The 216,264-nt window shown below is 61.6% G+C and carries 186 protein-coding genes and 1 pseudogene (1 of these 187 cut by a window edge); 75 read left to right on the top strand and 112 right to left on the bottom strand.

Annotated elements, in window-relative coordinates:
• Nucleotides 1–359: 359 nt before the first annotated feature.
• From AC1ECK_RS09080 to phnS, 8 genes are all read right to left on the bottom strand, one after another.
• Nucleotides 360–920, bottom strand: a complete 561-nt coding sequence (locus AC1ECK_RS09080; protein WP_480318110.1) for a phosphonate degradation HD-domain oxygenase — start codon at nucleotides 918–920, stop codon at nucleotides 360–362.
• Between the two features lie 4 nt (nucleotides 921–924).
• Nucleotides 925–2,376, bottom strand: a complete 1,452-nt coding sequence (phnY, locus tag AC1ECK_RS09075; protein ID WP_480318108.1) for a phosphonoacetaldehyde dehydrogenase — start codon at nucleotides 2,374–2,376, stop codon at nucleotides 925–927.
• Nucleotides 2,373–3,644, bottom strand: a complete 1,272-nt coding sequence (phnA, locus tag AC1ECK_RS09070) for a phosphonoacetate hydrolase (RefSeq protein WP_480318106.1) — start codon at nucleotides 3,642–3,644, stop codon at nucleotides 2,373–2,375. Before phnA ends, phnY begins: the two co-directional genes overlap by 4 nt.
• A gap of 22 nt (nucleotides 3,645–3,666) precedes the next feature.
• Nucleotides 3,667–4,413: a phosphonate utilization associated transcriptional regulator gene (locus tag AC1ECK_RS09065; RefSeq protein WP_480318104.1), complete on the bottom strand. Its 747-nt coding sequence runs from the start codon at nucleotides 4,411–4,413 to the stop codon at nucleotides 3,667–3,669.
• Between the two features lie 78 nt (nucleotides 4,414–4,491).
• Nucleotides 4,492–5,355: a 2-aminoethylphosphonate ABC transport system, membrane component PhnV gene (phnV, locus tag AC1ECK_RS09060; RefSeq protein WP_480318102.1), complete on the bottom strand. Its 864-nt coding sequence runs from the start codon at nucleotides 5,353–5,355 to the stop codon at nucleotides 4,492–4,494.
• Nucleotides 5,355–6,269, bottom strand: a complete 915-nt coding sequence (locus AC1ECK_RS09055; protein ID WP_480318100.1) for a 2-aminoethylphosphonate ABC transporter permease subunit — start codon at nucleotides 6,267–6,269, stop codon at nucleotides 5,355–5,357. The genes phnV and AC1ECK_RS09055 overlap by 1 nt, the downstream gene beginning before the upstream one ends.
• Nucleotides 6,247–7,344 (bottom strand): 2-aminoethylphosphonate ABC transport system ATP-binding subunit PhnT, encoded by a 1,098-nt coding sequence (phnT, locus tag AC1ECK_RS09050; protein WP_480318098.1) that lies wholly within the window; start codon nucleotides 7,342–7,344, stop codon nucleotides 6,247–6,249. The genes AC1ECK_RS09055 and phnT overlap by 23 nt, the downstream gene beginning before the upstream one ends.
• Before the next feature lie 106 nt (nucleotides 7,345–7,450).
• A complete protein-coding gene (gene phnS / locus AC1ECK_RS09045) occupies nucleotides 7,451–8,545 on the bottom strand; it encodes a 2-aminoethylphosphonate ABC transporter substrate-binding protein (RefSeq protein WP_480318096.1) in 1,095 nt (364 codons plus the stop codon).
• A 348-nt stretch (nucleotides 8,546–8,893) separates the two neighbouring features.
• On the opposite strand from phnS, the gene AC1ECK_RS09040 reads away from it, so the two are divergent.
• Entirely contained in the window at nucleotides 8,894–10,003 is a 1,110-nt protein-coding gene (locus AC1ECK_RS09040; RefSeq protein ID WP_480318143.1) for a 2-aminoethylphosphonate--pyruvate transaminase, read from the top strand.
• A 66-nt stretch (nucleotides 10,004–10,069) separates the two neighbouring features.
• Here AC1ECK_RS09040 and AC1ECK_RS09035 read toward each other — a convergent pair whose 3' ends face one another.
• Nucleotides 10,070–10,825: a DeoR/GlpR family DNA-binding transcription regulator gene (locus AC1ECK_RS09035; protein WP_480318094.1), complete on the bottom strand. Its 756-nt coding sequence runs from the start codon at nucleotides 10,823–10,825 to the stop codon at nucleotides 10,070–10,072.
• A gap of 153 nt (nucleotides 10,826–10,978) precedes the next feature.
• Here AC1ECK_RS09035 and AC1ECK_RS09030 point away from each other — a divergent pair, with 153 nt between their 5' ends.
• A complete protein-coding gene (locus AC1ECK_RS09030) occupies nucleotides 10,979–12,535 on the top strand; it encodes an ABC1 kinase family protein (protein ID WP_480318092.1) in 1,557 nt (518 codons plus the stop codon).
• A gap of 152 nt (nucleotides 12,536–12,687) precedes the next feature.
• Entirely contained in the window at nucleotides 12,688–13,569 is an 882-nt protein-coding gene (locus AC1ECK_RS09025; protein WP_480318090.1) for a DMT family transporter, read from the top strand.
• Nucleotides 13,570–13,675: 106 nt separating this feature from the next.
• Here the strand turns inward: AC1ECK_RS09025 and AC1ECK_RS09020 are convergent, their stop codons facing one another.
• Nucleotides 13,676–14,632: a L,D-transpeptidase gene (locus tag AC1ECK_RS09020; protein WP_480318088.1), complete on the bottom strand. Its 957-nt coding sequence runs from the start codon at nucleotides 14,630–14,632 to the stop codon at nucleotides 13,676–13,678.
• Between the two features lie 307 nt (nucleotides 14,633–14,939).
• On the opposite strand from AC1ECK_RS09020, the gene nadE reads away from it, so the two are divergent.
• Nucleotides 14,940–15,791: an ammonia-dependent NAD(+) synthetase gene (gene nadE / locus AC1ECK_RS09015; protein WP_480318085.1), complete on the top strand. Its 852-nt coding sequence runs from the start codon at nucleotides 14,940–14,942 to the stop codon at nucleotides 15,789–15,791.
• 126 nt (nucleotides 15,792–15,917) lie between these two features.
• On the opposite strand, the gene AC1ECK_RS09010 is transcribed toward nadE, so the two are convergent.
• The 4 genes from AC1ECK_RS09010 to AC1ECK_RS08995 form a co-directional block, all read right to left on the bottom strand.
• Complete coding sequence (locus tag AC1ECK_RS09010; RefSeq protein ID WP_480318083.1) at nucleotides 15,918–16,187, bottom strand: RNA-binding protein; 270 nt, start codon at nucleotides 16,185–16,187, stop codon at nucleotides 15,918–15,920.
• Between the two features lie 554 nt (nucleotides 16,188–16,741).
• A complete protein-coding gene (locus tag AC1ECK_RS09005; protein ID WP_480318081.1) occupies nucleotides 16,742–17,374 on the bottom strand; it encodes a hypothetical protein in 633 nt (210 codons plus the stop codon).
• Nucleotides 17,375–17,658: 284 nt separating this feature from the next.
• The gene (locus tag AC1ECK_RS09000; RefSeq protein WP_480318079.1) at nucleotides 17,659–19,314 is read right to left on the bottom strand and encodes a S10 family peptidase; all 1,656 of its coding nucleotides are present in this window, start codon (nucleotides 19,312–19,314) and stop codon (nucleotides 17,659–17,661) included.
• 137 nt (nucleotides 19,315–19,451) lie between these two features.
• Entirely contained in the window at nucleotides 19,452–21,014 is a 1,563-nt protein-coding gene (locus tag AC1ECK_RS08995) for a S53 family peptidase (RefSeq protein ID WP_480318077.1), read from the bottom strand.
• A 306-nt stretch (nucleotides 21,015–21,320) separates the two neighbouring features.
• Between AC1ECK_RS08995 and AC1ECK_RS08990 the strand changes: the two genes are divergently transcribed.
• Nucleotides 21,321–21,827 (top strand): DUF1993 domain-containing protein, encoded by a 507-nt coding sequence (locus AC1ECK_RS08990; protein WP_480318075.1) that lies wholly within the window; start codon nucleotides 21,321–21,323, stop codon nucleotides 21,825–21,827.
• 111 nt (nucleotides 21,828–21,938) lie between these two features.
• Here the strand turns inward: AC1ECK_RS08990 and AC1ECK_RS08985 are convergent, their stop codons facing one another.
• Both AC1ECK_RS08985 and AC1ECK_RS08980 read right to left on the bottom strand, forming a co-directional pair.
• Nucleotides 21,939–22,259, bottom strand: coding sequence for a YnfA family protein (locus AC1ECK_RS08985; protein WP_480318073.1), 321 nt, complete (start codon nucleotides 22,257–22,259; stop codon nucleotides 21,939–21,941).
• A 178-nt stretch (nucleotides 22,260–22,437) separates the two neighbouring features.
• The gene (locus AC1ECK_RS08980; RefSeq protein ID WP_480318071.1) at nucleotides 22,438–23,067 is read right to left on the bottom strand and encodes a LysE family translocator; all 630 of its coding nucleotides are present in this window, start codon (nucleotides 23,065–23,067) and stop codon (nucleotides 22,438–22,440) included.
• A 134-nt stretch (nucleotides 23,068–23,201) separates the two neighbouring features.
• On the opposite strand from AC1ECK_RS08980, the gene AC1ECK_RS08975 reads away from it, so the two are divergent.
• The 3 genes from AC1ECK_RS08975 to AC1ECK_RS08965 all read left to right on the top strand — a co-directional run bounded on the left by AC1ECK_RS08975 (nucleotide 23,202) and on the right by AC1ECK_RS08965 (nucleotide 25,862).
• Nucleotides 23,202–23,666, top strand: coding sequence for an Lrp/AsnC family transcriptional regulator (locus AC1ECK_RS08975; RefSeq protein ID WP_480318069.1), 465 nt, complete (start codon nucleotides 23,202–23,204; stop codon nucleotides 23,664–23,666).
• An 88-nt stretch (nucleotides 23,667–23,754) separates the two neighbouring features.
• On the top strand, nucleotides 23,755–23,988 hold the full coding sequence (locus AC1ECK_RS08970; RefSeq protein ID WP_480318067.1) for a hypothetical protein: 234 nt from the start codon (nucleotides 23,755–23,757) through the stop codon (nucleotides 23,986–23,988).
• 377 nt (nucleotides 23,989–24,365) lie between these two features.
• Nucleotides 24,366–25,862 (top strand): FAD/NAD(P)-binding protein, encoded by a 1,497-nt coding sequence (locus AC1ECK_RS08965; RefSeq protein WP_480318064.1) that lies wholly within the window; start codon nucleotides 24,366–24,368, stop codon nucleotides 25,860–25,862.
• 87 nt (nucleotides 25,863–25,949) lie between these two features.
• On the opposite strand, the gene AC1ECK_RS08960 is transcribed toward AC1ECK_RS08965, so the two are convergent.
• The 5 genes from AC1ECK_RS08960 to AC1ECK_RS08940 form a co-directional block, all read right to left on the bottom strand.
• The gene (locus AC1ECK_RS08960; protein ID WP_480318062.1) at nucleotides 25,950–28,028 is read right to left on the bottom strand and encodes a family 2A encapsulin nanocompartment cargo protein cysteine desulfurase; all 2,079 of its coding nucleotides are present in this window, start codon (nucleotides 28,026–28,028) and stop codon (nucleotides 25,950–25,952) included.
• Nucleotides 28,003–28,935 carry a family 2A encapsulin nanocompartment shell protein gene (locus AC1ECK_RS08955; RefSeq protein WP_480318060.1) on the bottom strand — a complete coding sequence of 311 codons (933 nt, stop codon included), beginning with the start codon at nucleotides 28,933–28,935 and terminating at the stop codon, nucleotides 28,003–28,005. Before AC1ECK_RS08955 ends, AC1ECK_RS08960 begins: the two co-directional genes overlap by 26 nt.
• Nucleotides 28,936–29,043: 108 nt before the next feature.
• Nucleotides 29,044–29,331, bottom strand: coding sequence for a helix-turn-helix domain-containing protein (locus tag AC1ECK_RS08950; protein ID WP_480318059.1), 288 nt, complete (start codon nucleotides 29,329–29,331; stop codon nucleotides 29,044–29,046).
• A complete protein-coding gene (gene epsC, locus AC1ECK_RS08945) occupies nucleotides 29,328–30,326 on the bottom strand; it encodes a serine O-acetyltransferase EpsC (protein ID WP_480318056.1) in 999 nt (332 codons plus the stop codon). Before epsC ends, AC1ECK_RS08950 begins: the two co-directional genes overlap by 4 nt.
• Nucleotides 30,327–30,359: 33 nt before the next feature.
• The gene (locus AC1ECK_RS08940) at nucleotides 30,360–30,827 is read right to left on the bottom strand and encodes a rhodanese-like domain-containing protein (RefSeq protein ID WP_480318054.1); all 468 of its coding nucleotides are present in this window, start codon (nucleotides 30,825–30,827) and stop codon (nucleotides 30,360–30,362) included.
• 311 nt (nucleotides 30,828–31,138) lie between these two features.
• Here AC1ECK_RS08940 and AC1ECK_RS08935 point away from each other — a divergent pair, with 311 nt between their 5' ends.
• The 11 genes from AC1ECK_RS08935 (at nucleotide 31,139) to AC1ECK_RS08885 (ending at nucleotide 43,299) form a co-directional block, all read left to right on the top strand.
• Nucleotides 31,139–31,909, top strand: a complete 771-nt coding sequence (locus AC1ECK_RS08935; RefSeq protein ID WP_480318051.1) for a GntR family transcriptional regulator — start codon at nucleotides 31,139–31,141, stop codon at nucleotides 31,907–31,909.
• Nucleotides 31,906–33,645: a fumarate reductase/succinate dehydrogenase flavoprotein subunit gene (locus AC1ECK_RS08930; protein WP_480318049.1), complete on the top strand. Its 1,740-nt coding sequence runs from the start codon at nucleotides 31,906–31,908 to the stop codon at nucleotides 33,643–33,645. Before AC1ECK_RS08935 ends, AC1ECK_RS08930 begins: the two co-directional genes overlap by 4 nt.
• Before the next feature lie 12 nt (nucleotides 33,646–33,657).
• Nucleotides 33,658–33,903, top strand: coding sequence for a 4Fe-4S dicluster domain-containing protein (locus AC1ECK_RS08925; protein WP_480318047.1), 246 nt, complete (start codon nucleotides 33,658–33,660; stop codon nucleotides 33,901–33,903).
• Between the two features lie 121 nt (nucleotides 33,904–34,024).
• The gene (locus tag AC1ECK_RS08920; protein WP_480318141.1) at nucleotides 34,025–35,020 is read left to right on the top strand and encodes a HEAT repeat domain-containing protein; all 996 of its coding nucleotides are present in this window, start codon (nucleotides 34,025–34,027) and stop codon (nucleotides 35,018–35,020) included.
• Entirely contained in the window at nucleotides 35,017–35,301 is a 285-nt protein-coding gene (locus AC1ECK_RS08915; protein WP_480318045.1) for a gamma-butyrobetaine hydroxylase-like domain-containing protein, read from the top strand. Before AC1ECK_RS08920 ends, AC1ECK_RS08915 begins: the two co-directional genes overlap by 4 nt.
• A gap of 406 nt (nucleotides 35,302–35,707) precedes the next feature.
• Nucleotides 35,708–36,901, top strand: a complete 1,194-nt coding sequence (locus AC1ECK_RS08910) for a porin (RefSeq protein WP_480318139.1) — start codon at nucleotides 35,708–35,710, stop codon at nucleotides 36,899–36,901.
• 454 nt (nucleotides 36,902–37,355) lie between these two features.
• Nucleotides 37,356–38,264, top strand: coding sequence for a LysR family transcriptional regulator (locus tag AC1ECK_RS08905; RefSeq protein WP_480318043.1), 909 nt, complete (start codon nucleotides 37,356–37,358; stop codon nucleotides 38,262–38,264).
• Between the two features lie 103 nt (nucleotides 38,265–38,367).
• Nucleotides 38,368–38,802 (top strand): MarR family winged helix-turn-helix transcriptional regulator, encoded by a 435-nt coding sequence (locus AC1ECK_RS08900; protein ID WP_480318041.1) that lies wholly within the window; start codon nucleotides 38,368–38,370, stop codon nucleotides 38,800–38,802.
• A 130-nt stretch (nucleotides 38,803–38,932) separates the two neighbouring features.
• Nucleotides 38,933–40,441, top strand: coding sequence for an efflux transporter outer membrane subunit (locus AC1ECK_RS08895; protein WP_480318137.1), 1,509 nt, complete (start codon nucleotides 38,933–38,935; stop codon nucleotides 40,439–40,441).
• A 65-nt stretch (nucleotides 40,442–40,506) separates the two neighbouring features.
• Nucleotides 40,507–41,667, top strand: coding sequence for an EmrA/EmrK family multidrug efflux transporter periplasmic adaptor subunit (locus AC1ECK_RS08890; protein WP_480318039.1), 1,161 nt, complete (start codon nucleotides 40,507–40,509; stop codon nucleotides 41,665–41,667).
• A 75-nt stretch (nucleotides 41,668–41,742) separates the two neighbouring features.
• Nucleotides 41,743–43,299 (top strand): DHA2 family efflux MFS transporter permease subunit, encoded by a 1,557-nt coding sequence (locus AC1ECK_RS08885; RefSeq protein ID WP_480318037.1) that lies wholly within the window; start codon nucleotides 41,743–41,745, stop codon nucleotides 43,297–43,299.
• 79 nt (nucleotides 43,300–43,378) lie between these two features.
• On the opposite strand, the pseudogene AC1ECK_RS08880 reads toward AC1ECK_RS08885, so the two are convergent.
• From AC1ECK_RS08880 to AC1ECK_RS08850, 7 genes and pseudogenes are all read right to left on the bottom strand, one after another.
• Nucleotides 43,379–43,468 (bottom strand): annotated as a pseudogene (locus AC1ECK_RS08880) (IS6 family transposase); the annotation flags it as partial.
• 71 nt (nucleotides 43,469–43,539) lie between these two features.
• On the bottom strand, nucleotides 43,540–44,052 hold the full coding sequence (locus AC1ECK_RS08875; protein ID WP_480318035.1) for a hypothetical protein: 513 nt from the start codon (nucleotides 44,050–44,052) through the stop codon (nucleotides 43,540–43,542).
• A 45-nt stretch (nucleotides 44,053–44,097) separates the two neighbouring features.
• Nucleotides 44,098–45,075, bottom strand: a complete 978-nt coding sequence (locus tag AC1ECK_RS08870) for a spirocyclase AveC family protein (protein WP_480318033.1) — start codon at nucleotides 45,073–45,075, stop codon at nucleotides 44,098–44,100.
• Between the two features lie 48 nt (nucleotides 45,076–45,123).
• A complete protein-coding gene (locus AC1ECK_RS08865) occupies nucleotides 45,124–46,341 on the bottom strand; it encodes a cytochrome P450 (RefSeq protein ID WP_480318031.1) in 1,218 nt (405 codons plus the stop codon).
• 17 nt (nucleotides 46,342–46,358) lie between these two features.
• Nucleotides 46,359–47,402 (bottom strand): 3-oxoacyl-ACP synthase III family protein, encoded by a 1,044-nt coding sequence (locus AC1ECK_RS08860; RefSeq protein WP_480318029.1) that lies wholly within the window; start codon nucleotides 47,400–47,402, stop codon nucleotides 46,359–46,361.
• Entirely contained in the window at nucleotides 47,399–49,510 is a 2,112-nt protein-coding gene (locus AC1ECK_RS08855; RefSeq protein ID WP_480318026.1) for an AMP-binding protein, read from the bottom strand. The genes AC1ECK_RS08860 and AC1ECK_RS08855 overlap by 4 nt, the downstream gene beginning before the upstream one ends.
• 21 nt (nucleotides 49,511–49,531) lie before the next feature.
• Complete coding sequence (locus AC1ECK_RS08850; RefSeq protein WP_480318135.1) at nucleotides 49,532–50,503, bottom strand: beta-ketoacyl-ACP synthase III; 972 nt, start codon at nucleotides 50,501–50,503, stop codon at nucleotides 49,532–49,534.
• A 1,015-nt stretch (nucleotides 50,504–51,518) separates the two neighbouring features.
• Here AC1ECK_RS08850 and AC1ECK_RS08845 point away from each other — a divergent pair.
• Entirely contained in the window at nucleotides 51,519–51,821 is a 303-nt protein-coding gene (locus AC1ECK_RS08845) for an ArsR/SmtB family transcription factor (RefSeq protein ID WP_480318024.1), read from the top strand.
• 85 nt (nucleotides 51,822–51,906) lie between these two features.
• The gene (locus tag AC1ECK_RS08840; RefSeq protein WP_480318022.1) at nucleotides 51,907–52,968 is read left to right on the top strand and encodes an alkene reductase; all 1,062 of its coding nucleotides are present in this window, start codon (nucleotides 51,907–51,909) and stop codon (nucleotides 52,966–52,968) included.
• A gap of 112 nt (nucleotides 52,969–53,080) precedes the next feature.
• Here AC1ECK_RS08840 and AC1ECK_RS08835 read toward each other — a convergent pair whose 3' ends face one another.
• Nucleotides 53,081–53,626 (bottom strand): GNAT family N-acetyltransferase, encoded by a 546-nt coding sequence (locus AC1ECK_RS08835; protein WP_480318020.1) that lies wholly within the window; start codon nucleotides 53,624–53,626, stop codon nucleotides 53,081–53,083.
• A 228-nt stretch (nucleotides 53,627–53,854) separates the two neighbouring features.
• Between AC1ECK_RS08835 and AC1ECK_RS08830 the strand changes: the two genes are divergently transcribed.
• On the top strand, nucleotides 53,855–54,502 hold the full coding sequence (locus AC1ECK_RS08830; RefSeq protein WP_480318018.1) for a VTT domain-containing protein: 648 nt from the start codon (nucleotides 53,855–53,857) through the stop codon (nucleotides 54,500–54,502).
• Nucleotides 54,503–54,547: 45 nt separating this feature from the next.
• Here AC1ECK_RS08830 and AC1ECK_RS08825 read toward each other — a convergent pair whose 3' ends face one another.
• Nucleotides 54,548–55,465, bottom strand: coding sequence for a LysR family transcriptional regulator (locus AC1ECK_RS08825; RefSeq protein WP_480318016.1), 918 nt, complete (start codon nucleotides 55,463–55,465; stop codon nucleotides 54,548–54,550).
• A gap of 206 nt (nucleotides 55,466–55,671) precedes the next feature.
• Between AC1ECK_RS08825 and pdxR the strand changes: the two genes are divergently transcribed.
• Entirely contained in the window at nucleotides 55,672–57,150 is a 1,479-nt protein-coding gene (pdxR, locus tag AC1ECK_RS08820) for a MocR-like pyridoxine biosynthesis transcription factor PdxR (protein WP_480318133.1), read from the top strand.
• 151 nt (nucleotides 57,151–57,301) lie between these two features.
• Nucleotides 57,302–57,739, top strand: coding sequence for a carboxymuconolactone decarboxylase family protein (locus AC1ECK_RS08815; protein ID WP_480318014.1), 438 nt, complete (start codon nucleotides 57,302–57,304; stop codon nucleotides 57,737–57,739).
• Between the two features lie 159 nt (nucleotides 57,740–57,898).
• On the opposite strand, the gene AC1ECK_RS08810 is transcribed toward AC1ECK_RS08815, so the two are convergent.
• On the bottom strand, nucleotides 57,899–58,648 hold the full coding sequence (locus tag AC1ECK_RS08810; protein ID WP_480318012.1) for an SDR family oxidoreductase: 750 nt from the start codon (nucleotides 58,646–58,648) through the stop codon (nucleotides 57,899–57,901).
• Between the two features lie 137 nt (nucleotides 58,649–58,785).
• Nucleotides 58,786–60,381: a nitric oxide reductase transcriptional regulator NorR gene (gene norR / locus AC1ECK_RS08805; RefSeq protein WP_480318010.1), complete on the bottom strand. Its 1,596-nt coding sequence runs from the start codon at nucleotides 60,379–60,381 to the stop codon at nucleotides 58,786–58,788.
• A 111-nt stretch (nucleotides 60,382–60,492) separates the two neighbouring features.
• On the opposite strand from norR, the gene hmpA reads away from it, so the two are divergent.
• Together hmpA and AC1ECK_RS08795 are read left to right on the top strand one after the other, a co-directional pair.
• Complete coding sequence (hmpA, locus tag AC1ECK_RS08800) at nucleotides 60,493–61,674, top strand: NO-inducible flavohemoprotein (RefSeq protein ID WP_480318008.1); 1,182 nt, start codon at nucleotides 60,493–60,495, stop codon at nucleotides 61,672–61,674.
• 299 nt (nucleotides 61,675–61,973) lie between these two features.
• On the top strand, nucleotides 61,974–62,396 hold the full coding sequence (locus AC1ECK_RS08795; protein WP_480318006.1) for a hypothetical protein: 423 nt from the start codon (nucleotides 61,974–61,976) through the stop codon (nucleotides 62,394–62,396).
• Nucleotides 62,397–62,440: 44 nt separating this feature from the next.
• Here the strand turns inward: AC1ECK_RS08795 and AC1ECK_RS08790 are convergent, their stop codons facing one another.
• The 9 genes from AC1ECK_RS08790 to AC1ECK_RS08750 form a co-directional block, all read right to left on the bottom strand.
• A complete protein-coding gene (locus AC1ECK_RS08790; RefSeq protein WP_480318004.1) occupies nucleotides 62,441–64,000 on the bottom strand; it encodes a DHA2 family efflux MFS transporter permease subunit in 1,560 nt (519 codons plus the stop codon).
• 106 nt (nucleotides 64,001–64,106) lie between these two features.
• The gene (locus AC1ECK_RS08785; RefSeq protein ID WP_480318002.1) at nucleotides 64,107–65,384 is read right to left on the bottom strand and encodes an EmrA/EmrK family multidrug efflux transporter periplasmic adaptor subunit; all 1,278 of its coding nucleotides are present in this window, start codon (nucleotides 65,382–65,384) and stop codon (nucleotides 64,107–64,109) included.
• A gap of 44 nt (nucleotides 65,385–65,428) precedes the next feature.
• On the bottom strand, nucleotides 65,429–66,979 hold the full coding sequence (locus AC1ECK_RS08780; RefSeq protein WP_480318000.1) for an efflux transporter outer membrane subunit: 1,551 nt from the start codon (nucleotides 66,977–66,979) through the stop codon (nucleotides 65,429–65,431).
• Between the two features lie 38 nt (nucleotides 66,980–67,017).
• A complete protein-coding gene (locus AC1ECK_RS08775) occupies nucleotides 67,018–67,455 on the bottom strand; it encodes a MarR family winged helix-turn-helix transcriptional regulator (RefSeq protein WP_480317998.1) in 438 nt (145 codons plus the stop codon).
• A gap of 509 nt (nucleotides 67,456–67,964) precedes the next feature.
• Complete coding sequence (locus AC1ECK_RS08770; protein ID WP_480317996.1) at nucleotides 67,965–68,816, bottom strand: carbohydrate ABC transporter permease; 852 nt, start codon at nucleotides 68,814–68,816, stop codon at nucleotides 67,965–67,967.
• A 10-nt stretch (nucleotides 68,817–68,826) separates the two neighbouring features.
• Complete coding sequence (locus AC1ECK_RS08765; protein WP_480317994.1) at nucleotides 68,827–69,801, bottom strand: carbohydrate ABC transporter permease; 975 nt, start codon at nucleotides 69,799–69,801, stop codon at nucleotides 68,827–68,829.
• A 71-nt stretch (nucleotides 69,802–69,872) separates the two neighbouring features.
• On the bottom strand, nucleotides 69,873–71,126 hold the full coding sequence (locus AC1ECK_RS08760; protein ID WP_480317992.1) for an ABC transporter substrate-binding protein: 1,254 nt from the start codon (nucleotides 71,124–71,126) through the stop codon (nucleotides 69,873–69,875).
• An 81-nt stretch (nucleotides 71,127–71,207) separates the two neighbouring features.
• Complete coding sequence (locus AC1ECK_RS08755; RefSeq protein WP_480317990.1) at nucleotides 71,208–73,199, bottom strand: beta-galactosidase; 1,992 nt, start codon at nucleotides 73,197–73,199, stop codon at nucleotides 71,208–71,210.
• Between the two features lie 10 nt (nucleotides 73,200–73,209).
• Entirely contained in the window at nucleotides 73,210–74,421 is a 1,212-nt protein-coding gene (locus AC1ECK_RS08750; RefSeq protein WP_480317988.1) for an ABC transporter ATP-binding protein, read from the bottom strand.
• Nucleotides 74,422–74,612: 191 nt separating this feature from the next.
• Between AC1ECK_RS08750 and AC1ECK_RS08745 the strand changes: the two genes are divergently transcribed.
• Nucleotides 74,613–75,656 carry a LacI family DNA-binding transcriptional regulator gene (locus tag AC1ECK_RS08745; protein WP_480317986.1) on the top strand — a complete coding sequence of 348 codons (1,044 nt, stop codon included), beginning with the start codon at nucleotides 74,613–74,615 and terminating at the stop codon, nucleotides 75,654–75,656.
• Between the two features lie 4 nt (nucleotides 75,657–75,660).
• On the opposite strand, the gene AC1ECK_RS08740 is transcribed toward AC1ECK_RS08745, so the two are convergent.
• Nucleotides 75,661–77,988 (bottom strand): EAL domain-containing protein, encoded by a 2,328-nt coding sequence (locus tag AC1ECK_RS08740; RefSeq protein ID WP_480317984.1) that lies wholly within the window; start codon nucleotides 77,986–77,988, stop codon nucleotides 75,661–75,663.
• Nucleotides 77,989–78,583: 595 nt separating this feature from the next.
• Between AC1ECK_RS08740 and bcsD the strand changes: the two genes are divergently transcribed.
• The 8 genes from bcsD to AC1ECK_RS08700 all read left to right on the top strand — a co-directional run bounded on the left by bcsD (nucleotide 78,584) and on the right by AC1ECK_RS08700 (nucleotide 93,155).
• Nucleotides 78,584–79,039 carry a cellulose biosynthesis protein BcsD gene (gene bcsD / locus AC1ECK_RS08735; RefSeq protein ID WP_480317982.1) on the top strand — a complete coding sequence of 152 codons (456 nt, stop codon included), beginning with the start codon at nucleotides 78,584–78,586 and terminating at the stop codon, nucleotides 79,037–79,039.
• Nucleotides 79,040–79,132: 93 nt separating this feature from the next.
• Nucleotides 79,133–80,122, top strand: coding sequence for a cellulose biosynthesis protein BcsP (bcsP, locus tag AC1ECK_RS08730; RefSeq protein ID WP_480317980.1), 990 nt, complete (start codon nucleotides 79,133–79,135; stop codon nucleotides 80,120–80,122).
• Entirely contained in the window at nucleotides 80,119–80,907 is a 789-nt protein-coding gene (gene bcsQ / locus AC1ECK_RS08725; protein ID WP_480317978.1) for a cellulose biosynthesis protein BcsQ, read from the top strand. Before bcsP ends, bcsQ begins: the two co-directional genes overlap by 4 nt.
• Nucleotides 80,904–83,114: a UDP-forming cellulose synthase catalytic subunit gene (gene bcsA, locus AC1ECK_RS08720; RefSeq protein WP_480317976.1), complete on the top strand. Its 2,211-nt coding sequence runs from the start codon at nucleotides 80,904–80,906 to the stop codon at nucleotides 83,112–83,114. The genes bcsQ and bcsA overlap by 4 nt, the downstream gene beginning before the upstream one ends.
• A 3-nt stretch (nucleotides 83,115–83,117) precedes the next feature.
• Nucleotides 83,118–85,631, top strand: coding sequence for a cellulose biosynthesis cyclic di-GMP-binding regulatory protein BcsB (gene bcsB / locus AC1ECK_RS08715; protein WP_480317974.1), 2,514 nt, complete (start codon nucleotides 83,118–83,120; stop codon nucleotides 85,629–85,631).
• Nucleotide 85,632: 1 nt separating this feature from the next.
• Nucleotides 85,633–86,802, top strand: coding sequence for a cellulose synthase complex periplasmic endoglucanase BcsZ (gene bcsZ, locus AC1ECK_RS08710; protein ID WP_480317972.1), 1,170 nt, complete (start codon nucleotides 85,633–85,635; stop codon nucleotides 86,800–86,802).
• Nucleotides 86,793–91,535, top strand: a complete 4,743-nt coding sequence (locus AC1ECK_RS08705; protein ID WP_480317969.1) for a cellulose synthase subunit BcsC-related outer membrane protein — start codon at nucleotides 86,793–86,795, stop codon at nucleotides 91,533–91,535. The genes bcsZ and AC1ECK_RS08705 overlap by 10 nt, the downstream gene beginning before the upstream one ends.
• 534 nt (nucleotides 91,536–92,069) lie before the next feature.
• The gene (locus tag AC1ECK_RS08700) at nucleotides 92,070–93,155 is read left to right on the top strand and encodes a diguanylate cyclase (RefSeq protein WP_480317967.1); all 1,086 of its coding nucleotides are present in this window, start codon (nucleotides 92,070–92,072) and stop codon (nucleotides 93,153–93,155) included.
• A 174-nt stretch (nucleotides 93,156–93,329) separates the two neighbouring features.
• On the opposite strand, the gene AC1ECK_RS08695 is transcribed toward AC1ECK_RS08700, so the two are convergent.
• Nucleotides 93,330–94,151 carry a YkgJ family cysteine cluster protein gene (locus AC1ECK_RS08695; protein WP_480317965.1) on the bottom strand — a complete coding sequence of 274 codons (822 nt, stop codon included), beginning with the start codon at nucleotides 94,149–94,151 and terminating at the stop codon, nucleotides 93,330–93,332.
• Nucleotides 94,152–94,548: 397 nt separating this feature from the next.
• Between AC1ECK_RS08695 and AC1ECK_RS08690 the strand changes: the two genes are divergently transcribed.
• The 4 genes from AC1ECK_RS08690 to AC1ECK_RS08675 all read left to right on the top strand — a co-directional run bounded on the left by AC1ECK_RS08690 (nucleotide 94,549) and on the right by AC1ECK_RS08675 (nucleotide 102,151).
• Nucleotides 94,549–94,899: a VOC family protein gene (locus AC1ECK_RS08690; RefSeq protein ID WP_480317963.1), complete on the top strand. Its 351-nt coding sequence runs from the start codon at nucleotides 94,549–94,551 to the stop codon at nucleotides 94,897–94,899.
• Between the two features lie 128 nt (nucleotides 94,900–95,027).
• Complete coding sequence (locus tag AC1ECK_RS08685; RefSeq protein WP_480317961.1) at nucleotides 95,028–96,569, top strand: methyl-accepting chemotaxis protein; 1,542 nt, start codon at nucleotides 95,028–95,030, stop codon at nucleotides 96,567–96,569.
• A 180-nt stretch (nucleotides 96,570–96,749) separates the two neighbouring features.
• Nucleotides 96,750–98,489, top strand: a complete 1,740-nt coding sequence (argS, locus tag AC1ECK_RS08680) for an arginine--tRNA ligase (protein WP_480317959.1) — start codon at nucleotides 96,750–96,752, stop codon at nucleotides 98,487–98,489.
• Between the two features lie 890 nt (nucleotides 98,490–99,379).
• The gene (locus tag AC1ECK_RS08675) at nucleotides 99,380–102,151 is read left to right on the top strand and encodes a TonB-dependent receptor (RefSeq protein ID WP_480317956.1); all 2,772 of its coding nucleotides are present in this window, start codon (nucleotides 99,380–99,382) and stop codon (nucleotides 102,149–102,151) included.
• A gap of 187 nt (nucleotides 102,152–102,338) precedes the next feature.
• On the opposite strand, the gene AC1ECK_RS08670 is transcribed toward AC1ECK_RS08675, so the two are convergent.
• The gene (locus tag AC1ECK_RS08670; RefSeq protein WP_480317954.1) at nucleotides 102,339–102,983 is read right to left on the bottom strand and encodes an HD domain-containing protein; all 645 of its coding nucleotides are present in this window, start codon (nucleotides 102,981–102,983) and stop codon (nucleotides 102,339–102,341) included.
• A gap of 145 nt (nucleotides 102,984–103,128) precedes the next feature.
• On the opposite strand from AC1ECK_RS08670, the gene AC1ECK_RS08665 reads away from it, so the two are divergent.
• On the top strand, nucleotides 103,129–103,431 hold the full coding sequence (locus AC1ECK_RS08665; protein WP_480317951.1) for a hypothetical protein: 303 nt from the start codon (nucleotides 103,129–103,131) through the stop codon (nucleotides 103,429–103,431).
• 103 nt (nucleotides 103,432–103,534) lie between these two features.
• On the opposite strand, the gene AC1ECK_RS08660 is transcribed toward AC1ECK_RS08665, so the two are convergent.
• Complete coding sequence (locus AC1ECK_RS08660) at nucleotides 103,535–103,786, bottom strand: hypothetical protein (RefSeq protein ID WP_480317949.1); 252 nt, start codon at nucleotides 103,784–103,786, stop codon at nucleotides 103,535–103,537.
• Between the two features lie 158 nt (nucleotides 103,787–103,944).
• Between AC1ECK_RS08660 and AC1ECK_RS08655 the strand changes: the two genes are divergently transcribed.
• Nucleotides 103,945–104,778, top strand: a complete 834-nt coding sequence (locus AC1ECK_RS08655; protein ID WP_480317947.1) for an AraC family transcriptional regulator — start codon at nucleotides 103,945–103,947, stop codon at nucleotides 104,776–104,778.
• Here AC1ECK_RS08655 and AC1ECK_RS08650 read toward each other — a convergent pair.
• Together AC1ECK_RS08650 and AC1ECK_RS08645 are read right to left on the bottom strand one after the other, a co-directional pair.
• Nucleotides 104,709–105,185, bottom strand: a complete 477-nt coding sequence (locus AC1ECK_RS08650; protein WP_480317945.1) for a hypothetical protein — start codon at nucleotides 105,183–105,185, stop codon at nucleotides 104,709–104,711. The genes AC1ECK_RS08655 and AC1ECK_RS08650 overlap by 70 nt on opposite strands.
• Complete coding sequence (locus AC1ECK_RS08645) at nucleotides 105,182–106,165, bottom strand: hypothetical protein (protein WP_480317943.1); 984 nt, start codon at nucleotides 106,163–106,165, stop codon at nucleotides 105,182–105,184. The genes AC1ECK_RS08650 and AC1ECK_RS08645 overlap by 4 nt, the downstream gene beginning before the upstream one ends.
• 192 nt (nucleotides 106,166–106,357) lie before the next feature.
• On the opposite strand from AC1ECK_RS08645, the gene AC1ECK_RS08640 reads away from it, so the two are divergent.
• Nucleotides 106,358–106,528 (top strand): hypothetical protein, encoded by a 171-nt coding sequence (locus AC1ECK_RS08640; RefSeq protein ID WP_480317941.1) that lies wholly within the window; start codon nucleotides 106,358–106,360, stop codon nucleotides 106,526–106,528.
• Nucleotides 106,529–106,581: 53 nt separating this feature from the next.
• Nucleotides 106,582–107,007, top strand: coding sequence for a PRC-barrel domain-containing protein (locus AC1ECK_RS08635; protein ID WP_480317939.1), 426 nt, complete (start codon nucleotides 106,582–106,584; stop codon nucleotides 107,005–107,007).
• Nucleotides 107,008–107,122: 115 nt separating this feature from the next.
• Here AC1ECK_RS08635 and AC1ECK_RS08630 read toward each other — a convergent pair whose 3' ends face one another.
• The 3 genes from AC1ECK_RS08630 to AC1ECK_RS08620 all read right to left on the bottom strand — a co-directional run bounded on the left by AC1ECK_RS08630 (nucleotide 107,123) and on the right by AC1ECK_RS08620 (nucleotide 109,470).
• Nucleotides 107,123–107,782: a M24 family metallopeptidase gene (locus tag AC1ECK_RS08630; RefSeq protein WP_480317937.1), complete on the bottom strand. Its 660-nt coding sequence runs from the start codon at nucleotides 107,780–107,782 to the stop codon at nucleotides 107,123–107,125.
• Between the two features lie 222 nt (nucleotides 107,783–108,004).
• Entirely contained in the window at nucleotides 108,005–108,514 is a 510-nt protein-coding gene (locus tag AC1ECK_RS08625) for a GAF domain-containing protein (RefSeq protein ID WP_480317935.1), read from the bottom strand.
• Between the two features lie 164 nt (nucleotides 108,515–108,678).
• Nucleotides 108,679–109,470, bottom strand: a complete 792-nt coding sequence (locus tag AC1ECK_RS08620) for a DUF899 family protein (RefSeq protein WP_480317933.1) — start codon at nucleotides 109,468–109,470, stop codon at nucleotides 108,679–108,681.
• 118 nt (nucleotides 109,471–109,588) lie between these two features.
• Here AC1ECK_RS08620 and AC1ECK_RS08615 point away from each other — a divergent pair, with 118 nt between their 5' ends.
• Nucleotides 109,589–109,873, top strand: coding sequence for a hypothetical protein (locus AC1ECK_RS08615; RefSeq protein WP_480317931.1), 285 nt, complete (start codon nucleotides 109,589–109,591; stop codon nucleotides 109,871–109,873).
• Between the two features lie 636 nt (nucleotides 109,874–110,509).
• Here AC1ECK_RS08615 and AC1ECK_RS08610 read toward each other — a convergent pair.
• Genes AC1ECK_RS08610 through AC1ECK_RS08600 form a run of 3 tightly spaced genes read right to left on the bottom strand, consistent with a single transcriptional unit; the run spans nucleotide 110,510 to nucleotide 111,778 of the window.
• Nucleotides 110,510–111,013, bottom strand: a complete 504-nt coding sequence (locus AC1ECK_RS08610) for a hypothetical protein (protein WP_480317929.1) — start codon at nucleotides 111,011–111,013, stop codon at nucleotides 110,510–110,512.
• Nucleotides 111,010–111,297, bottom strand: coding sequence for a hypothetical protein (locus tag AC1ECK_RS08605; protein ID WP_480317927.1), 288 nt, complete (start codon nucleotides 111,295–111,297; stop codon nucleotides 111,010–111,012). Before AC1ECK_RS08605 ends, AC1ECK_RS08610 begins: the two co-directional genes overlap by 4 nt.
• Nucleotides 111,281–111,778 (bottom strand): hypothetical protein, encoded by a 498-nt coding sequence (locus tag AC1ECK_RS08600; protein ID WP_480317925.1) that lies wholly within the window; start codon nucleotides 111,776–111,778, stop codon nucleotides 111,281–111,283. Before AC1ECK_RS08600 ends, AC1ECK_RS08605 begins: the two co-directional genes overlap by 17 nt.
• On the opposite strand from AC1ECK_RS08600, the gene AC1ECK_RS08595 reads away from it, so the two are divergent.
• Nucleotides 111,777–112,004: a lysozyme inhibitor LprI family protein gene (locus AC1ECK_RS08595; protein WP_480317922.1), complete on the top strand. Its 228-nt coding sequence runs from the start codon at nucleotides 111,777–111,779 to the stop codon at nucleotides 112,002–112,004. The two genes, AC1ECK_RS08600 and AC1ECK_RS08595, sit on opposite strands and share 2 nt — an antisense overlap.
• Nucleotides 112,005–112,267: 263 nt before the next feature.
• Here AC1ECK_RS08595 and AC1ECK_RS08590 read toward each other — a convergent pair whose 3' ends face one another.
• From AC1ECK_RS08590 to AC1ECK_RS08575, 4 genes are all read right to left on the bottom strand, one after another.
• Nucleotides 112,268–112,615 (bottom strand): DUF3304 domain-containing protein, encoded by a 348-nt coding sequence (locus tag AC1ECK_RS08590; RefSeq protein ID WP_480317921.1) that lies wholly within the window; start codon nucleotides 112,613–112,615, stop codon nucleotides 112,268–112,270.
• Between the two features lie 267 nt (nucleotides 112,616–112,882).
• The gene (locus AC1ECK_RS08585; RefSeq protein WP_480317919.1) at nucleotides 112,883–113,569 is read right to left on the bottom strand and encodes a hypothetical protein; all 687 of its coding nucleotides are present in this window, start codon (nucleotides 113,567–113,569) and stop codon (nucleotides 112,883–112,885) included.
• A gap of 47 nt (nucleotides 113,570–113,616) precedes the next feature.
• Nucleotides 113,617–115,089 (bottom strand): N-acetylmuramidase family protein, encoded by a 1,473-nt coding sequence (locus AC1ECK_RS08580; protein WP_480317917.1) that lies wholly within the window; start codon nucleotides 115,087–115,089, stop codon nucleotides 113,617–113,619.
• On the bottom strand, nucleotides 115,086–117,914 hold the full coding sequence (locus AC1ECK_RS08575; RefSeq protein ID WP_480317915.1) for a type VI secretion system Vgr family protein: 2,829 nt from the start codon (nucleotides 117,912–117,914) through the stop codon (nucleotides 115,086–115,088). The genes AC1ECK_RS08580 and AC1ECK_RS08575 overlap by 4 nt, the downstream gene beginning before the upstream one ends.
• Nucleotides 117,915–118,344: 430 nt before the next feature.
• Between AC1ECK_RS08575 and AC1ECK_RS08570 the strand changes: the two genes are divergently transcribed.
• The gene (locus AC1ECK_RS08570) at nucleotides 118,345–119,463 is read left to right on the top strand and encodes a 3-deoxy-7-phosphoheptulonate synthase (RefSeq protein WP_480317913.1); all 1,119 of its coding nucleotides are present in this window, start codon (nucleotides 118,345–118,347) and stop codon (nucleotides 119,461–119,463) included.
• A gap of 11 nt (nucleotides 119,464–119,474) precedes the next feature.
• A complete protein-coding gene (locus tag AC1ECK_RS08565; protein WP_480317911.1) occupies nucleotides 119,475–120,071 on the top strand; it encodes a GNAT family N-acetyltransferase in 597 nt (198 codons plus the stop codon).
• 36 nt (nucleotides 120,072–120,107) lie between these two features.
• Here the strand turns inward: AC1ECK_RS08565 and AC1ECK_RS08560 are convergent, their stop codons facing one another.
• The 6 genes from AC1ECK_RS08560 to AC1ECK_RS08535 all read right to left on the bottom strand — a co-directional run bounded on the left by AC1ECK_RS08560 (nucleotide 120,108) and on the right by AC1ECK_RS08535 (nucleotide 128,925).
• Entirely contained in the window at nucleotides 120,108–120,644 is a 537-nt protein-coding gene (locus AC1ECK_RS08560) for a GNAT family N-acetyltransferase (RefSeq protein WP_480317909.1), read from the bottom strand.
• Between the two features lie 88 nt (nucleotides 120,645–120,732).
• On the bottom strand, nucleotides 120,733–122,199 hold the full coding sequence (locus AC1ECK_RS08555; RefSeq protein ID WP_480317907.1) for a heavy metal sensor histidine kinase: 1,467 nt from the start codon (nucleotides 122,197–122,199) through the stop codon (nucleotides 120,733–120,735).
• Nucleotides 122,196–122,882, bottom strand: a complete 687-nt coding sequence (locus AC1ECK_RS08550) for a heavy metal response regulator transcription factor (RefSeq protein ID WP_429280189.1) — start codon at nucleotides 122,880–122,882, stop codon at nucleotides 122,196–122,198. Before AC1ECK_RS08550 ends, AC1ECK_RS08555 begins: the two co-directional genes overlap by 4 nt.
• Nucleotides 122,883–123,000: 118 nt before the next feature.
• Nucleotides 123,001–124,440: an efflux transporter outer membrane subunit gene (locus AC1ECK_RS08545; protein ID WP_480318131.1), complete on the bottom strand. Its 1,440-nt coding sequence runs from the start codon at nucleotides 124,438–124,440 to the stop codon at nucleotides 123,001–123,003.
• Nucleotides 124,441–124,478: 38 nt separating this feature from the next.
• Nucleotides 124,479–125,699 (bottom strand): efflux RND transporter periplasmic adaptor subunit, encoded by a 1,221-nt coding sequence (locus AC1ECK_RS08540; RefSeq protein ID WP_480317904.1) that lies wholly within the window; start codon nucleotides 125,697–125,699, stop codon nucleotides 124,479–124,481.
• A 22-nt stretch (nucleotides 125,700–125,721) separates the two neighbouring features.
• Complete coding sequence (locus AC1ECK_RS08535; RefSeq protein ID WP_480317902.1) at nucleotides 125,722–128,925, bottom strand: efflux RND transporter permease subunit; 3,204 nt, start codon at nucleotides 128,923–128,925, stop codon at nucleotides 125,722–125,724.
• Nucleotides 128,926–129,581: 656 nt separating this feature from the next.
• Between AC1ECK_RS08535 and AC1ECK_RS08530 the strand changes: the two genes are divergently transcribed.
• On the top strand, nucleotides 129,582–130,607 hold the full coding sequence (locus tag AC1ECK_RS08530) for a DMT family transporter (protein WP_480317900.1): 1,026 nt from the start codon (nucleotides 129,582–129,584) through the stop codon (nucleotides 130,605–130,607).
• A 131-nt stretch (nucleotides 130,608–130,738) separates the two neighbouring features.
• Nucleotides 130,739–132,496 (top strand): IlvD/Edd family dehydratase, encoded by a 1,758-nt coding sequence (locus AC1ECK_RS08525; RefSeq protein ID WP_480317898.1) that lies wholly within the window; start codon nucleotides 130,739–130,741, stop codon nucleotides 132,494–132,496.
• Between the two features lie 96 nt (nucleotides 132,497–132,592).
• On the opposite strand, the gene AC1ECK_RS08520 is transcribed toward AC1ECK_RS08525, so the two are convergent.
• Nucleotides 132,593–133,027: a VOC family protein gene (locus tag AC1ECK_RS08520; protein WP_480317896.1), complete on the bottom strand. Its 435-nt coding sequence runs from the start codon at nucleotides 133,025–133,027 to the stop codon at nucleotides 132,593–132,595.
• A gap of 299 nt (nucleotides 133,028–133,326) precedes the next feature.
• Here AC1ECK_RS08520 and AC1ECK_RS08515 point away from each other — a divergent pair, with 299 nt between their 5' ends.
• Both AC1ECK_RS08515 and AC1ECK_RS08510 read left to right on the top strand, forming a co-directional pair.
• Nucleotides 133,327–133,965, top strand: coding sequence for a LysE family translocator (locus tag AC1ECK_RS08515; protein WP_480317894.1), 639 nt, complete (start codon nucleotides 133,327–133,329; stop codon nucleotides 133,963–133,965).
• A 93-nt stretch (nucleotides 133,966–134,058) separates the two neighbouring features.
• Nucleotides 134,059–134,442 carry a hypothetical protein gene (locus AC1ECK_RS08510; RefSeq protein ID WP_480317892.1) on the top strand — a complete coding sequence of 128 codons (384 nt, stop codon included), beginning with the start codon at nucleotides 134,059–134,061 and terminating at the stop codon, nucleotides 134,440–134,442.
• A gap of 88 nt (nucleotides 134,443–134,530) precedes the next feature.
• On the opposite strand, the gene AC1ECK_RS08505 is transcribed toward AC1ECK_RS08510, so the two are convergent.
• The gene (locus tag AC1ECK_RS08505; protein WP_480317890.1) at nucleotides 134,531–136,240 is read right to left on the bottom strand and encodes a SulP family inorganic anion transporter; all 1,710 of its coding nucleotides are present in this window, start codon (nucleotides 136,238–136,240) and stop codon (nucleotides 134,531–134,533) included.
• Nucleotides 136,241–136,829: 589 nt separating this feature from the next.
• On the opposite strand from AC1ECK_RS08505, the gene AC1ECK_RS08500 reads away from it, so the two are divergent.
• The gene (locus AC1ECK_RS08500; protein WP_480317888.1) at nucleotides 136,830–137,687 is read left to right on the top strand and encodes a PA4780 family RIO1-like protein kinase; all 858 of its coding nucleotides are present in this window, start codon (nucleotides 136,830–136,832) and stop codon (nucleotides 137,685–137,687) included.
• 62 nt (nucleotides 137,688–137,749) lie between these two features.
• Here AC1ECK_RS08500 and AC1ECK_RS08495 read toward each other — a convergent pair whose 3' ends face one another.
• From AC1ECK_RS08495 to AC1ECK_RS08470, 6 genes are all read right to left on the bottom strand, one after another.
• A complete protein-coding gene (locus AC1ECK_RS08495) occupies nucleotides 137,750–138,811 on the bottom strand; it encodes a LacI family DNA-binding transcriptional regulator (protein ID WP_480317886.1) in 1,062 nt (353 codons plus the stop codon).
• Between the two features lie 24 nt (nucleotides 138,812–138,835).
• On the bottom strand, nucleotides 138,836–139,918 hold the full coding sequence (locus tag AC1ECK_RS08490) for an ABC transporter ATP-binding protein (protein WP_480317884.1): 1,083 nt from the start codon (nucleotides 139,916–139,918) through the stop codon (nucleotides 138,836–138,838).
• Between the two features lie 3 nt (nucleotides 139,919–139,921).
• Nucleotides 139,922–140,854 (bottom strand): carbohydrate ABC transporter permease, encoded by a 933-nt coding sequence (locus AC1ECK_RS08485; RefSeq protein WP_480317882.1) that lies wholly within the window; start codon nucleotides 140,852–140,854, stop codon nucleotides 139,922–139,924.
• Complete coding sequence (locus AC1ECK_RS08480) at nucleotides 140,854–141,789, bottom strand: carbohydrate ABC transporter permease (protein ID WP_480317880.1); 936 nt, start codon at nucleotides 141,787–141,789, stop codon at nucleotides 140,854–140,856. Before AC1ECK_RS08480 ends, AC1ECK_RS08485 begins: the two co-directional genes overlap by 1 nt.
• Before the next feature lie 8 nt (nucleotides 141,790–141,797).
• Nucleotides 141,798–143,036: an ABC transporter substrate-binding protein gene (locus AC1ECK_RS08475; protein WP_480317878.1), complete on the bottom strand. Its 1,239-nt coding sequence runs from the start codon at nucleotides 143,034–143,036 to the stop codon at nucleotides 141,798–141,800.
• Nucleotides 143,037–143,122: 86 nt separating this feature from the next.
• Complete coding sequence (locus tag AC1ECK_RS08470) at nucleotides 143,123–144,514, bottom strand: GH1 family beta-glucosidase (protein WP_480317876.1); 1,392 nt, start codon at nucleotides 144,512–144,514, stop codon at nucleotides 143,123–143,125.
• 437 nt (nucleotides 144,515–144,951) lie between these two features.
• On the opposite strand from AC1ECK_RS08470, the gene AC1ECK_RS08465 reads away from it, so the two are divergent.
• From AC1ECK_RS08465 to AC1ECK_RS08455, 3 genes are all read left to right on the top strand, one after another.
• Nucleotides 144,952–145,719, top strand: coding sequence for a DUF4410 domain-containing protein (locus AC1ECK_RS08465; protein ID WP_480317874.1), 768 nt, complete (start codon nucleotides 144,952–144,954; stop codon nucleotides 145,717–145,719).
• A gap of 251 nt (nucleotides 145,720–145,970) precedes the next feature.
• On the top strand, nucleotides 145,971–146,312 hold the full coding sequence (locus tag AC1ECK_RS08460) for a hypothetical protein (RefSeq protein ID WP_480317872.1): 342 nt from the start codon (nucleotides 145,971–145,973) through the stop codon (nucleotides 146,310–146,312).
• A 2-nt stretch (nucleotides 146,313–146,314) separates the two neighbouring features.
• Complete coding sequence (locus AC1ECK_RS08455; protein WP_480317870.1) at nucleotides 146,315–147,208, top strand: 4-hydroxy-tetrahydrodipicolinate synthase family protein; 894 nt, start codon at nucleotides 146,315–146,317, stop codon at nucleotides 147,206–147,208.
• Here AC1ECK_RS08455 and AC1ECK_RS08450 read toward each other — a convergent pair.
• The 10 genes from AC1ECK_RS08450 to AC1ECK_RS08405 all read right to left on the bottom strand — a co-directional run bounded on the left by AC1ECK_RS08450 (nucleotide 147,193) and on the right by AC1ECK_RS08405 (nucleotide 157,525).
• Nucleotides 147,193–148,113 (bottom strand): PTS sugar transporter subunit IIA, encoded by a 921-nt coding sequence (locus tag AC1ECK_RS08450; RefSeq protein ID WP_480317867.1) that lies wholly within the window; start codon nucleotides 148,111–148,113, stop codon nucleotides 147,193–147,195. The genes AC1ECK_RS08455 and AC1ECK_RS08450 overlap by 16 nt on opposite strands.
• A gap of 171 nt (nucleotides 148,114–148,284) precedes the next feature.
• A complete protein-coding gene (locus AC1ECK_RS08445; RefSeq protein WP_480317865.1) occupies nucleotides 148,285–149,532 on the bottom strand; it encodes an NRAMP family divalent metal transporter in 1,248 nt (415 codons plus the stop codon).
• 193 nt (nucleotides 149,533–149,725) lie between these two features.
• Nucleotides 149,726–150,493 (bottom strand): FRG domain-containing protein, encoded by a 768-nt coding sequence (locus tag AC1ECK_RS08440; protein ID WP_480317862.1) that lies wholly within the window; start codon nucleotides 150,491–150,493, stop codon nucleotides 149,726–149,728.
• A 52-nt stretch (nucleotides 150,494–150,545) separates the two neighbouring features.
• The gene (gene phnN / locus AC1ECK_RS08435) at nucleotides 150,546–152,324 is read right to left on the bottom strand and encodes a phosphonate metabolism protein/1,5-bisphosphokinase (PRPP-forming) PhnN (protein ID WP_480317859.1); all 1,779 of its coding nucleotides are present in this window, start codon (nucleotides 152,322–152,324) and stop codon (nucleotides 150,546–150,548) included.
• 18 nt (nucleotides 152,325–152,342) lie between these two features.
• Nucleotides 152,343–153,179 carry a carboxylating nicotinate-nucleotide diphosphorylase gene (nadC, locus tag AC1ECK_RS08430; RefSeq protein ID WP_480317856.1) on the bottom strand — a complete coding sequence of 279 codons (837 nt, stop codon included), beginning with the start codon at nucleotides 153,177–153,179 and terminating at the stop codon, nucleotides 152,343–152,345.
• Between the two features lie 59 nt (nucleotides 153,180–153,238).
• Nucleotides 153,239–153,970, bottom strand: a complete 732-nt coding sequence (locus AC1ECK_RS08425; RefSeq protein ID WP_480317854.1) for an ABC transporter permease — start codon at nucleotides 153,968–153,970, stop codon at nucleotides 153,239–153,241.
• A gap of 26 nt (nucleotides 153,971–153,996) precedes the next feature.
• Nucleotides 153,997–154,746, bottom strand: coding sequence for an ABC transporter permease (locus AC1ECK_RS08420; protein WP_480317853.1), 750 nt, complete (start codon nucleotides 154,744–154,746; stop codon nucleotides 153,997–153,999).
• Between the two features lie 36 nt (nucleotides 154,747–154,782).
• Complete coding sequence (locus AC1ECK_RS08415) at nucleotides 154,783–155,640, bottom strand: ABC transporter ATP-binding protein (protein ID WP_480317852.1); 858 nt, start codon at nucleotides 155,638–155,640, stop codon at nucleotides 154,783–154,785.
• Nucleotides 155,637–156,644 carry an ABC transporter substrate-binding protein gene (locus AC1ECK_RS08410; protein WP_480317851.1) on the bottom strand — a complete coding sequence of 336 codons (1,008 nt, stop codon included), beginning with the start codon at nucleotides 156,642–156,644 and terminating at the stop codon, nucleotides 155,637–155,639. Before AC1ECK_RS08410 ends, AC1ECK_RS08415 begins: the two co-directional genes overlap by 4 nt.
• Nucleotides 156,645–157,042: 398 nt before the next feature.
• Complete coding sequence (locus AC1ECK_RS08405) at nucleotides 157,043–157,525, bottom strand: MarR family winged helix-turn-helix transcriptional regulator (protein ID WP_480317850.1); 483 nt, start codon at nucleotides 157,523–157,525, stop codon at nucleotides 157,043–157,045.
• A 234-nt stretch (nucleotides 157,526–157,759) separates the two neighbouring features.
• Here AC1ECK_RS08405 and AC1ECK_RS08400 point away from each other — a divergent pair, with 234 nt between their 5' ends.
• The gene (locus AC1ECK_RS08400) at nucleotides 157,760–158,473 is read left to right on the top strand and encodes an alanyl-tRNA editing protein (protein WP_480317849.1); all 714 of its coding nucleotides are present in this window, start codon (nucleotides 157,760–157,762) and stop codon (nucleotides 158,471–158,473) included.
• 28 nt (nucleotides 158,474–158,501) lie between these two features.
• Complete coding sequence (locus AC1ECK_RS08395; RefSeq protein WP_480317848.1) at nucleotides 158,502–159,353, top strand: AraC family ligand binding domain-containing protein; 852 nt, start codon at nucleotides 158,502–158,504, stop codon at nucleotides 159,351–159,353.
• Between the two features lie 50 nt (nucleotides 159,354–159,403).
• On the opposite strand, the gene AC1ECK_RS08390 is transcribed toward AC1ECK_RS08395, so the two are convergent.
• From AC1ECK_RS08390 to AC1ECK_RS08365, 6 genes are all read right to left on the bottom strand, one after another.
• Nucleotides 159,404–160,558: a peptidyl-alpha-hydroxyglycine alpha-amidating lyase family protein gene (locus AC1ECK_RS08390; RefSeq protein ID WP_480317847.1), complete on the bottom strand. Its 1,155-nt coding sequence runs from the start codon at nucleotides 160,556–160,558 to the stop codon at nucleotides 159,404–159,406.
• A 217-nt stretch (nucleotides 160,559–160,775) separates the two neighbouring features.
• On the bottom strand, nucleotides 160,776–161,954 hold the full coding sequence (locus AC1ECK_RS08385; protein ID WP_480317846.1) for a glycosyltransferase: 1,179 nt from the start codon (nucleotides 161,952–161,954) through the stop codon (nucleotides 160,776–160,778).
• Nucleotides 161,951–162,811 carry a polysaccharide deacetylase family protein gene (locus AC1ECK_RS08380; protein ID WP_480317845.1) on the bottom strand — a complete coding sequence of 287 codons (861 nt, stop codon included), beginning with the start codon at nucleotides 162,809–162,811 and terminating at the stop codon, nucleotides 161,951–161,953. The genes AC1ECK_RS08385 and AC1ECK_RS08380 overlap by 4 nt, the downstream gene beginning before the upstream one ends.
• 434 nt (nucleotides 162,812–163,245) lie before the next feature.
• Nucleotides 163,246–163,464, bottom strand: a complete 219-nt coding sequence (locus tag AC1ECK_RS08375; RefSeq protein ID WP_480317844.1) for a hypothetical protein — start codon at nucleotides 163,462–163,464, stop codon at nucleotides 163,246–163,248.
• 52 nt (nucleotides 163,465–163,516) lie between these two features.
• A complete protein-coding gene (locus AC1ECK_RS08370; RefSeq protein WP_480317843.1) occupies nucleotides 163,517–164,020 on the bottom strand; it encodes a lysozyme inhibitor LprI family protein in 504 nt (167 codons plus the stop codon).
• Between the two features lie 281 nt (nucleotides 164,021–164,301).
• On the bottom strand, nucleotides 164,302–166,950 hold the full coding sequence (locus AC1ECK_RS08365; protein ID WP_480317842.1) for a TonB-dependent receptor: 2,649 nt from the start codon (nucleotides 166,948–166,950) through the stop codon (nucleotides 164,302–164,304).
• 1,174 nt (nucleotides 166,951–168,124) lie between these two features.
• On the opposite strand from AC1ECK_RS08365, the gene AC1ECK_RS08360 reads away from it, so the two are divergent.
• From AC1ECK_RS08360 to AC1ECK_RS08345, 4 genes are read left to right on the top strand one after another with little or no spacing between them, the layout of a single operon-like run.
• Nucleotides 168,125–169,024, top strand: coding sequence for a phosphate/phosphite/phosphonate ABC transporter substrate-binding protein (locus AC1ECK_RS08360; protein ID WP_480317841.1), 900 nt, complete (start codon nucleotides 168,125–168,127; stop codon nucleotides 169,022–169,024).
• Nucleotides 169,021–169,881 (top strand): phosphonate ABC transporter ATP-binding protein, encoded by an 861-nt coding sequence (phnC, locus tag AC1ECK_RS08355; protein WP_480317840.1) that lies wholly within the window; start codon nucleotides 169,021–169,023, stop codon nucleotides 169,879–169,881. The genes AC1ECK_RS08360 and phnC overlap by 4 nt, the downstream gene beginning before the upstream one ends.
• Nucleotides 169,878–170,678, top strand: coding sequence for a phosphonate ABC transporter, permease protein PhnE (gene phnE / locus AC1ECK_RS08350; protein WP_480317839.1), 801 nt, complete (start codon nucleotides 169,878–169,880; stop codon nucleotides 170,676–170,678). The genes phnC and phnE overlap by 4 nt, the downstream gene beginning before the upstream one ends.
• A gap of 19 nt (nucleotides 170,679–170,697) precedes the next feature.
• Nucleotides 170,698–171,354, top strand: a complete 657-nt coding sequence (locus AC1ECK_RS08345) for an LbetaH domain-containing protein (RefSeq protein WP_480317836.1) — start codon at nucleotides 170,698–170,700, stop codon at nucleotides 171,352–171,354.
• 70 nt (nucleotides 171,355–171,424) lie between these two features.
• On the opposite strand, the gene AC1ECK_RS08340 is transcribed toward AC1ECK_RS08345, so the two are convergent.
• The 4 genes from AC1ECK_RS08340 to AC1ECK_RS08325 all read right to left on the bottom strand — a co-directional run bounded on the left by AC1ECK_RS08340 (nucleotide 171,425) and on the right by AC1ECK_RS08325 (nucleotide 175,221).
• The gene (locus AC1ECK_RS08340) at nucleotides 171,425–172,579 is read right to left on the bottom strand and encodes a transporter substrate-binding and LysM peptidoglycan-binding domain-containing protein (RefSeq protein WP_480317834.1); all 1,155 of its coding nucleotides are present in this window, start codon (nucleotides 172,577–172,579) and stop codon (nucleotides 171,425–171,427) included.
• An 11-nt stretch (nucleotides 172,580–172,590) separates the two neighbouring features.
• Nucleotides 172,591–173,583 carry a hypothetical protein gene (locus tag AC1ECK_RS08335; RefSeq protein WP_480317832.1) on the bottom strand — a complete coding sequence of 331 codons (993 nt, stop codon included), beginning with the start codon at nucleotides 173,581–173,583 and terminating at the stop codon, nucleotides 172,591–172,593.
• On the bottom strand, nucleotides 173,573–174,241 hold the full coding sequence (locus tag AC1ECK_RS08330) for a hypothetical protein (protein ID WP_480317830.1): 669 nt from the start codon (nucleotides 174,239–174,241) through the stop codon (nucleotides 173,573–173,575). Before AC1ECK_RS08330 ends, AC1ECK_RS08335 begins: the two co-directional genes overlap by 11 nt.
• A gap of 728 nt (nucleotides 174,242–174,969) precedes the next feature.
• The gene (locus AC1ECK_RS08325; RefSeq protein WP_480317828.1) at nucleotides 174,970–175,221 is read right to left on the bottom strand and encodes a hypothetical protein; all 252 of its coding nucleotides are present in this window, start codon (nucleotides 175,219–175,221) and stop codon (nucleotides 174,970–174,972) included.
• A 37-nt stretch (nucleotides 175,222–175,258) separates the two neighbouring features.
• Between AC1ECK_RS08325 and AC1ECK_RS08320 the strand changes: the two genes are divergently transcribed.
• From AC1ECK_RS08320 to AC1ECK_RS08310, 3 genes are all read left to right on the top strand, one after another.
• Nucleotides 175,259–175,447 (top strand): hypothetical protein, encoded by a 189-nt coding sequence (locus AC1ECK_RS08320; RefSeq protein WP_480317826.1) that lies wholly within the window; start codon nucleotides 175,259–175,261, stop codon nucleotides 175,445–175,447.
• Between the two features lie 214 nt (nucleotides 175,448–175,661).
• Nucleotides 175,662–175,850, top strand: coding sequence for a hypothetical protein (locus tag AC1ECK_RS08315; RefSeq protein ID WP_480317824.1), 189 nt, complete (start codon nucleotides 175,662–175,664; stop codon nucleotides 175,848–175,850).
• A gap of 231 nt (nucleotides 175,851–176,081) precedes the next feature.
• A complete protein-coding gene (locus tag AC1ECK_RS08310; protein ID WP_480317822.1) occupies nucleotides 176,082–177,005 on the top strand; it encodes an NHL repeat-containing protein in 924 nt (307 codons plus the stop codon).
• 133 nt (nucleotides 177,006–177,138) lie between these two features.
• Here the strand turns inward: AC1ECK_RS08310 and AC1ECK_RS08305 are convergent, their stop codons facing one another.
• A complete protein-coding gene (locus AC1ECK_RS08305) occupies nucleotides 177,139–179,181 on the bottom strand; it encodes an arabinofuranosidase catalytic domain-containing protein (protein ID WP_480317820.1) in 2,043 nt (680 codons plus the stop codon).
• A 751-nt stretch (nucleotides 179,182–179,932) separates the two neighbouring features.
• Here AC1ECK_RS08305 and AC1ECK_RS08300 point away from each other — a divergent pair.
• Nucleotides 179,933–181,165 (top strand): NAD(P)/FAD-dependent oxidoreductase, encoded by a 1,233-nt coding sequence (locus tag AC1ECK_RS08300; RefSeq protein ID WP_480318129.1) that lies wholly within the window; start codon nucleotides 179,933–179,935, stop codon nucleotides 181,163–181,165.
• Between the two features lie 57 nt (nucleotides 181,166–181,222).
• On the opposite strand, the gene AC1ECK_RS08295 is transcribed toward AC1ECK_RS08300, so the two are convergent.
• The gene (locus tag AC1ECK_RS08295) at nucleotides 181,223–181,600 is read right to left on the bottom strand and encodes a hypothetical protein (RefSeq protein WP_480317818.1); all 378 of its coding nucleotides are present in this window, start codon (nucleotides 181,598–181,600) and stop codon (nucleotides 181,223–181,225) included.
• A gap of 1,092 nt (nucleotides 181,601–182,692) precedes the next feature.
• Nucleotides 182,693–182,947 carry a hypothetical protein gene (locus AC1ECK_RS08290; RefSeq protein ID WP_480317816.1) on the bottom strand — a complete coding sequence of 85 codons (255 nt, stop codon included), beginning with the start codon at nucleotides 182,945–182,947 and terminating at the stop codon, nucleotides 182,693–182,695.
• A 558-nt stretch (nucleotides 182,948–183,505) separates the two neighbouring features.
• Between AC1ECK_RS08290 and AC1ECK_RS08285 the strand changes: the two genes are divergently transcribed.
• A complete protein-coding gene (locus AC1ECK_RS08285) occupies nucleotides 183,506–185,917 on the top strand; it encodes a YjbH domain-containing protein (RefSeq protein WP_480317814.1) in 2,412 nt (803 codons plus the stop codon).
• A 21-nt stretch (nucleotides 185,918–185,938) separates the two neighbouring features.
• A complete protein-coding gene (locus AC1ECK_RS08280) occupies nucleotides 185,939–186,661 on the top strand; it encodes a carboxypeptidase regulatory-like domain-containing protein (RefSeq protein ID WP_480317812.1) in 723 nt (240 codons plus the stop codon).
• Between the two features lie 136 nt (nucleotides 186,662–186,797).
• Here AC1ECK_RS08280 and galU read toward each other — a convergent pair whose 3' ends face one another.
• Together galU and AC1ECK_RS08270 are read right to left on the bottom strand one after the other, a co-directional pair.
• Nucleotides 186,798–187,694 carry a UTP--glucose-1-phosphate uridylyltransferase GalU gene (galU, locus tag AC1ECK_RS08275; protein WP_480317810.1) on the bottom strand — a complete coding sequence of 299 codons (897 nt, stop codon included), beginning with the start codon at nucleotides 187,692–187,694 and terminating at the stop codon, nucleotides 186,798–186,800.
• A gap of 566 nt (nucleotides 187,695–188,260) precedes the next feature.
• Complete coding sequence (locus AC1ECK_RS08270) at nucleotides 188,261–189,277, bottom strand: GlxA family transcriptional regulator (RefSeq protein WP_480317808.1); 1,017 nt, start codon at nucleotides 189,275–189,277, stop codon at nucleotides 188,261–188,263.
• 673 nt (nucleotides 189,278–189,950) lie between these two features.
• Between AC1ECK_RS08270 and AC1ECK_RS08265 the strand changes: the two genes are divergently transcribed.
• Nucleotides 189,951–190,418, top strand: coding sequence for a GDP-mannose mannosyl hydrolase (locus tag AC1ECK_RS08265; RefSeq protein ID WP_480317806.1), 468 nt, complete (start codon nucleotides 189,951–189,953; stop codon nucleotides 190,416–190,418).
• Nucleotides 190,419–190,537: 119 nt separating this feature from the next.
• On the opposite strand, the gene AC1ECK_RS08260 is transcribed toward AC1ECK_RS08265, so the two are convergent.
• From AC1ECK_RS08260 to AC1ECK_RS08250, 3 genes are read right to left on the bottom strand one after another with little or no spacing between them, the layout of a single operon-like run.
• A complete protein-coding gene (locus AC1ECK_RS08260; RefSeq protein WP_480317804.1) occupies nucleotides 190,538–190,810 on the bottom strand; it encodes a hypothetical protein in 273 nt (90 codons plus the stop codon).
• Between the two features lie 47 nt (nucleotides 190,811–190,857).
• Nucleotides 190,858–192,267, bottom strand: coding sequence for a UDP-glucose dehydrogenase family protein (locus tag AC1ECK_RS08255; protein ID WP_480317802.1), 1,410 nt, complete (start codon nucleotides 192,265–192,267; stop codon nucleotides 190,858–190,860).
• Nucleotides 192,268–192,300: 33 nt separating this feature from the next.
• Nucleotides 192,301–193,566 (bottom strand): WcaI family glycosyltransferase, encoded by a 1,266-nt coding sequence (locus tag AC1ECK_RS08250; protein ID WP_480317800.1) that lies wholly within the window; start codon nucleotides 193,564–193,566, stop codon nucleotides 192,301–192,303.
• A 453-nt stretch (nucleotides 193,567–194,019) separates the two neighbouring features.
• Here AC1ECK_RS08250 and AC1ECK_RS08245 point away from each other — a divergent pair, with 453 nt between their 5' ends.
• The 4 genes from AC1ECK_RS08245 to AC1ECK_RS08230 all read left to right on the top strand — a co-directional run bounded on the left by AC1ECK_RS08245 (nucleotide 194,020) and on the right by AC1ECK_RS08230 (nucleotide 199,152).
• Nucleotides 194,020–194,655 carry a hypothetical protein gene (locus AC1ECK_RS08245; RefSeq protein ID WP_480317798.1) on the top strand — a complete coding sequence of 212 codons (636 nt, stop codon included), beginning with the start codon at nucleotides 194,020–194,022 and terminating at the stop codon, nucleotides 194,653–194,655.
• A 38-nt stretch (nucleotides 194,656–194,693) separates the two neighbouring features.
• Complete coding sequence (locus tag AC1ECK_RS08240; RefSeq protein ID WP_480317796.1) at nucleotides 194,694–195,953, top strand: acyltransferase family protein; 1,260 nt, start codon at nucleotides 194,694–194,696, stop codon at nucleotides 195,951–195,953.
• 273 nt (nucleotides 195,954–196,226) lie between these two features.
• A complete protein-coding gene (locus AC1ECK_RS08235; protein WP_480317794.1) occupies nucleotides 196,227–197,735 on the top strand; it encodes a hypothetical protein in 1,509 nt (502 codons plus the stop codon).
• Nucleotides 197,736–197,805: 70 nt separating this feature from the next.
• Nucleotides 197,806–199,152, top strand: a complete 1,347-nt coding sequence (locus tag AC1ECK_RS08230) for a hypothetical protein (RefSeq protein ID WP_480317792.1) — start codon at nucleotides 197,806–197,808, stop codon at nucleotides 199,150–199,152.
• 67 nt (nucleotides 199,153–199,219) lie between these two features.
• Here the strand turns inward: AC1ECK_RS08230 and AC1ECK_RS08225 are convergent, their stop codons facing one another.
• Nucleotides 199,220–200,113: a LysR family transcriptional regulator gene (locus AC1ECK_RS08225; protein WP_480317790.1), complete on the bottom strand. Its 894-nt coding sequence runs from the start codon at nucleotides 200,111–200,113 to the stop codon at nucleotides 199,220–199,222.
• Nucleotides 200,114–200,263: 150 nt separating this feature from the next.
• On the opposite strand from AC1ECK_RS08225, the gene AC1ECK_RS08220 reads away from it, so the two are divergent.
• The 3 genes from AC1ECK_RS08220 (at nucleotide 200,264) to AC1ECK_RS08210 (ending at nucleotide 202,247) form a co-directional block, all read left to right on the top strand.
• On the top strand, nucleotides 200,264–200,575 hold the full coding sequence (locus AC1ECK_RS08220) for a MoaF-related domain-containing protein (protein ID WP_480317788.1): 312 nt from the start codon (nucleotides 200,264–200,266) through the stop codon (nucleotides 200,573–200,575).
• 101 nt (nucleotides 200,576–200,676) lie between these two features.
• Nucleotides 200,677–201,072: a GlcG/HbpS family heme-binding protein gene (locus AC1ECK_RS08215; protein ID WP_480317786.1), complete on the top strand. Its 396-nt coding sequence runs from the start codon at nucleotides 200,677–200,679 to the stop codon at nucleotides 201,070–201,072.
• Complete coding sequence (locus AC1ECK_RS08210; RefSeq protein ID WP_480317784.1) at nucleotides 201,069–202,247, top strand: MFS transporter; 1,179 nt, start codon at nucleotides 201,069–201,071, stop codon at nucleotides 202,245–202,247. Before AC1ECK_RS08215 ends, AC1ECK_RS08210 begins: the two co-directional genes overlap by 4 nt.
• A gap of 21 nt (nucleotides 202,248–202,268) precedes the next feature.
• Here AC1ECK_RS08210 and AC1ECK_RS08205 read toward each other — a convergent pair whose 3' ends face one another.
• The 12 genes from AC1ECK_RS08205 to AC1ECK_RS08150 form a co-directional block, all read right to left on the bottom strand.
• On the bottom strand, nucleotides 202,269–203,099 hold the full coding sequence (locus tag AC1ECK_RS08205; RefSeq protein WP_480317782.1) for a glycosyltransferase family 2 protein: 831 nt from the start codon (nucleotides 203,097–203,099) through the stop codon (nucleotides 202,269–202,271).
• Between the two features lie 563 nt (nucleotides 203,100–203,662).
• The gene (locus tag AC1ECK_RS08200) at nucleotides 203,663–204,022 is read right to left on the bottom strand and encodes an acyltransferase (RefSeq protein WP_480318127.1); all 360 of its coding nucleotides are present in this window, start codon (nucleotides 204,020–204,022) and stop codon (nucleotides 203,663–203,665) included.
• A gap of 181 nt (nucleotides 204,023–204,203) precedes the next feature.
• The gene (locus tag AC1ECK_RS08195; protein ID WP_480317780.1) at nucleotides 204,204–205,379 is read right to left on the bottom strand and encodes a glycosyltransferase; all 1,176 of its coding nucleotides are present in this window, start codon (nucleotides 205,377–205,379) and stop codon (nucleotides 204,204–204,206) included.
• A gap of 77 nt (nucleotides 205,380–205,456) precedes the next feature.
• Nucleotides 205,457–206,689, bottom strand: a complete 1,233-nt coding sequence (locus AC1ECK_RS08190) for a glycosyltransferase (protein ID WP_480317778.1) — start codon at nucleotides 206,687–206,689, stop codon at nucleotides 205,457–205,459.
• Nucleotides 206,686–207,831: a glycosyltransferase family 4 protein gene (locus AC1ECK_RS08185; RefSeq protein WP_480317776.1), complete on the bottom strand. Its 1,146-nt coding sequence runs from the start codon at nucleotides 207,829–207,831 to the stop codon at nucleotides 206,686–206,688. The genes AC1ECK_RS08190 and AC1ECK_RS08185 overlap by 4 nt, the downstream gene beginning before the upstream one ends.
• A 10-nt stretch (nucleotides 207,832–207,841) precedes the next feature.
• Nucleotides 207,842–209,356, bottom strand: a complete 1,515-nt coding sequence (locus AC1ECK_RS08180; RefSeq protein ID WP_480317774.1) for an oligosaccharide flippase family protein — start codon at nucleotides 209,354–209,356, stop codon at nucleotides 207,842–207,844.
• On the bottom strand, nucleotides 209,263–210,213 hold the full coding sequence (locus AC1ECK_RS08175; protein ID WP_480317772.1) for a GDP-L-fucose synthase family protein: 951 nt from the start codon (nucleotides 210,211–210,213) through the stop codon (nucleotides 209,263–209,265). The genes AC1ECK_RS08180 and AC1ECK_RS08175 overlap by 94 nt, the downstream gene beginning before the upstream one ends.
• A 5-nt stretch (nucleotides 210,214–210,218) precedes the next feature.
• Nucleotides 210,219–211,337, bottom strand: a complete 1,119-nt coding sequence (gmd, locus tag AC1ECK_RS08170; protein ID WP_480317770.1) for a GDP-mannose 4,6-dehydratase — start codon at nucleotides 211,335–211,337, stop codon at nucleotides 210,219–210,221.
• Between the two features lie 65 nt (nucleotides 211,338–211,402).
• Complete coding sequence (locus AC1ECK_RS08165) at nucleotides 211,403–213,616, bottom strand: polysaccharide biosynthesis tyrosine autokinase (protein WP_480317768.1); 2,214 nt, start codon at nucleotides 213,614–213,616, stop codon at nucleotides 211,403–211,405.
• Between the two features lie 4 nt (nucleotides 213,617–213,620).
• Nucleotides 213,621–214,061: a low molecular weight protein-tyrosine-phosphatase gene (locus AC1ECK_RS08160; RefSeq protein WP_480317766.1), complete on the bottom strand. Its 441-nt coding sequence runs from the start codon at nucleotides 214,059–214,061 to the stop codon at nucleotides 213,621–213,623.
• Nucleotides 214,058–215,197, bottom strand: a complete 1,140-nt coding sequence (locus AC1ECK_RS08155) for a polysaccharide biosynthesis/export family protein (protein WP_480317764.1) — start codon at nucleotides 215,195–215,197, stop codon at nucleotides 214,058–214,060. The genes AC1ECK_RS08160 and AC1ECK_RS08155 overlap by 4 nt, the downstream gene beginning before the upstream one ends.
• Nucleotides 215,198–215,275: 78 nt before the next feature.
• Nucleotides 215,276–216,264, bottom strand: partial view of an undecaprenyl-phosphate glucose phosphotransferase gene (locus AC1ECK_RS08150; RefSeq protein ID WP_480317762.1) — the 3' portion only. Its footprint extends 391 nt past the window's final position; 989 of the gene's 1,380 nt are visible here — the last part of the coding sequence; its start codon lies beyond the right edge, outside the window — the gene reads right to left on this strand; its stop codon occupies nucleotides 215,276–215,278.

Below are 216,264 nucleotides of genomic sequence, written 5' to 3'. Positions count from 1 at the left end.
ACGCATTCACCACCAAAACCGCGCCGCGCACTGCCAACCTCACAGTCGACATCACAACTACCCGGCACCGCTTCGTTCTGCGTTGCTGCATCAGCAGCAGAGAAACGAGATTATGAAGAACTTCCGCTACGTCGTCAACAGGTTTTTTATCACTGCCTGAACCCGTCCGCGCCGCCGCAAGCCTTGCCACTGCTGGCTCTCCCGCTCCCCACGCTCCGCTTTCCGGAGCGCGAAAGAACGGGATTCTAGCGAGACAGACTTCGCCTTGCAAGCGTTATTTCGATGCTCATAACGGGCGTGGCAACCCCGCGTGACGCTCACGCCACGCACAGGTCATTATCGAAGAATGAAGCCCCGCTTCACGCCGTAGCGTGCGCATCCATCACCCGCTCGACAACGTCCAGGTAATGATCGACATCCGGGGTCACGCGGTTCGCCTCTTTAGCGAGATCGTCCCAACGGCGCACGCGCAGCGCGTCGTCCGCATAGGGCTTCCTGAGGAACGCCTCCGCTTCCTGCCTGCTGAAGATCCCTCCCTGCAGTTCCAGGCTGCGTACCGAGTCCGCCGAGAGGCGGCCGAAGTACGTGTCGTCCATCGCGCACAGGCAGCGCTTGGCATCGACGTGCAGGCGAATCGGCTCCAGCACCGCCTCCGGCAAAACCGGACGCAAAAACGGCAACGCGAAGTACTGGTGCAGATCATCGATGCCACGTTCGCTCGGCGTGTCGCCGAAACGGTTCAGCAAATGTCCAAGGTCGTGCAGGAAGGCGGCCGCAACCAGTTCGTCGCTTGCGCCCTCCTCTTCTGCCAGTGCCGCGCTTTGCAGCGCATGTTCCAACTGCGTGACCGGCTCGCCGCTGTACGCAAGATTGCCGTGCTGCTCAAACAGCGTACGAATATCATCCAGACTCAAAGCCACCCCACTACTCCCAAGGTAATGAAAACGTCTTGAGGTTGGTAAAGCTCTTCATGGCTTCCTGCACCCCTTCCTTGTAACCCAGGCCCGAATCCTTGATGCCGCCAAACGGCGTCAGCTCGGTCCGGTATCCCGGTACTTCCCACACATTCACCGTACCGACCCGCAATTCATTGATGAAACGCGTGATCGCATCCTGACGGTTCGTACACACCCCCGACGACAAACCGAACGCCGTGCCATTGCTGATCCGGATCGCGTCGTCGAGCGTGTCAAACGTGATGATGGGCGACACCGGTCCGAAGGTCTCTTCGCGCACCAGGGACATGACCGGCTCCACGCGGTCGACCACCGTCGGCGCATACAGCGCGCCGATACGCTGATTGCCAATCAGCAGGCGCGCCCCTTGGGCCACTGCCTCGTCGACTCGTGCCTCGAAAAGGCGCGCCGCGGCTTCGTCGATGACGGTGCCCATCTGGTTAGCGGCATCGAACGGATCGCCGTAGGACCATGCGCGCGTCTTTTCCACCACCAGTTCGGTAAATTGCGCCGCCACGCTCTTTTGCACCAGCATGCGCTTGACGGCCGTGCAGCGTTGGCCCGAGTTCTTATAGGAACCCTGAACAGCGAGCGTGGCCGCGCGTTCGAGGTCGGCGTCTTCCAGCACGATCAACGGATCGTTGCCTCCGAGCTCGAGCACGACGCGTCTATAAGCCGCCTTCGCCGCAATATATTTGCCGATCGCGACGCCACCCGTGAACGTCACCAGCTCGGCTAGCGGATGCGTGACCAACTCATCGGCGATCTCGCGCGGGTCGCCTGTCAGTACCTGCAGCATCGGCTCCGGCAAACCGGCTTCGTAAAGAAGGTCGGCCAGATAGAGAGCCGAAAGCGGCACCTTCTCCGAAGGCTTCAACACCACGCGGTTGTTGGTCGCAATCGCCGGTGCGATCTTGTGCGCCACCTGGTTCATCGGATGATTGAACGGCGTAATGGCGACGATCACGCCCGCCAGCGGTTCGCGCTGCGTGAACACCCGGCGCTTCTTGCCATGCGGCGTCAGATCGCACGCAAAGCTCTGGCCGTCGTCGCGCAGCGCTTCGATCGCAGCGAACCTGAGCACATCGGCGACGCGTCCGATCTCGTAACGCGAATCCTGCTTCGACAAGCCAGATTCGAGCGAGATCAGGTCCGAGGCCGCTTCACTGCGCAGGCGCAGCAACTCAGCCGCGCGCTCGAGAATCTGCGAGCGCTCATAGCGCGTCAGCGTCGACTGATAGGCGCCGGCGTATTCGAACGCGGCGCGCACATCATCAACGCTTGCCAACGGCACCGTGCCGACGCGCAATCCCGTATACGGATCGAACACGTCGAACGTACGTTCACGCAGCGCACGCTCGCCTTTCAGGCGCAGCGCTTCGGCGCGAAACGCAGGATGGTCCGTCAGCCCGACATTCACGATGCCACCACGCGGTTCAACGCAAGGTCGAACACGTCGAAGTTGCGCAAGCGCTTGCCGTCGGTTAGCCCTGCCAGGCGTCGATTGAAAATCAACGGCACTTCCTGTTCGGAGATCCCGCCGTGCGAACGCAACGGCACAGTCAGACCCGAGAGGTCATGCTCGTCGCGCCGCGTGCCGAGCACGACGTCGCGCCTGCTGACTACCACGATATCGCCAACGCGGTCACCCGGCAGCTCGAAACGCTCGCAGGCCGCGCGGTTGTCCAGCACGACTTCGACGCCTTCGAGACCGCCAAGCCGTTCGATCACCTGCCCCACGTTCACATCATGTGGCAGATAGATCGTGGCAAACGAACCGAGCGCGCCGTGGTGGACCACATACGGATCGGTAATCGGCAAGATCACCCGCGCCTCGCGTGCGCCGAGCCATTCGTCCATCACGTCCTGCAGATAGATCACGTTCGGCTCGCCGGTCCGCGGATCGTGCTTCGCATTCATGCCGTGGTCGGCGGTCAGGCCGATCACCCAGCCAAGCGCGTCGAGCTGGGCCAGATAGCCGTCCATCATCGCGTAGAAATCGTTCGCGCCTCGCGTGCCCGGCGCCCACTTGTGCTGGATATAGTCGGTGGTGGACAGATACATCAGATCGAGCTGGCGCGTTTGCGCGAGACGCACGCCTGCGGCGAAGACGAATTCCGACAAGCCCGCGCTATATACGTCCGGTAGCGGCAGGCCGACCAGATCGAGCACATCCGCGATGCCGTTTTCCGCCAGCGTCACGGTATCCGCCTTCTCTGCCGAGAAACAGATCCCCTTCAGTTGCCAGCCGAGCAAGCGGCGCAACTTGTCTTTTGCGGTGACCACGGCAACCGCTGCGCCCGCTTGCGCCGCCGCGGCCAGCAGCGTCCCGGCGCGCAGGTAGGCGGGATCGTTCATCATCACTTCGGCCCCCGCGCCGCCATTGGCCTGCGGGTCCCAGAAGTAGTTGCCGCAAATGCCGTGCACCGAAGGCGGCACGCCGCAGACGATCGACAGGTTATTGGGGTTGGTGAACGACGGGATCACGCAATCGCCCTTGAGCGCCGTGCCCCCTTTCAGCATCTCGCCGATGAACGGTGCGACGCCCGCGGCGACCGCCACCTCCAGGTAGTCGTACTCGCAACCGTCGACGCAGACCACGACCGTCGGCCTGGACGACAACGACAGCCGGTACGCGCGGCCATTCACGTCGATGCTGCGCTCGCTCTGCCCGGACTGAATTGACATCGCTTTCTTCCCTGCGCGTCGCTTACGCGCGTTCTTCGTCGATCGGGGCTGACGACGGCAGCCGCACGCCGCGTCGTCCAGCCGGCTCACAAGCTTCGTGCGCGCGTTGCCGCCCGCCGTTGACATGCGCATGCATCAACGCCGCAGCGCGTTCGGCATCGCGCGACGCCAGCGCCGTCAGGATGGCGCGGTGCTCGGCGAGCGAGCGCTCCATCGCATCGGCACGCACCACCAGCGCGGCGCGCCGGAACAGGCTCAACTCGCCCACGAGGCGCCGGTATGTCTCATGCAGCTTGCCGTTGCCCGCCGCCGCCACGATGCCGTCGTGAAACGCCACATTGGCGCGAGCATAAGCGTCGTGGTCATGCACGTCGAGCGCGCTGCGCATCGCGTCGATATGCCTGCGCAGACCGGCCAGTTGCGCTGCGTCGATGCTCGCCGCCAGCATCCGGCACGCCGCCTCTTCGAGCACGGCCCGCACCGCGTAAATCTCATCCGCCTCCGCCAGCGACACGATCCGCACGAACACGCCGCGGTTCTTTTCCGTCGTGACGAGCCCGGCCTGTTCGAGCGCACGAAAGGCTTCGCGCACCGGACCGCGCGAGACCTGCAGGCGCGCCGCCCAGTCCGCTTCGTTGAGCTTGGCGCCGGGCGCCAATGCACCCTCGATGATGTTGCGCTCGATCTCGTCGCGAACCAGCGCCGTGAGCGAATGCCGGCGTACGACGTCAATCGGATCGGCTGAAGCTCTTTCCATATTTTCAGTCATTTCGACATTTTTTGCCACAGATACATATGTCGAGCGGCAACTTGACGTTCGACACCGGAAGTCAGGGCAATCCGCGGGTCAGTCGGCCCGGCGGCGCGGAACCCGTGCGGCGATCAGCAGCAGCGCAGCGAGCGAGACGAGCAGCAGGATCAGCGAGAGTGCGGACGCCGGCAGGTAGTAGCCCCGCTCGACCTGACCGACCACGACGATCGGCACCGTCGCAAATCCGGGCGGATAGACGGTCAGCGTCGCGCCCAGTTCGCCGAGCGAAAGCGCGAAACCCAGCGCAAGACTCGCGCGAATGGCCGGCACCAGTTGCGGCAGGACGACCCGGCGCAGCACCATCGAAGGCGGCGCACCGAGACTCGCGGCCGCCTCGCGCAGGACGGTCAGTTCGGGACGCAACGCCGCGGCCGCGCAGCGGTAGCAGAACGGCAGCACCAGCGCGAGCTGCACGAACACGACAATCGCCGCCGAGCTCGACAGATCGAGCGGACGCTTGTGATACGCGATCAGCACGGCCAGCCCGAGCACCACGCTCGGCACACCGTTAGGCATCATCGCGATCGTATCGACGAGTGCGCCGAACCCGCGGCGGTCGCGCCCTTCGAGCGCGAGCGCCAGCCAAAGACCGAGGATCGTGCCCAGCACGGCGACGCCGAAGCCGATCTCGAGACTCGTGCTGAGCGCATCGAAATCGCTTGAACCGAGGCGCTCGAACCAGCGCGTGCTGAAGCCGTCGGGCAGCATCGTGCCGGACCAGTGCGCGGCAACGCTCGACAGCGCCACCACCACCACCGGCAAGACGAACAGCCAGAAGCACAGCAGCGCGGCGAAACCCAGAAACACGCCGCCGGCGACGCGCGTGAGCAGACTGCGCTGCACCGGCCGCGCACGCTTGTGCATGACCGGCAAGACAGTGGGGTCCAGTTCGACGGCCATTAGCGTGCTCCTCTAACCTTGCGTCGGTTGACCTGGCGGTACAACGCATACAGCGACAAAGACATCATCAGCATCACGACCGCGCCGGCGGCGGCAGTAGGCAAGTCGAGATCGACCGTCGCCGAACTGTAGATGGCCACCGGCAACGTAATCAGATGTGCGCTTCCGAGCACCAGCAGAATGCCGAACTCGTTGAGCGTCAGCAAAAAGCACAGGATCGTGCCGGCCGCGATGCCCGGCCACGCCAGCGGCAGGATCACCTTGAAGGCCACCATCACGCCGTTCGCACCGAGGCTGCGGGCGGCTTCGATCAGGCGCATATCGAGTGTCGCGAACGAAGCGAGCGTCGGACGGACCACGAACGGCGCGTAGAACACCACTTCCGCGAGAATCACGCCGCCTACGCCAAACAGGAAGTTGAGCGGCGGCGCCTGCAGATGGAACAGGCGCTGCAGTCCGATACTCACCGAGCCTTGCGAGCCGTACAGAAAGATCAGCGTGAAGGCGACGAGGAACGACGGAAAGGCGACGAACAGTTCAAGGAAGCGGGTGACGAGCCGTGCGCCAGGAAACGGCTTGAAGAACAGCAGCGAGGCGAGCGCCACGCCGAGCAGCGAAGCAAGACCGGCGCTGGCAAACAGAATCCACAGCGTGGTGCCGACCACGCCGCGCGTTTCGGGATTGCCGAAGAAGCTGCTGTAGGCCTGCAAGCCGAATCCCCCATGCGGGCCAGTCAGGCTCAGCAACACCAGCCGCACCAGCGGGTAGATCACCAGCGGCCCCAGCACCACCACGGCGAGGAACAGCAGATGCCATTGCGCCGCGCGTTCGCGGCGGCGAACCGCGGCTGCATGCGAAGCGAAGGTGGCGGCGCGCAACGCGTCGGGACTATCAGGGGTTGATAAGGACGACATCGTCAGCCTCATAGCGCAAGGAGATACGCGCGCCCTTTTCGGGCGACATGCCGTGGCCGCGCTGCATGGTGACGAGCACGGGCTCGTTGGGCATCGCGTCGAGGACGACCGATACCGACAGCACCGCGCCGTACCATTCGACCGAGGTAATCATGCCGTGCAGGTGCCCTTCACCGAGCGGCACGATCCGCAGCGCCTCGGGACGCAGGCAGGCAACCCGCTCACGTTCGTTGTAGCGCGAATCGCCAAGCGGGAAAGCCACGTGCGGCGGCAGCAGATTGGCCGCGCCGAGATAACGCGCCACGAAGCCGTCGTGCGGCTGGTCGTACAGTTGCTGCGGCGTGCCGAGCTGCGCGATGTGGCCTTCGCGCATCAGCAGCGTGCGATCGGACAACACCAGCGCGTCGTCCTGATCGTGCGTCACGCAAACGATGGTCAGATTCGGCAGCCGCTCATGCAGCGCCTTCAGTTCGGAACGCACCGACGCGCGCAGATTGGCGTCGAGTGCGGAAAGCGGTTCGTCGAGCAGCAGCACATCCGGCTCGATCACGAGCGCACGCGCGAGCGCTACGCGCTGCTGCATGCCGCCCGACAGTTGCGCGGGCATCACATGGCCCGAATCGCCCAGTTGCACGAGCTTGAGCGCATCCGCCACGCGGCGGGCGATGTCTTTCGAGGACTCGCGCCGCGCGCGCAGGCCAAACGCCACATTCTCGAACACCGACAGATGCGGAAACAGCGCGTAGCTTTGGAACAGCAGCCCCAGGTTGCGCTTGTGCGGCGGCACGTGCGTGAGGTCGTGGCCGGCCACGGTCAAGGTACCGGCGAGACCGTCCGCTTCGATGAATCCGGCGATGAAACGCAACAGCGTCGTCTTGCCGCAACCGCTACGGCCGAGCACGGTCAGCAATTCGCCGCGCTCGATGTTCAGCGACAGGTCGTCGAGCACCGTGCGCGTCCCGAAACGCACGGTCAGGTGCTCGATCTGCACGCCGCCCGGCGTGCCCGGTTGCGCCGCAGCGAGCGCCTCCGGTGAGGCGCCGAGCGCGCCAGGGGCAAGAGTTGCGGTATTCACCGGATTCATCCTCCAACTAGGTAGTGCGGGTAAAGGCCTCGCCCGCCTGGCGCCCAGCTCGCCATCGAGCCAACCGGCAAGCGGGCGGCGAGGCTTGCAGCGAGACTTACTGCGCGGGCTTGACGACTTCGATCTGCTTGCCGGAGTCGCCGATCACGTCGTTCTTCCAACGTGCCGTCCAGTCAGCCTTCTTCGCCATGACCTGGTTCCAGTCCACCGGGATCAGCTTCACGCCGGCAATCGCCTGCTTCACCGCTTCGCCGTTCTTGCCGGCCAGCGGCACGTCGGTGCGGCCCGGGATACCGAAGATGTCCGGTACCTTGGCTTGCACGTCCTTCGACATTAGGTAGTCGATCAGCTTCTTGCCTTCAGCCTGGTTCGGGCCGTTCTTGATCAGACCGATCGCGTACGGCAACTGGAACGTGGTCGGCTTGCCGCCCGGCGCTGCCGCCAGGAAGATCGGCTTCAGCGACAAGCCGCCGTTGGCCGCGTCGTCCAGATCCATCTGCAGGTCGCCGTTGGCGAGCGAGATTTCGTTGCGCGACAGCAGCACGTCGAGATAGCCCGTGCCCTTGGTGTGGAACTTGGCGCTTTGTTCGAGCTTCTTCAGATAATCGAACGCCTTGTCTTCACCCATCAGCGAGGTCGTCAGGATGATCACGGCCATGCCGTCGCCGGCGGTTGCCGGGTTCGAGTAGGCGATCTTGCCCGTGTAGTCCGGGTGCAGCAGGTCGGCGAACGTCTTCGGTTGGGTCTTCACGACATCCGGATTGATCGCGAACGAGAAGTAGTTGTTCACGAAAGTCGCCCACGTCCCGTTGGGCGCCTTGGCGATCGCCGGCACGTTCTTGTAGTTGGCGCTCTGGTAAGCCTGCAGCAGACCGGACTGATCCGCCTGCTGGATGAACGGCGGCAGCGTGACGATCACGTCGGCCTTCGGCTGGTCCTTTTCGATGGTCGCGCGGTTCACCACTTCACCGCTGCCGGCCGTCACGATGTTGACCTTGACGCCTTCCTGCTTTTCAAAGGCCGGCAGCACGTCCTTGTAGAGGTTCTCGAGGCCGTCGGCCGTGTACAGCACCACCGCGTCGGCAGCCTGGGCCGGCAGCGCGGCGCCGCCGAATGCAGCAGCCACCACGAGTGCCGGCAAGGTTTTGCGGACAATGCTGGCAGTCGCGCGAAGGTGATTCGTCTTTTTCATGTCGTTCTCTCCGAAAGGCAAAAAACCAGACGGTCGGGGGGACCCGATACCTGTTGTGATTTGACGGCGGCAGCGCCGCGCCGATTACGTTCGTCTACAGCCGGTTGCCATGTTCATCCGATTGCAGATTGCTGACAACCCTGCTGTTTCCTGTCCAGCCAGACTTACAGCCAACCTCACATCTCGGCGCTGCCTGCCTTGCCTGAACCGGCACAGCAAGGATTGCAGGTTTCCATGACAGCGCCGTGACCATTCTGTCGATTTCCAACAAATGACACAATTCGCCAATAATATGCAATTGAGGACTTGTGCAGAAAGCTGCATTCATCTGACGACGGAGGCTTTGTGATTACTGGAAACGACCCGATCCTGCTGACCCCAGGGCCGCTCTCGACCTCACCCGCGACACGTCAGGCGATGCTGCGCGACTGGGGATCGTGGGACGCCGCCTTCAACCGCATGACCCACACCGTGTGCGCCGACCTCGTCAAGATCGTACACGGCGAAAACGACTACGTTTGCGTACCGTTGCAGGGCAGCGGCACCTTCGCCGTCGAAGCCGCCATCGGCACGCTGGTGCCGCGCCGGGGCTGTGTGCTGGTGCCGAACAACGGCGCTTACTGTGCGCGCATCGTCCGCATCCTGCAACGCCTCGGCATTTCGTATGTGGAATTGCCGCTGCGGGAGGACGAACCCGTCAGTGCGGCGGCGATCGAAGACGCCTTCAACCGCGGCTCGCGCATTACGCACGTGGCGCTGGTTCATCTGGAGACCAGCGCCGGGCTGCTCAATCCGCTCGACGATATCGCCGCAGTATGTCAGCGGCACGGCAAGAGTCTGATTGTCGACGCCATGAGCTCGTTCGGCGCCCTGCCGATCGATCTGCGCAAGGGCGGCATCGACGCACTGGTGTCGGCGAGCGGTAAATGCCTGGAAGGCGTGCCGGGAATGGGGTTTGTGATCGTGCGGCGCAGCGTGCTGGAAGCGGCCGACGGCCGCTCCCCGTCGCTCGCGCTCGATCTGCACGATCAATTTGTCTATATGCAGAAGACCACGCAGTGGCGCTTCACGCCACCCACGCACGTGGTCGCCGCATTGCGCAGCGCGCTCGACCAGTTCATCGCAGAAGGCGGACAGCCCGCGCGTGGCGCCCGCTATACGCGCAACTGCGCGGTGCTGATCGAGGGCATGAAGGCGCTCGGCTTCGAGCCGTTTCTGAAGCCGGAGGTGCAGGCGCCCGTGATCGTCACCTTTCATGCGCCACGCGATCCGGCATGGAAGTTCGCGGACTTCTATGCTGCCGTACGGGAGGCGGGTTATGTGCTGTACCCGGGCAAGCTGACCGAGGTGGAAACGTTCCGGGTGGGCTGTATCGGGGCGATCGACGCCAACGAGTTGCACAACGCGGTTGCCGCAATCGGCCGGACGCTGGCCTGCCTCGGCCTGAGCGTCAAATAGGCGCGGCGCGCGTGAAGACGCCCGAATAGCCCAACGGATGGGTGGCCGGCGGCCACGCCACGTTGCTCAGGCGATCAGCAGTTCCGGTCCGCGCGTGGCAATCGCCTTGGCGAGCGCGCGGTCCGGTGCAAGCTCCGTGACCAGGTAACGCGCGCTCTCGAACCCGTTGATGCGTACCGGCGTGACGCGTCCGAACTTGGAATTGTCCGCCACGACCACCGCCAGGTTCGCGGCTGTGATCATCCGGCCGCGCACTTCGGCGGCCATGCGGGTGTAATCGGTCAGCCACGCTTCGGACGAAATGCCGCCCGCGCCGACGAAGGCGAAATCCGCGTGGTACTGGGTCAACTGGTGGACCGTATCGAGGCCGAAGGTGGCGTCCTCGTTATCCGAAAGCTCGCCGCCCAGCAGCGTGACGCGATTGTCGTTGCGGCGGCCGAGCAGCAGCGCGATGCGCCAGTCGTTGGTATAGACCGTGAGCCGGTGCCGCCCGGTCAGCGCCCGGGCGACCGCCTGGGTGGTGCTGCCGGAGTCGATGATCAGCGACGCGCCGTCCGGCACCAGTTCGGCCGCGCGTTCGCCGATCGCCCGCTTGGCGCCGGCGTTGGCCGCTTCGCGCACGTCGAGATCGGGTTCGCGCCGGTCGCCCGACAACGCTCCGCCGTGAGTGGTGACGATCAGGCCGCGTCCGGCCAGCGTATTCAGGTCGCGCCGGATCGTTTCGCGCGACACGTTCAGTTCGCGCACCAGCTCGGCTACCGACAGCGCGCCGTTCTTGGTGACTTGCGCGAGGATATATTGATGACGTTGTTCAGCAAGCATCGATAGACGGCCGGCAAGCGGCGCACTTAGGTTCGGGAGTGCGCCGTATTGTAGTACGGGCGCGGCCCGGATGCTCCTATTGCGGCGGCTTCCCTGCTAACCTGAGCGCTTATAGCGCTTCGCCCGATGTGCGCCGCCTCAATCGATCTGCCCATGCCGCCACTGTTTCGCCGCTTACTGCTGCTGTACCACGCGCTGCGTTTCGGCGCACGCCTGATCTGGCTCGCGGCGCCGCGCGAGCACAAGCTGCACTGGGCGATCACGCTCGTGGAGCGCGTGCATGCCACGCAAGGCAGCCGCGACAGCCTGCACAACCTGCTGCCGGTGCTGGGACCGCTCGCCAGCAACTTCATGCAGAGCCTCGCGGAGCGCCCGGAACTCGCCACCGGCACCCTGCACGACGCCTTCGATGCGATTGGCCGGCTGGAAGAGCCGCTGCCGCCGCACGAGGTCGAGCCGGCTCTGGCGGTTGCGCTTGGACGTCCGCCTGCCGGCCTGTTCGCGCAACTCGAGCTGGTCCCGGCGCGCAGCGGCCTGGCCGAACAGACTCACCTCGCCCGGCTCGCGACACCCATCAACGGCCACCGCGATATCGCGATCAAGTTCGTGCGCGCGGCGCAGCTTCAGCAGATCGGCGACGAGCTCGCCCTGCTGCGCTGGGTGGCGCGCTGGATGGAAAAATTTTCGGGCGGCGCGCGCCGCCTGCAGGTCAGCGCGCTCGCGCAGTCGTTCACCGACGACGTGCTGCGGCGCTTCGACCTGCGTGCCGAGGCCGCCAATCTGAGCCAGACCGGTCACCACTTCGACGGCGACAAGCGCCTCGTCGTGCCGCAGGTGATCTGGGAACTGTGCACCGCCCACACACTCGCAGTGCAGCACGTCGAAACGCTGGCTGCGACCGATCTGCCCGGTCTGCTCGAGCACCGTGTCAAGCTCGCGCCGCTGGCGACGCACCTCGTCGAGGTTGTCACTGAGCAAGCCTTCGAGCATGGCTTTTTCCACGCTACCTTCGACGCCGAGCGAGTGCGCGTGAGCATCGAGCCCGACACGCTGGGCCGCATCGTGCTGGCCGAGTTCGCGGTGATGTCGAGCCTTTCCTCGCACGAGCGCGAATTCTTCGTGCACGGCGCCACCGCGTTGTTCGAGCAGGACTATGCGCGCCTCGCCGATTTGCATCGCGAGGCCGGCCATGTCGAGCAGACGACGCGCACAGAAGTGCTGGAAGCGGAACTGCGCCGGCGCAGCGAAGCCCATTTCGCGGCCGAGCCCGAGGAGCGCTCGGCGGGCGCGCTGTTTCATCACCTGCTGCATGCCGTGCAGCCGCTCGAAGGCGCCGTCTCGCCGCGGCTTGCAACCGCCCAGCGTTCGTTCCAGCAGGCCGAGGCGCTGGCGCGTGCGCTGCATCCGGGCGTGGACACCTGGAATGTCGCGCGCACGGTGCTGGCCGGCATCGCACGGCGCGACATCGATCATCGCGGCTGGATCAAACGCATCGCCCAGGAGTTGCCCCACCTCGCTCATATGCTGCCGCGCGTGCCGCAGTTGGCGGTGCGTTATCTGCAGCGCCGGCATGATGCGGCGGGTGCGCGGCAGCACGAGCAATTGCTGCGTGAGATCGGCATGGAATACCGGCGAACGCGGCTTCTGCTCTGGGCCTGCGCGGTGTGCGGCGGCTTGCTCGGCGCGGGGGCCGTGCTGCTGGCGCGGTGATGCGGTGGAGCAATGACACGGTGAAGCGGCGCCACGGGTGAACCGGCTGCGCGGCTTGCCGCCTCCCTGCCGCGAGTGCAGCTTCGAACAAGACAGGCCACGCCACCCCACGCAATACTGCGAGCTTTGCACGCCGCCGCTGACGACGTCTCATGCTTGCTACCTTTATCGCCACAGTCTTTGTCGTGTTGTGGTCGACGGGCTTCGTGGTCGCCCGCGCGATCACGCCGTTCGCCGATCCCAACCTGTTCCTGCTCGCCCGCTTTGGCGGCACCGCGCTGCTGTTCGCGCTCGCCGCAGGATTCGCACGCGCCACCTGGCCGCGCGGACGCGACCTCGTCAAACATCTGTTCGCGGGTGCGCTCCTGCAAGGGGTTTATCTCGGCGCGGGATATTGGGCCGTTGCGCAAGGGCTGAGCGCCGGCGTGATGGCCCTGCTCGGCGCACTGCAACCACTGCTGACGGCCGCCCTCGCCGCCCCGCTGTTCGGCGAGCGCCTGTCGCGGCGCGGCTGGGCAGGCATGGCGCTCGGTCTCGCGGGTGTCGCGCTGGTACTGCAGCCGAAACTGGCAGCCGGCGCGCCACATCTGTCCCATGCAGCGCAAGGCGGCGCGCCCGGCTGGCTGGTGGTCGGCGTATCGATTCTGGCAGTCGGGGCGATCACCGCAGGCACGCTGTTCCAGAAAAGCTCGCTGGCCCGCGCCGACATTCGCAGCGCCAGCGCCGTGCAGAACTTCGGCGCAGCCATGGTTGCGGCGCTGCTCGCGCTCGCGCTGGGTGAACATCGCTGGGTAGCCTCGCCTACGCTATGGGCATCGCTCGCGTGGGGCATTGTGATGCTCTCGGGCATCGGCGTGACGCTGCTGGTATGGATGGTCCGGCGCGGCGATGCGGCGCGAGCCACCGCGCTGCTGTTCCTGGCGCCGCCTCTGGCCGCGCTCGAAGGGTATATCGGCTTCGGCGAAACCTTGCTGACGGTGCAGCTCGCGGGCTTCGCCGCGGCACTGCTTGGGGTGCTGCTGGCACGCTCGTGAGGCAGTGCGACGAGCGGGTTCCGCCCGTTCGCCTCGTTTGCCTCCATCGCGTCGTTCGCCTTAATCGGCCGGGTCCGCCTTCGCCGCCTCGTTCGCCTTGTTCGTCTTAATCCGCCGTGTCCGCCTTCTCCGGCACCTTCGCACGGGCCTTGCTGCCCGGCGCCGGCGACCACACAGGACGCGCTTTGCGCTCCGAATCGACCACGACGATATAGCGACCCGCCCAAGGCGTCACCTGGCGATCCGAGTGCAGTACCCACAGCGATTTGCCCGACTCGACCAACGCCTCGTACTCGGCGTCGAGAATCCCGTAGTGATCGAGGAACACGTTCAGCGACGCGGGAATCCGCACGCAGCCTTTCGAATGGCGGATGCCGAGCAACGGTTCGAGCTTGTCGGGGTCCGTGGCGTGCATCTGGAATCGCATCTGCGACATGCCGCCCTTGCCCCACCCCCGTTCGCCTTGCGCCCAGCCGAGATCGAAGATCCGCATGTCGCGTTTGCCGTAGCCGCGAATGCCGTTTTCGTTCATCGTGCCTTCGGCGCGGAAATCCATGTTGTCGGGGGTGTGTTCGAACACACCAAGCGGTGTGATGAAGTGATCGAACTCGCCGGGCCGGCCGGTGGCCACCGGCGACGCGCCGATCATCACCCACGGGTCGGCCGGCGTCGGGCGGAAATAGATGAAGAGCGCCTGGACATTGGCGCTGCGGTCCACCAGCACCACGTACTCACCCGACAGATTTCCCAGTTGAGCCTGTTCGAGCGCGGCCTGGAGCCGTTCGCCATACTCCTGCTGCGCGGCTGCGGGCACTTTCAGACGCCGTGTCACATCGCGGGCGAACGCGGCGCGCAACAGCAGCGCCCGATGCGGATCGACCACGCCCGCCGCGTCCGGGGCCGCGACGGCGGAAGCCGTGAGATCGACCGGCGCGGCGGCCTCGGTCTTCTGCGCCTCAGCCGCAAAAGCCACCCCATACGACAGCACGAATAATGCGGCAATCAATGCGCGGCTTATATTTCCGACGCGTAGCACCCGGTCATCGGCGGTGCTTCGATTCATTTCGCCCCGTTGGATATTTCCCGGTCGAGCAAGCGGGTCAAGCCGTTTCTTATGGTTCATCATGTAATTGAGCAAAACCTGCTTATCATTGAGCGTTCGACGGCTCATGCGACATACATTTGAACACGATCTTACTAAGCACATCGGTTTCTGTCGATCACCGCTCAGGCAGATTCCAGCGGACTGGACCTCGAATATCGGACATTTATGTGACCCGGCGCAAACGGATTTAAATTCAAAAGCCGGCCGCATTTAAACTGCGCCCATCCGTCGAAAGAAAATTGCACACCACTTGCAGAGGAAAAACATGGATCAACACGATTCCGCCGAGCGCCAACGGCACATTGCCGCGGAGATGCACATCAACGACGAATTCGTTGCAGAACTCGAGATCGAGCGGCGCACCGGTTTCCTCGCGCAGTATCTCCGGGCAAGCGGCCTTACGACCTACGTGCTAGGCATCAGCGGGGGTGTCGATTCGACCACCGCCGGGCGTCTCGCGCAGCTTGCCGTCGAGCGCCTGCGCTCGCAAGGTTATGAAGCGCGCTTCGTTGCGGTGCGCCTGCCTTACGGCGTTCAGCAGGATGAAGCGGATGCGCAGCAGGCGCTCGCCTTCATTCGCGCCGATGAAAACCTGATCATCGACGTGAAGCCCGCCGCCGATGCAATGCTCGCCTCGCTGCGCGCGGCCGGCATGCCGTTCGCCGACGCCGCGCAGGAAGACTTCGTGCACGGCAATATCAAGGCACGCCAGCGCATGATTGCGCAGTACGCGGTGGCAGGCGCGCGGGCGGGTGTGGTGATCGGCACCGACCACGCAGCCGAGTCGGTGATGGGTTTCTTCACCAAGTTCGGCGACGGCGGCGCCGACGTGCTGCCCCTCGCGGGCCTCAATAAACGCAGGGTGCGCGCCGTTGCCCGCGCGTTAGGCGCGCCCGATGCGCTCGCGCACAAGGTTCCGACGGCCGACCTGGAAATGTTGCGTCCGCAACGTCCCGACGAAGACGCGTATGGCATCCCCTATGACGCAATCGATGATTTCCTGGAGGGCAAGCCGGTTACCGATGCAGTCCGCGAGACCGTTCTGCGTTTCTATCAGAACACGCGCCACAAGCGGGCACTGCCATACACGCCGTTCGACTGGCCTGCCCAAGCCTGAAGCATCATCACGCGCCAGCAGGCGCCCAATGACGGAAGCGCCAGCCGGGAACGGCCACAAACCGCAGGTACGACCGTAGCTGCCGCCTCGCCACGCTGCTGGTGCAACACCGCAACGCCGCAACGCCTAGCCCGCAGGCGGCGGCTGTTGTTCGCGGAACAATTCGCCGCTCGCCAGCAGCGGCATGCCCCCGAGATGCTTGCCCTGCAATTGTCTGGCGATCACTTCGCCGACATAGGGGCCGTCCGTCTTCAATTCGACCAGCGCGTACGCCTTAGGGGTTCCAATCTCGTGGACAGTCACGCTTTTCGCGTAATGACCCAGCTCATGTGAGAGAAATTCGCGCACTTCCTGCTCGGAGCACGATTCGGCGATGTTCCAGACGAACAGGTTCATAGTCGCAACACCTTAGTGGACACGGCGATCCATACCGCGAATACGAACCGGCTGGAGGCTCGCGCGCCTGCTCGCTTGCGCGGCGGCAGCATGGATCAGTGCGGCTCCGGATACAGTTAATAACAGATATAAGACAGCCATTTGAAAATCTTCCCTTGAATTTCGTCCTGTTATCAGAATACGCAGAATCGTCCGCAGATACGATGCGGCCGATGGTCTTCAGCAGGTTCGATTCCCGCTTACGCGCACCCGCTAACGTAGACCGAACCATGCTGGAAAGCGAAATACTGTGTTGACGGGTTCCGCTCCTCGCGACCACGCAGCGTTCAAAACCCGTGAATGCACTGTACCCGAATAAACGCGCAGACAAATACCTAAACACACGCGCGTTGATCGAGCGGCAATATTTTGAAAAAAGTACGGGGAAAATAAGTCAACGGGGAAACAGTCTGATCGGGGATTCGCGGACTGACACGCGTCAGTCCGCTCTTTTCTGGCCCACCGCGGCGCCGGCCCGGCGCATCTATCGGATTGCGCCGGCGTCTCGCTCTATTTCACGGCTCGCTATCGCGGCTGCTGGTCGCCACGTTGACGCCGCTCGCGTCGCACGAGCTACGGCCGAAGCCGGCATAGGCCGCCGACCAGTTGCCGGCGATCGTCGTCTGGGCGTCGCTCAGGCTCATCTTGCCCGCACAGACGCAGTGTTTGAGATGCACGACGAAGCGCGCCTTGCGGCGTTCACCGCTCGCGCCCGCCCACGGCAGCAGATCGAGATTGGCCGGCGCGTCGGGCGAGCCGCCGAGCAAAACCGGCACGCGCCGGTCGATCGCGTAGTCGGCGCCATCCCCAGGATCAATGCCATGTTGAGCAAGCAAGCGCGCCTTGTGCGCCATCATCACGTCGAAAGGCGGTGACACGGCGTCGGCATAGTCGGGGCGGCAGATCGTCTCGGCGATCGACTGCTGGGTCACGCGCCCGTCGAGCATCGCCGCATTCTGCGCGGCCGCTTGACCGGCGCGCAGCCCGGCAACCACGCCGAGCATGACTACGACACCAATCCGTACCGCGCGCACCGCTCGTGCGGCGGGTACGCCGTCATGACGACAGGCGCCTCTCGACGCGCAACCGGTACTCGATTTTCTGCTGCGCAGCGGTGTGCCGCGCCTGCCTACCTTTCCTGGATTCATTCTTTGGCACGCCAGGCCTTGGCGTGCAATGGTTAAATTCGCAGGACAATTAAAACACATTCACTCTGCGAGAGGAAAATTCGGCCTGCGCGGTTGGCCATTTGAGCAACCCTACCGGCAAGGGCAGGAAGAAATGACCGATGCGCGGCGCGGCCCGACAGTTGGGCGCTGCCGGGGCGCAGGGCGCCCCGGCTTGTGGCCGGCGGGGTTGCGCCCCGCCGGCCCACTGCACCATGCGTGCCGCGCCCCTGCTATCGGGCTAACCGAGCCACGTCCAACGGCTACTAGCTTGCCCGGCGCGCCTGCAAAGCGCGAACCCGGCTCAACGCCGCCGGGTCCGACACCGCTGCCTCATACATCTTCGCCAGATCGGCCTTGAGCGCCGTACGCGAACCGCCGTCGAGATAGACCATGTGCCCGGACGGATAGAAACGTGCCGACAGGTTCTGGCGTACCTGCGGACTGACCAGCGGCATCTGCTGCAAATCGATCACCGTCTGATAGAACGGCGTGACGAAGTCGTAAAAACCGTTCGCCGACAGCACCTTCAGATCGACATTGAGCGCCATCACCGCGGCAAGGTCGCCGGCGGTGTAGAGAATCACGTTGCCCTTCGCGTCTACGCCCTTCTGCGCGCCGGTCGGATCGATATGACTGAAGTCCCAGTACTGGAACGCCTGGTCGTTCAGGTCCGTGAACGACGAGTTCGACGTATAGAGCAACTGCTCGTTGAGATAGACGTTCCACATGGTCGTGTAGACGCCCGTCACCGCCGTCATGGTCGGATCGTTGCCGCCGGAGTTCGGATCGATCTTCCCCGCGATGCCAGTCTCGACAGCGGTCACGCGGCCGTCGTACTCACCGAGCGCGAGGCCCTTCGACTTCAGCAAGGTGGTCAGAAACAGCGAGTTGCCGCGGCTGTCGTAAGCGGCGATGTCGAGGCTCCACGCGAGCAGCGTGGCTTTGTCGATGCCCGTGTATTCGCTGAGCTTCTCGACCGTGGCGTTGTCCGTGGCCGGCACCTTGCGCAAGGCGGCCAGATAGTCGGTGCGCGAGAACTGGGCGACCTCTTCGGCAAAGGCGCCGAGATCGGTCGGAGTGGGCGCGACGCCGAGCTTCTTGTGATACCAGGCGTCGGCCGCAGCCGTTGGCAGCGCGCCAACCGGGTTGCCGGACTGCGTGTAATCGAGAATCGACGACTGCAGCGTAACGCCGTTCAGATCGACACCGTCTTCGTGCAGCATGTAAGCCAGCACGCAGCTACGCGCGGTGCCATACGATTCGCCAAAGAGAAACTTAGGCGAATTCCAGCGATCGTTCTTGGTCAGGAAGCGCTTGATGAACTGCTTGATCGACGTGGCGTCCTGGTCGACACCCCAGAAATCGCGGTTCTTGTTCGGCGCAATCGCCGCCGAATAGCCGGTGCCGACCGGATTGATGAACACCAGATCGCTCTTGTCGAGCAGGCTGTCGGGATTGTCTTCCAGTGAATACGGCGCGGGCGGCGTGAAGCTCGGCATGGACGTCTTGATGCGGCGCGGCGCAAACGAGCCGAGCAGCACGAAGACCGACGACGAGCCCGGACCGCCGTTATAGAAAAACGTGACCGGGCGGGCTTCTTCCTTCTGGTTGTCTTCCGTGAACGCCACGTAGAACATCTTGGCGTTGGGCTGGGAACTGCTCGGATCGACCGTCACCAGATGGCCGGCGGTCGCGGTGTAAGCAATCTTGCGGCCGCCAATCACGATCGAGTGTTTGGTGATCGCGGCGTTCTCGGTCGTATCGGTGACGGAATCGTTGGGTCCGTTACCGTACGCCACCGGATCGAAAAACGGCTGATCTCCCGCAGGGTGCGCCCCCTTCGCGGCCGCCCCGGCGGGAGCAGCATGGGAGTTGTGAGACGACTGCGGACTGCTGGAAGCTGACTCGGTGTTCGTCATGTTCGCTCCGTCGAATTCGGGTACGTCGTTTTTGTCATGTAGGCGCCTAGGAGGCGCTGTCTCAAGCCATGTACCACTGTGCGTTACAACATGCCACAAGCAGGCGCCGGATTCGCCGCGCGCCTGCCAGCAAAACACTATAGTGCCGCCGCGACCTTCTGACCATTGGGGCTGCCAAGCCCGGTACACGCGTCCCAGCCAGCCGACGCGGCATATCCGCCGTTGTTGCCTTGCGTGATGTCGTTAAAGGCACCCGGAGCGGCATACAGCTTTGGATTGATAAAGCCGACCGGCGAGCCCTTGGCCGCATTGATGCGCGCGATCAACGCCGCCCACAGCGGCGCCACCGCGCTCGTGCCGCCCACCACGGTCTGGGAACCGTCGATCAGCACGTCGTAGCCGCTGACCGGCGATGCATCGCCCGCCACGTCGGGCACGCCGCGCCCGGCGAGCGGCGTCTGCACGCCTTCGGCGCTGGTGGAAAACAGGCCCTGTTGCCAGGCGGGCACGGCAAACGCAGTGCTCACCCCGCCACCGCTGGCGCCGCCCTGAGCGCCGTCGTTCCACACCACTTCCTGGGCGATGGTTTGCCCCGAAGCCGTCAGCCTGGTGCCGCCGCAAGCCAGCACATAAGGGCTCGACGCCGGGAAATCCACGACATTGGTGCTGCTCGATCCGTCGGTCGAGCCGCTGTCGCCCGAGGCCACGCAGACTGTCACGCCCATGGTCGCGGCGGCCTGCAGGGCGCTGTTGAACGCCTGCTGCGACTGCGCGGTCCATGAGGTCTCCGGGCCGCCCCAACTGATCGAAATGACCGAGGGCTTGTTGGTCGTATCGTGCACCGCGCGGCTCACCGCGTCGATGAAACCTGTGTCGGTATTGGGCGTGAAATAGACGGCGATTTTTGCGCCCGGCGCGATCGCACCGACCACCTCGACATCGAGCGTCACCTCGCCGTCCGGGCCGCTCGGGTCGCCGGTGGGCTTGTTCTTGCCCTTGTCGACGCCTACCGCGACCACCGTAGGCGCGCTCACGCCAATATCCGAAAAATAGGTTTTCAGGTCGGAGGTCTCGTAGCCGCCACCGAGTTCGATGATGCCGACACACTCGCCGCTGCCGTCGCCTTGCGGGTACTGATACAGCGCGGCAACCTGCAACGGCGTGAACGCGCCCGACTGTTGTTGTGCGGTGGCCGGATGGAACGGCGGCCGAATGCGGAAATGCGGACGCGCCTGCGGCCGGTTGTCCAGTCCAAGCACGGCCGTGACGATGCCCGACAGATTGTCGGGCACGCTGATGACACCGCTGCGCCCGCGGTACTGGCCGATCGAATGATGCTCGTAGTGCTGCAGCTCGACGTCGAACGCGGCTTGAAACTGCGCGATCGTGCCGCCCAGCACAACCGTGCGCGAAGCCGGATCTTCGCGCACCACAGTAAGACCGGCCTGGGCGGCGAATGCCTTGACCTTCGCAATATCCTCCGCGGCCGCACCGAACTCCTTGGCGAAGGCTTCGCGCGACAGGGGTTTGACATCTGGATCGCCTGCTTCGATCTTGCCAAGCAACGCATCGAACTGCGCCTGTGCCGGACGGCGCAGGACGACGTGGACTTCGATCCGTTCCGCCGGATCGCAATGCCCGATGAGTTTTGAACCTTCCGCTACCGCTCGTTCACTTCCTTGCAGGGGATGCTTGGCCATAGTTTCGACACTCCTCGGTGCGCGGCCGTGTGGCTGCGCGTTGATCCCGGCGGGCACGCGCCGCGTGACACAACGGGGTTGCGGCACAACCCGCGCAGGTGACTGGTTGCTGGACATCGTCAAGCCGTCCGACAAATCCATTCGAACACAGTTCCAACGCGCCCGACAGTTGTCCTGATGGCCAGCTCAATGCATGCGTCACACATGTCGCGCTATGATGCTCCAGCGGCAAACCCGCCGTTGCATTGGCCCGTGCGCAAACCTGCACGCGCCGACACGAATCCAAGCGAATCAGAGGAACGCCCCATGTCCATTTCGATGTATCAAGCCTCCGTGCCCGTACTGGTGCGCGGCCTGACCTGCCTGCAAGCCATCCTCGGCAAGGCCGAAGCCCATGCCGCCGAAAAGCAGATCGACCCGTCCGTGTTCATTAGCGCACGGCTTTTCCCGGACATGCTGCCGCTCGTGCGGCAGGTCTACATCACGACGGATACGGCCAAGGGTTGCGCCGCGCGCCTCGCCGGCATGGAGCCGCCCAAGTACGACGACGTCGAGGTAACGTTCGAAGACCTGCAGGCCCGCATTCAGAAAACGATTGATTACCTGAAGGAATTCAATGCCGCGCAGATCGACGGTTCGGAAGAACGCGCGGTCACGCTGAAGATGCGCAGCGGGCCAGTCGAGTTCACGGGACTGACCTACCTGCTGCAGTTCGCGCTGCCGAACTTCTACTTCCACGTCACCACCGCGTACGACATCCTGCGCCATAACGGTGTCGAACTCGGCAAGCTCGACTACCTCGGCGGCCGCTAAGCGGGAGACAAGCGCAACGCCGGCGCAACCCACGCGCAAGGCATGCGCAGCGCGAGCGGAGTCTGGAGCGCCCCTTGCGCTCGCGCCCTTGGGCGGCTCTCGCAGCCGCGCTCAGACACGCGGCTGGAATGCAATTATCCCCATTCCAGTCAGCGTGAAGACGACGCCCGCCAGATCCCAGACCGTCGGGCGCACCTGTTCGACCCACCACAGCCACAGGATCGCCACTGCGACATACACACCGCCGTAGGCCGCATAGACACGGCCTGCTGCCGCGCCATGCAGCGTCAGGAGCCAAGCGAAGACGGCGAGGCTCACGGCGCCCGGCACCAGCAGCCATGCCGAGCCGCCCTCCTTCAGCCAGCGCCAGGGGAGATAGCAACCGAGAATCTCAGCGATGGCGGTAACGACATACAGCAGAAAAGTCTTCATTGATCGACGGGGCGGGTTGGCGGCTGATTGCGGGCGAGCCACGGCACGCTCGGCGCCGTTGGGTTCAGCGCCTTTTTAACACAGTCACCTCGCCGGCGAGTCGATTGCATGGCGGCCTCGCACGCCGGCTGGCTGGTGGACACACCAATACGCGGCCGGCATGCGGGACGGCCGGCGGCTAGTCGAGCGACAGGCGCAGCGCGAAGCCGATCAGGGCGGCGGAGAAGGTCCAGCGCTGCACGGTCTGTGCAAGGGGATGCGAGCGCATCCAGTTTGCAATGCGCGCCGCGCCGATCGTATAGACGGCGTCGAAACACGCGCCGATTGCGACGAGGATCACGCCGAGCTCGACCATCTGCAAGGCGACCGGCCCCGCCTCCGGGCGCACGAACTGCGGCAGCAGCACCGAGCAGAACAGCAGCGCCTTCGGGTTGAGCAGGTTGGTCAACAGCCCTTTGACGAATGCGCTGCGCAACGGCCGCGCTTCGGCCGCCATGGCGCCGCCTGCCGGCAAGGCAAAAACCGGCGAGCGGAAGATCTGCACCGCGACCCATGCCAGGTACACCGCGCCGCCGTAGCGAACCACTTCATAGAGCCACGGCGCGTTGCGCAGCAATGCGGCCACGCCGCAAGCCGACAAGGTCACGTGCGTCGCCCGTGCAATTCCAAGGCCAGCGGCGGTGGCAAAACCCGTGCGGGCGCCGCGCCCAATGCTCGTCTGCAGCAAAAGCGCCATGTCCGGTCCAGGCACGGCGTAGACGACGAACAACGCGGCAATATAGACGATCAGGAGATGCGCGGAAATCATGTAAACCTCACGTTGATAAGGGCTCTATCTTGCTATTGGAGCGCGAGGGATTTCTGGCGAGTTGCGTAGGAAATAACAGAGCGATTAGGGGAATGCGCTACCATATCCGCCTCTGATAACATTTTCCCCTTACGATGAATGACCTCGACAAAGTCGACCGTGCCATCCTTGCCGCGCTGCAGAACGATGGGCGCATGTCGAATGCCCGTCTGGCGGAGATTGTCGGCCTGAGCGAAACCCCTTGCGCGCGGCGCCTCAAGCGCCTCGAAAACGACGGTTACATCGATCAGTACCGGGCCATGTTGTCGCGTTCCGCGCTCGGTTTTGGCGTGGTCGCGTTCGTTTATGTGCGCTTTGCGGTGCACGACCGGGCGGTGGCCACCCGCTTCGAGCGCGAAGTGCAGGCCATCCCGCGCATCCTCTCGTGCCATAACGTCTCGGGTAGTGCGGATTACGTGCTGCAGGTCGTCGCGCGCGATCTGGACGACTACGGCACCTTCATGCGCGACGAGATGCGCAGCCTGCCGGGCGTGACCTCGGTGGAATCGGCGTTGTCGCTGCGCGAGGTCAAGGCGAACGGCGGCTTGCCGCTGATCTGATCCCCTTGCCCGGTGCATGCGCAGGACGCCAGTCATGGCATAGTGACCGGCACGGCGAAGGCGCCGGATGAACCACGGAGTGTTATCGATGAATCACGAACAGGCGCGAGCCGAAGAATCGCGCGCCATGGAGCGCGTGCTGGCGGCCACACAACGCGTGCAGGCGGCGTTCACGTCGCTGCAAGCGCAATTTCCGCCCGCCGGCGAAGGCCGGCCCTCGCAATTTGCCCTGCAGACTTTCGATGCGGCACTGCAGGAACTGGAAGACGCGCAGGCTGCGTTCGACGAATTGCTCGGCGATTTGCTTGACGGCAAGCGCTGAGTGACCTATTGGCCAGATCCCCTGCCTAGCTGCGGCTCGCTTATAGCTAGCGTTAGCCGCGCGGCGGAGCGTCCACTTACTCGAGAGCGGGTCAGCGCGGATTGGGCGGGCGCTGGCGAGCTTGACCGTTAGTTGCCTTTTTGGCGGCACAATTGCGGCCACCCGAAACCGTTCACTCGCCCTTCTTCCGGCCGATCAAACCAGCCAAGCTGCCAAAACGAGCCCGGCTGCAATAACACCCAATTTCTCACTCAAGCAGCCATAACCATCAATACGCAAATCGTTATCACGATTTGTCGTTTCTGCCATAAAGGGCCGCCCTCTACCATTTCCTGTCGTTCCGGCGATGGCCGCCGGAGCATTCACAGGGGAACACCATGGTCGCTCATCATGGCGGAGCGCAACAGATCGTCATCGTCGGTGGCGGCCTTTCCGGTACGGCGCTCGCCATCAAGCTGCTGCGCGAAGCGCGGCAAGCGCTTGCGATCCGTCTTGTCGAGCCGGCCGCGCAACTAGGCCGCGGCCTAGCCTATTCGACCGAGGAGCCCGGCCATCTGGTGAACGGCCCCGCCCTGATCTTCAGCTTGTACCCCGACCAGCCGGAACATTTTGTCGACTGGCTCGCGGCGCAACCCGAATTTGCCGGCCAGTCCCGTGAGGCCGTCGCTCAAGCCTTCGCACCGCGCTGGCGTTATGGCGACTACGTGAACGAAGAATTGCGGCGCGCCCGCCAGCAAGCGGCGCAAGACGTCACCTTCGAACATGTAGAGGCGCGTGTCGAAGATATCGACGTCACCGGCCGCGCCATCGCACTTGCGCTCGATGCCGGCCGTGTGCTGCTCGCCGATCACGTGGTGCTCGCGCTCGGCTTATTCCAGTCACGCCCGCCCTTCGACCCGAGCGGCAAGCTCACGCAAGCGGGACGCTATGTGGCTGACGTGTGGGACCGTCGGCAGCTCGCGGCGCTCGTCGATGCAGACAACCTCGTGCTGGTAGGGGCGAGCCTGACGATGATCGACGCCGTCGTTTCGCTCGACAAGCTCGGCTATCGCGGCACCTACCGCGTGCTGGCGCGGCACGGCCTGACGCCCGTCGAGCGGCGCAATCCCGCGCCGGCGGCCGATCCGTTCGGCAGCGAGGGGCCGCCTCGCAGCTTGCGGCAGGTCGTGCGTGAACTGCGCGCCAAAGCACGCTCCATCGTCGCGCACGGCGGTGACTGGCAAGCGCTGCCCGGCGCGCTCAGGTCCTACACCGCCGAGTGGTGGCGCAGCGCCGCTTTGACGGACCAGCGGCGCTTTTTCCGGCACGTGCGGCCACATTGGGACGTGTTTCTGCATCGGGCGCCGCCGGTCAGTGCGGCGCTGGTCGCGGCGCTGCGCGCGAGCGGCCGGTTGAGCATCGAGGCGGCCACCGTCATCGATCTTGCCGAGTCGCCCGAGGGCGGCGTGCAGGTGCGCTACCGGTTGCGCGGCAGCGATGAAGAGCGCACGGTCCTGACTTATGGGGTCATCAATTGCACCGGGCCCGACTACCGTTGGCATGCGGGCAGCGAGCAGCGCCTTGTGCGCAATCTGTTTGCGCGCGGGCTCGTGCAGACGGGGCCGGTTGGTCTTGGCATCAAGGCCGATAGTGCACTGGCCGCCGTTGCCGCCGACGGCACGGTGTCGCCACACCTGTCGGTGCTCGGCGCGGCGTTGCGCGGCACGATCATCGAACCTGGCACGGTCATCGAGATCGCCAGCCAGACCAGTACGCTAAGCGCCCGCCTGCTGGCCCTGTTGCGTACTGCGCAGGCGCCCGTCACCGCAACCACGCAGGCTGAACATCGTCCTCAAGTTACGGCGCAAGCGGAGGCCGCAAGCGCCGCTCAATGACAAAGAGCCCTCGCGCAACGGACCGATGGTCCATGCACGAGGGCCCTTCTCCCGCGACCGCTACTGTTGCCACGCCTGGCTAGCGCCTTAACGGCGCGCCGACAAACGCCGCACCACCGAGACGAGCGCGTCGACCTCGTCGCAGGTGTTATAGAACGCCAGCGACGGCCGTACGGTCGCCTCGACGCCGAAACGCCTCAGGATAGGCTGGGCACAGTGATGCCCCGAGCGCACCGCGATGCCCTCTTCGTTGAGCGCCTGCCCGACCTCTTCCGTCTCATAGCCCTTCAACACGAACGACAGCACGCTCGCCTTATCCTTCGCAGTCCCGATGAGACGCACGCCCGGCACAGGCTGCAGCACGCTCGTCGCATAGGCGAGCAGATCGTGTTCGTAGCGCGCGATGTTCTCGATGCCCACGCGGTTCACGTAGTCGATTGCCGCACCGAGCCCCACCGCGTCCGCGATGTTGCCCGTCCCGGCTTCGAAACGGTTCGGCGGCGGCTGGAACACGGTGCGCTCGAAGGTCACGTCGGCGATCATGTTGCCGCCGCCCTGCCACGGCGGCATGTCGTCGAGAATCGCGCGCTTGCCGTACACCACGCCGATACCGGTCGGCCCGAACACCTTGTGGCCCGAAAACACGAAGAAGTCCGCATCGATCGCCTGCACATCCACGCGCATGTGCGACACGGACTGCGCGCCGTCGACCAGCGCTTTCGCGCCGGCGCGGTGCGCCATCTCGACGATCTCCTTGACCGGCACGACGGTTCCAAGCGCATTCGAGACCTGCGTAACCGAGACGATCCTGGTGCGCTCGTTCAACAGCTTGCGGTATTCGTCGAGCAGCACCTGGCCGGAATCGTCGACCGGAATCACGCGCAGCTTCGCCCCGGTTTGCGCGGCAAGCTGCTGCCACGGCACGATGTTCGCGTGATGCTCGAGGTTCGAGACGATGATTTCATCGCCCTCGCCGACGTTCTGCACGCCCCAGGACTTGGCAATCAGATTGATCGCCTCGGTCGTGCCGCGCACAAAGATGATTTCGTCGGGCGAGGCCGCGCCGATGAAACGCTGCACCTTGCTGCGCGCCGCCTCGTAGGCATCCGTTGCGCGGCCCGCCAATGCATGGGCGGCACGATGGATGTTCGAGTTCTCGTGGGCGTAGAAATACGCCAGACGGTCGATCACGGCCTGCGGTTTGTGGGTCGTCGCCGCGTTGTCGAACCACACCAGTTGCCGACCGTTCACGCGCTCCGAGAGAATCGGAAAGTCACGCCGGATGGCATTGACGTCGAACGGTGGATGAGCGGAGGCGGCTGCGTTCGGCACGCCGTGCGAGGCACTCGCCGCATCGCGGGGCTGCCGCGCTTCATCGACGAAGTAACGTGAAGCACTGCTGCGCTCGGCAGCGGCATCGTAGGGAAAACGCTGCACCGAAAGCAGCGAACGCAGATCCTCTTCGCCTGGCAGCCCGAACGATTGCGCCGTGACCGGATCGCTGTGCGGCACGACGATATCCTGATGCCCCGGGCCTGCACTGCGCCGGGTATCGGCCTGCTCGTCAAGGAAGTAATACGGCGACACCGTGGCCGGTGCGCCTGCAACCCCGCTTGAGGCCCCTCCCGCCGACGGACGTTGCGCACCATGCCCTTCCGGCACGCCCAATGCCGCGCCACCGAAGCGCGGCTCGAGCGCTGGGGCAATCGTCACCGCGCTATCCGGCAAGCCATTTTGCGCAGCGGCATGCGGCACCAGCGCAGGCACACGGTTGCCGAGCGACAGCACATGCGTCGGCGCGGACGGCAGCAGATTAGCGCCGGCCACCTTGCCCTGCGGCAGCGCCGCCCCCGGCACACCAGTGCCGAAACCGCCCGGACCCGCAAGCGGCGAACCCGCCGGAGCTGGATTACTCGCGGTGGACAGCACAGGCGCCGCCACCGGCAGTGCCGACGCAAACGAGGCGGACGATGTGGCTGAAGCCGCGTCGTTCAGATGGCCCGCGGGCAAACCGGCAGACACCCCGCCACCCGGCAGCGCGGCGAAAAACTCGCCGGCCAGACGCGCGAGCGTCGCCGGATCGGGCAAGCCGGCCGGCAGCGTCTGCGCAACATCGTGCGGCACGCCAACGCCAGCCGGATTACTTGTAGGTGTCTGGATAGTCATGATACTTGCCGATCTCCACGTCATCGAGAACCGCCAGCGCGTCCGGCGAATGCACCGCCAGCGAGCAGTACAGGGAAATCAGATAGGACGCGATTGCATGACTGTTGATGCCCATGAAACGCACCGACAACCCCGGCCCCTGTTCGCCGGCGACACCCGGCTGAAACAGGCCGACCACCCCCTGGCGCTTATCGCCGACACGCAGCAGCAGGATCTTGGTCTTGCCGTCGGCAACCGGCACCTTGTCGGACGGCACCAGCGGAATCCCGCGCCAGGTCAGGAACTGCGAGCCGAACAGGCTGACGGTGGGCGGCGGCACGCCACGGCGCGTACATTCGCGGCCAAAGGCCGCAATCGCGAGCGGATGGGTCAGGAAGAACGCCGGCTCTTTCCACACCTTGGTCAACAGTTCATCCAGATCGTCCGGCGTCGGCGCGCCGGTCAGCGGAAACACGCGCTGTTCTTCGGCGACATTGGCGAGCAAGCCATAGTCAGGATTGTTGATCAACTGGCTTTCCTGCAATTCCTTGATCGTTTCGATCGTCAGACGCAGTTGTTCCTTGATCTGGTCATGCGGGCTGCTGTACAGGTCGGAAATCCGCGTGTGCACATCGAGCACCGTGCTCACCGCATTCAGGAAGTACTCGCGCGGCTGCTCTTCATACGGCACGAAAGTGCGCGGCAACACCGTCTCGTCCTCGCGCTGCGTGCAGGCAGCCCGCACGGCGTCCGGATTCTTGACCTGATTCAGGCGGTAGATCCCCGCTTCGACCGGCACCCACTGGAGCAGATGCGTCAACCAGCGCGGCGTGATCGTCGCAAGTTGGGGAACGGTCTTGGTGGCGTTGGCTAGTTGCCGTGCGGCGTTATCGCTAAGCGCCGTATGGCCGCTCGCTATGGTCGACATATGTGGCTCCGGGTTTGATAGAAGAAAAGCAGAAAAGCTTATGACGAGACGTCATTATCAAGACGGGGCCCGACCGTATTCAACATGCTATAGACGTCAGTTGGACGTTTACGGCGTGGTCGACAAGACAGGATGTGCTGCTGCAGCCGGTGTGACGGTTGGTGCAGAAACGGCGTTGCCGCCAAACGACGAGCGCAGCAGGCTCGCGATCGGCACTCCGAAGGCTGCCGCGAGTTTGTCGACCGTGACGATCGAAGCAATCGCACTGCCGCGCTCGATTTCACCGACATAGGAGCGGTTCAGGCCAGCATGCTCGGCGAGCTGCTCCTGCGACCAGGCGCGCGCCTCGCGCAACTCGCGCACTGCCGCGCCGAAGTTTTTGACGAGCGTGCTCATGGTGCGGCGCTCTCCGCGGCAGTGGAGACTTCGAGCGGCAGCAGCGCCGCCGGCGCCGCTCGTGCGTGCTGCGCCGCGTTGCCCGGCGCCGGCTGCTTCGCTTCATTACGCGAGACGGCCTGGGTCACGTGGCTGCCCGGCGCGACATCCTCGGTGAGCCACACATTGCCGCCGATCACCGAGCCACGCCCAAGCGTGACCCGGCCGAGAATCGTTGCGCCCGCATAGATCACCACATCGTCCTCGACGATCGGATGACGGGCGAGCCCCTTCTCCAGATGACCCGCGGCATCGCGCGGAAAGCGCTTGGCGCCGAGCGTCACCGCCTGATAGAGGCGCACGCGCCGGCCGATCACGGCGGTCTCGCCGATCACCACACCGGTGCCGTGATCGATAAAGAATCCGGCGCCGATCTGCGCCCCCGGATGAATGTCGATGCCGGTCTCCGCATGCGCCTGTTCGGAGACGATGCGTGCCAGCAAGGGCAGCCCCAGCCGGTACAACTCGTGCGCGAGCCGATGATGAATCATCGCCAGAATGCCGGGGTAGCACAGCACCACTTCGTCGACGCTGCCCGCTGCCGGATCGCCATGGAAGGCGGCCAGCACGTCGCTGTCCAGCAGACTGCGGATCTCCGGCAGGCGCGCAGCAAACTTGCGCACCGCGGCACTGGCCTGCGCCTCGATAAACTCGTCGGCGCGCGTGTGATGGCGCGCCTTGTAGTTCAACTCGAGCCGTGCCTGAGCGAGTAGCGCATGAAGCGCCGCATCCAGCGCATTCGCAACATAGAAGTTCTCGCTTTCCTGACGCAGGTCGGGCGGCCCGAGCCGCATCGGAAACAGCACGCCCTTGAGGGTGTCGATCACACTGGCCATCGCCTCGCGCGCCGGCAGGTCGCGCCCGCCAGGCTCGAGCGAGCGCTTTTGCTCATCGCGCCATTGCTGACGCACGGTTTGAAGCGAGCGAACGATATCGTCAATGTCAAATACGGCCAAGGTCAGTGCTCCCCGTCCTGAGGTTGAAACCGCTTAATCCTGCACCCACGGCAAGCCGTGAAAACGCCAGCCGTTATGCCGGCCGCGCTGCTGCTGCGCGTCCAGGTCGCCTTCGAATCCTTCCAGTACATTGAAAACCTGGGTCAAGCCGGCCTTGGCCGCCGCTTCGGCGGCGAGCGCCGAACGGTTGCCGCTGCGGCACAGCAGCAGCACCACTGCATCCTTGCCGGTCTTCGCTTCCAGCTCGCGCGCAAAGCGTGGATTGCGGGTAAGGCTGGTGCCGCTCGCCCACGCGACATGCACGCTGCCCGGCACGTAACCGACGAACTTGCGCTCCTCTGCAGAACGCACGTCGACCAGCACCGCCTCGCCTGCTGAAAACAGCGCCCACGCGTCCTGCGAAGAAATACCGCCCGCGTAGGGCAAACCCGCAGCGACGGCGGCTTCGCGTGCCGCTACCAGCGCCGCGTGGGTGGTCTGCTCTGCCAATTCAACTGTCATGACGTCTCCTTGCTCATCTGTCGTCGCCGTTCGGTTTCCTACCGAACGGTGATGCTGGCCGGGCGCCGCAAAAACCATCAGCGTCACCGCCTATAGCCATCAAAACGAACTATGCGAGTCCGCTATCCAAAGCAAAACCAATAAATTCTGATTTCTAAAGAAGCATCCGCGTGGAGGCTCGAGCGGCAAGGCATGACGACGCCGCCTCGGTCGCTGTCCGCAAAACAGAAAATCGATAGCACAATTTATTCGTTTGCCCCGTTTGGCCCGGTCACTACACTCCGCTTCGATCTTGTCATTACAAGTTGACCATGCCGAAAACGAATCTCGTGCCGCTCTCACCGCAGCCGCTTTACGCGCAGATCAAGGACGCGTTGCGCACGCGGATTCTCGACGGCACCTACGCGCCGCACAGCCAGATGCCGTCGGAACACGAACTGTGCGCGATGTTCGAGGTCAGCCGCATTACCGTCCGTCAGGCGCTTGGCGATCTGCAAAAGGAGGGCTTGCTGTTCAAGCTGCACGGCAAAGGCACCTTCGTATCGAAGCCCAAGGCCTTCCAGAACGTGACGTCGCTGCAGGGATTTGCGGAGGCCATGGAGTCGATGGGGTACGAGATCGCCAATCAGTTGCGCAGCTTTCGTACCGTCAAGGCCGACCGTCACGTCGCAGCCAGGCTCAAGCTTGCCGAGGGCGCGCCGGTTACCGAAATCCATCGCATACGCTTGCTGAATCGCGAGCCGGTCTCGCTCGAACTCACGTGGGTCCCGGAGGCATTCGGCAAACGCCTCGCCAACGCGGATCTCGCGACTCGCGACATCTTCCTGATTCTCGAGAACGACTGCGGCGTGCCGCTCGGTCACGCCGACATCGCCATCGATGCGATTCTCGCTGACGACGACATCGCCGCTGCGCTGAACGTCGAAGAAGGCAGTCCGGTGCTGCGCATCGAGCGCCTCACGCACGATGCTTCCGGCACGCCCATCGATTATGAATATCTCTACTTCCGCGGCGACGCGTTCCAATACCGGCTGCGCACCGATCGTCAGAAACAGCGCCGCAACGCAAGGACAACGCAATGAATACGCATGTACTGGAGTACGACATCGTCGTGGTGGGCGGCGGCACTGCCGGACCGATGGCCGCGGTCAAGGCAAAGGAACGCAATCCGGATTTGCAGGTGCTGCTGCTCGAAAAGGCCAACGTCAAGCGCAGCGGCGCCATCTCGATGGGCATGGACGGTCTGAACAACGCGGTCATCCCGGGTCACGCGACGCCCGAGCAGTACACCCGGGAGATCACCATTGCGAACGACGGCATCGTCGATCAGGAGGCCGTCTACGCGTATGCGAAGCACAGCTTCACGACGATCGAGCAGCTCGACCGCTGGGGCGTGAAGTTCGAGAAGGACGGCACCGGCGACTACGCGGTCAAGAAGGTCCACCACATGGGTTCGTATGTGTTGCCGATGCCCGAAGGGCACGACATCAAGAAGGTGCTGTACCGCCAGTTGAAGCGTGCGCGTATCTCGATCACGAACCGTATCGTCGCCACGCGCCTGCTCACCGATGCGCAGGGACGGGTCTGCGGCGTGCTCGGTTTCGACTGCCGCACGGCGGACTTCTACGTGGTGCGCGCCAAGGCCGTGATTCTCTCCTGTGGCGCAGCGGGACGGCTCGGTTTGCCGTCGTCCGGCTATCTGATGGGTACCTACGAGAACCCGACCAATGCCGGCGACGGCTACGCGATGGCCTATCACGCGGGAGCCGCGCTTGCGAACCTCGAATGCTTCCAGATCAATCCGCTGATCAAGGATTACAACGGTCCGGCATGCGCCTACGTTACCGGGCCGCTTGGCGGCTTTACGGCAAATGGCAAAGGCGAGCGCTTCATCGAGTGCGATTACTGGAGCGGTCAGATGATGTGGGAGTTCTATCAGGAGCTGCAAAGCGGCAATGGCCCGGTGTTCCTCAAGCTCGACCATCTCGCGGAAGAAACGATCCAGACGATCGAACAGATCCTGCACACCAACGAACGGCCCAGCCGCGGACGATTCCACGCGGGGCGCGGCACCGACTACCGGCAGCAGATGGTCGAAATGCACATCTCGGAGATCGGCTTTTGCAGCGGACATAGCGCCTCCGGCGTCTATGTGAACGCGCGCGCCGAAACCACCGTGGCGGGACTCTACGCAGCAGGCGATATGGCGGCCGTGCCGCACAACTACATGCTCGGCGCGTTCACCTATGGCTGGTTTGCAGGCGAGAATGCGGCCGAATATGTGCAAGGACGCGAGCATGCGAGCGTCGACGAACAGCAGGTCGCGGCCGAACGCGAACGCGTCTACGCGCCACTTGAACGCGCCAGCGGCCACGCGCCGTCACAGGTCGAATACAAGCTGCGGCGCATGGTGAACGACTATCTGCAACCGCCGAAGGTCACACGCAAGATGGAGATCGGCTTGCAGCGCTTTGCGGAAATCGCCGACGACATCGACGCGATCAAGGCAGTCAATCCCCACGAACTGATGCGCGCGGCGGAAGTTCGCGCGATCCGCGACTGCGCGGAAATGGCGGCGCGCGCCTCGTTGTTCCGCACCGAAAGCCGTTGGGGTCTGTACCACCATCGGGTTGACTATCCGCAGCGCGACGACGCGCAATGGTTCTGCCATACGCATCTGCGCAAGGACGAGCATGGCCGCATGACCAGCGAGAAGCGCGCCGTCGATCCTTACATCGTGCCGCTTGCCGAAGACGAACGCGGCGCTTACCAGAACCTGCGCATCCGCGAATCCGGCGCGCCTGCCGCTGCCATTTGACCAAGGGCCACCATGTCCTATACCCCACACGAAATCTTTCAGCGCAGCAGCGCCCCCGTCACGATCGACGAGAACCTGTGCATTGCCGACAAGGGCTGCACCGTGTGTGTCGACGTCTGCCCGCTCGACCTGCTTGCCATCGACATGAGCAAAGGCAAGGCCTATATGCAGTTCGACGAGTGCTGGTACTGCATGCCGTGCGAGCGAGACTGCCCAACCGGGGCAGTCAAGGTGGACATTCCGTACCTGTTGCGCTAGGGCCTGTTCACGCCGCGGCGCGGCAACCGTTCCGTTGCGTATCGCTGCGCGATAGGCACGAGCCGAGCCACGACGCCTTATTTCGAAGTCCGTCACGCAAACCCGACCCATGAGCATTCAAATGACCGTGCCGCCTATCGCCGCCCCTCACCCGGACGGATTCGATTCAGAGATCACAGCGTTGCTCGCGCGCCTTGCCGACGAAGACGCCGCGGTACGACGCATAGCATTGCTGGATATCGCGGATCTCGAGGATGCTGGCCTGTTACCTGCGCTTGTCGCAGCACTGCACGACGACCCCGCGCCCGAGGTCAGGCGCGAAGCGGCGCGCGTGCTGGCGTCATGGGAACGTGACGAGATCGTGGAAGCGCTGTGCGGCGCGCTCCTCGATCCTGACGCCGAGGTCGGCGCCGCAGCCGCGCAGAGTCTGAGCGAACTCAAGGATCCCGCGTCTGGAACGGTGCTGCGCCGCTGGGTCGAGCGGCCCGAGCCGTTCGTCCGAGCGGCCATCTTGAGAGCGCTGCGTGAACTGCGCTTTGCGGATGCATTCGAGCCAGCGCTACAGGCGCTCGCCGATACGACACCGGGCGTGCGCCTGGAAGCGGTCGCGGTGCTGGGCTGGCTGAAGGACACGCGTGCGTTGGCGCCGCTTGCTGCGCTGGCAACCGGTGACGCCGAGCCCGACGTGAGACGCGCTGCAGTCGGCTCACTCGGATTCGCACCCGCCACACACGCCATTGCCACGGCCGCACTGCTCGACGCATTGCGCGACCACACCTGGAAAGTACGCGAGGAGGCGGCCACCACGCTCGGCAAGCTGCGCGCGCCGGTCGCCCGCACCGCGCTCGTTGCCGCGCTCGACGACGACTACTGGCAGGTCCGTCTGCGCGCCGTGCGCGCGCTTGGCCAGACCGGGGACGCCGGCGCCGCCCAGGCTGTCGCGGCCCTGCTCACACACGCGATCAGCAACCTGCGCAAGGAAGCCGCGCTCGCGCTTGGAGAATTGCGCGATCCCAGCACCTTGCAGGCGCTGCGCAATGCGCTCGACGATCGGGACCCCGACGTGCGCAAGGCGGTGCGCATCGCCTTGCAGCAGGTGGAAAGCGCGGCCCCATGAAGATCCCCCGCGAGATCGCCACCGACGCCGCCACCCGCATGCTTGCGTTCCGTTGGCCAGACGGGCGCGAGCAGCAAATTACGCACGCGCAGTTGCGGCTCGCCTGTGCGTGTGCCGAATGCCGCCGCGTCAGACTCGATGGGCGGACCGTGAGCGTCTCGTCCGATGTAACGCTGATCGATATGCAGACGATGGGTTACGGCGCGCAGCTCATATTCAGCGATGGACACGCACGCGGCATCTATCCGTGGCCGTATCTCGAACGGCTTGGCTCGATGTAAGCAGACGTAAGCACCGGTCACTCGAGCGAACTCGCCAACGCGACGAACGGTTGTTTGCGCAACCATCGCATAAGAACATGACGAAATTTTGGATAGATCCGACTCAGTGTTGCAAGAACGAGACATTGTGAAGTTTTCCATCCCTAAACAATTTTGCTCAGCCGACTTTCACGGAAATTTAATCTGGCGACGACACCATCGCACCGCCTGAAGGCGTGCCTGTCGCAAGCCTGACGGGAATCGCGAGAGCAGCTTTAGTTCGTTCTTGCTTGTAGCAGGCTGGTCGGTGCGCGAATCTTACATTTGCATTGCTTTGGATGCGCGCGCCGAGCAACCTGCATCAATGGGTCACGCCCGCGATGCGGGCGATAGATTCCTCCTCAAATAAAGTGAAGACCAGATGAAAATGAAAAAGACCTCGGTGGCCCTACTCGCACTTGGCGCCTTTGCTGGCGCCGCACACGCGCAAAGCAGCGTGACGCTGTACGGCATCGTCGATACGGGCTTGCTGTTCAACAACAACGTCAAAGGCCTGCACGAGTACGCGCTCTCGCAAGGCACCTCGTCACGCTGGGGCCTGAAGGGCACGGAAGACCTGGGCGGCGGCCTCTCGGCGGTCTTCGACCTCGAAAACGGCTTCACCACCGGCACGGGCACACTGTCTCAAGGCGGCCTGGAGTTCGGCCGTAAGGCATTCGTCGGCTTGAGCAGCAAGCAGTGGGGTACGCTTACGGCCGGTCGCCAATACTCGGTCAGCAATGACCTGACCGCCTCGTTCGCCTCCGGCGCCGACTGGGCTGCCTCGGGTCTTGGCTACGGCACGCGCGCGAGCGACGTCGACAACGTCGATACGTCGAACCGCATCCAGAACTCGATCAAGTACGAAAGCCCGAACTACAGGGGTCTGCAAGCAGGCGTGCTGTACAGCCTGGGCGGCGTGGCGGGCAATTTCTCGCAGAACTCGATCTGGGACGCAGCGGTTTCGTATCAGAACGGCCCGATCAGCCTCGGTGCAGGCTACACGTTCGTGAAGGATCCGTACTACTCGTTCTTCGGCAACCAGGGCAATTCGTCGACGCCGTCGTCTTCGGCCACGGGCGCGAACGACAACATGAACAACAAGATCTTCGGCGGCTACGCTTCGGCCGGTTCGCAGCAGATCATCGTGGCGGGCGGTTCGTACGTGTTCGGTCCGGCAACGGTCGGCCTGTTGTACTCGAACACGCAATTCCAGAACCTGGGTACGGTCAACGCTATCGGCGCGATCTCCACTACGAAATACACAGGCACCGCGACCTTCAACTCGGGCGAAATCAACCTCAAGTACCAGTTGAACCCGTCGCTGCTGCTGGCCGGCGCGTATATCTATACGCACAACAGCGGTGCAGACAATGCGGGCAGCGCGAAGTACAACCAGTTCAACCTGGGCGCGATCTACTCGCTGTCGAAGCGCACTTCGATCTACGCGATCGGCTTCTTTGAGACGGCTTCGGGTATCGATTCGACGGGCAAGAAGGCCGTCGCCGACCTCAACGGCAGCGCTTACTCGGCCGACAACCACCAGCTCGCCGGTATCCTCGGCATCACCCACCGGTTCTAAGCGGGGGACCGGCCGCTCCCGGGCGGCCGGTACACACCGCAAGCCATTTCCATCGCGGCAATGGCTCACCTTCCCCACCGCCGTCCCCCTCCCATAGCGATGTGCAGTCGCTCTCAATCCGCGTCAAAGACGGCACGGATACCAGCGGAAACGTCTCGGTGTTGCTGACGATGTCGGCCGCCTATAACTTCAACCGGCATTGATACGTGCGGGCATCGTGGAATCGTGCGATGACGAGCAACGACCAGGACAGCGACATCTATCTGGGCGGTATCGGGTATCGCTTTTAGACCGCGTGAGCCGCTGTGGCATAGACTGCTGTCTGTCGCCGGAGCAACCGTTGCATATCCTTTGCAATAACGCGTGAGACAGGGTTCGCAACTGGAACGTCCGATGGCCTTGAAAGCGGCCTTTCGTCCACCCTTTTGTTTCCGTTCGTCGAAGAGTGCTCACCATGGAATATGTCGAAAGCCTGCGTGTCTTCCGCTCGGTGGTCGAATTGAAGAGTTTCACCCGCGCGGCGGATATTCATGGGCTGGCCCGGCCAGCCGTGTCGCGGGCAATCGCGGGGCTCGAGGAACGGATGGGATGCCGGCTATTGAACCGGACCACGCGGCAGATCTCCCTCACCGAGGCGGCGGAGCGCTTTTACAAAGGTTGCGTGCGCATCCTCGACGAGCTGGATGCGCTCGAGGCGGACGTCGCAAACCAGACACAAAAAGCAAGCGGCGTATTGCGCCTTGTCTCCCATACGACGGCAACGCTAAACCGGCTGGTTCCCTTGATCGCCGGATTCAAGCGGGCTCATCCGGATGTCACGCTGGACGTGACGCTGACCGAGCGGCCCGTCGACCTGGTTGCCGACGGCTACGACCTTGGCATCGTCGTCCCGTACATGGTAACGAGCGAGACGACGGTCGTGCGTTTGCTCGAACGCATTCCGCTTGTCATCGCCGCGACGCCGGAGTATGTGCGAGCCTCGTCGATACCGCAGCATCCGTCGGACCTGGCCGATCATCTTTTCGTGGCGATGTCGCCGTCGATTCGCCGCCCCTGCCTCAACTTCCGGGACGGCGAGCAGGAGCTGAGCATTCCGTTTCGTTTCGAGGTTTCGTCGAACAGCCCCACCTTCAACCGCGAAATGGTGCTGCAGGGCTTCGGAATTGGCGTGGTGCCCGCAGACCTGATAGAGAACGAACTAGCCTCGGGAAAACTCATCCGCCTGCTCACCGATTTCCAGCTTGTCGACGAAAGCATTGAAATCCGGCTGGCTTACAGCAACCGCACACTGCTGCCGGCCAAGGTGCGCGCATTCATCGACTACGCGGCCTCCTTCTTCGCGACGCCCGCGGCATCGCGGTAGTCCGGCAAAAGACGCTGAAACGCGCCATTGGTGCGCGCAACGACAACAAACTGATACTCCTGCCCGTATCGATTCCCGGCGGCCGTTGCATTAATCTGTGCGTATGCACTCAAATGATCTTACGGACGACGATTGCTTCGCCCTTCGCCAGGCCTCCCGACACATTTCGAAGCTTTACGAGCGTCATCTGTCGGAGGCCAGCATCACGCCCACGCAGTTCAGCATTCTCAGGACGCTGCGGCGTCGTCCGAAGTTGACGATGGCGGAACTGGCCAACGCAATGGTGATGGACCGAACGACTCTCGTTCGGGCGCTGAAACCGTTGCTCCGGCGTGGCTTCGTGGTCGCTCCTGCCGACGGGCAAAGCAATCGGCGACTGCGCGTCGGACTCACCAGCAGAGGGTCTGCGAAGCTCGACGAAGCCGCCGCTCACTGGACGGCTGCACAGGCCAGCTTCGAACGTAGCTTTGGGCGGCAGCAGGCAACGCATCTGCGAAGTGAACTCTTCCGCATGACGAGAAAGCTGTCCGAAAGGTAACCACAAGACAACAAACTGATTCAGTTCCGAGCATTGATACGCGAACACCTGAACCCTAATGTGTGCGTATGCACTATAAGCCGTTTGAAGACATGTTCCCCAGATTAGCCAAAGGAAAAACGAAACCATGATGAATCACCATCGACCCCAGTTGCGGGCAAGCGCATGGGCGGCCTCGATAGCCGCGGCGGTCGCCGCGCTCAGCCTCGCCGGATGCGTCAACTACGCCGGCATCAAGAGCGACAAGCAGATCGCCCCTCCCGCAAAGTTCGAGACGCAGCAGAGTTTGCCGGCCGAGGGCGGACAGTGGCCAGCCATGGATTGGGCCAGACAGTTCGGCGATCCACAACTGCCGGCATTGATCGACGAGGCGTTGCAGGCTAATCCCAGCATCGATCAGGCACGCGCCCGGATCGAGAAAGCATCCTCATATGTCGGCAGCGCCAACTCGACCCTCTACCCGAATGTAACGGGCAGCTATACGTGGACCCGACAGCTCTATACCGGCAACGGCATTGTTCCGCCTCCCTACAACGGCACGTGGCAAAGCGAAAACAACGTGCTCACCAGTGCTTCGTGGGATCTCGACCTGTGGGGCAAGAATCGCGAGAAGCTTCGTCAGGCCGTGTCGCAGGAAAAGGTAGCCGACGCCGAAGCCGAGGAGGTGCGCATCTCGCTTGCCGCTTCGGTTGCAAGCACATACAACCATCTTGCGCAGCTCTATGCGTTGCGCGATATCGAGATCCGCGAAGTAACGAACCGCGAGGATATCGGGCACATCACGGATGGGCGCGTTGGTGCGGGACTCGACACCAATGTGGAACGGCAGACCGCCTACGGCGAAACCGCTACGAGCCGCTCCAGCGTCAGCGACCTCGACGGGCAGATCACGACCGTGCGCTATCAGTTGGGCGCCCTGCTTGGCGAGGGACCGGACCGCGGCCTCAAGATCGCCAATCCCTCGCTTGGAGAAGGCGCCAGCGTCGCGCTTCCCGACAACCTGCCCGCCGATCTGCTTGCGCGTCGTCCGGACATCGTTGCGGCCTACTGGCAGGTGGATGCAGCCACTCACGATGTGAAGGAAGCGAAGGCCGAGTTCTTTCCTGACGTCAATCTCTCCGCAGCGGCGGGACTCGATGCGTTTGGCTGGGGACGTCTGCTCACGGCTGGAAGCCGAACGCTTCAGGTGGCACCGGCAATTCACCTCCCCATCTTCGATGCCGGAGCCCTGCGCTCGCAACTGAAGGGCCGCTATGCGGACTTCGATTACGACGTCGCAACGTACAACCAGACGTTGATCAACGCGCTATCCGACGTTGCCACGCAGGTCACGCAGATCCACTCGGCCGACCGTCAACTGGTCGACGCGCGCCAGGCACTGGATGCGCAGACCCAGGCGTACCAGCTCGCTGTCGTTCGATACAAGGCCGGTTTGAACCAGCAACTGCAGGTGCTGAACGCCGACGACAACCGGCTGGCGGCCGAAACGGCCGTCGTCGACCTCGAGATGGGCCGCCGCAACATGCAGATCGGACTGGTCAAGGCACTGGGCGGTGGCTTCGATACCTCGCGTGCAGGCCTTGCGGCAACCGCAGAGACACCGATTCCCGCGCCGTCCAACGGCACGACAACGCAATGAACGACCCGATCGGCCGTCAGGCATAGCCGCAGGACGGCATTTCCCCAATTTTTCAGGAGCTATCGATGAACACACCTCAATCAGCACCGGCCGCCGAGCCGGCGAAGAAATCCGCAAAACGCACAGCGCTGCTTGCGCTGCTGGCTGCTTCCCTTGGCGTCGCGGGCGCTGCGTACGGAGCCTACTATTTTCTCGACGCCCGTTACCACGTCGATACCGACGATGCCTACGTGAACGGCAACGTCGTGCAGATCACACCTCAGATCACAGGCACCGTGATCGCGGTCAATGCCGACAACACTCAGGTCGTGAAAAAGGGCGAACCGGTGGTCCAGATCGATCCGGCCGATGCAAGGATCGCGCTGCAACAGGCCGAGGCCAATCTCGGTCAGACCGTGCGCCAGATACATGGTCTGTATGTCGACGACGACAAATTTCGCGCAGACATCGCACAGCGCGAGTCGGATCTCTCGAAGGCCCAGGACGACCTGCGGCGCCGGCTCTCCACCGGCATGACAGGGGCCGTGTCGGACGAAGAGATCTCGCATGCACGCGACGCCGTCAGGTCGGCTCAGGCCGCGCTCGACGCTGCCCGGCAACAGCTTGGCGCCAATCGCGCGCTGACGGCCCATACGTCGGTCGAGAACCATCCGGACGTAGAGGCAAGCGCTGCCCATGTCCGCGACGCCTACCTCGCTTATGCGCGCACCACGTTGCCGGCGCCCGTGACCGGGTATATCGCGCAGCGTACGGTGCAGGTCGGACAGCGCGTGTCTCCCGGCACGCCGTTGATGTCCGTGGTGCCGCTCGAACAGGTTTGGGTCGATGCGAACTTCAAGGAGTGGCAGCTTCGTCACATTCGGGTCGGACAACCTGTCGAACTGAGCGCCGACGTCTACGGCTCCTCCGTCACCTATCACGGCAAGGTAGTGGGCTTCACGCCGGGCACCGGATCGGCACTGGCGCTGTTGCCGGCGCAGAACGCGACAGGCAACTGGATCAAGGTGGTGCAACGGCTGCCGGTGCGCATCGAGATTCCCCCCGCGGAACTGGAAAAACATCCGTTGCGCGTGGGTCTTTCGATGAACGTGGATGTCGACGTCAAGGACCCCAGAGGCGCGGAACTCGGCACCGAGCCGACCTCGACCTACAAGACCGACGTATTCGCCAAATATGGCGACGACGCAGATGCTGCGATCGCACACATCATCGCCGCCAACGAATGATCGCCTCCACTGGTCAGGAGCCTGTGAAAGACGCCCTGCCCCTTTTGCCAGACACCCCATCGCCGGATCTTCACCATGACCACCAACCATCAGAATCCGCCCCCGCTCACGGGGGCGACACTCGCCCTGGGCTCGCTAAGCGTAGGCCTCGCGGGCTTCATGACCGTGCTTGACTCATCGATCGCCAACGTTGCCATTCCGACCATCTCCGGAAACCTCGGCGTATCGGTCGATGAAGGCACGTGGCTGATTACCGTATTTGCCGCCGCCAATGCAATCGCGATCCCGTTGACCGGCTGGTTGACCCAGCGACTGGGTCAGGTTCGCCTGTTCGTTGGCTCGATATTGTTGTTCGTGTTTGCATCCTGGCTGTGCGGTATTGCGCCGACACTGCCTATCCTGCTTCTTGCGCGTGTGCTGCAGGGCGCCGTGGCCGGACCGCTCATTCCGATGTCCCAGGCACTCCTGCTCAGTTCCTGGCCAAAAGCGAAATCCTCGCTGGCGCTATCGCTATTCTCGATGATCGTGGTGACCGGGCCGATTGTGGGGCCGGCACTCGGCGGCTGGGTGACGGACAGCTATAGCTGGTCATGGATCTTCTATATCAACATCCCGGTCGGGCTGTTCGCTGCCGCGATGGTCTGGATTCTCTATCGCAAGCGCGATACACCGGCCAAAAAACTGCCAATCGACGTTGTCGGGCTGGTGCTGCTGATCGTCTGGGTCGCGTCGCTTCAGGTGATGCTGGATAAGGGCAAGGATCTCGACTGGTTCTCGTCGAGCACGATCGTCGTGCTGACCATCGTCGCTGCAGTCGGACTCGCGGCATTCATCATTTGGGAGCTGACGGAAAAGAACCCGATTGTCGACCTGACGCTATTCAAGCAGCGCAACTTCCTTGGCGGCACGGTTTCGATTGCCGTAGCGTATGCGATCTTCTTTGGAACGCTGGTGCTTCTGCCGCAGTGGATGCAGGAATATCTGGGCTATCGGGCAGTCGATGCAGGGCTCGCTACGGCGCCGCTGGGTATTTTTGCTGTCATCGGCGCGCCGATCATGGGCAAGATCCTGCCACGTTCCGACGCGCGCATCATCGGCACGTTCGCATTCATCGGCTTCGCGATCGTCTACTACATGCGCTCGTATTTCTACACGGATCTCAGCGAAGGGTACATTATCCTGCCGACCCTGCTGCAAGGTATTCCGATGGCGCTGTTCTTCGCACCGCTAACCGTGATCATCCTGTCGGGGCAGCCGCCCGAAAAGGTGCCCGCCGCTGCCGGCCTGTCCACCTTCGGACGCATGTTCTTTGGCGGCATCGGCACCTCGCTGGCGGGCGTGGTGTGGAACAACCGGACGATCATGCACCATGAAATCCTGACCCAGCAGTCGAGTCCGACCAACCCGCTGTTCAATGCGCAGATGAACGCGTACCACTCGGTGCTCGGTCTAGGCCAGCATGCATCGTATGCGTTGTTCGACCAGACAGTACAGTCGCAGGCCGCGATGCTGGGCCTGAACGACGTCTTCTATGGCGCGGCGATCGTCATGATCATCATTATCCCGCTCATCTGGATCACGAAGCCCAGCAAAGCCGGTGGTTCGAGTGACGCAGCCGCGGGCGCGCATTGAAACAAGGCTGGGGCGCCTGGCGGAAACGGCGCAGGTTGTCCCTGCCGACTGGCGCAATTGTCTCGCGACCGGATGAGGTCCAACGCCGCCCAGCTCGACCAGATATGTACGTCTCATCCATGCACCAACTCTTGACCACCGGCCGCTTGCGGAGGCGAAACGCTTTCTCCAGTTTCGTGTCTGCGCACATCATAGCGAAACGTCTTACTGCAACAGCGTCACATGACGAACTTAGCTTTTTCAATGCCATACATAGCCCTCGCCATCATGCTCCAACGCCGTAGCGTAATGAGCAGGACGCTCGTTGAACGCCGCCAGCTCCACTCTCAGCTTCTCGTCAGGCGAAAGGTGATTCAGCATGAAAAAGAAACCGACAATGTCAAACGGATGCTCAATGAAGAGCCGCAAACCTCGGTCGGCGGATGCCGCAGTGACGTCGACTAATTGTCCTGCCGATGTCCGAATTATCGAATATGCGCTGAAGACGTGCGTCGCTTCGTCGTCCACGTCATACCACCACCCGCGCACGGCTCTGTCCGACGGATGCGACGCGACCCAGACGTCCACCCTATCGTGAGAAAACCACCCCGGCCCGGCGTGCAGCGGCCGGACGACCGGCGCCCCGGGCAGACGAAGCGCACATTCGAGGCGATCGAATAACGCACAGGCAAGACGATATTGATGCTTACCGGGCGGTAACGTCCGGGCAACCGATGTATTCATGGCTCGATGACCTCCAGCAATGTCCATCATGCAACGCCGATTCCAATCATGGTCCGTGTCAGACAGATCTTGTGCCTATGCGCCTCCCAGATAACTGGGCAAGGAAGATAGGGGCGCGCCCACGCTGCCCGCTAACCAATTGACACCTATCACGGCAAAATAAACAGCATTCGCGAAGCCGGTCAGTGCAAGCACACGAATCGGTGTCCGCATGCGTGTCGATATTTGCACATCCTCAATACCGCGCTCGACGAATGAAATACCCCAACGGCCATGCTGTTCCCGCAGCATGGCCATGCTGCCGCACAATATGCCGACGCTCAGCGGGCCATACAGCGGCAACTGGCCCAAGGTTCCGCTCCACAAGGTCAGGAAGGGAACGGCGACGACATAAACGTAAAGTCTGTTCGAGAGAAAACTGTATTCAAGTAGCGTATCCAGCAATGCTAGCGCGATCACCCCGCCCAGGAAGATGCCAGCCATGCCAATGTCGGACCGCAATCGCGTGAGCAGACGTGCGACTAGATGAAAGACCCAACTGAACAGCAGATACCACCATATATACAACGGCACGACGAACAACAGCGGCTCCGGCGTGCAGCCGGCCACGCCGGAACGCCACCCGGGAATGCGCGCATTCCATGAGCCGAGGTTCAGCATCACTGCGTTATATGCGACGATCGGCCTGAAATAGTTGATGGCCGTATCGAGCCACAGGGTGGACAGTCCGGCTATGACCAGCATCGCATCCCACGTCAGCCTACCTTCGCGTTTCGATCGAAAGACGCAGTATGCGACGACCGCCACTCCGCCTACGACCGAGATCGACTGCGAGAACCATGCTCCTGCTCTAACACTAGCTGGTACCGGATCGATCCCCGTCGAAGCAGGGCTCGCATCGCCGGAAATCAGCCACGACAGCAAGACATACGCTTGCAGCATGACAAACACCGCGCCGACTCCCGACCAGCACACCACTGGAAGCCGCAAGAAACGCGCGATCGAGATCGTAAAAGGTGGAGAAAGAACCTTGGAACGGTGATGGAACAACATGTTGCCCTCCTTTCCATTCAGCTCGAGTGCACGATACGCGCGCGTCATCTACCACGTCGCCAGCAGCGATTCGACACCGCGCACAGTGTTCGACGGATGCCAAACGAGATGATCCAGGTTGGCGATCCGCAATTCCGGCAGACGCTGAAACAACGTCTCCAACGCAACCTCGACCTCGATAGTGGAAAGCCGCGCGCCGAGGCAGTAATGCAGGCCGGCACCAAAGCTGACGATTTGTCGATAGTCTTCAGCGGGCCGGTCGAGCGAGAACGTGTCCGGATCGGTGAACCGTTCGGGATCGCGATTGGCTGATCCCACGGAAAAAAGGATCGTAGAACCGCGACGAAAGCGACATCCTTCGATATCCGTATCGTCCAATACATCGCGAAACGCAATCTGGATCGAGCTCTCGTATCGCAATGCCTCGGATACGGCTACTGGTATCAGCGAAGGATCGCTCATCACCCGATCCAATTCACGCGGGTGCCGATGCAGTGAGACGAGAGCGTTGCCGATCATGTTCGCAGTGGTTTCGTGTCCGGCGAGGAACAACAACACACAGTTCGCGACGATTTCGTCATCCGTCAACCGCTCGCCATCGTCTTCCGCCTCTATCATTCTGGACAAAAAGTCGTCGCGAGGTTCTCGTCTGCGCGCGTCGATTTCCCGGCGCAGTATCTCCGCGATCTTCAATGTTGCGGCGTTGGCTTCGTCGATCTCCGGCCCGCTGATACCAGACCATTCGAATGCACAAGTCAACGGCACAGTGAGTTCATGCCATTGGCGGCCCAACGGACCGATGATCGTCTCATCGAGATCCAGAAGCCTGGAGACCGTCAAAATCGGCAACGGTAACGCGAATGCTTCGACGAGTTCCACGCTTCGTCGGTTGATGAACATGTCGATCAGTTCGTTCGAAATCTCGCTCGCCGTTTTCCTGAACACATCGGCATGTCCCGCGCCGAACGTTTTCATCAGTAGTGCTCGAACACGCGTATGGTGTGGCGGATTCAAGAACAGCAGCATTCGATAAAACATCTCGAATACCGGATCATGGAGATGACTTTCGCCGTAGCGCTGGCGCACATATTCCTCATGCCATCGTCCGAGCCGGCGATCGCGCAACAGTGGATCCGCCATCGCGTGTCTGCCCGTTATCCAGACGTGAGGTAGCAAACTGACGAATTTCGCCTCCTTTCTGAGTTCCACATAGAAAGGATAGGGATTCTGATAAAACGCTGGTGTGGTGCAATCCGCGAGATCCATACAATTGCCTCCATCGGCTATAACTGGAACGAGAACGAAGCGAAGGACATTCCCGCACTACCCACCCAGCCGGCGAGCCAATCGCCCGTTTTGACGGCATCTTCTTCGCACGCGCGCGCCAACGCGACGGGTACCGATGCCGACACCACATTACCCAGTTGCGGATAGATGAAATAGATTTTGTCCTGCACACCGAGCTTGTTGCCCATTTCCCACCATGCCTGTAAAGACGCCGCATGCGGAAAGATTGCCCGAAAGCGCTCAAACGGCATCGTCAGCTTTTCGAATACCTGAATCGCATAGGGCTTGCCCGCTTTGAACATATCGTGCGCAAACGCATGAAACTGGTTGGGCCCGTTGCATCCGAGCCGCTCGGTCGGCATACAGTAGCGGCGATAGGCATCCATCGGCACGCTGCATAAGTCGCTGTATTGCGCGCAGCTGTCGAAATGAAACTCCCATGGCGACGCATCATCTCGCACCAGTACCGTCGCGCTTACTGCTTCCCCGATCGTATACGATGCGAGGTTCCGTTCGACTGCCTGGACGTCGCTCAGCCGGAAACAGGCTGGGTTGACCCGGCCGCCGGGCTGCATATTGCATTCGCAGTTGACGATCAGCGCGTTGCGATATTGTCCAGCCGAAAACAATGCCGATGCGATGAACGCGCCGCGCGTCCAGCTCATGCATGCATCGACGATATCAAAACAATGTGCATTTGGCATGCCGAGTGCCGCGCCAATCAGGTAGCCCATCGCGGGTTCGAGAAAGCCTCGGTCGACACCGGTATAGATAATCAGTTCGATTTCCGACCGTTTGAGACACGCATCGGCAACGGCCGCATCTATCGCTTTCGACAGCAGGTCGAACGGCATCTCACCGTCTTCCAGCCAGCGACGTTCGCGCGCACCGGAATAAGTCAGAAAAAAATTGATGCGATTGAGCGCGGTACGCAAGTCGTCCTTCGAAATCGCGGTGCTATGTTGGGCGACCATATTCGCGATATCGAGATTCGTCACGACGCGCGACGGCACGACGGCCCGGATTCCCGCGATCTTCATCGACGCACCGTGTGGCCGGATGCCCGCTCGTCCCCGCCCATGGCAGACGGCCAACCACGGCCGGTACGCGGTACAACGCTCGCCAGATACGCGCCCAGCCGCATGATGTCCGGACAATCAAGAACGATCTCCGCCGGCAGCGCGACACCAGATTGCTCCTCCAGTTTGCCGATCATTTCGAATTGGGCGAGCGAATCCAGGCCGAGCGCGGCGAACGCTTCATTCAATCGAATGTCCTCTCGCGCAATCTGCAATCGTCTCGAAGCGAACTCAGCCAGCCACACCATCCATTTCTCGGCTTCCTCGTTCGAGCGTTCGCCCAGATTGTCGTTTCGCCGCAAGGAGGACCTTTCGCGCAGGCAAGCGACGACGTCAAGTGTTCCGTTCAGATACCGGTTTCGCGCCGCATACCGCTGCACTTTGCCGCTCGACGTCAGTGTGCAGGTTCCAGTCCGAACGAAGACCACATCGTGAATCTGAACACCATGATCGCGCGTGACCGATTCTCGGATTGCTGAAAACGCTTCCGAAAGGTCTAAACCATGTCGCGCGGATCGCGTCATTTCGGCCACGACAACCAATAATTCGTCGGTCTCTCCCTTGATCGAAAACGCGCAACATCGTGCGAACCGGACCGCCCGATGGGCGATCTCAACTGTCATCTCGATGTCTTGTGGGTGGAGATTGCGCCCTCGAATGACGATCAAATCCTTGATCCGCCCGGAAACATACAACGCGTCGTCGATAACGAAACCCAGATCGCCGGTTCGCAGGTACGGACCTTCCCCCGCAGCGGTATAGGCGCGCATCGTTTCGTCGCTCGCAGCCTCGTCGCGCCAATAACCTTGCGCCACGCTGGCACCGCGCACCCAAATCTCGCCAATACGATCGGCCGAACATTCTTCCAAAGTCGCCGGATCGATGATGCGGATTTCGGTACCGTTGTGCGTCCACCCACAGCTTTGGAACTCATACGGCATGCGTTCGTTGTGATGCTCGACCGCCGGAGCGACCCGGTTCTGTTCATACAGGTTTGCATCTAGCCGGACCGCCACGGCAGGTTGGCCTGTGGGAACACTCGTGACTTTCAATGTACATTCGGCAAGCCCATATCCCGGGCGGATAACATCGGCCGCCAGGCCGCATGGCGCGAACGCTTCCGTAAAACGCCGGACCGTAGCGGGACGCACGGGTTCTGCCCCATTCATGCATATCTGCCAACTCGATAGATCGAGGGATGCCTTCTGTGTCGAGTCGACACGCTGCACACAAAGATCGAACGCGAAATTCGGTGCAGCCGAATGAGTTCCGCGAAAATGGTCGATGGTTCGCAACCATCTGAACGGTTGTTGGAGCACCGCCGCCGGTAAGAGCGCATAGGACGGGAAACCGAAATACAGCGGCAGCAATATCCCGTGTATCAGCCCCATGTCGTGGTAGACCGGCGTCCAGTTGACCATGATGGACGAACTGTCGTACCGGTACGCCGCATGCATGTCGTTGAATACCGAAACCACATTGCGATGACTGACCATGACGCCTTTCGGCGAAGCGGTCGAACCGGACGTGTATTGAAGAAATGCAATGGCGGTATCGTCGACCGGCCTGCACGATGCACGATTTGTCTCATTGCTCGTCGTGAGATCGATGGAAAGCCACCGCACGCCTTCGAACGGCGTCCCGACCCGCGAGGATTCGGCATCGACAGCGATCGCCGAGGACGTCGCGAACGCGACCCGCGGACGGGCATGGGCGACGATCGACAGGAGCCGGTCGAGGTCACGCGATACCCGGCCAGACTTGATCGAACCATGAATCGGGTAAGCAGGCACTGCAATGACGTCGGCCATCAAACATGCCACGAACGCAACGACGAAATCCACGCCGCACGGCAGCAGCAAAATGGCGCGATCTCCTGGTTCGCAATGCCTCATCAGTTCCAACGCAACGCGTTCGCCTCGCGTTACGATATCCCGATAGGTGAGCGAGAATTCCAACCGACAATCGGGAGAAATCAGGCCAAAAGCGAGACGATCGGGTTGAGCCAACGCATGCGCGTACAGCGCGTCACACAACGTCGGCCCATCGGAATCCAATGTGTTCATCATGATATGAAGTGCTTTACATGCCTAGAATCGGAGCAATGCAGAAGCCCAGGTGAAACCGCTTCCGAATGCCTCCATCAACAGAATGTGGCCTCGCTGAACCCGCCCCGCCCGCACGGCGTGGTCGAGCGCAAGCGGAACCGATCCGGCGGAGGTGTTCGCGTGCTCTCCAACCGTCACTACGACTTTCTCCATCGGCATATTCAGCCGTCTTGCCGTGGCCTCGATGATGCGAAGGTTCGCTTGATGGGGAATCAGCCAATCCAGCTCGCACACCTGCATACCTGCGACGCTCAAGGTTTCCTCGGCTAGGGCGCTCAATGTCTTGACGGCCATCTTGAACACCTCGTGCCCCACCATGCTGACGCGCATTCCATGATTCGGCGCTCCTGTCGTAAAACCGGCCGATACGCCCACCGGGCTGTACAGCAAATCTCTGTACTGGCCATCGGCATGAATGCGCGTCGCATAAATACCCGCTTCCGTATCCGCCTCCAGAACCACGGCCCCGGCACCATCGCCGAACAATGCACAAGTCTCGGCTTCCTGCCAGTCCAGCATGCGCGTCAGCGTTTCGGCACCGATTACGAGAACCTTGCTCGCTTGTCGACTCCGAATGAACTTGTCGCCGATGCTCAGCGCATAGAGAAACCCCGAGCAAGCGGCATTCACGTCGAAAGCCGCGCATCCGCTTACGCCGAGTTCATACTGCACCCTGCAAGCAGTCGAAGGAAAAATGAAATCCGGCGTTGTCGTGCCGAGAATGATTAGCTCGATCTGAGCCGGCTTCACATCGGCTGCTTCCAGCGCGCGCCGCGCGGCAAGCAACGCGAGCGTTCCCGTCGTCTCGCCCGCCGCGGCGATGTGACGCTGACGAATACCGGTGCGCGTGTAGATCCATTCGTCACTCCGCTTGACCAGATCGTCCATCTCGGCGTTGGTCGCAACTCTCTCCGGCAATGCGCTGCCAGTTCCCGTGATCCGGGCATAGCACATGCTCATTTAATTTGGCCCATCGAACCGTATGCCATTCGAGCTCAGCGTCATCGCTCATTGCATCGAGGCCTCTTACAGCTTCGACCCGTATTTAACTTTCAAGATCCAACGCTGTTTTATGACTTTTAAATGACTGGAATGATTGGCGATTGTCGATTTTTATATGTGCCAATACATCTCTCACGAAGGAAGTGTTTTTTTAGCCCGTCCTCGCTCAGCATAGGTCGCCGAACTTTTCTAAACAAGATTTTTTACAACCCAAATATTGTCTTCAGAACCGATATTCGGGTTCTGTCGCGATAAGACGAGTTGATCAACTGCGCGCCGTATACCAGCTCGGTTACTGCCTTGAAATCGGCTGACATGGATTGCCGCTGGCTAGCGGCCAGATCTGTAAGCATCCAGCGCGCACCCCAGCGCCTCGACCGACATCAGGCCGTCGCACTCAGCGATCGCCCGTATGCGCTCGTCAAACTCCTGTATTACCTGCGTTCCATACGGGTCCGCTCAGAATCAGATGGAGAAGTAAAGCAGCGAATATGGGAGACCACGCATTTGACCAGTGAGCTACTTGAACAAAACGCCACTGCCTTTGACGAATCTAGCTAGGCGATACTTCGGTTTTGATCGGTATCGCCGAATACCGTCGACTGCCGGGCATTTAATTTCGCCATCACGTCGTTGAGCTTCGCTCAAGATGATCAACTTGCGTTGGGACTTGCACGCACTCGACCTCTATCTGATCGAAATCGTTGAGCAGGAGCGCGAGGAGTTCGAGAACGATGAACAGAGCCGTCCTACATAACTTCTCGGACGTTGCGGTCGTAATCAAGCGAAGGCTTGCCAGTACTGGCAAGTGCAGACTTTTTGTGGTGACACTATCGCCCACATCGCCAGTAGTGCTTTAATGCATATCGCAAAAAAACGATATATGATTCGTTCTGTTGCGATGTAGCTGCGGGGCCCATTCGCCTTCAAGGCCGCGTCCACCGTTCATACCCCGAAAACCAACCTGATGACCATCGACATCGACGCGATCCACAAGGCGCTCGCCAACCCCATCCGCCGCGAGATTCTGGCGTGGCTGCGGGAGCCGCAAGCGCACTTCGCCGATCAGGAACTGACGCTCGACCACGGCGTGTGCGCCGGCAAGATCGACGCACGCTGCGGGCTGTCGCAGTCCACCGTGTCGGCGCACCTGGCCGCCTTGCAGCGCGCCGGCCTCGTGACGTCGAAGCGGGTCGGCCAGTGGGTGTTTTTCAAGCGCAACGAGCCCGTCATCCAGGCGTTTCTCGAGCATATGAACACGGACCTGTGACGCTCGCGTCTGCTTCGCCGCACTTCTTTCATCACGCTGTTCTTATCGCTGCGGGCACTGTGCCCGCCAGGAAAGGTGAACTCTTATGCCGACTCTTTTTGACCCGCTTCAGATTGGCGATCTCACGCTGAAGAACCGCATCATCATGGCGCCGCTCACGCGTCAGCGCGCCGGCGACGTCCGCGTGCCGAACGCGCTGATGGCCAGGTACTACGCCGAGCGTGCCTCGGCCGGCCTGATCATCAGCGAAGCCACCTCCGTCACGCCGCAAGGCATCGGCTATGCGGATACGCCCGGCATCTGGTCGCAGGAACAGGTCGAAGGCTGGAAGCTCGTCACCAGTGCGGTGCACGCTGCCGGCGGCAAGATCTTCCTGCAGTTGTGGCACGTCGGCCGGGTCTCCGACCCGCTCTTTCTGAACGGCGAACTGCCGGTTGCGCCGAGCGCAATTGCGCCGCAAGGACACGTGAGCCACGTGCGTCCGCAACGCGCCTTCGTGACACCGCGCGCGCTCGATCTGGCAGAAATCCCCGGCATCGTCGACGCCTACCGTAAGGGCGCCGCCAACGCCAAGGCGGCCGGTTTCGACGGGGTCCAGGTGCACGGCGCGAACGGCTATCTGCTCGACCAGTTCCTGCAGGACAGCACCAACCATCGCACCGATGCCTACGGTGGCTCGCTCGAAAACCGCGCTCGCCTGCTGCTTGAAGTGACCGATGCGTGTATCGAAGTGTGGGGGGCCCAGCGCGTCGGCATGCATCTCGCACCGCGCGGCGATGCACACACGATGGGTGACTCGAACCCCGCAGCGACCTTCGGCTATGTGGCACGCGAACTCGGCAAACGTAAGATCGCGTTTATCGCGGCCCGTGAAGCACTCGGCGACAACCGGCTCGGCCCGCAGTTGAAGGCGGCATTCGGCGGCCCGTACATTGCCAACGAGAAATTCACCAAGGAATCAGCACAACACGTGCTGGACGCCGGCGAAGCGGATGCGGTGGCATGGGGTCAGCTCTTCATTGCCAACCCGGATCTGCCGCGCCGTTTCGAACTGGATGCGCCGCTGAACCAGCCGAATCCGGCAACCTACTACGCGGCAGGCGAAACCGGCTATACGGACTATCCGGCGCTGGAGGCAGTGGCGTAAGTGTGGATTGCGCGTAGCGCAATTGCATAAGCGGGTGCGATAAAGCGGCTGAAACAAGCGGTGCAATGAGTCGCACCCAGCCGTTAAGCGCGCGGCGGGCCCGGCCGGAGTGTTATCCGGCCGCGCTCGCCGCGCTCACGTCACGGCACATGAACACGCGCCTCGATTCGTCGAGCCCGTGGGCCACATGCGATGCGCGAATCGCCTGCAACTTCGCGTCGAGGTACGCAGCGTCCATCACGTTGAAGCCGAGCCGCCGATAGTAAGGCGCATTCCACGGCACGTCGCGAAACGTGGACAGCACCAGTTGCCGGGCGCCCGCCCTGGCTGCCAGCAGCTCCACCTGTTCGATCAGCGCCGCGCCGACGCGCCGGCCCGCCCAGGCGGTGAGCACATCGAGTTCTTCGATATAGAACCGCGTCGCAAGCGGCGCGAACATCACGAAGGCGCCGCAGCGCGCCTGCGAGTTCACCGCGACGATGATTTCCGACGCCTCGATCTTGCGGCGCACGAACGACGCGTTCATCGGCCGGGCATCGGCGATGCCGGTCATGCCGACCGTCACGAAGCGCTGGGCCGCTTCATACTCGATCTCGCGCACCGTCTCGATGTCGTCCGGCACGGCAAAGCGAAAGGTGAAGGCGAAAGATTCCTGCATGCGTTTCGGCTCAAAGCGATAACGATAAGATCCGCGCATCCTGTTGGCAGGATGCATCCACCTCGAATCTTGACATCGCCGCGGCAAAACGAACAGACGCGCGATGCCGGCCTCGTGCTACATGCACACATTCACCATACTCGCAGCCATGCGCCACGCAACGAAAAACCCTCCTCCCCGCCTGCCCGCGGCGCTACACTCCCGTTACCTGAACCGCCAAGACTCACGATGGATCTGATGCACCTGCTGCAGATCGCCCTGCACTTCGACCGCAACCTTGGTGGACTGATCGCGCAATACGGCACCGCTGTCTACGCAATGCTGTTCGCCATCATCTTCGTCGAGATCGGCTTCCTGCCGCTGTTTTTCCTGCCCGGCGACCCGCTGATCTTCATCTGCGGCGCCTTCGCGGCGACCGGCGCGCTCAATGTCTGGCTGGTGATTCCCGTGCTGTTCACAGCGACCGTGGCGGGCAGCATCGTCAACTTCCTGATTGGCCGTGCGATCGGCGAGAAGGTCTACACCGCCGAGTACCGCTGGCTGGACAAGCACGCCCTGCAGAAGGCCCACGCCTTTTACGAAGCGCGCGGCGGCCTGACCTTCCTGCTCTCGCCGTATATCGCCGTGGTGCGCACCTTCGCGCCGTTCGTGGCCGGCGTCTCGCGGATGGGGTTCACGCGCTTTACCTCGTTCGTCGTAGCAGGCGCCGCGCTCTGGATCGTGTCGCTGGTGGCGGCCGGCTATCTGTTCGGCAACGTGCCGGTGGTGCGCGACCATATGAGTTCGATCGTCCTGCTCGGTGTTGGGCTCGGCGTCGGTTCGCTGCTGGTTAGCGGGCTCTGGCGTTTCGTCAACAACCGGCGGCAGCGCGCCTGATGCAATCCGGTAATCGCCGCATGGTGCGGCGCACCAGCGGCAATCTCACGCAAACGCATCGATTCCCTGCACCAGCCGCTTCGCCAGACGCGGTTGGCGCAACTGTTCGAGCCACCATTGCAGCGCTCGTCCCTCGTGATCGCCGCGCCATGCGACATACAGCACATTGGGTTCGCGTGGATCGGTGGTGGTCTTTTCGACCAGTTCGCCGCGCTTGAGCAAGCCCGCCACGCGCTGGCGAGGCAACCAGCCGACGCCCAGACCGTCGCGCTGCGCGAGGATCTTGGCACGCATGGAAGGAACCGCCAGCGAGGCCTGACCGCCCACCACCCCGTACGCCCGCCCCGCGGTCAAGCGCGACGAATCGGCCACGACCACGCCACGGTGCGCCGAAATCGCATCGCGTTTGAGCGGACCGCGGGCCGCCGCCAGCGGATGACGCGGCGACACCGCAAAGACCCACTCCATCACGCCCAGCTCGAACCAGCGCAGACCGGGAATCGCCGGCGGCTCATTCGTTGCCCCAACGATCAGATCGGCCCTGCCGTCGCGCAGCGCCTCCCATGTCCCGCTCAACACTTCATGCGTCAGACGCAACTGGACACCGGACGCGAGGCTGTCGAACGCACGGATCACCGGCATCAGCGATTCGAACTCGAGGATTTCGTCGGTAACGATCCATAGCCGGTCCTCCCAGCCACTCGCAATCTGCCGCACGCGCCGGGTCATGCGCGCCATGTCCTGCATCAACCGGGCCGCTTCCTCCGCAAGAAGGTGCCCTGCCGGTGTCAATTGCAAACGGTAGCGGCGCCGGTCGAACAGCAGCGCGTCAAAGCGCGTTTCGAGTTGCCTTGCCGCATGCGACACCGTGGACGGCGCCTTGCCGAGCCGCGCCGCAGCCCTTGACAGGCTGCCGGTTTCGCGAATCGCATCGAGCAACGCCAGTTCTTCTTCAGACAACATGTGCGACTCCGTCGAACGTGTTCATCGGCGAAAGCGTACGGCAAAACAAGGCCGAGCGTCCACGATGGCACTACGCAATCTGGATTTATCCGCAAACCCGTCCAGGGGTGACGTGCGGTTGCCGGTCACGCCGCGACCATCGCTCAGGCAAACGCGGCCGGCATGCCAGAATGGCGAGTGTTTCTTCACACGAGGTCACCGCTGCCTTGGACATGCACATCAGCATTCATGGCCGTCAGGATCTGACGGGCCAGATCTATCGCCAGTTGCGCGCGGGCATCATCGACGGCCGGCTTGCCAGCGGCGAGCGCCTGCCCTCCACGCGCGACCTGGCCGGCCAGCTTGGCGTGTCGCGCAAGACCACCCTCGAAGTGTTCGAGCGGCTGATCACCGAGGGCTATCTGCGCACGCAACCCGGCAACGGCACCTTTGTCGCCGACGGCCTCACCCGCGTACCGAACCACGCTGGACCATCACGCGGCGCCGGGACAGCGGCCGTGGCAGCCGATACGGCAGACACCGCCGGTCTGGCCGCCGCGCGCTCCGTCTGGGCCGAGGTTCCCGAGGATCTGTCGATGCCGCGCTACCGCGCCGCGCTGCCGTTCGATTTTCGCGGCGGCGTGACCGACAAAACCCAGTTCCCGTTCGACGACTGGCGGCGCTGCATCAATCATGCGGTGCGCGTGCAGGCGCGCAGCCGCGGCGAATACCACGACCCCGGCGGCGAACAGGAATTGCGCCTCGGCATCTCACGCTACGTCGCCTTCAGCCGCGCGGTGGCGTGCAGTTGGCAAGATGTGATCGTCACCCAGGGCGCGCAGCAGGCGCTCGATCTGCTCGCGCGGGTGGTGGTCAAGCCGGGCGATATCGTCGCCATGGAGGACCCGGGCTACCCGCCTGCCCGAGCGGCCTTCGCGGCACTGGGCGCGACCGTGACGAGCGTCCCCGTCGATGCGCATGGCCTCGTCACCGCGAAGCTGCCGCGCCGCGCGGCGCTCGTCTATGTCACGCCCTCCCACCAGTTCCCGCTCGGCATGCCGATGAGTCTCGAACGGCGCGTCGAACTGCTCGAATGGGCGCAGCGACACCACGCGGTGATTGTCGAAGACGACTACGACTGCGAATTCCGCTTCGAGGGACGGCCGATGGAGTCGCTCAAGAGTCTCGATCGCGCCGGCCTCGTCGCCTACGTCGGCACTTTTTCGAAGACCATCTTTCCGGAGTTGCGGATCGGCTATGTGGTGCCGCCGCGCTCGCTGAATCTCGCGCTGCAGAAAGCCAAGCAGATCGGCGACTGGCACACCTGCACGCTCACACAAACCGCGCTTGCACGCTTCATGCTCGACGGCGACTTCGCGCGGCATCTGCGGCGCATCCACAAGCACTATGCGGCGCGGCGCCAGATGCTGCTTGGGCATTTGCAGGGTGCGCTGGCGCGCTGGTTCGAACCGCTGCCGTCTGCCGCGGGCATCCATCTGACGGCGCTGCTCAAGTCAGGTCTGCAAGAAGCCCCGCTGATTGCCGCCGCTGCCGAAACGGCCTCGGTCGGCCTGTACGGCATTGCGCCGTTTTACGCGAGCGAGCCGAAGCGGCAGGGCTTGCTTTTCGGCTACGGCGGGACCAGCGCGGACGATATCGACATCGCACTGAAGCGGCTCGCCGGGTTGTTGCAGCAAGCCGGCTGAATGCGCTACCGGCTCGCCATCGCGCACAGTCGGCGCGCGCCGCTGGTATCCTGAAAATGCACAAAATTGGCTATTTCAGAACGCCAGTGAAACGCCTAATCTTCCTCATGTCGCGCCACCCGGCGCATCGACTGAAAGTGAGGAAAGCATCATGGAATCCCGTCTCGACTTCTACAAAGCCAGCCCACAAGCAGTCAAGGCCCTGCTCGCCGTGGAGGAACGCATCGGCAAGAGCAGCATCGAAAAATCGCTCGCTGAACTGGTGCGCCTGCGCGCCTCGCAGATCAACGGCTGCGCGTTCTGTGTCGATATGCATACCACCGACGCCCGCAAAGGCGGCGAAACCGAACGGCGTCTCGCCACCGTCGTGGTGTGGCGCGAAACGCCGTTCTTCACCGAGCGCGAACGCGCCGCACTCGAATGGACCGAGGCCGTGACGCTGGTGTCCGAAGCGCACGTGCCGGATGCCGTCTGGGAGGCGGTGAAGCCGCATTTCAGCGATGAAGAGCTGGTCGACCTGACCTTGCTGATCGCCGCGATCAATAGCTGGAACCGCTTCGCGATCGCTTTCCGCAAGATGCCTGCTTAATAGCGCTGCCGTGCATGCACCGAGTCGGTCCGCTCCTTTCGGGAACGAACCGGCTCGGTGCATGTGTCGTCAAGGTCGCTGCTGCAGGCCAATTCGCTGGGGCAATTCGGCGGGTCGCCGCGGAGAGTCCCTTCTGGCCGGGACTCTCCCGGCGCTGCCTTAAAGCTGACTCATCCCGCCATCTGCGATGATTTCCGTGCCGACGATAAACGCTGATTCGGCGGACGAAAGATGCAGCACAGTCGCGGCGATTTCCTCCGGCGTGCCGAAACGGCCGAGCGGAATCTGGTTGAGGATGTGGGCTGCCGTTGCTTCCAGGGTCGCAGCGTCGAGCCCCAGCTTGTCGTAGATCGGCGTCTGCACCGGTCCCGGGCTGACCACGTTCACGCGCACGCCGCGCGGCAGCAGTTCGGACGACAGCGTCTTCGCCAGCGAGATCAGCGCGGCCTTGCTCGCCGCATAGACCGACGAACCCGGCATACCGATGCGCGCGTTGATCGAACCATTGATCACGAGCGACGCACCCTGATTCAACAACGGCAGCAGCGCCTGAATCTGAAAATAAGCGCCCTTCACGTTGGTGTTGAAGGTCAGATCCCACAGTGCTTCATCCACGTCCGCGAACGGCGCGAACCTGGCGACACCTGCATTGATGAATACGGCGTCGAGCCGGATGCCAGCCTGAGCGAGCGTGCTCGCCAGTTCTCGCGCGGCGGCGAGCGAACCAGCATCATTGCGAACGGCTAGCGCGTCGGCGCCGAGCACGTGCCGCGCGTCCTCGAGCGCAGCCGCATCGCGGCCCGTGATGACCACGCGTGCCCCTTCGGCCGCGAACGCCCTGGCGGTGGCGAGGCCGATACCGCTGCTGCCGCCCGTGACGAGTACAGTTTTACCTTGAAAGCGAATCATGATTCTCTCCAGTGAGTTTGGTTCGGTGAGTGACCGTGAATGCATGATGCGCTGCCCCGGCTCGCTTGCCGTACGATAGAAGCGACGCAGTCGTTCGAAATTATCGAACATGTTTGACGGCCGGAATCCGCCTGAACCTATTTCAAGCCGAGCCGTTTGGCCAGCCGGTTGAGGTTCGCCCGATCAAGCCCGAGTTCGCGTGCCGCAGCGGCCCAGTTCTGGTTGTGACGCTCGAGCGCATCGAGCACCATCGTGCGTTCGAACGCAGTCACAGCACTGCGAAAATCCGCTCCACCGGGCTGCGAAGCATCTGCGTCGGTAGCAGGTTCGCCATGCACTTCCATTGGCACGGCAAGCGCAAAATCCGCCGCGCTCAACGTCAGGATGCGCCGTCGTTCACGATTGGCGGCCAGCGCCTTGAGCGCGCTTCGGCCGATCAGATGTTCGAGTTCGCGCACATTGCCGGGCCACGGATAGCGCAACAGCGCCGCTTGCGCATCTGCTGCCAGGCGCAAGCTCAACACGCCGAGCCGCGAGCGATTTTCTTCGAGGAAAAAACCGGCCAGCAGCAACACGTCCTTGCCCCGCTCGCGCAACGGCGGCACCCGCAACGGATAGACGCTGAGCCGGTGATAGAAGTCCGCGCGAAACCGCCCTGCCCGCACTTCCTCGGCAAGATCGCGGTTGGTGGCGGCAATCAGGCGCACGTCGACCTTGTGTTCATGGTCCGAGCCGATCCGCTGCAACTGGCCGTTCTGCAACACGCGCAGCAGCTTGGCCTGCACGGCGAGCGGCAATTCGCCGACTTCATCGAGAAACAGCGTGCCGCCATCGGCCAGCTCGAACTTGCCGCGCCGGTCCGATGACGCCCCGGAGAACGCCCCACGCACATGGCCGAACAGTTCGCTTTCGACCAGGGTATCCGGCAACGCCGCGCAATTGAGACTGATGAGCGGTTTGTTGACCCGCGCCGACAGCGCATGAATCGCGTTGGCAACGAGTTCCTTGCCGACGCCGGTCTCGCCGGTAACCAGCACCGTCAGGTCGCTGCTTGAGACGACTTCGATCTCTTCGAGCAGATGCTTATGCGGCGCGCTGCTGCCGATCATCTCGCGGCGGCTTTGCCCGCTTGCCTGCCGATACGCTTCCGCACGGCTGCGTTCCTCTTCGCTCGCGCGCGCCAGCGTGTCGATCCGCTCGACCACGCTGACGGTGGCGGCGGCAAGGCTAACGAAGGCCTGCAGCGAGGGCATGTCGAGATCGTCGAAGCGCGCTGGGTCCAGCGCATCGAGTGTGAGCAAGCCCCATGGCTGCCCGCCGATAAACAGCGGACAGCCGAGACAGTCGTGCACCTCGAGCTGGCCGGCCACGCCTTGCACGAGTCCGTCGTACGGATCGGGCAGGTCGGAGTCGGCCGCAAAGCGCGTCGGCTCAGCGCGCGACAGCAGTTGCGCGAAACGCGGATGGTCGCTCACGCGAAAGCGGCGCCCGAGCGTGTCGCTGCTCAAGCCGTCGATCGCAAGCGGCACCAAAGTGTCGCCCTCGAGGCGCAGCAGCGCCGCGGCGTCACCGGGAAACAGCGCGCGCAGGCTGCTCAACAAGCGGCGATAGCGCTCGGTATCGGAGAGGTCGCGCGACAGATCCTGCATCAGCGGCGTGAGCGCGTCGAGCAAGGCACGCGCAGTCATTCCGACCTCATTCGCAGTCGATCTGACCAGAGTCTGATTGACCATTTCGAATTTTAAATAATTGATTTAAATGAATTTTACACCTGGCACGAAAGATGGATAGAGAGACCCGCAGCCGGCAGACGGCTGAACCTCAACTGAAACAGGAATCCGCATATGCTCAGCGCCGAACATCGCACCATCGTCAAAGCCACTGTCCCCCTGCTTGAAAGCGGCGGCGAGGCACTCACCACGCACTTCTACAAGCTGCTCATGAGCGAGCATCCCGAGGTCCGGCCGCTCTTCAATGCCGCGAATCAGGCGAGCGGCGCGCAGCCGCGCGCGCTCGCCAACGCCGTGCTGATGTACGCGCGCCATATCGACCAGCTTGAACAGCTCGGCGGCCTGGTCTCGCAGATCGTCAACAAGCACGTCGCCCTGGATATCCAGCCCGAGCACTATCCGCTCGTCGGCAAGTGCCTGCTGCGGGCCATCCGCGAAGTGCTCGGCGCAGAGATCGCCACCGATGCGGTGATCGAAGCATGGGCCGCTGCCTACCAGCAACTGGCCGACCTGCTGATCGGACTCGAAGAACAGATGTATGCGCAGCGCGCAGCGGCCCCGGGCGGATGGCGCGGCACACGGCTGTTCCGCGTCGCACGCAAAGTACGGGAAAGCGACGAGATCACTTCGTTCTACCTGCGCCCCGCCGACCACGAGCCGCTGCTCGCGTTCGAACCGGGCCAGTACATTGGTGTGCGGCTCCTGATCGACGGCGACGAAGTGCGTCGCAACTATTCGCTTTCGGCGGCGGCCAATGGCCACGAATATCGCATCAGTGTGAAGCGCGAGCCCAACGGCAAGGTGTCGAACCATCTGCATGCTCACGTGAACGAAGGCGACGCGCTCGAACTGTTCGCACCGGCCGGCGACTTCAAACTCGTCCCCAGCGACAAACCGCTGGTGCTGATTAGCGGCGGGGTCGGCATTACACCGACTCTGGCGATGCTGCAGGCCGCGCTTGAAACGCAGCGTCCGGTGCACTTCATCCACGCAGCGCGCAACGGCGGCGTGCACGCGTTTCGCGCGGCGATCGACGCGCTGGCCGCACGCCATCCGCAACTCAAGCGTTTCTATTGCTATGAAGAACAGCGCGCAGGCGATCCTGAAGCAAATGCAACCGGCTATCTCGACGCGGCGCAACTCAATCGATGGCTGCCGGAAACGCGCGACGTGGATGCCTATTTCCTCGGCCCGATCGCCTTCATGAAAGCGGTGAAGCAACATCTGAAGACGCTCGGCGTGCCGGAAGCACAAAGCCGTTATGAGTTCTTCGGTCCGGCGGCCGCACTCGAATAACCCCCTCCGCAAAGCACGCGAGCACGCAACCGGTCCCGCAGGATGCGGGGCCCGCCGCTGTTCGCGTCAGCTTGCTGCTATGCCCTCTGCGCTCCTGTCTGCAATCGGTACTCACACCGATTAGCCACACTAAACATGTGCTACATCAATCCGTCACGCCACTGACACAGAACCGCCGAGTGCAACATCGGCACAACAAATAGAGTCATTTATCACGACATTTGACAAAATTTAAATTGGGTTCCCGTCTTATATCAAGCAGACTTCTTAAACCGCACGATTGAACGACGGAGAAACTCGTGAACATTGAAGATACATGGGACGCTCACATGCGCCGTGCGCCCGTGGACGCCGCAAAGACGCAACGCGAGCCGGCGTCGCCCGCGCTGCGCACCATGCAGGTTTTCATTGCGCTCGTGTGCGTCTGGTCGCTCATCGAAACACCCTGGGAGGTCAGCCCTGGCGATGGCACGGCACGCATCGTCGCGCTGCTGCTTGCCAAATGCCTGCTGCTCGCGGCGGGAGCCGCCGCCTATTTTGGCGTGCGCTACGCACGTTCGGTGTTTGTGTTCCTGTGCGGTGCGAGCGTGCTCGCTGTCGCTTCCACGCTGCCGTTCGAATACACGATCTCGCATGAACTGTTCAAGCTCTCGTTGATCGAGTGCATGGGCAAAGTTGCGCTCGTCGCAAGCTACGCAATCTGGTACGTCAAAAACCATTAAGCGGCGCGTGCCGGCACGCGCCGCCGCCCAACCCACACGCCTCGTCAATGCGCGGCCGCCGCTGCCGCATCCGCACTGCCCTTGCCCGGCTTCGTGACCCAGATCAGCGGAATGATCGCAACGAAAATCACCGCTGACAGCCAGAAGATGTCATTGAGCCCGAGCATGGCCGCCTGCGTGCCGAGCGAACGCTCGAAGAACGCAAGCGCCTGCTGGGAGCCGCCGCCGAGCGTCGTATGCAGCGCATCGAGCGAAGCGACAAACGTCGGATTATTGACGCTCGCCTGTTCGGCGAGACGCGCGTGATGCAGGATTGTGCGGTCGTTCCAGCCCGTGCTCGCCAGCGACGTTCCCACTGCGCCGGCAAACACACGCACGAAGTTCGACAAGCCGGCCGCCGCTGGAATCTTCTCCGCGGGCAGCCCAGACAGAATGATCGCGGTCAACGGCACGAAGAAGAAACCGGTCGGGAAACCTTGCAGCAAGGTCGGCAGCACGAGCGTCCAGGTATCGACGCCGGTCGTGTAGCCTGAGCGCAGAAAGAACACACCTGCAAAGCCGACGAACGCCAATGTGGCGAGCACCCGCGCATCGGATTTCGGCATGAGCTTCGCGATGACCGGCGCAAGCAGCACCGCGAAGATGCCAAGCGGCGCAGTGGCTAAGCCCGCATCCACCGCACGATAGTTCAGATACTCCTGCATCCACTGCGGCAACAGCACGAGGTTCGAAAAGAACACCGCATACGCCACTGAAATCGCCACTGTGCCGCCCAGAAAATTGCGGCCCGCAAACAGCCGTAAATTGACGATCGGATTTTTCTCGGTCAGCTCCCAGATCAGGAAGAAGACGAAGCTGATCAGCGCAAACACCGTCAACGCGACAATCACCGGCGAGTTGAACCAGTCGAGATCCTTGCCTTTGTCGAGCATCACCTGCAGCGAGCCGACCCAGGCGATCAGCGACAGCAGCCCCACCTTGTCGATCGGCAGGCGCCTTGTCGGCGTTTCGCGGTCGCGATAGATCGCCCACGTGACGCCCGCCGCGAAGATGCCGACCGGAACGTTGATGTAGAAGATCCATGACCACGAATAGCTGTCCGTAATCCAGCCGCCCAATGCCGGGCCGGCAATCGGACCGACGGTTGCCGTCATCGCCCACAGCGCTAGTGCATGGGCGCTCTTTTCCTTCGGATACGAGCCGAGCAAAATCGCCTGCGACAACGGAATCAGCGGACCCGCCACCGCGCCTTGCACGATCCGTGCGGCGAGCAGCACCGGCAGCGTCGGCGCCATGCCGCACATCCAGGAGGACAGCACGAACAGCAGGATCGCCCAGACGAACAGCTTGATCTGCCCGACTCGCTGCGTGAGCCAGCCTGTGAGCGGGATCGAAATCGCATTTGCGGCCGAAAACAGCGTGATGACCCAGGTCCCCTCGTCCACCGACACGCCAAGGTTGCCGGAAATAGTCGGTATCGCGACATTGGCAATTGAGGAATCCAGAACATTCATGAAAGTGGCTAGCGCCACCGCAAGCGTCGCCAGCACCAGCTTGCCGCCGGAGAGCGGCGCGAGTGCGGCGGGATGGGTCGATTGATTCATGTCATCACCGTTCAAAAGGGACAACGGTCAGAAGAAGCGAGCCTCTATCTGACCTGTCAGCTAATTGGGCAAAAAAAATTCGTCTCTGTATGCATGAGTGCGCGAGTCAACCGGCGGTGCGTTCGGCATTGCGGCGGGCGGCGGTCTTTTGCGCAGCGCCTGCGGCTGCGCTTTGGCCGAGCGGCATGTTCTGCGCGATGATCCGCGCGATTTCCGCATCCGCCTCGGCGCCGTACTGGGCGAACACATCGGTGCGATATGTGGTGTTCGTCGCAGCGGCCAACTGGGTGCCCGACTCGTCGTGCGTATTCACATCGACCTGCATCGACAGGCCGATCCGCAACGGATGGGCGTCGAGTTCGCGCTGGTCGAGCTGCACGCGCACCGGCAGGCGCTGCACCACCTTGATCCAGTTGCCGGTGGCATTTTGCGCCGGCAATACGTCGAAGGCCGCGCCGGTGCCGGCCGAAAAGCCCACCACCTTGCCGTGATACCTGACGCTGGAACCGTAGACGTCGGCCGTCAACGTGACCGGCTGGCCGATGCGCATGTGCCGCAGTTGACCCTCCTTGAAGTTCGCGTTCACCCACACCCCATCGAGCGGCACGATCGCCATCAGCGGCGTGCCGGGAGCGACACGCTGACCCACCTGTACCGAACGCTGCGCGACGTAGCCGGTAACCGGTGCCGGCAAGGTGTTGCGCGCGTAACTGAGGTAGGCGTCACGCACCTTCGAGGCGGCTGCCTGCACATCGGGATGTCCGGCTACGGTCGTGCGATCGGTCAGCGCGTGATTGGCTTCGGCCTGCTGACGCGCGGCTTCGAGTGCGGCTTCGGCGGAGTTGACCGCGTCACGGGCGTGGTCGATGTCTTCGCCCGACACCGCTCCGGTGCCGGCCACCGCTTCGCGACGCTTCAGATCGTCGTTCGCGCGCGCCAGGTCGGCCTCGCGCTGGGCGATGTTGGCGGCATAGAAGTCGTTGTTCACATACAGGCCGCTGACCTGCCGCACCGTCTGCCCCAGTGTCGCTTCGGCGTTCAACAGTGCGACCCTGGCGTCGGCGCCGTCGAGGGTGACCACCGGATCGCCCCGCTTGACAATCTGCGTATCGTCCGCGTTGACGGCGACCACCGTGCCGCTGACCTGTGGAGTCAATTGCACGAGGTTGCCGCTGACGTATGCGTCGTCGGTGGACTGGTAGAAACGCCCAACCGTGAAGTAGTACGCGCCATAGGCTGCGCCGGAGGCGACAATGGCGGCCGCCAGCAGCGTCAGCAGCAACTTGCGCTTGCCGGGGTTCTGCTGCTCGCTATGGTTTGCCTGCTCGGCTGGATCGCGGGGTTCGACTTGCTCCGTCGCGCGCTCGGTGATGGTATCGCTCATTTCAATGGCTCCTGGCAAAGAATGAAGGGGTCGCGAAAAACGCTTTAGCGCGCGGCGACGATTGGGTTGGTTCGAAGTACGGATGGATTTGCCTCGCCGCTCGCGGGAATGCTCGCGGTGGCGCCGGCATTCGCGTTGCTGCTTGCGCCGGCTTGCTCGGTGTAGCCACCGCCTAATGCCTGCGCGAGTGCGATCTGCTGATCGCGGCGGTTCATCTTCAGATTGGCCACGGCTTCGTCGGCGGCGAGTGCATTGGTATCGGCGTTCAGCACCGTGAGCTGATTCGTGAGGCCGGCCTGGTATTGCGTGAGTGCCAACTGGTCGGCACTGCGCGCGGCGGCCTGGGCGGCTTGCGCATCGTCGAGCTGAGCATCGGTCGAACGGATCTGGGCGAGTTGCGTAGCAACTTCCGAAAGCGCCGTGACGAGCGTCTGGTTGTAACCGGCCACTGCATTGTCGAAGTCGGCGTAACGCCCTTTCAACTGCGCCCGCAGTTCACCGCCGTCGAAGATCGGTAGATGGATCGCCGGGCCGGCGTTGGCGGTACGGCTGGCAGCGGTCAAAAAGCGGCCGAAACCGAACGCATCCAGGCCGATCGCGGCGCTCAGGTTGATGTCGGGGTAAAACTCGGCCTTGGCTTCCTTCACGTCGTGCGTGAGCGCATCGACGCGCCAGCGGGCCGCGACCAGATCCGGACGGCGGCTCACGAGATCGGCAGGAAGGTTGTCGGGCAACCGCACCTCGTCGCCGACGCCAAGCGTCGGCCGGGCGATCGACAAGCCCCGGTCCGGACCGGCGCCGAGGAGCGCGGCCAGTTGATAGCGCGTCGTGACGATGCTGCCGTCGAGCGAAGCCAACGAGGCCCGGCTGCTGGCGAGGTTTGCCTGCGCGGTCTTGCGCTCCACTTCGGTATCCAGCCCGTTGGCGATCCGGCCAGCCGTAATGCGGTCGATCTGCCCGCGCTGCGCGACTTCCTGTTGCGCAATGTCACGCAACGCGTACAGACGGGCGAACTGGTTGTAGTTACGGGCGATAGCCGAGGTGAGCGTCAGCTTGACGACCTCGGCATCCGCCTCGCTCGCCTGCAACTGCGACATGGATGCCTTGAGCGCCTCGCGATTCTTGCCCCACAGATCGAGGTCGTAGGAGGCCGAGAGCAGCCCCTCGTTTTCCGATTGCCACGAACCCGCATACGGCGGCGGGATCAGCGCGTTGCCCGAATACTGCTCACGCGTGAACGAGTAGGTGGCGCCGACTTTCGGCAGCGTGCCCGCCTTTGCCGTTTCGGTATACGCGGCGGCGGCGACAACGCGGGCACGCGCCTGCTCGAGCGTCGGACTGCCCTGCAGCGCTTCGACCAACAGCGCCTTGAGTTGCGCATCGCCGAACTGGTCGGCCCAATCGGCCGCCGGCCAGCGGCCGTGGTCCGACGGCAGGCTCTGCTGGCCCGCGAAGCTCTGGGGCTGCGCCATCTGCTTGTCGCTCGAGATGCCCGCGTAGTTCACGCACGCAGACAGCACGGCTGCGCAGATGAGCGTCACGCCGGCCTTCGCGATACGTGTACCGGCTCTCTTTTCGTTTAGCTGCGATTTCATTTTCTGACCTGTCAGATATATAGGTAAAAAAACGCCGCTCAGGCTTCGAGGAATTTGTTAAGCAGGCGGCCGAACTCTTTGAACTCTTCCTTCGTAAAGCGCTTCAGGCGTGCATTCAGCACGGTGGGCGCGATGTCAGGAACCTGGTCCGCGACTTCGAGACCCTTTTTCGTGAGCGTCAGGTTGACTACCCGGCGATCTTCGAGGTTGCGTGAACGTTCCAGCAGTCCTCTGGTTTCCAGTTTGTCGAGCATGCGGGTCATGAGACCGGTGTCGATACCCAGCAACTTCGACAACTCGAACGGCGTGGAGGCGATACCGCGTTGCATGGACAACAGGATTCCCATCTGCTGGGAGGTAATCTCCAGGTCTTTCAACGCGTTGTCCAACTCGGCCACCATGAGGTTGCGCGCCTTGTTGATGGCAAACCCAATGCTCTGCCCGTTCGTAAAGCTTTCCCTCGTGTAGTGGTCCATCAGCGACTCCTTGATCGTTGCAAAGCATATTATCTGACAGGTCAAATACTGTCAAGTTGCATTTTTGAGATTTTTTGAGGGCGAGGTGCAGCAGCGATCTGAACCTTTTCGTCTGAGGGAGGGCGCCGCTTGACCCAGGCACGCGGCAGAGTTAGGATAACAAGCTGAAGACTACGTACAAGCGGGTGCGAAAAACGTAGTGCCGCCCGGGAAACCGGGTCTCACCTGGAGTGGGAATTCTGTTGAAGAACAGATAGAGAGCCCCGCATGCGACGGCCACCGAAAGGTGGCCGTTGGTCTTTCTGCCCTCTAAAGGCGAATTCTTTTCCCAAGATAAGTGGCGCGCAATAGCGTCTCGAACGCAACCTTCCCTCCCTTCTTCTTGCGTTTCTAATGGGACAGAGCGACGCCAGGCACGCGCAAAAAAAAGCCCGCTTCAGCGGGCAACCCTCTCGGGGGAGAACTCGGAACATCGATTCAACCTTGCTGCATAGCAACCTCCCAGCCGACTAACCCTTCGTCGCACCGAACGTCAACCCGGCGACGAAATGCTTTTGCATTGCAAAGAACATCGCCACCGAAGGCAACGCTGCCAGAATGGACCCTGCCGACACCAGATTCCACGCTGTCGTCCACTGCCCCTTCAGCGCGGCCACGCCAACCGTGATCGGCGCCGCCTCATCGCCCTGCGTCAGGCACAGCGCCCAGAAGTAGTCATTCCAGACGAACGTGAATACGAGAATGGCGAGCGCCGCGAGCGCCGGACGAATCAACGGCAGGACGATCCGGAAGAACACGGTCCATTCGTTGGCCCCCTCGATCCGCGCAGCCTCGACCAGTTCGAACGGCAACTGCTTGATGAAGTTGCGCAGGAACAGCGCGCAGAAACCGGTCTGAAACGCCACATGAAACAGGATCAGCGCACCGACCGTATTGAACAACCCGAGCTTCAACGACAGATCGCGCACCGGAATCATCAACACCTGCACCGGCACGAAGTTGCCCGCCACGAAAGTGGCAAACAACGTGCTGTTGCCACGAAACCGATAAATCGCCAGCGCAAACCCCGCCATCGCGGCCAGCGCGATCGACCCGATCACCGCCGGCACGGTGATCAGCACACTGTTCCAGAAGTAATGCAGCATCGGCGAGGTGGTCAGCGCGTCACGGTAATTGGCCCACATCGCGAATTGCTTCGGCCAGCCCCAGTAGTTGCCTTCGCTCAGTTCATCGGACGAGCGAATCGAGGTAATCAAAACGGCAATCAACGGCAGCAGCCAGATCAGCAGCGCCACCGGCAGCGAAAGCTTGTACAGCCGGCGTGAGACCGGTTTCCATTTGGCGATCGGCATCGGATACATATCGGCCTCCTTATTGCTCAGCGCGCAGCATCCGCCGCAGGTGATAGACGATGTAGACCAGCATGATCGCGAACAGGACCACCGCAACCGATGCGGAATAGCCGATCCGGTAGTACTTGATAGCCTGGTCGTACATGTAATACGCCAGCACGGTGGAACTCTCGAACGGGCCGCCGCCCGTCATCACCGAAATCAGGTCGAAGCTGCGCAACGCGCCGATCACCGTGACCACGATCGCCATGAACGTAGTCGGCCGCAGTTGCGGCAGGATCACATGCCACAGCATCGACCAGCCGTGTGCGCCTTCCATGCGCGCCGCCTCGACCTGCTCTGAGTTCAACGAGGTCAGGCCCGTCAGATACAGGATCATGCAATAGGCGGTTTGCGGCCAAAGCGCCGCGAAGATGATGCCGGGCGTCGCGTAGCGCGCATCGCCGAGCACCGGCACGCCGTGCCCGAGTATCAGCGCCAGCAGGCCGAAGGTCGGATCGTAGAACCACGAGAAAATCAGCCCGACCACCACGCCCGACAGCACGAACGGTGCGAAGAACAGCGACTTGACGATGCGGATGCCGGCCACGGCCTGATTCAGATAGAGCGCGACCGCCAGCCCCATCGGCGGCGCCAGCAGGAACAGCAGCAGCCAGATCAGATTGTTCTTCAGCGCGGTGTAGAAGGTCGGCGCATGGAACAGCTCCACATAGTTCGCGAGACCCACGAAGCTGGGATCGGTCATGCCGTCCCAGTTGAAAAAGCTGATGCGGATGGTCGAGAGAATCGGCCAGACGACGTAGATCGCCACCATCACGCACGCGGGGGCGAGGAAGAGGAATGCGGCACGCTGTTGCCGGCGCGCAGTGGGCGACGGACCGCGCCGGCGCGTCGCAACACGCGGCGCGGCAGATGGCGCGACGCCGTCCGACGGGGCCGATGCGCCCGGCCCGGCATCGCCGGTTATGGATTGACGGCTGACGGAGTGAACCACGGCAAGTCTCCTGCTCAATCTCGATCGGGCGCAGGCGGCACGAGGCCGCCCGCGCTCACTTCTCAATACGCTTACTTCTTGTAGATGCGCTGCCGCGTCTGCTCGAGTTGCGCCAGCACGTCATCGAGCTTCGAAGGATCCGCGATGAACTGCTGCATGCCCTTCATCCCCTCGTCAGCCATCTCCTTGGTCATATCTCGATCGTAGAACTGCGCGATGCCGCCCTTCGTGTTGGCCAGAATCTGGAAACCGATCTTCGAAATGGGATCATCCGGTTCCGGCGACTTGCTGTTCGCCGACAACGAGCCAAGCCCGGTCGCAAGCTGCGCGCCGATCTCCGGCGTTTCGACAAAGGCGAGGAACGCGTGCGCGTCGGCCTTGTTCTTCGCCTTCGAGGGAATATGCAGCGACTCGACCGGACCGTCTTCCGCGGTCGGCACCTTCGGGTCGATGATCGGGAACTGGAAGTAGCCCATCTCCGGCTTCACATTAGCCGGGAAACCGCCCGTGATGAACGTGCCCATCAGCATCATCGCGGCCTTGCCCTGGAACAGGAACGGCTGCGCCGCGTCCAGATCGTAGGAGAGCGAATTGTCGATAAAGTAGCCGGCGTCGATCAGTTGCTTCCACGCCGTGTACACCTTCTTCACGCGCGGATCGGTGTACGGCACCTCGCCTGCCATCAGCTTCTGGTGGAACGCGTTGCCGTTCAGACGCAGGTCCAGATAGTCGAACCACCCTGCCAGCGTCCAGGCATCGCGCCCAGCAACGGCGATCGGCGTAATCCCGGCGGCCTTCAGCTTCTTGCAGGCGTCCAGAAACTCGTCCCACGTTTTCGGCTCGCCCGCGATCCCGACCTTCTGGAACAGATCCTTGCGGTAGAACATCCCCCAGGAGTAGTAGACGGTCGGCGCCGCGTACTGCTTGCCCTTATACGACGAAGCTTCCTTGGTCGAGGCATACGTATTGTTCCAGCCGTTCTTGCTCCAGTCTCCGCTCAGGTCTTCGAACAGGCCGCGCTGCGCGTAATACGCCATACGCTCGCCGTCATGCCAGTTCACGATGTCGGGCGCGACCGTCGAGAGCCAGCCCGGCAGTTGCACCTTGTAGGCTTCCTCGTCGATAAACGACACGTTGACGTCCGTGCCAGGATGCGCCTTCTTGAACTCGTCGATCACCTGCTGCCAGACCGCGCGCTGGCTGGCGCCCTTGAACGCGATGTTGATCGCGAGCGTGCCCGCCTGCGCGCTGCCGGCCATCGATGCTGCCGCGGTGGCCGCAGTCAGCGCGACGGCAACCAGAACCTTGCGAAGTTTGAATCTCATGCCTGTCTCCTTGGTTTGTACGTGGTTTTCGGTAGTGCCGGGGTGCTGCTGGGGTGCTGCCGGGGTACTGCAATGGGTGCTTCAAACCTGACTGGAGCGATAAACCGCCACGCCCTGCGGGGCGACCTGCCGCGAGCCGACCACGAACGCGCTGTCGGCTACCTCGGCGAGCGTGTGAACCTGCTCGCCGTAATTGAATACGTACGTCAGGTTGCCGCGCCGGCTGATACGCACGCCGTCGTCGAGCGCAGCGACAGCGAGACCGGCTTCGCGGGCGATAGCCGCAAAGAGCCGCGTGGTCAACGCATCGTCGAAGAGGCTCGCAAAGTAGTGAATCGCGCCGCTGCGAACATAGGCGGGATGGCCGTCGGCAAAGCGTGCGCGAACTTCCAGCGCCGCGTGCTGCGCCGCATCCAGCTCGACGAAATCGCGCCAATGCCGCCCTACGCCGTCCTCGACACCGGCACTCCCGGCAATCCGCACAGGTTCGGTCACGTTGGGGCGCAGCGACTCGACACGCCATACCCGTACCGGCATCGCCGCGGCGAGCGTCCCAAGCGGCAACGCAGCGGGAATCTGCAAATCCTCGGTCTTCGAACCGGTACGCGGCCCGAGCACCACCTGCGCGCCCGAGCGCGCCAGCCGCTCGGCAAACTCCGCGGGCACGACCGGCAGCGGCGGCACCACGATCATCTGGTAGCCATCGAGCGGCGCGCCCACCGGCACGACGTCGACATCCAGGCCGAGCCCGCGTAGCGCCGAGTAATACTCGAATGCAAAGCGCGGATAGTGGAAGTCCGCCCCCTGCGGATGAATCTCGAACAGCCACTTCGCCTCGTAGTCGTAGACGAGCGCGACCTTCGAGCGGATCGTCGCGTTTGCGTCGGCCCGCGCCACCAGCACGTCGCGGATTTCCCCGGCCACCTGGGACGCTTCGCTGCCGCCGACATCGAGCCGATTGTCGGGCGTGTTCAAACCGGCGTGCATCTGCTCCTGGGCAAACGGCGCCTGGCGCCAGCGGAAATACGACACGCAGCCCGCGCCATGCGCGAATGCCTCCCAGCTCCACAGGCGCACCATGCCGGGCAGCGGCGCCGGATTCCATTGCGCCCAGTTGACCGGCCCCGGTTGCTGCTCCATCACCCAGAACGGCAGCTTCGACATGCCGCGGTAAACATCGTGATTGAACGAAGCGAAATCCGGATGACCGGTGCGCAGCCACTTCGCCTTGATCTCGGGCGCAAACCACTGCTCTTCGAGCGCGCCGAGCGGATAGCTGTCCCATGCCGCCACGTCGAGATCGGCGGCAACCTTGTAGTGGTCGAATTCGGTAAACAACTGCATGAAGTTATGCGCCACCGGCCGGCCCGGCGAATGCGCGCGGATGATCCCGGCCTGCATGCGGTTGTAGCGCGCCACTTCGTCCGAGGCGAAGCGCCGATAGTCGAGCCGGTGCGACGGATGCGCCTCGGTGACGGTCGCCACCGGTGCGTCGACCTCGTCGAAGCTGCGGTATTCCATGCTCCAGAACACGGTGCCCCACGCGCGGTTCAACGCGTCGATAGTCTGGTAGCGCGCCTTCAGCCACTCGCGAAAACGCACCACCGCCGCCCGCGAATAACTGACCACAGTGTGGTGGCAGCCGAACTCGTTATCGGTCTGCCAGTAAGCAACGGCAGGATGCTTGCCGTAGCGCTCGGCGAGCGCGGTGCAAATCCGTTCGGAGGCGGCGAAGTACGACGGCGACGAAAAGTCGTAATGACGGCGCGAGCCAAAGGCTCGTGGGCGGCCATCGGCGCCGACCGGCAGAATGTCCGGATAACGGTCGATCAGCCACTTCGGCGGCGTCGCGGTCGGCGTGCACATCACCACTTGCAGGCCGGCCGCGCCGAGCACCTCGACCGCGCGGTCGAGCCAGCCCCAGTCATATTCACCGGGCGACGGCTCCATCCGGCTCCAGGCAAACTCAGCAATCCGCACCTGCTCGATGCCGAGCGCTTTCATGCGGCGGGCATCGTCTTCCCACATCGATTCCGGCCAGTGTTCCGGGTAATAGCAGACTCCGAGGCGCATCCCTTGTCCTTTATGCGTAGTGTTCGACGGATTCGAGCGACGCAACCGCCCGGCCGTCTTCGGTAAACAGGTGGCAGACGGCGGCCGGCGTGAAGAAGGCGGCGCGCTCGCCCTGCTGCAGACGCGTGTCGCCGGGCGCCTTGGCAATCAGCACCGCGCCGTCGGCTTCTTCGAGATGAACGTAGCTGTGCTCGCCGAGCTGCTCGACGAGCGATACGGTGCGTGTCAGCACCGAGGTGTCGTTAGCAGTGGGGCCGGCCACCGCGCCGCCGGCTTGCTGACCCGCACCACCGGCCGCCGCCACGGCCGCCCCGCCCGCAGCCAATTCCAGATGTTCAGGCCGCACCCCGAAGGTCACAGCCTGCCCCACGCCCAGCGTCGCGCCGTCCACGCTCACGCGCACGCCTTCGCCGCTGCCGTCGAGCTTGACGCTTACGCCGCGTGCATCGATCGCAGCAACCTTGCCGGGCAGAAAATTCATCCGCGGCGAGCCGATGAAGCCCGCCACGAAGCGGCTCTTCGGCCGGTGATACAACTCGAGCGGCGCGCCGATCTGGGCGATGCTGCCGAAGCGCTCGGTGTCCTTGCCAGCGTGCAGCAGCACGATCTTGTCCGCGAGCGTCATGGCTTCGATCTGGTCGTGCGTCACGTAGACGACGCTCGCCCTGGCAAACTGCTTGTGCAAGCGCGCGATCTCGACCCGGGTCTGGCCGCGCAAGGTGGCGTCGAGATTGGAGAGCGGCTCGTCGAACAGAAACACGCCCGGTTCGCGCACGATCGCGCGGCCAATCGCCACGCGCTGGCGCTGGCCGCCCGACAAGGCCTTGGGCCGCCGCTCCAGCAGCGCTTCGAGCTGCAGGATGCGCGCTGCTTCCCGCACCTTGCGGTCGACTTCGTCTTTGGGGGTTTTAGCGAGCTTCAGGCCGAAGGCCATGTTCTCGAACACGGTCATGTGCGGGAACAGCGCGTAGCTCTGGAACACCATCGCGACGCCACGCTGGGCCGAAGGCACGTCGTTGACGAGCCGCCCGCCGATCGACAGATCGCCGTCGCTGACGTCTTCGAGGCCGGCAATCATGCGCAACAAGGTGGATTTACCGCAGCCGGACGGCCCGAGAAACACGCAGAACTCGTTCTCGCCGATCTCCAGATCGACGTTGCGAATTACTGGTGCGCCGTCGCCGTACGATTTCTGCACGCCTCTTAACGAAATGCTCGCCATCGCTTCGTCTCCGTGATTTAATCGGCCCGAAGTCGGAGATTAAGCGCTTAATCTGCAGGGCCGAAAAAAATGACCGCGTGCGATCAACAGCCTGCAGCGTCTCCGATATCGTGCTGTCTATGCGGCAAATGGTGCCGCGCCTTGAGACGGGACGCAAATTTTGAGAAACCATCCCAAATAGTGATTGCACCATGCCAACCCTGAGTGAAGTCGCACGCCGTGCCGGTTGCACGCCGGCCACCGTGTCGAACGTGCTGCGCAATCGCGGCCGGGTCGGCGCCCTGACCCGGCAGCGCGTGCTCGAGGCGGTCGAAGCACTCGGCTATCAGCCGCATCTGGCCGCGCGAGCCCTCGCCGAGGGCCGCGCGCCGACCATCGCGCTGATGGTTTCGAGCATCGCCAACCCGTTCTATCCCGAGTTCGCGCTGGCGGTCGAGCGTGCTGCGCGCAGCAGCGGCCACTTCCTGATCATCTGCAATACGAACGAAGATCCGCTGACAGGCCGCGCGTATCTGGAACAGATCGCCGGGACGCTCTCGGAAGGTGTGCTGGTGATGAATGCGAATCTCGACCTCGCCGATCTGCACAAGACCGAGGCGCGCGGCGCGCCGGTCGTGCTGTGCATGTGGGAACGGCCGCACGAACCGCCGGGCCTGCCCAGCGTGGCGGTCGATTTCCGGCTCGCCGGCGAACTGGCCGGGCAGCATCTGCTCGAACTGGGACACCGGCGGATCGGCGCCATCGTCGGCAGCAAGGCGGCCGGAATCCATGCGGCGCGTTATGAAGGCTTTCTCGACGCGCTACGCGCCGCCGGTCTCGAGGTCGCGAATCAGCCGGTGCGCTACGCGCCGGACACCACCCAGGACGGCTACCGCGCGGCACGCGAATTGCTGCAGGCCCATCCGCAGTTGACGGCGATTCTCGCAACCAACGACCTGCCCGCGCTCGGCGCGTTGCACGCGGCGGCCGATCTGGGCTTGCAGGTGCCGCGGGACCTCTCGGTAGTCGGCATTACCGACATTCAGTTGGCCCAGGAGTCGCGCCCTGCCTTGACGACGGTCGCCGTGCCGACCGTCGAAGCGGCGGAGCTGGCGGTGTCCTTGCTGCGCGAACTGATCGAAGCGTCGCCGCGCGGCATCCGGGCGGCGGCGCGAGCGCCGCGGATGTGCGTGGCGTCGGCGCCGAAACTGGTGGTGCGCGCCTCGACGGCTGCGCCCCGCGCCGACCACGCGTAAGCGCCTATTCGCTCGCCGGCCAGGGCAGATGCGGCGAGGACCAGTCCAGTTCGGTGCCCACCACCGAGCGCATTTCCGGCGACTGGATCGCCACGGTCACCGCGATGCACGGCCGCCCGCTCGCGAGCGACAGGTAAGGACTACTGGCAACCGGCACCCCCGGCAGCAGCACCGCGTTCCTGAAGTAGGGCCGGTGATCCCAGCGGGCATCGCGCGGATCGGCTACCGGCTCAAGCGAATCGCCCAGATTCGCGCTCGCCACGCCCGTGACCTCGGGGCCGATCTGCCGGCCCCGCTCATCGAGGATGAAACAACTGATGCAAAGCTCCTGTTGTGCCAGATCGGCAAATGCGTCGTCCATGCCTATCCCGCTCAGCAACGCATCGGCGGCGTTGCGCAAGGCGAAGCGGTACGGCTCCACTTCGCTTTCGAACAGCGCATGCAGATGCGCGCGGCCTTGCGCGATCACGTCGAACGAGCGGTCGATCAGGCTGTTGGCCGACTCCGGCGGGGCGATCCTGGCGGCCGGCCGCCCCAGCAGGTAGCCCTGGGCGAAATCGACGTTCGACTCGACCGCCAGACTCAGCTCCTCGGTCGTCTCGACGCCTTCGACTACCACCAGCATGCCCGCCTGATGCAGCAACGACACCAGTTTGGGCAGGATCGACTGCTGCGTGCCCGGAATCGTCGCGCGGATCAGTTCGCCGTCGAGCTTGACGAAGTCCGGGCGGATACGGAACAGCCGGTCCAGATTCGACTGGCCGGCGCCGAAGTCGTCCACTGCGATCAGGAAACCGTGCTCGCGATAGCGGGCCGCCGCGCGAGACATATCGTCGACGCTGCCGCCGTGCGACTCGAGAATCTCGAGAACGATCTTGTCCGGCTCGAGCCCGGCCGAGCGCGCGATGCCGGCAAGCTGATCGGCATAGCCCTGAGCCACGAACGTAGCCGGCAGGATATTGAGGAAGAGCCAGGCCTCACAGGGAATCAGCCGTTGCGCATTGGCGAGGTGGACGGCGTGACTGGCGCGATCGAGCGCGCCCTCGTCGGAGAGCGGCCGCGGCGCGAACAGGACGGCCGGCGGCACCAGCGAGCCGTCGGACTGTTCGCCGCGCAGGAGCGCCTCGAAGCCGACCTGTTTCTGATGCGACAGGCTATAGAGCGGCTGGAAATGCGAGGTCAGATAGTAGTCCTCCCAGCGCGGCCGCGCCTCTGCCGACGGGTCGTTCGGGTCGCCGGGATAGAGCAGTTGCATGGGATCGAACGGGACCGCCCGTTCCACGCAAACGCGGTTGCGGCCGGACTGCTTGGCGCGCAGCAGAGCTTCGTCGGCGCGGTCGAGCAGCGCCATGATGCTTTCGCCGGGGCGATGTTCGGCCACGCCGAAGCTCGCCGTCACGTAACCGTCCGGCCGCGCGATGCGGGAGATGGCGCCGCGCAAGCGCTCGGCCAGCTCGAGCGCGGAAGCGAGCCCCTCGCGCCGCAACACGGCGAACTCCTCGCCGCCGATACGGCTCACGCTGTCTTGCGCGACCGTCTGATCCATCAGCACCTGTGCGACTTCGTAGAGCGTCTGGTCGCCGACCGCATGGCCGAACTGATCGTTCAAGGACTTGAAATAGTCGATGTCGAGGAAGATCGCGCAAGCCTTGGCCTCCTTGTCGAGGCCGCCTAGCCGCCGCTCGGCCTGCTCCATGAAGGCGCGGCGGTTTTGCAGGCCGGTCAGCGGATCGGTCGCGGCCAGTTGCGCGAGGCGGTTCTCGAGCAGGAAATGATCGCGCCGGAACCAGTAGAAGCTGAGGTGGAACACCGTCGCCGTCGGCGCGCCGATCGCCACCCACAGCCATGCCACCACGTTGAGGTCGTGCGCCTGCGGCTGCCGGAACAGCAACGGCAGACCGGCGGCATAGAACACCGCCGTGCCGGCGAGAAAGTGCGCCGGCGTAAGCCAAAGCGGCGCCGAGCAGATCGGGATCACCGCGAGCGCGGGCAGCGCCCACAGCAAAGGCTGTTCGAGACCGGCGCTGTTCAGGGCAATGACGATCACCAGCACCAGCGTGTAAGCGACGCCGAACGCGCCGAACCACCAGGTCGTGCGCGCCTTGCGCACGCCTGCCACCAGCAAGGCCAGGCAGACGATGCAGGCGAGCCGGTAAGGCAGCGAAACGGCTGGGCCTGCTACGAGGCCCCGTGCCAACACGAACAGGAGCGAAGCGACGACCGTGAAGCCCATGGTGACGGTCGAAAGCGGGCGTTGCTGATCCAACGAACGACGATGAAAGCGGTGACGCAAATGGGCATCGGTCATGTGTTGCGTTGAGGTGGAAAGCATATTGATAGATATCAGGCCAGTCCCGTCACTCTGCCGATGTATAACGGCAACTGTCTGACAAATATTAATGCCCACGACACAAACAAACTTTATGGCGCTGTACCCTTGCGCCGGGATGCCCAGGCGTGATCCGTGCAGTGATTGGCCTCGCTACTTACAGCAACCTCGATTGCGCATGCTTGCGCGCAATCAAAAGCAAGGCCGCTCCCTGCCCGCTGATGCAACTGCACAACACTCGCACAGGGCATGGCGCCGCCTGGGAGCCGATGCGTTTTGACGTCATCGCCCCGCTTCTTCCTTTTGTGCGGCGGTTTAGATCGGGGATCGGCAAAAATTTCAGGCCCGCTCAACATCTGTTGCTTCGCAGTGTGCGCAAAGCCATATACCGCCTAGCAGAACGATGGTAGCGGAATGTTAATTCATTCAGTAGACTGCGGATAATCAGGCGCCGGTCACCTTTAATCGAGCATCACCAGTAAAAGTAACGGCTTGGCGCGTGCAATGCGCGCCTTACCTGCAACACATTTCAGATGTCCGGCTCCAGACATTCGTCTTACGACGGCTTGACGGCAAACGGTCATCCTTTTCGGACAACATGGTTCCTATTCTCGACTATCTGCTGCAACGCCAGATTTCCCCTCAATGGCGAGGCTTGCTCACCGCTCTGGCAGAGGAGTTCGAAGCGCAGATCGGGCAAGATGAACTGCGTCAGTTGATGTACCGCGTCGGTTGCCGGTTTGCTGCCGCCTCCCCCTTACCGCCGTGCGGCTCGACCGCCGATCTCGCCGACGCGTTGAACGCGCGCTGGCAGGAAGCGGAGTGGGGCTACGTCCAGTTATCGGACGAGCCGGAGTATCTGAGCATCGCCCATTCGTGCGCGCCGCTGCTGGCATTCGGCGCCACGGCGCTCAACTGGACGCCCGCGTTCCTCGAAGGCGTGTACCAGACATGGCTCAGCGCATTGGGAGCCGAGGGTCTGTCGGTCGCTCAGGCAAGCGAGTTCGATGAGCATGCAACCATCGAATTCCGCCTCGGCCACCACCCCGCGTGAGCCCTGCTGCCCGGGGGATTTTTTACCGGCTGTTACGGCGGGTAGAAAGCGGGCAACGCGAGACCAGACAGACTTGAACAAGACGGCGGCAACATGAGTCATTCCAGCGACATCGAAACACTCTTCGGGCATTTTGGCGGCAATCCAGGCGACTACCAGGAAATTGGCCGCGAGAACGAAGCGAGCTCGGCGCGCACGCGCTGGCCGCTGCTCGTCACACTGGATCTGAAGCAACCGTCCATTCCGGCCATCGTGCAACGGCGCGACTCTGCAGAGAAGCAGGCCGGCGCAACCGAGCCGCAATCGCAAGGGGAAGTGCAAGCGGGGCAAGACAGCACGCCGGCGGCGGGTTCTGCTCGTCCGGGGCAAACCGGCAGCGCGCGGCTGCGCAGCAAGGCGCCGCTCTTCACACGCGCGCATCGGCGCACCATTCCGCCGGTCGGCAATGCCGTCAAACCCGCGGCGCCACGCGGCGCAGAACGCTTTTCCGCCATTCCGCCTGTCAGTGAAGCGGTGTCTGCCACGCATGAGGCCGGGACGGGCGCTGTGCCGGTAACGGCTGTGGCGCCGGTAGTGGCAGTGCCAGTGGCGGCAGCGCCGGTGGCGGCGGCACCGGTAGTACCGACGCCGGTGGTTGCAGCGCCCGCGGTAACGCCGCCGGTCGCGCCCGCTGCCGTGACGCCGTGGCCGTCCGCCGGCGTTGCGCCTGTTATCGCCCGCCCAACGGCCAGCGCACCCACATTCCGCACGCCTGCGATGCCGTCGTTTGCGGCAAGGCTCGCGGTGCCCGCTAGCACGCGCCCGCAGCCAGCACCGCCGGTGGCGTCAGTTGCGCCCACCAGGCCCGTAGTACCCGCGGCCGTAGCACGTGCCGCGGCGCCCACCGCGCACCCGCCGTCGATTCTCGGCAAGCTGTTCACACCGGCCGCGCCCCAAGCCACGCCATCTGTCGCGGCCCCCACCGCCGCTGAAGCCGCACCGGCGCCGCTCAGCTCGGTATTCGCCCGTTTGCGCGGCAACGCCTCCGCGCCGGCAGCGCCCGCGCCCCATTCGTGGCTGGCCAACGGCCCGCGTCGCTCATGAAAGTCATTGCGGTCGTGTCCGCAAAAGGTGGAGTCGGCAAGACCACCCTCGCCGCCAACCTTGCTTCCGTGCTCGCCGCCGGCGGCCGGCGCGTCATCGCGCTGGACCTCGATCCGCAAAACGCGCTGCGCCTGCATTTCGGCGTGCCGCTCGACAGCATCGACGGTCTGTCGCGCGCCACCCTGAGCGGCGATGCGTGGCAAAGCGTCATGTTCGACGGCGTCGACGGCGTGACCGTGCTGCCGTACGGCGCCGTGATCGAAGACGACCGGCGCCGCTTCGAGGCGTACATCGATCACGATCCGCTGTGGCTAGCGCAATCGCTCGCCACGCTGCGGCTCGACGCATCCGACATCGTGATCATCGACACGCCGCCAGGCTCCTCGGTCTATACCCGCACCGCCTTGTGCGCGGCGACCTTCGCGCTGAACGTGGTGCTCGCCGACGCCGCCTCCTACGCGGCGATTCCGCAAATGGAGCGGATGATCGAGGCTTACGCCGCGCCGCGCCCCGACTTCGGCGGTGAGGGCTACCTCGTCAACCAGGTCGACCAGTCGCGCCAGTTGAGCAAAGATGTCCTCAAGGTGCTGCGCCATCTGCTGGGCGACAGGTTGTTCCCTGGGGTCATTCACCAGGATGAAGGGGTCAGCGAGTCGCTCGCCTGCGACACCACGCTGATCCACTACGATCCGCTCAGCCAGGCCGCCGCCGATTTCCGGTCATGCGGCCAGTGGCTGATGTCGCGGGTCGACGCGATCGCCGTTTCGCCGGGGAGTGTCGCATGAGCACGCCGCAACCGCTGGGTGTAGAAACCGCCGCGCCACCCTCGCGGCTCGAGCGCATCGTCGACGCGCGGCTGTGGAGCAGCACGCCGGTCGTGGTCTGCCTGACGCTGTTTGCAATCGTGATCCTGTATTTCGTCTTCACGGTGCCGCTGGCGTTCTACGAGCAACTGACGTTCGCCACCTGCTGCTTTATCTGTGCGTTGCTGTTCCGGCGCCTGCATGGCCGCTATGCGACGCTCGTGATGATCATGCTGTCGGTGATCGCGTCGGGCCGCTATATGTACTGGCGGCTGACCTCCACCACGTACTGGGAACACCCGCTCGACGCCGTCTGGGGCATGCTGCTGGTGTCGGCCGAGGTCTATTCGACCGTCGTGATGATGCTCGGCTACTTCCAGACCGCCTGGCCGCTCAAGCGCGAGCCGATGCCGTTGCCGGCCGATCGCAGCGCATGGCCCACCGTCGACGTGTTCATTCCCACGTATAACGAGCCGCTGTCGGTCGTCAAACCGACCATCTACGCGGCGCTGGCGCTCGACTACCCGGCCGACAAGCTGTCCATCCACGTGCTCGACGACGGCCGCCGCCAGGAGTTCAAGGCGTTCTGCGAGGAAGTCGGGGTGCACTGGACGATCCGCACCCACAACCGCCACGCCAAGGCCGGCAACATCAACGAAGCGCTGAAGATCACCAGCGGCGAATACCTGGCGATCTTCGACTGCGATCACATCCCCACCCGCTCGTTCCTGCAGATCGGCCTTGGCTGGTTCCTGCGCGACAAGCTGCTGTCGATGCTGCAGACGCCGCACCATTTCTTCTCGGCCGACCCGTTCGAGCGCAACCTCGGCACCTTCCGCAAGGTGCCGAACGAGGGCGAGCTGTTCTACGGCCTGGTGCAGGACGGCAACGACCTGTGGAACGCGACCTTCTTCTGCGGCTCGTGCGCGCTGCTGCGCCGCTCGATGGTCGAGGAGATCGGCGGCATCGCGGTGGAGACCGTCACCGAGGATGCCCACACCGCGCTGAAGCTGCACCGCCTCGGCTATACCACCGCGTACCTCGCCATCGCGCAGGCGGCGGGACTGGCCACCGAAAGCCTGTCGGGCCACATCGGCCAGCGGATCCGCTGGGCGCGCGGCATGACGCAGATCTTCCGGATCGACAATCCGTTGACCGGCCGCGGCCTCAAGCTCGGCCAGCGGTTGTGCTACCTGAACGCGATGATGCACTTCTTCTACGGCGTGCCGCGCCTCGTGTTCCTGACCGCGCCGCTGTCGTTCCTGTTCTTCGGCGCGCACGTGATCGAGGCGGCCGCCAGCACCATCGCCATCTACGCGCTGCCGCACATGATGCATGCGAGTATCACCAACTCGCGCATGCAGCGCCTGTTCCGCCACTCGTTCTGGGCGGAGGTGTATGAATCGGTGCTGGCGTCGTACATCACCGCACCGACGCTGCTCGCGCTGATCAATCCGAAGCTCGGCAAATTCAACGTCACGGCCAAGGGCGGCCAGATCGAAAAGAACTACTTCGACTGGGCCATCTCGCGTCCCTATCTGTTCCTGCTGCTGCTGAACCTGGTCGGCTTCCTCACCGGGCTCGTGCACATCTACCTCAAGTGGGACGTGCACAGCGAAGTGCAGACCACGGTGCTGAATCTGGCGTGGACCTGCTACAACATGCTGATCCTCGGCGCGAGCGTGGCCGCGGCGAGCGAGCGCCGGCAGATTCGCGCCGTGCATCGCGTGGCGATGAAAATGCCGGTGATGCTGAAATTTTCGACTGGCCGCACGCTGGCCTGCCAGACCATCGACTACTCGGAAGGCGGTGTCGGCGTGGAATTGCCGAACGGCATCCAGGTGCCGATGCACGAACGCGTCACCGTATCGCTGTTCCGCGGCGACGAAGAATACGCGTTCCCGGCCACCGTCGGCTTCGCGGAACCGGGCCGGGTCGGCTTGCGCTTCGATGCGCTGTCGCGCGAGCAGGAGTACGAGTTCGTCAAGTCCACGTTCGCCCGCGCCGACGCCTGGATGGGCTGGGCCGAAGGCCGTCCGACCGACACGCCGTTGCGCGGACTCTCGCACGTCCTGCTGGTCGGCGTGCGCGGCATCGCCGGCCTGTTCGAACACCTCTACGAAGACCTGCGCGGCTCGATGCGTAGCCGCCCAATCGACGTCAAAAAGCTGAAAACGAAAAAAGACTGACTTATGGGCCAAGGGATTGCGCAGACACACTCACAACACTTGCAAGGCGAGCGCGGCATGACGGAGGGAACGACGCGTTTGCGTTCGCGCCGCCTCGTTCGCGCACTCGCCTGCTGGCTGGCTCTTCAGACCGCGTTCGCGGGGCCGCTGGCGTCGGCCGCCGGACTCGCCGCGAGTTCGCCGCACGCGGTAGCGGCGCCGGGCACGCCGGTCGCAACCGGTGTCGGCAATGTGCCCGCTCCTAGCCAGGCCGTGCCGTTCGATGCCAACGCCATCGTCCAGCCGGCGCTGGCGACGCCGACTCCGGCGCTCGCGGCGTCCTCGGTCAAAGCACTCGGCATCAGGACGCCGACCACCGCCGAACCCGGCACGCTGGTGCCGGGCGGGCGCCGCCAGACACTGACCTTCGCCGACTACGGCGCACGCGATCCGCTGCAGTTGCGCGGCGTCGACGGCCAGAACGGCATCGCCTTCTCGGTACGCAACGACGAAGTGGTCACCGGGGCGATCCTGCATCTGGTCTACAGTTATTCGCCGGCCCTGCTGCCGTCGATCTCGCAGTTGAAGGTGCTGGTGAACGGCGAAGTGGCGGCGACGCTGCCGGTGCCGCACGAGCAGGCCGGCATGCTGGTGGCGCGCGATGTCTCGATCGATCCGCGCTTCATCACCGAGTTCAACCACCTCAACGTGCAGTTGATCGGCCACTACACGCAGCAGTGCGAAGACCCGGCGAATTCGTCGCTATGGGCTACCGTCAGCAATGCAAGCTCACTCGACCTGACCTACGCGTCGCTCACCAGCAAGCCTGAGCTGGCGGCGCTGCCGCAGCCGTTCTTCGATCGCCGCGACGTGCGGCGCCTCGAACTGCCGTTCGTGTTCCCGGCCAAGCCGGGCTCCGAGACGCTGGAAGCCGCCGGCATCGTCGCCTCGTGGTTCGGTGCGCTGGCCGGCTATCGCGGCGCGCTGTTCCCGGCCCAGGTCGACGAGGCGCCGCTGTCGGGCAATGCGGTGGTGTTCGCCACCGCGGACCAGCGTCCCGCCGGCGTGACGATCCCGGCCATCTCCGGGCCGACCATTGCGGTGGTGGACCGCGAAGCGCCGGCGCGCGGCAAGCTGCTGCTGGTGCTCGGGCGCAACGAAGCCGAACTGAAGACCGCCGCCAAGGCGCTCGGCGTCGGCCAGAGCGTGCTGTCCGGTGAAAGCGCGACGATCACGCAACTCAACGAGCTCGCCCCGCGCCTCCCGTACGATGCGCCCAACTGGCTGCCCACCAACCGCCCGGTGCGGTTCGGTGAACTCGCCGACGCGCGCGACCTGAGCGTGTCCGGCTACGACGCCGACGCGGTGCGCGTGAATCTGCGCGTGCCGCCCGACCTGTTCATGTGGCACACCAAGGGCGCGCCGATCGACCTGCGCTACCGCTACACGGTGCGTCCGGCGCCGGACCGCTCGTCGCTGAACATCAGCATCAACGACGGCTTCGTGCAGGCCCTGCCGATTCCGGCGCGGGCCGCCTCGGTATTCGATCTCGGCCATTACTTCAACAACATCCTGCCGGACCACAGCGCCGACACGCGGCGCACCGTCTACATTCCGCCGCTGCTGCTGACGCCGCGTGCCCAGTTGCGGCTGCACTTCTACTACGACATCCCGAACACCGGCGAATGCCACGGCCGCCTGCTCGATAACGTGGTCGGCTCGATCGATCCGAATTCGAGCATCGACCTGTCGTCGTTCCCGCATTACATGGCCTTGCCCGATCTGGCGGCGTTCGCCAATAGCGGCTTTCCGTTCACGCGCATGGCCGACCTCTCCGAAACCGTCGTGATCCTGCCGAACGACGCGGATTCGAGCGACTACAGCCTGTACCTGCTGGAGATGGGCCGCATGGGCGCCTCGACCGGCTACCCCGCCACCGGCGTAACGGTGACGAGCGCCGACCAGGTCGATCAGTTCGCCGGCAAGGACCTGCTGATTTTCGGCGCCCCCGGCCGCCAGCCGCTCCTGCAGCGCTGGGCCAAAGCGATGCCGTTTTCGAGCGACGGCGACTCGCGCACCTTCGAGCTGTCCGATATCGTCTTCAAGCTGGAAGACTGGTGGCACGGCGAGCGCGGCGTCGAACGCGCACCGGCGCGGGCCGACCTGTCGCTCGTCAGCTCGAACGGCGCGGCGCTCCTGACCGGCTTCGAATCGCCGTTGCAGAAGGGGCGCAGTGCGGTCGCGTTCGTCAGCGCGGCCGGCCAGTCGGATGCCGACCTGAGCTCCGCCCTGCTCGATGCCGACGTGCTGCCGCAAATTCAAGGCGCAATGGCGGTCATCCATGGCCGCAGCGTCACCATCACCTCGAACGGCGTGGCGTACTACATCGGCCACCTGTCGCCGCAGGAATACCTGCGCTGGGCGCTGTCGTCGCATCCACTCCTGCTGCTGCTCGCCGGCATCCTCGCTGCGCTGATCATCGCAGCGCTGTTTTACCGTGCGTTGCGCTCGATCGCGGCGCGCCGCCTGAAGGATTGATATGCCGGTCAAACTCAACACGGCACCTCTCGCGCTCGCAGTCGGTCTGGTTGCGTCGCTCACCTCGTCGATCCCGGCTCCGGCCGCTGCCGCCACGGCCGCGCCATGCGACTGGCCGGCCTACCGCAGCTTCGTCGAACGCTTCGTGCAGGCCGACGGGCGCGTGATCGACTATTCGACGCCCACCCAGCAGACCACCTCCGAAGGCCAGTCCTACGGCATGTTCTTCGCGCTGGTCGCGAACGACCGTGCCACCTTCGACCGGCTCCTCGGCTGGACCCGCACCAACCTCGCCGGCAACCAGTTCGATGCGCAGGACCTGCGCCTGCCCTCGTGGCAATGGGGCAAACGGCCGGATGGCTCGTACGGCGTGCTCGATCCGAATTCCGCTTCGGACTCCGATCTGTGGATCGCCTACGACCTGCTGCAAGCGGGCCGGCTGTGGCATGACCCCGGCTATACGAAACTGGGCGTTGCGCTTGCCGCGCAGATCGCGAGCAAGGAAGTCACGAACCTGGCCGGCCTCGGCCCGATGCTGTTGCCTGGCCCGCAAGGCTTCCAGAGCGGCGGCGTGACGCGCGTCAATCCCAGCTACTTCCCGCTGCCGGTGCTGCGCGCGCTGGCCAAGGCGCAGCCGGGCGGCCCGTGGAGCAAGCTGGCCGAGAACGCCTTGCAGCTCATCAAGACCACCGCGCCGCAGGGCTTCGCGCCCGACTGGGCCGCGTGGCGGGCCGGCCAGTTCGTGGTCGATCCGAAGAGCGGCGACACCGGCAGCTACGACGCGATCCGCGTCTATCTGTGGGCCGGCATGACGGCGAGCGCCGATCCGCTCGCCAGGCTCTGGCTCGCGGCGCTCGGCGGCATGCGCGCCCAGGTCGCCCAGGCCGGGTTTCCGCCCGAGAAGGTCGCGGTCACCACCGGCGCGGCGAGCGGCGAAGGCCCGCTCAGCTACTGGGGAGCCCTTGCGCCCTACTTCAGGGCGCTCGGCGACGAGCGCGGACTCGCGCTCGCGCGCACCCATCTGGCGGCGCTCGACAACCCCGTTGCAGGTCACGAACCTGTCTATTACGATCGTGTGCTGGGCTTGTTCGGCACCGGATTCATCGACGGCCGCTATCGCTTCGACGATGCCGGCTCGCTCGTGCCGAGTTGGAGAAACGCATGCGATTGAGCGCCCTCGCGCTGGCGCTGAGCCTCTTTAGCGTCGCTGCGGCGACGCTGCCCACCGCTGCCTTTGCCGAGACCTCGGGCGATCCGCTCAATGTGCTGATCGACCAGGGCAAGTACTGGCAGGCGCACCATCGCGGCGACCTCGCCGAGCAGGCCTGGCAGAAAGTGTTGCGCATCGATCCGAAGCAACCCGATGCGCTGTTCGGCATGGGCATGGTGCTCGCCGACCGCAAGGACGGCAGCGGCGCGCAACAGTATCTGGCGCGCCTGCGCGAAGTGGCGCCGAATTATCCGAGCATCGACGAACTGGGCCGGCGCCTCGGCGAAAGCAGCCTGCGCGACCAGACCGTCAACGATGCACGGCGCTTGCAGCAAAGCGGCCAGGCCGCCAGCGCCGTGCAGGAATATCAGCGCGCGTTGCAAGGCAAACCTGCTACCCCGGAACTGCAGCTCGAGTACTACCAGGCGCTCGCCGCGACTCCGCAAGGCTGGGACCAGGCACGCCGCGGCCTGCAGCAGCTCGCGCAGCAGAATCCGGACGACCCGCGCTATGCGCTCGCCTACGCCCAGCACCTGACCTACCGCGACGTTACGCGCCGCGAAGGCATCGCCCAGCTCGAAAAGCTTTCCGGCGACAACGCGGAGGGCGCCGCGGCACGCAAGAGCTGGCGCCAGGCGCTGTTGTGGCTCGACGCCCGCGCCTCCGACGCGCCGCTCTATCAGAGCTACCTGCAGCTCGCGCCCGACGACTCCGCCGTCAAGGCGCGCTACGACTCGATGGTGCAGCAGGACGCGACCGCGCGCGAACGGGCGCAGCAAAACGCCGCCACCGATGCGCGCGGTCGCACCATCGCCGACGGCTTTGCGGCGCTCGACCGCGGCGACATCGCCACCGCCCGCGGCAAATTCTCGTCGGTGCTGGCGAGTAGTCCGAACGACAGCGACGCGCTCGGCGGCATGGGCATCGCGGCGCTCAAGCAGGAGCATTTCTCCGAAGCGCGCGACTACCTGGAACGGGCCTCGCGCAGCGGCAATCCCGCGCGCTGGAAAGACGCGCTGCTGAGCGCGACCTACTGGACCTATACCAGCGACGCCATCGGCGCGCGCAGCAACGGCGAATTCGCCAAGGCCAAGTCGCTGTTCGAGCGCGCGATCGCGCTCAATCCGTCCGACGTCACGGCCCAGGTCCTGCTCGGCGAGATGCTGCTGAACAACGGCGACCCGGCCGGCGCCGAACAGGCGTACCGGATGGCGCTGCGCCGCCAGGCCGACAATCCCGATGCGATCCGCGGCCTCGTCGGCGCGCTGGCCGCGCAAGGCCGCGGCGACGAAGCGCTGCAGTTCGCCAACCAGCTCAACACCGAACAGCAGACCAAAGCGGGCGGCATCGACCGCCTGCGCGGCGCGGCGCAGGCCGCCCAGGCGCGCGCCGCCGAAGCGCGCGGCGATCTCGGCGCGGCACGCAGCCTGTTCGAAGATGCCCTGCTCAGCAATCCCGACGATCCTTGGCTGCGTCTCGACCTTGCCCGCATCTATGTGCGCCAGGGCGCGGTCGGCAACGCACGCAGCATGATGGACGGGCTGCTGGCAAGCCACCCCGACATGACCGACGCGCTCTATGCGAGTGCGCTGCTGTCGGCGGAAACCCAGGACTGGTCGACGGGCCTCGCGCAACTAGACCGCATTCCCGTGGCTCAGCGCACCGATGCGATGACCACCTTGCAGCACCGCCTGTGGGTCCATCAGCAGGCGAGCCTCGCCATCCAGATGGCGAAAAGCGGGCAAACCCAGCAGGCCTTCGCGACGCTCGCCGCCGCAGAGCCGGTGGCCGCCGGCAACCCGGAACTGATCGGCGTGGTGGCGTCGGCCTATCAGCAGGCCGGCGACGCCAGCCGCGCGCTGTGGCTCGTGCGCAGCGCCATGAACGCCGCGCCCGGCAATACGGATCTGCTGCTCCAGTACGCCGGCATCCTGCTCGCGAGTCATCAGGATGCCGAACTGGGTAACGTGATGCGCCAGCTTGCCGCGACGCAATTGACACCGCAGCAGCGCACCGATTTCAGCAATCTGAATCTCGCGATCGTCGTGCGGCAGTGCGACGCCGTGCGCCAGCGCGGCGACCTGGCGAGCGCCTACGATGTGATTGCACCGTGGCTCGCGGCGATGCCCGACAATCCCGACCTGCAGGCCGCGCTCGGCCGTCTCTATTCGTCGGCGGGCGACGACCGCAATGCGCTCGCCAGCTACCGCGTGGCGCTCACGCGCCGGCCCGACGACCTGAGCCTGATGCTCGCCGCCATCCCGGCGGCGACCGGCAGCAAGGATTTCCGCTACGCCGAATCGCTGGCGACGCAGGCGCTGAATGCCGCGCCGGACGATCCCGCCGTGCTCGCCGCCGTCGGCCGCATGTACCGTGCCGAAGGCAAGCTGTCGCTCGCCTCGACCTACCTGCAGCGCTCGCTGATCGCGGCCAACACACCAGTGGGTTCGGCCGCGCCGCGCGCCGGCTCGGCGAGCAATGTGCCGCGCGGCTGGGAAGTGGCGATGCGCCGGATCGGCGCGACGCCGTTGCCCGGCACCAATCCGTTCGAAGGAAAAACCGCGATCGTTTCGCCGGCCGACGCGGCAGGCGCGTCCGGCAGTTCCGGCTTCGCGAGCGCAAGCGGCGGGTTCAACGCAAACGGCACAGCGCAACCATATCGCGCGCCTGCTGCCTACCCGCCGGCCGCTTATCCGAGTACGCAGCCTTCCTATCCGACGCAGACCGTGCCGAACTATCCGCCGCCCTCGCAGCCCGCGCCCTATGTGGCGCCGTATACGACACCTTATGTGGCGCCGTCCACGGCGCCCGCCAGTCCATCGGCCGCGCCAAGCTCCAGCAATGCAGCGGATGGCTACGGCCCCGACAACTACGGTTCAAGCGAGACCGGCGTGCCTGCCGCGGCGCCCCTGCAGCCGTACCCGGGGCAGGGTCAGGCGCCGGTTCAGCAGGCGCCGCTGCCGTATAACGCACCTTACCCGCAAGCCGCGCCGCCCTATGGCGCACCGGCGCCCTATGTGGCTACGCCCTGGCCAATGTCGCCGGCGGCGCGCGAAGCGCAGGCCAACGCTGCTGCTCAGCAGGCACAGGCCTACTATCCGGCACTCCCGGCGGCGACCCCGAACGCGCAACGCAAGAACAGCAAGAAGCAGACCGCAACCCGCAATGCCAAGGGCGCGAGCTATGCGCAGGCGCCGTATGGGCAACAGGGTTATGCACAACAGCCTTACTATGGGCAGCAACCGTATCCCCAGCAGCAACAGGGCTACGGACAGCCAGTCTATGCGCAGCAGCCGTATCCGCAGCAACAGGGATATGCCCAGCAGTCCTATCCGAACCAGAACTACGGCAATCAGGGTTACCCGGCACAAGGTTATTACGCGCAGCAACCATATATTCCGCAGCCGCCGGCAGGTTATGTCCAGCCTTATTATCCGCAAGCGCCTGCCAGCAATGGTGGCAGCTATGCGCCCTCGCCGGCCAACGTCGCCAACTCGCAGACGCTCGGTGTCGCCGAAGAGCTGGCGCAGGTCAATCGCGAGCAAACGAGTACGGTGTCGGGCGGCATTGTGTTCCGCAACCGCACCGGCGAAGACGGCTTGTCGAACCTGACCGACATTGAAGCACCGGTTCAAGGGCGCATCCAGGCTGGCAACGGCCATATCGTTGTTACCGCCACGCCGGTCACGCTGGATGCCGGGACAGCGAGCAACCAGTCGACGACGCTTTCGCGCTTCGGTTCGGGCGCCGCCGCCAGCGCCGGCGAATACGGCTCGCAGACCGCAAACGGCGTAGGCCTGTCGCTCGGGTATCAGGGCAACAGCCTGAATGGCGATATCGGCACAACGCCTCTGGGATTTCGCGAAGTCAATGCCGTTGGCGGCCTGGAATACAACGGCAGCGTGACTGACAAGGTATCGTATTCACTCGCCGTCGCCCGACGTGCTGTAACCGACAGCTTGCTGTCTTACGCCGGCACTCGCGATCAGCTTAAGAACCTCGAGTGGGGTGGAGTGACTTCCAGTGGAGCTCTCGCGACGCTTGCCTGGGACGACGGCACGAGCGGTCTATACGCAAACGCGGAATATCAGTTTCTGGACGGCCACAACGTCGCAACCAATACAGCAATCAAAGGCGGCGGAGGCGTCTATACGCGTTTGCTGAAAGATGCGGACCAGACGCTAACGGTCGGCTTGAATACGACGCTGATGGGCTATAACCGGAACCTCTCCTACTTTACGTACGGCCAGGGCGGTTACTTCAGTCCGCAACAATATGTGATCCTGAATCTACCGGTGGAATGGATCGGCCGCAACGGCGCCTTCACCTATGACGTGAAGGGCTCGATTGGCGTTCAGCACTATCGTGAGGATGCGTCGAACTACTTCCCTCTTGGCGATAGTACTTCTGCCGCCCTGAAGAGCGCGCTCATCACGGCAGGCACGGCACCGGATTCAGGCGCCATTTATCCAGCCCAGAGCAAGACCGGCATCGCCTACTCGTTTAGCGCGGTGGGTGAATATCAGCTCGGGCCGCAGATCGCGGTCGGTGCAATGGCCTCGCTCGGCAATGCCTATCAATACCGTGAGTATCTGGCCGCCGTGTATGTGCGCTATAGCTTTACCAAGCAGACCGGACTGCAACCGTTCCCGCCGACGCCTTTGACCTCGCCTTATCTGTCGTTGACGAACTAACCGGACTCGCGAGCGATAACCCGACCACACGTGCACGCATGCACGTGTGGTTGCAGCCATCGCTCTTCTCACGCCCCTCTTACGCCCCGGCAGGATGCCTCGCAAACCACAAAGTTATCCCCACTTTTTGTGAGCAAGCCTGTGGACAACCTGGTGGCACACCATCTAAGTGCCTGATGCGAGACGACTATGTCCGGCCGTTGCGGGTGCGGGCAAAACGGACCTTCGTGCGTTTTGCGCGGCGCTTAACAATCCGAACGGTTCCCACCCGTCTGCATAATCAACAAAACCGCCCTGCCCCAATTAATCCGATTAGTAAACCCGAAGGCGTACGCCGCGATTAACGTGCTCCGGTTTATCCTACGGTTTTAAACCAATCTGCCGTTATGCATGAATGGGCTGAATAACGCAGGACGTGTCGTGTGAGCTTTTTTTAAAGCCAGGCGCGCCTGTCAATGCCCCCAATGCCATGTGGCCGGCGCTCCCGCTTTTAAGCGGCGCCGCTGACACACGGGAACAGACACGGGAACAACGTTGGAAACGAATCGCCTTGCGGGGAAAGGAAAGCGCTTCGCCGCACGCCTCTATCGAATGCGCATGATCGGCCTCGGCATCGGCTTTTTCTGTGTGGCTTCAGTGTTTGCGCAAGCGCAACCTCGCGTCAGCCCCTGGTTATGGACGCTGCTGATTTTTCATGGTTTCCTCTGGCCACACCTCGCATATCGCGCCGCGCTCACCTGGACCGTGCCGTATCGCGGCGAACGTTTCAATCTGATGGTTGACTCCGCATTCGGCGGTCTGTGGCTCATTGCCATGCGCTTCAATATTCTGCCCAGTGTGCTGATTCTCGCCATGCTGAGCATGGACAATATCGCCGCCGGCGGCGTGCGGCTGTTCGTGCGTGGCGTTGGCGCGCATCTGCTCGGTGCGCTCCTCGGCGCGGCCCTGCTGGGCCTCGTGTTCGAGCCGCAATCGCGCCTGCCGACCATTCTGGCCTGCCTGCCGTTCCTGATCCTGTATCCGCTCGCGCTCGGCCTGTTGACCTATCGCATGTCGCAAAAGCTCGCGAAACAGGCTCGCGAACTCGAACGCCTGAGCCAGACCGACGGCCTGACCGGCTTATGGAATCGTCGACACTGGGAAGACCGGCTCGCCGAAATCTTCGAACGCTGCCGCAACGACGGCGAAGCCTGTTGCCTCGTGCTGTTCGATCTCGACCATTTCAAGGACGTCAACGACACCGAGGGCCACGCCGCGGGCGACGCCGCGCTACGCAGCTTCGCGCTGTTCCTGCGTGCCGGCCTGCGCCCGCAGGATATTGCCGGCCGTTATGGCGGCGAAGAGTTCGGCGTCATCATGCCGGGGCTGCGCCTGCCGGAAGCCCAGCGCATCGTGGAACGGCTGCTGTTCAATCTGCGCGCCCGCGCGGGCCACGCCGGCGAAGCGCTGCGCTGCACCTCGAGTGCGGGCCTGGCCGAATTCAGCCCGGCCATGAGCGACATCACCGCGTGGCTGCTCGAAGCCGACCGCCGCCTCTATGTCGCCAAAGCGAACGGACGCGATCGCCTCGTCGCGTCCGGGTGGGGTCCCGGGTCGCCGGGTCAAAGCGCGCTGGGCTAGCGCCGCTGCGCCCGCTGCCGCACAATGCACGCGGCTTTCCCCGACGCGCGGCCCGGCACCGAGTTATCCCCAATTTTTGTGAGCAAGGCTGTGGACAACCTGGGCGCATACGCCCCAAGTGTCTGATGCAGAACGAATAACGCTCTGCGTCCTCGGGGCGGGCAGCTTGCCCGGCTAGGCGGCGGCCGGATAAAAGCCGAGATACTCGAACGGCGCCGCGCCGGAGGGGTCGACCCAGGCGCCGAGCGCGCCCACCGATTCCAGCGTATTGACGGTGGCCTGGCGGTTCGACACGAAACGCCATACCGGCAAATCTTCAGACGCTTGCGATCCGGACACGGCACTGGTTGCGCCGAGCGCCGCTCCGGTTGCAGGGGCTGCGCGACTCGCCTGCTGCAATGCCGCCAGCAACGTCGCGCGCGGCAGCGAATGGACCACGAAGCCTTCGTTGGCCAGCGCCGCCGCATCGATGCCGAGCAGCGTACACAGCGCCTGCTTGGCCGGTGCGTCGGCGGTATCCGCCGCGCGTGAGCGCAGGATCAGTTCGGCAGCCGTCGCATCCACCAGTTGGCCGCCGCGCAGGAGCGGCGCGAGGCCGGGCGTCCACGCTTCCGGCGGACACCCTTTGCTGGCCGGGTCGAGCTCGATAAACGGATTGATTTCCGCCGGATAGATGCGGCAGACAAGCGGCCGTGCCTCGTAGATGCCGCAGCGCATGTCGGCCTGCAGGTTCGGACACGGGCCGGCAAACGCGCCCGTCAGGATCACGACGATCCGCACCGGCAAGCTGCCGCTCATCGCAGCGAACGAGCGGCGCCGTTTATGCGCCGCCTGTAGATTGTCGGGTGCCGGTTCCTCGGGCCAGGGCAAAGCCTCGCAGAGAACCTGCACCTCATTGCCGCGTCCCAGCCATGCGAGCGCTTCTGCGACCGTCAACGGCAAACGCAGATCGTGGCAGCATTTGCCGCACATCGTGCACCCGAAATCGATATCCATACTCATGCTCAATCAGCCTTGCACCGCGCACCGCAGTGAGTTGTCCGCCATCCTGCTTCGTGCCTCGCAACCCTGCGGGACCGCCCCGCCAGTTGTGCCTCGCACAAGTCAGTCAGGGTTGGTCGGTTCAAAACGCGTTTTCTTACAGGCTGGGGAGCTTTTATTTCGGCGCTCGACCCACGGCCTCCTGCCGGCGGCAGGCCGGGCGCACTCTATCATGCTCCGATACGGCCGATACGTTTGATGCGCCGACTCGTCGTCGCGCGAAGCGATGGGCGAACTACTCGTTGCGGATGGAGCGAACCGGCGGCGGCTGCGAACCGGAGCAACGCATGGCCTCTTGCCCCGCATCTGAATTGTCTGTAGTTTCTCGGCACACCCTGTCCTGGAGCCGCCGATGCGTATCAGAACCGCGTATTTCAAAGTCACCGACATGACAAGCGCCACGACGTTCTGGGAGCGCTTGCTGGAGCAAGCGCCCAGCCGCCAGTCGGAACGGTGGACGGAGTTCCTCGTGGGCGAAGTGCGCCTCGGCTTGCTATTGAACGACTTCGGCGAGGAACTCGTCGGCAGCGGCTGCCTGCCTGTGTTCGAATTCGATACAGCGCACCTGCAAGCGTTTCTCAGCCGCGCCAAGGCACTGGGGGCAAGCGTGGTTCTGGACGGCCTCGCGAATGAATTCATGAAGTCCATCGTACTAGCCAGCCCCGATGGCCACGAATTCGAGCTTTGCACCTGTCACGAGTAGGTAGGGGTTGTCCAGGGAGCAGGCAGGACTCAACCGGCACGCATAAAGTTTTGCATCCTACGGCCGATAATGACAATAGGACCGCAATGCTAGTCCAGACTTCAACCTGCCGGAGCCTTTACCCCACGATGTTCTCTCGATTCTCGATCAAAATTCGCATCTGGGCGACGGTGGGATGCCTGGTCGCGCTCCTGCTGCTCATCGGCGCAGTCGACCAGTTCAGCACCCAATCCGGCCGGGCCGCGCTGCGCGATACCTACTCGGTGCAGCTCGCTTCGGCAGTCGCCATGAGCGACAGCAAGTACAACCTCGCGATTGCCCGCGTGTCGATGGACCGCGCGCTGCTCCACCCCGAATCCCCTGATCTGCCAACCCTGCTCGCCAAAACGCGGGGCTACGTCGCCACCTCGAAGCAGGCGCTCGCGCGCTACCTCGCGCAGCCCCACGATGCCGACGAACAGCGCCTTGTCGACGTGGTTTCCGCGAACTTCGACAAGCTGCTCAACGAAGGCATCGAGCCGTCCTTGCAGGCGCTGCAGCGCGGCGACCCGAAGACCGCCGACACGATCACGATGACGACCATGCCGGTCCTCTCGCTCGCCTTGACCAAAAGCACCGAGCAGTTGAACGCCTATCTGCTCAAGCGCGGCGCGGACAACTATAACGGCTTCCAGCAGACGCTCAAAACCATGAGCATCGTCTCGGCCGTCGTGTTGCTGTTCGGCATTGCGATCGCCGCACTGTGCGCATTCGGCTTGCAAAGAGCGATCTCCGTGCCGCTCGCCGCGGCCTTGCGCGCCTGCTCGGCGATTTCGAAGGGCGACCTCACCCATTCGATCAAGCCGGGCGGACACGACGAAATGGGCCAGTTGACGCGCGCGCTGGGAGCGATGCGCGACGGTTTGCTGGGCACGGTGTCGTCGGTGCGCGACGGCAGCGCGACCATGGTGACGGCAACCCAGGAGATTGCCGCCGGCAACGCGGACCTGTCGCGCCGCACCGAATCGCAAGCGGCCGCCCTCGAACAGACGGCCGCCAGCATGGAACAACTGACCGCCACCGTGCGGCAGAACAATGCCAACGCGACCCATGCCAGCCAGTTGGCGAAGGAAGCGTCCGAGATCGCCGTGGGCGGCGGCGGCGTGATGGATCGCGTGGTGGGCACGATGGCCGATATCCACGACCAGTCGAGCAGGATGTCGGCCATCATCGGCGCCATCGAGGGGATTGCCTTCCAGACCAATATCCTCGCCTTGAACGCCGCCGTCGAAGCGGCCCGTGCCGGCGAACAGGGCCGCGGCTTCGCGGTCGTGGCGAGCGAAGTGCGTACGCTCGCGCAGCGTTCCGCCGCTGAGGCAAAGGAAATCAAGGCGCTGATCCAGGCCGCCGCGACCCGCGTCAGCGACGGCACCGGCCTGGTCGAAAACGCCGGCGCCACGATGCAGCAGATCGTGCAGGCGATCCGCCGCGCCAGCGACATCATGACCGAAGTCGCCGCGGCCTCCGGCGAGCAAAGCGACGGCATCGAACAGGTCAACCGGGCCGTCGCGCAGATGGACGAAGTGACCCAGCAAAATGCGGCGCTCGTCGAACAGACTACCGCTGCCGCCCTCTCGCTGGATGAACAGGCCAAGGCGCTACAACTGGCGGTATCGCGGTTCAGGGTTTGACCGGCCCATGTAGAATCGCTGCGAGGGCCTCTCGCTGCAAAGTCGGCGCTGCACCCAGCGCCACCCATCATGGGCAAAGCGCCAGCGGCCCGGTTTTCCGTTCCTCCGCAGCACAACGGGGTTGAGACCGCTCAACCCCGTCCGGTCGCGTCACCTCAAAAAATTCAAAACCCCAGATCGATGCCGAATCAGACCCTGCTCCAGCTTCTCAACGCCCGCGTCCAGGATGCCCTCGCGGCAGCCGGCTGTGCGGATGCCTCTGCGAACGTTCAGCCCGCCGGCCGTCCCGAGCATGGAGATTATCAGGCCAACGGCATCATGGCCGCAGCCAGATCGCGCAAGCTCAATCCGCGCGCGCTCGCGCAGACCGTGGTCGATCACCTGCAACTCGGCGGCATCGTCAGCCGCGTCGAAATTGCCGGCCCCGGTTTTATCAACCTGACCGTGGCGCCTGACTATCTCGCGCGCTGGGTGACGGCAGCGCTCGACGACGGCGGCAATCTCGCGGTTCCGCGCGTCGCCGCGGATGCTGCGCAATGCGTCGTGATCGATTACTCGTCGCCCAATCTCGCCAAGGAAATGCACGTCGGACATCTGCGCTCCACCGTGATCGGCGACGCGCTGGCAAGAGTGCTGCGTTTCGTCGGCCACAAGGTGGTCGCGCAAAATCACGTCGGCGACTGGGGCACGCAATTCGGCATGCTGACCGCATGCATGGACGAAGCCGCTCCGGACGACGCCTCGAACCTCGCCCTCGCCGACCTCGAAGTGTTCTACCGCAACGCGAAGAAACGCTTCGACGAAGACCCCGCCTTCGCCGACCGGGCGCGCGACTATGTGGTCAGGCTGCAAGGCGGCGACCCGCGCGTGCTGGACCTCTGGAAGCGTTTTCTCGAGGTCTCGATGAATCATTGCGAGGAGATCTATCGCCGGCTCAACGTCGGCCTGACGCTTGCCGATGTGCACGGCGAAAGCGCCTACAACGACGATCTGCCGGTGGTCGTGGCCGACCTCCAGGCAAAAGGCCTCGCCGTGACGAGCGACGGCGCCCAGGTCGTGTTTCTCGACGAGTTCAGCAGCAAGGACGGTACGCCCGCCGCGTATATCGTGCAAAAGCAGGATGGCGGTTATCTCTACTCCACCACCGATCTCGCTGCAATCCGCTATCGGACGGGTACGCTCAAGGCCGAACGGATGCTGTACGTCGTCGACGCGCGGCAGAAACTGCATTTTCAGCAGGCGTTCGCTCTCGCGCGCAAGGCGGGCTACGCGCCGCCGCAGCTCCAACTCGAACATGTCGGATTCGGCGTGGTGCTGGGCGACGACGGCAAGCCGTTCAAGACCCGCAGCGGCGACACCGTCAAGCTCGCCGAACTGCTCGACGAGGCCACGCAACGCGCCTTCAATCTGGTCACCGAAAAGAGTCCGGAATTGCCGGAGGAAGAACAGCGGGCCGTGGCTCAGGTGGTCGGCATCGGTGCGATCAAGTACTTCGATCTCGCCAAGAACAGAAGTACCGATTACGTGTTCGATTGGGCCAGCATGCTGTCGTTCGAAGGCAATACGGCGCCTTACCTTCAGTACGCTTACACCCGCATCCAGAGCGTGCTGCGCCGCGCCGGCGCATGGGACGCCAATGGCAGCGTGTTCCTCACGGAACCTGCCGAGCGGCAGCTTGCGCTGCAACTCGCGCGCTTTGCCGACGCGGTGCTTGCCGTCGCCGAGGATGCACTGCCGAATTACCTGTGCGCCTATCTCTATGAGCTGGCCGCCAGCCTGATGCGCTTCTACGAAGCGTGCCCCGTGCTCAATGCAACCGGCGAGATTCGCACGAGCCGCCTGCAGTTATGCCGCCTGACTGCCGATACGCTGCGCACAGGACTCGGCTTGCTGGGCATCGATGTGCTTGAAGCGATGTGAGCTCGCGGTGCGCGGCCCGAGACGAACGCATGTAAGGAGTCGCGCCTTCGCACCCGCTCCGGCGACGCCTGACAGGCCACCCAACGACGGTGGCCGGACCGGACACAATTAGAAGAATGACTCTAGACACTCAATCCGCCGATGCGATGCGCATCGTGCGTCCTGTCCGGCATCTCCGGCTGCTGCCTTAAACGCCTCCATCGGCCGGCCCGGCGACAGCCTCATCCGCCATGAGCGGCTCCCGATCCCGACGACGATATCGGCATCACCGGTCGCTCTACATGCTTTGACGCATCGGCAAGAAAACAACAAGATTTATTTCTATCAAACAAATTTTGACTAGGGCATTGTGTCTTGGTAGTGTCTTGCAACTACTCGTAAGGCATGGAAAGAGGTGTATTACAAACCGCTCGACGACCGTGGCGCAGGATCGCGGCGCGCCGCGGCGTATCACATGCGAGTGAGGCAAGGCGCGCCGAATCTCGCTACGAGGCAGGGTTTTCCCGGTAGTTCGTTTCCCGTCATGTGGTCCAGTTGGTGCAACACGTGAGGCAATATTAAAGCATTTCGTAAGGAATGCAGAAGAGTTTTGTGTGCTTGAACAGCAGGCGAAGATGTCAGCGAGATGGCATGAAAGTCAGACTCCGACACCGGCCTGGCAAGATAAAAAACGCTGCGCAATTCGATAACAAACAATTAGTACTGCGATACTAATGACAGACTCCACTCTGCCTTTACCGCGTTTCGTGCGCGGCGGCGGAGGCATGCGGCAACGCGTGGGAGCTTTTGAAGGAACACGGCGGAGTGACGCCGTACATCGAGTGGAGAGGTCCAAAAGGCCTCTCTTCGCACAACAGCGTATGGCCTTACTGACAAGTGTGAGGGGAATAATGAAACAAAGGGCATTAGCAATCGCCATCAGAAGAATAATCTGGGCGGAACTGGCACTCTCAGCCGCAATCGCCGTTCCGGCGTTCGCGCAAAGCCAGCCTGCTACGACGGGAACCGCACCAGCAACACCTGCCGCGACGGCGCAAAGCAGCACGACCAGCGGCGCCACGAGCGCCACACCTGGCACAACTACTGCGCAAAACGGCACTTCAGGCACCGAAGGTACCAATGGCACCACCGGCACGACCGGCGCTACCGGCAAGGTGCAGCAACTGCAGCGCTTCGAAGTGACCGGCTCGCTGATCCGCAGTTCGGACAAGGTCGGCTACAACCAGGTTCAGACGGTTACGGCAAAACAGATTCAGGATAGCGGCTCGACGACTGTCTCCGACTTCCTGCGCTCGACCTCGGCCAACTCGGCCAATAGCTGGAGCGAAGGCCAGTCCGGGAACTTTGCTGCGGGCGCCGCCGGTATTGCCCTGCGCGGTCTCAGCGAAAAATACACGCTCGTTCTGGTAGACGGCCAGCGTGTCGCACCGTTCGCGTTCTTTTCGAACAGCGTCGATTCGTTCTTCGACCTGAACACGCTTCCGCTGAACGACATCGACCGGATCGAAATCGTGAAGACCGGCGCCGTTTCGCAATACGGATCGGACGCCGTCGCCGGTGTGGTCAACATCATCACCAAGCACAATTATCAGGGCCTGCAACTCGACGGCGGCCTAGGCAGCTCGATCGCCAACGGCGCGGGCAATGGTACGTACAAGTTCGGCGTGCTCGGCGGCTTCGGCGATCTCAACTCCGATCGCTTCAACGTCACCATAGCGGCGAGCGCCTACAAGGACAACGGCTCCACACTGGCCGACCGCGATTCGACGGCGAACCAGGACTTCACCAATCAGCCGGGCGGTTTGTCGTTGCTCGCGCCGTCGTACTGGAATACGGCCAGCGGCGTGCAGGCATTGAACGGCTGCCCGTTCGGCGGTGCGGTGCATCCGGCGGCCACCAACTCGCTGACTTCAGGCGCGGCGGGCACGGTCTGCAGCTACAACACGGCGAACAGCATGTCCATCGCGCCGATGACCGAGCGCCTCAACGCGAAGATTCACGCTGACTTCAAGATCAACGACAGCACGACCGCGTACGCCGATTTTCTGGAAAGCAACAACACGACCACCCAGAACAACGGTTTGTGGGGCAACGTAGTCGGCAATCCGCAGGCGCCCACGCTCGTCTGGAATCCACAGACGCAACTGCTCACGCCATTCAACACGACCGTGCCGGTGAGCAACCCGTACAACACGACCGGAGCGGCCACCCCGCTCACCTATGCTTTCCCGAACGCGGTATCGGAGAAGACGGACGCCAACTACTACCGTGCGTCGACAGGCGTGAAAGGTTCGTTCACCCTGCCGTACGGCGACTGGGACTGGTCGGCATCGGTCAGCCACTCGCAAAGCACGGTGTCGAACACGTACACCAACGAGCTGAACGTCAACCAGTTGACCAACATCTACCAGAACGGCGCGCTCAACTTCGCCAATCCGGCAGCGACGCCTGGTGCGTTCAACGGCCTTTACCAGAACGCGAACAATCTGGGTATCTCGAAGCTCGATACGGTTGACGCGACGATTGCGACGCCGAACCTGTTCCATCTGCCGGCCGGTGATGTGGGTATCGGGTTCGGTGCACAGTTTACGCACCAGAGCGAAACCCTCACGCCGGGTTACGAGTTTTCGCAGGGCATCGTCGCCAGTCCGAATCTTCAAACGGTGGACGGCCAGCGCAACGTGGCCGCCGTGTACTACCAGATCGACGTTCCGATCATCCGCAACCTGACGTTCAGCCAGTCGGGTCGTTACGACCACTATAGCGACGTCGGCGGTGCGTTCTCACCGCGCTTCGCCCTGCGTTATCAGCCGGTGCAAGCGCTGACGATGTATACGTCGTACAGCCGCGGGTTCCGTGCACCGACGTTCGTGGAGGACAGCAAGTCGCAAACGCTGGGCCTCCAGGTGAATTCGCAGACCGGCCAGAACTATACGTCGATCACGGAGGGCAACCCGAATCTGTCGCCTGAGCATACGAGAAACCTCAACATCGGCTTCGAACTGTCGCCAACGCGTACGACCGATATCGGCTTCGACTGGTACAAGATTCGCATCGACAACGTGATCGGCCAGGGCGCGCCTTCGCAGATCGTCAACGACTCGTCGGGCAACCTCCTCTACGAGGTCATCCCGTATCAGAACCTGGGCTACCTCGACACGAACGGTTTCGAAGGCACGTTCCGTCAAGCTCTGCCGACGAAGGTCGGTACGTTCACCCTCTCGGGTGACTGGGCTTATGTGAATAGCTTCAAGATCGGCTTCCCAGGTGGGACCCCGGTAAATGGCGCGGGCAACAACTTCACCATCACGCAACCGTTCGGCGGCAGCTTCCCGCGCTGGAAGGGCAACACCACCCTGGACTGGGCTTACCACAAGTGGGACGCAGCGTTGACGTGGGAATTCACGGGCCCGTACGCGCAGAATCTCTTGCCGGCACCCGCGCCGAACAAAGTCGGCTCGTACAGCCAGTTCAACCTGATGGTGACGTACACGGGCTTCAAGCATTGGACGATTTACGGCGGCGTCGACAACATCTTCAACCGCACGCCTCCGTACGATCCGATCTTTGCAAATGGCACGTTGGATCAGAGTGGCTACGACACCTCGATCTACAACTACGTCGGCGTTTTTGCCCAGATCGGCGCGACGTACAAGTTCTAAAGACGTAGCAGAGTCAGCAGCAATACTCCAGTTCCTCTCAAGCCGCTCCGGTTCCCCTTCTCAGCCACCGGAGCGGCCATTTTTCGTCAGAGGACAGAATGGCGAGACGGCTTCCCCGCATCGGGTATCGCATCGTCATGTTGTATCAGCAGGACACCTGATCTCTTATGAAGTGCCCCCGTTCCATTCAGATCTCATCCGCGAATTCGTCGAGAAAGCGCTGTAGCCGCTCATGCCTGAGCCGCGCGAGGCGCGCGCCCGTCTCCGTCTGAAATCCCGCTGCGAGTTTCAGCAGCTTGGCGCGGAAATGATCGAGCGCATAGCGCGTGTCGTCGAGCGGCCGCTGCGATGCGTGCGGGTCAAGCGGATCGTACAAGGCGCTGCCCATGCGGCCCGCCACGTAAAAGCAGCGCGCCACTCCGAGCATGCCGATCGCATCGAGGCGATCCGCATCTTGCAGCGTTTTAGCCTCCACCGTCAGCGGCGTCACGCCTGCAGAAAAGCTATGCGCCACCACCGCGTGCGCTACCGCTTCGATCTTTTCCGGCGGCCACTCGAGTGCACCCAGCAGGCGTGCGGCCTTCTGCGCCGACAGATGCGACGCCTGCGCGCGTAGCGGCGAATTTTTCTCGGTGGGCACGCAGTCGTGCAAAACGGTCGCGGCGAACAGCACCTGTGCGTCGCCGCCCTCCCCGGCGTGAATGGCCGCGGCATTCTTCCAGACCCGCTGCAGGTGCGAAGTGTCATGCGAACCGTCGTCGTTCGCTGCGCCGGCGTGCGACAGCAAGGTTTCAGCAAGATATTCAAAGGGGGAAAAGGCGGGGTTCGTCATGGGCATCATCGGTTGAACGGGCTGAGGATTATGGCCTGGTGCAGCCATACCCGCAGGGTATGCATTTCACCCGCTGCGTGCATTGGCAATACGCCGCGCGCCAACCTATTCTGGAAGCGTGCTGACGACGCTCCCGGAGAGAACCATGACTCGCACGCCAACGCTAGCGGAGACCGGCTCCGATGCCGGCAACCTGTTGCAGTTCCTCGCATGGGTGGCGGCGCAACCGCGGACCTACGGAGAAACGATGGATGCCTGGCGAACCTCCTGTCCGCGGCTCTGCGCCTGGGAAGACGCCACCACCGGCGGACTGGTGGACATGGTGTGCGAAGACGGCACAGCGCGCGCGGACGCGACGGTCCGCCTGACCGGCAAAGGCGCGGCCAGGCTCGACTTGGCGCGCGGCTCCACCAGCCGGCCCGAGGCAGGTGGAACCGCGCGTCCTTAGTGCGGCAACCGATACGGCAACGGCTGCGCCGACCAGTGCGGCACCGGATAAATGCGTTACGCCGGATGCAAAAACCGGCCGCTGCCTGCCAAGTTGCGCAAATTCAATGCGCTTCGATCAGCGTACGCAGCGCGGCATCGCGAATCTCCATCACCTCGAAGATGCCCAAGGCCCGCAACGCCGGCAAGGCATCGACGATATCGCGCTCGGCAGCCACCCTGGTTTGAACGCTGGCATGGCGATCGGTCCAAACCCTGGCGTTGAAAAGGAAGGCGCCGACGGTGCCCTTGCGCACGGTCACGCCGTCGAGGCTCGCTTGATTCACATGGTCCGGCAAAAGCTCTTCCGCTCTCATCGCTGTTTTCCTTGGTAAGTGGGTGGTCAATGGTGAAGTGGCTGCTCGATCGTCCGCCGGTTTGCGGCGCTGAGGCCGCCGTGTGGCGAGATCCCACTGTAGATGGACGACCCCGGCGTGTCTCCGGTATAAAGGCCATTCGATACGTTGTTTCGGCCATGTCCAATCCTTTGATTTCCCCAGGTCGAGCGGAGTCCGCGAGCGGCCCCTTTCTCATCGCCGTCGAACAGGTCGGCATGGAGGCTCGCGTCACGGCCTCGCACCGTCACGCACGCGGCCAGTTGCTTGGGGCGATGCGCGGGTTGTTGTCGGTTGGCGTCGACAACCAGCAGTGGGTCGTACCGGCCGTCCATGCAGTCTGGATTCCACCGCATCGCGCTCATTCGCTGCGTTCGCACGGCGCCTACTCGGGCTGGAGCGTCTATATCGAAGAAACGGCCTGCGCGCGGCTCCCCGCCGAGCCTTGCACGATCCGCATGTCCGCATTGCTGCGCGAAGCGGTGAAGCGTGCCGCCGGTTGGCACAGCGCGGTCCTCGACGAAGCGCAACTGCGCATAGCGGGCGTGATCGTCGATGAAATCCGCGGCTTGCCGCGCGAGCGCCTCGGCTTGCCGATGCCGGAAGATGCGCGCTTGCAGCGCATTGCCGAAGCCCTAGGTCGCAACCTCGCGGATAACCGGCGGCTCGAAGAATGGGCTGCGTGGGCGGCTGTCTCGCCGCGCACATTGAGCCGCCGCTTTGTGGACGAAACAGGCTTCAGTTTTGCCGAATGGCGTCAGCAGGCGCGCCTGTTGCGCGCGCTCGAGATGCTCGCGGCCGACCTGCCGGTCAAGACTGTCGCGCTCGAGCTCGGCTATGACAACGTGAGTGCCTTCATCGCCATGTTCAAGCGTGCCATGGGCACGACGCCGAGCCGCTATTTTCAGTCGTACGAAGAAACTGCCACGCCGGCGCGAAGCGCATCCGCCGGACCGGACGACTCGGCTGCATAGCGCTCGTCGGGGCGGCAAGCGTCGAGCTGATTCGCCATGCTGCCAAATGCATGCCGATAGGCACCGGAGCCTTTGCCGTACTGACGCGCGAGTTCGGCAAGGTCGAGCACGGCTGCGTAGTGCAAGCCGCAAGACGATGAATCCGGCGATGGGGCCTGCCGGTCGAGCAGCGGCAAATCGTCCGACGGCAGCAACTCCGTAAGCGGCATCTCCGCAAACGGCACCGGCAGCGCGAAGGCGTTTACCTCACCGCCGGTTGTCGCGGTAATCGCGACCACTGCCGAGAGTGCCGCCAGCAACAGCGCAATGCCGCCACGTTTCTGTGAGCCACGTTTCTGTGAGCCGGACGCGGGCGAGCACAGCGTCGTCGCGCCCGCTTGCGAGTCGAGTTGCAGGTCTTCGTTCATGCCCAGCGCCCGGGAATCCAGACCGCTCCGACCCAATGGCCCGGCACCCAGACCACCGGCCGCGGCGGCGGCGGTGCGACGTAGACCACGCGCGGCGCCACATACACCACCGGCGCGGGAGGCGGCGGCGGGACATAGACAACCGGTGGAGGCGGCACATACACAGCCGGCGGCGGAACGTAAGCGACCGGGGGCGCGACAACCGCCGCCGGCGGGCGAACCACCACCGCGACGCCGCCGGTTGTGACCGTGCCGGTTGTGACGACGCCACCGGCGACCACCGTGCCGCTGCCCGTGACGGTCGTGCCGTGCACTCCGGTCACGCTGCTGGAGGTTGTCACCACACCCGGTGCAACCCGCGTCGCGGTACCCGAGTGATCGACGGTGCCGCCATCGGCGCCGGTCACGCTACCCGAGCGATAGCAGGAATTGCCCGCGCAACTGGTCGAGGCCGAGTGGCTGACCGTGTTGCCATTGGCTCCCGTGACAGAGCCGGACGACGAATACTGACCGGGCGCATCGCGCGTCACGCTGCCGGAGGTGGTGGCGGTCTTGCCGTCGGGCCCGGTCAGCGTGCCGGTGTGGGCGCAGGTGCCGCCCGCGCAACTGGTATCGCCGGAATGCTGGACCGAATTGCCATAGCGTCCGGTCGCCGTACCCGAATTCGAAAACTGGCCAGGCGCGGTGCGCGTCACGGTGCCCGTGTTGGTGGCGACCCCGCCCCACGGACCCACTACGCCGCCCGCATGCGAGCAGCTTCCGCCGCCGCAGGAGCCAGCGTGCGCGCCGTTGTAGACGCCGCGCGAGGTGTAGGCCGTGCCACGCGAGGTCCACGCGGACGCAGGCGCGCTCGCCAGCACCAACACCGCGGCTGTCGCTGCGAATGCGAGTTTTTGCACGGTAAGGCGGGCGCGCGTGGCGCTCGCAAGAGAAGCCAGCGAAGCGCCGGCAGCAGGCAGAGAGAATGATGAGATGTTCACGACATGTCCTTCACGGTTCGGGCCACATGGAGCACTTCGGCGTGGCGACGAACGGAATATAGAAGGACGGATGAACTTGAACTATCGAGAAGATATGTCGTGCGATTTCATCGCCCGGAGAGGTGCTGGAACACCTGCTGAGCGGGCCTCTCGCGGGCGCGGCCCAAACGGCGTGACATCGCGTGACATAAAGTGTTGCAAGAGCAGGTCTCGCTGGAGGCCGTTTCGCCCACCGCCGTGGCCTGCTGTTCGGTACGCCGCGACAGGTCGGCGTTGCCGGAGGCGATCTCGCTCGACACCGTGGAAATCAGCGTGGCGCCGCTGCGTAACGGGCGGGCGCTACGCTGCACGCAGGCGAGTTGAAAGCTATGATGGATGGCGCGGCACAAACCGGATCCAACCACGGAGTGAACGATATGGCTTTGTATAAGACAGTATGCGTAGCAGTGGCACTTGCAGCATGCATCGATGCCCACGCCCAGGTCGCCGGCACTCAGCCTCTGAGCGTCACCGTCGAGCAATCCCAGGCGCTTCTGCAAGGCTGGAGCGTCAAGAAGAGCGTGCTCGGCAAAGCGGTCTATAACGACCAGAATGAAAAAATCGGCACGGTGCGCGATCTGATCGTCGCGCCGGATGGCTCGGTCTCCGCCGCCATCGTCTCGGCAGGCGGCTTCCTCGGCGTCGCCACGCACGACGTCGCGGTGCCCATCGAGGCGCTCGACGTGCGCGGTGGCAACCTATACCTGCCGGGCGCCACTAAAGACGCGCTCAAGGCCACGCCCGCGTTCCAGTACGCCAAGGTGCAATCGCCGCCCAAGCCCAAGAAGATCGAAGCGCAGTAACTGGACCGGCGGGCCGGGAAATTTTTAACGCCCTGCACCGGGTTGTTGCGGCTGGCAAAACCAACTGCAACAACCTCACAGGAGCGCGACGTTGTGCTGCAACCCGCCCGCTCGATTAGCCAAGCAGGTCTTCGTAAAACGCGCCGAACGGCCGCGTGGGATGCGCGATCTGTATTTCCAGGATCCACAGGCCAGGATCGGGCCGCTCGTCGTAGTCGCCGAGGTTTCCGGCCTTATAGATGGCATGCGGGAAGTCGCTCACGCGATGCCCTTTGATGTCCACGTTCAAACGCCAGCCCAATGCCTCGGCCCGCTGCGCAGCATAATCGTAGAGCGCCTTGCCGCCCGCGCCGGTGATGCGCCAATGCTGCTCGACCTCCGCAAAAATCGTCTTCACCGCTTGCGCACAGGCCTTCATCTCCGCATCGTCGCCCACCACGAAAGTAGCTCCGGCGTCGCCTTCGTGACGGTCCCATACGACGCCGAGGTCGACGAAGAAAATATCGTTAGCAGCCAGTTGCGGGTCAGTCTGCGAATGTTGCTTGAAGGTCTTGAGCGTGTTTTCGCCAAAGCGAATCAGGATCGGATGCCAGATCCGCTCCATGCCGAGCTCGCGCAGAATCTCCTTGCACAGCGCATTCGCCTCCGACTCGCGCATACCTGGGCGGATTTTCTGCGCCACTTCATCGACCACTTTCCACGTCATGGCGCGTGCGTGATGCATCGCTTCGATGGAAAAATTTTCGCCGACCGCCTGCTTCAAATTGCTATTCAAAGATTACCTCGTTCCGATTATCTGTCTACGCGCCGCGGCCATCATGCGAGCGTGAAATGCTTATGCCGGTGAGTGGAGGGCTGCATGTCGCTTGCAGCTCACGTTATATCCAAGGAAATATAGCGTGAATACCGGCCACGGTAAATTGCCGCGGCAGCCAGAACGGAATCAAAGGGGAATCAGGGGTGAAAGGCCGTCCTGAGCGGACGGCCCCGGTTATCGTTACCTCGAAGCCGCCGGCACCCACGCGAGCTCGACAAACACCCGGCACAATGCCTCCATGCCCCTGGCGTCTTCGTCATCGAAACGCGCAATCAGCGGGCTATCGACGTCCCACACGCCGATCAAGGCGCCGTCGGCGGCAACCAGCGGCACCACGATCTCCGACTGCGATGCCGAATCGCAAGCGATATGCCCCGGAAACTCATGGACATCGCGCACCACCTGGGTAGCGCGGGTCTGCGCTGCGGTGCCGCACACACCCTTGCCGAGCGGAATCCGCACACAGGCCGGCTTGCCCTGAAACGGCCCGACCACCAGTTCGACACCATCGAAGAAATAAAAGCCCGCCCAGTTCAACCCTTGCAGCGAATTGAACACCAGCGACGAAAAATTCGCCGCATTGGCGATGCGATCGGTTTCGCCGGCCATCAGCGAGTGCGCCTGGGCGACCAGTTCGTCATATTGAGCCGGTTTGGAAAGTTGCGATGAGGGGGTGGAAGCCTGAAACATGAATGACGCCGTCCGTAGCGGAAACCAGGGGAACGGAGCGGCGCTCAGCGTGGTTCGCCGATGCGGCCGTCCCGTCGTTATGCGAACGCGTATCTTACGCCCCTCGGTTCAGCGGCGCTCGGTGGCTCCACAGCGCCGCTTCTGCGCCGACTCCCGGCTCCGACTCAGACGCTGCCCGCCTCCGGATCGCAATGGCATTGGCCACCCGCCGATGCGCCCGCTGATGCCGTCACAGCCGGCGCACCGTACTCCAGTCGCGGATACCAGTTCGTGCCGCGACCACCCGGCGTCATGTCGAGCACGGTCCAGAGCGGCATGATGTCGGGCGCGCCGCGCGGATCCTGGCCGGGGTCGGCCGTCTCCGGACCCATCTCGTCGCCCCAGAAATGCCGCAGCACACCGTCCGTGCGCGTAAACACGTTGAAGCCCGCCGTGTCCTCACCGTCGGGATCTTCGCCCGCATAGTCGCGGTTAAAGCTGTTACCGCCCGACGAATACACGCGCAGATGGCGCCAGCCGCGCTGCTGCTTGAACGCCACGAGGCGCTCGATCGGCGAGCGGGCGATCACCGCGAAGGCGACGCGCTGCTGGATATCGGCCATCTCGCCATCCAGCGCGCCCAGACAAGACGTGCACATCGGACACGACCGTTCGGTGCGCGGCCCATACATCCAGTTGTAGGTGACCAACGTGTCGTGGGCGCCGAACATCTCCGACAATGTCACCGGCCCATGCTCGCCTTCGAACCGGTAGTCCTGCGGCACCGGTCCGCCGGGCGGCAGCGCGCGCCGCTGGGCTGCGACCCGTTCTATGTGGCGGCGCAGTTCGATTTCTTCGGCCAGCAGCGCGTTGCGCGCGTCGCGGTACTGTGCGCTCTCGCCTGGAAACCGCCGGTTCGATAAGGCCAGCAGCCGCGCAGGCTTCAATCCCTGCGAAAATCCGTCCGTGTAAATCATCCATCACCTCCTGCAAGGTTTCGGGAAAATCGGGGAGCGAAAGCGGCGCTTGAAGGCCTGGCCTCGTTGCGCCGCCCGCCCTACTCACACGACGAACCGGCTATCGGGAAATCGACATGTGGCGCTGTTCGAGTATGCGGTCGATAACAACATCTACCTCGCGACCAACCCGTTTGAGAAAGTAAAGGTGTCGACCAAGGCAAAGCTGAAGAAGCAGGTTCGGTCTTACCAGCCTTTCACCGAGGAAGAACTCGCAGTCGTCTTCGAAGAGTCAGCTTACTGTGCTTTCCTCGATAAACCAGGCTATTACTGGTTGCCATTTCTCGCGCTTTACACCAGTGCCTGGCTTGAAGAAATTACGAGCCTGCCACTCGATCGCATCGTGAAATCGGATAGGGTTTGAGTTTTCGATATTCAAGACGATGTCGCCAATAATCACAACTCAATCCTGAAGGTTCCGATTCCGGAGGTGGTGCTGCAATCTGGCTTCTTCATCTATATTGAAAGTGTCAAAGCGAACGGTGGAACTCAGCTTTTCCCTCACTTGACGAAGGGCAAAAAACGGCTATTCGAAAAACACGCCCCGCCGATTCGGGCAATACCTTGACAAGCGGGAAATCACCGACGACCACAACCGAAAACAAGCACTGCGCACGATCGAAGATCAATCTACGCTAGCAGGAACTGCACGATAAGACGACAATACCCAACTCCTGAAGCTCGCGATCAATTTTGGCTGCCATGGCCGCATTGATAGATTCGTCCGAAATCCCTCACTCGGCTTCGAACAACTTCTCCGCGCGTTGCACTTGAGTGGCTGCAGCTCTGAAGTTGTTCCGCATTTGATACTCACGTTCCCACCGCACGACCTCCGGCACGACCCATCTCGCATCCAGATCACCATGCCTTGAATGCGCCTTTATCGTACCCGGACGGATGAAACCCTTGTCAGGCAAGGCTGCGTCCAGGGTATCCAACGTGTCCGGGAAAATTGCATATCCTGTATGTACATGTCGGTCACTAGCAGAAAGACTCTTCCCTACCTAGGGTCACGCACAGTAAAATATAAATCTTTTGTTTTTGAGTTCAAGAGATAACCACCATGCACATTCTGAAACGAACCACTCTGCCCAAGTCCATCAAAATTAAAGCTAACACATAAGTACTTCTGGCGGCCGTCCTTTGCAAGGCTCCATTCCGCCAACATAGGGTTGAATGCAGCAGGCTTCACTCCCCCGTTATTCCCAATGGGTATAGATTTAGACAATCGATAGAGCTTCCCAGAGTAAATCAGCGCCTGATCTGATTTTCCTTCAGCGTAACCCATATCGGCGCCTTCATACTTGAAGATGTAGGTTGCATTGAATCCGTCTGCGTAGTCATCCTCTTGAAAAACCTGGCTGACGTTGATGTTTCGGATGACAACAGAGGAAGCAACTGATTGTGCCTGAAGACAACTTTTAACCAAATTTTCGCTCGGGGGAGCTGCCCATCCGATACTGGAAGCGAGCATGATCATTGCAGCGAAACTGATTTTCTTCATCGATATTCGCTCCTGCGCGTAACGTCCAGGTATTGCTGATTGTACTTCCAAAAGATTGTGCCACCGATACCTGCTGTTGAATCGTAAACATGATCATAACGTCCTGTTTCCACCTTTTCTATTTCCACCTCTTTAGTCTTCTTATATTCTTTCCTTATGACCTTATATAAAATTACGAGATTGGTCGAATCCTTGATATCATAGATATTATGGCTTGGATGAATAATTTTGATTCCATTCCTCACTTTAAAATATATGGTCGGCGATTTAGTTACAGCTTCCATCGACAATCTCGTGCTTCTTGTCACAAGATACGACACCCTCAAGTGTCGAGATATTTGAAACCAGATTTCTGTCGCCCAAGCAGGTTAGCTTCATACTGTGTTTTTTGTCCTCAGAACTCACTAGCAGCGTCCATGCGGTGATGCCATCGTCATCGCCGCCCTCCGTCGTTTCGGAGATTTCATACCGATAGTTCGCGTTGTCGAAGCCGAGCACGAATGTGCTCAAGTCTGGGCGTAAGTATGAATCATATCCGAAGCGGGATTGGGAGCCGGTCTGACTTTCAGGGTACTTGAGTTCTATTTTTCCAGGTGTGCCATACCGATACTGCAAGAAACCTGACTTATCAGACAGATCTCTAGACGAACACAACGATACGAACTTCTTGTTTTCCTTTAACTGACAGTTAAATACCGCTACCTCGTTGGCGTCACAAAGAGTGGTTGCATGTACTATCTGTGAAGCCGCGAAGGTCATTAGCATGAACGCTATCTTATTGTCCATTCAAGTTCGAACCCCCGATACATCGAATCAGATCTGTATTGATTTAAATAACCTGCATTTAACGATTATAGTGCTCATTGGCCTCGCGCCTGTTCAAGATACGATGCCTCAAAGTCAGATCGTTGCTGCGCAACAGGCGTGGGTAGCATTTCGTGATGCAGAGTGTGACTTCAGAACCAGCCTGAACGGTGGCGCTCACCAATGATTGATGGTCAATCATTCTCAATGTCTGGCCGAAGTGACGTTGCAGCGAACTAAAGTGCTACAAGGGTACAAGCAAAACCAGTTGTTTAATTCTCAACGATGTGATTGTCCAGTTGAAACCAACGGCCGGCGTCTGCACCTCGCATCCCGCCTGAGCCAAAGAACCACTTGGTCTGGGATTCCCGCTCTTCCATGCGGACCCGGGATAAAGCACGATTTCTCACGGCCTGCTCACGATTCAAGGGAACGGCATAATAATGCCAATTATTGCGCCCCCGGTTGTGGTCGCTCATCAACATATTCTGCAGATGCTTCGGCAGATATAGTCTTGTTCGGATAGACGTGCACCGTGAGAACTTTGGCATCACCAGGGATTTCTCGTAGCACAGTTGTTGCGTAAATTTTTTCGCCCAACCTGGGTGCACCCTCCGCTCCTCCAAGTGAATATTCAATGGTTATCGGGCCGGGTTTCACCATCACACAGCAAACGATTTTCCCACCAACCCCTCTCGGATGATACGCCATAAATGCACCACCGGCATACTGACCGTTAACCACGACATCATTAATAGCACGCGGCCAATAGTTATAAACCGCGACATCAAGATTCATGGCTCTCTCCGAACAGGCCGTAAGCGGCAATGCCGTCATCAGGCCCACGATTAGGCAGCCAACAAGTTGCTTCATTTCAATAACGGTTACTTGCATGCTCCGTCGACCAGTCTCGTTATTTCATATCGCTGCTGCAATAGCTTCAGTTTTAGATCTGCACCTAACCACCCCGGTTGCGCGCCAGTGTCATCTGCGATACCGTTGTCCCTACTATGATCCGAAGCGGCTCCTCAGGCAACCAACATTTTCTCGGAGTCGACGAGACAGTTATTTCTCTGAAAATGGGTCTGTGAGGTCTTTCTTTCGTACCCAAGCGATGACAGGTTTAGCGTAAGCCGAGGCTGAATACAATGGATTTGTATAGCGAATACGAGCATAGTCAGTGTCATCACCAAGAACTACTACCATATCTCCGCTCACCAGATATGCCTTTCGCTTCCTGTAAGTATCGTCAACCTTGTCATATAAATCCGTCTTTTCCGAGACGATGCGAATTCCGACAGCTGGCATGCTCCCAGAAGCCACGTATCTAGGTCCTAACTTTCCGTCAGGAAACACAGGCGGTGAAGCAAACGAACCGCTTCCACCCCCACACCCTGGCGGTTCATCTTCAAGTTGAAGTGCCCATTGGTCGCCATCTACGTAAATTATCCCGGTGGTATCTGCCTCTTTGAGACGCTGATTGTATTTATAATTGTGCCCAGCGAAAGAGAAAGCTCTCACAGGTTGAGGTTGAAATTCTCCAGATGATGCCCGAGGTCCAACACTATTAAAAAGGAATTTACAGGAAAATCCGTTTCCAACGCCTCCCCAAAAACCCGTTACTTTCCCCTCGTCTTGAACGATGACTAACTCTGGTGCACCGAATGTAACCAGTGTCGCCGCCTCAGCATCAAAGCCAATCACAATTGAGATGACAGCAATGGAAAGAGGATAGAGAGATAGAAATCTCATAATTCAGTTCCGTCCAAATAATGTAGTCGAAATTATCGATGGCGGGATCACTTATTTTTCCCGGCGGCAACCGATGCGGCATAATTGTCTGCCATATTCTGCGGGTAGTCTGGATTGTGCTCTGGCCAATCAAACCCATTGTAATAGCCCGTGATCATTTTCCAATCCTTGCTCTTCAAATAAGGCAGGGCTTTCTTCTTTACGGTTTTGAAGAAATTTTGCAAAATCACCATTTGCTTGTCTGTACTAGCCATAAAGTCGTCAACAAAAGCTTCAGGAGAGGAGTAGCCAAGCTGATCATAATATTCCCCAAGAACCTGAAACCCTCCAAATGATGTCGATTTAAGTGCACTATCAAGATCGAGTTGAGCTGCGCGCAACAGTCGCACCCACTCTGCCAAACCTCCTGCATACCCACCGGACAGAGGAGAGCAGATATCCGAATATTGAGCATAGGGATGCGGTGGTGTCTTTCCGTGTTTGTCTGGTGGTGGAACAGTAAAATTCCAGAAATGATTTCGCTCAAACAATATTTTGGGCAAACCATTTTCCTCGAAGGGTTGATTTTTTGATTCCGTTAATGCAATAGCTCGAATCACAGCCACTTCGCAGTCAAGTGCTTTCGCGACAGAGCGGAATTGCTCGTCCGAAAACTCCGCTGGTGAAGGGTAATTAATTCTCGAAGGCAAGACATTCACGGCATAAGTATTCGGCTTGCCCGTTTTTACCGCTTTGTAATGATGCTCGATCAATATTTTCGTTTTCTTATGCCCTTTTTTGTCAGGCTTAGAGTCGGGATCCACTGCCTTCTTTTTGGTCGGGTAATCCTTTATCACCATACCCTCTTCGGTTACCTTCTCTGCTGCAGTCAGGAAAGGAATGAACTCATTGACCAATCTCTCAACAGTCATGACCTCGCCTTCCTTGACAACAGGAATGTGAAGATCTACCTCCATCTCGTCTTTTGGAGTCAGCTTGGTCGTAGCCGAGAAATGATATTCCGGACTCGCAATCGTGTAAGCATTGAAGTCCTTCTTGGGTGTCACGGTTAATTTTTTATCGTATTGTCCATTGCGCTTTTTCACCAGCACATCAATAGATTGCCCCCGCACGGCGTTGCGTATGGTAGTTGCATAGCCCCTCTCGTCCGTTGTTACATCGAGGCTGTTCTGCTGGGTAGTAGATGGCGTTGCTGCTGACGATGCTGACGATGCTGGCGTTCCGGACGCTGCGGAGGCGCCAGATGCGCTCGCAGCCGATGCCGGATCTGCAGAGGATGAAGAGTCGGACAGGTCTGGTAGTGGACCCGCCTGAGTTGGCACTCCCTGTTGCCATGTCGGCTCTGCGGTTGCCGTTGACACTAGAAGTCGAACAGAAAGGCCCGCTATAGGTTGTTTAAGGCTGTCTACGAAAACAAAGGATGCCTCAACCGTATCTGGCTTGGGCGTGACCTTACTAGGCACTGGCAAATTCGGGCTGTTCGATGTCACAGGACTATTGGTGGGATTTTGGTTGGTCATGTGCCGGTTCGGTCATCGCTGCCATTATCGGACGCCGCCTCCACCGCCTTGGCCGCAGATTGGCTCTTACGGTATGCCTCGATATCGGCCTCGTCGTATGCATGCTCGTCGGCGGCCCAATCGCCTGCGCCGATCTCGCAACGCACTTTAGTTGCGGTCGGCGTCCGGACCGTGTCGGTTGCCCCATTAATCAGCATTCCTTGCTGTTGGATCGAGTCATCAGGCATATAGATCCGGTAGGGTTGGCTAGAAAGCGCTGATTCGTATAACGGATGATCTAGGAGTTCGGTCGCGTGGAACGTTTGCGAGTATTCTTGAGTCGCTTTCTGCTCAAGCGTGCTCAACGGAAGTGATGGCAACGCATACCCCATGCTCGCAGGGCCTGCAAATGAATGCTGGCTGCCTTTGATATCGATCTTGCCCGGTGCATGAATCTCGATGTTGCCGTCCTTGATGCGGATATACGCACCGCCCGATGTCAGCAGGATTTCCTGCTTCGCGGCCGCCTCAATCTTCTCCGTTGCAGACAGCACCCGCAGGGTCTTCTGTGCGGTCAGTTCGATGTTATCCGAGTGGGTCTGAATTTCCACCTTGCCCTTGGCTGCAAACAATTTCATCCCGGCGTTCTGCACAAACAGGCTGAGCTTTTCCGCAACGCTTGCGATCAGCGACTTGCCGGTTGCGATGTGTGTGCTCTGTCCGCTCACGAGGTTGGTCTGCGCATCGCTGGCGATGTGAACGGACTTCTGTGTAGATAGCGCGATGCCTGACGGACTACCGAACAGCATGACCGGCTCTTTGAACGCATTCGCACTCCCGGTTCCCCCACCCGCCGTGTTTCCCCCTGACGATGAGCCCGATATGCTGTTCTGCGTTGCATCCGTGAATGACTTCAGCGAATCGTAGCCATCCTTGAGGCTTTCCGCCTGATGCGTCGTGCTGGCATCCGACATCGCTTCCAGCACGCTCTCCGAATTCACCAGTTGCGAGGTCGTTTGCCGTGCATCCAGGGGCTGGCTGGATGCCGGATAGGTGGTGACATATAAGCCTTGACCCGCACGCACTGCGCCATAGGCATCGGACTTCAGGTCGAAACCACTACCAAGGTAACTTCCTCGGGTGTTATCGCTCTGGTCAATCAGGTAACCCAGATGCAACTGCGAATTGCTGCTCGTGGAATAAAGCTGAACGCGGTTCTGGCCGGTCGAATCATCCATGACCATCTGGTTGTAACCACTGCCCTGATATTCCTTTGACTTGTAGCCGGACAGCAGGCCGTTGGAATGCCAGTTCGGTTGCGTCGATCCGTTGTAGACCCGGCCTGTGACTAACGGCCTGTCGCAATCACCGCCCACCCAGTTGATCAGCACCTCTTCGCCGACTCTGGGCACGTGCACGCCACCGTATCCACCGCCCGTATCGGACATGGCGACACGCACCCAGCATGACGCCTTTTCGTCGCCGTTGTTGAGCCGGTCCCAGTGGAAGCGCACCTTGATACGGTTCAGCGAATCTGTGTAGACCTCTTCGTTGGCAGGGCCAACGACAATGGCCGACTGCAAATGCATTTCAGGCTTGTGATGTTCGAACGGGCTGCGATATGGAACGATCTTGCGTTGCGCCTCGATCTCAACGAGAAAGAAGCCTTCACTGCCATCAGCATGCCGAACCTTCAGTCCTTCTTCCGTGGCGTAATTCGTTCTGACGGCAGCGAGCTCGCTCTTCAGGCTATGGGGGAAATCCACGGCCTGGCTGGACACCGGCAGGTTGTTCTCAACGAACCACGCGGCCTCGATAATCGCGAACTGCCGGTTCTGGGCGCTATCCGTGGTGTGCTCGGGGTGATCGTCCAGTTGAAACCAGCGGCCGGCGTCTGCACCTCGCACCCCACCCGAGCCGAAAAACCGCTTGGCCTGCGATTCCCACTCTTCCATACGGATCCTGGACAGGTCATCGCCCCGGTCCTGCTTGCCGTAGGTGTAGGCGCCGGTGTATTCATACACCTCCGCCTGCTGCGGCAGGTTTCCCTGTGTGGGATGCGTGGGGATGTTGGTGCCCTTCGGATTGGACGGCGAAGCGGGTGCCTTGTAATCGAAGGTGCGGGTTGTCAGCGTCGTGCTTTGCAGGGTTCGGGTTCCTGACCACTGCACCAAGGCATCGGTTTCGCTGTTCGTGCCCGCGCGGTAGAACTCAACCGTCTGCGGCGAAAGCGCCGGAAACGTGTCGAGACTGTCCGTGACGACAAGCGTGTGGGATTTACCGTCGCTTGCCTGCTCGAAATAGCCGAACAGCCCCTCGCTTTCCATCAACCGGTGGACGAAATTCCAGTCGTCCTCGTATTGCATGCAGAACGAACGCGACGGAAGCGGTTTGCTCAACGCAAAGCGGAATGCACCTTGAGCCTGCGGATGCATGTTGAATACATCCGTCAGGATTTCGTCGGCCGGCCTGTCCTGCCAGATTCGCGCGTCCTTGCGAAAGCGCAGGAAGTGCATCCACGAAGCAAAGGCGATCTGGTAACTTGTGAGTCCGCTATCCGATCCGAGGCGGCGGGCGGTGTGCACGTATCCATGGTGCGGCAGATAGGACTGGTCGGTCTGCTGGATCCACAACGTCGCAGGCTGGGCAATCAGCGTTTTCAGTTCAATCGTGTCGGACGTCGATACGACATCCGCCGTGAATTCAAAATGACGGCCAATTCGTGAATGGCCGGTAACCCGCTGGGGCACCAGAGTGCTATTTCCAAGGGGAGTATCCAGCTTCAGCAGGCGGTTACTCTGGACGAGTCCGCCAGCAATTGCCCCGATTAAGTCCTGCGCACCCATACCACCTCTTCTTGTTGGCTATCGCGCCCCGCGCATGAGCGCGATTCTACGAAACCTCAGAAGAATCGGCCAGTCAGAAAATGTTAATAAAACCAATTCCGGGAATTAATTCTGCCAACCCTTTATGCGAATCGAGTAATGGGTAAATTTTTCGCATTTCATGAAATCAGTGCTGACCGGCGTTTCCAGGGTTGTTCGATAAAACGCATCTTTATCCATGGTCGGCGGGTATGCTGGCCATTGGAAATGGTTGCATCAAAAGTGGACAACGAAATAGAAAAAATTTGTTCTACCGTGAGCTTATATCGGCTTGCAAGCAAAACAACCCAGCGCTCGGTTTGGGCGGCATGGAAACCACTTGGGTACGAGATAAGCACCGCGAGTGCCATAATTGAGAGCTACCACCGTACACCGCACCCAGGAGAGTATCTTGAGCAGCATCGACAACCCTTTACATGACCGCGAAGTCGGCGTCGCCGACGCGACTCAGGACACGACCCGCATCGACGACGTACGGATCGGCGCGGTGCGCCCGCTGATTTCGCCCGCCCTGCTGCAGGACGATCTGCCCGTGCCGCCCGACGTGCAGGCGCTCGTCGAGCAAAGCCGCGCGGCGATTGCCGACATCCTGCATGGCCGCGACGACCGGCTGGTGGTGGTGGTCGGCCCCTGCTCGATCCACGACCACGATCAGGCGCTCGATTACGCCCGCCGGCTCAAGCACGCAGCTGACGCGCTGCGCGACGACCTGCTGATCGTCATGCGCGTTTACTTCGAAAAGCCGCGCACCACGGTGGGCTGGAAAGGCTATATCAACGATCCGCGGCTCGACGGCAGCTTCCGCATCAATGAAGGACTGCGCCGGGCGCGCGAGCTGCTGCTGGAAATCAGCGGCCTCGGCTTGCCCACCGCCACCGAATTCCTCGACCTGCTGAGCCCGCAATACATTGCGGACCTCGTGGCGTGGGGTGCGATCGGCGCGCGGACCACGGAAAGCCAGAGCCACCGTCAGCTCGCCTCGGGCCTGAGTTGCCCGATCGGCTTCAAGAACGGCACCGACGGCGGCGTGCAGATTGCCGCGGACGCAATCGTCGCGGCCCGCGCGAGCCACGCGTTCATGGGCATGACCAAGATGGGCATGGCGGCAATCTTCGAAACGCGCGGCAACGACGACGCGCACGTGATTCTGCGCGGCGGCAAGAACGGCCCGAACTACGATAGCGCGTCGGTGGAAGCAAGCTGCTCGGTGCTGCGGGCGGCGGGCTTGCGCGAGCAGGTGATGGTGGACTGCTCGCACGCCAATTCCGGCAAGTCGCACCTGCGTCAGATCGAGGTGGCGCAGGACCTGGCACAACAGCTCGCCCAAGGCGAGTTGCGCATTATCGGCGTGATGATCGAAAGCAACCTCGAGGAAGGCCGTCAGGATCTGAAGCCGGGTGTGCCGCTGCGCTGCGGCGTGTCGATTACCGATGCGTGTTTGAGCTGGGTCCAGACTGAGCCGGTGCTCGATACGCTGGCCCAGGCGGCGCGTGCACGGCGCGCTCGCTGAGGCGGCGCGAGATGGCTTGGGAGGCGTATCGAACGCTGTTTACAGTCGACGCCACGCGCACGGTTCGCGCAGTCGAACTTCAGCAAGCCGACGTGCCGCAGCTTCAGCGTTTTTTCGACGCGAATCCCGACTACTTCATCTCGGTCAGCGGCGAACCCGCTGGTGACGACGAAGCGCAAGAGGAGTTTCTGGCCAGACCGCCTGCGGACTGGCCGTTCACGAGGAAATGGACGCTTGGCTTCGTCGATGCGCACGGCTCGCTGAACGCCATTGCCACCGTGATTGCTGATCTGTTCGCGCCAGGCGTATGGCATATCGACCTCTTCGTTCTGGAGACGAGCCAGCACGGACGCGGTGTCGGGCAGGCGTTCTTTGAGGCTTTCCAGCACTGGGCGCGCGCCTCGGGTGCGCAGTGGCTGCGGCTGGGCGTCGTCGCGGGGCACGTCCAGGCCGAGCAGTTCTGGACACGCATGGGTTTTACCGAAGTGCGGCGGCGCGAAGGCGTGCCGATGAAGTCGTTAGTTCAGACCTTGCGCGTGATGGCCAAGCCGTTGGCCGGCATGGGCCTCGACGACTATCTGGCGCGGGTCGCGCGCGACCGGTCCTGAGCTGAGGCGTATCGAACGATCTCAGTCCGCTTCGCGTCAAGCCTGCAACCAATGCTCGCGTGAGAGAGCGCAGATGTGCAAGCCGCTGAGGTCTGCATCGAGTTGGGCGCTGTCGACGGGCTGCAGGCCGAGCTTGTCGAGCGTCCTGATGCTGCGCTGGTTCCACAGCGCAGCGCCGGCCCACACCTCATCGACCATCATGACGGTGAATGCATAACGGATCGTGGCCTGCGCCGCCTCCGCCGCGAGACCCGCACCCCAATGCGACGAATGCAGCCAGAAGGCCAGATTCCAGCTCGCCGACGTACCCCGGCGCACGAGCGAGACCTGGCCCACGCAACGAGCGCCGCTCTGCAGGTCGACTGAAAATACGCAGGCCTTACCTTCTTGCGACATTGTCAGCATCGAGTCGAACCAAGCTTGCAGCTTGCCTTGCCGGTACAGATCGGGAAGCGGGAGTTCCTGCGGAAATGCAGACGAGCCGATGGCCGCGACTAGCGCATCATAGTCTTCAAGGGTGGCAGGTCTGAGCAGGCAACGATCGGTGGGAATGAGGACGGGGGCGTTTTCCATTTTTCTCTCAGCATCTGCTCCGGCAGCCACGTCGAATCCCGACTTGAAGCACGCGTCTGCTGCCCTATCGCCGCGCCCCTGCCCACCCTCACATCGCCACACGTCTGGCCGGCGCCGCCTCCTTCGCCCCCCCAACCACAGCCACGCTGCGCTCGACCGCAACCGGCGTCTCGCGCACGCCTTGCACATCGATGCGAGACGCATCGACCGAAAACGCGAAGGTATTCACGCCATTGACGCTTTCGACGGACACCGTGCCGCGATGCATCTCCGCAATCGCCTTGACGATTGCCAGCCCCAGGCCGTGGTTCTCGCGGCTATTCGTACGCGACACCTCGGCCCGGTAGAACCGGTCGAACAGGTGATCCAGCGTCGAAGGGTCGATCGCCTTACCGGGATTCGCGACTGCGATACGCACCTGGTCGTCCGCGCGCGAAATCGTCACCGTGACCGTGTCGCCGGGCGCGCAATGCTGGATCGCGTTCATCAGCAGATTGGTGCAGGCACGGCCGAACAGCGAGCGGTTCACCGGCGCCATCGCATCGCCGCGCGAAACGGCGCGCACCTGTGCCTCGTCGAATGGAATCTCCAGAAACTCCAGCGTACGCGCCATTTCCGCGGCGAGCGACACGGCCACCAGCCCGGTGGCACGCTCGCCCTGATCGGCACGCGCGAGGAACAGCATGTCATTGATGATGACGCGCATGCGCTCGAACTCTTCCAGATTCGATTGCAACGTATGGCGCAGATCCTCGACCGAACGATTGCGCGTGAGCGCCACCTCGGTCTGCCCGATCAGGATCGTGACCGGCGTGCGCAGTTCGTGCGCGACGTCCGCGTTAAACGATTCGAGCCGGCCATATGCGCCGTCGAGCCGCTCCAGCGCGCCGTTGAAGGAGTTGGCAAGCTCGTTCAGTTCAAGCGGCAGCGAGGCCGTATTCAGCCGCTGCGAGCGGTTGTTCGGACTGACCTCGGAGGCGTCCCTGGTGAGACGCCGCAGCGGCGCGAGACCGATGCGGGTCACCGAGTAACTGAGCAGCAGCACGGCGAGACTGCCCAAGGTCGAAAGCGCGGCGAGCGCGGCACCGAAGGCCTGCATGGTGCGCACGTTCGGCTGACAGCTTGCCGCCACCTGCAGTTGCACCGTGGGGCGCACGCCGCTCGCCGGAATCGACAAGGTGTTGATCAGCATCGCCTGGCCGCCGGCTGCAGGCTCCACCCGTGTGTACCCGCCGGGCCAGCTATCCGTGACGCGCCCCTCCACCGGTTGACCGTAGTGAAAATTCGGATCGGCACTCGAAACCGAATATCGGGTGGTGCCGTCGCGCGGCGACATGTCGGTCAGCTTCTCGCGTGTCATGCGCCACTTCTCCGGCGTCACCGAATGGGTCACGATGATCTTCGCGATCTCCATGCGGTCGTCGAGCGACTCGCGCAAGTGGTGGTCGAGTTGCGTGCGCATCACGAGAAACAGCCCCGTGCCGACCAGCGTAAACACCGACAACGCGACGAGTGCGAACATCATCGCGAGCCGGCGGGCAATCGAGCGGTTCATGACAATTCCGCCTCCTCCCGGACTTCGAGCACATAGCCCATGCCGCGCACCGTATGCAGCAGCTTGGTGCGGAACGGTCCGTCCAGCTTGGCGCGCAAGCGTTTGATAGCGGTCTCGACGACGTTCGTATGACTATCGAAGTTGACGTCCCAGACCAGCTCGGTAATCGCGGTCTTCGACAGAATATCGCCCTGGCGGCGCGCCAGCACGCTCAGCAACTGGAATTCCTTGGCGGTGAGGTCGAGGCGCACGCCGTCGCGCGAGGCGCGGCGGCCGATCAGATCGACAAACAGATCGCCGACCGAGATCAGCGTCGACTCCTGCGAACGGGTGCGGCGCGCGAGCGCGTGCAGCCGCTCCACCAGTTCGAGAAACGAGAAGGGTTTGGTCAGGTAGTCGTCCGCGCCTTCGCGCAGGCCGCGCACCCGGTCGTTGATATGGTCGCGGGCGGTCAGCATGATGACCGGCGTGGACTTGCGCATGCGCAGCGCCTTCAGCACGCTGAAGCCGTCACGTTTGGGCAGCATCACGTCGAGCACGATCACGTCATAGTCGAACTCGGTGGCCAGATGCATGCCTTCCTCGCCGTCGAGCGCAATGTCGACCACCCAGCCCTGCTCGGTCAGCCCCGAGCGCAGGTAGTCCACCACTTTATGTTCGTCTTCAACGATGAGCAGTTTCATCAGCGCCCCCTATTTCATTAGATTATACGAAACGCCTCGCTTTCCTGGCTCTCCTGACTCGCCTTGTTTCATTGCCGCGGGCCCTGCACACCCTCTTTCGTTGCGAAAGTTGCGAAACTCAGTCTGGACGGTTCAGCGCTTCTTTGTCTTCAGCCGGTGCGTTGACATCCCAGCCGCCGCCCAGTGCCTTGACCAGCGAAACCGACAAAGTCATCTGCTGACCGTGAATCTGCACGTCCTGGCGCTCGCTCGTCAGCAGCGACTGCTGCGCGGTGATCACATCCAGATAGGCGACGAGGCCGCCTGAATAGCGATCGTTGGCGAGCGACAGGAGACGCTGCGCGTCGGCCACGGCATCGCGCGACTGCCGCGCCGCGCCGTCGAGAACGGACAATCCCGTCACCCCGTCCTGCACCTGCTGGAATGCGGTGAGCACGGTCTGGCGGTAATTCGCCTCGGCAGCCTGATAGCCTTCGCTGGCGAATTTGACGTTGGCCGAGCGGCGTCCGCCGTCGAACACCACCTGCGAGACCGTCGCGCCGAGCGTCCACATCAGGCTCGGCGCGCTCAACAGATCGGCAAAGTTGGTGCTCTGCCAGCCGATACTCGGCGTGAGCGTGAGACTCGGGAAAAATGCCGCCTTGGCAACGCCAATCTGCGCATTCGCCGCGGCCATCGCGCGTTCGGCCGAGGCCACGTCGGGGCGCCGCTGCAGCACATCGCTCGGCACGCCAAGCGGAATCTCCGGCACCCTGGTGTCGATCACTTTCGGTTCGATCGCAAACTGCGGCGCCGGCACGCCGACCAGCGCGGCAATCGCGTGTTCAAACTGCGCCCGTTGCACGAGCAACAGTTGCGCCTGCACCTTGGTCGAATCGAGTTCCGATTTCTGCTGCAACACGTCGAGTCCGGACACCGAGCCCAGATCGTGCTCCGAAGTCACATAGTCGAGCGCCTTCTGCTGCAGGATCACGGACTGGTTCAACACGTCGATCTCGGCGTCGAGTTCGCGCATCGAGAAGTAATCGGTGGCCAGATCGGTGGTCAGCACGAGCCGTGCATTGGCAAGGTCGTCGCGCGACTGCTCGGCGGACGCCTTGGCCCCTTCCACTTCGCGACGGATCCGGCCGAACAGGTCGGTGTCGTAGTTGATCGACGGGCCAACCGCGAGGCCGTTCTGCACGGTCGTCTGGTTCGGCGTGGCATAGTTGGTGAGTGGCCGGTCCTTCGAGATCTTGAGCCGCTCCGCCGTGCCGCCGAGATCGACCTCGGGGATCCGCTGGGCCGAAGTGTTGGCGAGTGTCGCCTTGGCCTGCTCGTAATGCGCGACCGCAGCGGCGAGCGTCTGGTTCTGCGCGAGTGCCTGGGTCTCCAGGGTGTCGAGCGTCGAGTCGTCAAAGCTCATCCACCACGTCGGAGCAATCGGCGCATGCGACGGCTCAGCCACATGCCAGTACGAATCGGTGCGCCACTCGGGCGGCGCATCGGCATGCGGCTGCTGGTAATCGGGGCCCACGGTGCAGGCTGTCAGCAGCGCGGCGCCGAGCGCCGCCGCCATCAACCTGGCGGGCGGCACGGCAAGCGGACGCCCGCGCTTCACGTCGCCCCCTTGCTGTTCGACGACGGTGCGATCTGCACATGATCGCCGTCGGCAATCGAATCGCTCGGGTTGATGATGATCTTGTCGGTCGGCTCGATACCGCTTTCGATTTCGAGCGACTGCCCGAGATCCTGCGCAATCACGATCGTGCGCAGATGCACGACACCATTGTTGTCGACCACGGCCATCCGCGGCCCTTCCGCGCGGAACAGCAGCGCGTTGCCCGGCACCATGATGTCGGCATGCGCGGTAGCCGGCACGGCCACCTGAACATACGCACCCGGGCGCAGCGTGCCGTCCGGATTGGGCAGCCGCACTTCGATCTGCAGCGAGCGGGTCGGCACGTCGATCGCGCCGGCAATGTGCGTGATGGTGCCGTGGAACTGCTGCCCCGGCAATTCGGCCTGGGTCACCACCACCTGCTTGCCGAGCGCCACGTTCTGCGCATAAGCCTGCGGCAGTTGCACGTAGACCCGCAGCGGATCGGACTGCGCCAGCGCGAAGAGCGCGCGGCTCGTGCCGCTGCCTGCATCGATCAGGTCGCCGACGTCGACGTTGCGCTGCGTCACCACGCCGGCGAACGGCGCGACGATCCGCTTGAACGATTCGAGCTGGCGCAGGCGCTGCACATTCGCGTCGGCAGCGGCGAGATTCGCCACGTCCTGCGTATAGGTGCTCTGCCGCTCATCCAGTTCCTGTTGCGAGACCGCATCGCGCTGACGCAGTTGCTGCCAGCGCTCGTACGAACTCTTCGCCAGTCCGAGGCTCGAGTTGATCTGATCGCGCTGCGCCACTGCCTGCGCCAGTTCCTGATCGATTTCCGGCGTGTCGAGATCGGCCAGCAACTGGCCCTGCTTCACTTGTGCGCCGATGTCGACGTACCAGTGCAGCAGATAACCGGTTGCGCGCGCATAGATCGGCGACTCGACGTAACCGCGCAGCGTACCCGGCAGCAGCGTATTGCCGCTGCCGTCGGTCTGCGTGGGCGTCACCACGTTGACGTATTCCACCGCGTTTTGCTGGGTCGTTTCCGCCACCGAGCGGTTTTGCATCATGTCCGCCACCACGGTGCGCAAGGCGCCCAGCGCCAGCAAAATCAGCACGATCCAGATGGCGAATTTGGCGCGTTTCCACTCGCGGTTGCGCGGCGGCAACGCGTGCCCATCCTCGGTGTCCCGCGCGGGGATCGCTAGCGAAGCGTGAGTTTTTTCAGTCATCTCAGTCAGCCGTCATTGAACGTTACGCGTGCCTGCCGGCGCCGGCGCTGCCGCCGTCGTCGGAGCCCTGCCCGCCATGCGCGCCACCGTTACGGCGGGCGAGGCGCGTATGGATCGCCGCAAAAACCAGCGGCACGAAAAACAGCGTGGAAACGGTTGCAAACAGCAAGCCGCCGATCACCGCGCGCCCGAGCGGCGCATTCTGCTCGGCCCCTTCGCCGAGACCGAGCGCCATCGGGATCATGCCGATAATCATCGCGAACGCGGTCATCAGCACCGGCCGGATCCGGCTGGCGCCTGCCTCGAGCGCCGCGGTCAGCGGCGGCGCACCGGTGGCGAGCCGCTGCCGCGCGAACGCCACCATCAGAATACTGTTGGCGGTCGCCACGCCCATCGTCATGATGGCGCCGGTCAGCGCCGGTACGCTCAGGTGCGTGCCGGTGAGGAACAGCATCCACATGATCCCTGCAAGAGCCGCCGGCAACGCGCTAATGATAATGAGCGGATCGACCCACGACTGGAAGTTCACGACGATCAGCAGATACACCAGCACGATGGCCATCGCGACGCCCACGCCCAAGCCGAAGAACGAGGTGCGCATGGTCTGCACCTGGCCGCGCACCACGATCTGGCTGCCGCGCGGCAACGTTGCGCGGGTCTGATCCACCAGCTTGTTCACCTGGGCCGCCACGCTGCCGAGGTCGCGTCCTTCCACGCTCACGTACAGGTCGATCACCGGCCGGATGTTGTAGTGCGAGACGACGGCGAACTGGCTTTGCGGCGCAACCTGCACGAGATTGCCGAGCAGTTGCGTCGGCCCGTTAGCAGCCGCCGAAACCGGTGTGCGCAACAACTGGTCGATCGACGAAATGTCATACTGCGGCGTCTGCACCGCGACACTGTATTCGACCCCGTTCTTGTTGTTGAACCAGAAGCTCGGCGCCGTTTGCGAACTGCCCGACAACGAAATGAGCACGTTCTGCGCCACGTTGTTGGCGTTGAGGTTCAGTTGCTGCAGGCGGGTGCGATCCATCTGAAGACTGATCACCGGCTCGTCGAGCTTCTGCTGGATGTGCGTGTCCACTGTGCCGGGAATCAGCCTCACCTGCTTGTAGAGCTTACGCGCGACGTCGAAGTTGCCTAGCTGATCGTTGCCGACAATCTGCACATCAATGGCGGCAGGCAGTCCGAAGTTCAGAATCTGCGTCACGATGTCGGCCGGCTGGAAGAAAAATTCCACGCCCGGAAAACGTTGCGGCAAGATCGCCCGCAGTTTGTCGATGTAGCGTTGGGTAGGCTTGTGATCCGCGGTAAGCGCCACCTGAATTTCGCCGTCCAGCGTGCCGATCGTGCCGGCATTGCTATAGGACAGGTTGATCCCGCTATACGGCAACCCGAGGTTGTCGAGAATCGTCACCAGTTCTTTCTGCGGCACCACCTGACGCACGACCTTCTCTACCTCGTCGGCAAGGCGCGCGGTTTCCTCGATGCGGGTACCGGTCGGCGCACGCATGTGCATGCGGATGTCGCCCGCGTCGACCGTCGGGAAGAAGTCTTCGCCGAGCACGAACACGAGGCCCATCGAGACCACGCAAAAACCCAGGAACGCACTGCCGAACATCCCACGGCGCACCAGCACGCTGCTCAGGATTACGATGTAAGCGCCACGCATGCGCTCGAAGCCAGCGTCGAAGCGGTGGTAGATCCGCATGAACGGATTCGGCTTGCTGCCCTCTTTCGGCTTGTGCGCATGGCCCATCAGCAGCATCGCGAGGGTCGGCACCAGCGTGCGCGAGAGTATGTACGACGCCAGCATCGCGAACACCACCGCTTCGGCGAGCGGCACGAACAGGTACTTCGCCACGCCCGTCAGGAAGAACATCGGCACGAACACGATACAGATGCACAGCGTGGAGACGAGCGCGGGCACCGCGATTTCGCCGGCGCCTTCGAGAATCGCGTCATGCAGGTTGGTGCCCATATGCAGGTGCCGTTCGATGTTCTCGATGGTCACCGTGGCGTCGTCCACCAGAATCCCGACCGCGAGCGCGAGCCCGCCCAGCGTCATGATGTTGATGGTCTGGCCGAGCGCATGCAGCACGATCAGCGAGGTGAGAATCGACAGCGGGATCGACACCGCAATGATGCAGGTGCTGCGCCAGTTGCCGAGGAACAGCAGAATCATCGCCGCGGTGAGCGCCGCCGCAATCAATGCTTCGCGCACCACGCCCTGCACCGCTGCCTTGACGAAGATCGACTGGTCGAACAGCGCGCTGATGTGCAGGTCGGGCGGCAACGCCGCCTGAGCGGTGGGCAGCAGATCATGCAGCGTATTGACGATCGCCAGCGTCGAGGCGCTGCCGTTCTTGAGCACCGACATCAGCACGCCCCGGTGGCCGTCCTGGCGCACCACGTTGGTCTGTGGAGAGAAGCCGTCGCGCACGTGCGCGACCTCGCGCAGATAAGTGGTCGCACCATTGAGCGTGCGCACCGGGATGTCGTTCAGGCCCGCCACCGTCGCGGGCGAACCGTTCATGTTGATGGTGTATTCCTTGGCGCCGATCTTGGCCGTGCCGGTCGGCAAAATCAGGTTCTGCGCGTTGAAGGCGTTAACCACGTCGGCCGGTGTCAGTCCCTTCGCCAGCAACGCCCGCGTATCGAGGTCGACCGAAATCAGACGCGACTTGCCGCCGTACGGATATGGCACAGCGGCGCCTGGGATCGTGACCAGTTGCGGACGCAGGAAGTTGAGCGCGGTGTCGTTGAGCGACTGCTCCGACATTCTCGGACTGGACAAGCCGAGCTGGATCACCGGAATACTGGAGGCCGAATAGCTGATCACCAGCGGCGGCGTCGCGCCTGGCGGCATCTGCTTCAACTGCGCCTGTTCGACTGCAACCGTCTGCGCAATAGCGGTCTGAATGTTGGCGGTCGGCTGCAGGAACAGCTTGATGATCGTGATGCCCGGGAGCGACTGCGATTCGATGTGCTCGATGTCGTTGACCGTGGTGGTCAGACTGCGCTCATTGACCGACGTGATCCGGTTGGCCATGTCCTCGGCCGACAGACCCGTATAGGTCCAGATGATGCTGACGACCGGAATGTTGATTTCCGGCAAAACGTCGATTGGCGTCGTCAGCAGAACAAATGGCGTCGCCAGCAGAATCAGAATGGCCATCACGATGAACGTGTATGGCCGCTTTAGCGCAACGTTGACAATCCACATTGAAAAACGCGCCCGAAAAAATGCTGGAAAGAATGAGAAGTCGCCGTGACGCGAAGGTACGCGCTACGCTAGCGGACGCGATGCCAGAGCCGGCAGCCGCGCGAAAACAGGCATGCCCGCGAAAGCGATGCCCGTCCAACGTCAAATCTGCGCTTATGCTAGATGGTTGTCACCAACGGCTGCATGGCGTCAAAATGGCAAAACTGTCAGGAAGATAAATGTAAGTTTACGCCGTGCGGGGCGCGATTTTTACCGGGTGCCTGACGAGTTGCCACCGTCATTTAGCATAACCTCTTCCCCGGCCGGCGCGCATTGGGTGTGCTCCCACCCGGCGCCGCGTGCATGCATTCGCTGCCAGTCGATCGCGCAGCAATTGAACCGCCTACCCAGTCAAGAACACGCCTTGTATTTTTGAATGATCAGTCATAATATTCGGACGAATGCCGGGTGATCAGTGTTTTACGCCCGTTAGCCCCGAGGACTTCAAACGAGCCAGCGCACTAGCTTCAATTTGCATATTTCAGCGGAAATTAGCGATATTTTAGTGATCGAAGCAAGCGTCGATCATTGAGTGCAGCGCTGAAAGCAGGTCAGGCCAATTTGATGGCGACGCAATAACTCGCCTCGTTCTTCATCAATTTTTTGAACGATCATTCATGAACACATCTCTCAAACCACCCGCCTCTGTAAGTCCTGGACACGACGCGACGCTCGCAACGGCCGTGTCGACACCGCTCGTCTCCGCCTACGGCGGCTACGCGAAAGGCCTCCTCTGCTGCCTCATCGCGACGGTTTCTTTCGGGCTGATGTTCCCGGTCATGACGAGCGCGCTCACGCGAGTCGACCCGTTCACCTTCACTTCATTGCGTTACCTGGTCGCGGGTGCAGCGTTTCTGGTGCTGCTGCAGCGTAAGGAGGGCACGGCCGCCCTCCGCCTGAAGGGCGAACCGGTTGTGCTTGCGTGGATGCTCGGTTCGATCGGTTTTGCCGGCTTCGGCGCGTTCGTCTTTCTCGGCCAGCAACTCGCCGGCAGGGACGGTGCGCTAAGCGCATCGATCATGATGGCGACTCAGCCCATGCTTGGGCTGCTGCTCAACTCCGTGGTGCGGCGCGTGTTACCGCCGCTCTATTCGTTCCTGTTCATCCTGCTGTCGTTTTGCGGCGTCGCGCTCGTGGTCACCAGGGGCGATATTGCCGGGCTGCTGCATGCGCCGCAGGACTACGCGGCCAACGCGCTGATCGTCGTGGGCGCGCTGTGCTGGGTCATCTATACGTTCGGTGCGACGTTCTTCAAGCAATGGTCGCCGCTGCGCTATACGACGATGACGATCTGGCTCGGCCTGACCACCATCATCGGCTTGAACCTGGTGCTGTTCGCGGTGCATGCAGTCCCGGTACCGAAGCTGGCGGTGTTGGGGGCAATCACGCCCCATCTGCTGTATATGGGACTCGGGGCGGGTTTCTTCGGCATCCTGAGCTGGAATCTCGGCAACCGCATCCTGACGCCGTTAAACGGCGTGATCTTCATGGATGTCGTGCCGCTGACAACCTTTATCGTGTCCGCCCTGGCCGGCGTCGTCGCCACGCCGTTCCAGATCGCGGGGGCATGTATGACCGGGATGGCGCTGGTACTCAACAATCTGTATTTGCGCCGCCGTGCGCGGCGGCTGGCGCGGGCGTGAGAGCCGGAGGCTTGTTGCCGGTCCCGCACATGCGGTAGCGTGCGTGTTGCAGGCTGGACAGCCCGGTCCGCCACAATAGCAGCGCACGCCTTTGCGGGCAGCCCCCGCCCCCTCACGATCGAGCCTACGCCATGACCGACAAGCCTGCCGCCCCGCCATCCGAAGACGCCCCCGCCGCTACCGGTCTGCGCAAAGGCCTGACGCATTACGGCGATAGCGGCTTCTCGCTGTTCCTCCGAAAAGCCTTCATCAAGGGCGCGGGCTACACCGACGCCGCGCTCGAGCGCCCGGTGATCGGCATCGTCAATACCGGCAGCACCTATAACCCTTGTCATGGCAACGCGCCGCAACTGATCGAAGCCGTCAAACGCGGCGTCATGCTGGCGGGCGGCCTGCCGATGGACTTCCCGACCATCTCGATCCACGAGTCGTTCTCGCAGCCCACCAGCATGTATCTGCGCAACCTGATGTCGATCGATACCGAGGAGATGATTCGTGCGCAGCCGATGGATGCCGTGGTCCTGATCGGCGGTTGCGACAAGACCGTGCCGGCGCAACTGATGGGCGCCGCGTCCGCGGGCATTCCGGCCATCCAGTTGATCACCGGGTCGATGCTCACCGGCTCGCATCGCTCGGAACGGGTCGGCGCCTGCACCGATTGCCGCCGCTACTGGGGGCGCTTTCGCGCCGAAGAAATCGATCTGCAGGAAGTCTCCGCGGTCAACAATCAGCTCGTGGCCAGCGTAGGCACCTGCTCGGTGATGGGCACGGCCAGCACCATGGCATGCCTCGCCGAAGCGCTCGGCATGACCGTGCCGGGCGGCGCGGCGCCGCCTGCCGTCACGGCCGACCGCATGCGGATTGCCGAATTGACCGGCGCAGAGGCCGTGCGGATCGCCCACTCACGCCTCACCATCGACCAGGTACTGACGGCCGCGGCGTTCGAGAATGCGTTGCGCGTGCTGCTCGCCATCGGCGGTTCGACCAACGGCATCGTGCATCTGAGCGCGATCGCCGGACGTCTCGGTTTCGAGGTGGACCTGCAGGCGCTCGACCGCATGGGCCGCGAAACGCCCGTGTTGCTCGACCTGAAGCCCTCCGGCCAGCACTACATGGAGGACTTTCACAAGGCCGGCGGCATGGCCACCCTGCTGCGCGAGCTCAAACCGTTATTGCATCTCGACGCACTGACGGTGACGGGCCGCACGCTCGGCGAAGAGATCGAAGCCGCCGGTCCCGGGTTCGCGCAGGACGTCGTGCGCCCGCTCGCCCGGCCGATTTACCCGCAAGGCGGGATCGCCGTGCTGCAAGGCAATCTTGCTCCGGGAGGCGCAATCATCAAGCAATCCGCCGCCGACGCGAAGTTGATGGAGCACACCGGCCGCGCGGTCGTATTCGAAAACGCCGAGGATCTGGCGCGCCGCATCGACGCCGAGGATCTGGACGTGCACGCCGACGACATTCTGGTGCTCAAGAACATCGGCCCCAAAGGCGCGCCCGGCATGCCCGAGGCAGGCTACATTCCGATTCCGAAGAAACTGGCGCGCGCTGGCGTCAAGGATATGGTGCGGATTTCCGATGGCCGCATGAGCGGCACGGCGTTCGGCACCATCGTGCTGCACGTCACGCCGGAATCGGCGGTGGGCGGCCCTCTTGCCTATGTGCGCAATGGCGATTCGATCCGCTTGAGCGTAGCGCAGCGCGAGATCAGCCTGCTGGTGCCGGACGACGAGTTGGCGCGCCGCGCGCAGGAAATCCCTAGCCATGCGCCGAGTGCGGAACGTGGTTACCTGAAGCTGTTTCTGGAAACCGTCACGCAAGCGGACCAGGGAGTCGACTTCGATTTCCTGCGTGCAGCTAATGTGCGCGGCACGATCCCTAAAGCGTAAGCGCGGGCGCGGCGGCAGCCAGGCCGCGATTGGCCGCCGCGCGGTTGGCGGCCCCGCGGGCGCCGCGCTATAGATCGCCGTTGCGCTGCTTACGCCTTACTTCGCAAACAACGACGCGATGTTGGCGAAGGCCTTGAACTCCAGCGCATTACCCGACGGGTCGAGGAAGAACATCGTGGCCTGCTCGCCCACTTCGCCCTTGAAACGCACATGCGGCTCGATGATGAAGCTGGTACCGGCACGCTGCAGCTTGTCCGCGGCGGCTTGCCACTGCTCCATCGGCAAGACGACGCCGAAGTGACGCACCGGCACGGCATCGCCATCGACCGCGCTGGTCTGCCGATGCCCGGCTTCCTCGGGCGCGAGGTGCGCGACGATCTGATGGCCGTAGAAGTTGAAGTCCACCCACTCCGGCGCACTGCGGCCTTCGGGGCAGCCTAGCAACTCGCCATAAAACTCGCGGGCGGCCGCGATGCTATGGACGGGAAACGCCAGATGGAACGGCGGCAAAACGGCTTCGGTAACGCTCATGATGGTCTGGACCGGAAAGTTGAACACGAATCAAAAGAGGACTGAAAGCTCAGTTTACACATTAGATAAATTGTTGAAAAACGATATATTTTTGATCTGAACACCATAAAAATCGATGAATTAGCCATGCTTGGCAAATTGTGTCGCTGCCCGTGAAACGAACTGTACCTGTGCGTCAGGCCAATACGTCATGCAGAATGTGGCGTACCCGCCGGCTTAGCGATGGCGCAGGCACCACGCCACTCCCTGCAACATTACGAGCCCCCTCAGCCCCCCCGCTCCCTGAAGGCATCGTCCCAATGACAGTCAGCGCTTTTCTATCGGCCAACGTGTTGATCGCCTACACCGCTTACTTTGTCGGCACGGCAAGTCCCGGCCCGAGCAATCTCGCCATCATGTCGCTCGCCATGGGGTCCGGCCGCAAGGCGGCGTTCGCCTTTGCGCTCGGCGTCATGTCCGGTTCGTTCTCGTGGGCGCTACTCGCGTCGCTCGGTTTGTCGGCGGTGCTCGCGACGTATTCGCAACTGCTGGTGGCGATCCGGATCGTGGGCGGCCTCTATCTGCTCTGGCTGGCGTGGAAATCGGCCCGCTCGGCGCTCACCCCGCGACAACCGCTCGCCAGCGTGACACGCGTGCCTGAGTCGTCGCGGCGGCTCTACGTTCGCGGGCTGCTGCTGCACCTCACCAACCCCAAGGCGATTCTGGTCTGGCTGTCGATTGTTTCACTGGCCATTCCCGCCTCGGGCGGCGCGGCCCATACGGCTCCGGTCGTGCTCGGCTGCATGGGCATCGGCATTTGCGTGTTCAGCAGCTATGCGATTCTGTTTTCCACCGAAACTGCGCGCCGCGTATATGGCTCGATCCGCCGCTGGCTCGACGGTTCGCTGGCCGTGGTGTTTAGCCTGGCTGGCCTGAAGCTGTTGAGCGCGCGCAGCTAACGGCAAACGACGGCAAACGCGCGGAGGTTCCGCGCGCCCCGGCTTTGCGTTACCGTGACGGGTCTCGCACACAAGCCATGCAATGGAAACGGAATGAGCCGCCGGGAACAGCAGGACACGTCAGCATCACGCTCGCCATTACAGGTTCGCCTGTATCTGGCGAGCGCGCTCATCCTTGTGGCGGGCCTCGTCGGCGCCGCGCTCATTTACGCCACGGCGCCGGACCCGGACAGTGCGGAACTGATCTACGGCGCCGTAAACAACCCGCAATACCAGCTCGAACTGCAACGCATCGGTGGCAACGCCGAAGTAGTGGTGGCGCAGTTTCATCAATGGTTCGACAGCCTGTGGCACGGCAAGCCGCTCGCTTATACCGTAGCGGTCTTATGCGCGGCAGCGGCAGGCGCGTGTTTCCTGGCAGGTCGTAGCCGGATCTTCGAGCCGATGCACGAACCGGGCGACGATCAGGACAGTTAAGCAGTTATGCTGCCGGGCTAACTGCACGCGTTGAACCGCGCCTCGCGGCAAACCGTGCCATCAGTCATCCGCGGCACGGCCCGCCCGCCTACATCACCCCATTCGTCCGCGGGTCCGAGTCCACGCCCACCGCCGCCAGCGCTTCATGCAAGGTGCTGAAGATGCACGACGCCTTGACGATCTGCGTAATCCCGTGGCGGTCCATATCGGAGCGCAGATAGCGGTTCACGCGCGCGAAGATCACCTCGACGCCCTGCTGCTTGAGCGAATCGAACAGATCGGTGAGCGAACGCGCCGCCGAGTAATCGAGATCCGTGATTGCACCCGCGTCCACCACGAACCAGCGCAGCTTCTGCGGCGCCCGCTCGATCAGCAGACGCACCTCGTCGACGAAGAAATGATCGTTCGCATAGAACAGATCCGCGCCGAAGCGGTAGACGATCAGGCCTGGCGCGGTCTGCATGCCCGGCTTCGTCGGCACCGGCAGCCAGCGCCCATCGGCTCCCGGCGCCAGCAGCATCGTATACGGCCGGTAGCTATGGCGCACATGGCGCAGCAGCGACAGGGCCACGGCAATCAGAATCCCGTGCTCCACACCCAGCACCACCACCGCGAGCGCGGTAAAAATGGCCAGCGTGAATTCGCCCGGACTCTCGCTACGGATGGCCGCCAGGCTCTGCACGTTGATCAGCCCCACCCCAATCGTGAACACGATGCCGGCCAGCACGCAGTGCGGCAGGTACTGTAAATACCGGCTGAAAAACAGCAGCACCACGACCACCACCGCGGCAAACACCAGTTGTGCGAACTGACTGCGCGTGCCGGCGCGATCGGCCATAGCGGTTTGAGTCGGACTGCCGTTGACGACAAACGCACCGGAGAACGCAGCCGCGGTGTTGGCTGCGGCGAGACCGAGAATGTCGGCATTCAGGTCGACGCTCTCGTGGTAGCGCTGGGCGAACACGCGCCCGGCCGCAGCGCTTTGCGCGACGATCATCACGAAGCACGACGCGGCCACCGGCAGCAGATCGAGGATCTGCCGCCAGCTCGCGGCAGGCAGGCGAAACGGCGGCAAGCCGCCGGCGACCGGACCGAGGATGGCGATACCGTGCCCCGCAAAATCGTAGAGATCGCTCGCGGCAATCCCGCCGACCACCGCCAGCAAAGGCACCGGCAGACGCGGGATAAAGCGCTTGGCGAGAAGGATGCTCACCACCACGCCGGCCGAAATCGCCAGCGTCGGCAGGTTGACCTGACCGAGACGGCTCAGTATCTGCTCCAACTGCACCGTGCTGCGTGGCGACGAGACCGCAATGCCGAGCATGTCGCCCAGCATCGCGATGCCCACCTGCACCCCCACGCCGGCCAGAAAGCCCACCAGTACAGTGCGCGACAGGAAGTCGGCGAGAAAACCCAGCTTGAATATGCGGGCCACCAGCAGCAGGATCGCGGTCAACAAGGCGACCATGCCGGCAAGCTCGACGTATTGGCCGCTCGCGATCGGCGCCATGGTGGAGAGCTTGCTGGCGAAAATAGTCGCGGTGGCCGAGTCGGCCGCCACCACCAGATGACGCGACGCGCCGAAGAACGCAAACGCCACCAGCGGCAGGAACACCGTGTACAGGCCGGTCACGGCCGGCATGCCGGCAATCCGCGCGTAACCGAGCACCTGCGGAATGTCCATTGACGCCAGCGTCACGCCGGCGAGTGCGTCGCGCAGCGCCGCAGCGCGATTCAGAGGGAGGATGCCTTTGAGCAGGCCAAACCGGGAGGCTAGTTTTTCTGGAGATTCTTGCATGCAGGAATGGCATCCCAATCAGATGACGAATCCAGCATCCTGCCGCGAGTGGGCACTACAGCGCAAGACTCGATTGCGACTCGGGCACAACTCGATTACCGCACAGACGCAGGAATCCGTAGCCACCAGGCCGCTAGAACTAGCGCTTGAATTGTCCGGTCAGGGGATCTACATGCCGGGCGAAGCCGAACAGCACGGTGATCGCAAGTGGACAGGCAATCATGAAAGTGACTAGCATCTTTCACCCCGTAACAAAATATTTCCGCGAGTGTAAAGGATCGACCGTTCTTTTAAATAAGGTAAAACCCCTCGTGATCGTGCTGCTGAAACCGCGTCGCCGGCCCGCTGTTCCTCCGCTGTTCCTCTACCGATCCTTCACAGCCGCCGCGCCCTCCTCCTTGAATAGCAAAACGCCTACAAAGCTTACAAAACAGTGCGCGAGTTCTGGGTTTTGCCTGCACACCTTATAATCGGGCATGACTTTATCCCCGCCCCAGGCCGCCTCCTTGCAGGCAGCCACGCTCAGCCGCCCCGCCGTCCTCCGTTGCAGCACTCTCGCGTCGCCATGCCGCTTGCAGGCGGTGACCGCATGAAAACACCCAAACGTCTACTCCCGCTCGTCGAAGAAGGCCTGATCGACGAAGTCATCAGCCAGTTGATGAGCGGCAAGGAAGCCACTGTGTATGTAGTGCGCAGCGGCGCTTCAACCCGTTGCGCCAAGGTCTACAAGGATGCCAAGCAGCGCAGCTTCCGTCAGGCGGCCTCGTATCGCGAAGGGCGCAAGGTCAAGAACAGCCGTGAAGCGCGCGCCATCGAAAAAGGCAGCCGCTATGGCCGTGAAGTGCAGGAACAGCACTGGCAGAACGCCGAGGTCGACGCGCTGTTTCGTCTGGCCAATGCCGGCGTGCGCGTGCCGCAGCCCTATATCTGCACTGACGGCGTGCTGCTCATGGAACTAGTGACCGACGCGCACGGCAACGTCGCACCACGTCTGAACGACGTGGACATGAGCGAGGCGCGCGCGGTCGAACTGCATGCGCGCCTGCTCAACGAGGTGGTGCGCATGCTCTGCGCCGGTGTGATTCACGGCGACCTGTCCGAGTACAACATCCTGCTGGCCGAGGATGGCCCGGTCATCATCGATCTGCCGCAGGCTGTCGACGCCGCCGGCAATCTCGAAGCCCCCGCCATGCTGGAGCGCGACGTCGACAATCTCGCGGCCTACTTCGGCCGCTTCGCACCGCATCTGTTAAGCGCGAATTACGGCAAGGAAATCTGGGCGCTGTTCGAAGGCGGCGGTCTGCACCCCGAAGTGCAACTGACCGGACAGATCGAACTCGACACCACTCCGGTCGATCTCGATGCGGTGCTGCAGGAACTCGAGGACACCCGCCTCGAAGAGGAGGCCCGCGTGCGCCACGAGCAGTCGTTGCGCGAGGGCGGCTGAGCGCGCTCACCTCTTGCGCTGCGCGTTGTTGCCGGGGCGGCGCATGCCGCGCCGCTTTCTGGTTAACGCGCGTGGCGGCAAGATCGTTCAGGCGTCGACCCACCGCTGCGGCCCTTGCCGCGCGGCGCCCCCACCGAGGCACGCATCGTCACCGTCACGGGAAACTCGCGGAAGATCTCCCACGACGTTCCGTAGCATTGATTCACCAGCCAGCGCACGGCGTTTTGCGTCAGGTCCGCGGTGGGAATATGCACTGAAGTGAGCGCAGGCGCGGCGTAAGCCGCGGAGTAATCGTCGTCGTAGCCGATCACCGAGACATCGCCCGGCACCGAAATGCCGGCTTGCTGAAAACGCGCGAGAACGCTCACCGCCATCGTGTCGTTTGCGCAGAACACCGCGGTAAACGGCTGCTTCGCGTCGAGCAACGCTTGCGCGGCCGCGTAACCGCCTTCCGGCGAGAAGTCCGATTCGATCAACGGCACCTGCGCGCGTTCGATGCCGTGGCGCGCCAGCTCCGCAAAGAAGCCGTCGAGACGCGCCTGATTGTCCGAGGCGCTGAACGGGCCCGCAATCACCGCAATCTCGCGATGCCCATGCTCGAGCAAGGTGCGCGCCGCCAGTTCGCCGCCACGCACGTGATCGGCGCAAAACGATGCCTCGGGCAACTGATCGAACGCCCGGTTGAGAAACACCATCTTCGGATGCATCCGGTGCAAGCGAATCAGATCTTCGTCGTGCAGATCGTGACTGATCACGATCACGCCGTCGCAATCGCGGCCAATCAGGAAGTCCACCGCTTCGAGCGCCTGCTCGCGCGGCGACGAGTCGCCGCAACCGGTCGCCACCACCACGTGACGGTGCACCGCGCGTAACTCGGTATCGGTCTGCTTCAGAATGGTGCCGTAGTACGAGCCGAAGAAAGTCGGCACGAACAGGCCGATCATGCCAAGCGATTGCGTCGCCATGGCGCGGCCGATCGAGGACGGCCGGAAATTCAGCGCCTCGATGGCGGCCTGCACACGGCGCGCGGCATCGGCCGATACCGGCCCCTTGCCGGAAATCGCCCGCGATGCGGTCGACATGCCGACTCCGGCCAGCTCCGCCACGTCTTTCAGGGTTGCCACACACGCTCCATCAAACCGTGCCGTTCACAGACGGGCGCCACTGGCCTCGTCGAACAGCGAAATATGTGCGCTGTCGAGCGAAAAGGCACGCGCCTCGCCTACCGCGATGGGCGCCTTGTCCTGATCGATCGACGCGATCTGGGCGCCATGATAATCGAGCCAAATAACGCGGTGGTTGCCCATCGGCTCGACGAGAGATACCTGGCCTTGCTGCGCGAGATCCGCGCCGACCCGCACGTCCTCGGGGCGCACGCCGAGCACGCAGGGCCGCGTGGTATCGGGCAGCGTCTTGAAGGGATAGCGCGACACATCGAGATCGAGGTGAGCGGTGCGAAAACGCATGCCCTCCTCGCGCCGCTCCAGCCGCCCTTGCAGCATGTTCATCGCAGGCGCGCCGAGAAAGCTAGCAACGAACAGATTGTCCGGCCGCGCGTAAACTTCGGCAGGCGTGCCGATCTGCTGGATCACGCCGCCGCGCATCACGGCCATGCGGGTAGCGAGCGTCATCGCCTCGACCTGGTCGTGGGTCACGTAGATCATCGTTGCGCCGAGCCGCTGATGCAGTTGCTTCAGCTCGCGGCGCAGCTCGGTGCGCAACTTGGCGTCGAGATTCGACAGCGGCTCGTCGAACAGGAACACATCCGCCTCGCGCACGATCGCGCGGCCGATCGCCACGCGCTGACGCTGGCCGCCGGAGAGTTGCGCCGGCTTGCGCTTGAGCAGCGGCCCGAGTTGCAGCATCTCGGAGGCACGCGTGACGCGCCGTTCGATTTCCGCCCTGGGCGTGCCGTTGATGCGCAGTGCAAACGACAGATTGCGCTCCACGCTCATGGTCGGATACAACGCGTACGACTGGAACACCAGCGAAATGCGGCGGTCTTTCGGATCGGCCCAGGTCATATCCTCGCCGCCGATTTCGATGCTGCCGTCCGCGACGTCGATCAGCCCCGCAATGCTATGCAGCAAGGTGGATTTGCCGCAGCCCGACGGGCCGAGCAGGACGACGAATTCGCCGGCGTTCACATCGAGATCGAGCGACTCGATGATCGTGTTCGCGCCCAGCTCGATGCGCAGATTGCGAACCGATACGTTCGATAAGTTGCTCATACGCTATCCCTTGACGGCGCCGGAAGCGATGCCGCGCACGAACCAGCGGCCCGAAATGAAGTAGATGGCGAGCGGCACCATCGAGGTGAGGATGGTCGCCGCCATGTTGACGTTGTAGAGACGCTCGCCGGTGGTGGTGTTGATGATGTTGTTCAACTGCACCGTCATCGGCAGGTTTCTTGTGCCCGCGAACACGAGGCCGAGAATGAAGTCGTTCCAGATGCCGGTGACCTGCATGATGACGGCCACCACGATGATCGGCGTGGACATGGGCAGCATCAGTTGCAGAAAGATGCGCCAGAAACCACCGCCGTCGATGCGCGCCGCCTTGAACAGTTCGAGCGGAATCGACGCATAGTAGTTGCGAAACAGCAGCGTCATGATGGGCATGCCGAAGATCGTATGAATCACCACGATGCCCGGCAGCGAGCTGAACAGATGCACGCTCGCCAGCACCCGCACCAGCGGATAGACCATCACCTGCACCGGAATGAAGGCGCCCATCAGCAGGATGGCGAACAGCAAGCCGGCGCCGCGCGGCCGCCAGAACGACAGTGCATAGCCGTTCACCGCGCCGATCATGATCGACAGAATCGTGCTCGGCACGACAATGCGCACCGAGTTCCAGAAGCCGACCTGAATGCCGTTGCAGTCGAGCCCCGTGCAGGCCGACGCCCACGCATCGCGCCACGGCGCGAGCGTGAAATGCATGGGCAGCGCCAGAATATTTCCCACGCGGATCTCGCTCATCGGCTTGACCGAGGTCACCAGCATCACGTATAGCGGCAACAGGAAGAACAGCGCGGCGGTGATCAGGAACGCATAGACGCCGAAACGCGCGGGCGTGAAATGGGAGCGGCGCTTGGGGCCCGGTCTCGCGGCAAGGCCGGCGGCGGCTTTCCCTGCGGATTCGCCCGTGGCAGGCAGCGTGTTCATCAAACGTCCTTTCGCAAGGCGGCGCGGCTGCGCGCATAAAAGAACGGCGCGAGGATCGCCAGCACGGTAGTCAGCAGTACGATCGAAGCGGCCGAGGCGAGGCCGATGTTGGCGCGGCCGAACAGATAATCCATGATGAACTTGGCCGGCACTTCGCTCGCCGTACCCGGGCCGCCCAGCGTCATCGCCACGACCGCGTCGTAGAGCTTGACCACCATCACGAACAGCAGCACGAACGCCGTGGACATCGAGGTCTTGAGCATCGGCACCACGATACTCACATAGACCCGCCAACGCGGAATGCCGTCGATGCGCGCCGCTTTCCAGATCTCGTCGTCGATGCCGCGCAAGCCGGCCAGCAACAGCGCCATCACGAGCCCGGACGCTTGCCAGACCGTGGCGATCACGAGCGTATAGACCACCCAGTCCTGATCGACGATCCAGTCGAAGCGCGCATGTGCAAAACCGATGCGATGCAATACCTGCTGCACGCCCAGCTCGGGATTGAGAATCCATTGCCAGACGAGCCCCGTGGCGACGAACGACATCGCATACGGATATAAAAACACCGTGCGCAGGGCGCCCTCCGCCACCACGCGCTGATCGACGAAGATGGCCAGCAGCAAACCGATCACCATGCAGGCGACGATAAAGCACGCCCCGTAGATCACGATGTGCTGCAGCGACACGATCCAGCGGTCGTTCTGGAACAACCGCACATACTGCGTCATGCCGGCGAAGCGGTCGGACGGAAAAGTGCGCGACAGCGTGAGCGACACTCTGGCTGTCCACAGCATGGTGCCGAGGTAGGCGAACACGACTGTCGCCACCATCGGCAGCAGCGCGATCCAGGCGGCCAGCGGCCAACGCCGGCCAAGCGGTTTTGAGCGCATGGCATGCCGTTGCGCTGCCGACGGTAAGCCGAGCGCGCGCATCGCGGCGCTCAGCTCTTCAGCGCGCTGGCAAACGCCTTTTGCGCATCTTCAGCCGACTCGTTCTTGTTCCAGAAGTTGGTAATAACGTCCGTCAATGCACCTTGCAGGTCCGGCGGAATCAGCATCTCCGGGTTCGGCAACTGACGCGACTTGTCCTTCATGATCGCAATGCCCTCCTTGGCGCAGATATCCAGGCTCGAGGTATCCACGTCCGGACGAATCGGAATCGAGCCCTTCTTCGCGCTAAAGGCAACCTGTGCGGATGGCGACGTCATCACGGTGGCGAGCAGGTTCTGCGCCTTGACCGCATTCGCGTTGTCGGTCTTCGGGAACACGAACACGTCGCCCGCCACCATGTACGGCGAGCGCGGACCGAAACCCGGGAAGCAGCCGAAGTCCTTGCCCGCCACCTGATTGGCGGCCGAGAACTCGCCCTTCGCCCAGTCGCCCATGATCTGCATGCCGGCCTTGCCCGAAATCACCAGAGCGGTCGCGTCATTCCAGTTGCGGCCCGGCGAGCCCGCATCCACATAGTTATGCAGACGCTTGAAGGTGGTCAGCACGTTCCTGAAGGCCGCCGAGTTGACCGCGTTCTGATCGCGGTCGCGGTAAACCTTCATATACAGGTCGGTGCCGCCGACATCGGCAAACACGGCGTCGAAGGTGATTTTCTCCTGCCACGCCTGGCCGCCGAGCGCGAGCGGGATGAGGCCGGCCGCTTTCAGCTTGTCGAAATCGGCGAACAGTTCGTCGAAGGTTTGCGGCTCGCCTGCGATGCCGGCTTTCTTGAAGGCAGGCTTCGAATAGAAGAACCAGTCCTGCATGTGAATGTCGACGGGCGCCGCGTAGAAGTGTCCGTTGACCTTGATGGAGTCGAGAATCGACTGCGGGAAAATGGCGTTCCAGTTCTCTTTGGCTGCCACCGAGTCGACGTTATTGAGCATGCCCTGATCGATCAGGTCATGAAACTGCTTCGAAGTATTGAACTGCGCCGCGGTGGGTGGATCGCCGCCGACAATCCGGTTGATGGCCGTGGAGCGCGCCTGATCGGCGCCGGCCACGGCATTGTCGACCCACAGGCCGCCGGCGTTGTCGTAGGCATCGGCGAACTGCCGGATCGCGGCCGATTCGCCGCCCGAGGTCCACCAGTGAATCACGTTAGCCTTCAGCGGATCGGCGTGGGCGACGATGCCATTGAGTGCGAGGGCCAGGGCAACGCCACTCACGAGTTTCCTTCTGCAGTTCATTCCGTCTCCTCCAGGCTTTGCGCCTTTGTTTCAGGTCGACATACAAACCAGCTCAACGTATTCGGTTGCGCGCTTCCGTACGCTCGTCAGTTGCGCTCCTTTCGCTGCGCGAGAAACCTGGCGATCAATTCGGCACTGCGTTTGATGGTGCGCTTTTGCGTCGCATAGTCGACGTGCACCACACCGAAGCGCCGTTCGTAACCGAAGGCCCATTCGAAATTGTCCAGCAACGACCAGACGAAATAGCCGCGAATGTCGACGCCGGCCTTGATCGCGCTATCCACCGCCGCCATGTGGCGTTTGATGAAAGAAATACGCTGGGCGTCGTCGACGCGGCCCTCGATCACGCGATCGTCCGACGCCATGCCGTTCTCAGTAATATAGATGGGCGGCAGATTCGGGTAGGTTTTGTGAAAGCCGGTCAGCAGATCGCGCAAGCCGTCCGGGTGCACTTCCCAGCCCATCTGCGTGCGTTCGACACCTGCGGGCGGCGCCTCTGTAAAACCATGTCCGCCGTCGCTGCGCACGTTGGTGCGGAAGTAGTAATTGATGCCGAGGAAGTCGAGCGGAGCGGCAATCGTCTTGAGGTCGCCGTCCAGCACGAGCGGCTCGGTGCCGGGCCAGAGGTCGAACAGGTCCTCCGGGTACGCGCCGTTGAGCAGCGGGTCGAGAATCCACGCGTTGTGCTGGACTTCGAACAAATGGGCCGCGCGGCGATCCGCAGCGCTTTCCGAATTCGCGGTGCCCCGGCCGACGTTGGCGACGATCCCTTTCAGCGAAGCCGGATCGTTGGCGCGCAGCACCGGAATTGCCGAGCCGTGCGCGAGCAGCAGATGATGCATGGCCTGGGTGGCAAAGCGCTCGTTGGCGAGGCCCGGCGCGTGATGACCGTTGCCGTAGCCGAGATACGCCGAGCACCACGGTTCGTTGAGCGTGGCCCATGCATCGACCTGCCCGGCAAGCTCGCGGCTCATCAGATCCGCATAGTCGGCGAAGCGGTACACGATGTCCCGATTGAGCCAGCCGCCACGATCTTCCAGATGCTGCGGCAAGTCCCAGTGGTAGAGCGTGACGAAGGTCTTGAGCCCCTTCTCCTTGAGGCGGCCCAGCAGGCGCTTGTAGAAGTCGAGTCCCTTCTGGTTGGGCTTGCCGTGTTCGTCCATGACGCGCGGCCAGGCGATCGACAGACGGTAGGCTTCGAAGTTGAGCGCCGTCAGCAGGTCGAAATCCGCTTCCCAGCGATGGTAGTGATCGCAGGCAATCTCGCCGGTGTCGCCTGCCAGCACCTTGCCGGGGATGGCCGAGAAAGTGTCCCAGATCGACGGCAGACGGCCGTCTTCGTGCACGGCCCCTTCGATCTGGTAGGAAGCGGTGGCGGCGCCGAGCAGGAACTGCTTGCGCCAGAGCGCGGAATCGGCGGGCGGCGAGAACGGGTCGTCGTTCAGGCTTTGGGAGAGAACAGATGCGTCGTTTGCCACGGATTCTCCTACGCGAGGTCATTGAACCGGCTGCTCGAAAGCGCAGTGGAAGCGCTTCCACAAAGACCAGCGAACGATAGCAGCGGCCAATTCCAGGCAGCAATCAGGGTTTGTCTGGATGGGGTGCCGTCACAACTGCTCCTATGGCCCACCTGGCGTGGTGAAGGGATTGGGCACTCCAGAACGGGATAAAGACCGCGCCCCAAAAGCACGCCCGCTCCGATGACATGACTCGACATAATTGAAGCGTGGAGTCCACGAGCCCCTTCCCGCATACTCGCCTCTGCTGACGGTGCACCTGCAAGAACGTGTATGAGTTCAGCAGGTGAGTCACGTATGAATGAGAACGCAGACGAGCAGGCATCCTGCGCTTTATCAATCATCGGACGATACGTTTAAGCGAGCGACGACACGACCGTGTCAGGGACAGGATCAGCATGTGGACTTCAATTCAATTCGTACGGAACAAAGGCGCACGCGGTGCGGCCGCGGCAGTGGTTGTGCTTTGCACGTTGCTCGCCGGATGTGCGGGCGGCGTGACCAACACTGCCCAATATTCGGGCCAGCCGCAGGTACGCCCCGATAACATTTACGTCTATTCGTTCGACAGCACGCCCGACCAGGTGAAGCTCGACAACGGCGGCCTGATCCAGAAAGTGAAGTCGCAATTCGACGGCACGTCCGCTGCGCAGAAGCAGGCTCAGGAAGCCGTAGAAGTGCGAGAACAGGTGGCGAATGAAATCGTGCGGCAGTTGCAGTCCATGGGGCTGCGCGCGATCCGTTCCGACATCCCGGCGCCGGCCGATCAAAACGTTCTGCTGGTGCAAGGCAAGTTCGAGACGATCGATTCAGGCAATCGCCGGCGCCGCGTCCTGATTGGCCTTGGCGCGGGGAAGAGCGAACTCAGCACGTCGGTGCTGCTTCTGTATAAGCCGGCCGGCGGCACGCCGCGCCTCGTGCAGAGCTTCGACGCCAGCGCCGATAGCGGGAAGATGCCCGGCATCGCGGAGACAGCGGGTGTAGGCGCGGCCGCCGGTCATCTCGCCACCTCGGCGGCGGCGGGCGCCGGGTTGCATGGCGTCTCCGAGACCATGCACGGCGGCGCTGCGGGCAACGCGAAAAAGCTGGCGGAGTCGATTGCCAAACAAGTGGCGGAACTCGGCAAAACGCAAGGCTGGCTGCCTGCGGAGCGCACCAAAGGCTAAGGGCTTGGACGCTTGGCAATTTAATGCGCCAGAAACACGGGGTCGGCCTCGTCAGGAAGACGAAACAACCCCGTCGAAGCGTCCATCACGCCCCCACTTTGCTCGTCAGCTTGATGCAGTGGGTCAGCTAGCGCGCGAGGCAAAGCACCACCACATTTTTCCGCCAGGTGCGCGGATTTTAGCGTGGCGTTTACACCGAGGCGTCTACTCTAGTAACTGTGTCGAACAACCGCAGTTACACAACCCAACTCATGGCGCATCCTCAGTCACTGCAAGTCTTCGACGTTGGAGCACAACGTACACCTGCCATCCACCGTCACAACGTCATCCCGTTTCCCTTGCCACGTGTGCAGCTGCCGGTCACGCTGCTCGGCGAGTCCGAGCAGGACGCGCGCTCGCAACTCAAGGCCCTGTTGCATTCCCCGCTAGGCGTCTACGTGGTCAGCACCGAAGTCATGCACGACCATGCGCAAGTAGACCTCGACATCGCCCCGGATGACCTCGATTTCACCCTGCACGCATTGATCGCCACGCTGCCTCACGCGATGATCGGCGCGCTCAAGCGCCGCCCCCTGAGCAGGGAGAGCCACTAATCATGTACTCAGGCATCTGGTTGCCGCTCGTCACGCCGATGCGTAACGGCGAAGTCGATATCGACGCTCTGCAGCATCTGGCGAATGACTATTCGCATACCGAAATCAGCGGCCTGGTTGCGCTCGGCACAACCGGCGAAGCGGCGTTGCTCTCGGAAACCGAGCGGGTCACCGTGCTGCAGGCCATTACCGACGTGGTCGGTGGGCGTCTGCCTGTGCTGGTTGGAGTGGGCGGCCCGGATACGCGCGAGGTGGTCCGCGAACTGCGCCGCTACGAGCACTGGGATTGCAGCGGCTATCTGGTCTCGCCGCCCTCTTATATGTGCCCGGACCAGGCCGGAGTGCAATGGCACTTCGAACAGGTTGCGAGTGCAACCGAGCGCTCGGTCGTGCTGTACAACGTGCCGCATCGAACCGGCGTGGCAATCGCACCGGACACGGTCGCGCGCCTCACCGAGCTCGACAACGTCGTCGCCATCAAGGAGTGCGTGAAGGATAACTTCGAGAAGCTGCGCAGCGTGCCGGTCAGCCTGCTGTGCGGCACGGACGAGGCCTTCCTCGACTGCATCCGCCAAGGCGGCGCCGGTGGCATTCTGGCAAGTGCTCATGTCTGCGCGGATCTGCTGATCGAAGTCCAGGCGCTCGCCGAGGCGAAGCGCGAGCCGGAAGCTCAAACGCTGTTCGCTACCTTGCAGCCCTTGATCAAGCTGCTGTTTTCAGCCCCCAATCCGTCTGCGATCAAGGCCATGCTCGCGTTCGATCATCCCATGACAGACGAGACCCGCATGCCGATCAGCCGCGCCTCCGCCGAGCTGGTGGCGCGCCTGAGCGAAGCCCGCGAGGTGTTGCAGGATCTGCGTGCCGAATTTGCGGTAGCCACTCAGTCCGCGACGTAGTCGGCAAAAAGCCGGCAGACGCCGTTCGCATCCTCGCACGCATGCAGTTGCTCACGGAACTCGTGATCGCAAAAGCGTTCCGCCACGTCCGCGAGCAGCCGCAGATGTGTCGAGTTTGCCCATTTCGGCACCAGCAACGCGACGATATCGCTGACCGGCTTGCCGTCCGGCGCATCGAAAGCAATTGGCCTCACGGGGCGCACATACAGGACCATCGCGTGCCGCAGCCCCTTGATCTGGCCATGCGGCACGGCGACGCCCTGGCCGAGCCCGGTCGAACCCATGGCTTCACGTGCTTCGAGACCGGCAGTCACAACAGCGGCAGGCAACGCGTGATGTTGTTCGAAGAAACGGCCTAGCTGGACGAACAGGTCCTGGCGGTTCGCAACCTCCAGGCCCAGCAGCACATGCTCCGGCGACATCAGCCGCGCAATCGCACTGCCGGCGACGCCGTCGTCGTCGAGCTCCGCAGTCGCGTCGGTCCGGTCCACTGCGCCCGCCTCATCCGCAGCATCAACGGCATTGGCCGCATTCATGCGAGGCACCGCGTCGGCATGCATCAAGCCACGCCAGGAGTCGGTGGGAGCGTCAGGGACTTCGAAGAGCTGGCCCAGTTCGGCCGTGGGCGCCAGATGGGCAACCCGCTGGATCGCCCCGTCGACGGCTGTCTTGGGCAGATAGAGCGACAGCCGCACGCGGCCGGTTCCGGGCACTGGCGCGACCCGGATGGTCCACGGCTGGTCGCCGCAGTCGCGCGTCAGCGCCTGGCGCAAAGGCGTGGCGTGTTGCGCATCGAGCGTGACGTGCATCATCACGTTGCGGCCCGGTTTGGCTTGCGGCCGGGACCGGACTGCATGCTTGCCCGCGCCGAGCAGCGCGCGCAGGCTCGTCATTGGGTGCGTCATGTCGCCCCTCGCTTCGTTTACCTGATGTCAGGCTACACGAATCGGCGTCAAGCCCGCGTAAAAATATTGACCGTGTGGGCATGTGCCAACCGCGCCCGGACCGATTGCCGAGCCATTGACGATGGCAATCGGCCACTAGCGGCGCGGCGCGGCACGCGAAGCCGCGCGTCTTCAGGACATCACACCCCAGACTGCGCCGACGATGCCGGCAACACTAACGAGTACGGCAACGCCCGAGACCAGCCAAAGATAGATTCCGCGCGGACGATGCGCTTCGGCAAGCGAGGTCACGCTAAGCGCAATCAGCAGGCCGACCACCAGCGGCAACATCAAGGCATTCACCACCTGGGCCGCCACGTTCAACGACACCAGATCAGGCGCCAGCCAGACAAGGTATGCACTGCCGGCGACCGACGCCACGTACACGCCGTAAAACCACGGCGCGCCAGTTGGCCGGTCTTCGAGCGAGCGCTTGTAGCCCGCCACTTCACCGAGCCCCCAGGCGAGCGAGAGTGAACAGACAATCGCCGCCACCATCGAGGCGCCAAGCACGCCCGCGCTGAACAGAACGCGGCCCGCCTGCGGCCCCACCACGGTCGCGAGCGCATGGCTGATCTCCCCGACGCTATCCAGCGTGTGCGACTTGCCGTCGCCCGCCAGCGTAGCGGCAGCGGCGACCAGTACCGCCCCCGTGAGCAATTGCGTGAGCACCGCGCCAAGCGCCGTTTCCGTGCGGGCTGCCCCATAGTCTTGCGCGGTGAGCTTCTTGTCGGCGACGGCGGCTTGCTGATAGAACACCATCCACGGATTGAAGGTCGCACCAATCAGCGCCGCCGCCATATAGGCAAACTCGCGATTGCCGAACGGCAGGCTCTTCAGTTGCCGGAACGCGTCGTGCATATCGGGGTGGGCTTTCCAGGCCACCACGAAGAAGGTCAACTCGAACGCGCCGATCAGAATCGCCGCCTTGTCGACACGCTTGTGCGAACCGGTCAGCACCACCGCGATCAGCGCGAGCACGGCAAGCGGCAAAGTGACGGAGCGCGATACGCCGTACATTTCGCCAATCCCAGCCACACCGGTGAACTCCGTCACCAGCGAGCCCAGCACCGCAATCACCAGCCCGGCCGCGGAGATCCATGCCCAGACCGCGCCGAAGTTCGAACGGATCAGTTCGCCGTGCCCGCGGCCTGTGAAGATGCCAAGCCGTACCGTGAGTTCCTGGACCATGTAAAGCAAGGGGATCAGGCCCAGCAGCACCACCAGCAGTTGCAGGCCCCACTGGGCGCCCGCCTGCGCCGCCGTGACGACATTGCCGGCATCGCAATCGGCCAGCATGACAAGGAGGCCCGGCCCCCACAAGGCAAGCCAGCGCAGATTGGGGGAGATCTTCGGTTTGAACAGGGAGGCACCGGACATGCGTTCTAATAAGCAGCGAGGTTGAGTTAGGCGGATGTGTCGAATGTCACGGCGCCCATTTTGCCTTCATGAAAGCGGCGTGACGCCGTACGATAGCAGGATATGCGCGCACCTCGACCGGCATCACCTCCGTCAAGGCGGGCACCATCGCGCCGTTATAGGCGCCGAAGAAGATGTTAATCCGCCAACCGCCTTATTGCCCCGTTTGCGCCGCCATCCTGCCGACTGCGGGCCAAACCATCTCCAGTTCCAGTGCGATCGAACGCGCGAGCCCCTCCATATCCGGAAACAACGATGCGTTCGTAATGTTCATCCGGTACAGCGCGCGCATCGCGTCATCCCGAACCGAGCGCGGCAAGACGACTTTGCGCAACAGCTCGTCGTCGCTGGAGTAATGGCTGAGAATTTCATCGAGCGGCTCCTGCAGCAAACCCGGCAACACAAAGGTTCCGGCCTGAGCAATCAGCCGCTGGTCCATTTCCGCGGGTTCGCCGAACCAGATCACCGGATTCTTTTCAGTCAGGAAGAATTTCTCGAAGTTGCCTTTGCGACGCGGATCGATCATGTCGCGAGTCAGATGCGGCGTGCGTGTCGGAATGGCGCGATTGGTCCACAACGCAGGCGTATTCACCGCGAAAATCGCGGCGTCCGATACGGCGCGCTCCAGCGCAAAGAAGGCCGCAACGAACGGCGATTTGGTGAAATCGAGCATCCGCGTCGGTGCGCCGTGGTGCTGCATCAAGCCCAGGCAGCGCAGGTCATCCGAGAGCGCGCGCACGTCGGACAGATAGTTGTGGGCCTTGCGGCGAAAAATGCGAATGGCGCGCTGCTCCTGAATCCGCCATGTCGAGCGGTCAGGCACAAACGCCGCCAGGTAACGTGACAGCGAACTCTGCAACAGCCAGTTGGCATCCTGCTGACCTCGAAATGCCCAGCCATCGAGCTCGGCGGTCAGGCTCATGAACTGCTGCCAACTCGAAACCACCGTCGTCTTCACCTTAGGTATACCTCGCTCAGTTCTTGCTTTCGATCCTGCAGGCCGAATCCAGCGCCGCCGCGCGCATCGCACGCTCGAGCGCGGCGCCGTCGTTGGCGTGAACCCGATACAGTGGCTCGCCTGCCGATACCGTTTGTCCAACCTTGCACAGCAGGTCGATACCGGCCCCGGCGTCTGCGGGCGCGCCGGCCTGACGGGCGATCTCTGCGATCAGCCAGCCGTCGATCGACGTGACGACGCCGTCATGCGCAGCCGTGACGGTGTGAACCTGCCGTGCCGGCAACATGGGAGAGGCCAGCCTCCCCTGCACGTCGACGATCCGCTCGAACGCGGCGCGCGCCGCCCCGCTCGCCAGCAGCGCTTCGGCGATCCGCCGGCCCTCTGCCGGGTCCTGCACAGCCGGCGCCCATGCCAGAATATGCGAGGCAAATGTCAGTGCCTTGTCACGCAAGTCGACGGGTGCGTCGACATGGTTATCGAGTACGAGACCTGTGTCGCGCACCTCCAGCGCCGGGCCGATGCCACGCCCGACCGGCGCCGTGCCGTCTGTCACCAGCGCCTTGACCGTCAGCCCCAGCCCGGCGCCGACATATTCGAACAGCGCGCCAAGCATGCGCGCTTCCCCGGCGGTTTTGAGCTTGGCGCGCGGCCCGCATGGCAGATCGACGATGACGTGAGTCGAGCCGGCAGAGCATTTCTTCGACAGGATCGACGCCACCGACCAGCGGTTGGACGCCAGCCCAAGCGGCCGTGTAAACGCATTGATGCGCTCGTCGATCAGCGAGTGATTCAGGCGGCCATTCCAGGCGATGCAAGCCCGCGCTTCGTCGACACAGCGTCGCACCTCCTGTGCCGTCAGGTCGACACGCGCGACCGTCTCCATCGCGTCGGCGGTGCCGGCAGCAGAAGTAATGGCGCGCGAGGACGTCTTCGGCATCGCCAGACCGTAGGCCGCGACGATCGGCACCACAATCAGCGTGATCCGGCTGCCGGGAATGCCGCCCAGCGAATGCTTGTCGACGACGATCGGCTCATTCCAGGCGATCCGGGGCATCCGCTTCGCCCGCGCCCTGGCGAGCGCCAGCACTTCCGCATCGGCCAGATGCTCGCATGCGTGCAGCAGAAAGCGGTTGATGTCGCGCTCGGCATAGCGCTGCGCCAGCATATCGTCCAGCAGCGCATCGTATTGCGCCTCGTCGAGCGCAACGCCCGCCAGCTTGGCGTGCAGGAACGGAGCGCTCGCGGGAAGCGGCAGGATCGCGCGTTCGAGCGCCGCCAGGAAACGCTCGATGCCTTGCTGCAGCGTCCCGTCGTTGGCGACCTGCAGCGTCGGCACATCCGCCGCGTGCGCCGCGACCTGGCGCTGCACTCTCAGTTGCACCTGCTCGGGCGTTTCGCGCCCGCGTGCCAGAATCCGCTCGGCCAGCACCTCGGGCGGCGCACTCACTTCGATCACGACCATCCGTGGCACACGCGCCGCCAACGCGGCAATCATGCTGCGCGAGCCGTTCGCAATCACATGCCGGCCATTGGCCAATACGTCCAGCAGATCGCGCCGCAAGCCGTAGCTCAAACCGTGTGCCGACCAGGTAATCAGGAAAGCCCCCGTGCGCTCGAGTTCGGCGAATGCCGCTTCATCGAGCGCTTCGTGATTCTCACCGGGCGATCCGGCTGGCCGCGTAATCACGCGGCGGGCCAAGCAGAACCGGTCCGCGAGGTGGCGCGCACCCTCGATCAGCGCGTCCTTGCCGGCGCCGCTCGGACCGACCACGAAGAAGAAAATGCCGGAGGCCATGAGCCGCTTATTCGACCATTACTCGGCCTCGTCCAGACCGATGTCGACGCATGCCGCCGCCTGATTGATCTTGCTGGTGGAGATGTAATCGACGCCGGTCTGCGCGACCGCACCGATGGTCGCAAGGCTAATGCCGCCCGATGCCTCCAGCAGCACACGTCCACCGACGATCTCCACGGCGCGGCGCATCTCCTCGACAGACATGTTGTCGAGCATGATCACATCGACACCTGCTTCGAGCGCCTCCTTGACCTGCTCCAGGCGGTCGCATTCGACTTCGAGCTTCGTCAGCACCGGCAACTGGCGGCGCGCACGCTGCACGGCTTTGGCGATGCCGCCACACACGGCAATATGGTTGTCCTTGATCATCACGCCGTTGTCGAGGCCGAGCCGGTGATTCAGGCCGCCGCCGCAGGTCACGGCGTGCTTCTCGAGCATGCGCAGACCCGGCGTGGTCTTGCGCGTATCGATCAGACGCGCTCGCGTGCCCGCCACCGCGGCGACATATTCTCCGGTCAGGTTGGCAATGCCCGACAGACGCTGCACGATATTGAGCGCCGTGCGCTCGGCCGTCAGCACACTGCGCGCCGTGCCGCTCACCTCGAGCAATACGGCGCCCCGCTCTACCTTGTCACCGTCTTTCACGCGCACCACGACCTCGAGCGTCGGGTCGTAGCGCTTGAAGATACGTGCCGCCACGTCGATGCCGGCCACAATCAGCGGCTCGCGTGCATTCATGAAAAAAGCGCCGGTCTCGTCCGCCTCGATCATCAACTGCGCGGTCAGGTCGCAATAGCCGATGTCTTCGGTCAGCCAAAGGTCGATCAGGCGATCCGTCTGGAATACGTCATACATGTTTTCTCCACCTTTCTGAATGAAATGGAATCGATCGTTCACAACCTATGACACACCGCTCAGCGATGCTTCAGGCGCCGGTCGGCCATCATCAGCAAGCCATTGCAAGAGAGCGCGAACACGCTCAGAAACAGCGCGACCGCCATGATCGTGCGGATGTCCCCAAGGTTCATCGCGCTCGTCAGGATGTAGCCGAGCCCGCGCTGCGACGCGAACATCTCGCCGATCAACACGCCAAGCAAGGTCAGCGAGAAGCCGAGCCGCAAACCGGCCACCACTTCCGGAAAGATCGCCGGCAGCACGACATGGACAATCGTGCGGACAAACGACAGGCGCATGGTCTTCGAGGCACGCAGGTAGACCGGCCGCATCTGCCGGATTGCATTCATGGTGAACATCAGAATCGGAATCAGCCCGTGCATCACGCCAAACGCCACTTTCGCCGACAAGCCGAGTCCGAACACGAGCAGCACCAGCGGATACAGCGTGACCTTAGGCAGCGAATACAGGTTCAGCAGGATCGGTTCCGCGACCACGCCGGACAGGCGGTTCACGCCCAGCAGCACACCCAGCGTCACGCCGCCGGCCAGCGCAATGACGAGTGCGTAGACAAGCGCTCTCGCAGTCTCGCCGGCGTTGTCCCAGAACGCTGCCGTGCCGAGCATCTGGAGCAGCGCCTCGACGGTGCTCCAGGGCGAACTGAGGGAGCCGTTGCCGACCGCCCAGTGCAGACATTGCCAGCACACAACGACGACTAGCGCGACAAGCAGCGGATCGACGAATCTTTTCATGAAGGTATTTCCCGGTATCCGCATGCCTAGCGCTGCCGGCGGGCCTGAAACCGCTGGTCGATCCGGTTCAGCACCACGTTGACCAGCGTCACCAGCACCAGCACGAACAGCATCAGCGAATACATGTCGTCGTTCTGGAAGTTGTTGTACGCATAACCGATTGCGTAGCCGATGCCCGAACCGGACAGAATGAATTCCGAGGCGATCACGCCGATAAACGCATACGCCACCGCGAGCTTCACGCCGGTGAACAGATACGGCAGCGTGGCGGGCAGCTTGATGTAGATCGCGCAACGCCACGGCGAGAGCCGCATCACCTGGGCGCTCTTGTGCAACGCGCGTGGAATGCGGTCCAGCCCATTCAGTGTGGCGGTGATCATGGTCACGACCGAGAGCATCACCGCAATCGCGATGATCGGCAGCGAGCCGACGCCGAGGACGACAATAAAGACCGGATAAAAGATGAAGGTGGGGATCGCGTAGTAGCTCGATAGCAGCGGCTCGATCGAGCGGCGCACCGACGGCAGCGCGTGAATGCCGAGCCCCAGCATGAAGCCGAGCAGTACGGAGACGATTGACGCGGCGACAATGTTGACGAGGCTGGTGACGATGTCGTGGTCGAATTTGCCGCCGCGCAGCAGATCGATACCGTGCGTGAACATCGCGGACGGGGGAATCAGCACACTGGACGCAATGATGCCGCTGCGGCACAGCAGTTCGATCAGCACGATGAAACCACCCACCACGGCGATACGAAGCAGACTTTCGGCTTTCACTTCGAACTCCCAGGTTCGCAGGAAAAAACCGCGCGCCTAGTGCGCGCCCATCACCTTCAACGATTCGACTCGCAGCTTTTCCCACAAACGGGCATTGATCTCGCCGAAACGCGGCGTCGAGACGACGCGGCTGTCGCGCGAGCGCTCCCAGCCGGTCTCGACGATATCGATGAAAAGCCCCGGCCGCGCCGACATTACGCCAACCCGGTCGGACAGCATCGCGGCTTCATCGAGCGCATGGGTAATCAATAGCACCGTTGCCGAGGTTTCGCGCCACAGGCGCAGCAACTCGTCGCCCATCAGCAGACGCGTCTGCTGATCGAGCGCGCCGAACGGCTCATCGAGCAGAATCAGGCGAGGCTGCAAAACCAGCGTTCTGGCGATGCACACGCGCTGCCGCATGCCACCCGACAACTGCGACGGGTACGCATTGGCGAAGTCTTTCAGGCCCATGAAGCCCATCGCATAGTCGACCCGGCGCTTGATCTCCGCGCCATCGACTCCCGCCATGCGCAGTCCGAACGAAATGTTGTCGCGCAGATTCAGCCACGGGAAAGACGCGTCCTCCTGGAACACGACGCCTACCCCGTCGGGCACGCCCTTCACCGGCTGGCCTTCGAACATCACCGTGCCGGAACTCGGCGTGGCGAGTCCGGCAAGCGCATCGAGCAACGTGGACTTGCCGCACCCGGACGGCCCGACCACGGAGAAAAACTCGCCCTTGGTCAAGGTCAGATCGATCGGGCCGAGCGCATGGAACAGTTCTTTGGAATCGCTGCGCGTGAAATAGCGGGTCACGCCGGTAAGTTCGGCATGTGCCTCGGGCAAGGCCGCTTCGCGCTGTGCCGGCAACTCGACAACCTGCAGCGTCGGATGACCGTTGCGCGCTTTCATAGCGAACTCTTCGCTTTCAGATCGGCGGGCAGGAAGCTGGTATCGACGAGCTTCGACCAGTCGACATCGCCGTTCAGTTCGCCGACGAGCTTGAGGCCTTCCGTCATGCGGTCGAGTTCGGTGCGATCGAATTCGCCGTCACTCCACATATGCGACTTGACCATATTGTCCACGGCTTCGCGTGCGACATCGGGCGTGAGCTTGAAACTCGCCTGCAGCAGCTTCGCGGCGCCGGCCGGGTCGGCGTACACCGCATCCACGCCTGCGCGGCGCCCGGCAATGATGGCGCGCAGTTCGTCGGGATGCGCTTTGGCAAATTCGCGGGTGGTGATGCCGACCGAGGTGGTCATCGGTTGCAGAATGTCGCCCGCCCGATAGACGGTGCGGTAACTGGCCTTGCGCACGATCGACAGCGGCTCGATCAGTACCGCACCGGAAACCGCCCCCTGCTCCAGCATCGTCAAGCCGTTGACATAGCCGCCCGAGGCGACCCGGGTCACCTTGCCCGCGTCGATGCCCTTTTGCTTGAGCACCATCAGCAACAGCATTTCGGAAACGCCTTTGGGCGAGGTGATCGCGACCTTCTTGCCGGCCAGGTCCGCGACGCTCTGCACGTTGGCGGCGGGCATCGTGACCATCGACGCTTCCGCGACACTGCGGGTGCCGACATTGACGATCACCAGATCCAGACCCTGGCGTTGCGCGGCAAGCGCAGCCGCTACCGCGACTTCGCCGTACGGCGTCTTGCTGGCGAGGATATTGCGCACCGTCGTGCCGCCGCCGCTCGACGTCAGGATGCCGGTAATGTCGACGCCGGCCTTCTTGAAGAGGCCCTTGTCCATCGCAACCGCATACGGAAGACCGTACAGGCTGCTGCCCCACTGCGTGACGGAGATATCATCGGCCCGCGTCACCGGCACGCCGATGACGCCAGCCGCTAATAGCACCAGCAGCACCAGCGACGCGCCGAGCGTCGCGCCGATCCGCCTGACGAACCACTTCATATAGAGCACTCCCGACGTTGAAATCAGATGGCTATAGTAGCGGTGCACCGCCAGAGCGCCCGGCTAAAAGTGCCAAATGAGCGTACACGCGGTAATTGGAAGCTTAGTCGCAATGAGCATGCCACCGTTAACGGTGTTTACCCGCGACGGCATCAGCGCGGGATAAAACGCATCAAACCCTTTAAATTCAATACCCTGTACTCTTGAACGAGTCCGCTTTCAACTCTGTAACCCGACGTACCCGGAGAGCCGGAGCGCACCACAAAAAAACATGTACACACTATAAATGCGCACGGTGCGGATTCAGCCCATGGCTGGTGCACGTTGCACCGGCGCCATCGAACTGGACACAAGACCCGTGAGCGCCGCCGCGGCGGCATGGGCGATAAACGTCTGCGTCACTCCAGATCCGGGCCGCAGAGCTTGCGCAACAGATACAGCACCGCCACCCGCTCGACCGCATTGAGATCGCTCATGGTGAGTTCGCTGATATGCGCAGCGGTCGGGGTGGTCACGTCGAGCAGTTGCCGTCCGCGCTCGGTCAGTTCGACCACGCTCTTGCGGCGATCGTCCTGATTGGTCTGCAACTCCACCAGCCCCCGCGCCTGCAGGCGTTCGATGATGCCGCGCACGGTTGCCCCGTCGATAGCCGTGGCCTTGCCGAGATCGCTCATCGACGAAGGTCCGAGCCGCCGGTTCGCACTGAGTACCGCGAACTGCACCGCGGTCAGTTGTGGATCGTCGATGGTCTGGGCGAAGATCGCCAGATGGCGCTGGTAGGCCCGGCGCAGCAGATGACCGATCTGCTCCGAGAATTCATAGCTGGAGATATCGAACTGCGTGGGTGGCGTCGGCTCGGAAGGGAACTTGGGCGGCGCCATGATCGATAGATCTCTTGAAGGTGATGTCGTGGATCGAAACGGGGCAAGACCACGTCATTCTACAAAGATTTCACGTGAGGACAACGCCGGCCCGTTCCGCAACGGCGCAAATCGCCGCCGGCGACAAAGCAACGTGCAACGCGCAAAACAGCACTTTTGACCAAGACGGGCTCCATGTATGGACGACTATACTGTCCCCATCGAAATCCTGTGCACTTGATGCCGTTTGCTGCGATGCCCCATTATCTTTGCCATGAGCAGCCCGATCTGCTCGAGTTCGAAGCCAGCGTAGTCGACGCGCGGCCCGGCGCCGTGCTGCTGTCGCGCTCGGCGCTTCACCCCGGCGGCGGCGGTCAGGTCTGCGATACCGCCACGCTCAGACATGCACACGGCGAAGCGCGTATCGTCGGTGTGTCGGTGCAGGGCGGCGGCTATTGGCATGAGCTCGATACGCCGCTCGAACTGACGGGCGAGGTTCTCGTTTCGATCGATGCGCAACGGCGCTCGACGCTTGCGCAACTTCATACCGCGACCCACATCCTGAACGCGCTCGTCTATCAGCACTTCGCGGGTGCGCTGGTGACCGGCGCGCAGATCAACGCGGACGGCAGCGCGCGCATGGACTTCGACCTGCCCGAGGCGGATAACGACGCCTTGCGTGCGCTCGAAGGGCCGCTCAACGACGTGATTCGCCAGGGACTGGACGTACGCGCCAGCTACATCGCGCTGCGCGACGCCCAGGCGACGCCCGGGCTGATCCGCAGCCTGTCGGTCGCGCCGCCGCCCACGCCGGACGGCACCATTCGGATTGTCGAGATCGCCGGGCTCGACCGTCAGGCATGCGGCGGCACGCATCTGACGAACACTGCACAGTCGCACCCGGTCCGCATGACGAAGATCGAGAACAAGGGCCGCCGCAATCGCCGGGTCCGCATCGAGCTTACATAGGGCAACTTGACATATCCAGGAAGCAGCCATGGCAAGCGGCAGCTCGACACAGCAAGTCCTTTACTGGCGCGACGGCGCGCTCGAGGGCGCGGCACTCGCAACCGCGCGTTACGGCGCACACGAGTTCGAGCGCCACGTGCATGACGAACTGGTGATCGTGATGACCGAGTTCGGCGCGGGACAATGCCGCACACGCGCCGGCAGTGAGGTGTCCGGCGCCGGCACCGTGCTGGTCTTCGAGCCTGGCGAGTACCACTGTGGCGCAGTCTGGCAGGATCAGGCGTGGCACTACCGCGCGATCTACCTCGATATGCACGGGCTTGCGGCACTGAGCGCGGTCTTCAGCGACGACTCGCGCGGCGACCGGCCCTTGTCCATCCCGCCCGGCCTGTATTGCGACCCGCAGTTATGCAGGCTGCTGTTGAAAGCGCATGCGAGTCTGGACCAGAACAACCGAACGCCGCTGATGGAACGGCAAGCGAACTGGTGGGCGGCAATGGGCATGCTCTTTGGCCGCTACGGTCAGCCAAGACCTGTCGTCAACGAGCTGGGCCGCGACACGCAAAAGATGGCGCGCGTGCGCGACTACATCGCCGCGCAATTTGCACGCGACATCCCGATCGACGAACTGGCGGAAGTGGCGAACCTCAGCCGGTATCACCTGATGCGCGCCTTCTGCAAGGAGTACGGTCTGCCACCCCATGCGTATGCGAATCAGCTCAGGCTGATCGCCGCAAAGCAGTTGCTGGTCGCCGGCCGCACTGCGGCAGACGCAGCAGCGAGCGCGGGCTTCTACGATCAAAGCCACCTTAACCGGGTCTTCAAGCGCGCTTACGGCATCACGCCCGGCGCTTACGCCGCGCTAAAGCCCGCGCTCTAGGTCCAGGCCGACGGAGCGGATCCGCCCGCACCGCACGAGTGCGAGCTCACTCAGGCATGCAGCAACAATTTCTGCACACGCCAGTTCAACAGCTCGGCGACGTAGAGCACATTCTCAGAAGGACAAGCCATTTGATGAATCCAGCCGAACTGCTTCAGTTGCTTGCCGGATTCGCCGAGCACGCCCAGCACCTTGCCCTCTAGCGTGAGCTTGTAGATGCGCCCGGGAAAGCCGTCTGAACTGTAGAGCACCTGGTTGGGACCCGGCGAGATGGCGATCGCCCAGGGCGCACCGGGCGCGAAGGTACCCGCGGCAATGGCCGCCTCGTCCGGCGCATAACCGATCGCCGGACGTGCCCCGGGAGGCACCGGTACGTCGATCGTGAACTGGCGCAGGAAGTTGCCCTCGCCGTCGAACACCTGAATGCGCCGGTTGCTGCGGTCGGCCACATAGACGCTGCCGTTCGCGTCGAGCGCAATGCTGTGTGGCGTATGAAACTGGCCGGGGCCCGTGCCACGCTCGCCCCACGATTTGAGCCAGTTGCCGTCCTTGTCGACCTTGGCGACGCGCGAGTTGATATAGCCATCGCTGATGTACGCGTTGCCGGCCGCGTCCCAAGCCACGTCGGTCACTTGCCGGAAGCGGCCCGGCTCGGCGGGCAACGGCGGATTCGGATGTTTGAGCGGACCGGTCTCTTCGTCAGCCGCCTCCTGCTTGCGGCCGAACACCATCGCGACACGTCCCTCCGGGGTGAACTTGATCACCATGTCCGAGCCTTTGTCGGTCACCCAGATGTTGTCGTGCGCGTCGATCTTGACCGTGTGTGCAAACGACCAGGCGTACAGGTTGCGGCCAATCTCGCGGATGAAGCGGCCGTTCGGCGCGAATTCGAGCAACTGCGCGGCGGCCGCGCCATAAGCCGGACCGCTCGAATTGCCGCGCGACAGCACGAAGATGTGGCCTTTCGAATTGAGCGCCACGCCCGAGCACTCGCCAAAATAGACGTCGCGCGGCAAGCGCACCGGGTCGGGCACAGAGTCATAGGGTATGGACGGGACAGTCTCCGTCTCCGCATAGCCGAAGCGAGGCATCAACGCGAGTGCGGCAGCGCCCTCCCCCGCAAGAGCCAGAAAACGCCGCCGGGTGACGGAGCGATGCTGCAGGTCCCCGCAGCATGGACAGGATTCCAAATGAAGGTGGTTCATCGACGTCGCCTCCTTGTTATTCCCTTTCTGTTGGCTTGCTGTTCGCTCGTTCTACGTCAAACGCGCCGCTCTCACTATAGTCCATGTTCCGCGGCACATGCAGCGCGCTCACGCTGCCGGCCCGATGGCTGATCAGGCGAAGCAACTGCGCAGTGCAGTAAGGGAAATCTTTGAAGGGGCTCTTCGCCGGAGTCAGAAAGAAGCCAAGCGGAAAGTCTTAGCTGGAGTGACGCTGGACGGTGCTCCATTCAGCAACGCCGCCGTTGCCGAAGGCGGGTGGAATTCGTGCGAGGCATTCCTGGTAGACCGCCTCGGTACGTTCCGCGAATGCCTGCAGCGAAAACTGCGCGACGCTTCGCGCCCGCGCTGCCATACCCGCCAGCGTCACTTCGAGCCGGTTGCCAAGCAAATGCATCAACAGTTGCGCCATGCGTTCGTGCTCGTGCGGCTCGACGATCCAGCCGTTCACGCCGGCATCCACGTTCTCGGGCAGACCGCCGCAGCCGGAGACGATGACCGGTTTGCCCATCGCCATCATCTCGCGGCACGCAAACGAAAGCGTTTCCCGTTGCGACAGCACAAAGCCCACGTCCAACGCTGCCACGAGGGGGCGCACGTCGCTCAGCACACCCGTGAAGATCACAAGATCCGTCATGCCGAGTTCGGCAACGCGTGCGTGCTGCTGGGCATCGGGCATTTGACCGGCAACGACAATGCGAATCCGATCGCGCTGCGCGGCCGGCAACAACGCCACCGCGGCCACCATATTCAGCCAGCCTTTGTTGCTGTCTGTGCCGGCGACGCTGCCCACCAGCAGCGCATCGCGAGGAATCACCGAGCGCCAGCGGTTGCGCAGCCGCTCGATCACTTCGGTTCTGACCGGCGCAAAGCGGCGCAGATCGATGCCATGGTGCACGACCCACACCACGTTGCGGCCATAGACCGTCCTGGCGAGACGGCGCCGGGTGTAATCCGACACGCAGATGACCGAGTCGGTGCCGAGCTTCCCCTTGAGCCACGTGCTCAAGCCGCTCACCGGCAGATCGTTGTGTTTCGTGAAAACGATACGCGGTCGGGTCCGCCGCAAGCCGAGCGTCGCCAGCATGACGATCCGGTGATCGGCCGAGCCGTTGACGTGCACGATGTCGAAGCGCCTGTTTGTTATCAGTTGACGCAACTTCCAGCCCGATCCGACCATCGCGCCCAGCCGGTTGCGAAACTCGAGCGCAACCACCTCGACACCCGCAATCTCTTTCGCGCTTCTATAAAGCCGGCTCGACAGCGGCGCCGCAATCGTCACGCGATGGCGCGTGCTCAGCGCCCTGGCGAGGCTGAGGATGTACGTGGTATGGCCGCCCCCATCCCCGTCGTGAAAGTTCGTATACAGGATTCTCATGACCACGCTTCGTTCCGGAAGTGTCTGGCCCGCTTGAACCAGTAATACGCCCGCCCCCAGACGGGATCCTGGTAACGCTGTACCTTGCGTGCCAGCCACTGCGCGTCCTTGCCGTTGTCGACGAGGCGGTGAATGCGGTAGGGGTCGCTGCCCGGCACGTTGCGTCGCAGGTTCCGGGTCGTGTAGAGATACTCGAACCCTGCCGCTTTGGCAGCATCGATGTAATCGGCGTCGAAATAGCCTTCAGGCCAGCACAGGTGACGCGACGCAGCCCCGAGGCGCTCGCTCAGGATCGCCTTCGACTGCTCGAGGTCGACACCGATGTGCCGGCGCTTGCCGGCGGCGTCGCCGCACAGTTGATCCCAGCGCCGGTGGCTATGCGTGTGGCTGTGGAATTCGAAGGTGCCCGCGGCGCGCATCAGTTCGACCTCGCTCCAGCGCACCGTCACCTCGTCGGCGCGACCGTCCTGCACGAGCCGCTCGCAGGCCTGATGTGTGCGCAACGGCCCCGCACGCTCCGCGCCGATCGAGCGAAACGCGCCGTCATGGACGCGGCCGGTGATCAGAAACATGAGCGCATTGAGCCCGTAACGCAGCAGAATCGGATGCGCGTGGACGTAGTTGTCCAGGTAGCCGTCGTCGAATGTGAGCACAATCGATTTGCGCGGCATCGGCGCGCCGCGCAGAAACCGCGCGAATTCGTCCGCCGTCAGCGTGACGTAGCCGTTCTTTGCCAGCCACCTGATTTGCGACTCGAAGTTCTCCGGCGAAATGGTGAGCGCTCCACCGGCCGGTGAAACATGGTGATACATCAGTACCGGTATCGATTTCGCAAACGATTCAGTCGTTTGGATCATTTACTATGCAAGCCAGAAGGTGTTTTATCGATTGCGAATCGAAAATGCCGGTCAGTTCCTGACGGGAGCGCGGCTTCTCTCGACAAACCGCCGCCCTGTACGGCTCTCCCGCACGGTCAATGCGATCACGAAGTAATCTGTTTTAATATTAGAGAGAAGAAACTCGGCGATCTATGGCTGCTTTGTCGAGATTTGTGTCGCTATGTCGAAGGCGCGCATGAATCTCGACAAAAGACCCGCTCGGGCGAGCTTGACCGGCCCTTAGCCAGGCGCTCTGTGGAAAGGTTGGAGTCGCCAAAGGCGCTAGAGAGGTAAACAGCAAAGGGACGCAGCGCCGCAATAGCGACGCTGCGTCCCGATGTGTCAATGAAGGTGAGGCGGCACGCTCACGTCGTGCCGTATCTTGCGGCCTCGAGCCGTTGGTGCTTGAAGCCTTAAACCCGCAGCGCGAACCGTCGCAACTGACGCACCACTTCGGCGACGCTGCCGGTCACGACCTTGTTGCGGAAAGCGCGTGTCACGACCTGACTCGACATTGCGTCGTAGTACCAGACACCCACCTTCCGCCCGCTCAGCTCGACGATGCCACCGACGCTATCTTCCGGCCCATCCTCCACGGACACGACCAGCCTTACCGATGGCCCATGGCGCATACGCTTTCGTCCTTGTTCCGCCGGGTGCTCATCCGCGCGCAGCGGGCCGCGTTCACTTCGGAGCCGCCACCGGCGCTGCCGCCACCAATGAGTCGTTCTTGAGCTGCCTGACGGCGTCGGCTGCGGTCGGCGCCAGCTTCTGTTCGACCAGCGAGGCTTCGAAGGCGTCGTGCTGCGCCTGCTTCGCCTGCTCATAGTCCGCATCCAGCTCCGCGATGCGCCGCTGATACCAGCTCAGAACGCAGGCCTTGTCGGTACAGTTGTGCTGCCGCCAAAGCCATTGTTCGATGCGGGCGGACTCCACCGAGCGCGGATCGAGGCTCGTCTGAACCGCACGTTGATAGGATGCCGCCAGCTTGTCGTCAAGGCTGGACAGTTGCGGGTCCTGGCAGACGATTTTTTCGGATGCCGAAGCCTTGCTGGTGCAATGGAAGCTCGCCGCCGACGCAGCGCCGGCGAACGTTGCGCACGCCACCAGAGCGCAGACGGACAGGATTTTCGACGGCGTTGCAAAAAACCGGGTAACAAATGGAAAGGCAGTATTCGATGTAAACATGACTCACCCTGTACGAGGAAATGACTGGATCGCAGCGGATTGCAGCGTGCTGTACGCGGGCTCACGGCAGCCCCGATCACAGCGAAGGATGCAGCTCGCGTGAAGGCAGAATAGTCGCCCTGATGCAAATCCAGGCCCGGAAAAAAGGCCCTCGCATCACAAGTGCTTACGAAACGTTTCCTGAGCGGGACATTCGCAAGCGCCCCGTGCAAAGACGTACGCCGCTCCGGTCCCGTGGCGCGGAACCGGAGCGGCGCATTCACACCGTCTCTACTCAAACATCAGAACTTGTACGTTGCGCCGATCTGGGCATAACGGCCAATGTAGGTGTACAGCGACGTGTCATAGTAGGTCCGACTCAAGTACTGCCACACCGGGTCATACGGCGGCGCACGGTTGAAGATATTGTCGATGCCGGCATACAGCGTCCAATGCTTGAAGCCGTTGTAGCTGGCGAACAGGTTGAACTGGCTGTATGACGCGACAGCAGGCGAGCCGGAGACAATCGTTTGTGCGTATGGGCCGACGAATTGCCAGCTCAGGGTGGCGGTCCACTTCTGGTATGCCCAGCTTAGCTGGGTGTTGCCTTTCCAGCGCGGGAACGAGGCACCGAATACCGTATCGATTGCGCCATTGTTGCCTGCATAGTCGTCCGCAACGCCATTGCTCGGCATCGTGAAGTGCCATACGTACGCCCAGTCACCCGAGAGCGTAAAGGTGCCGATCTTCGTCGGCAGAGATTGCCTGAACGTCGCTTCGAAACCATCCGTATGCAGGTACGAAAGATTCTCGAAGCCTACGTTGTAGACCGACTCGTTCGGGTTCGCGGCAACCAGCGCCGCAATGCTTTCCTGGCCGATCACATTGGTGACGTCGATCTTGTACCAGTCGATACCAATGTCGGTATTGCGGGTCGGCGACAGTTCGAAACCGATGTTGTAGTTTTTCGTGCGTTCGGGCTTCAGGTTCGGATTGCCGACGGAATTTTCGTAGACGTCCTTTCCGTCGACGGTCTGATAGCCGAGACTCGCCTTTTCAGAGGTTTCTACCAGCGTCGGCGCACGGAAGCCCCGGCTGTACGACGTATACATCGTCAGCATCGAGATCGGCTGGTAGCGCAGTGCGAAGCGCGGCGAGAAGGCTCCGCCGAAATCGTTGTAGTGGTCGTAGCGGCCCGACTGACTGAAGGTCAGGCCACGCAAAATCGGAATGTCGATCTGGTAGTACACTGCCGCGACATTGCGCTCGCCGTCCACTGACTGCGTTTCAGGGTTCAGGTAATCCGTGGAACCCGGGCCGATATATTCGCTCTGGTGCTGGAACTGTGCGCCAAAGCCGATACCCACGTTACCGGCCGGCAGCTTGAACAGGTCCGGCGTCGAGATCGTCGCATCGAGCGTATCGAGTTTCGAAATGGCCTGATCGTAGGACGTGCCGAACAGGCCCGACAACGAATTAAGCGTGTTGGCGCTGAACGTGCTCTGCGTCACGCTGCTCAGATAGTTCGACAGCACCGACGCGTTGATCTGGTTGCCATACGAGTTGGACACTTCGCTCTGGGAGTGCCCGTAAGACGTCGACCAGTCCCAGTCACCGAACTTGTCCGTATTCAACGTGCCTTTCAGTCCGGTTGAGAGGCGGTAGAAGTTGGAAACCGTCGTCACCGATTGCGTGTCGGGGAAGTAGTAGGTCAGCCCGGTGCCGCCGACCGTGGCGTTAAACGGAGAGACCACGCCGCCCGATTCAACCAGTGAGGTGCCCAGGGTATTGCCGGAGGTGAATCCCGCCAACCCGATGTCGGTCTTGGTAGTGGTATAGCTCTCCCATGCATCGACAAACGCCTGCACGTTGTCGTTGATCTTGAAGTCGCCGTGCACCTTGAGGCTGGTGCGTTGAGTTTCCGGCTCGATAGATTCCGCGCTCGCGCCATTTCGCGAGCACACCGTACCGGAGCCCTGGGTCTCGAGGTTGTTCGCCGCCGATGTCACGCTGCTCCCGGCTCCGCAGTTGCTCAGCGCCTGCGTGCCGGTAGCCGTATTCCAGTAAGAGCTCGGCTGCGAGAAGAAACCGCCGTTCTTGCTCGAGTAATCCTGGTTGCTGGTGATGTCCCGCTCGTCCATGGTGACGCCGCTGGAGCGGTAGTAGCTAGCGGCAGCCGTAATGTTGAAGCCGTCCGAAGTCAGATTGCCGAAGCCGCCCAGCACGCTGAAGTTCGTAGTGCCCGCACCGCCGTGCTGCGCACCGCCGATGCTGCCGTCGAGCTGCAGACCCTGGAAGTCATGCTTGGTGATGATGTTGACCACGCCCGCAATCGCGTCCGAACCGTACTGCGACACGGCACCGGTTTTCACAATCTCGATGCGGTCGATCATGTTCGTCGGCAGCGTATTGAGGTCGAAGAACGTATCGGTGCCGTTCACCGCGAACGCAAAAGGCGCGGCGCGCTGACCGTCGATCAGCACCAGCGTGTATTTTTCGCTCATGCCGCGCAACGCGATGCCGGCGCCGCCTGGTGCGAAGCTCGAGGACGTGCCTTCGCTCCAGCTACTAGCCGAGTTCGCAGTGGTCGAGCGCAGGTAGTCGGCTGCCGTGGTCGAACCGCTTTGCTCGATATCCTTCTGCGTCACTGTCTGGACCTGGTTGAAGCCGGTCTTGTCCGAGCTGCGAATCAGCGAGCCTGTCACCTCGAAGGTCTTGATCTTGGCAACCTTGTTGCCCGAGGTTCCCGTCGCCGCCACGCTGGAGGCAGCAGCAGGCGCCGCTGCCTGGGCGCCCGAGGCCGGGGTGCTATCCGTGGCCGCTGTCGCAGCAGCACTTCCGGACGTAGCCGGCTGCGTCTGCGCGAGCGCAGGAACAGCAAATGCGGCCGATAAGGCCAGTTCCGCCCAAACGATCCTTTGGATAGCGAGCGTCAAACGCCGTAGTTTCATTTCCCCTCTCTCTTGTCAGTAGAGACCACATCCATAGTGAGAAGCCTTGTGGACTCATCACCCCGATCTGCAAGCACGGTCGGCGCATGGGCCGGCCGTTCATGCTGAAAATTAAATTTCTCTTCTTTTCATTACATGTCGCAGTACTAATTACACTTCTATTTCCACGCCCTTTCGAATCAGCCGGAGCAGAGCAACGCACGCAAAGATGAACAGGCGTGCAGCGTCCTTCACCTCAATGACTGGCGAATCCCGGCGGACTTACGGTGACGGCAGAGTGAATACCGAATGCCGTTTGTGCATGGCATGGCCGTGACCAATGATTCGTCATGCGAACCATGTGGTCACTTGATCACTCCAACACGGGGTCTTGTGCGGCAGGAGAAAGTTATCAATTCATAAACCCGTCATCAAACTTTTTTTGACGTCCGTCGCGTTTTAAACCACGCTTTTCCCTTTCGTCGCCTTACCTGACGGAACAAACGATCCACGGACCAGCAGAGATCCAGCCTCTCCCGGAAACACATCTGTCGGCCGGCTGGCCTGCCTGGCCACTTACACAGCATTACCCATAACCACATCCGCCCGTTTTAAGACATAAGATGACCCCACACTGCTTCTTCACTCGTCGCAGTGGTCGTAAACACTTGTTCTCGTCCGCCTTATGACCGTAGGGCGGACTTTTTTCATCCGCCACCGGATGGCGCCGGAACCTCCCCATTGCCCGATCCTCGGGCGCGTGACCCTGTCGGCAGGTGTCACGGTCTTGTCATTCCTATCGGTTTCAATATCTTCGCTGTTGCGGGTTCGCTCGCGCAGACTGTGAAGGATTCGTGAAGCGCGCCCTTTTTTGGCCGAGAGACCGTGCACCAATACATCTAGACGACTAGATGTTGAAGATTGCCTTGCTGGGTGCATTCCCAGACGGATATGTGTTCTTTCGTCTGACTACGCGCCCTCGATTTTTTGACTATCAGTTGTGACGTACGCCCTAAAATTCATCTAGACGTCTCCATACGTACACCGATGTGTCATATGAGATTCCTAGAATGATCCGAATTGCATAGCGGGGTCAGGCCAGCAGCACATCCCTCCTTGATACAGAAGGCGGGCACGTTGTCCGGCGTTGGTCTTCAAGCGGTTCGGCGCGGTTCAAATATAACTTGAGGAATATATGAAGTTGTCCAAAGTTTTTACCGCTGCGGCACTGACCGCCGGCCTCGTTTGTGGCGTGGCACATGCGGCAGGTACCTGCCCGAATAACGGTGTGGTTCGCTTCGGCGTCGAGCCGTACGAATCGGCACAACGTATGCTGCCTGTGTACACCGACCTGGCCAAGATGATCGGCGACAAGCTCGGCTGCACCGTGCAACTCTACGTCGCCACCAGCTACAACGCTGAAATCGAGGCCATGCGCAACAACAAACTCGAATTCGGCCAATTCGGCCCGCTCGGTTACGTGCTCGCTCATCAGGTGGCCCACGCTGAAGCAGTCGCCACGTTTGCCGGCGATCAGGGCAAACCGGCCACCTACTACGCCTCCATCGTCACCTGGCCCGGCTCGGGCATCAAGACGCTCGCCGACACCAATGGTCATTCGTTCGCCTACGCCGATCCGGCCTCCACGTCAGGCCATCTGTTTCCCGCCTACGGCTTGAGCAAGAACGGTATCGATCCGGACAAGGGCGTCAAGGCGATCTACGCGGGTAGCCACACCGCCTCGTTCGAAGCGCTGCGCAACCACAAGGTCGACGCCGGCGAACTGAACAGCGAAGAGATTGCCAGCGCCAAGCTGCACAACGAGTACGACCCGGCGGCCTACGTGACGCTGTGGCAATCGGAGCCGATCCCGCTCGATCCGCTTGCGGTGCGCGGCGACCTGCCCGAAGATTTCAAGGCCCGTCTCGCGAGTGTGCTGAGTTCGCTCGATCTGCACCAACTGCCGGAGGCCGACCAGAAATTCATGGCCGCGAGCGCGACTCCTCAACTGAGGACCGTGCCGCAGACCGATGCCGCCTACAACCAGATCCGCGATCTGGTCTCCACCCTCCATATCGATCTGGCCAAACTGTGAATACCCTGTCCAGCGCTTCCGGCGACCTGCCGCTGGACCCGGTCGGCGCATTCGTCCCGGCCGGGTCCAGCATGCCGGCAACGGCCCAACGCGCGACGCTCGCTCGCGGCGTCAAGCTTGCGGTCCGTGACCTGACAATGCGGTATGACAACGGTCACACCGCGTTGCGCAACTTCAACCTGTCAGTCCAGGCCGGCGAGATGGTGGTGGTGCTGGGCAGCAACGGCAGCGGCAAGTCCACTTTCATGAAATGCGTGGTAGGACTGAACCGGCCCACCGGCGGTGCTGTCGAGCTGGCCGGACGCGATCTGGCCACACTCTCGGGCAAAGCCTTACGCCAGGCCCGCCTGCCGCTCGCCCTGATTTCCCAGAATGCGAATCTCGTCAAGCGCCGCAGCGTGCTGGCGAATGTCTGCTGCGGCACCTTGGGGCGCCACCGCACGGTCGCGACCGCGCTCGGGCGCCTGCCACGCGACGAAATCGAACCCGCCCGCGCCTACCTCGACGAAGTCGGCTTGCTGCATCTGGCCAGCCAGCGCGCCGGCACGCTCTCCGGCGGTCAGGCTCAGCGTGTAGCTGTCGCACGTGCATTGGCGCAGCGCCCTCACGTCCTGCTCGCCGACGAGCCGGTTGCGAGCCTCGACCCCGAAGCCGCGGACGAAGTCATGCGACTGTTGCGGCGTCTGGCCAGCGAGGACGGCCTCGCGGTGGTTTGCGTGCTGCACCAACCCGATCTGGCAACCCGTTATGCCGACCGGCTGGTGGGACTGCGCAGTGGACAACTGGCGTTCGATCAGCCCGCCTCGGCGGTCTCCTCCCAGCAGATTGCGAGCCTCTATCTGGCCGAGGCAGCATGAACAAGGCACTTGAGATGCGCGCCCCGGACGTTTCATCCGGAGTGCGAAACTTCTGGTCGGTATGTATCATCGTCATCATCCTCGCCCTGTTCGTGCAGGCGTGGATCGTCGTGCAGGCCCGTCCACAGGATCTGGTCACGGGTGCGCACGGTATGGCCGATATCATTTCGCGGGCCATGCCACCGGCCTTCGATCAGTTCGTGCCGAATCTGTGGCCCGTTCTGGAAACCATCGACCTGGCGATTTTCGGCACCGTATTCGGCATCCTGCTCGCCTTCCCGCTGGCGATCCTCGCCGCCGCCAACGTGACGCCGGCCAAGCCGCTGTATTACGCCGCACGGGCGATCATCGGCGTGACCCGCGCGGTTCCCGATCTGGTGTGGGCACTGCTGTTCGTCACGGCGGTCGGGCTGGGGCCGTTTCCGGGCGCGCTGGCGCTGGCGGTCCATTCCGTCGGCATGCTGGGGCGGCTGTTCGCCGAGGTGATCGAAGACATGGATATGGGCCCGGTCGAAGCACTCACCCTGACCGGCGCCGGGCGCCTGCAGGTTCTGAGTCACGCGGTCGTGCCGGGCGTGCTGCCCTCGCTGCTCGGCATAGGACTCTTCCGCTTTGACGAAAACCTGCGCTCCTCGCTGGTGCTCGGCTTCGTCGGCGCAGGAGGCATCGGCTTCCAGTTGCTCACGGCGATGAACCTGTTCCAGTACCAGACGGTGTCGTTTCTGTTGATCGCTACCTTTGTACTGGTCGCTTGCGCCGAGCGCGTGTCGGCCTATCTGCGCGGGCTGGTCGCCTAATCGAATCACGAGAACTCGCATGCTTATTGATCATGGCGTTCCTACCGACCCGTGGACGCTTGGCCGTACCTTGACGGAGGAGCCCGATATCCATTCGTCGTCGCTGGTCCGTTCCAGCGATTTTGGCCGCTATACGTACCTTGGACCGCGCAGCCATGTCGCCCAATCGGTGCTCGGCGACTACGGTTATGCGATGGGCGACAATCAGATCGCCCACGCCTATATCGGCAAGTTCGCCAATATCGCCACCGGCGTGCGGATCAATCCACCCAACCACCCTGCCTGGCGCGCCACGCTGCACCACTTCACGTATCGCTCGCGCTCGTACGGTTTTTCTCTCGACGACGACGCCGGAATCTTCGAGTGGCGCGCCCAGGACCGTGTCGAGATCGGGCATGACGTGTGGATCGGCCACGACGCCATCATCATGCCTGGCGTGAAGATCGGCACCGGCGCAGCGGTAGGCTCGGGCGCGGTGGTGACCAAAGACGTGCCGCCTTTCGCGATCGTGGTGGGAGTGCCGGCGCGGGTGCTGCGCTTTCGCGTGGACGCGCAAACGGCAGAGCGCCTGCAGCAGATTGCCTGGTGGGATTGGGACGCGGCACAGATCGACGCCGCGCTGGCCGATTTCCGCGAACTCAGTGCGCTCGAGTTCGCGGAGAAATACCATCGGTGATAGGGAAAGCTTGCAACGATCGTGCGAGGCGAGCGGCGCGCTTGCCTCGCACGATTGCTCTAAATCACGCTTAGCGAGCCGGAATCACCAGATGCTGTCCGACCAGAATCAGGTTCGGATTCGGCAGATTGTTACGTTGCTGGATGTCGCGATAGCGCGAACCGCTGCCCAGTTGAGCTGAAGCAATCAGATTCAGCGTATCGCCGTGCTTCACGGTGTAATCGCGCTCGCCCGAGACCGCAGCGGTTGTGACCACCTGGTCGCTGATGAAGTACTTGCGCAGCAGGTCCAGGTATGCGGGAGTTTGCTTGACACGGCCAATTGCGCTGTTCAGATAGATCAACAGGTTCTGGTCCGCCGCCCTCACGCCGATCTTGTACGAGATATCGGAGCCATCGAGCTTGGTGATGGCGAACTTGAGGTCGGTACCCTTGATCGATTCGACCGCGAACGGGTAATCGTAGATAAAGCAATCGACCACGTGGTCGTCGACACTCTTGTTGATGAACTGCGGGTCCGAGTCGTTGACTTCCACCAGCTTGCTGTTCGGAAACTGGCGCGTCGCGAATGCCCGTACATCCGGATCGCCCTGCAGAATACCGATCGTCTTGCCGTTCAGATCCGCCGCCGTTTTGATCGGCGAGCCGCGTTGAACGATCAGCGCATAACCGAAATCGTCCAGATACGGATTGGTGTACACCACGCCGTTCGGCGTGTTATCCGGAAAGGTCAGACCGTCCATGGCGATATCGGTCACCGGTGCGCCATTGGACGACACCAGCAGTTGCCGCGGCACGTCCTGATACGCCTCGACCTCATGATGCGTATCGATCTTGATCACGCCACCCTTGTTGAACTCCGGCTGCGCAAACAGCAGTTGCGCAAAATCGTAGTTGAAACCATGCGGCACGCCGTTGGTTTCGCCGTAGATCGGCTCGGACGGGTTTTCAACCGAGATACGCACGGTGTGATTCTGCAGAATCGACTGAAGCGCATCCCTGCTGGGTGCGGCTCCGTTCGATGTATCGGTCTGCGGCTGCGATGGGGCCGGCGCCTGCTGCGCCATCTGCATCGACTGCCCCGCATTGCCTGTGTCGATCCCGGCAACCTGGGTGTTGTTGTGCTGGCCGAAGTATCCTTGCTTGTAAGCAAAGATGGCGCCCCCGACCACGGCCACGGTGACAACGAGGCCAACGAGTTTCTTGAATCCTGAAGTGAATGCCATTGACTGGCTCCTTATTTTTTCTTGAGGTAATCCGTATAGCTGACCGTCGAAGCATCGCCGGTCGTCAACTTCGGTTGTTCGTCTTCTACGATGCCCAGATTGCGGCGGCTCAATTCTTCGAGCAGCTTCATGCCGTTCTCCGTATTCACAGCCTTGCGAAGATCCGCGCTATCGATGAACTTCTTGGAGTCCAGCATGAACGATTCGATCTCGCCGACCTTCTGGCCGTAGTCTTCGGCCATATACGCAAACGTATCGTTTTGCAGACCTTCGATATCCTCGGAACCGGAAAACGCCGATTTGAACATGCGCCACGCGTTGTGAGTCGAGCTCGCCACGTTGTACTTGGTGGTTTCCAGGTTGATCTTGAAATCGGTATTGCTGATGATGGTTTCAAGCGTCTCGCTGGCGTGGGTCATCTTGTCGTACCAGCTTTGCGTCACCGTATAGAGCGGCTGCAACTCCTTGTACGCTGCATTGAGCTCCTGCAGTTTCATGGCGCGGCTTTCGATTTCAGTTTGCGATCCGTGATGCGATTGCAGGTACTGCGCCTCTTGCAGATAGGTGTCTGCCTCGCGTTTGTAGCCATCCATCGTGTTCTTGATCAGTTCGACCTGACCGCGCGCTTTCGTGCGGTACTCGTCGGCTTCACGCAAGCGCATGCGGGCCAGCTTTTGCGTCTCGCGCAGCACGCCCGCCGGATCGTACTTGATGACCGAGTAGGTCAAGGCGCGCATCAGCAGCTTGTACCTCAGCCACAGCAACCTGCGCAGCGAACCGTCGATCACCAGCGCATACACGAGGCCAACGGCGATCGCGCCGAACACGATCGCCAGAACCGTGTTCTCCATCAGATTGGCCACGTAGGGCATGATCTTGTACGCTGCCCAACCGAGTCCGCCGAGGACGCCGGCACCCACCACCATGCCGGTGGTGCCTTCCTTGGTATCCCAGAAGGATTTCACGCGCCGGGTCGCCTCCGACTTGATCAGGTTATTGGCCATTTGCGGCGCCTCCCAGGTGTTGCTGCAGTTTCGCCGCGAGGTCGCCATAGCGCTTGTTGAGCGTGGACGAAACCGAGCCGAAGTCGATCCGCGCCTTGGCAAGATCGGCCGCCCTGGCAATGGCCTGCGTCCCGACCTCTTCCTTGCGCGCACTCAATCTGGACATCTGCGCCTGCAGATCGCTGATCTGCTCGCCCAGTTGTTTTTCCTGATCGCTTAGCGCATGAATCTCGGACTCCGCCTGGGCGACGAAGGTCTGCTCGAAATTCGTCGCTTCGCGCTGCAGCACCGATGAATACGACTTGACTGCCGTCAGCAGCGCATCCGTCTGCATGCTGGTCGCCGCCTGGGCGGCCTGAAAGCGTTGCTTTTCATCGCCGATGACGTTCTTCATGCTCTCCGACATCTTGAGAAACGCTGCGACGGGAGCGAACGCGGCGTTGCTCTGGATCTGATGATCGATGTGCTCTTCGACTGCCGGGACATCGAGACCTGTACCGGCATGTTCGATCGGGGCGGCGGCCTGCGACGCCTCCGGGACCGGAGCATGCGGCGGCGGATCCGACGCCGCAACCGTGCCCTTTGCATCGACGGGCTCTTTGGTTTTGTCGGACTCCTCCTCAAAAACAAATGCTTTGATCCTGTCTTTTATGCTCATGAATGGTCTCACCAGGTAGTTGCCGCGCAATAAGACTCAGGCCGGGCCGGTTGTGCGAATCCGATGATTGGCGATCCACAAACGCAGCGCACGCCGTCGTTTAAAGACTGTCGAAAACAACTCATTACCGGTGTACAGGTACACCGGACTAAAAGTGCGTTAAGCAAGATTTGTCAATTCCCGTTCCAGTGCCTCGACGGCCCAATCGTGGCAGGTTCTGGCACGCGTCGTGCCGGGATCGCAAGTCCATGACTTGATCGCTTCGACGCTACAGGGTCGCCGGGTGTGTTTGCTGATGAGCCTCGCGGCTTCACTCTGAGATCCAGCCAATGCGCATAACTCACGCATGCGCGCGCGGTTATCGATCGGTTCGGAGGAGCCAAGCGTGTTCATGTACATCAATATAGCACTTGGCAATGCGTAATATTTCACCTAACCAATCTGGAAAGATCAAATCGGGTGCCCGGATTCGGACTCCAAACAGCTTATATTCCGTTCGCGCTTCGGATTTCTTATATTTAGCTTACCAATATGCTAATTGCATTCACCTTTCCTTTCGACGCGCTGCGTGCCGTACAGACTCTATAGCCCACGCAAATGTCACCGGCACGTGACATGCGCAGGGACAGCGCCGGCAGCCATTCAAGAAATCCAGATAATCTGCCGTTATCCCGTTAGGCGGCCTTTATTAAACCTACCGCAACGGACCCCACCCCGATCATGCAGATTCAGAACGCTATTTCCGTCAGCAACAGCGCGACCACCACGCAAGCAACGACTTCAACGCCCGCCGCGACCACTACGACGGCTGCGACCGGTTCGTCAACCGCTTCCGGCAGCTCCGGTTCGAGCAGCACCAGCACGAGTTCGACCACCAGCACATCGGGCACTGACAAAAAGCAGGCCGCAGGTGGTGGCAGCGCAAGCAGCAGTAGCAGCACCACGACCGCAGAGATCGAGAAGCTGAAACAACTGATCAAATCGCTGCAGGCACAGCTCGCGCAGGTCGAATCACAGATGGGGCACGGGTCGCAACAACCGGCGCAGAGCACGCAAGACACGCAAACCTCATCGAACACGAAAGCGGCCCGTGTGAGCGGCGAGGTCAGCGCGATTTCCGCGGCCATCCAGACGGCCACGGCTGAACTGGCGCAACTGATGCTGTCGTCAGGCCAGACCACAGGGATTGTCGACACGCAGGCGTAAGCGGTTCGCAGGAACGCTGCTTCAGATATCGAGGCTCCTCGTGCACCAGGATAGAGGCCAAACCAGCTTCCGTGACGTCTGGTTGAGAGGGTAGATGCCCAAACCGTCGAGACCAGTCGGCTAGGGAAACGCCAAAAGAACACGTCTATGACCGGCATATCGCCAGCATCATAAGCCAGCACGCACGATCCTTTACTGGCGCGCAGCGGAAGGCATGATCCCGACCGCTTACGCATTGACGCTGAACGACCCTGCTGCCCAAGCATTGAACAGCATTTCCGCCATCCTGAATCCCACCACGACGTTCAATCCTGCCGGCACGAACAGAACGTTTTGTATCGGCTCGCCCGACTGCCTCGACGTATTCTTTGTGGCGGGACGCGGATTGCTAACCCATCCCTGAGCGAACATCTACTCTATGTGCGCAATAGCATAAGGGCGGCACGCCGCACCGTATCGGCGTGGACGGCATGTGTCCGGGCTGCGTCACCGGGATAGTTGGCCGGATTGGCCACACGTTATGTCGGTGTGTATATTACGCATCGACAGCATGGTGAAAGCCGCCTGCTCCGCCCTTGCGCAAGGCGAACAGCGAATCTCTCATGCGTTTAGCCGGAATCCCTTTGGAGGCAACATGCCTGTACCGCACGTTGTTTCGCGTAAAGCCGCAGCCATTGCCGCAACGTGGAGCATCGTTGCCGCATTGACCGGGTGCAGCACGCCTTCGGCCATCGTCGAGCCTGAGAAAATCGCCGTAGACGCGTTACCGAACGGCATTGCGGTACGGCCGGACGATGGCGCACTCTTCATCACGGATGACCGCACCAGCAGCGTGCTCTCGTCAACCAGCGGCACGTTCGTACCCTACGCAACGATTCCAGTCGCAGCGGGTCAAGGGAAAAGCCTCAGCCAGTTAACCTTCACGCGCGCCGGCTCGCTCCTTATCGAACGCTTCGGCTTCGGCAGCGCGAGCGCGATCTTTGAAATCAGTGGAGACGGCACGCCGTCTGCGCTGACCGGACCCGATCCGACCCGGCGCAGACTGGGGCTGCTCGCGCTCGGTCCAGGGCAACTCCTGTCCACCTGGTTCGTCAAGAGCGGCAACAGCGCGCCGCAAGGCGGGTTAAGTCTCGTGACCTATGACGAGGGGACCCACACTGCCGTCGAGCGCGACCTCATGACGGGACTCGGCAAACCTGTCGGCGTTGCGGTATTGGGCGACAGCGTGTTCGTTTCGGACCAGGCCAACAACAACATTGTGAAGGCGAGTCTGGCCGCCCTATTGGACTCGCCCAAACCGGTGACACCCACCGTCGTGGTCGCGCAGATCGATAGTCCCGATCTGATGGCCGTGGATACCGAGGGAAGGCTATATACGAAGTGCAACAAAAACGGATTCTGTGAGATCGCACCGGACGGCACGATCAGCGTACTCGCAAACGACTTCCAGGACGCCCGTGGCGTGGCGATCGACGCACGGCAACACTTGCTTTACGTGGTTGACCGCGCGGCATCGGCGAGCGGAAACAGTTACGTACGTACCTTTGCGCTCAAGTGATCGGGCCAATGATGTTCTATCCGCAGATGCCGTGGTCGTGCTGCCCTTAAGACCGACGTGCGCTCGACAACGCGGCGGAATGCGTCTGGCCCAGCCGCTGCTGTGGACCGGACACACCCGCCGCAATTCACCGCTACATACCCGAGGCAGTCACGATAGCGAGGCTTGGACAGTAATGGGTTGCAGTGAGATACGCCGCTTGCTGCGACCGGTCCCCTGCCGCATTCGATGTCGGCGGATCGATAAACACAGACGCGTTATTCGATCCTGCCGGAGCCGTGAAGCTCATCGTCACTTTCCACCAGTTCCCAGCCTTCACCGCACTCACCGAACTCGCTTGCCCAGCACCCCACGTCCCTCGCACGGCCTGGCCGGTGTTCGTATTCAGGACCCAGGCAAATTCAGTGCCGCTCGGGTCATCGGTTTGTATCGATCCACCAGGAAAGACGGTCGCGTTGGTGGTGGCAAGAACATAGTCGGTGAAACTATAGGTCTGGCCACCTCGCACCCTGATGATTTCGTGGAGATTGGCAACCGGCGAACCATTCGTGGCGGTCAGCGCCGCCGCATGCATGCTGCTTCCCGTGATATCGGTCGCGGGTACGGCGGTGCCGCCATTTGACTGGCTCCATGCATCCGGCGTAGCGAGACTCAGCGGTGCATTGATCAGGTTGTCCGCAAAGCAGGCAGCAGAAGTACTATCGGCTGGCGGCCCATAAAAGCTCGCAATGCTCGCCTGGATCGCGTTGTCTGTTGCATCGGATGTCGCCTTGGTGATGATCGCGCCTTCGGAAAACTGGATGGGAGCCGCGCTGCCGTCACCTCCTTCACCAAGCGATAGTCCACCCTGCCACTGCCCATTGAAAGCGTGGCCCGCATCGTTTCCAAAGTTATAAGCTTCCGGCGGAGCCGCGTCATAAAGTGCTGTGAGTACGCTTTGCGAAGCCGATCCGCCTTTTACCGCGAAGAGGTTTGACGCCGTCACCGGTGAATATTTGGAGAGCACCGTAACGAATTTCTCCTTCCACGGCTGCTGCGGACCATACAGATAAACGCCCGCTTCGGCGTCCACTCCCGGCCAGTTGACATCGAGTCCATTACATACGGGGTCCTTTACATTGGGCGCCTGGGCCGAATCGCCATCACAATAGCCAAACACTGCGGCGTTACCGTTTGCGAACGCCAGCGCGAACATTTCGCCCTCGACTTCTCCGTGTGCATACGTGCTGGGGTTCGCGCTGCTTTCCATATTCCCGTAGGTGCCGCAGCAAGTAGACGACTGGTCATAATGCGCTCCCGCCACCATATATTCGGCGATCTCGCTGTCCCCGATCGACTGGTTAACCGTGCCGAACCTGTTGCGATAGGCTTGTCCCGCCAAAGTGGCGAGAATCGGAACCTGCGCGCCATGCAACGAAACAAAAGCAAGCTTCGCCGGCGTGCCGGCAAGTGCGGGCAAATCGTTACCGATCGATACCTGCAAGGTTGGCGATTGCGTGGTCAGCGCGGTGGGAGGCTGCTGCAACTGGATGGTCAGTGTCCCAGAGGTTCCCGGCAGCGTGATCGTTGCAAAGCCGTTGATGACCGGAACGGTCGTAGTCGGTTGCGATCCTGCACTACTGTTCGGGACGGTCAGCGACTCTGTTCCATTTTGATTCAACGTGAGGGTGGCCGACACATTGCCGAACGTGCCACCCTTGAGGGGCGCAACCAGGTCGATCTGATCGTAAATGTAGGTGATGGAGCAGGACGTATTGTTGCAGAACGCGTTGGTGCTTCTGACATTCGCTGAACCGATCAACGCACGCTCAGCGCCGTTCGGCAAGGTACTCCGCGTATAGGGATAGACGTTCAGCGTTGCGTTATCGGACGCCCGTTGAATCTGGAACAACGGACCGCTGTAGTTCTTTGTCAACAGGCGAGTCACGCTGTGAGCCGCGGAGCACGGCGTGCCGGCGGTCGCCGCCGCATCGCAAGGTAACGGCAGATCCGACGCCTCCGCCGTTGATGTACTGGTATTCGACTGGTCTGCTGCAGTCGCTGCCGACGAACTCAGGTTCGACGCGGCTGCCGCTTGAGGTTGTGCAGACGCGGAGTCGGTACCTCCATTGCACGCCGCAAGCGCGACAGTCATCGCCAGCAAGGCAGCAATTAAGCCAATTCTTCTGGACATCATGAACTCCTCCTATGGAAGCAAGCTTCGGATTAGTCTCATCACGCTTAGTTATGCAAACCTTATTGAACAGAATCGTCTTTGCTTGAACCGATACGCTTCGGGACCATCACTCCGGACGCTCGGCGCGTACTACGAGCAGTCGGCGAGCAATGCTTTTCCAACAGCCAGGATAACCATGGGACCCTTGCCGAGGCGGAGAAAAAGGGAAATTGAAGATGCTTTGGGGACGACGTGCGTCGCCAGTGCAGCGTGCCGTGCCGATGCGGCCTCGCCGGCTAGGCGGCAAGATGGCGCTCATCGCGTCTCGCTCGCGCTGGCGGCTAGCGAACGCGGCCGGCGTCCAACACGGCCGCCAGTCGGTGCAGCACTCCGCGGATTACCATTGTCGTCTCCATCGTCGTCGCATCGATTGTCAGCCTGTGGAAAGCATCAGACCTTACACGGCAACACATATTATTACTAATATTAGTCAATGATATCGTTTCGCCATGTAAGGATAATCCCTTATATGGCGAGCGAAATGCTGAGTAACAGGGGTAGGAACGGCCCGCGCCTGGCGTTCGACCAGCACCATCGCCGGTCATTTGCATCGTCAATATTATTGCTAATATGAACTACCGAAGCACGGTTACCAGCCAGCAGAGCCGGTTGCTGCACGTCTCAAGATGGTGTCGTCCGGCCGACGTCCATCCGCAATTCCAACGCATCGCTCAACAGGAAGACGGACGCTTAACCTGAACCCATGACAAGAATTAAATTCGACACTGTCGTACTCGGCGCGGGCATCGTAGGCGTGTGCGTCGCCGTGCATCTTCAGAAGCGCGGCCGTCAGGTCGCGCTGATCGACCGCAAGCTGCCTGGCAACGAGACTTCGTTCGGCAACGCCGGCCTGATCCAGCGCGAAGGCGTTTATCCGTATGCGTTTCCCCGCGAACTCAGCAAGTTGCTCCGCTACGCGCGCAACCGTTCGCCGGAGCTGCGCTACCATGCCGACGCGCTCATCAAAACCGCACCGTTCCTATGGCAATACTGGCGCAATTCTCATCCGGCAAAGCACGCGACTATCGCGAAGTCCTATGCGACGCTGATTGAGCATTGCGTGAGCGAGCACCGGGCTCTCGCGGCCGAGGCCGGCGCAAGCGGGTTGTTGCGCGCGAGCGGCTGGATCAAGGTGTTTCGCACCGAGGCAGTACAAGACACGGAAACCCGCCTCGCTGAAAAGTGGCATCGGGAATATGGCGTCGAGTTCGAAGCACTCGACCCCATGCACCTGCAACAGGCTGAACCCAATCTCGACAAGACCTTGTCAGGCGGTTTGCGCTATTCGTCGTCCGATTCCGTGAGCGACCCCAACGCGCTCGTGACCGCCTACGCAAAATATTTCGAAGCGCTAGGCGGGCGATTCTTCATCGGCGACGCGGATTCGCTTCGCGAGGGTTGGGAGCTCGATACGAAAACCGGAGCGATCGCGGCATCGTCGGTGGTCGTCGCGCTGGGACCATGGTCGGACCGTGTCGCTAGCCGGTTCGGCTACCGGTTGCCGCTCGCCGTGAAACGCGGGTACCACATGCACTATGCGCCACGAGCGGAGACCCGTCTGCATCATCCTGTGCTGGACGTCGAGAATGGCTACCTGCTGGCGCCTATGGCACGAGGCATCCGGCTCACCACCGGGGCGGAAATCGCACGCTGCGATGCCCCGAAGACGCCCTTGCAGCTCGCTGCCGTCGAACCTGTTGCCCGCACGCTGTTTCCCCTGGGCGAGCGTCTCGACAACGAACCCTGGATGGGCCGCCGCCCCTGCACCGCTGACATGATGCCCATCATCGGACCTGCGAAGAATCAACAGGGCCTGTGGTTCGCGTTCGGTCATGCGCACCACGGCTTGACGCTCGGCCCTGTCACCGGCAGGTTGATCGCCGAAATGATGACAGGTGAAGAAACATTGGTGGATACGCGGCCATTCAGGGTCGAACGGTTCTAACAGGCTTCCAGCACAGGTCTCCCCCACATCGCCGCTGGTTTTGAAACTTCTGCCAGGCTAAAGCCGGCCCCCTGTGGAAGGCAATCCAAGAATGATCTGGGCTACGCATACGCGGTAAATTTCCACCACCGCAGGAGCCTTATAGTCGAGGTGCAGGTGATCTAAAAACGCATCTCCCAACGTTTTCGCGTCGAAGGCTATTGACGAGGTTCGCGCCACCAGTTCCGCCACACTTTGAGCCCGACTGGCCAGCGTTACACGCTGCAGCAAGTCAAAGTCGCCGTCGTTGAGATGCAGCCAGAGATGCGTAGATTCGACCACATGCTCCGTCGCAAGCCACTTTCCGGTCAGATAACGCGTGATGAGTTGCGACACCACGAGATAAGTCAGAAGTTCGGCCTGCGCACCAATGTTGGGATAAGTTGACGGCGGCATAGTGATTTCTTGTCAGACCGAGGTCAAGCTTATCCCGATGCTCGTTGATTTTTCATATGTAAGCATGACTAATAACCCATGAGAACGGTTACTGATAAGGCTGAACGGCGCAATCAACTCAGTCTTCTAATGAAGACACCATGACATCAAAAACAGAACCCCGATTGCGACGCATACCCAGTCAGAACCATTCATAAAAAACAAAACAGATCGGCATGCGTAAAGTCGCCTGAAGAAAAAAAGCCTGCCCGCATCAGGGGAGTGGGCAGGCCAAAACCCCGAGGGGCGCAAAGCTGTTCGGCGGCACCTCGGAGCGCCGAGGCGATCATAGGTCGGAAATAAAGCGCGACGGCACCAGTGGCGGAACCGGCCAAGCTGTTGACCGAACTCGACAATTACTAAAAAGACGGCCGCCTCAGTTACGAAGGCGGCCGCATGGAACACTTTCCATGTCAAAGCGAGAGCGGGGACTCTCGGGATAAAAGGCTATCACCATGGAACTACTGGTTTCCGCCAAAAGGTTGATCGATTCGGTCGACCATTGTTACCTGGTACTCCGTTCTTTTCCAATATCTGCTGTCGTCATCGTTGAAACGCTATGCACGAGACATGGCAGCCTCGACTCGAAAGAGTCGATGGGCAGCTCCAATAGCTGACCACAATCAATCTGAGTAACTTCGGATTTCGAATCAAGATCGTTGCGAGCCCTACGCTCACGACGACTTTTCGGCATCCGTGGGATGCGACGGCTTTGCCACGGGCGGGGACGGTAAGCAGTTGAAAAAGGGCCTGCCCCAAGGGCTTGCGGCAGGCCAACCTTCGAGGAGGGTTGCGAATCGAGAGCCCCTCGAATGGACCGGGGTCAAGTCTAAGATGAAAAAATCCTGCGACGACCCAAGATGGCGGATTGGATCAAGCTGTTGACGGAACAGGACAAAGACTCGTGACGTGGCTTCTCACGACCGGAGCAAACCCAGACCTTGTCGTCCACGCCTTGAAACCACGTGACCTGGTCGATCCGTGAACCAAATCGCATCAAGACCGTTTTGCCGGCGCACGCAAGGACAGGATGCTGCGACCAAAGGCATGCGATCACTGGAATACCAAGGCCAGGCAAGACACGATTCCGACCGGAAGCGCTACAACTGACGACCAACCCATTAATTGCAGGGCGTCCTTGAAGGTGGCGCGCAGTGACCTGCCCGGGAATCGGGAGCGCAAATCAAAACCAGCTAGCCGGCCAAGATGATTCGTCACGATCCATACGGCGCAGATAAATTTCAAGAACAGATAGGCCACGATCCATGCGAAGCAAAACGTGGAAAGTGCCGAAAATGCGATACCCATACAGGCTCCGTACCCTGTTCTATTCGCTTAGGTTAACAGCGCCATTGTGCGTTAGCGTTGTGGCGCCCGAAAGCGTCGACGTGCAGGATCGAGTATTCCATCCTTAGCGTCTTAACGTCCGTCCAGGAAATGGAGAATTACGCCAACCGGACGATCGGACGGACTGAGAATGTACCGACTCTCGTCGTGCTGCAGTCGCCAACATAAGGTCGCATTCGGACACCCGGTGGCAGAAGTTTTAATCGTTCTATAGGATCGACCTCAACGACTAAAGCCCCTTAATAGAAACTCGGATGCTGCGGCAATAAAAGACTTTATTCAGTCACTCAGGATAGCGAAGCAGTGTCGAATGATGAACGATACCTGAGACTTTGCTGGAGAGAGTGCCGTATTCGCCGTCGCCAGACGCGCCAGAACGCTTGTGGCCGCGTCACCCCAGATTTCATCAGCCGGGTCAACCCGAAACCGCTCAGGCGGATTCCGCTTACGCATCAGGCGGGATCCGGATTTCCTACGCCCGTCAATGGGCCCGTCACTCAAGAAAAAGGATCCTGCAGCTTGCGCGCAAATCGACCTCAACTCGCCCCACGAGCGCTGGCACTCGGCGCTGCACTTGCATTTTCCACATCAGCGTATGCGGTCGATCCGGCACTGAACTCCCTCGGGCAGGCAGGCGGTCTGGTCATTCCGTACGCGTTCGCATTGCCGGAGGGTGTTGGCGAAGCGCAGTACAACGATTACATCGACCCTCGCTATGGCAAGCGGGCAACGGGTTCCCAGATCTACTGGGGCGCGTTCGGTCTCTTGCCTTATGTTGAGTTGGCTGGCGGGTTGGCGAACTATCCGGGGAATGTGCCGGCGCCTTACCCGGGCGCGGATCACACCATTCTTCGTCACCTGATGGCCGACGTCAAACTGGAAGTGCCGCAGTTCTTCAAATATCAACCGGCTATCGCGTTCGGCATGACCGACATCGGCGGTCAAACACATTTCTTTCGATCAAAGTACGGTGTGGTCTCACAACCGTTTGGGCCGCTCAACCTGACAGTGGGTTATGGGCAAGGCGATCGGCTCGATGGCGTGTTCGGCGGCGTTCAGTTGTCGCTCTGGCATACAGGGCTGTCGCTGCTGGCAGAGGACGACTCGAAGACTCCCTACGTGGGCGTGCGTTATCAGTCGCCACGCATTAGCTGGCTAGCCGATGCCAATGTAATCGGTACCGTGACGCGCGCAGTTCGCTCGACAGACGGCGTATCGCCGCGCACGTCGATTTCGGTGGGAATCCAGATACCGTTCGGCAAGCGGTTCAGTCCGCAGCGCTGCTCCGGCGGCCTATGCGACGACACCTCCGCGCAGGTTCAGCAGGAATCAGCCAGTGCCAGTGCCAGTGCCAGTGCCAGTGCAGGTGCAGGTGCAGGTGCAGGTGCAGGTGCAGCTATCGTGCCACGTAGCTTGCCGGCTCCGCACCAGACCGCAGTGGCGGACCATCCCAACGATCTTGCCGAGGAAGCGATTGCCTTTGTTCCACCGCTTCAATCCTATGCGTCGATCACCGTGGCCGATGCATCTCCAGCGGCGCCCGCTGAACATATGCCGGTCATTCCGGCGCCGCCGGACACATCGGCGCTCGATGCGATCGCCGCGCAGTTGTTTTCCGCGGGTCTCGAACGGGTGCGCGTGGGGATCAGCGGGCAGGATCTCATTGTCGAATACGAAAACCACCGATACAACCAGAACGAAGCCGATGCGCTTGGCATCGTACTGGGCGTGGCGAGCATCAACGCGCCGCCGGGCGTCGAGCGAATTCATGCGGTGATCAAGAAGGCCAATGAACCGCTTGCCGACGTCTCGGTCGATCGCGAAGCCTATGCGCAATTCCTCACCGGGGGAACGCCCGCAGCGGCAAGTGCATCGATGACAATGCGCGCGCAGCCCGACTACAACGCGGACTCGATTGCATGGCACGGCAATGACCGGAGCCACGGTCTTACGCGCATACAGATCGCGCCCATCACGAGCTATCTATACGGCACCGAGTACGGGAATTTCGACATTTCGCTTGGGGCGAACATCCAGGGCTTCGTTCCGCTTTGGCGGGGCGCCGAGTTGTACGCGAGCTATATTGCGCCGCTGTACAACACAAAGAATATGGACAACGGCAGGATCTTCAGCCAATACCGTCTGCGTGGCGGGTTGTCCACTGCGGCGTTGGCACAGAGTTTCTGGGTCATGCCGCAAGTCCTGAACGTGGCCGCCGTCGGCAAGTTCGACCACAACTACCTTGGCATCGAGAACGAAACCACCGCGTTCGTTCCTGGCCGCCCCGACATCGTCCGACTGCGCCTCGCATATCTGCACCAGGAACCCGGTCAAGATGCGCTGGCGCATGAAACGAACGCGTTGCTCAGCTACAGATGGGTACAACCCAAGTGGAATCTATGGATCGAGGCCGGCGTAGCGCGCTATGTCGAGGGCGACAAGGGGCCGTTCATCACATTCACACGCTGGTTCGACGACGTATCGGTCAGCGTCTATGGCGAACATAGCGGCCGAGGCAGTTTTGCCGGTGCAGCCATCAGCTTCCCGCTCACGCCGCGCCAGGGCATGAGGCCAGGCATCACTCAGGTCTACGGCGCCGAAGCGTTTGCGCTGAACTTCCGCACCCGCGTTGGCTCGACCAACTACCTGACGCCTGGCGCGACGCAGAACCTGAGCTTCCCGTATAGCGCCGACCAGGATCTTCTCAACCAGGGACGCTTTAGCGCAGCGTATTTCGCGACCCAACTCTATCGAATGCGCGATGCGTACGACCGCTATGCAAGGCCCGATGCCGCCCCGTCGAAAACGGATCAGTACGGCAAGCCAGACGGTCCTTCCGCTTCAACAACAGTAACGCCGCCCGGTGCCTGCGAAGCCGGTCTACAGAGCGTGACGAAAACGCAGGCTCAGCCGCCTGCAAATTGTGAGTGACTTAATCTTTGGAGAGAAACCATGAAGCTATTTGACGCCTGCGCGCGGCACACGCTGCGGTTCGGATCGATTGCGCTGGCAAGCAGTGCGCTCGTTGCATGTGGCGGAGGCGGCAGTTCGCCCACCGCCACCATCCAGGGTACCGCGGCAGTCGGCGCCCCGATGGTCAACGGAACCATCCAGATGAGTTGCAAGAACGGTTCCAGTAGTACGACTACGAATTCAAACGGAGCGTTTTCGTCTTCGTTCAAGTTCGACGGTCCGTGCCTGCTGACCGCCACAAGCGGTTCGATCGCCCTCAATTCGTTTGCCGTTGGTGCCGGAACCTACAACATCACGCCGCTCACCCAGTTGCTGCTGAGCTACCTTGCCGGCCAGCTCGGCACGACACTCAGTGGTTTGATTGCCGGCATCACGACCAATACCACCTACGAGAGCGCGCTGACGAACACGACAGTGATCACCAATGCAGAAAATGCAGTGGCGAAACTGATAGCGAGCATGTACAACGTGACGTTGTCGACGAACGCGTTCCTGACCGTGGCGTTCACCCCAGGGCAACCTGGCGAGGATGCCGACCTCGACTCCCTCCTCACGGCTGGAGCGATTACGAGCGACGGCCAGCCCGTCGCAGCTCTTGCGAGCGCGGCACTTGCCGCCGGCGCTGCCGCGCCGATTTCCGGTGCCGGCGGATCGCCAACCGGCGGCACGGGTGGAACAGGTGGAACCAGTACGCCGGGCTGAACGAAAACATAGAAGGCCCGGAACTCCCCAGGCCTGTTCATGCTAATTACAGGCTCCGGGATGTTGGCCTGCCGCCCCTTGGGACGCGCAGGCTTTCTTATTTGCCGGCTCGAGCCACAGCCTGGCAGCGCCGCGGTCAGCCTATCGATTGACTAACTTGCAGCACATCCAGATGTGCTTCCAGGTATGTCCGGAAGGCAGCGCTAACTTCCGGGTGGCGCAGCGCGAACTCGACGGTCGCCTTCAGATAGCCGAGCTTGCTGCCGCAGTCAAAACGCGTGCCGTGATATTTGTACGCGAGCACCTGCTCGTCGGCGAGCAGCGACTGGATCGCATCGGTCAACTGCAGTTCGCCGCCGGCGCCCGGCTTCAGCGCGCGCAGATGTTCGAAAATCCGCGGCTTGAGCACATAGCGGCCGACCACGCCCAGGTTCGACGGCGCAACTTCCGGCGCCGGTTTCTCGACGATGCCCGACATCTTGATGATCGGACTTTCCCACTCCTTGCCGTCGACGATCCCGTAGGACTTCGTCTCCGACGACGGGATTTCTTCGACGCCGATGACCGAGCTGTGATAGTGGTCGAACACCTCGACCATCTGCGCCATCACGGGCGGCGTGCCGTACAGCAGGTCGTCCGCGAGGATCACCGCAAACGGGTTGTCGCCCACCAGCTTCTCGGCGCACATCACCGCGTGGCCAAGGCCGAGCGCCTCAGGCTGGCGCACGTAGAAGCAGTCGACATGGCTCGGCTTGATGCTGCGCACCAGTTCGAGCAGCTTGTCCTTGCCGCGCGCCTCGAGTTCGGCCTCGATCTCGTACGACTTGTCGAAGTGATCCTCGATGGCCCGCTTGCTGCGGCCCGTGACGAAGATCATTTCGGTGATGCCGGCCGCCATGGCTTCTTCGACCGCGTACTGGATCAGCGGCTTGTCGACGATGGGCAGCATTTCCTTCGGGCTCGCCTTGGTGGCGGGGAGGAACCGGGTGCCGAGACCTGCTACCGGAAATACCGCTTTTGTAACTTTTAGCATGTGAGATCCCAAGTGTCATTGAAGAAGCTGGCACGGAAGAATGAAAAAAGCCCGCTCTCCGGGGGGAAGGCAGGCTCAGGTTCCGAGGTACATCTGCTCGTCCTGTGAACCTCGCACCTGTGCCGGTCCGCCAGACGACCTGCAGACAAGATAGCCGCGCCATAATCTGTCTGGCCGCGAGTGGCGGAAACAATCCATATTCTGGCAATCCGGCACACGGCAACAGAAGTTTCGTCTTGCCATAGCCGAGATCGTATTCATTCTCCGCTCGATAGAAGCGCATACCAGCGCCCTGAACTATGCATTTTTTTAAATCGCAATCGTTTGCGAACCCCAAATTATGCGACTTCGATAAATTTCACTTGTCTCCAGCTTTATGGATGGCATCTCAATACTCAAATCGAGCATATATGCAAATTCTATTTATTTACCTTGGCTTCAATCAATCGACATAAGCGCACCAGCCGGCGCGATGAGTTACTGTCCAACACCGCAGAGAATGGCGTCTGAATCGTAATCAGCAATCTTTGCGATGCCTAAGCCGGGATTACGATTGGGCGGACGTGTTACGACGACGCGCTCACAGAACGCTTGCTGGCGCGGTACTCGGTTGGCGTGGTTGAAAGATGTTTGCGGAAGAGCTTCGAGAGCCAGCCACCTCCTCCAAGTCCGCAACGGCGGGCGATCTTGTCCACCGGCAGATCGGTTTCGACAAGCAGGCGGCAACACATGTCGAGTCGCACGAAAGACAGATACTCAGACGGTGTGACACCCATTTCGATCTTGAAGCGGCGCAGGAAGTTTCGCTCGCTCATGGCGGCAACCTGCGCCGCCTCGTCGATGACAATCGGCCGGTCGCCGTTCGCTTCCAGCCACTTGGCCGACGCCTGGATCTTCTCGCTCACGTAGGTCGGCGCATTCTCGCGGACGGTCGCTGTAAACCGCGTCTGCTGGGGCCGCGGCAGGACGTGATCGGTAATCTGACGGACAATTTCCGGGCCGAAGTCCTCTTGAACCAGCCCCAGCGCGCTTTGCAACGGGCTGGCGAACTCCGTCGCACCGCCAAGGTCGGGAGTCCCGTATTGGAAAGTTTTCGGAGTACGCCCAGCGCATGACTGAAGGCTGCCGGCACGCCCGAACCCGGCGGCTTCGAGCAGCCAGCGCCCTTCGCCGAGCGGGGCCACCAGTCCGCTGCGCTGGCATTCGCGGCGCAGCCAGTTTGTCAGGCGTTCATCGCGTACTGCATTGCGGACCCCGCTTCCGCCGCCGATAAATAGCGCGTGGAAACCGTCAGGATAGCGGCGCGCCTCGACTCCTTCCGTCCAGACGAATACGGACGAGGAACTGTCGACCCGGCCACCGGCCGCGGACAAAAGACTCACCTTGTAGCGAATCTGGCCGCTCAATGCGCTTTCCCCGTCGGTAAGCGCATTCGCCGACTGGAATATTTCCAGAACCGTGGCGGCCTCCGGCAGCGCAAAGCCGCTAAACAGGACTATTCCAATGTTTTTAACTGGTCGCACACCTCCCAGGACGGGCCGTTGCTCGACGCTGTTATTGTGAACCGCCTCAAAACACTCCATCAGATTTCCCCGGAAATTGGTAGGCACTCCAGCTTTCTTTGAACTGGATTTATTAACAGAATTTATCCTACAAAAGAATCTATCCTATCTATATGTAGTGGCGGAATCTGCCAACATGTTGGCGGATTCAATCAATCGAGGAAGCGCATGCAATTGGAATGTGCTGACCATGGAACTCCCCAAATCCGTGCATCAGTGGAGGAAGATTTCGAAAGATAAGCAAACAAAGTTTAGTGCGCTTCGATGAGCATCAAAAATAGTATTGCGATTCCGAATGAATGCCGCGGGCGATGGTATTCGAAATGCAAAAAAACCACCACCCAACCGGCGAGCGCCACCCGGGAACCACAAATCTTATGCGCATCGGTGCACAGCGGAGCCGCAAGGTATCTGGCAACGGCCGCTACCGCATGGCTGGGGCCCCAACGTCACGATCAGCCGGCGGCGCGAGTTTCCGTCATGTTCGCCGGCCAGGCGCCCACCTGTCGTAAGCCGAAATTACCTTGTCGAGTTTCGCCACGCCTCGCACAGGTAAGTTTTCTTCAGTGACGATGCACGTTGATCGAACCGTCCCTGCGCCCATCGCGCATAGGTCAATGGACGCTACCAGACGAAGCACATTGAAGCAAATGAGAGGGTGCGCGATTGCCGCGCTTCCTCGCACAAAGGCACTATGCTTCCAACCGAAAAATTCCTGCAAACTATCGACCTCACCCCTCTGGTCGCCATCGATCTGATTGTTCCGAACCAGAACGGCGGATATCTGCTTGGACACCGCGTCAACAAACCCGCGCAGGGGTTCTGGTTCGTGCCGGGCGGCCGCATCCGCAAGAACGAACGCCTCGACGACGCGTTTCGTCGCATTGCGCAAGATGAACTCGGCCGCACAGCCGTCGAGAGGACCGACGCCGATCTTGTAGGGGTGTACGAACATCTGTATGACGACAATTTCAGCGGGCAACCCGGTATCTCGACCCACTACGTCGTGCTCGGCTACAAACTACGTCGCCCGCTTGAACTGGGCAATCTGCCCAACGCCCAACACACCGCTTACCGCTGGGCAACCGGGGAGGAAATCGTCGCCGACCCAACCGTTCACCTGAATACGCGGGTCTATTTTGGCGAGCCCATGCCGCGCTAGTCCTCGACTCGGGCAGACCATGATTGGACTCGCCAACTGCCGGCGTCAACTTCCTGGATCGCTGGTTGCGCCGCCTGCCTGAACCCACCCTCGAGCTCAGGCGACTTCAGGCTGTATCGTCAATGCGGTTTAAGCGTCTCCTGCTCCTCTCGATCAGCCGCAGCCATGATGGCGACGTTGGTCGCCTCGCACACGGCGCTTAAACATTCCAGGTCGTTCTCGCTCACCGGCAATGCCTCGCAGGCACTCTTGACCAGCGCGAGATAGACCCGCGCACGGTCTGAGGCAACCTTGCCGTTTGCCACGTCATCCCGATGAGCCCGCAGTAATTTCACGGTTGCTTCGACAAGCTCGCTCGTCTCGTTCTCTATGCTGGACAGATTGTTCGACATCGATCGCTCTTCAGTGAAAACAGGCTGGATCATACGGGGACCGCCGCTTACGCCTGTGCGACGAGCAAGGGCCGCGCCGCTTCCCCCACACCCGGCACGTAGGGTCGGCCTACGCTGTAATACTCGATCCCCAACTCCGCCATAGCCATAGGCTCATACAGGTTTCGGCCGTCAAAAATCAATGGCTCGGTCAGCGCCTCGGTCAGCGCGCTAAAATCAGGGCTCTTGAATACTTTCCATTCGGTCACGATCACTAGTGCATCGGCGCCGTCCACACTCTCCGCTTGTGACTGAGCAAAAGACAACCGCGAGTGCGCTTCCGGTGCATCATGCAGATCGAGCGCGAAAACACGCCGTGCTTCGGCAATCGCCACAGGATCGTATGCACAGACGGTTGCACCGCGTTCGAGCAGCCCGATCACCAGCTTGCGGCTCGGCGCCTCCCGCATGTCGTCGGTGTTCGGCTTGAACGCCAGACCCCATACCGCGAAGGTGCGCCCGGTCAAATCCGCCCCGAACCGAGCGGTAATCTTGTTGATCAGCACATCCTTTTGCTCTTCGTTCACCGCCTCCACGGCTTCGAGAATGCGTAAAGCCTGACCGTACTCGGCAGCGGTCTGCACGAGCGCCCGCACATCCTTGGGAAAGCATGACCCTCCGTAGCCGGCACCCGCATATAGGAAGTCGTAGCCGATCCGTGGGTCCGAGCCGATACCACGGCGTACCGATTCAATATCAGCCCCAACGCGATCGGCGAGATTCGCTAGCTCGTTCATAAACGAGATCCGGGTAGCCAGCATCGCATTCGCGGCGTATTTGGTGAACTCGGCAGAGCGGACATCCATGTAGCGCGTGCGTTCGTGGTTACGGTTAAACGGCGCATAGAGTCGCTTCATCTGCTCGCGAGCGCGTTCGCCGAGCTCGTCTTCATCGCTGCCAATGACGATACGATCCGGTCGCATGAAATCGTCGACCGCTGCGCCCTCCTTAAGAAACTCGGGGTTCGACACGACCGAAAACTCATGACGGGCACCGCGGAGCGTCAACTCGCTCTCAATGGCGTCACGCACATGCTGCGCGGTTCCGACCGGAACCGTGGACTTGTCGACGACCACCTTGAAGCCGTTCATATGACGGCCGATGTTTCGCGCTGCAGCCAGAACGTATTGCAGGTCGGCGGACCCGTCTTCATCAGGCGGCGTACCGACGGCAATGAACTGCACATCGCCATGCGCAACGCTTGCCGCGATATCGGTAGAAAACTGCAGGCGCCGGCTGGCGCGGTTGCGGTCGATAAGTTCCTTTAAACCAGGCTCGTGAATCGGCACACCTCCGCTATTAAGAATGTCGATTTTGCGTTCATCAACGTCAAGACAAAAGACGTCGTTACCGATTTCCGCAAGACATGCGCCAGTAACCAGACCAACGTAGCCGGTGCCGATAATGGTGATCTTCATATTGCCCTTTGTAATGAGAAGACGCTTGCGACTTCAGAGGTCCGGGTGCCGTACGCCAGATGCCGAAGTGTCGGCAGTCCCTGCACACAGCGCGCATAATTTCGTCTCGAATTCGCGCAGTACGGCGTCGCGCGACAACATTGCCTGGGCGAATTCGCGGCCCGCCTTGCCGAGACGCGCTCGCTCGACCGCGTTGCCGGCCAGTCTTTCGATCGCCGAGACCAGCAAGCTCGCATTTCCCGGCTGCACCACCACGCCACGAGGAGATACGGCTTCGTACAACTCGGTGCCGGGGCTAGCCATGGCGATAACTGCCCGGCCGCTGGCGAGCATGCCTGTCAGCTTTGATGGCATCACCAGATCCGCCGCGTCAGCACGCTGGGGCAACACATGAATATCGGCCAGGTTCAACAGTTCGTTCAGCCGGTCAAGCGGCTGCAGGTCAATGAAGCGGCAGTTGCGCAAATCGCCGCATATCGCCGTGATGGCGTCTCGCGCCGGGCCGTTGCCACAGAACACAAAGACGACGTCGTCACGCTGGGCAAACCCGATCGCAGCCGCCGCGAGTACCTCGAGGCCCTGCTTCGCGCCCATGTTTCCCGAGTAAAGGACCACTGTCGCGGCGTCAGGGATATTCAGTTCGTCTCTCAGCCGGCTACGCCGTCCAAGCGGATAGATCGACTCGGTATCCGCCCAGTTCGAGAAGCGCACCACCTTACTTTGCTGAACCCCTTTGCGTAGAGCGTGTTCAACCATCTTTCCCGAGATCGTAGATACGGTATCGAAGCGCTTAAGCAGCACCCGCTCCAACGCGAGTGCCGTACGCTTTAACACCGAGCCTTTCAGCATACCCAGACTGAATGCTGCATCTACCTCGTAATCCTGAATATGCAGCCAGGCATACGCGCCTGTCAGGCGGGCAACCAGCCAGCCGGCAGGTGCATTCAGCAAGCTCGGCGCTATGCAGACGACCACCTCCGGCCGCCAGAACGCGTGACGCAACAGTATTGGGAAGCTCGAGAGCGCAAAACTCGCCAGGTGGGCGATGCGTCGCGCACCCTTCGGCTGCGAGGGTACCCATAGCGGCGTGCGCCAGACATGCACACCGTTGCGCCGCTCGTTCGCATAGCGGAGTGCAGAGAATCCAGTGGCGACGCGCCATTCCGGGTAATACGGCGGCGCACAAACAACACGCACCTGATGACCGGCCGCAGCGAGCGTTTCCGCCATCTCGGCGGTGTATTTGCCGATCCCGGTTAACTCTGGCGCGTAGTTGATGCCGTATAGGAGAATTTTCATTGGCCTCCAGCGCGATAACGTTGCAAATGCTGCAGTGCATAATGCTCTGTATCTTCTGCGATGCGCATCTCAATGGGCCGCCATGATATTGGCGGAGTCCGCCAATATCATGGCCATCCTGGTGCGCGCGTCATGCAACCAGCACACTCACGGCAGCGAATTGAATTCGAGCCTCGGCCCGACGTGCCCCTTGACGTGAGCTATCCCGGTCAATCCTTGTCGGAAAACGAAATTAGCGTGTCGCGTTACGCCAGCGCGGTCTCAAGCACGGGTTCTTCAGTGATGATGCAAGGTGCTTGAACCATCACTCCGGCGATGCCGTATATCGCGCGTTCATGCGTCCACCACGCCCCGTTCCAGCAAGTCGAGGGGCTTTCATTGGTTGTGGTCCGATGCTGGCGATGCCAGCCTGGCCGACGGATCGACCTGCATATGCATGAATTGCGTACGAGAATGAAAATCTTGTTGATGATGCTGACGCCGGCGGCGATCGCCCTTACCTGTGCTTCGGCGAGCGCGCAAGTCAGTTCCGACTCGGTGCAGGACCACACGTTGTCTCGCGGTCAACGGGACAACCCTCAGCCCACGTCAGCGTCGGGTCTGAGTAACCTGTTGGGGGCACCGCAGGACGACGCGGAAACCTATCTGCCATATAACCGCGCCTCAGGTCAGACGCAGAACCGCACTTCGGCACAGGGCAGCCATACGCACAGCCAGCAGGCCACTCCGGATTCCGCACCAAGTCCACTGCTGGGCGCCCCGGAGGACTATGAGGATAGCTACATTTCCAGCCTCGACTATGGACCGGCAAAGCAGGCTGCCGCGCGTGAGGCAGCCAACTATAGACTCACGCCGGTTGAACAATTGCTGGCGCCGAAGCTTCCTGAAAGTGTTAGCGCTTCCGCCGCAGGAGTTGCATCGCACCGCAATGTAGCTGGCACCCACGTCGCCGGTGAGCGCCGCGAATCTCAGGCATTCGAACCCGTTACTAGCATTACCCCAGCATCGACTTCTGCTTCGCAAGGCAATTCATTCCGTGGTACCGCCAGTTCGGATTCTGCAAGCACGATCTACAGATCGCCGTGGTAAATCGCCGTTTTTTGGCCATCGGAAACGAGTAAGCGAAAGTGGGCAATCTGTACGACCGCGGCGGTATGCCTCGTGTTGGCGGACACACCCCATCTCGAACCAACCAGATAGAGGGAACAGGTCACGTGCGAACGCCAATACAATCGACAGGCGCGCTTCCAGCGCTGACCAGCATTCGATTTTTCGCAGCGCTGGTCGTCGCTCTATCGCATTTCACCCAGCTTGGGTTACTCAATCTACCTGCCTCGTTTCTTGCATTTGTCGACGGCGGACGCCCAGCGGTATCGCTCTTTTTTGTTCTTTCCGGTTTCGTGCTGACATACACGTATCACAGCACCATTGATACGCAAGGGTCATTACGATTCTACCTCGCGAGATTTGCTCGGATTTATCCGGTGACGTTGCTTTCTCTGCTCATCGCGATGTCCGTCACAATCTATCTGCTGCACGCTGACAACAGCGCTTTACTGTCAGACTGGTATTCGATCAATACCCACGCCTACGTTTCGCTTGCAGTAAGCCTTGCTGCGCAGATCCTGCTACTCACCGGCTGGTTCCCATTCGCCTCGATCAATCAACCCTGGAATGGACCGGCATGGAGCATCTCGTGCGAGGCCTTTTTCTATGCCCTGTTTCCATGGCTTCTTCGCAAATTGCTTGTGAAGGATCGTGCCACCCTCATGCTGATCTGTCTTGCACTGTGGACACTACAGGGAATCTGGATTTTCTGTGTAAGCCGGTACATGCCTGTGGGTCGAAAGGGATTCCTGATTTCGCAATTTCCGCTAACCCATCTGTCGGAGTTCGTGATGGGTATCGGCGCCGCAGTCTACTTCGCCCAGGCGCGAGCAAGCGGGCAAGCATCGCACCGATTGGGCATAGCGCTTGTCTGCGCGGCTGTGACCGCGATCACGCTGCTCGCAGCGTATCAGCCGCTCAAACCTGCTTACTACCTTGAAGCACCGTTTTTCACGGCGCTTATCCTCGGCCTCGCCCTGCTCGAACGGCCGGTACTCGGTCTGCTGAACCAACGGCCGCTAATACTTCTTGGTGAAGCCAGCTTTTCGCTGTATCTGATCCACGTACCATTGGCACATTGGGCTCATATCGCCGGCCTTCATCGTGGCAATGGGTGGCTGGCATTGCTCGTGGCCGTGTGTCTGAGCGTAGTCATACACCTCTATTTCGAAGAACCCATGCGCAAACTGATACGTTACGGAAGCGGGTTGCAGCGAAGAACCACTGCTTCGCCGCATCGGACATTGTCCGGCATCGGCACCGAGTACACGCGTCGATGAGTCTGGGCACACTTCGAAATCCTCAAATGACCTCACAGGAGAGTCGGCCACCCGAGGGAGTTTTCGATACCCTGGGCCCGCTGCATTGAACATCTGTCCAGACGCGACTATTCCGCCTTCACATCGTCCGAATCCTTCAATCTTTCGGCGGATTTCGCCCTGTCAGCACGGGTATGCTCCGCCCTGTGCTCAAGCGCGTCCGCGCGTCGTTCCTCAATCATTTCCCACTATGGCGCGCAGGATTCCCGCAAGGATTCAAAGGCTGGCGACCAGATGAAACCGACTCGCCGCATGACACTGGCCCGATTGGGTCAACTCGGGCTTGGGTTTGCCTTGACTCGGACCCCGCTCGCAACCGCTGCGGACATAAGCCTCGCCGTACCTCGAACGCGGCTCGAAACGCTCGAGGATGAAAATCTCAGTGCACGTGGACGTGGCGGTGCCATGGGCGACAACAAGGCTGATGACACCCTCGCGCTTCAGGCATGGATCAATTACCTGGTTGCCAACCATAAGCGGGGCACGCTTGGCGCAGGCACCTACCGCGTGAGCGCTCCTCTGGTCATTCCGGCAGGGTACGAATGGGCGATCGACGGTGACATTGCCGGCGGCACACGGATTCTGCAAACAGCGGACAACGTGCCGATCTTTGACATTGGTCCGACAGGCCCGAAGCCGCTGATGCACACCTGGCGAATCTCGAACATCGAATTCGACTACGCGAACGATCAACCTGCGTCGAATGAGAACGCTAACCCGATTGTGTTCTCACAGATGGTGTGTGAGTTCACGCTGACAGGTCTGCGGTTTGCGCGCGGCTCCTACGCGATCAAGGTAAAGCCCGGTATTGGAGGTCCTTGGGGAGGCGTATGGGATGAGCTTGTGTTCGAAGCCAATCTTAGCGCTGGAGCCATGCAATGGACCGGTTGCGTCAACGGCGTGCCCAATAACAAATGGGGACGCTTCTTCGTCGACTGTCACAAGATGGTCGGCCCCGTCTTCAAGGATGTGCGCGGATACAACTGGATCATCGATACGATCGAATTCATTGCCGCGCAGCGCGGTGCACAGCTCTTTGCCATTGCGGGTGGGAGCGAGTGCACGATCGGCGCGATCAAACTCGAGAATGGCATCTATCGCAACGCGATCGACCTGATTGGAATCGGGCCCGGTGCACACGTCAAGCTCGGTCAGTTCTTCATTGGCGGTAATGCGATGGTCCTGCACCCGGAAAAAGGCGCGATAACCCTGTTCGCAACGGGAGTTGGCGGCCCAACCGGCACGTTTGAGCTCGACACACTGGTTGCCAATGCAACCGAGTTCGGCGGGGATATTTTCGTCATCAGCGGAGCGAAGGGCAACATGAGAATCAGGGATATGTCGTTCGACAAGCATCCCTGGCAGATATGTAACAACGGTTCAACAACGACCGGCGACACACTAACGCTTGACCAATACAAGAACGACCGTCTCTCAGGAAATCTCGGTGATGCGAACTACGCGGTCACTCTCGGCGATCCAAACGTCCTGTCGTTCGAAACGCCCTTTACTTCACCGCGCACACTAGAGCTGCCGGACGTCGCCAACAGGTTGTTCGGCGGCCTCTACTACGAAATCCGGCTATATGGCGCCGTGAACGGCAGCAACACGCTCACCATTCAGTGCGGGGGGCAGAAGAAGTTTGTCGCCGCGAGCGACAAGGTAGCGATGCGCTTCGCATGGCGCCGGGACGCGAATGCCGCCACTGGCTGGGTTATGACGCAGTATGAGGCGCTGCCATGACACGCGTGGCGGTGAATTGCCGCCCGCTCGCAATTCTGAGCAGTCAATTGTAAAAACCGGGGAAGTAAAAATGCGCGGAAAGGGTATCCCGCTGTTGGCAATCCTGTTTCTCTTGCCATTGGCGTTCGACTATAAGACTGCGGACGACAGCCAAAGTCATTTGCTGCAGTACGCGCTGGTTGCGCCTCCCCTGATATGCGGTGTGCTTCTCGCCCTGATGGGACCCAGATTCCGTAGCAAATCACAACTGCGATCGCTGGTTTCCATTGCCGTGACGATAACGGTCGCCGGCAGCGTCGTTCCTCAGTTCCTTCAAGGAAACGACGTTGGAGATTACCTGAGAGTGATACTAACCTTCGTTCTCTTCCTGATTGGCTATCACGTCGGATGCCACCCGTGGAGCGACGCCAGAGCGAAAATCATCTACCAATGCCTCTTTGCCGCCATGGCAGTATCGATGATCGATAGCCTGCTTTACGGCGTTGCGACCGGCGGCTCGATCGATGCCGTTCGATACCGGATCCTGTCCCCTGTGCTATTGGGATTTCAGGGGTTACTCCTCCACGAGATCGTCGTTCGACGAGCACCCAGCAAGGTCGCTTTGATGTTCTTTATCGCGACCCTGGTTATCGAACTTCTGAGCGTCACGCGGAGTTTTCTTGTCGGCACCATCCTGCTGTTCTGTTTCGCGAGCTTACTCGCCGCTCCGACAGTCAGCCATCTCGCCAAGTCGCTGCTGCGCACTCTTCTTGTCGCTGCTGCGCTCGGCGGTGTAGTTGCGGCAGGCGCTGCATGGGTCTTTCCATCGGTACTCGATCACTGGTCACAGCGGATCTTTTTCGCTGAGGGCACGCAGAGCGGGAAGGATCCGACGACACTTAGCCGGCTGGCCGAGATGGAAAATCAGTATGACCAGGTTACGTCAACCGGGACATCCCTGCTTACCGGAATGGGATATGGGCACCATTTTGGCTATGCTGAGGACTACATCGTCGAAATGCTGGAGTTCTCCAAACGCGGCGATCTGGAGGCGATTGATTCCTGGTCGGCAGGCCACAACTTTTGGGTTTACCAACTATTTGCCGGCGGAGTCCTTTTCGGGATCGCGCTGCCGTTCGCGCTGTTGTACAACCTTTACCGATGCACGATCACTTATCGACGTTGGCGTCGCGCAATGCCCGCGGCCGACCACCTGCAAGACATGGGGCGTTATCTACTGGTCTCGTTCGGCATGGTTGTAACCACTGTCGGCGGCAATCCATTGGGGCCTCGCTTTTCTGGACTGGTTTATGGTCTCGCGTTGGGCCTCCTGGTAGCGGCCTATTCCAAAGGCATTGCTCTCAGTCGATACTCGTCCCACTTCCCTGCACCGATGCCTCTACGAACCGCAACCACTGTATCGGCTGTCGACGGGTGAGTTTCCACAGCATCAACGCTTCACGAGCGTTCCGGGATGACGTTACCGTCGGTACCTCAGCAGCCTGTTAACGCTTCCCGCCAAATGAGTGCGCACTCAAGAAATTTATAAACGCGCGCAGCTTTGGTACGACGTACTTGCTCGACGGCCAAAGAACTGTCAAGGCACGTGGTTGCGTGTCCTCAGCGCCCAGCACCCTTTGCAGTCGCCCGGATTGAAGAGAGTCACGAACACAGAAGTCCGGAAGGCAAGCGATTCCCCTGCCTCGCGCCGCGAGGAAGGCGAGCGTCTCGATGGTGTTGCAGCTCATGGGCGATCGCAGGTTTTGCAGAATCAGGCTATTCCAGTCATCGACAGGCCACGGCTCGATCTTCCCAGTATTCGGAAACTTATAGAGCAGGCAGCTATGTCGCGACAGGTCCGATGGTTTATCCGGAATACCTGCTCGGGTCAAATATTCTGGAGATGCCACAAGATATCTCTGGAAGGTGAAAATTTGACGACTCACCAATCTGCTGTCGTCCACATTTCCGATGCGGACCACCGCATCAAACGCTTCGTCAATCAAGTCTACCTTTCGATCGGAAAAATCAACTTCCAACTCGATATTGGGGAACTCAATCATGAATTCTTCCAGAACCGAGTGAAGCAATGTCCCGACCGATGGCAGGCTTACTCTCAGTAGTCCCCTTGGGGCACCCTTGATGTCTGACAGCTCTTCCTCAGCCGCGGACATTTCCAAAATGATCCGCTGGCATCGCTGCAAGAACAGAGCGCCCTCGGCAGTGAGCTTCATGTTTCGAGTATTCCGCTGAAACAGCCTGGTTCCCAGACGTTCTTCAAGGCGTGAAACACTCTTCCCGACAGCGGAGGCGGAAATTCCGAGTATTCGCCCGGCGTCAACAAAGCTGCACGTTTCCGCCGATTTGACGAAGGCAACTAGTCCCGCGAAATTATCCATTAGTTTTCCTAGGCCGATGAATTCCGGACAGGAACGTCCGGTATGAAAGGAGTCAAAGGCCATTTATCCCATCTTACCCGATGTATTACATTGCTAACGGATGGCAATTGCCATTTTTCGAAAGCATTATGTAATATATTGGAGTGAAAGATGACGAATGTGTTTCCCTACGCTGGTCAAGAGTTCATCGTCAATTACGGCGGAGACCTGATCTTCAAAAACATTTACTCGGAAGACGGAAAGCACGTCACCGCAGAGTTTCTGGCTGGCGAAATGGCGGGGGCGAAAATGACGATGCCGTTTAGCTGGCAGGCATTGCCGGCTGGTGACTTTCTGCTTTGGTGGCAAGAAGACGACAAGTCCACCATCGTGCACTGCGATAACTTCGAAGCGAAGAAGACCAAGACCTTCTACACCAAACTCGACGGCAGCTTTTACGTGCTCGATGGCGTCATTTCTTGACCATTAAGGGTTGCGGCCAACGTGCCTGTTGAGTTCAAGGTGCGCGCCCACGGGTCAATGACAGGTGGGCGCGAATCAGTTACTTAGATGAGACAGAAAAATTGTTGCTTGAAGATATAGCTGATGAAGTCATTGGCCGCGCCTTTGAGGCTGCGGCTATTTTGGACGCAACTATCTGTGTCAGTGTTGTAGATAAGAATGGTCTCCTGTGTGCATTTCGCCGTATGGCTGATGTGATCCCAGGGGCCATCGATGTTGCTTTCAAAAAGGCTCACACCGCGTCTTTGTTCAGATTGGACACGGATGAAATTGGGAAGGTAACGCATCCCGATGGCATCGCATACACTCTGCAATTTACGAATGGCGGGCTGATTGGCTTTGGCGGCGGCGTTGTTATCTATGACAACTCGGCGTATGTGATCGGTGCTGTCGGCGTGTCTGGGGCGACGCCCGGCATCGACAATCAAATCGCCTTGAGCGCCGCGGGGCGTAAATGACCGGGGATCGCAATCAGACTCAATGGTCCGTCGCCTCACTGGCTATCACAGCGTTTGCAATTGGCGCGGCAGAGTTCATCGTCGTCGGTGTACTGCCCGCAATTTCGCTTGACCTTCACGTTTCGTTGGCGCGGGCAGGTAGCCTTATTGGAATCTACGCGTTCGCATTGGCAATTGGAACACCGATCACAGTCCTGCTGACTTCACGGTATGGCCGAAAACCGCTACTCGTCGGGTTAGTGCTTGTATTTTTCGCGGGGAATGTCGGTGCGGCCTTGTCGCATGACTTTGGAACATTGCTTATCGCCCGAGTTCTCACGGCGGTCGCACACGGCAGTTTTTTCGCAATCGGTGCTTCGGTAGCGGCGAGGTTGGCCAAACCTGGGCAGGCCAGTCGGGCAATCGCCCTGATGTTCGCAGGCCACACGCTAGCAATGGTGGTGGGTGTGCCTCTGGGAACTTATGTGGGTAATTTGTTCGGTTGGAGATTGCCGTTTCTCCTGATAGCGGCCATCGCGTTCATCTCGGCAATTGCAATCGCAAAGTGGCTCCCTTCGGTGTCGATGTCCAAGCCAACGAGTGTAACGAGTCAGTTGATGACAATCGGGAATCCCGCAATCCTTACGATGATGGCGGTTACGATCCTTGGCTTTGGCGCGAGCTTCGCTCCGTTTTCGTTTATCACCCCGATACTCGTCAATGTGGCCGGTTTCACAACTACGGGCGCAAACCTGATGCTCGTTGTTTTCGGATTGGCGACGCTATTTGGTAATTCGATTGGTGGGGCAGCGGCGGCCCGCGTTGGCTGGTTTAATACACTCAAGGGGATTTTTGCACTTTTGGCGGCATCGCTTGCGGCCATCGCGTTATTTGTTCACTCCCCGGTGCTGCTCGCATGTTTGTTGTTCATTTGGGGTGGGCTGGCATTTGGTATGTCACCGGCTTGTCAGGCAGCAATGATCTCGACAGCGGAAGCATTCACGCCTCGCGCAATTGATTTTGCCTCAAGTCTCAATATCTCAGCTTTCAATCTCGGAATCACTTTGGGCGAGACGGCTGGCGGATTCATGGTCGCCAAGGAACATTTGCCGCAGACGCCGCTGCTTGGCATGGTCCTGGTGATCGGTGCAATCTTTCCGCTCAAGCGTCTCGGTACACTGCACGGGCACGCGTGAAGGGGCGCACAGCAACGCCTGTCAGCCCCTCGGCGCCCTCATCCGCTCCCTCACCTTCAACACAATGAAGTATTCGTAGATGGATTGCAATGTTGCATATACGAGCCCTGGTCGTCCATCCAGGAAGCCGCCTCGAACTGCATAGAGCAGGAAGAATTTGACTAGAGGACGCAGCGGCAGCTTATAAAACATCCCCTTCTGGTGATAACGGCGAACCTGAAAATCCTTGGCCCACAGCGCCTTGGAAAGCTGAAACTTCTCGTCACGCGTGGCGTTGATCATAAATTGCTCGGCCTCAAGCGAACTATAAGAATTGTGCCGGGCGAGCCAGTGAGATATGCCTTTGCTGAACGGATGATGATCCAGGAACCCTCCGACTCTGCCCGTTTTCCCGTTGACTACCGTCACCGGGTTCACCATCCGTTCGTATCTGATGTACGCAGGCTTGAAGAGACGCACATAGTAGGGCGAAACCTGAACATGCTTTAGCCATCGCTCGCTTAAGAAGTCTCGGCGTTGAACTTCAAAGGCAACGCGATCTGTGGACGTCGAGACAGCTTCGCTTACCGCCCGAGCCAGCTCGTCGGTCACGCGCTCATCAGCGTCGATGTACAGCACCCAGTCATGCTTGAACCCGATGTTTGCCAATCCCCAGTTCTGGTGAGAGGCCCAATTATCGAATTGTCTACGCGTGACCTGCGCACCGAACCGTTGAGCAATTTCAACGGTCCGGTCCGTACTAAGTGAGTCATAGACGTGGATGTCGTCGCACCAGGCAACGACGCTCTCCAGGCAGCCAGGAAGATCCCTTTCTTCGTCTTTTGTCAGAATGAGGACTGAAATACCGTTCATCACTGCTCTCCAGATCTGCGTCGAATGGCTATTTTTCTCGCGGGCATGCCTGCGTATACCGTCCAGCTATCACGAAGACTGCGTGTCACCACCGAGCGCGCGCCAACCACGGCGCCATCGGCAATTTCGGCACCGGGACAAATGAATGCCTCGGCGCAGATCCATGCCTCGCGGCCAATGGTTATTGGTTGTGTTGTCAACTGAAACAAGGGGTCATTGAAGTCATGGCTTCCCGTGCACAGGTGGGCTCCCTGTGAGATCACGCAACAGTCTCCCAAGGTGATTTTCCCCATGGAATACAGCGTGACGCCGTTGGCAACGCCAGCTTTCGCCCCGATAGACAGGTTCCACGGGGCCCAGATTTTTACTTGTGGATAGATATGAGCCCCCGGCCCGACGCGTGCGCCGAATGCTCTCAGAATGGAGCGGCGCCACCCGTGGCAAACGCGAGGTGTGGGAAGGAAAAACAGAACATACACAATCCCCCACAGTACCCTCGCTAACCTGTTCCCGAGCGAGAACGAAGGAGCAACCTTTGAATCCACTCCTTGCAAAATCATCGTTTAAACCTCTTGGTAACTGCCTACAGGACGGCAATACTCACCGGATGACACTGGCGCTGCCAGCATCTCTATGTGAGTGAATTCATCCCTCAAGGTAGCGAAGCGGCGCCGGATCAAGCGCGCCGGAACGCCCCCAACCACCGTGCATGGGTCGACATCATGAGTTACGACGGCTCCTGCCGCGACGACTGCACCGTCGCCGATGTTCACGCCGCAGAGAACCGTCGCGCCCGCTCCGATCCAGACGTCTTTGCCGATGGTCGTTTGGCGAAAAGCTGGCCGGCCGCTGAAGATGACGGGCACACCTGGCCGATCAAAGATGTGATCGTTGCCGACGATCTGCACATCGGGTCCCAACATCGAGTAGCGACCGACATAAACCCCCGGATTGATCCGGCAACCCGGCCCGACATAGACAAACTCATCGGCGCGAAAATCCCGGCTGATATCCCCATATCCGCCAAATAGCACGGTTCCGTGCACACTGTTCAGTCTCAACCGTTTTCGCCACCAAAACCTTCGCGCACTGCGCAACACCTTTCTAAGAGTCGCCAGCATACTTATCTCCATAGGAAGCTACCATCTCATTACCCAGCCGAGCAGGTCTTCCATAGATTGCATCCGTGAGAACCTCACATTGCTTGCGCGGGTTGTATACATCATCAATAATTCTGAAACAGTTTTCTTGCGTCTGATGACGATCATGGAATACTTGCGGAACTTCAATCAAACACCTTGTCAGATCAGATAGGTTTCCATACTGGAAAAGCATTCCGGAAAACCCATCTACGACCGCCTCCACTTCAGGCATCTGACGATCCATATCGGAATGAGTAATGACTGGAGTGCCAAACATAAGCGAATGCATCGCGGTCAATCCGACCTTTCCTGGTGAAACAACGACATCGGAATCGAAGATGTACGCTGCTACGGCCGCCTCGTCATATAACTCACCAACGAAGTCGACCTGCAACTCCAGTTCCGCGGCAAGCTCCTTGAGCTTACGTTCCGCGGGCCCACCCCCAATAAGGGTTAATCTGAATGGTTGGTCGGACGCTTTTTGCGCCAACGACACAGCACGCAACAAAAGATCATATTCACATTTATCCGTCAACCGGGAAACGCCAAGAATGCGGAGCTCCGCCGACCGCTGCCCTCCGGCATGCCGGGCCAGCAAGTCGTGCCGCATACGCAATTGAGACTGGTAGTCCAGACTATTAAATCCAACATATAGGTCTTCAGCTCGAAACCCGAATTTCTCCGCAATACACTTTGCTCGATATCCGTACAGATATTGCGCATGTCCGAGCGAAAAGAAAATCCGTCTCACGTAATTTTTAAGGCTTCGCTGTTCCGACAGAAAGCCATGTCCCCAAAATATTACGCGCTTCCCGGAAAGGCGACCCAACAATGCCGCCAGCCATGTTGTAAAGAAATTCGGATTGGCCAGCAATACCAATACGTCGAATTCCTTTGACAAAGACGCAAAGACTGCGGCCCACTGAAAGGAAATTTTCCCAACAACCTTGACCGGCGCCGCTCTAAAATCGTCGCTGTCTTCGAAATTAAACGAAGGAATGCCTTGGTAGCGCTCCACAGGATCGCCAAAAAACGTCGAGCCAAAATCCTGCCCAATAATGGCGTCAAGCACGCCCCTTCGGTAGTGCGGGAAAAAGTGGTACACGATGGCAACCCTGGGCCATTTCTTTTGCTCCATGATTCCGCTTGACCGGCGCACCGCCCGTGTCGAAGGGAACACCCGATCTCTCAGGCGGCGCACGAGGTTATCAGTAGTCACGCGCCCCCCGGCCGGCACACTTCGGCGATAGCATCTATAACGTTGCTTCCAAATGCGTTTGGACTGTGCTCGCTTGCAAACCTTGCCAGTTGAGGCGAGCTCCTGATTGAATGCACGACCGACTGCAATTTTTCCCAGTCGAAGCGCGGCATTGGAACCGACGTTCGCAAGAAGTCATCCCACCGCAAACCTAGTGATCTTTTCCCCCGATAGTTGTCAATCAGGCCATAGTTCGAAGTGATCACGGGCACTCCGGCTTGAGCAGACTGGATCAGTACGCCGCTCATTCCGCTGAAGTTCTCGTAGCACAGCCACATCGTGTCGGTAGCTGCAAATACCTGCCCTTCTTCCAGCTCGGAGCAGAACCTGTTGAGAACGATCACCTGCGACGCACGCTCCCTGGCCTTCAACAGGAAAGATTGAATCATTTGAGCAGCTTCGGCATCCTGTACGCCGGCGAGCACCAGCCGAAAATGCTTTGGCAGGTCTGCAGCGGAAAACAGGGTGAGTAGCCGCGCCAGTCCCTTTCTCGGACTAAGCGCGCCATACGCTGCAACGACAAAGTGGCTCTCCTCCAACCCTAACGCGCGTCGAGCTTCGTGACGATCCGTCGGCTGACAGATGAACGAAGTGTCCGGAACGTATCTGACCTTCCGTGCAAACGCCGGCATCTTTCGCGCCACGTACTCTGGCAGCGGTTCATCTATCGTCGTGGCAAGGGCAAGATTCCGCAGGCTCAACATTCGCCGAAACAGAACACCATTAATGACATCCTGCATTCCCGTGGGACCCGCGATGCCGCAGGCGTGGTGATGAAACCTGGCGGAAAGAATCATGCCGCCGAAAGGCGTGTCGCCAAACGGTGAGCCATAGAATCCGGCCACCTTGTCGAGGTAATTGAGGTATGGAACGTAGACGAAATCGGCTGTAGCAGTGCTACGGTACTGCATATAACCCTGTTCGACAGCACGCAGGTAGGCGCGCTGGCCAAACAGGAGTTGAAGTTTTCCGTAGCCGGTTCCACGAGGGATCTCCGGCATTTTCACAATGTGCAGATCACGTCCGAGCGCCGATAACGCAATCTGACATGCGGGATGAGATAGCGCCGAAGCTGTCGTCATCAGTGCGACTTTCCATCCTCTGCGTAAAGCCTCTTTGGCGATAAGGCGCACGTAGAGCACCATGCGATGCCCGGTCGCCTCCGGTTCAACTATCAGAAGCGTGGTCATATCGCCCGCTCCCGGCTCTCCGCATGCAATAGCGCAGGCGAGGTTACATCACGAAACAGTCCCGCATATCGCTCGGCAACGTGCGAAATCGAGTACGCCGTCAAATCACGCCGATGACGCGGGTGTCTTTCAGAGAGCAACTTTGCGATCGCCATTGCATAGCCTGGATGACTTGCCGGGTCGACAGTCGCGACACCGGGAAAGCGTGACGCAAATTCGAAAACGGGGATGTCCGAGGCTACAATCGGCACGCCGCTCGCCAATGCCTCGATCATCGCCAGGCTGTGCGCTTCCCGTGCGGACGGCATAACGTAAACGTCAGCAGCGGAGAGCAAGGCCGGGATATCGCCGCGACTGCCTAGAATCCGTACCTTTTCCTGCAAGCCATGCTGCTCGACCAGATCCTTCAGCGCATCGCCATATGCAATGTCTTCCGTCAGTCCTGCAAACCAAAGTTCCACGGGCCGGCCGGCGCGAATCATTTCGCTCACCGCCAAAACCGTGGCCGCCTGATTCTTCACCGCCGTGAGTCTCCCCACCTGCAACACCACCGACACGTTGGCGCCAATTCCAAGATCCGCGCGCACCTGGCGTCTGGCATTCTGGTCGAAAGCAAACTGATCAAGTGCAGTGCCATTCGGGATGGTAATGAGCCGCCGGGGCGGACCACACCGCAAGCGATAGTTGTTTGCCGCTGCCTCGGTCACTGTCACCACGGCTGCCGTGCCTGACTGCAGCAGTCGCTCACTTAGCCTTAGAAGCGTGCCGGCGTAGTCGTCATTGGTCGCTGCATGTAGTACGGTAACCACGGGAGAAGCAGAGCGCGTCAATTTCAACGCCAGGCGTGCATAGGCGGCTGGAATGACTGAATGCGCAACGATCACATCAGGTCTGAACTCGCGCAGGGTGGAGAGAATGAGTCGAAGTCTCCCCAGGCGCCCTAACTTTCGCGGCGGCGATGCACACCAGACACCGCTGTCCTTCAGTGCCGTCCAGACAGGTTCAAAAGCATCCTCACACGGATTGATTCCAAGAATGCCGGTCACAACCTGGTGACCGGCGGCGTGCACCTGAGCCAACGTAGCTGCGAGCACTTCCGCCCCGGAGTGCCGCGGCGTCAACACCATCTGCAAGATTCGCATGACTCCCTCACTAAACCGTCAACGAGAAGCCTGCCCGCAACCTCTGTAAGGGCAATACCAAAGCGATGGCACTCATGAACCCCAATCCGATCGCGTGATACGGAACCGACGAAAGCAACTGGTTCAAAATCACAATCAGCGCCGCGACGGGGACACCAACAGTCGCCAGCGGCAATAAGTGCCGCACCTGGTCAGGTGCGTTGGAAAGAACATCCCAGAGCATCAGCGCCGCACAGGTGAACACGGAAATCGCCGCGGCCAAGGCAACGCCGATGGCGCCAAGCCACGGCGCAAGAATCGCCGATGCGGCAACCAGGACCAGCAACTGCACAACGGTTGCGCGCGTCACCCGACTCGGCTTACCGGTGCCGCGCAAATATGCGGTCAGCAGTCCGACCAACACGCCCGCCGCCATCAGATAGACAAAGACACGAAAAAACGGCACTGCGCCGCTCCATTGATCGCCGAGCGCCAGTTGAATCACGTCACGTGCGACCACACAAAGAAACGTGGCAAGCACCAATGCGATCGTCCCCAGATGATTGAACAGTGTCATTGCACACCGCACAGCGCGGCTCTTATCCTGGCGCGAGAGTTCCGCAAAATTCGGAAACAGGTACTGGCTAAGCGCGATGCCAAAATCGGCCACGCCGAATTGCGCCAGGCGACTCGCCGTCTGGTACAAACCCAGCGTCTGTACGCCGAACGTCTTGACTGTGATAATCCGGTCCAACTGGTTGACAACTACCGTGAGCAAGCTGCTCGCCCAAACCCAGCGGCCAAACTCCATGATCTCGCCAAGCGGTTTCGTATCGAAGTTCACCCGGGGCCGTGTCGAAAACACAATATGCGAGGCGACAGCCTTCAGAAACTCCGAGAGCGGCAGAGCAGCAAGCACCCAGATCACTTCACGATAGCTGAAGGCCGCAATCGCGGACATGACGAAATCAGCCATGACAAACGTCGTGGTGAGCAACGCGACGGTGCGAAAGCGCCGTTGCCGCTGTGCGATCACAACCCGCACACTCGCCAGGCATCTCGCGAGCGGAACCAGCGCGACCATTTGCAGGACGGTTGTGCCCTCCGGGATATTCATCAGCCGCGCAATAGGTCCGGAAGCGACAAACAATACAACCGTCAGAAACAGACCACGCACCGCGGTCGCGGTCCACAATGCATCCAGACTTCGCTGGTCCAGTAGCTCGCGCCGCTGAATCAGGGCATGGCTCATGCCCATCTCGGTCAGCGACTCCGCTATTGACAGGGCCATGAGACAAGCCGCGATAAGGCCAATCGAGTGTGGTCCCAGCAGGCGCGCGAGCAGGAAAAACTTGAACGCCACCAGCAGGCGCGAAACGCCCTGTTGCGCGAAGACCCATGTCACGCTGCTTTCGTCGAATCGAATCATGTGGGTGTTCTGCCGGTATGCGACTACGCCCGCTCTAGCGCTTGCGATTCGTGGCGCTGCAGGAAGTCCTGATAGGTTGTGGTCAGCCCGCTCTCGAGACCGATCCGCGCTCGCCATCCAAGGTCAGCAAGCTTGCTGACGTCGAGCAGCTTTTGCGGCGTGCCGTCCGGCTTGCTGACATCGAATTCGATGCGACCGTCGAACCCGACGGCCTTCATCGCAGCGTGTGCCAGTTCCTCGATCGTGACGTCTTCACCACAACCGACGTTGTACAGGCCTGCTCCGATACCACGCTCGAGGAGAAACACCGCGGCGTCAGCCATATCGTCGATATGCAGAAACTCGCGGCGTGCCCGGCCCGTACCCCACACCGGGAGACTGTCGGCACCGGCAACTTTCGCTTCATGGGCCTTGCGCAGCAGCGCCGGCAACACGTGACTCGTTTTCAGGTCATAGTTGTCGTTCGGTCCATAGAGGTTGGTCGGCATCAACGACACGTATTGCGTACCATGCTGGCGGTTAAAGGCTTCGCATAGCTTGATGCCCGCGATTTTCGCTATGGCGTACGGCTCGTTGGTTTTCTCCAGCGGCCCCGTCAACAGATAATCTTCCTTGATCGGCTGCGGGCAGTCGCGCGGATAAATGCACGATGAGCCAAGGAACAAAAGCCGTTCAACACCCGCCCGATAGGCGGCGTGAATCACATTGGCCTCGATGATCAGGTTCTGATACAGGAAGTCCGCCGGATAGGTGTCGTTAGCCAGAATACCGCCGACCTTGGCGGCGGCCAGAACGACCACATCAATCGCCTCATCGCGGAAGAACGACTCCACGGCAGCCTGATTATTCAAGTCCAGTTCGGTACGGCTGCGTGTCACCAGGTTGCGATAGCCGCGAGCGTGAAGAATGCGCACCAAAGCCGAACCCGCCATTCCGCGATGCCCGGCGACAAAGATTCGAGTGGTCTTGTCCATGATGATTACTCGTTGTACTCGAATACCTTAAAACCGGCCAGCGTCACCAAGGCATCGCGCTTGGCGACCTGGTAATCGGCTCGCACCATTTCCTTGACCAGCGAAGCGAACGAAGTCGCCGGCTTCCATCCGAGCTTTTCGTGGGCCTTGGTCGGATCGCCGAGGAGAGTTTCGACTTCGGTCGGCCGGAAGTAACGCGGATCGACACGGACGATCACACTGCCGGGTGTCAACTTCGCTTCGGTGCCTTCGACCTTCTCGACGATACCCACCTCGTCGACGCCCGTGCCCTCGAAACGTATGGTGATGCCCAACTCGGCAGCCGCATATTGAACGAACTGGCGCACGCTGTACTGCACGCCCGTTGCGATCACAAAGTCTTCGGGCTGTTCCTGCTGAAGCATCAGCCATTGCATTTCGACGTAGTCCCGAGCGTGCCCCCAGTCCCGCAGCGCGGACAGGTTACCCAGATGCAAGCAATCCTGCAGACCCGTTGCGATGCGCGCAACGGCCCGTGTGATTTTGCGTGTCACGAAGGTTTCTCCACGTACCGGCGATTCATGGTTGAACAGAATGCCGTTGCACGCGTAGATGCCATACGCCTCGCGGTAGTTGACCGTGATCCAGTATGCGTAAAGCTTGGCCACCGCATACGGACTGCGTGGATAGAAAGGGGTTGTTTCCTTCTGCGGAATCTCCTGCACCAGTCCGTAGAGTTCGGATGTCGAAGCCTGGTAGAAGCGCGTCTTTTTCTCAAAACCGAGAATCCGGATCGCTTCCAGGATGCGCAACGCGCCGATTCCATCGGCGTTAGCCGTATATTCCGGCTCCTCAAACGAAACCGCGACGTGGCTCTGCGCGGCGAGGTTGTAGATCTCGTCAGGCTGCACGCGCTGGATAATACGCATGAGGCTCGTCGAATCGGTCAGATCGCCGTGATGCAGCACGAAGCGGCGATCCGAGGTATGAGGGTCCTGGTAAAGGTGGTCGATCCGTTCGGTATTGAACAACGACGCACGTCGCTTGATGCCGTGCACTTCGTAGCCTTTGTTCAAGAGCAGCTCCGCAAGATACGAGCCGTCCTGACCTGTCACGCCGGTAATCAAGGCAACTTTTCGATTCATGGTTTAATTCTCCTCAGTATCGTTGCGCCGCGTTCGTCCGCACGCCATTCGTGGTGTTGTCATACTCATTCGGGAGCGCTTTCATATCCGTAGTAGCCGGAGTAATACGTCCCATAACCGACACGTCGCTGTGGCACATCGGTGAACAGCACGCCTTTCAGCGTTACACCGCCATTGCGCAAACGGTTGGCGGATTCCAGAATCTCGGCCATCGGATGGCGGCCATGACGAACCACCAGCAAGGTTGCACCGGCGTGTCTGCCGATCAGCGCAGCATCGGTGACGGCCAATACGGGCGGGGTGTCCACGATGACGATGTCGTAGCGGCTCGAGAAATAATCGAGCATCGTCTTGAATCGCTCGCTCATCAGCAGTTCAGCGGGATTCGGCGGCAATGAACCCTTCGGCAGTACATCCAGGCCCGGCAGTACGTCGTGCAAGACCGCTCCCTCAATGTCGCTCCCCGCGATGACATCCGAGAGCCCCGGCTGTCTCGACACGCCGAAATAGCCGTGGACATCGCCGCGCCGCATGTCGGCGTCGATCAACATCACGCGCTTGCCGCCGCTCGCTAGCACTGCTGACAGATTCACGGACATGAACGACTTGCCGACCTCCGGACGCGGGCCGGTGATAACGAGCACGTTGTTGGCGACGTCGAGCAAACCGAACTGCAGCGCAGTACGCAAGCTGCGGATCCCTTCGATCGCCACGTCATGCGATGCCGCGGAGGCCAGCACGTGATGTCCTGCGCGGCCGCGCCGGATGCCCTGAATCAGGCGCACCTGCGCTTCACTGTGCGGCACCGTCGCGTACACCGGCAACCCGAGCGCCTGTTCGATTTCTTCACTGTGCTCGACCCCGCCAAACAATGCCCTTTTGACGAACGCCGCAGCCGTTCCGGCGACCAATCCCAGCGCAGCCGCCAGCGCAATCACGATGACTCGTTTGGGTTTGACGGGCGAATCCTCCGCGACGGCATAGTCGACGACACGGACATTGCCGACCTGGCCGGCTTTGACGATGCGCAACTGTTGCGCGCTGTCCAGCAAGTTCGTATACAACTCAGTATCGACACGGACATCGCGCAGCAACCGCAAGGCAGACTGCTCCGTGTCAGGCAACGTCATGATGTGCTTGTTAAACTGCTCCTGCTGCGCCTGCAGCGATGCAATCTGCGTGGTTAGCGCAACCACCGCCGGGTGCGATTCCGCAAAGCGTTGTGTCATCTCTATACGCTGCTGCTGCAGATCGACAAGCTTGGTTTTGTTGTCGACAATCTGCTGCAGCAGCAAACGGCTCTCCTCGGTCAGGTCGACCGTACCCTTGCGGTTGCGGAACTCGTTGTAGCGGTCCTCCGCCTCGTCGAGCTGCTTGCGCAATTGCGGTAATTGCTGATCCAGAAAAGCGAGCGTATGTTCCGCTTCGGCGGACTTCCGGTCGATGTTCTGCTGCACGTAAGCAGCCGCAATCGTATTGATGATCTCCGCGATACGCTTGCTGTCCGCACCGTCGAGCGCGACGCCGATCACCCCGGATTGCTTGGTCTTTTCCGCAATAACAAGTGCATCCTGCAACTGGTTGATGGTGACGAGGGTCGATGCGCGCCTCAAGATGAACTCAGTGCCAGGTCGAGCCTGGAGTCGTGCCACCTGCAATTCGACCTTGCCTTTTGGTTCTTCGCCCTCGATTTTCTGGCCAACCTGGCCCCGAAGAACGGCATTACCATCAGGGTCCAACAGATCGAATTTTTCGTCGCCGCGCGCCACCAGCTTGTACTCGGCGTCGTATCTTTGCTTCGGCACATCGAAATCGGAGATCTCGATCTTCTCTCCGCCCCATGCGAAACGACTCATGCCGAACAACGGCGGCGCCGCTCTTTCTTCGTCGGCGTGGCGTGCCAGCATCGCTCCGATAAGCGGAAAATAGCGCGGCCTCGCACTGATGTCGAGGTGCAGCGAACGCACCGTCTGGCCTACTACAAGACGCGAGCGGATCAACTCAATCTCGGCGTCGGCAGTCTGCTTCGTGTCGAATATCGAAGCGAGATCGCCCAACGCGTCCTTCGCTGAATCGGCACTATCCTCGACCTGGATCATCGCGTCCGCGCGATAGACCGGCGTCGCGAGAAATGCGTAGAGCATGCCGAGTAGCAGCACGGTCGCCGCAGTGGCGAGAATCAGCTTCCAACTCTCCGCGATGACCGCAAGATAGTCGGACAGGTGGATTTCATCGCCACTCGGCACATCGATGATTCGGTTTTGATTTAAGGATGCCATGTAATTAATTAGTCACTCGAACCATTGCGTCAAGCCACCGTTCCAGACCTTGCTCGATCTGCGCTAAAGTCATTTCGAATACCGCGCGCTCTTTGCGATACGGATCCACCACGTCAATCCCCTCGTACTCGGCAATGCGATATACCTTTCCCTTTGAGAACGGGTAGGCCGTTTCGATTGTTCTGCGCTGTGCCGCTGTCATTGCCAGTACCAACCGGGCCCAACGCATGTGCTGCAGGTTTAAACCCACTGCGGTATGGCTGGCGATGTCGATATCACGTTCGGCCATCAACGCGATTGCTACCGGATCGGGGCTACGTCCGACGAGTGCACCCAATCCGGCCGATATCACACCGATACCCGGTAGTCGCTTGGCTAACAGACCCTGTGCCATCGGACTGCGGCAAATATTTCCCTCGCAGACGAAAAGTATGCTGTCGATCATTTCGTCAAAATCGCCCCGGTCAGCCCTGCGTTGATAGCCGGCAACAACAGACTCAGCACCCGGCTGATGCGTACCAGGCCGTTTCCGTCCACGTACACCACATCTTTGGGCTGCAACTCGAACTGATTGGCCAGAACCATTGAAACCGGCGAGCGTGCATCAAGATGGAAAACTTGTGGCGCCACTCCCTGCGAGCCGCGAACAACATAAAGCTGGGCTGCATCAGCACTGCTGGTGTTCAGACTCCCTGCCTGGGAAAGCGCGTCACTCAGCGTGAGTTTTCCGTTCTTCATCGGGACGGCAGTCACCGGCTTATTGACCTCGCCCATGACGAACACACCGTTGTCGTCGCGCGAAACGACTTTCAGCATGTCGCCGTCTTTTAACAGAATGTTCGATGGGTTTTGGTCCCGCTCGAGCATGCGCGACAGGTTCAACCGATATGACACGCCATCACGCACGAGAATCATTCTGCTTTGATCCGCCGTTGAACTGAAACCACCAGCTCGACTGATCGCTTCATACAGCGTCATTGGCGTGTCGCTAATCGGCACGCCACCAGGGGTATGCACCTCGCCGTCAACGTAGACCTGTTTGGCACGGAACGACGCAATTCGAACCGTCACCTGGGGTTTGACGAAGGACTTGACCAACGAGGCATACACCGCCTGTTGTGCCTGATCGATGCGCAGTCCGGCAACATGAACGTTGCCACCGTACGGAACCTGCACATTGCCGTTGTTGTCGATCACAAATCCTGCGGCCGGGTCATATAGGTGCCCGTTCATTTGGGGCTGCGCCCCCAATGCTGCCGTCAGCTCGGGGTGATCCCAGATGGTTATCTGTAGAACGTCACCCACTCCAAGCGTGTATGGACCCGATTTGCCAAAAAATTGATGGGCCTGATCCGCGCTTGCCTGAGTTTCGGCCTCGCGCATTCGCTCAATCAAGGCGATGTTGATATCCGCGATTGGAATCTGCACTTCGGCCGGTGGCACGTGTTCACTGCCGTCCGCGACAGGTAGGGTCGCGGGAGTCGTCATCCGCATACCAGGTGCAAAGGCGCATGCCGACAGGACCGCGCTGATGGCCGTGCCCGTCAGCAGGTGAACACCCCGGCGACAAACGGGCTTCATTCGGTCTCCAAACCACTTCCACAAGAATCGCATCAAGTCTTCCTCAACTTACTTTGCGTGTACGTCTTTGCTCAGACATCAATACGCGTTGCTGCTAATCAACCCCTTCGCCACGGTCGCCACAACAATCCGCATATCGAGCGCGAACGACCAATTGAGGAGGTAGTAAAGGTCATGCTCGACCCGCTTCTGCATCTTCTCGACGCGATCGGTTTCACCGCGGAATCCGTTTATCTGCGCCCATCCCGTGATGCCTGGTTTGATCCGATACCGATGGATATAGCCGTTGACAATCTTCCGATAAAGCTCGTCATGCTCGATCGCGTGGGGCCTCGGTCCAACCACGGACATCTCGCCCCGCAGTACGTTGAAAAACTGTGGCAGTTCATCAAGACTCGTGCGCCGCAAAAGGCTGCCGACGGGGGTAATACGGCGATCGCCCTTGGTCGCCTGGGTCACCACGCCTGCGCTTTCGACATGAAGTCGCATCGTGCGGAACTTATAGATCTTAAAAACGCGACCGTCCGCTCCCTTCCGATACTGCGTGAAAAACACCGGCCCACGCGACGAGAGCTTTACAGCAATGCCGATAACCACCAACAACGGCGCCAACGCGAGTAGCGCCGCGGCTGCAAAGATGCGATCGAATATTTCCTTTTGCACTAGCGCACGCGCCGGCAGCGGCGACGCCATCAGGTTGATTGCAGGGGCGCCGATCAGGTCGATCATGGCGCCATCGAACAGCGCTACGCTTTGCACATCCGGAATGAAACGGATGTTGACGAGATCGTTTCGAAATTCGTTGACGAAGCGCTGGATCGTAGATCCTTCCGAGAGTGGCAAAGCCAGCCAGATTTCCTGGACGCCGTTGCTTCGCACGTACTCCGCGAACTTGTCGAAATCGTCGATCATCGATACGCCCGCCGCGGCAACATTTTTCCCCGGGTGCACATCGAACATCGCCGATGCACGAAAGCCGCTCGCCGGTGACGCCTCCATCTTGCGCACGACATGCTGGCAATGCGCGCCGCACCCCACCACTGCGACGTCGCGCAAATTCATTCCGG

The sequence above is a fragment of the Paraburkholderia sp. SSBN10T genome (genome assembly GCF_056619545.1).
This window is presented reverse-complemented; position numbering and strand designations above follow the sequence as displayed.

What these genes read in the sequence shown, in the direction of transcription:
- phnA (WP_480318106.1), bottom strand. Translation starts at nt 3,644, where the DNA reads ATGTCAATTCAGTCCGGGCAGAGCGAGCGCAGCATCGACGTGAATGGC.
- AC1ECK_RS09065 (WP_480318104.1), bottom strand. Translation starts at nt 4,413, where the DNA reads ATGACTGAAAATATGGAAAGAGCTTCAGCCGATCCGATTGACGTCGTA.
- phnV (WP_480318102.1), bottom strand. Translation starts at nt 5,355, where the DNA reads ATGGCCGTCGAACTGGACCCCACTGTCTTGCCGGTCATGCACAAGCGT.
- AC1ECK_RS09055 (WP_480318100.1), bottom strand. Translation starts at nt 6,269, where the DNA reads ATGTCGTCCTTATCAACCCCTGATAGTCCCGACGCGTTGCGCGCCGCC.
- phnS (WP_480318096.1), bottom strand. Translation starts at nt 8,545, where the DNA reads ATGAAAAAGACGAATCACCTTCGCGCGACTGCCAGCATTGTCCGCAAA.
- AC1ECK_RS09035 (WP_480318094.1), bottom strand. Translation starts at nt 10,825, where the DNA reads ATGCTTGCTGAACAACGTCATCAATATATCCTCGCGCAAGTCACCAAG.
- AC1ECK_RS09030 (WP_480318092.1), top strand. Translation starts at nt 10,979, where the DNA reads ATGCCGCCACTGTTTCGCCGCTTACTGCTGCTGTACCACGCGCTGCGT.
- AC1ECK_RS09025 (WP_480318090.1), top strand. Translation starts at nt 12,688, where the DNA reads ATGCTTGCTACCTTTATCGCCACAGTCTTTGTCGTGTTGTGGTCGACG.
- AC1ECK_RS09020 (WP_480318088.1), bottom strand. Translation starts at nt 14,632, where the DNA reads ATGAATCGAAGCACCGCCGATGACCGGGTGCTACGCGTCGGAAATATA.
- nadE (WP_480318085.1), top strand. Translation starts at nt 14,940, where the DNA reads ATGGATCAACACGATTCCGCCGAGCGCCAACGGCACATTGCCGCGGAG.
- AC1ECK_RS09010 (WP_480318083.1), bottom strand. Translation starts at nt 16,187, where the DNA reads ATGAACCTGTTCGTCTGGAACATCGCCGAATCGTGCTCCGAGCAGGAA.
- AC1ECK_RS09005 (WP_480318081.1), bottom strand. Translation starts at nt 17,374, where the DNA reads ATGAATCCAGGAAAGGTAGGCAGGCGCGGCACACCGCTGCGCAGCAGA.
- AC1ECK_RS09000 (WP_480318079.1), bottom strand. Translation starts at nt 19,314, where the DNA reads ATGACGAACACCGAGTCAGCTTCCAGCAGTCCGCAGTCGTCTCACAAC.
- AC1ECK_RS08995 (WP_480318077.1), bottom strand. Translation starts at nt 21,014, where the DNA reads ATGGCCAAGCATCCCCTGCAAGGAAGTGAACGAGCGGTAGCGGAAGGT.
- AC1ECK_RS08990 (WP_480318075.1), top strand. Translation starts at nt 21,321, where the DNA reads ATGTCCATTTCGATGTATCAAGCCTCCGTGCCCGTACTGGTGCGCGGC.
- AC1ECK_RS08985 (WP_480318073.1), bottom strand. Translation starts at nt 22,259, where the DNA reads ATGAAGACTTTTCTGCTGTATGTCGTTACCGCCATCGCTGAGATTCTC.
- AC1ECK_RS08980 (WP_480318071.1), bottom strand. Translation starts at nt 23,067, where the DNA reads ATGATTTCCGCGCATCTCCTGATCGTCTATATTGCCGCGTTGTTCGTC.
- AC1ECK_RS08975 (WP_480318069.1), top strand. Translation starts at nt 23,202, where the DNA reads ATGAATGACCTCGACAAAGTCGACCGTGCCATCCTTGCCGCGCTGCAG.
- AC1ECK_RS08970 (WP_480318067.1), top strand. Translation starts at nt 23,755, where the DNA reads ATGAATCACGAACAGGCGCGAGCCGAAGAATCGCGCGCCATGGAGCGC.
- AC1ECK_RS08965 (WP_480318064.1), top strand. Translation starts at nt 24,366, where the DNA reads ATGGTCGCTCATCATGGCGGAGCGCAACAGATCGTCATCGTCGGTGGC.
- AC1ECK_RS08960 (WP_480318062.1), bottom strand. Translation starts at nt 28,028, where the DNA reads ATGACTATCCAGACACCTACAAGTAATCCGGCTGGCGTTGGCGTGCCG.
- AC1ECK_RS08955 (WP_480318060.1), bottom strand. Translation starts at nt 28,935, where the DNA reads ATGTCGACCATAGCGAGCGGCCATACGGCGCTTAGCGATAACGCCGCA.
- AC1ECK_RS08950 (WP_480318059.1), bottom strand. Translation starts at nt 29,331, where the DNA reads ATGAGCACGCTCGTCAAAAACTTCGGCGCGGCAGTGCGCGAGTTGCGC.
- AC1ECK_RS08940 (WP_480318054.1), bottom strand. Translation starts at nt 30,827, where the DNA reads ATGACAGTTGAATTGGCAGAGCAGACCACCCACGCGGCGCTGGTAGCG.
- AC1ECK_RS08935 (WP_480318051.1), top strand. Translation starts at nt 31,139, where the DNA reads ATGCCGAAAACGAATCTCGTGCCGCTCTCACCGCAGCCGCTTTACGCG.
- AC1ECK_RS08930 (WP_480318049.1), top strand. Translation starts at nt 31,906, where the DNA reads ATGAATACGCATGTACTGGAGTACGACATCGTCGTGGTGGGCGGCGGC.
- AC1ECK_RS08925 (WP_480318047.1), top strand. Translation starts at nt 33,658, where the DNA reads ATGTCCTATACCCCACACGAAATCTTTCAGCGCAGCAGCGCCCCCGTC.
- AC1ECK_RS08920 (WP_480318141.1), top strand. Translation starts at nt 34,025, where the DNA reads ATGACCGTGCCGCCTATCGCCGCCCCTCACCCGGACGGATTCGATTCA.
- AC1ECK_RS08915 (WP_480318045.1), top strand. Translation starts at nt 35,017, where the DNA reads ATGAAGATCCCCCGCGAGATCGCCACCGACGCCGCCACCCGCATGCTT.
- AC1ECK_RS08910 (WP_480318139.1), top strand. Translation starts at nt 35,708, where the DNA reads ATGAAAAAGACCTCGGTGGCCCTACTCGCACTTGGCGCCTTTGCTGGC.
- AC1ECK_RS08905 (WP_480318043.1), top strand. Translation starts at nt 37,356, where the DNA reads ATGGAATATGTCGAAAGCCTGCGTGTCTTCCGCTCGGTGGTCGAATTG.
- AC1ECK_RS08900 (WP_480318041.1), top strand. Translation starts at nt 38,368, where the DNA reads ATGCACTCAAATGATCTTACGGACGACGATTGCTTCGCCCTTCGCCAG.
- AC1ECK_RS08895 (WP_480318137.1), top strand. Translation starts at nt 38,933, where the DNA reads ATGAATCACCATCGACCCCAGTTGCGGGCAAGCGCATGGGCGGCCTCG.
- AC1ECK_RS08890 (WP_480318039.1), top strand. Translation starts at nt 40,507, where the DNA reads ATGAACACACCTCAATCAGCACCGGCCGCCGAGCCGGCGAAGAAATCC.
- AC1ECK_RS08885 (WP_480318037.1), top strand. Translation starts at nt 41,743, where the DNA reads ATGACCACCAACCATCAGAATCCGCCCCCGCTCACGGGGGCGACACTC.
- AC1ECK_RS08875 (WP_480318035.1), bottom strand. Translation starts at nt 44,052, where the DNA reads ATGATGGACATTGCTGGAGGTCATCGAGCCATGAATACATCGGTTGCC.
- AC1ECK_RS08870 (WP_480318033.1), bottom strand. Translation starts at nt 45,075, where the DNA reads ATGTTGTTCCATCACCGTTCCAAGGTTCTTTCTCCACCTTTTACGATC.
- AC1ECK_RS08865 (WP_480318031.1), bottom strand. Translation starts at nt 46,341, where the DNA reads ATGGATCTCGCGGATTGCACCACACCAGCGTTTTATCAGAATCCCTAT.
- AC1ECK_RS08860 (WP_480318029.1), bottom strand. Translation starts at nt 47,402, where the DNA reads ATGAAGATCGCGGGAATCCGGGCCGTCGTGCCGTCGCGCGTCGTGACG.
- AC1ECK_RS08855 (WP_480318026.1), bottom strand. Translation starts at nt 49,510, where the DNA reads ATGATGAACACATTGGATTCCGATGGGCCGACGTTGTGTGACGCGCTG.
- AC1ECK_RS08850 (WP_480318135.1), bottom strand. Translation starts at nt 50,503, where the DNA reads ATGTGCTATGCCCGGATCACGGGAACTGGCAGCGCATTGCCGGAGAGA.
- AC1ECK_RS08845 (WP_480318024.1), top strand. Translation starts at nt 51,519, where the DNA reads ATGACCATCGACATCGACGCGATCCACAAGGCGCTCGCCAACCCCATC.
- AC1ECK_RS08840 (WP_480318022.1), top strand. Translation starts at nt 51,907, where the DNA reads ATGCCGACTCTTTTTGACCCGCTTCAGATTGGCGATCTCACGCTGAAG.
- AC1ECK_RS08835 (WP_480318020.1), bottom strand. Translation starts at nt 53,626, where the DNA reads ATGCAGGAATCTTTCGCCTTCACCTTTCGCTTTGCCGTGCCGGACGAC.
- AC1ECK_RS08830 (WP_480318018.1), top strand. Translation starts at nt 53,855, where the DNA reads ATGGATCTGATGCACCTGCTGCAGATCGCCCTGCACTTCGACCGCAAC.
- AC1ECK_RS08825 (WP_480318016.1), bottom strand. Translation starts at nt 55,465, where the DNA reads ATGTTGTCTGAAGAAGAACTGGCGTTGCTCGATGCGATTCGCGAAACC.
- AC1ECK_RS08815 (WP_480318014.1), top strand. Translation starts at nt 57,302, where the DNA reads ATGGAATCCCGTCTCGACTTCTACAAAGCCAGCCCACAAGCAGTCAAG.
- AC1ECK_RS08810 (WP_480318012.1), bottom strand. Translation starts at nt 58,648, where the DNA reads ATGATTCGCTTTCAAGGTAAAACTGTACTCGTCACGGGCGGCAGCAGC.
- norR (WP_480318010.1), bottom strand. Translation starts at nt 60,381, where the DNA reads ATGGTCAATCAGACTCTGGTCAGATCGACTGCGAATGAGGTCGGAATG.
- hmpA (WP_480318008.1), top strand. Translation starts at nt 60,493, where the DNA reads ATGCTCAGCGCCGAACATCGCACCATCGTCAAAGCCACTGTCCCCCTG.
- AC1ECK_RS08790 (WP_480318004.1), bottom strand. Translation starts at nt 64,000, where the DNA reads ATGAATCAATCGACCCATCCCGCCGCACTCGCGCCGCTCTCCGGCGGC.
- AC1ECK_RS08785 (WP_480318002.1), bottom strand. Translation starts at nt 65,384, where the DNA reads ATGAGCGATACCATCACCGAGCGCGCGACGGAGCAAGTCGAACCCCGC.
- AC1ECK_RS08780 (WP_480318000.1), bottom strand. Translation starts at nt 66,979, where the DNA reads ATGAAATCGCAGCTAAACGAAAAGAGAGCCGGTACACGTATCGCGAAG.
- AC1ECK_RS08775 (WP_480317998.1), bottom strand. Translation starts at nt 67,455, where the DNA reads ATGGACCACTACACGAGGGAAAGCTTTACGAACGGGCAGAGCATTGGG.
- AC1ECK_RS08770 (WP_480317996.1), bottom strand. Translation starts at nt 68,816, where the DNA reads ATGTATCCGATGCCGATCGCCAAATGGAAACCGGTCTCACGCCGGCTG.
- AC1ECK_RS08760 (WP_480317992.1), bottom strand. Translation starts at nt 71,126, where the DNA reads ATGAGATTCAAACTTCGCAAGGTTCTGGTTGCCGTCGCGCTGACTGCG.
- AC1ECK_RS08755 (WP_480317990.1), bottom strand. Translation starts at nt 73,199, where the DNA reads ATGCGCCTCGGAGTCTGCTATTACCCGGAACACTGGCCGGAATCGATG.
- AC1ECK_RS08750 (WP_480317988.1), bottom strand. Translation starts at nt 74,421, where the DNA reads ATGGCGAGCATTTCGTTAAGAGGCGTGCAGAAATCGTACGGCGACGGC.
- AC1ECK_RS08745 (WP_480317986.1), top strand. Translation starts at nt 74,613, where the DNA reads ATGCCAACCCTGAGTGAAGTCGCACGCCGTGCCGGTTGCACGCCGGCC.
- AC1ECK_RS08740 (WP_480317984.1), bottom strand. Translation starts at nt 77,988, where the DNA reads ATGCTTTCCACCTCAACGCAACACATGACCGATGCCCATTTGCGTCAC.
- bcsD (WP_480317982.1), top strand. Translation starts at nt 78,584, where the DNA reads ATGGTTCCTATTCTCGACTATCTGCTGCAACGCCAGATTTCCCCTCAA.
- bcsP (WP_480317980.1), top strand. Translation starts at nt 79,133, where the DNA reads ATGAGTCATTCCAGCGACATCGAAACACTCTTCGGGCATTTTGGCGGC.
- bcsQ (WP_480317978.1), top strand. Translation starts at nt 80,119, where the DNA reads ATGAAAGTCATTGCGGTCGTGTCCGCAAAAGGTGGAGTCGGCAAGACC.
- bcsA (WP_480317976.1), top strand. Translation starts at nt 80,904, where the DNA reads ATGAGCACGCCGCAACCGCTGGGTGTAGAAACCGCCGCGCCACCCTCG.
- bcsB (WP_480317974.1), top strand. Translation starts at nt 83,118, where the DNA reads ATGGGCCAAGGGATTGCGCAGACACACTCACAACACTTGCAAGGCGAG.
- bcsZ (WP_480317972.1), top strand. Translation starts at nt 85,633, where the DNA reads ATGCCGGTCAAACTCAACACGGCACCTCTCGCGCTCGCAGTCGGTCTG.
- AC1ECK_RS08705 (WP_480317969.1), top strand. Translation starts at nt 86,793, where the DNA reads ATGCGATTGAGCGCCCTCGCGCTGGCGCTGAGCCTCTTTAGCGTCGCT.
- AC1ECK_RS08695 (WP_480317965.1), bottom strand. Translation starts at nt 94,151, where the DNA reads ATGGATATCGATTTCGGGTGCACGATGTGCGGCAAATGCTGCCACGAT.
- AC1ECK_RS08690 (WP_480317963.1), top strand. Translation starts at nt 94,549, where the DNA reads ATGCGTATCAGAACCGCGTATTTCAAAGTCACCGACATGACAAGCGCC.
- AC1ECK_RS08685 (WP_480317961.1), top strand. Translation starts at nt 95,028, where the DNA reads ATGTTCTCTCGATTCTCGATCAAAATTCGCATCTGGGCGACGGTGGGA.
- argS (WP_480317959.1), top strand. Translation starts at nt 96,750, where the DNA reads ATGCCGAATCAGACCCTGCTCCAGCTTCTCAACGCCCGCGTCCAGGAT.
- AC1ECK_RS08675 (WP_480317956.1), top strand. Translation starts at nt 99,380, where the DNA reads ATGAAACAAAGGGCATTAGCAATCGCCATCAGAAGAATAATCTGGGCG.
- AC1ECK_RS08670 (WP_480317954.1), bottom strand. Translation starts at nt 102,983, where the DNA reads ATGACGAACCCCGCCTTTTCCCCCTTTGAATATCTTGCTGAAACCTTG.
- AC1ECK_RS08665 (WP_480317951.1), top strand. Translation starts at nt 103,129, where the DNA reads ATGACTCGCACGCCAACGCTAGCGGAGACCGGCTCCGATGCCGGCAAC.
- AC1ECK_RS08660 (WP_480317949.1), bottom strand. Translation starts at nt 103,786, where the DNA reads ATGAGAGCGGAAGAGCTTTTGCCGGACCATGTGAATCAAGCGAGCCTC.
- AC1ECK_RS08655 (WP_480317947.1), top strand. Translation starts at nt 103,945, where the DNA reads ATGTCCAATCCTTTGATTTCCCCAGGTCGAGCGGAGTCCGCGAGCGGC.
- AC1ECK_RS08650 (WP_480317945.1), bottom strand. Translation starts at nt 105,185, where the DNA reads ATGAACGAAGACCTGCAACTCGACTCGCAAGCGGGCGCGACGACGCTG.
- AC1ECK_RS08635 (WP_480317939.1), top strand. Translation starts at nt 106,582, where the DNA reads ATGGCTTTGTATAAGACAGTATGCGTAGCAGTGGCACTTGCAGCATGC.
- AC1ECK_RS08625 (WP_480317935.1), bottom strand. Translation starts at nt 108,514, where the DNA reads ATGTTTCAGGCTTCCACCCCCTCATCGCAACTTTCCAAACCGGCTCAA.
- AC1ECK_RS08620 (WP_480317933.1), bottom strand. Translation starts at nt 109,470, where the DNA reads ATGATTTACACGGACGGATTTTCGCAGGGATTGAAGCCTGCGCGGCTG.
- AC1ECK_RS08610 (WP_480317929.1), bottom strand. Translation starts at nt 111,013, where the DNA reads ATGAAGAAAATCAGTTTCGCTGCAATGATCATGCTCGCTTCCAGTATC.
- AC1ECK_RS08605 (WP_480317927.1), bottom strand. Translation starts at nt 111,297, where the DNA reads ATGGAAGCTGTAACTAAATCGCCGACCATATATTTTAAAGTGAGGAAT.
- AC1ECK_RS08595 (WP_480317922.1), top strand. Translation starts at nt 111,777, where the DNA reads ATGAACGCTATCTTATTGTCCATTCAAGTTCGAACCCCCGATACATCG.
- AC1ECK_RS08600 (WP_480317925.1), bottom strand. Translation starts at nt 111,778, where the DNA reads ATGCTAATGACCTTCGCGGCTTCACAGATAGTACATGCAACCACTCTT.
- AC1ECK_RS08590 (WP_480317921.1), bottom strand. Translation starts at nt 112,615, where the DNA reads ATGAATCTTGATGTCGCGGTTTATAACTATTGGCCGCGTGCTATTAAT.
- AC1ECK_RS08585 (WP_480317919.1), bottom strand. Translation starts at nt 113,569, where the DNA reads ATGAGATTTCTATCTCTCTATCCTCTTTCCATTGCTGTCATCTCAATT.
- AC1ECK_RS08580 (WP_480317917.1), bottom strand. Translation starts at nt 115,089, where the DNA reads ATGACCAACCAAAATCCCACCAATAGTCCTGTGACATCGAACAGCCCG.
- AC1ECK_RS08575 (WP_480317915.1), bottom strand. Translation starts at nt 117,914, where the DNA reads ATGGGTGCGCAGGACTTAATCGGGGCAATTGCTGGCGGACTCGTCCAG.
- AC1ECK_RS08565 (WP_480317911.1), top strand. Translation starts at nt 119,475, where the DNA reads ATGGCTTGGGAGGCGTATCGAACGCTGTTTACAGTCGACGCCACGCGC.
- AC1ECK_RS08560 (WP_480317909.1), bottom strand. Translation starts at nt 120,644, where the DNA reads ATGGAAAACGCCCCCGTCCTCATTCCCACCGATCGTTGCCTGCTCAGA.
- AC1ECK_RS08555 (WP_480317907.1), bottom strand. Translation starts at nt 122,199, where the DNA reads ATGAACCGCTCGATTGCCCGCCGGCTCGCGATGATGTTCGCACTCGTC.
- AC1ECK_RS08550 (WP_429280189.1), bottom strand. Translation starts at nt 122,882, where the DNA reads ATGAAACTGCTCATCGTTGAAGACGAACATAAAGTGGTGGACTACCTG.
- AC1ECK_RS08545 (WP_480318131.1), bottom strand. Translation starts at nt 124,440, where the DNA reads ATGGCGGCGGCGCTCGGCGCCGCGCTGCTGACAGCCTGCACCGTGGGC.
- AC1ECK_RS08540 (WP_480317904.1), bottom strand. Translation starts at nt 125,699, where the DNA reads ATGACTGAAAAAACTCACGCTTCGCTAGCGATCCCCGCGCGGGACACC.
- AC1ECK_RS08535 (WP_480317902.1), bottom strand. Translation starts at nt 128,925, where the DNA reads ATGTGGATTGTCAACGTTGCGCTAAAGCGGCCATACACGTTCATCGTG.
- AC1ECK_RS08530 (WP_480317900.1), top strand. Translation starts at nt 129,582, where the DNA reads ATGAACACATCTCTCAAACCACCCGCCTCTGTAAGTCCTGGACACGAC.
- AC1ECK_RS08525 (WP_480317898.1), top strand. Translation starts at nt 130,739, where the DNA reads ATGACCGACAAGCCTGCCGCCCCGCCATCCGAAGACGCCCCCGCCGCT.
- AC1ECK_RS08520 (WP_480317896.1), bottom strand. Translation starts at nt 133,027, where the DNA reads ATGAGCGTTACCGAAGCCGTTTTGCCGCCGTTCCATCTGGCGTTTCCC.
- AC1ECK_RS08515 (WP_480317894.1), top strand. Translation starts at nt 133,327, where the DNA reads ATGACAGTCAGCGCTTTTCTATCGGCCAACGTGTTGATCGCCTACACC.
- AC1ECK_RS08510 (WP_480317892.1), top strand. Translation starts at nt 134,059, where the DNA reads ATGAGCCGCCGGGAACAGCAGGACACGTCAGCATCACGCTCGCCATTA.
- AC1ECK_RS08505 (WP_480317890.1), bottom strand. Translation starts at nt 136,240, where the DNA reads ATGCAAGAATCTCCAGAAAAACTAGCCTCCCGGTTTGGCCTGCTCAAA.
- AC1ECK_RS08500 (WP_480317888.1), top strand. Translation starts at nt 136,830, where the DNA reads ATGAAAACACCCAAACGTCTACTCCCGCTCGTCGAAGAAGGCCTGATC.
- AC1ECK_RS08490 (WP_480317884.1), bottom strand. Translation starts at nt 139,918, where the DNA reads ATGAGCAACTTATCGAACGTATCGGTTCGCAATCTGCGCATCGAGCTG.
- AC1ECK_RS08485 (WP_480317882.1), bottom strand. Translation starts at nt 140,854, where the DNA reads ATGAACACGCTGCCTGCCACGGGCGAATCCGCAGGGAAAGCCGCCGCC.
- AC1ECK_RS08480 (WP_480317880.1), bottom strand. Translation starts at nt 141,789, where the DNA reads ATGCGCGCGCTCGGCTTACCGTCGGCAGCGCAACGGCATGCCATGCGC.
- AC1ECK_RS08475 (WP_480317878.1), bottom strand. Translation starts at nt 143,036, where the DNA reads ATGAACTGCAGAAGGAAACTCGTGAGTGGCGTTGCCCTGGCCCTCGCA.
- AC1ECK_RS08465 (WP_480317874.1), top strand. Translation starts at nt 144,952, where the DNA reads ATGTGGACTTCAATTCAATTCGTACGGAACAAAGGCGCACGCGGTGCG.
- AC1ECK_RS08460 (WP_480317872.1), top strand. Translation starts at nt 145,971, where the DNA reads ATGGCGCATCCTCAGTCACTGCAAGTCTTCGACGTTGGAGCACAACGT.
- AC1ECK_RS08455 (WP_480317870.1), top strand. Translation starts at nt 146,315, where the DNA reads ATGTACTCAGGCATCTGGTTGCCGCTCGTCACGCCGATGCGTAACGGC.
- AC1ECK_RS08450 (WP_480317867.1), bottom strand. Translation starts at nt 148,113, where the DNA reads ATGACGCACCCAATGACGAGCCTGCGCGCGCTGCTCGGCGCGGGCAAG.
- AC1ECK_RS08445 (WP_480317865.1), bottom strand. Translation starts at nt 149,532, where the DNA reads ATGTCCGGTGCCTCCCTGTTCAAACCGAAGATCTCCCCCAATCTGCGC.
- AC1ECK_RS08440 (WP_480317862.1), bottom strand. Translation starts at nt 150,493, where the DNA reads ATGAGCCTGACCGCCGAGCTCGATGGCTGGGCATTTCGAGGTCAGCAG.
- phnN (WP_480317859.1), bottom strand. Translation starts at nt 152,324, where the DNA reads ATGGCCTCCGGCATTTTCTTCTTCGTGGTCGGTCCGAGCGGCGCCGGC.
- nadC (WP_480317856.1), bottom strand. Translation starts at nt 153,179, where the DNA reads ATGTATGACGTATTCCAGACGGATCGCCTGATCGACCTTTGGCTGACC.
- AC1ECK_RS08425 (WP_480317854.1), bottom strand. Translation starts at nt 153,970, where the DNA reads ATGAAAAGATTCGTCGATCCGCTGCTTGTCGCGCTAGTCGTCGTTGTG.
- AC1ECK_RS08415 (WP_480317852.1), bottom strand. Translation starts at nt 155,640, where the DNA reads ATGAAAGCGCGCAACGGTCATCCGACGCTGCAGGTTGTCGAGTTGCCG.
- AC1ECK_RS08410 (WP_480317851.1), bottom strand. Translation starts at nt 156,644, where the DNA reads ATGAAGTGGTTCGTCAGGCGGATCGGCGCGACGCTCGGCGCGTCGCTG.
- AC1ECK_RS08405 (WP_480317850.1), bottom strand. Translation starts at nt 157,525, where the DNA reads ATGGCGCCGCCCAAGTTCCCTTCCGAGCCGACGCCACCCACGCAGTTC.
- AC1ECK_RS08400 (WP_480317849.1), top strand. Translation starts at nt 157,760, where the DNA reads ATGCCCCATTATCTTTGCCATGAGCAGCCCGATCTGCTCGAGTTCGAA.
- AC1ECK_RS08395 (WP_480317848.1), top strand. Translation starts at nt 158,502, where the DNA reads ATGGCAAGCGGCAGCTCGACACAGCAAGTCCTTTACTGGCGCGACGGC.
- AC1ECK_RS08390 (WP_480317847.1), bottom strand. Translation starts at nt 160,558, where the DNA reads ATGAACCACCTTCATTTGGAATCCTGTCCATGCTGCGGGGACCTGCAG.
- AC1ECK_RS08385 (WP_480317846.1), bottom strand. Translation starts at nt 161,954, where the DNA reads ATGAGAATCCTGTATACGAACTTTCACGACGGGGATGGGGGCGGCCAT.
- AC1ECK_RS08380 (WP_480317845.1), bottom strand. Translation starts at nt 162,811, where the DNA reads ATGATCCAAACGACTGAATCGTTTGCGAAATCGATACCGGTACTGATG.
- AC1ECK_RS08375 (WP_480317844.1), bottom strand. Translation starts at nt 163,464, where the DNA reads ATGCGCCATGGGCCATCGGTAAGGCTGGTCGTGTCCGTGGAGGATGGG.
- AC1ECK_RS08370 (WP_480317843.1), bottom strand. Translation starts at nt 164,020, where the DNA reads ATGTTTACATCGAATACTGCCTTTCCATTTGTTACCCGGTTTTTTGCA.
- AC1ECK_RS08365 (WP_480317842.1), bottom strand. Translation starts at nt 166,950, where the DNA reads ATGAAACTACGGCGTTTGACGCTCGCTATCCAAAGGATCGTTTGGGCG.
- AC1ECK_RS08360 (WP_480317841.1), top strand. Translation starts at nt 168,125, where the DNA reads ATGAAGTTGTCCAAAGTTTTTACCGCTGCGGCACTGACCGCCGGCCTC.
- phnE (WP_480317839.1), top strand. Translation starts at nt 169,878, where the DNA reads ATGAACAAGGCACTTGAGATGCGCGCCCCGGACGTTTCATCCGGAGTG.
- AC1ECK_RS08345 (WP_480317836.1), top strand. Translation starts at nt 170,698, where the DNA reads ATGCTTATTGATCATGGCGTTCCTACCGACCCGTGGACGCTTGGCCGT.
- AC1ECK_RS08340 (WP_480317834.1), bottom strand. Translation starts at nt 172,579, where the DNA reads ATGGCATTCACTTCAGGATTCAAGAAACTCGTTGGCCTCGTTGTCACC.
- AC1ECK_RS08335 (WP_480317832.1), bottom strand. Translation starts at nt 173,583, where the DNA reads ATGGCCAATAACCTGATCAAGTCGGAGGCGACCCGGCGCGTGAAATCC.
- AC1ECK_RS08330 (WP_480317830.1), bottom strand. Translation starts at nt 174,241, where the DNA reads ATGAGCATAAAAGACAGGATCAAAGCATTTGTTTTTGAGGAGGAGTCC.
- AC1ECK_RS08320 (WP_480317826.1), top strand. Translation starts at nt 175,259, where the DNA reads ATGGGGCACGGGTCGCAACAACCGGCGCAGAGCACGCAAGACACGCAA.
- AC1ECK_RS08315 (WP_480317824.1), top strand. Translation starts at nt 175,662, where the DNA reads ATGATCCCGACCGCTTACGCATTGACGCTGAACGACCCTGCTGCCCAA.
- AC1ECK_RS08310 (WP_480317822.1), top strand. Translation starts at nt 176,082, where the DNA reads ATGCCTGTACCGCACGTTGTTTCGCGTAAAGCCGCAGCCATTGCCGCA.
- AC1ECK_RS08305 (WP_480317820.1), bottom strand. Translation starts at nt 179,181, where the DNA reads ATGATGTCCAGAAGAATTGGCTTAATTGCTGCCTTGCTGGCGATGACT.
- AC1ECK_RS08295 (WP_480317818.1), bottom strand. Translation starts at nt 181,600, where the DNA reads ATGCCGCCGTCAACTTATCCCAACATTGGTGCGCAGGCCGAACTTCTG.
- AC1ECK_RS08290 (WP_480317816.1), bottom strand. Translation starts at nt 182,947, where the DNA reads ATGGGTATCGCATTTTCGGCACTTTCCACGTTTTGCTTCGCATGGATC.
- AC1ECK_RS08280 (WP_480317812.1), top strand. Translation starts at nt 185,939, where the DNA reads ATGAAGCTATTTGACGCCTGCGCGCGGCACACGCTGCGGTTCGGATCG.
- galU (WP_480317810.1), bottom strand. Translation starts at nt 187,694, where the DNA reads ATGCTAAAAGTTACAAAAGCGGTATTTCCGGTAGCAGGTCTCGGCACC.
- AC1ECK_RS08270 (WP_480317808.1), bottom strand. Translation starts at nt 189,277, where the DNA reads ATGGAGTGTTTTGAGGCGGTTCACAATAACAGCGTCGAGCAACGGCCC.
- AC1ECK_RS08265 (WP_480317806.1), top strand. Translation starts at nt 189,951, where the DNA reads ATGCTTCCAACCGAAAAATTCCTGCAAACTATCGACCTCACCCCTCTG.
- AC1ECK_RS08260 (WP_480317804.1), bottom strand. Translation starts at nt 190,810, where the DNA reads ATGTCGAACAATCTGTCCAGCATAGAGAACGAGACGAGCGAGCTTGTC.
- AC1ECK_RS08255 (WP_480317802.1), bottom strand. Translation starts at nt 192,267, where the DNA reads ATGAAGATCACCATTATCGGCACCGGCTACGTTGGTCTGGTTACTGGC.
- AC1ECK_RS08250 (WP_480317800.1), bottom strand. Translation starts at nt 193,566, where the DNA reads ATGAAAATTCTCCTATACGGCATCAACTACGCGCCAGAGTTAACCGGG.
- AC1ECK_RS08245 (WP_480317798.1), top strand. Translation starts at nt 194,020, where the DNA reads ATGAAAATCTTGTTGATGATGCTGACGCCGGCGGCGATCGCCCTTACC.
- AC1ECK_RS08235 (WP_480317794.1), top strand. Translation starts at nt 196,227, where the DNA reads ATGAAACCGACTCGCCGCATGACACTGGCCCGATTGGGTCAACTCGGG.
- AC1ECK_RS08230 (WP_480317792.1), top strand. Translation starts at nt 197,806, where the DNA reads ATGCGCGGAAAGGGTATCCCGCTGTTGGCAATCCTGTTTCTCTTGCCA.
- AC1ECK_RS08225 (WP_480317790.1), bottom strand. Translation starts at nt 200,113, where the DNA reads ATGGATAATTTCGCGGGACTAGTTGCCTTCGTCAAATCGGCGGAAACG.
- AC1ECK_RS08220 (WP_480317788.1), top strand. Translation starts at nt 200,264, where the DNA reads ATGACGAATGTGTTTCCCTACGCTGGTCAAGAGTTCATCGTCAATTAC.
- AC1ECK_RS08210 (WP_480317784.1), top strand. Translation starts at nt 201,069, where the DNA reads ATGACCGGGGATCGCAATCAGACTCAATGGTCCGTCGCCTCACTGGCT.
- AC1ECK_RS08205 (WP_480317782.1), bottom strand. Translation starts at nt 203,099, where the DNA reads ATGAACGGTATTTCAGTCCTCATTCTGACAAAAGACGAAGAAAGGGAT.
- AC1ECK_RS08200 (WP_480318127.1), bottom strand. Translation starts at nt 204,022, where the DNA reads ATGTTGGGACCCGATGTGCAGATCGTCGGCAACGATCACATCTTTGAT.
- AC1ECK_RS08195 (WP_480317780.1), bottom strand. Translation starts at nt 205,379, where the DNA reads ATGGAGCAAAAGAAATGGCCCAGGGTTGCCATCGTGTACCACTTTTTC.
- AC1ECK_RS08190 (WP_480317778.1), bottom strand. Translation starts at nt 206,689, where the DNA reads ATGACCACGCTTCTGATAGTTGAACCGGAGGCGACCGGGCATCGCATG.
- AC1ECK_RS08185 (WP_480317776.1), bottom strand. Translation starts at nt 207,831, where the DNA reads ATGCGAATCTTGCAGATGGTGTTGACGCCGCGGCACTCCGGGGCGGAA.
- AC1ECK_RS08180 (WP_480317774.1), bottom strand. Translation starts at nt 209,356, where the DNA reads ATGGCGAGCGCGGATCGGTCTCGAGAGCGGGCTGACCACAACCTATCA.
- AC1ECK_RS08175 (WP_480317772.1), bottom strand. Translation starts at nt 210,213, where the DNA reads ATGGACAAGACCACTCGAATCTTTGTCGCCGGGCATCGCGGAATGGCG.
- gmd (WP_480317770.1), bottom strand. Translation starts at nt 211,337, where the DNA reads ATGAATCGAAAAGTTGCCTTGATTACCGGCGTGACAGGTCAGGACGGC.
- AC1ECK_RS08165 (WP_480317768.1), bottom strand. Translation starts at nt 213,616, where the DNA reads ATGGCATCCTTAAATCAAAACCGAATCATCGATGTGCCGAGTGGCGAT.
- AC1ECK_RS08160 (WP_480317766.1), bottom strand. Translation starts at nt 214,061, where the DNA reads ATGATCGACAGCATACTTTTCGTCTGCGAGGGAAATATTTGCCGCAGT.
- AC1ECK_RS08155 (WP_480317764.1), bottom strand. Translation starts at nt 215,197, where the DNA reads ATGAAGCCCGTTTGTCGCCGGGGTGTTCACCTGCTGACGGGCACGGCC.